Genomic DNA, 230,686 nt, shown 5'->3' with positions numbered 1-230,686 from the left:
CTGCTCGAGTTGCCCACCGACCGCCCGCGTCCGGCCGTGGCGTCGCAGCGCGGCGCCCGGTTCGACTTCGACATCCCGGCCGAGATCGGGACCGCGATCGAACGCGTGGCCGCCGAGCGGGGCGTCACCCCGTTCATGGTCGTCCACGCAGCACTCGCCGTGCTGCTGGCGCGGCTCTCGGCCGGTGATGACATCGTGGTCGGTACCCCGATCGCCGGCCGTGGGCGGGCCGCTCTCGACCCGCTCGTCGGCATGTTCGTCAACACGCTGGTGCTCCGGGTCCCGGTCGACGCGGGCGAGTCCTTCGAGACCCTGCTGGACCGGGTCCGGACCACCGACCTGGATGCCTTCGCGAACGCGGACGTCCCGTTCGAGACGCTGGTGGAGAAACTCAACCCGGTCCGCACGGAGGCGTTCGCCCCGCTCGCCCAGGTGAATCTCACGTTCGACCAGTCGGCCTCCGCCGACTTCGCGATCGACGCCGAACAGAGTGGTTCCATCGGCGATCTGGGTTTCGAGCCCCTTCCGCCGGCCGCGCCGGGTGCGAAGGTCGACCTGAACTTCGCGATCGACCGGGGAGACGACGGGCGCCGGTGGTCCGGATCGGTCATCTACGCCACCGACCTGTTCGACGAGTCCTCGATCGACACCCTGACCCGTCGACTCGTCGCCGTGCTGACCGGAGTCCTGAGCGCGCCGTCGCGTCCTGTCGGTGACGCCGGGCTCGTGCTGCCGGACGAGTCATCGCGTCTCGACGACTTCGCGACCGGCGCCCGGGTCGCGGTGGGATCACCGCACATCGTGGCCGACCTCGTGGCGTCGAACGCCGCCTCGGCTCCCGATGCGCCTGCGGTCATCTTCGACGACCGCGTGGTCGATCAGGCCGAGTTCGCCGCCCGCGTGTCACTCCTGGCGCGCGAACTCATCGACGCGGGTGTGGGTCCGGATGTCGCGGTCGGCGTCTGTCTCGACCGGTCGGTCGAGATCATGGTCGCGGTACACGGAATCGTCGCCGCCGGTGGGCATTACGTTCCCGTCGACCCGGAGAGCCCGGCCGAACGCGGGCAGTACATCCTCGACACCGCGCAGGTGGCGACCGTCGTCGTCGGTCCCGGAGCGATCCCGTCCGTCCTCGACGAGTTCGGTGGCCGGATCGTGCGTGTCGACGCCTCGACTCCGCTCCCGGACGCGCACGTACCTCCGGTGACCGAGGCCGACCGTCTCGGGGTCGTCCATCCGGACAACGCCGTCTACACGATCTTCACCTCCGGATCGACGGGACGCCCGAAGGGTGTCACCGTCACCCACGGTGCGCTGCGCAACACCCTAGCGTGGTTCAGCGAATCGAACGGCGAAGGGCCGCATTGCTTCCTGCTGAAGACGCCGTACACCTTCGACGCCTCGGTCTGGGAGTTCTTCGGGCCGGTGTTCAATGCCTCGCCGGTCGTCGTCGCCGAACCGGGCGGCCACCGCGATCCGCGTCATCTCGCCGGGCTCATCGAGCGCCACGGCGTGACCACGGTGAAGTTCGTCCCCTCGATGCTCGCCGCCTTCCTCGACGGGGCCACCGGTGTCGGCATCGAGCGGCTCGCCAGCCTGCGCCGGATCTTCTCCGGCGGCGAGGCGCTGCTGCCCGGCCTCGCGTCGGGACTGGCGGCCGCACTTCCGAATGCGCTGTTGGTCAACCAGTACGGTCCCACCGAGGCCGTCGTCGACATCACCTACGGTGCCGTTACCGGGCCGCCGCCGCAGAATATCCCGATCGGAACCCCGGTCTGGAACTCGTCGGTGCGCGTGCTCGACGCGCGGCTGCGTCCGGTGCCCGTCGGCGTGGCCGGTGAGCTGTACCTCGGCGGAGCCCAGCTGGCACGCGGGTACGCCTCCAGGCCCGGCCTGACCGCCCAGACCTTCGTCGCCGACCCGTTCGGGCCGGCCGGTGCGCGGTTGTACCGCACCGGTGACCGCGGACGCTGGAATGCCGCCGGTGAACTCGAATACCTGGGTCGCAACGACTTCCAGGTGAAGCTGCGCGGCCAGCGCATCGAACTCGGCGAGATCGAGTCGGTGCTCGGATCGGCCCCCGGTGTCGTGCACACCGCCGTGGTGGTCGCCGCCCCCGCCGGGGGAGGCGAGCGGCTGGTGGCCTACCTGGCCGCCGGGCCGGGCGTCGATCTCGACGCCGACACGGTGAAAGACGTTGCGCGGCGCGGGCTCCCGGAGTTCATGGTCCCGACCACGTGGATGGTCCTGGACCAGATGCCGCTGACCACCTCGGGCAAGGTCGATCGTCGCGCGCTCCCCGCGCCGCAGTTCACCGCGGGTGAGTACGTGGCGCCGGCCTACGGCCAGGAGACCGAGGTCGCCGAGATCTTCGCCGGGTTGCTCGACGTCGATCGTGTCGGTGCGACCGACGACTTCTTCGCCATCGGCGGCACGTCGCTGTCGGCGATGCGGTTGGCCTCGCGTGTCTCGGATGCGTTGGGGCGTGATGTCTCGGTGCGCGATGTGTTCGACGCGCCGACGGTGCGGGAACTCGTCGGCCGTGCAGGTGGGCGCGGGCGAGCGTTGCCACCGGTGGCTGCGTACCGTCCACGTCCGGAGAGTCTGCCGCTCACCTTCGCACAACAGCGGATGTGGTTCATCAACCAACTCGACCCCGGACAGGCGACTTACAACATCCCGATCGCTCTGACGCTGCGTGGCGATCTGGACGACGCGGGGCTACGCGACGCACTCGCCGATGTCGTCCGTCGCCACGAAGTTCTCCGTACGACCTTCCCGTCCGCGGACGGGGTGCCACACCAGGTCGTCCACTCCGCCGACGAGGTCGACGGCCGGATCGACTGGGCCGTGGTCGGGACCACTGACGATCTCTACGCCGCGGCGACAACGGGGTTCGACGTCACCATCGACTGGCCCATGCGTGCGCGACTGACGCGGACCGGTGACCACGAACACGTGTTCTTGATCGTCCTGCACCACATCGCGTCGGATGGTGAGTCGCGTCCGGTTCTGGCCCGCGACCTACTGACGGCCTACTCAGCCCGCTGCGTCGGACAAACGCCCGCATTCTCCGCTCTCGACGTGCAGGTCGCTGACGTCGCGCTGTGGCAGCACGAAGTTCTCGGCGACGCCAGTGATCCGACTTCGCCGGTGTCGCAACAACTCCGGTACTGGGAACAGCAGCTCGCTGGCCTTCCGGAGGTCATCGATCTACCCGCCGACCGACCGCGGCCGGCTGTCGCGAGTCAGCACGGTGCGCACCTGCCTGTCGAGGTCCCCGGGGAACTGGGCGACGCGATCAACGGGATGGCCCGCGAGCACGGGGTGACCGCGTTCATGGTGATCCATGCAGCGTTGGCGGTGTTGCTGAGCCGTACGTCGCTGGTCGACGACGTGGCCATCGCGACACCCGTCGCCGGGCGCGGTCAGCCCGAACTCGATCCGCTCATCGGCATGTTCGTCAACACCCTGGTGTTGCGTACCCGTGTCGATCCCGCCGCGACCTTCCTCGACATCCTCGAGCAGACCCGCGACACCGACCTCGATGCCTTCGCCAATGCCGACCTGCCCTTCGAGCGTCTGGTCGACCACCTCAACCCGGTCCGGTCCGAGGCCTTCGCCCCATTGGCTCAAGTCCTGTTCACCCTGAACCAGGCGACGCTGCCGGAACTCGGTGGCGAGTTGGGCGCGGTCGTGGTGGACGGTCTGACCGTCGAAGCCGTGGACAACGAAGTCACCCCGGCGAAGGTGGACCTGACCATCGGGCTCGCGGCCGCTGCCGCCGGCCAGCCGTGGCGCGGTTCCATCGTCTACGCCACGGACTTGTTCGACGAGTCGACTGTCGTCCTGTTGAGGGAACGGTTCCTGCGTCTCCTCTCGGACCTCATCGCGAACCCGGCGATCGGAGTCCTCGACGTCGGACTCATGTCGCCCGACGAGGTCGCCGCGGTCCGCGGGTTCGAGCAGGGCCCGGATGTGACGCTGCCGGATGTCGTTTCTGTCGATGCCGCGGTGATGCGGACGGTCATCCGGGACAGCGGTCGCACCGCGCTCATCGCCGGCGAGCGCGAGGTGTCCTACGGCGAGTTCGGCGCGCGGGTCAACACGCTCGCCCGGACGCTGCGAGACCTGGGCGTCGGACCCGATACCGCAGTGGGCCTGTGTATTCCGCGCTCGGTGGAGATGGTCGTCGCGATTCACGCGGTGGTCGCCGCGGGCGGACAGTACGTTCCGATCGACACGTCGGCGCCCGCTGAACGCGTGCGGTACATGGTCGAGACAGCAGGTCTCTCAGTGGTGCTCGTCAGCGGGGACCGGACCCCGCCCGCCGTCGCCGAACTCGGCGACCTCGTGACGATGCACGCGATCAGTGCCGACGCGGCGGTCGACCTGTCCACGCCGCCGCTGACCGATGCCGAACGCGTCCGTCCCATCCGCGGCGACGACGCCATCTACACCCTCTTCACCTCAGGGTCCACCGGACGTCCGAAGGGTGTCACGCTCTCCCATTCCGCGGTGCTGAACCGCCTCTGGTGGGGCCTGGACGAACTGCCCATCGGCACCGTCGACCGCGTGGTGCTGAAGACCCCGTACACCTTCGATGTGTCGGTGCCCGAGTTGTTCGCGCCCCTCATGGTCGGCGCGTCGATGGTCATCCTCCAAGCCGACGGTCACCTGGACCCGGTCTATGTCGCCGACGAGGTCAGTCGGACCAGGGCGACGATGGTCCACTTCGTGCCGTCGATGCTGTCGGTCTTCCTCGAGGTCGCCGGTGAGGAGCGGGTACGGGCCTGGAAATCGGTGCGCATCATCTCCACCACCGGCGAGGCTCTACCACCGGCGTCGGCCGGCCGGGTGCGCGACTGGTTGCCGCAGGTGTTGTTCTACAACCTCTACGGCCCGACCGAAGCTGCGGTCGAGATCACCTATGAGCGGATCGAGGCGGTCCATTCCGAGGATCCGTCGGTGCCGATCGGCATACCGATGTGGAACTCGTCGTCCGTGGTGCTCGATTCCCGACTGCGGCGAGTGCCGCCCGGTGTCCCGGGTGAGCTCTACCTCGGGGGCGTTCAGTTGGCACGCGGGTACGCCGCCCGACCGGACCTGACCTCGGAGCGTTTCGTCGCCAGTCCCTTCGGTCGTGGCGAACGCCTCTACCGCACCGGCGATCTCGTCCGTCGACGCCGCGACGGGGTCCTGGAATACCTGGGCCGCACTGACTTCCAGGTGAAGTTGCGTGGCCAGCGCATCGAGCTCGGTGAGATCGAAGCGGTGATCGCCACTGCGCCCGGGGTGGTGCACACCGCCGCCACGGTCATCGACGCACCCACCGGGGACCAGCATCTGGTTGCCTACATCGCCGGGCCCGCCGGGGTCTCGGGTATCGATCTCGACGCCGTCAAGGGTGTCGTGGCCGACGCGTTGCCGGAGTACATGCGCCCGACCGTCTGGGTTGTCCTCGACGACATCGCACTCAACAGCGCGGGCAAGATCGACCGAAAGGCGTTGCCGGAACCAGAGTTCGCGGCCGCCGAGTACGTGGCGCCGGAGACCGAGGACGAGACCGGGGTCGCCGAGACCTTCGCCGAGGTCCTCGGCGTGGACCGGGTGTCGGTCGTCGAACCGTTCTTCGACCTCGGTGGCAACTCACTCTCCGCCATGCGCGTCGTGGCGCGACTGTCCGACGCCTTCGGCGTCGCCGTGACCGTGCGCGACCTGTTCGACGCGCCGACCGCGCGCGGCCTCGCCGAGGTTCTGGGCGTGCGCGCCGGGCACGCGGCGACCACAGTGGACAGCCCGGTACGGACGGCGCACTTCGACCGCATCCCGTTGTCCTTCGACCAGATCCGGATGTGGTTCATCAACCGGCTCGAACCCGACGCGCCCACGTACAACATCCCGGTGGTCATGCGGCTCACCGGGGCGCTCGACGTCGCAGCACTGCATGCCGCAGTCATGGATGTGGTGGCCCGGCATGACATCCTGCGGACCGCGTTCCCGGAACGCGATGGGGAGCCCTATCAGGACATCGCGCCGGTCGAGGAGATCGGATCACGCCTCGACTGGGCAGTCGTCCATTCCGAAGAGGCCATGTGGACGGCGGCACTCGGCGGCTTCGACGTCACGTCGCACTGGCCGATCCGGGTCCGGTTGTACCCGGTCGCGGACGACGAGCACATGCTCGCGGTCGTCCTGCACCACATCGGTGCCGATGGCGAGTCGATGGGTCCGCTGGTCGCCGATCTCGTGACCGCTTATTCGGCTCGTGTCCGCGGCCGTGAGCCGCAGTTCACCCCCCTGGCAATGCAGTTCGCAGACTTCGCGATCTGGCAGCACGCCACGCTCGGGTCACCCACCGACCCGCACTCGGTGGCCGGGACGCAATTGGCTTACTGGGCGGAACAACTCGCAGGACTACCGGACGTGCTGGAACTACCGGCGGACCGCGCGCGGCCGAAGGTGGCATCGGGGCGCGGCGGACGTGTCGCCTTCGAGATCCCGGCGTCCGTCGCGAACCGGATCGGCGAATTGGCGCGTGACGCGGGAGTCACCCCCTTCATGGTGGTCCATGCGGCGCTGGCGGTCCTGCTGTCCCGCATGGCGGCCACGGATGACGTCGCAGTCGGCACCCCTGTCGCCGGTCGCGGGCGGGCCGAGCTGGACCCGATGATCGGTATGTTCGTGAACACCCTGGTGTTGCGGACCGCCGTCGGCTCCGGCGACTCGTTCGAGGCGCTTCTCGAGCGCGTCCGTGACGTGGATCTTGACGCGTTCGCGCACTCGGATGTGCCGTTCGAAACCGTGGTGGAACGGATGAATCCCGTTCGGTCCGAATCGTTCGCGCCTCTTGCCCAGGTCTGGTTGACCTTGGACCAGTCGGTGGTCCCCGAGTTGGCGGGGTCGGGTCTGGCCGGTGGCGAGGTCGCGGACGTGCGGGTCACGCCCGTCGAGGTGCCGCAGCTGACCGCGAAGGTCGATGCGTTGTTCGGGATCGGGACCGCCGGACCCGGACAGCCCTGGCCCGCGGTGATCCAGTACGCCACCGATCTGTTCGACGAGCGGAGCGTCGCCCGTCTGGCCGATCGGTTCGTCGCGGTTCTGACCGCCTGCGTCCACGACCCGGCGATCGCGACCGGTGACGTCCCGGTGCTGTTCGACTCGGAGATCGCCGAACTCGCCGCCCTGCCGCTCCCGGCCACCGACACGGTCAACGCGGGTGCGTCCCTCGTCGACCTCTTCGGCCGGACGGTGTCGGCACATCCGCATCGTCGTGCGGTGACCGCGGGTGAGACAACGCTCAGCTACGCCGAGTTGGATGCGCGGTCGTCCGCGATCGCTGCGGCGCTGCAGGCGCGCGGTGTACGCGCGGGTGATCTGGTGGCGGTGGCACCGTCTCGTTCGGTGGACCTGGTGAGTTCGATTGTCGGTGTCTTGCGTTGCGGTGCAGGCTATCTCCCGCTGGACACGACGAACCCGGTGGATCGGTTGCGATTCATCGTCGCCGATGCAGCGCCGTCTGTGGTCGTGACCGATCAGACCACTGCCGAAGCCGAACTCTGGACCCAACTGGACTCCACCCCGGTGGTGACGGTCGAGGACCTCGTCCGAGAGGGCCACCAGACGTCGCCGGGCCAGGTGGCGATCCATCCGGAGTCGCGCGCGTACGTGATCTACACGTCGGGGTCGACTGGTCGTCCGAAGGGCGTCGAAGTCACCCACCGCGATGTGGTGACCCTGATGGACACCGCTGCAGGCGATTTCGACTTCTCCGAGGCGGATGTCTGGACGTTGTTCCACAGCTATGCCTTCGACTTCTCGGTGTGGGAGTTGTGGGGTCCGCTGCTGAGCGGAGCCAGGCTCATCGTCGTCGACCGGTACCTCGCGCGGTCACCGGACGAGTTCCTGGAACTCCTGGCCCGCGAACGGGTCACGGTGTTGAGTCAGACACCGTCGGCGTTCTATCAGCTGGCGGAGGCGCGCCGGCGGAATCGCACGGCGCTCGGGCTGCGATACATCGTGTTCGGTGGTGAGGCACTGAGTTTCGAGCAGGTGCGTCGCTGGTTCGACGATCATCCGGCGGAGACCACGCAGCTGGTGAACATGTACGGCATCACCGAGACCACCGTGCACGTCAGCTTCCGGCCGCTGGAACCGGAGACAGTGACTGCTGACGACGCGAGTTTCATCGGTCGTCCGTTGTCGTCGCTGAGCATCCACGTGCTGGATGATCGTCTGCGGCCGGTGCCCGAGGGCGTGGTCGGCGAAATGTACGTGACCGGCGGCCAGTTGGCGCAAGGCTATCTGAACCGGGCCGGCCTTTCCGCGGCCCGCTTCGTGGCGGCTCCACACGGTGAGCCCGGGACCCGGATGTATCGCACCGGGGACCTGGCGCGTCGAGTCGGCGGTGACATCGAGTACCTCGGGCGCGGCGATGCGCAGGTGCAGCTCCGCGGTTACCGGATCGAACTCGCGGAGATCGAGGCGGCATTGTTGTCGGTGCCGGGTGTGAGTGCGGCAGCCGCCAGAGTCGTCGAGATCCCGAGGCGCGGCGAGCAACTCATCGGATACGTGATCTCCGACGGTTCCCACGACATGGATCTCCACGAGGCACGTCGCACAGTGGGTCGGCGCCTCCCGGAGTACATGATCCCGGACATGGTCGTCGAGGAGCTGTCGTTCCCGCTCACCGCCAACGGCAAACTCGATCGCGACGCGCTACCCATCCCGGAGATCAACGTCGACTCGGACGACTTCGTCGCACCGGCCACCAAGACCGAGGCGAGCCTGGCACGGGTGTTCGCCGACGTGCTCGGGGTGGACCGGGTGTCGGTCGACACGTCCTTCTTCGATCTCGGCGGCAACTCGTTGTCTGCCATGCGGGCGGTGGCACGCGCCTCGGATCATCTCGGTGTAGAGGTCTCGGTTCGCGACATCTTCGACTTGTCGACCGTCCGTGAACTGGCCGCCGCGCTGGCGCGCCGTGGTGCCGGATTGACGCCGGTGACCGCGCATGTCGTGCGGCCCGAGCGGGTCCCGGTGGCTTTCGCTCAGCAGCGGATGTGGTTCCTCAACCGCCTCGCTCCGGACTCCGTCACCTACAACATCCCCGTGGTCGTCCGCCTGACGGGCGACCTCGATGTGACCGCGTTGCGTACCGCGGTCGTCGACGTCGTGATCCGCCACGAGGTCTTGCGGACGACGTTCCCGGAGTACGACGGCCTGCCGTATCAGCGGGTCTCGCCCGTGGAGCGCGTCAACGCCGAACTCGATTGGGCCGTCGTCGATTCCGAGGAAGAGTTGATCCGGGTGATGTCCGGGTTCGATGTCACCGTCGACTGGCCGATTCGCGTCCGCCTGTGGAAGTCGGGCGACGGCCAGCACGTCCTGGCCGTCGTGCTGCACCATATCGGCGCCGACGGCGAGTCGATGCGGCCTCTGCTGACCGATGTGCTGACGGCCTACGAGGCCCGGGCAAACGGCGTGGAGCCCGCGTTCGCGCCGCTCGAGGTGCAGTTCGCCGACTTCGCCCTGTGGCAGCACGAGGTTCTCGGCGACGGGTCCGATCCCACCTCGGTGACGGGCCGGCAGTTGGCCTACTGGACGGGCAAACTCGCAGGCCTTCCCGAGGCCCTGGAACTGCCCTTCGACCGTCCCCGCCCGCTGGTCGCCTCGCAGCACGGCGGACGCGTGCGAGAGACGATCCCCGCAGTCGTCGGCGAACGAATTCGCGCTCTCGCTCACGACGCGGGCGTCACCCCGTTCATGGTCGTGCATGCCGCGCTCGCGGTCCTCCTGGCGCGCCTGTCGGCGACCGAGGACATCGCGATCGCGACGCCGATCGCCGGACGCGGCCAGCGCGCGCTCGACCCGCTCGTGGGCATGTTTGTCAACACCCTGGTGTTGCGTACCGAGGTCCGACCGAACATGAGCTTCGCCGAACTGATCGAGCAGGTCCGCGAGACCGATCTCGAAGCCTTCGCCAACTCCGACGTCACCTTCGAGACCTTGGTCGAACGACTCGACCCGGTGCGCTCCGAGGCCTTCGCCCCGCTTGCACAAGTCATGTTGACCTTCGGACAGACCGCCATTCCGGAACTGGCCACCGACACCACCTCCGCTTCCGTTGCCGGTCTGCTCATCGAACCGGTCACCGACCCCGACCCAGCTGCCAAGGTCGACCTGACCGTCGGCGTCACGGCTCCGGAAGGTGCGGGCGACTGGCCGCTCGAGATCGTCTATGCCCGTGATCTGTTCGGCGAGGAGTCGGCGACCAGGCTCGTCCGACGGTTCGTCGGCCTTCTGGGACAGCTCGTGACCGACATCTCGGCATCTGTGGCTACGGCCACGTTGCTCGAACCGGCGGAAGTCACCGAGATACTCGCGCGCTCGCGCGGTATCGACTTGGCGATGCCGGTCACATCCTTGACCGAAGCCCTGGGCCGACACGGACGGGCCGCCCGCGAGGGCATCGCGGTGGTTCATGGCGGCCGACGGGTTACCTATCGCGAATTCGACTCTCACGTAGCAGGTCTCGCGCGTGAACTACTAGGCCTCGGTGTCGGACCCGAGGTGCCGGTGGCAGTATGCATCGACCGCGGAATCGACATGCTGGTGGCTATTCACGCCGTTGTTGCGGCCGGCGGGCACTACGTGCCGGTGGACACCGCCGCGCCGCGTGATCGCGCCGTCTACATGCTCGAGACCGCAGGCGTCGGGATCGTCCTCATCGGACCGCGCCCGGTGGACACCGATCTGTCCGGCCTCGACGACGTCCGTTTTGTCACCGTCGACACCGCTCGCGACCCCGGGTCGGACATCGCGCCGATCACCGACGCCGACCGGGTCCGACCGATCCGCGGTGACGACCCGGCTTACACCCTCTTCACTTCCGGTGCGACCGGTCGGCCGAAGGGCGTGACGGTCTCGCACCGCGCGATCGTGAATCGCCTGGACTGGATGCGCGACTGGTACGCGATCGGACAGGCAGACGTCTTCGTGCAGAAGACGCCGATCACCTTCGACGTCTCGGTGTGGGAACTGTTCCTTCCGTTCGAGGTCGGAGCGACCCTGGTGATTGCTGATGCCGGCCGGCACGGCGACCCGGAGTACCTCGCCGATCTGATCGGAACACAACGGGTCACGATCATTCATTTCGTGCCGTCGATGCTGTCGGTGTTCCTCGACGTTCTCGGGGACAGGACGGGTGACCTCGCGTCGCTGCGACTGACATTCACCTCTGGTGAGGCGCTCACGGTGGCGGCCGCCCGATCGCTGCTCGCCGCGCTACCGGGCAACGAGTTGCACAACCTCTACGGTCCGACGGAGGCTGCGGTCGACGTGACCGCCCACCACGTGCAACCGGGCGAGGATGTCGTGCCCATCGGCGTACCGGTGCCTAACACCGCGACATTCGTTCTCGATGCGCGGCTGCAACGCGTACCGGCGGGCGTGCCGGGCGAGTTGTACCTCGGCGGAGTGCAACTCGCGCGCGGGTACTCCGCACGGCCGGGACTGACCGCCGAGCGTTTTGTCGCCAATCCGTTCAGCGGGACCGGAGAACGTCTCTATCGCACCGGTGACCTGGTGCGTTGGAATACAGAAGGGCAGCTGGAGTATCTGGGTCGTACCGACTTCCAGGTGAAGTTGCGCGGACAGCGCATAGAGTTGGGCGAGATCGAGTCGGTCATCGCGACCGCACCTGGAGTCGTGCACACTGCCGTGACGGTGTACTCGACACCGGACACCGGAGAACACCTCGTCGCCTACGTGGCAGGGGCCTACGGATCACGGGTAGACCTCGATGCGGTGAGGGACGTCGTGGCCCGATCGCTTCCGGCGTACATGCGGCCCACCATCTGGGTTCCCGTCGAGGAGATGGTGCTCAACACCGCAGGCAAGATCGATCGACGCGCACTGCCTGAGCCCGAGCTCGTCGCGGCATCGGCCGCCGAGTTCGTCGCACCGGCGGATGAGTTCGAGGCCGAGGTGGCGGAGGTGTTCGCCGGGGTCCTCGGTCTCGAGGCGATCGGCGTCACGACGAGCTTCTTCGACCTGGGTGGTAACTCGCTGTCCGCGACCCGCCTGGCGTCACGGGTCGCGGCCGCGTTGGGTACCCGAGTGACCGTCCGCGACGTATTCGATGCGCCGTCGGTGCGGGAACTCGTCGCCGCAGTGGCTGATCGCGGCGCAGATCTTCCACCAGTGACGACAGTGTCGCCGCGGCCGGATCGGATCCCGCTGTCCTTTGCGCAGCAACGGCTCTGGTTCATCAACCGGTTCGAACCGGGTGAGGCGATGCACAACATCCCCGCGGTCCTGCGGATGCGCGGTGGCCTCGATGTCGAGGCACTGCGTGCGGCACTGGTGGATGTGGTCTCTCGTCACGAGGTGCTGCGAACCACGTTCCCGGACGAGGCCGGTGTGCCATATCAACTCGTCCATCCCAAGTCCTCGGTCGTCGAGCACCTCGATTGGCTTGTCGTCGACTCCGAGGCCGACCTGGTCGACGGGGCGACCGCCGGCTTCGACGTCACCTCCGAATGGCCGATCCGTGCCCGTCTGTACCCCGTCGCCGACGATGAGCACATCCTCGCCATCGTCCTGCACCACGTCGGCGCGGACGGCGAGTCGCTGTCGCCGCTGGTGTCCGACCTGGTCACCGCCTACACCGCGCGGGCCGCCGGTCAGCAGCCCGAATTCGCCCCGCTCCCTGTACAGTTCGCTGATTACGCGATCTGGCAGCACGAGGTGCTCGGCTCGGTCGACGATCCCGAATCCGTGGTTGCTCGTCAACTCGCCTACTGGACAACTCAGCTCGCAGGCCTGCCCGACGTCCTCGAACTACCCGCTGATCGGCCGAGGCCCGCCGTCGCATCCGGTCGTGGTGCGCGCGTCGGCGTCGACATCCCGGCCGATGTCGCCAGTGCTGTCGCCGATCTCGCCCGTGCGGGTGGAGTGACTCCCTTCATGGTCGTGCATGCTGCCCTCGCAGTTCTGCTCGCACGACTCTCGGCGACGGACGACATCGCGGTGGGCACGCCGATCGCCGGTCGAGGCCAGGAAGTGCTCGATCCGCTGGTCGGCATGTTCGTCAACACGCTCGTCCTGCGGACCGGCGTCGACGGTGGCCGGTCGTTCCAGGAATTCCTCGCGGATGTTCGCGAGACAGACCTGAGCGCCTTCGCTCACGCCGACATCCCGTTCGAGACCCTCGTCGACCGACTCAACCCGGTTCGCTCCGAGGCGTTCGCTCCACTGGCGCAGGTGATCTTCTCCTTCGACCCGGCCGCGTCGGTGACCGAAGCTCTCGGCGAGGCCGGCGGACTGACGGTCACGCCGTACGATGACGTGGCCGCGATGGCGCAGACCGACCTGTGGATCACGGTGTCGTCTCGCCCGGTCGGCCAGGTATGGCCGATGTCGATCACCTATGCCACCGACCTCTTCGAGGAAGCGACCGTCCTTGAGTTCGCCAACCGCTTCACCCGCCTGCTCGGTGCGTTGACCGCGGCGCCGGGAACCGCAGTGGGCGACGCGCCCTTCGTCGCGCCGGCGACGGTGGCCGAGATCGAGACCGCTGAATGGGGCGATCCCGTGGAGTTGCCGGCCGTGCAGACGGTCAGTGACGCCGTGGCCGCGCAGGCCCGACGCACTCCTGACGCGACCGCGCTCGTCTTCGGTGAGCGTGAGGTGTCCTACGCGGAGTTCTCGGCCCGGGTCAACACGCTCGCCCGTGCCCTGATAGCCGCCGGGGTCGGTCCCGATGTCGCTGTGGCGCTGTGTGTTCCGCGATCGGTCGAGATGATGGTGGCCATCCATGCCGTCGTCGCCGCCGGTGGTCAGTACGTACCCGTCGACGTGGCCGCACCCGCGGACCGCGTTCGCTACATGTACGAGACCGCCGGTGCGCGAGTGCTGCTGGTCGCCGACGCGGACGGGGTACCCGGCGCGGTGAACGCCGCGGACGAGGCCGGGGTCCGTGTCATGACCGTCGACGCCTCGGCGCTGCTGGACGTCGACGCGGCGTCCGCCGCCCCGGTGTCCGACGACGAGCGACTCGCGCCGCTGCGCCCGGACGATGCGGCATACACCCTCTTCACCTCCGGGTCGACCGGACGTCCGAAGGGTGTGACCCTCTCACACGCGGCCGTGCTCAACCGCCTGTGGTGGGGCCTGGACGCGCTGCCGATCGGCCCCGACGACGTCGTGATGCAGAAGACGCCGTACACCTTCGACTGCTCGGTGCCGGAACTGTTCGCGCCGTTGGCGATCGGCGCGCGCGTGGTCGTCCTCGCCGACGGTGGTCACCTCAATCCGCGGCAGGTGGCCGACGAGATCGCCCGCACCGGCACGACGATGGTGCACTTCGTGCCGTCCATGCTCTCGGTGTTCCTCGAGGTCGTCGACCGCGAACAGCTCGCCGCGCTCGACACCCTCCGGATCGTCTCGACCACGGGTGAGGCGTTGCCGCCGGCGGTCGCGGCACCGGCGCGCGAACTGTGGCCGGATGCCTGGTTCTTCAACCTGTACGGCCCGACCGAGGCCGCGGTGGAGATCACGTTCGAGCGGATTCACTCCGTCGCCGCGGATGATCCGACGGTGCCCATCGGCGTTCCGGTCTGGAATTCGTCTGCAGTGGTGTTGGATTCGCGGTTGCGCCGGGTCCCTCCCGGCGTGCCCGGCGAGCTCTACCTCGGCGGGGTCCAACTCGCCCGCGGTTACGCCGCCCGCCCGGACCTCACTGCCGAGAGATTCGTCGCCGACCCGTACGGCGAGCCGGGCTCGCGTCTGTACCGCACCGGCGACCTGGTGCGCCGCCGTCCCGATGGCGTGCTGGAGTATCTCGGCCGCACCGACTTCCAGGTCAAGCTGCGCGGACAGCGCATCGAACTCGGTGAGATCGAGGCGGTCATCGCGTCGGCGCCCGGCGTCGTGCACGCTGCGGCGACGGTGGCCACCGCACCCGGTGGCGGCGAACACCTCGTCGGTTACGTGGCGGGGGCCCCGGGCGAGCGTCTCGACATCGACGCGGTGAAGTCCGTTGTCGCGGCGTCGCTCCCGGAGTACATGCGGCCGAGCGTGTGGATGCCCGTCGAGGACATCGCGCTGAACACCGCAGGCAAGATCGACCGTCGTGCACTGCCTGAGCCGGTGTTCTCCGCCGGTGAGTACGTCGAGCCCGCCGATGAGTCGGAGGCCGCGGTGGCGGCCGTGTTCGCCGACGTCCTCGGCCTCGGCCGCGTGAGCGTCACCGACTCCTTCTTCGACCTCGGTGGCAACTCGCTGTCGGCGATGCGGTTGGCCGCGCGCGTCGGTGAGGTCACCGGCAGCGAGATCTCGGTCCGCGATCTGTTCGACGCGCCGAGCGTGCGAGAACTGGCCCGTGCCAGCGCCGATCTCGACGCAGCCCGGGCGCCCATCGTCGCGGTCAGTCCGCGTCCGGAACGCATCCCGCTGGCCTTTGCGCAGCAACGGATGTGGTTCGTCAACCAAGCCGATACCACCTCGTCGGCCTACAACATCCCGGTGGTGTTGCGGCTGTCCGGTTCCCTCGACGAAGACGCTCTGCACGCCGCCCTGATCGACGTGGTGTCGCGCCACGAGTCGCTGCGGACCACGTTCCCGTCCGCCGACGGCACGCCGTATCAGAAGATCAACCGCGCGACCTCGGTCGCCGCGCGTCTGGACTGGGATGTGGTCTCCTCGCAAGAGGAGATCGAGGCCGCGGTGTCGGCCGGCTTCGACGTCTCGCGCGACTGGCCGATCCGCGCCCGGATCTGGGAGGTGGCGCCGGATGAGCACGTGTTCGCGGTCGTCACCCACCACATCGCCTCCGACGGTGAGTCGATGATGCCCCTGGTGAGCGATGTCGTCACCGCTTATCTGGCCGAAACCGCGGATGCCGACCCGGATTTCGCAGATCTCGAGGTCCAGTTCGCCGACTTCGCGATCTGGCAGCACGACGTGCTCGGCTCGCCCGACGATCCGGAATCCGTTGTCGGTCGCCAGCTCGCCTACTGGGTCGAGCGGTTGGCCGGTCTGCCGGACGTGATCGACGTGCCCACCGACCGCCCCCGCCCGGCCCGTGCCAGCCAGCGCGGCGGACGCGTCTCCTTCACGGTGCCGGCCGAGGTCGGTGACCGGATCGCGCGCGTCGCCCAGGACACCGGCGCCACGCCCTTCATGGTTGTGCACGCGGCGTTGGCCGCGCTGCTCTCGCGACTGTCGGCGACCGATGACATCGCGATCGGCACCCCGGTCGCGGGTCGAGGTCAGCGCGTGCTCGATCCGCTGGTCGGCATGTTCGTCAACACGCTCGTGCTTCGCACCAGCGTGGACCTCGACCGCGGCTTCGACGATCTGCTCGAGGCCACCAGAGAGGCCGATCTCGGCGCGTTCGCGAATGCCGATGTGCCCTTCGAGATCGTCGTCGATGCTGCCGGTGCCCAACGGTCGGCGGCCTTCGCTCCGTTCACCCAGGTCTGGCTCACCTTCGACCAGTCCACCCTGCCGGAGCTCGCCGGCGCCGACCTGTCGGTGGGGGAGGTCGCCGGCCTCCGGGTGAGTCCGGTGGACACCGGTCAGACCCCGGCGCGCGTCGACCTGCTCATCGGGATGACCCAGCCCGGCCGCGGCGAGGAGTGGGCAGGCACCATCACCTACGCCACGGACCTGTTCGACGAGTCGACCGCGGTCCGCCTGGGCGAGCAGCTCGTCGGACTGCTGACCGAGGCCGTCGACGATCCCCGGACCCCGCTGCGGCAGATCACGCTCGGCGACACGATGTCGGTTGCCGAGCTCGCCCGCGCCGCAGCGCAACCCGAGCCCCAGCGCCAGACGGTGTCGATCGCCGACTCCGACGCGGTCGTGACCGGGGGGGCGGGAACCGAGCCGGTCGTCCTGGGCGACCTGTTCGCACAGTCCGCCGCGAAGTGGGGACCGCGCCAGGCCGTCGTCGACGCCGACAACGTCTGGCTGTCCTACGCGGACCTCGACGCGCGGTCGAACCGCCTGGCGCGCTGGCTGATCGGTCAGGGCATCGGCCCGGAGAAGCTGGTCGCGCTGGCGATCGGCCGCTCCGCGCAGCTGCTCACCGCTATCTGGGCGGTGGCCAAGACCGGTGGTGGGTATGTGCCGATCGACCCGGACTATCCCGCCGAGCGGGTGGCGAACATGGTCGAGGATTCGGGCGCGGTCCTGGGCCTGGCCGTCGAGGCGTCGGGAACCCTGCCCGGGGATCGCTTCTCGTGGCTCCGTCTCGACGACGCCACGCTGTCCGCCGAGATCGAGAGATTGTCCGACGCGCCGATCACCGCATCGGATCGTCGTGCGCCGGTGCGGGTCGACAACGTCGCCTACGTGATCTACACGTCTGGCTCGACCGGACGCCCGAAGGGTGTCGCCGTGACACATTCGGGTCTGGCGAACTTCGCCGCCGAGGAGATCCGCCGGTCGGGTGCCGACGAGTACTCGCGGGTGCTGGGCTTTGCCTCGCCCAGCTTCGACGCGTCGGTGCTCGAGTATCTGCTTGCGACCGTGTCCGGCGGCGTGTTGATCTATCGTCCCGCTGACGCCGTCGGCGGTCCGCCGCTGCAGGACTTCATGATGCGGCAGGCGATCACCCACACGTTCCTGACGCCGACCGTGCTCGCGACCATCGAACCGCAGGCGGTTCCCGCACTCCGGGTCGTGTATGCCGGCGGCGAGGCCGTGCCGCAGGCGCTCAAGGACAGCTGGGCTCCGTTCCGGCGGATCCAGAACCTGTACGGCCCCACCGAAACCACGATCGGCGTCACCATCAGTGCGCCGATGGCGGTGGGCGAGCCGGTCTCGCTCGGCGGCCCGCTCGCCGGCGTGGGCCTGATGGTGCTCGACGCGCAATTGCGTCCGGTCCCCATCGGGGTCGCGGGTGAGCTGTATGTCAACGGCGGCGCGCTGTCGCGCGGATACCTCGACCGCCCTGGCCTGACCGCCGAGAAGTTCGTGGCCAACCCGCACGGGCACCCGGGTGACCGGATGTATCGCACCGGTGACATCGTGCGGTGGAAACAGGATTTTACCGGCGCCCCGGTCATCGAGTACTCCGGACGCAGCGACGACCAGGTGAAGCTGCGCGGGCTGCGCATCGAACTGGGTGAGATCGAGGCGGTTCTCGCCGAGCACCCGGCGGTCCGCTCGGCCGTGGTCGTCGGTGTCGGCGGTTCGGTCGCCACCGCGCTGGCCGCCTATGTGGTCGCCACGGGCGCCGACGTCGATCCGGCAGAGCTGAGAGCATTTGTCGGCGAACGACTTCCGGCGCACATGGTGCCGGCATCGGTGGCTGTGCTCGACGAGCTCCCGCTGACCCCGGTCGGCAAGCTCGACAAGGCGGCGCTCCCCGCACCGGTGATCGAGGTCGGCGAGATCGTGGCCCCGGAGACCGAGCAGGAGGCTGCGGTCGCCGCGGTGTTCGCCGAGGTCCTGGGCATCGACCAGGTCAGCGTGACCGAGTCCTTCTTCGACCTCGGTGGCAACTCGCTGTCGGCGACGCGCGTCGCCGCCCGGGTGGGCGAGGTACTCGGTGTCGAGACCTCGGTGCGTGACCTGTTCGAGGCGCCGACAGTACGTGCGCTGGTGGGCGAGGTGTCCGGACACGCCGCGGCGCTGCCCCCGATCGTCGCGAATGCCGAACGGCCGGAACTCGTTCCGCTGTCGTTCGCACAGCAACGGATGTGGTTCATCAACCAGTTCGATCCGTCGCTTCCGACCTACAACATCCCGGTGGTGTTGCAGGTGACCGGACCTCTGGACACCGACGCACTGCGCCAGGCGATGGCCGACGTGGTGGGCCGCCACGAGGTCTTGCGCACCACCTTCCCCTCCGTCGAGGGGGCGGCATATCAGCTCATCCATCCGCGCGAGCAGATCGCCGAACGCCTCGACTGGGGGATCGTGGCGGATCAGCGCGAGCTGGAGAGCGCGATCGTCGCGGGCTTCGACGTGAGCGCCGACTGGCCGGTCCGTGCGCGGGTCTGGCCGGTCGAGCCGGGCCGATCCGTGGTCGCAGTGGTCGTCCATCACATCGCTGCCGACGGCGAATCGATGAATCCGCTCCTGGCCGACGTGATGAACGCCTACGACGCGCGGGTCGCCGGGCGGGCACCCGACTTCGAACCGCTCGAGGTCCAGTTCGCCGACTTCGCGCTCTGGCAGCACGATGTCCTCGGCGACGGGTCCGACCCGGACTCGGTGATCGGCGCCCAGTTGTCCTACTGGGCAGACAAACTCGCCGATCTGCCCGAGGTGCTCACGCTGCCGTTCGATCGGCCGAGGCCGCTCGTCGCCTCGCAGCGGGGCGGCCGGGTCGGTGCCGCGATACCGGCCGAGATCGGCGACCGCGTGCGCGACCTCGCTCGCGAGGCCGACGCGACGCCGTTCATCGTGGTACATGCGGCGCTCGCGGTTCTGCTGGCGCGTCTGTCGGCGGGGGAGGACGTGGCGATTGCGACGCCGGTGGCGGGCCGCGGCCAGCGTGTCCTCGACCCGCTGGTCGGTATGTTCGTCAACACCCTCGTCCTCCGCACGCAGATCGCTCCGTCGATGACGTTCGCCGAACTCCTCGAGCAGGCGCGCGAGACCGATCTCGAGGCGTTCGCCAACGCCGACGTCGCGTTCGAGACGCTCGTCGAGCGACTCAACCCCGTACGGTCGGAGGCGTTCGCACCACTGGCGCAGGTCATGCTGACCTTCGGTCAGACGGCTCTCCCCGAGATGGGAGCCGACACGGCCCCGGCCTCCGTTGCCGGTCTCGACATCGAACCGATGTCGCCCGCAGACCCGCCGGCGAAGCTCGACCTCACCGTCGGTGTCACCGTCCCCGAGCGCGACGGCGACTGGCCGCTCGAGTTCGTGTTTGCACGGGACCTCTTTGATGAGGACACCGTGGCTCAGCTGGCCCGCAGGTTCGTCGCGATCCTCGATCAGCTGACGGCGCGGACCGAGGCGCCGGTGGCTGAGGCGGCGCTCCTCGAACCCGCCGAGGTTGCGGACATACTGCGTCGGTCCCGTGGCACCGAGATCGTCATCGCAGCGGAATCCGTTGTCGCCGGGGTAGAGGCCGGCACTACCCGGCATCCCGACACGATCGCGCTGACCTTCGCTGACCGTGAGCTGTCTTATCGCGAATTCGGAGCCCGGGTCGCAGATGTGGCGCGCGAGCTGCTGGCGCTGGGCGTCGGTCCCGACGTCGCGGTGGCGGTGTGCATCGATCGCGGCGTGGAGATGGTCGTGGCGGTCCACGCGGTGACCGCGGCGGGTGGGCAGTACGTGCCCATCGACACCGCGGCCCCGGGCGACCGCGTGCGCTACATGGTCGAGACCGCGGCCGCGCGGGTCCTCCTCGTCGGACCGCGGCCCGTGGCGGCCGACCTGTCCGGTCTCGACGACGGGATCCAGCGTGTCGTCGTCGATTCGACCCGCGACATCGATCCGTCGACTCCGCCGGTCACCGACGCCGAGCGCGTGCGGCCGATCCGCGGTGACGACGCGCTGTACACCCTGTTCACCTCGGGTTCGACGGGACGGCCGAAGGGCGTCACCGTCTCGCACGCGTCCGTGGCCAACCGGTTGTGGTGGGGACTCGACGAGTACCCCTGGACCGTGGGTGACCGGATCATCCAGAAGACGCCGTACACCTTCGACGTCTCGGTGCCGGAGCTGTTCGCGCCGTTGCTGACCGGTGCGACGATGGTGATCGCGGAACCGGGCGGTCACGCCGATCCGCTCTACATCGCCGACCTGATCGCGTCGAGCGGCGCCACCTCGGTGCACTTCGTCCCGTCGATGCTGTCGGTGTTCCTCGATGTCGTACCGGCCGAGACGATCTCGCGCCTGGGTACGCTCCGCTGGCTGTTCGCCTCCGGTGAGGCGCTACCGCCCGCGGTGGTGGCCCGTGCCCACGAGCTGCTGCCACACGTGCGGATCGTGAACCTGTTCGGTCCCACCGAGGCGGCGGTCGAGGTGGCCTACGCCGACGTGACCCGGGCACCGTCGGTCGTGCCGATCGGCGTGCCGGTCTGGAACACGACCACCCATGTGCTCGACGCGCGACTGAATCCTGTCCCGACGGGAGTCCCGGGTGAGCTCTATCTCGGTGGCGATCAGGTGGCACGCGGGTATGCCGCGCAACCGGGATTGTCCGCCGAGCGCTTCGTGGCCGACCCGTTCGGCCGGCCCGGCTCGCGGCTCTACCGAACCGGTGATCTCGTGCGGTGGAACACCGACGGGGAGATCGAGTACCTCGGCCGCACCGACTTCCAGGTGAAGCTGCGCGGCCAGCGCATCGAACTGGGCGAGATCGAGTCCGTCGTCGCGGCCGCGCCCGGCGTCGTGCACGCCGCGGTGACGGTGGTCGACGCGCCGGGGGGCGGACAGCATCTGGTCGCCTATGTCGCGCCGTCGACCGTGGACCTCGAGGTCCTGCGCGACGCGGTGACACAGGCACTCCCGGAGTACATGCGTCCGACACTGTGGATGCCGATCGACGACGTCGTGCTGAACAGCGCGGGCAAGCTCGACCGCCGCGCCCTGCCCGCCCCCGACTTCGCGGGGCTCGACGCCGATCACGTCGCGCCCGCCAACGCGACGGAGGAGACCCTGGCGAGCATCGTGGCGGGTCTGCTCGGACTGGAGCGGGTCTCGGTCACCCAGTCGTTCTTCGCGCTCGGCGGCGACTCGATCATGTCGATCCAGCTCGCCTCGGCGGTTCGCGCGGCCGGGTTCACGCTGACACCGCGAGACATTTTCGAGCAACGGACCATCCGGGCGATGGCCCGCGTGGTCGCCGGCGAGGCCCACCGCCTGCCGGCGCTCGACGAACCCGCGGGCGGCGCGCACGGCGACCTGCCGCTGCTGCCGGTGATGTCGTGGATGATCGAACACTCTTCGGAGCCGGGCGATCTCGCGGACTTCTCGCAGTACCGGGTGCTTCATGCACCGTCGGGGCTCACCGTGGACGCGTTGTCGGAGTTGCTGTCCGAGCTCATCGCGGTGCACCCGATGCTGTCCGCGCGTCTCACCCGCAACGGTGACCGCTGGCGACTCGTCGCCGGTTCCGGCGTGAGCCCAGATGGTTCGGGAACCGATGGCCCGAGCGCAGCGCCGTACGTGTTCGCGCGGTCCTCGGCCTCGTCGGTGGGTACCCCCGGCCACGACGAGGATGTGCGCGCCGCGCATGGCGAGGCGCTGGCACACCTCGATCCGTCGACCGGTGTACTCGTCGCGGCGGGCATCGTCACCGACGTCGACGGCGTCGGCCGGGTCGTCCTGGCGATCCACCATCTCGGTGTCGACGCGGTGTCCTGGCCGATCATCGTCGAGGACCTGGTGACCGGATGGGCGCAGCGGGCAGCGGGTCAGCCGATCGCCCTGCGTGCCGAGGCGACGTCCGAGCGGGCGTGGGCCCACGCGGTCGGCGCACAGGCCGACCGGCGCGCCACCGAGCTGCCGTACTGGCTCGAGCGGCTCCCGGCCCGGCCCACTGATCTCGGGATCGACTTCGACGCGTCGCGGGACCGGTTCGCCACCGAGGTGTCGGTGGTCCACTCGTTCGACGCGCAGGTGACCGAGGCCGCGCTGACCTCGGTGCCGGAAGCGTTCCGCGGCAACGCCAACGACGTCCTGTTGGGAACGTTCGCACGGGCGGTCCGGTCGTGGCAGGCCGCGCGCGGCATCGCCGACGTCGCACCCGTGACGGTCCTGGTCGAGGGCCACGGTCGCAAGGACGAGATCGTCACCGCCGACGGCGAACGCGCCGTCGACCTGTCCCGCACGGTCGGCTGGTTCACCACGATCGCCCCGGTGGCCGTCGATCCGTCCGCCGACGTCACCCATGCGGTGAAGTCGGCCAAGGAAGAACGCCTCGGGCAACCCGACGGCGGGCTCGGATTCGGTGTGCTGCGCTACGGCGCCGACACCGAGCTGGCCCAGCGTCCGCTGCCGAGCATCGGGTTCAACTTCTTCGGCGCCGGCCGAGCCGGACGTCCCGCGGCCGAACCCGCGCACGACGTCATCCCATTCACCGGCGCGCCGAGCGCACCGGGGATGCCGCCGTCGGTGTCGGGCGCGATGGTCGCGCTGAACCCGTTGAGCGTCAACGTCGGAACGCGGAGCGACGGCGAAGCCCGTCGTCTCACTGCCAACTTCACGTTCCCGTCGGCTCTGTTCGGCACCGACGACATCACCGCACTCGCCGAACTGTGGGCGGCCGAACTCGCCGCTGTCGCAGAGCACGTCGCGACGGTCGGCGACCCGGGCCGGTCGCCGGCGGACGTGCCGGGCACGCCGGTCACGCAGGATGAACTCGACGCCCTCGCGGTGCGTTTCCCGGGTGCGGACGTCTGGCCGCTCACGCCGCTGCAGGCGGGTCTGTACTTCCAGTCGCAGATGGCGGCGCGCGACCCGTCGGGCGCCGACGATGTGCCCGCGGCGGGAGCCGGCAGCGTGGACGTGTACGTCACCCAGGCCGTCCTGCATCTCGGGGGCGACGTCGACCGATCGCGATTGCGGTCGGCCGCAGCGGAACTGGTGGCGCATCATCGCGTGCTGCGCAGCGGATATGTGCGTACCCCCGGTGGTGCGCTGGTGGCGGTCGTGCCCCCGCGCGCCGACCTGCCGTGGTCCGAGGTGTCCCTGGACCCGGGTCTCGACGACGTCGACGTCGCACGACGGGTGCGTGAGATCGCCGACGCCGAACGGATCACGCCGTTCGACCTCGAGGCACCGCCGCTCATGCGGTTCGTCGGTGTCGAGCACGCCGCCGGTTCCGAGACGACACTGAGCCTGATCGTGACCAACCACCACATTCTGCTCGACGGCTGGTCCGGGCCGCTGGTCCTCGCGGACCTGCTCGCGCTGTACGCCGGGGTCGGCCCGTACACGGCCACCATCGCCGCGGAGACCGACTTCGGTGATCACGTCCGGCGTCTCGCCGCCACCGACCGGGCCGCGGGTCTCGCCGCGTGGCGGGAGGTGCTGTCGCCGCTCGAGGAACCGACGCTGGTGTCCGGCGTCGAGGAGGCCACGACCACCTCGTTGCCGCGCAACCACGAGGAGTGGATCGACGCCGGGACGACGGCCGCGATCAACCGGGTCGCCCGCGAGCGCGGCGTCACGGTCAGCACGATCCTGCAGTTCGCGTGGGCGGTACTGCTGTCGCGTATGACCGGTAACCGGGTCGTCGCCTTCGGTGAGACCGTGTCGGGCCGCCCGTCCGACCTCGACGGTGTCGAGGGCATGGTCGGCCTGTTCATCAACACGGTCCCGAGCGTCGTCGACGTCGACCCGAACGCCGCCATCGGTGACGTGCTCGCCGCGATGCAGGCCGACAAGGTCGCAGTCCTCGACCATCAGCACGTCGGCCTCGCCGACCTCACCGCGCTGGCTGGGATGGGTGCCCTCTTCGACACCCTCACCGTGTTCGAGTCGTTCCCCGTGGACTCCGACTCGCTGTCGACCGCGGACACGTCGCTGGCCGGCGGTCTGCAGATCGTCGGCGTGGATGCCGACGACTCGACGCACTATCCGCTCAACCTCGCGTCGTCACCGTCGGGAGACCGCCTGCTGCTGAAGCTCAAGTACCTGCCGTCGGCCTTCGCCGACGACCAGGTGCGCGTGTTCGGTGCGGCGCTGCGCGAGATCCTGCGGACGACCGTCGACGATGCGGATCGGCCGACCTCGACGATCGCCCTCCTCGACGCGGCGGCAGCCGCCGAGCTCGCCCCGGTGAACGGTCCGGCGGCGCCGGAGCCGCGACTGCTGGGCGAGGTCTTCGCCGACGTCGCGGCCACGCATGCCGAGATCGTCGCGGTCACCGACGGCACCGGCGCATCGCTCACCTACGCCGAGCTCGACGAGCGGTCGAATCGTCTCGCGCGGTGGATGACCGGTCGGGGCATCGGCGTCGATCACGTGGTGGGGCTCGCGGTGGGACGCACCGTCGACCGTCTGGTCGGGCAGTGGGCCCTGGCGAAGCTGGGTGCGGCGTACCTGTCCGTCGACCCGACGCTGCCCGCCGACCGCATCGCGCACATGATCACCGATTCCGGTGTGCGACTGGTCATCACGTCCGATCGACGAGGCCCGGACTCGGGCGTCGACGTCCCGGGCGACGTCGAGTCGATCGATGTGCACACCCTCTCCGAGGCGGTGCGCGAGGTCGACGGCAGTCCGCTCACCCCGGGCGACATGGCTGGTGACCCGCGTCTCGACGCGCTCGCCTACGTCATCTACACCTCCGGCTCGACCGGTGTGCCCAAGGGTGTCGCGGTCACCCATCGTGGTGCACACGCCTTTGCGGTCGCCGAGGCGCAGCGGTTCGGTATCCGTCCGGGTTCACGTGTACTCGGTTACGCCTCACCGAGTTTCGACGCCTCGGTGCTCGAGTGGCTGCTCGCCTCGACCTCGGGTTCGACGCTGGTCTACCGGCCGGACGAGGCCGTCGGCGGCGAGGTGCTCACCGGATTCCTCCGCGAGCACGCGCTGACGCACGTGTTCCTGACACCGAGTGTGCTGGCGACGGTCGAACCCGACGAGCTGCCCGCACTGCGGATGCTCGCCTCGGGTGGCGAGGCGGTCTCCACCGCCCTCGTCCGCGCGTGGTCGCACCGGGTCGCGTTCCACAACGCCTACGGTCCGACGGAGACGTCGGTGGCGGTCACCATCAGCGGTCCGCTCGATCCGGACGGACCGGTGACCATCGGCGCGCCCGTGCCGGGTACCGGTCTGCTGGTCCTCGACCAGCGCCTGGCGCCGGTGCCCGTCGGGATGGCCGGCGAGCTGTACGCCACCGGCGTCTCGCTGGCACGCGGTTACCTCGGGCGCCCGCAACTGACCGCCGAACGGTTCGTGGCGTCCCCGTTCGGGGTGCCCGGCGATCGCATGTACCGCACGGGCGACCGTGTCCGGTGGGTGCGCTCGGCGTCAGGTGAGCTGGTGCTCGAGTACCTGGGACGTTCGGACGACCAGGTGAAGCTGCGCGGGCTGCGCATCGAACTCGGCGAGATCGAGAACGCGCTGTCCTCGTATCCCGGTGTCCAGACGGCCGTGGTGCTCGGGGTGGGCGGGTCGGTCGCGACCGCCCTGGCCGCCTACGTCGTGCCGACATCGGACGCGCAAGCGGGCGGGGCCGCGGCCGTCGACGTCGGCGAGCTGCGCGACCATCTCGCGGATCGGTTGCCGTCGTACATGATCCCGGCGACGATCACGGTCCTCGACGCCCTGCCGCTCACCCCGACGGGCAAGCTGGACAAGCGGGCCCTGCCCGCCCCGGAGATCGCGGCGGACGACCTCGTGGCCCCGGAGACGGCGGCCGAGGCGCGCGTCGTGGCCGTCTTCGCCGACCTGCTGGGCGTCGACGCGGTGTCGGTGACGGGTGACTTCTTCGCCCTCGGCGGCAACTCGCTGTCGGCGACCCGCTTGGCCGCGCGCGTCGGCGACGCGTTGAACGCCGACATCGGCGTCCGGGACGTATTCGAGTCGCCCACCCCGCGGGCCCTGGCCGCTCTCGGAGAACACCGCGGCGGGTTGCGCGCTCCGGTGATCCGGGTCGAGCCCAGACCGGCGGAGATCCCGCTGTCGTTCGCGCAGCAGCGGATCTGGTTCATCAACCGCCTCGATCCGGCGTCGGCGGCGTACAACCTGCCGATCGGTGTCGAACTCGGCGGCGAGCTCGACGTCGAGGCCCTGAGCGCGGCGATCGGCGACGTCGTCGCCCGGCACGAGATCCTGCGGACCACGTTCCCCGCCGTCGACGGCCGGCCGACGCAGGTCGTCCACGACGCCGACGGTCCGGCCGCGCTGCCCCGGCTCGTCGAATGTGCCTCGGAGGCCGAGCTTCTCGACGCGCTGTCGGCCGGGTTCGACGTCACCACCGAGGTGCCCGTCCGGATCCGGTTGTGGCAGCGCGGCGAGGGTTCGTGGGTCCTGCTCGCGGTGCTGCATCACATCGTGGGTGACGGTGAGTCCATGCGGCCGCTGTTGGCCGATGTCGTGACCGCCTACCGCGACCGTGCGGCCGGCCGCACGCCGGAGTTGCCGCCGCTGCCGGTCCAGTTCGCCGACTACGCACTGTGGCAGCAACGCGAGCTCGGGGCGGTCGACGACCCGACGTCGGTGGTCGGCCGGCAACTGTCGTACTGGCTGCGTCAGCTCGCCGGGGTTCCCGATGTGCTGGAACTGCCCGCCGACCGCCCGCGCCCGACCGTGGCGTCGATGCGGGGTGCGCGGGTGGACTTCGAGATCCCGCACGACGTCGCGACGCGGATCTCGGCGCTGGCGCGCGACCGCGGGATGACGCCGTTCATGGTGGTGCACGCGGGCCTGTCGGTGCTGCTCGCCCGGGTCACCGCGACCGACGACATCGCGGTGGCCACGCCCATCGCGGGTCGCGGACGCGCCGAGATCGATCAGCTGATCGGTATGTTCGTCAACACCCTGGTCCTGCGGGCCGAGGTCGACCCGTCGATGAGCTTCGCCGAACTGCTCGAGGACACCCGGGTCGTCGACCTCGACGCCTTCACCAACGCCGACGTGCCGTTCGAGACACTGGTCGAACGTCTGAACCCGACCCGGTCGAGGGCGTTCTCGCCGCTGGCACAGGTCATGCTCACGCTGACCAACGCGGGCAGCGGTTCACCGGTGCTCGAGGCGGAGGGGCTGCGGGTCGCGCCACTCGAGTCGCCGGTCACGTCCGCCCAGCTCGACCTGACGGTCGCGGTGGTCGCCCGTCCGGACCGGTCCTGGTCGGCGTCGATGGTGTACGCCACGGACCTGTTCGACGAGGGGACCGTCGAACTGCTCGCGCAGCGCCTGGTTACGCTCCTCGACGGGCTCACCGCCCGACCGGATGCCGCGGTCGGGGAGTGTCCGCTCGTGACGCCCGCGGAACGTGATCGCGTGCTGGCGTGGTCGGCGGGTGCCGCGACGCGGCCGACCGGTGCGACCCTGCCGGGCATCATCGGATCCCGGCAGCCCGGCGCGGGGGAGCCGGGAGTCGGCGAGAACGGTGTGACCGGCCGCGAGGTCGGGTACAACGGTTGCGGCGGGTACAACGGCCTGAACGGGGACGCGGGTCGCTACGGTGACGATGGTTCCGACGGCAGTGGTCCCGGTGGGGATGACTGAGCGGAGAGAACACCCGGGGCGCAGCGAACACACGGGGGGAATGGGGAACGCAGGACGAGACGGCAGGCGACGAGGCGAGATGGAGGCCCAACGGTGACCGATGTGGTGTATGTGGCGACGAGGTCCGACGTACCGGCCATCGTGTTCGGTTCGCGTCGCGTCAGCTACGCCGAGTTCGGTGCACGGGTCGACTCACTGGCTCGTCATCTGATCTCCATCGGTGTCGGACCCGACGTCGCCGTCGCGGTCGCCATCCCGCGGTCGGTCGAGCTTCTCGTCGCCATCCACGGCGTCGTCGCGGCGGGCGGTCACTACGTTCCGCTCGACATCGACGCGCCGTCTGACCGCACCCGGTACATGCTCGACACCGCGGACGCCCGGCTGGTCCTCGTCGCCGCCGATTCCGCCGTCGAGCTGCCGGCGGACGTCACCGCGGTCGTGGTCGACACGACCGCCGAGGTCGATCTCGCCACAGCACCGGTCACCGACGACGAACGGCTCGCGCCCCTGCAGCCCGCCGATGCGGCGTACACGTTGTTCACGTCGGGGTCGACGGGTCGGCCGAAGGGTGTGACGGTGTCGCATGCGGCGATCGTGAACCGTCTGGAGTGGATGCGGGACTGGTATTCGATCAAGGACTCGGATGTCTTCGTGCAGAAGACCCCGGTGACGTTTGATGTGTCGGTGTGGGAGTTGTTCCTGCCGTTCGCGGTGGGGGCGACGCTGGTGGTGGCTGAGCCGGAGCGGCATGGTGATCCGCGGTATCTGGCGGAGTTGATCACGGCTGAGCGGGTGTCGGTCATCCATTTCGTGCCGTCGATGTTGTCGGTGTTCCTCGATGTCCTGGGCGATCGGGTGGGTGAGCTGTCGTCGTTGCGGTTGACGTTCACCTCGGGTGAGGCGTTGACCGCGCCGGTGGCGCAAGCGTTGGTGGCGGCGTTGCCGGGCAACGAGGTCCACAATCTGTACGGTCCGACCGAGGCGGCGGTGGATGTGACCGCTCATCAGGTGCGGGCGGGGGAGACGTCGGTGCCGATCGGCGTCCCGGTGCCGAGCACCACCACCTTCGTCCTCGACTCGCGACTGCAGCTCGTGCCCTCGGGCGTGCCCGGGGAGCTGTATCTGGGGGGCGTGCAACTCGCCCGCGGTTACGCCTCGCAGCCCGGCCTGACCGCCGAACGCTTCGTCGCCAGTCCCTTCGCGGCTCCCGCACGCGGCGAGGCGGCCGGCAACACCGAGGGTTTCGGTGAACCCGGCGAACGTCTGTACCGCACCGGCGATCTCGTCCGCTGGAATGCGCGTGGCCAGCTGGAATACTTGGGCCGCACGGACTTCCAGGTGAAGCTTCGCGGACAGCGACTCGAGCTGGGGGAGGTCGAGTCCGTCCTCATGTCGGCGCCGGGCGTCCTCCACGCGGCGGCCACCGTGGCGAAGGTGTCCGGGCAATCGCACCTCGTCGCCTATGTCTCGCCCGCGTCGGTCGACATCGACGCGGTGAAATCGGTTGTCGCGCTGACACTGCCGGCCTACATGCGGCCCACGGTGTGGATGACACTCGAGCAACTGCCGCTGAACAGTGCGGGCAAGGTCGCCCGGCGTAAGCTGCCGGTCCCCGAACTCACCGTCGAGGAATTCGCCGCACCCCAGTCCGACGCCGAGACCTCGATCGCGACCATCGTCGCCGATGTGCTGGGCGCCGACCGGGTCAGCGTGACGCAGTCGTTCTTCGACCTCGGCGGCAACTCGCTGTCCGCGGCGCGTGTGGCGGCGCGCGTGGCCGACCTGCTCGACGTCGACGTGTCGGTGGGCGACCTGTTCGACGCGCCGTCGGTGCGGGATCTGGCCGCCCTGGTGTCCGGACGCGGCCGGAGCGTCCCGCGCGTCACCGCGATGCCGCGGCCCGCGCGGTTGCCGTTGTCGACGGCGCAGAGCCGCATGTGGTTCATCAACCAGTTCGACACCGCCTCGGCGGCCTACAACATCCCGATGGCCCTGCGGCTGACCGGAGCCCTCGACCTCGACGCGCTCGCGGCCGCGGTCGGCGACGTGGTCGCCAACCACGAGATCCTGCGCACCACCTACCCCAGCGACGAGCAGGGGCCGTTCCAGCTCGTCACCGATGCCGACACGGCCCGCGCCCGCCTCGACTGGCAGGCGGTGGAGACCGAGGAGGATCTGTTCGTCTCGGCGACCACCGGTTTCGACGTCGCCGCCGAGTTCCCCCTCCGGGTCCGGGTGCTGCGCCGCGATGCCGAGGTGGTGGACGTCGTCGTCACCGTGCACCACATCGCCTTCGACGGTGAGTCGACCCCGGTCTTCGTGCGCGACCTGCTCGGTTCGTACCTGGCCCGGACGAACGCCGCACCACCGGTCGCCGCGCCCGCGGTCCAGTACGCGGACTTCGCGCTGTGGCAGCGCGAATACCTGGGCGCCGCAGATGATCCCGGCGCACCGATGGGTCGTCAACTCGCGCACTGGCGCGAGGTCCTCGCGGATCTGCCCGCGGTGACCGATCTGCCGATGGATCGCCCGCGGCCGGCCGTGCTCGACACCGCGGCCGCCGTCGAGTCCGTGACCGTCGACGACGCGCTCGCCGCCGCCCTGGAAGACCTGGCGCGCAACCGCGACGTCACGGTGTTCATGGTGCTGCACGCGGCACTCGCCGTCACCGTCGCGCGGCTCGCCTCGACCCGGGACGTCGTCATCGGCACACCCATCGCCGGCCGCCCCGACGCCGCGCTCCACGACCTCGTCGGCATGTTCGTCAACACGCTCGTGCTGCGCACCGACGTCGACCCGGCATCGACCGTCGACGACCTCATCGCCACGATCCGCGCCACCGACCTCGATGCCTTCGCACACGCCGACGTGCAATTCGATGATCTGATCGAGGAACTCGCGCCCGAGCGGTCCACGGCCTATCCGCCGCTGGTCCAGATCGCCTACACCCTCGTCGCCGCCGGGGGACAGCCGGAGGAGATCGACCGGGTCGAGCTCTCGGGTCTGAGTGCCGAACCGCTCGGGGCCGCCGCCCCGATCGCCAAGTTCGACCTCACCGTCTCGGTGTCCGAGCGGACCGGGTCGTCGCCGATGCGGGCCGACTTCCTGTACGCCACCTCGTTGTTCGATGCCGCGACCATCCGCCGCTTCGCCGAGGTCTGGCTGCAGGTGATCGCCGCGATGGCCACCGACCCGTCGCTGCCCGTCGGAGACGTCGACATCGTCGGCATCGACGCGGCCACCCTCAGCGCGCCGAGCCGCAACTCCATCGGCGAGACGGCGCCGGCCGCCGACGACGGGGTCACCGAGCCGGTGACCCTCACCGAACTCCTCGCGCGGCGCGCCCTCGACCCGCATCGTCCGGCACTGGTCCACGACGGCAACGAGATCTCGTACACGGAGTTCGAGGAACGAACCAATCGTCTCGCACGCCAGCTGATCTCCCGTGGGGTCGGGCCCGGCGACGTGGTCGCCGTCGGCCTCGAGCGGTCGATCGGGTCGGTGGTCGCCGTGTTCGGTGTCATCAAGGCGGGTGCCGCCTACGTGCCGATCGACCCCGCCTACCCGAGTGACCGCATTGCGTTCATGGTGGCCGATTCCGGTGTGCGCCTCGGCATCACCGATGCGCCGACGCGGGACCGGTTGGGAGAATCATCCTGCGAATGGCTCGAACTCGCCTCGCTCGACGATCCGGCCGTCGCCGGTGGACCCGTCACCGACGTCGAGCGTCATCGGCCGGTCCTTCTCGACGACCTGGCCTACCTCGTCTACACCTCCGGTTCCACCGGACGGCCGAAGGCGGTCGGGGTTCCGCATCGCGGCATCGCGAACTTCGTCGCCGCGCTGACCGAGGTCACCGGAACGCCGGCGCAGGCCCCCGACACCCGTGTCCTGCACGTCGCCTCCCCGAGCTTCGACGCCTCGGTGCTGGAGATGATGTGGTCGATCGCGGTCGGACACACCCTCGTCGTGGCGCCCGCGTCGGAGTACGCCGGCGATGCACTGGGCCGCATCCTCGAGCGCGATCGGGTCACCGACACCCTCATCACCCCCACGGTGCTTGCGACCGTCGACCCCCGCCGGGGCCGCACCGTCCGCAACCTCGTCACCGGTGGCGAGGCCTGCCCGCCCGAGCTGATCGCGCGGTGGGCCACACCGGAATCCGGCCGCCGGATGTTCAATTTCTACGGCCCGTCGGAGGCCACCGTCTGGGCGACCACCGGACGATCCGAGCCCGGCGCGCCCGTGACCATCGGACGACCGGTCCGCGGCTTCGCCGCCTACGTGCTCGACGGCCGTCTGCACCCGGTACCCCAGGGTGTGGTGGGTGAGCTCTACCTGTCGAGCGGCGACTCGTTGGCGCGCGGATACCTCGGCCGCCCCGGCCTCACCGCGTCGTCCTTCGTGGCCGACCCGTTCGCCCGCGAGGCGGGCCACCGCATGTATGCCACCGGCGACCTGGTGCGGATCACCGCGACCGGCGCGATCGAGTTCGCCGGGCGCGCCGACCACCAGGTCAAGATCAACGGCCAGCGAGTCGAACTCGGCGAGATCGAATCCGTTCTCGGTGACCAGCCGGGCGTCGGCTCGGTCGTCGTGACCGGTGTCGACGACGACCACGGTCGCACCCGGCTCGTCGCCTACCTCGTGGGCGACGACACCGCCGGCGACCGCCTCGACGCCGACGCCGTCCTGGCCGGGGCGGCGGATCGGCTTGCCCGACACATGATCCCGCACTCGGCGATGGTGCTCGACGAGCTGCCCGTGACCCCGGGCGGCAAGCTCGACCGGCGCGCACTGCCGGTGCCCGAGTTCACCACGCCCGCCGACGGATACGTCGCACCGGCGACGACCGCCGAAGAGACCCTCGCGGCGATCGTCGCGGGGCTGCTGGGTCTCGACACCGTCTCGGTCACCGAGTCCTTCTTCGCGCTCGGCGGCGACTCGATCATGTCCATCCAGCTCGCGTCCGCCGCGAAGGCCGCCGGGTTGTCGCTGTCGCCGCGAGAGATCTTCGAGCAGAAGACCATTCGCGCGATGGCGCGGGTGGCGTCGGCAGGTGGGGACCGGTCCCCGATGCTCGCGGAGCCCACCGACGATCCGGCCGGACGGGTCGATCTCCCGCCGATCGTGTCCTGGCTCGTCGACGCCGCTCGGACGCCGGCCGACCTCGCCGACTTCAACCAGTCGATGGTGCTCACGGCGCCGGCCGGACTCACCGTCGCCCACCTCGGCGCGGTGCTCGGCGCGGTCGTCGACGCGCATCCGATGCTGGGTGCGCGCCTGGAGTCCGTCGGGGACACCCAGACCCGTGACACTTGGACCCTCACCACCGGAACACCTTTCGATCCCGGCGCCTCGATCGTCTCGGTGGCGACGGATACCCTGCCCGGCGAGGCCGGGTTCGCCGATGCGCTGGTCGACGCGCATGCGCAGGCGGCGCGCCGCCTCGACCCGGCCGCCGGGCGGCTGGTCGCCGCGACGGTGGTCAGCGGCGCCGCCCCGCAGGGTTCTCCCGACGAGGCGGATCGGTCCGTACGAATAGTGCTGGTACTGCACCACCTCGCCGTCGACGCGGTGTCCTGGCCGATCCTGATCGAGGATCTGCTCACCGTCCACGCCCAGCTGACCGCGGGGCAACCGGCGGCGGTCCGCGCCGAGGAGACCTCGCAACGTGCGTGGCAGCGGGCACTCACCGCGCAGCTCGACGCCCGTCGTGGCGAAGCCGGGTACTGGCTCGAGCGCTCCCCGGCCGTCCCGACCGACTTCGGTGCGCCGCTCGACCCCGACCGCGACCGATACGGCACCCTGACCTCGATCGTCCACCGCGTCGACCCGGCCATCGTCGACCCGTTGACGACGACTGTGCCCGAGGCGTTCTCGGCGTCCGTCGTCGACGTCCTGCTCGGCACCCTCGCGCGCGCGGTCCGCTCCTGGCAACATGATCGCGGCATCGCCGACGCCGCTCCCGTCACCGTGCTCACCGAGGGGCACGGCCGATACGAGGACGTCCTGCTCACCGGCCCGGACCCGCGTCGCGCCGACCTGTCGCGCACGGTCGGCTGGTTCACCTCGATCGCCCCGCTCGCCCTCGATCCGGCCGACGACGTCGTCCACGCGGTCAAGGCGGCCAAGGAAGAACGCCTCGGCATGCCCGACTCCGGGATCGGGTTCGGCCTGCTGCGTTACGCCGCCGACGGCCGCGGCCCCGGCGACCCGGCCGCGCAACTGCATTCGCGTCCGCTGCCGACGATCGCGTTCAACTATCTCGGGACCCGCGGTACGACCGGTCAGAGCGAGGACCCGACGACCCCGGACGGGGCCGACCCCCTGTCGTCGGTCGCCCCGTCGTCCGACACCGCAGCACCGGCCGGTGCGGGCTTCCTGCCCGCACCCGACGCGCCGTTCCTGCCGGCCACGGTGTCCGACGGGGTGGCGGCCATGAGCGTGCTGACGGTCAACGCGAGCACCGGTGCGTCCTCGAAGGGGCGTGTGCTCTCGGCCGATCTGCAGTTCCCGGCGGCGATCCTGTCGCCGGAGGATGTCCGCGACATCGCACGACGGTGGACCGCGGAACTCGCCGACGTCGTCCGCCTCGTCACCGACGGCGTCGACGTCGGCCGCTCGCCGTCGGATGTCCCGGGTGCCGAGGTGACCCAGCATGACTTGGACATCGTGGCGCAGCGGTTCCCCGGTGCGCATGTCTGGGCCCTGTCGCCGCTGCAACGCGGGCTGTACTTCCAGTCCCAACTCGCGGGCGCCGATGAACTCGATGTGTATGTGACGCAAGCGGTTCTGCACCTCGAGGGTGAGGTCGACCTCGAGCGGCTGCGCACCGCGGTGGTCGCACTGCTCGATCACCACCGCACCCTCAAGTCCGGGTTCGTCCGGGTGCCCAGCGGGCACGTGGTCACCGTCGTGCCCGAGACGGTGCCGCTGCGCTGGCGCGTGCTCGACGTGCCGACCACCGCCGAGGTGGATGTCCGGGCTGCCGTCGACGAGGTGTCGGCGGCCGAGCGCACCGAACCGTTCGACCTCGCCGACCCGCCGCTGCTGCGAGCGGTGGTCGTGCGCCACGCACAGGGCACGAGCGTGGTCATCACCAACCATCACATCCTGTTCGACGGCTGGTCCGGGCCGCTGGTGTTGGCCGACCTGCTGGCGCTCTACGCGACGGGGACCCCGTTCACCGGTCAGGGAACGACCGAACGCACCGACTTCGCCGACTACCTGGCCCGCATCGCCGACACCGACCTCGACGCCGGTCTCGCGGCGTGGCGGCGGGTCCTCGAACCGGTCGAGGAGCCGACCCTGGTCGCCCCCGGACTCACCGGCCACGCCGTCGAGGATGCCGAGAACGACTCCGCGGCAGACCATCTGCCGCGCGAGCATCGCTGGGTCCTCGAACCCGACCTGGTCTCGGGGCTCGAGCGGACGGCGCGGCAATCCGGTTCGACGACGGCCACGGTGTTGCAGCTCGCCTGGGCGGTGCTGCTGTCCCGGCTGACCGACAACCGGGTGGTCACCTTCGGTGAGACCGTGTCCGGACGTCCCGCCGGACTCGACGGCGTCGAGTCGATGGTCGGCCTGTTCATCAACACGCTGCCCGCCGTCGTCGACGTCGACCCGGAGGCGACGATCGCCGAGGTCCTCGGCCGGTTGCAGTCGGACAAGACCGCCGTGCTCGATCACCAGCACATCGGCTTGCCCGAGATCCTCACCGCCGTCGGACGGCCGCAGTTGTTCGACACCCTGACCGTGCACGAGTCCTATCCCGTCGACAACGACTCACTGGCCGGCGGTGCCGCCAGTGCGGCAGTGGGACTGGCGATCCGGGACGTCGAGGTCTCCGACGCCACGCACTACCCGCTCAACCTCGCGACCTCGCCGACCGCGTCGGGCATCGCGGTCCGCTTGACCTACCTTCCCGACGCCTTCGCCACCGACGAGATCGCCGTCTTCGCGCGGTCCCTCGAGCGCATCCTGCAGGCCATCGCGGGCGACGCACAGACCCGGATCGCCGACATCCCACCGATGTCGAAGGACGACGAGGCCCGCCTCGACACATGGTCGACCGGCCCGGAGCTGATCCCGTCCGGCACCCATGTCGCCGATCTCCTGCTCGAGCGCGTCGCCGCGTCGCCCGGCGCGATCGCGGTGGAGAGTCCGGCCGGGGCCTCGACCCGCGCGCAATCGACCTATGCCGAATTGGGAAGCAGGGTGAGCGTTCTCGCCCGACGGCTCGTGGGTCTGGGGGTCGGACCTGAGGTCGCGGTCGGCGTGTGCATCCCGCGGTCGACGGAGATGATCGTCGCCGTCCACGCGATTCTCGCCGCCGGTGGGCAATTCGTGCCGATGGACCCGGCCGCGCCGGCCGATCGCATCGACTATCTGGCGCGCACCGCCGATGTCGCGGCGGTGCTGATCGGCCCGGGACTGGTCCCGGCGGGCATCGAGGCCCTCGACCCCGGTGTGACCGTCGTGGCCGTCGACGACGACTCGGACGCTGGTGAGCCGGCGTCGCTCTTCGCGCCGGCGGAGCGTTCGTCGGCAGTCGTCGGCGCGAATCCGGCCTACACCATCTTCACGTCGGGTTCGACCGGTCGTCCCAAGGGCGTCACGGTGAGTCACGAAACCCTGCGCGCCCATCTCGACTACGACCGCGGCGCCTACGATTTCGGCCCCGGCGACGTCTTCCTGCAGGTGCTCGAGCTGACCTTCGATCCGTCGGTGGGCGAGATCCTCCGCCCGCCGCTGTCGGGTGGCCGCCTGGTGGTCATGGAGCCGGGTGCGCATCGTGACCCGGTCGCCGTCCTGCGCTACCTCGCGGACTTCGGTGTGACGTCGGCGACGCTGGTGCCCTCGATGCTCGCCGTGCTCACCGAGGTCGCCGATCCCGAACAGCTGCGCGGTCTCTCACGACTGCGCTACCTGCACACCGGCGGAGAGGCGCTCCCGCAGAGCGTCGCCGAGACGGTACGGGAGCTGATCCCGCACGCGCCGATCCACAACCAGTACGGACCGACCGAGGCGACGATCTACGCGACCGTCGCGCGGGTCGCGGGCGACTCGGTCTCCATCGGACGGCCCGTCGCGAACACGACCGCGCTGGTGCTCGACCATCGGTTGCGCCCGGTGGCACCGGGATTCACCGGCGAGCTGTACCTCGGCGGTGTCCAGCTGGCCCGTGGATACACCTCGCGACCCGCGCTGACGGCCGAACGCTTCGTGCCGAACCCGTACGGCGTTCCGGGGTCTCGCCTGTACCGGACCGGTGACCTGGTCCGCTGGCGAGCCGACGGTGAGCTGGAATACCAGGGCCGCACGGACTTCCAGGTGAAGCTGCGTGGCCAGCGGATCGAGCTCGGCGAGATCGAGTCGGCCCTCACGTCGGCGCCGGGCGTCGTGTACGCGGCGGCGGCCGTCGTCGAGACCCCAGCCGAGCAGCAACTCGTGGCCTACCTGACGCCGGCCTCGGTGGACCTGGATGCGGTCAAACACTCGGTGGCGCAAGCGCTCCCGGAGTTCATGCGTCCCGGGATGTGGATGCTGATCGACGAGATGCCGCTGAGCAGCGCGGGCAAGATCGTGCGACAGCAGTTGCCCGCGCCGACCGTCGACACCGCCGCGATCGTGCCGGTCGCCGGCCCGCGGGAAGCGGCGGCGGCGTCAGTCTTCGCCGAGCTGCTGTCGATGTCGCCGGAGAACGTCGGCGCCACCACGAACTTCTTCGACATCGGTGGCAATTCGCTGTCGGCGATGCGGGCGGCGGCCCGGCTCGGAGACGCTCTCGGTGTCGACGTGACGGTGCGTGACGTCTTCGAGGCGCCGACTCCGCGCCTGCTGGCCGAACGCCTCGGCGACCGTACTGGCGGACTCCCGCCCATCGTCGCGGTGTCGCCGCGGCCGGAGCGGATTCCGTTGTCTTTCGCTCAACAGCGGATGTGGTTCATCAACCGCTTCGATCCGACGCGGGCGGCCTACAACATCCCGGCGGTGATGCGCCTGACCGGTGATCTCGATCCGGCCGCGCTCGGCGCCGCGATCGCCGACGTCGTCGCGCGCCATGACATCCTCCGCACCACCTATCCCGAGACCGGCGGTCAGCCGGTACAGCTGATCGCCCCGGTGGCCGACATCGCGACCCGGCTCGACCACGAGTTCGTGCCGACCGCAGCCGGGCGCGACGGGGCAGCGGTCGTACTGGCCGCCGTCACAAACGGATTCGACCTCGCCGTCGAGTGGCCGGTGCGGACCAGGCTGATCGAGATCGACACCGGTTCCGGGGCAGCCGAGTACATTCTCGCGGTGGTCCTGCACCACGTGGCGTCCGATGGCGAATCCCTCGGGCCGCTGGTCACCGATCTCACCGCCGCCTACCTGGCACGGGCCGCCGGTACACAGCCGTCGTTCGAGCCGCTGCCCGTCCAGTACGCCGACTACGCCATCTGGCAGAGCCGCGCCCTCGGCGACGTCGACGACGCGGCGTCGGTGATGGGTGCGCAACTGGAGTACTGGAGCGCGCACCTGGCCGGCATGCCGGATCTGCTCGAGTTGCCGACCGACCGACCACGCCCGGCAGTCGCGTCGCAGCGTGGCGCCCGCGTGCCGTTCACGATCCCGGCCGACGTCACCACCCGGATCGATACCGTCGCCGACGAGTTCGGGGTCACCCCGTTCATGGTGCTGCACGCGGCGCTGGCGGTCCTGCTCGCCGACCTGTCGGGAACCGACGACGTGGCGATCGGCACGCCGATCGCCGGACGTGGTGCCGCGGTACTCGATCCGCTGGTCGGCATGTTCGTGAACACGCTCGTGCTGCGTACCGCCCACGCGGCCGGTGACACGTTCGTCGACGTCCTCGGTCGCGTCCGACGCACCGACCTCGATGCCTTCGCCCATGCCGATCTGCCGTTCGAGACCCTCGTCGACCGGCTCAACCCGGTTCGTTCCGAGGCGTTCGCCCCGCTCACCCAGGTGTGGCTGACCCTGGACCAGGCGGTGGTCCCCGAGCTCGCCGGACAGTCGCTGTCGGCCGATCTCGGCGACATCTCGGTCAGCCCGCTCGACGCGGGCGAGGTGCCGGCGAAGGTCGATCTGCTGTTCTCGATCGCGAAGGCGGAGGCGGGCGAGACCTGGTCGGCGGCACTGCAATACGCCACCGATCTGTTCGCGGAATCCACCGCCACCGGCTTCACGGCCCGATTCGTCAACCTGCTCGGCGCGCTCACCGCGACCCCGAGCGCCCCGGTCGCCGCGGCGCCCATCCTGCTGGCCGGTGAGGCCGAGTCGCTGGTGCCGGTACACGGCGGCCAGGCCGCCGAGGCCGTGTTGCTGGGCGAGCTCTTCACCGAGGCCGGCACGCGGTACCGGCGTCGTACCGCGGTGGTCGACGCCTCGGGCGCCACCCTGTCGTACTTGGCGCTGCACGCCCGGTCCAACCGCCTGGCGCGCTGGCTGATCGGTCGCGGCGTCGGTGCGGAAACACTGGTGGCGCTTGCGATTCCCCGGTCCGTCGACCTGTTGGTCGCGATCTGGGCGGTCGCGAAGACCGGCGGCGGTTACGTTCCCATCGATCCGGATTACCCTGCCGAACGGGTCGCGACGATGGTGGAGGACTCCGGCGCCCGGATGGGTCTGTCGGTTCACGCCGTCGGCGCGTTGCCGGACGAGGGCTTCGAGTGGCTCCGCCTCGACGACGCCGCGGTCGCCGCCGAACTCAACGCCACGTCGGATGCCCCGGTGGACCCGGCCGAGCAGACCGGTCCGGTCAGAACCGACAACGTCGCCTACGTCATCTACACCTCGGGGTCGACGGGACGCCCCAAGGGTGTCGCGGTGTCACATTCGGGACTGCGCAACTTCGCCGTGGCGAAGTCGACGGCGCTGGGAACCGAGGACGGGGCGGTGGTCCTGGGATTCGCGTCCCCGAGCTTCGACGCCTCGGTGCTCGAGTACCTCCTCGCGACGGTCAACGGGGGCACGCTCGTCTACCGGCCGTCGACCGCGGTCGGCGGTGCGGAGCTGCAGGAGTTCATGCAGCGACACGAAGTCGCCACGACCTTCCTCACGCCGTCGGTGCTGTCGACGCTCGACCCGGCCGCGCTGCCCAGCCTGCAGGCGGTCTCCGTCGGCGGCGAGGCCGTGCCGCAGTCGGTGATGGACGCCTGGGCGCCGCACACGCGCATCCACAACGGATACGGCCCGACGGAGACGACGATCATGGTCGCGGTCTCCGACGCGGCGACGCCCGGCGACCCGGTCCGCCTCGGTGGTCCGCTGCCCGGCCTCGAGTTCCTCGTGCTCGACGCCCACCTGCGGCCGGTGCCGGTCGGTGTGGCGGGGGAGCTCTACGTCCTCGGCCCCGCACTCTCGCGCGGCTATCTCGACCAGCCCGGCCTGACCGCCGCGCGGTTCGTCGCCAGTCCCCTCGCCGGGTCCGGACGCCGCATGTACCGGACCGGCGACGTCGTGCGCTGGCGCGAGTCACCGTCGGGCGACCTCACGCTCGAGTACTCCGGTCGTAGCGACGATCAGGTGAAGCTCCGCGGCCTGCGTATCGAACTCGGCGAGATCGAGGCGGTGCTGCGCTCGGCGCCCGAGGTGCGTTCGGCGGTCGTCGTCGGCATCGGCTCGTCGGGCACCCCGAGTTCGGTGGCGTCGAGCCTCGCCGCGTATGTCGTCGGTGACGGTGTAGAGGTGGACGCTCTGCGTGGTCTGCTGGCCGCGCAGCTGCCCGGACACATGGTGCCTGCCTCGATCACGGTGCTCGACGAGTTCCCGCTGACCCCGGTCGGCAAGCTGGACCGAGCGGCGCTGCCGGCTCCCGAGGTGGCTTCCGTCGAATTCGTCACCCCGGCCACCCCGGTCGAGCAGGCGATCGCCGATGCCTACGCCGAGGTCCTCGGCGTCGAACAGATCGGTGCCACCGACAGCTTCTTCGACCTCGGCGGCAACTCCCTCTCGGCCACCCGGGTCGCGGCGGCGCTGCGCGACCGCAACGGCTTCGACATCGAACTCGCGTGGTTGTTCAGCGATCCGACCGTGCGTGGTCTGGCCCGCCGACTGGCCGAGGACAACGCGGTGAGCAACGACGTGGTGATCAGCCTTCGCGGCGAGGGTTCGCGGCCGCCGCTGTTCTGCGTGCACCCGGCCGGCGGCCTGGCGTGGTTCTACGGCGGGCTGGCACCGCACCTGCGGGATCGGCCCATCTACGGACTCCAGGACCCGCATGTGGTGACCGGAGAGCCGAGCGTGACCGACGCGCGGGTGCTGGCCCGGCGCTATGTCGAGGAGATCCGGCGGGTCCAGCCGCATGGCCCCTACCATCTGCTCGGCTGGTCGGTCGGCGGCGTGATCGCCCACGCGATGGCCGTCCACCTCGTGGAACTCGGGCAGCAGGTCGCCTACCTGGGGATCATGGACTCCCGCCCGGAGGACGAACCGGTGATCGTCCACGACGTCCCCCAGCACGGGGAGCCGGTCGAGGCGGCCGCGGCGGAGCCGGGGCCGGTGATCGAGCCGGACGCCTCCACCGTGGTCGACGTCCTGGGTGGCTGGCGGGATCTCTTCGATCTCGGCGACGACGTGCAGGCGTCCAGCCCCGAGGAGGTCACCGCGATCATCCGGCAGCAGATCTCCGGCATGGGCCTGCTGGCGGAGGACCAGGTGGAGCGCATCATGGACAGCTTCGAGTCCTCGACCCAGGTGGTCCTCGACTACCGTCCGGACGTCTTCACCGGCGACATGCACGTGTTCACCGCGACCGCGGACAAGGACGACCCGTCCCTGTTGGCGGGCGCCTGGCGTCCGTTCGTCACCGGCGCCGTCGACAACGTCGATGTGGCCACCCACCACCTCGGGATGGCGAACGCCGACGCGCTCGCGGTCGTCGGCCCCGCGCTCGATGCCCAGCTGTCGCAGGTCGACGGCCTCGGCGAGCGGACACCGGAATGAGGGGGTTTGCGTGACATCATCGACCTGACCTCGCGTGAATCCGGGCGGCGAGCCACTACGTTCGACAACAACAAAGCAGGCGGGTGACGACAGTCGCCGTGCCGATGGAGAAAGGACACCCATGACGAACCCATTCGACGACGAGGACGGCCGCTTCTACGTGCTCGTGAACGACGAGAACCAGCACTCGCTGTGGCCGACGTTCGCCGACATCCCCGCCGGGTGGACCAAGGTCTTCGGCGAGGACAGCCGCGCCGCGTGCCTGGAGTACGTGGAGCAGAACTGGACCGACCTCCGGCCCAAGAGCCTCATCGAGGCGATGGAGGCGGACAAGAGCGGCGACGCCTGAGTCGGTGACGGGCCCCGACACTCGCGATTGCGAAAGTCGGTCGTGCTCGAATATCGGGACAGTTGCACGTGGATAACAGGTAAAGAATCAACCCAGTGGTGACCTGTCGCAACTGCAGTCACAGCCGTAACATCGGATTGCAGCACAGTTACCGAAATTGTTGTGGAATATCCCACACATGTTGAGTCAGTGTTCTACTAGTTGAATGAGGTAGGGCACACTTGGTTGAAGGATCGCATGAGTACCAACGTCAGGGGAGGCGGGGACACAGCGATCGACGCTCCACGGGCGGGAAGGCAGTAATCATGGACCAGCTACTACTGGATGACATCCAGACACGAGGGGCGATCACGCCCCACCTGACCGCTGTTCGGCTGGGCGATGACGCTCTCACCTACGGTGAACTCGCCGATCGCGTCGAGGACTACGGCAGCGTGCTGGCCGAGTACGGGATGTCGCCGACCTCGGCGTTCTACGCCGCACTGATGCACTGCATGCCGTCTCTCGTGGACATCGACCCGGTTGATTCCCGGTTGCAGGTCATCGGCGAGATCCAGGCCTGGCTCGGCCGCGAGCGCGGCGAGGTCGCCTCGGTCCGGCCCCGACTCCGCGCGGTCAGCTAGAGTCCCGCACCGACATACCGGACGAGACCCGCCGACAGGCGGGTCTCGTTGTTTCTGCGGTCGTGCGACTGTGGCGGCGACAAGCGTGGCGGCGACAGGCCTCGAACAGTGCGCCTGCGGCTACAGTCCGGCGAGGAGCAGAACGAGGAAGAGGATCGGGCCGCCCACGATCACGCTGCCGGCGCCGGTCACGATGCCCGTGATCGCGCGACCGGTGCCCTTGCGCTCCGCGGGGGCGCGTCGAACCTGCCTGACTCCGACCGCGCCGGCGACGACGGCGATCAGTCCGAGGATCGCGCCCAGTCCCAGCAGGAGGGTCAGGGGTATGGAGATCAGCCCGGAGGTCAGAGCCAGCGAGGCAGCCGGTGCGACGGAACGGCCGCCGACGGGCCGGGTCAGGTACGGCGCCGAGCGCGCCGGAAAGGTCCGCGCGGGCAGCGGCATCGCGGCAAGGGGTGCTCGGCGGGCGTTCTCCAGGTCCCAGAAGTCGCCCACCGGCGGCAATGCGGCATGTTCCCGTGCCGGCAGCCGGCCGGCGTTGCGCGTCACCATCCACGGTGACGATTCCGCCGCGGGCTCGACCCTGGTCGGCAGCTTCGGCGACGCGGGTACCGCAACATGCACGTCGACCCGCGTGCCGGTCGGTTCGGCCGCAGCCGGCAACTCGGTGTCGTCGAGATCATTGACCAGCGGCCACCGCGCGTGCCGCTGGGTCACCGGTGGAGCGAACGGTTGGGTGGGTTGATCGGTACGCACGTACACCTCCTCGCCGCCCGGCTCCGGGTCGGAACCACACCCGTCCGAGTGTAGGCGAGGAGGCGACGTGCGCCGTGGGTCTAGTTGCCCTCTTGCTGGCCGCTGCCCATGCTGATCAGCTGCTGAATGGCGTCACCACTGAGCTTCCAGTCGCCGTCGACCTTGACGAAGCCGAGCTGGATGTCGACCGGTGTCGAGGAATGCGGACTCTTCACGGCGACGGTTGCGGTGGCCTTGTCGCCGTCCTCGGTGACCTCTTTCACCGAGAACGCGTCCGGGGTGTATCCCGCGGCGGACGCGCCCTTGGCGAAAGCCATCGCGGCCGGTTTGGTGGCGGGATTGGTGACGTCGATGACCTGGTCGAGCTCCTCGGAGGAGGTGTTCGGGTCGATGGCCTGGCGCAGGGTTTCCTGTGCGTCGTCATTGCTGAGCCCGGTGACCTCGTCGACCGCGTCGCTGGCGGCGGTCTCGACCTGGCTCGCCGCGGACTCGACGGCGGTGGACACCGCGCTCGTCGCCTCGTCGACGGTGTCGGTGGACTCCGAACAACCGGTGGCGACGAACAAAGCGGCCCCGGCGAGGGTGACGGCAGCGACGGACTTCCGGATCTTCATGCGACTCTCCTCGATGCAGTTGTCTATCCGCGGCGCTTCTCCGCAGTGAGCCAACACTAACTCACCGGCCACCGGAATTAATCGGACCGCGGTCCGGTTATGCTCGGTGTAACCATCACAAGGAGGCGCGACATGCAGTTCGGACTCTTCAGCGTCAGTGACATCACCACCGACCCGACCACGGGCACGACGCCCACAGAACACGAGCGGATCAAGGCGATCGTGCAGATCGCCAAGAAGGCCGAGGACATCGGGCTCGACGTGTTCGCGCTCGGTGAGCACCACAACGAGCCCTTCTTCTCGTCGTCGCCCACCACGACCCTGGCCTACATCGCGGCGCAGACCGAGCGTCTGCAACTGAGTACCGCGACCACGCTGATCACGACCAACGACCCGGTCAAGATCGCCGAGGACTTCGCGATGCTGCAGCATCTGGCCGACGGGCGCGTCGACCTGATGCTCGGGCGCGGCAACACCGGTCCGGTCTATCCGTGGTTCGGCCAGGACATCCGCCAGGGGATCCCGCTGGCGATCGAGAACTACCACCTCCTGCATCGGTTGTGGACCGAGCACGTGGTGGATTGGGAAGGACAGTTCCGGACCCCGCTGACGTCCTTCACCTCGACGCCCCGCCCGCTCGACGACGTGGCACCGTTCGTCTGGCACGGGTCGATCCGTAGCCCGGAGATCGCTGAGCAGGCGGCGTACTACGGCGACGGCTTCTTCGCCAACAACATCTTCTGGCCCAACGAGCACTTCCAGCGGCTGATCAACTTCTACCGCGAACGGTACGAGCACTACGGCCACGGCAAGGCCCACCAGGCCATCGTCGGGCTCGGCGGACAGTTCTTCATCCGACCGAAGTCGCAGGACGCGGTGCGCGAGTTCCGCCCGTACTTCGACAACGCGCCGGTGTACGGACACGGTCCGTCGCTCGAGGACTTCACCTCGCAGACGCCGCTGACCGTCGGCAGCCCGGCCGAGTTCGTCGACAAGACGCTGACCTTCCGGGAGACCTTCGGCGACTACCAGCGTCAGCTGTTCCTCGTCGATCATGCGGGACTGCCGCTCAAGACCGTGCTGGAGCAGCTCGACCTGCTGGGCGAGGTGCTACCGGACCTGCGCGCCGGGTTTGCGGAGGGACGTCCCGACGACGTTCCCGACGCGCCGACGCACGCCTCGCTCGTCGCCGCCCGCCAGGAAGCCGATCAGGATGTGGAGGTGTCCTCGTGACCGCCCTGCGGATCGTCGCGGTGAACGCCGGTCTCTCCGAACCGTCGTCGACGCGGATGTTGATCGACCGGCTGACGGTGGCGGTGACCGACGCACTCGGCGAGGGCGAGCGCGTGGTCGACGTTCAGGTGATCGATCTGCGGGATCTGGCCGTCGATCTCGGCCGTGCGATGACCGGCGGGTTCGCCCCCGGGCAGGCCCGCGCCGCTCTCGACGCCGTGGAATCTGCTGACGCGTTGATCGTGGCGTCCCCGGTCTTCAACGCCTCCTACAGCGGACTGTTCAAGATGTTCTTCGACCTGGTCGACGTGGACGCGATGTCCGGCAAGCCCGTGCTCATCGCCGCCACCGGCGGCAGCCCGCGGCACTCCATGGTGCTCGATCACGCGCTGCGCCCGCTGTTCTCCTACCTGCGAACCGTGATCGTGCCGACCGGGGTGTACGCGGCGTCAGAGGACTGGGCGGGCGCCGAGTCGGCTGGTGATGGCGGTCTGAGTGGTCGAATCGACCGTGCGGCAAACGAACTCGCGGGACTCATCGAGCCGCGGGCCGCGGGTGGTGCCGCGTCAGACACCCGGAGCCGCGTCGGCGACACACAGCACGACGCGCGTGGTACGGGACCCGACGTGCGCCAACAGACGATCGAGGCGGCGGGCATCGCCAACTTCGCCCGGTTGCTCGGCCCTTCGTGATGGCCCTCCCCAGGGAGCGGGGCTCGGCGTCAGGCGCGGCCCGGAGTGTTCTTCCGGGGACGTAGCCGAGAGTGCGGCAAAGCGGGTGCGGGCAGGTGCTGGATGTCGCCGTCGTATCCCTGTACCTGTCCAAACCGTTCGCTGTGGGCCATCCACTCGTCGCGGAACCCGACGATCTCCTCGTGCGTGCGGCCGATGAAGTTCCACCACATCACGATGTCCTCGCCGAACGGGGTGCCGCCGAGCAGGATCACGCGGGCGGCGTCGTCGGCGACGTTGGTCAGCGTCAGTCGCGACGCACCCACTCCGACGTAACCGAGCTCGGTGCGCTGGAGAGGTGCGGCACCGGTGTCGGCGACCTCGATGGTTCCCGCGTCGACGAGGATGCCGTGCTCGAAGGCGGGATCGACGTCGAGGTCGACGGTGGCGCCGGGCGCGAAGTCGAGCTGGGCGCCCAGCAGTGGCGTGAACGTGTGTACCGGCGAGCGGGTGCCGAGAAGCTCGCCGAGGAACACCTTGGCCGTGACCCCGTCGAGCTCGATGTCCTCGGGGCGGTGATGGGCGAAATCCCTTGCTGTGTCGACGGCATCGGCGGGCAGCGCGGTCCACAGCTGTACGCCGTGCAGGATCGTGGTCTCCGGGGTCGACACCTCGGTGTGCGCGATGCCGTGTCCCGCGGTCATCAGGTTGATCTCGCCGGGGCGGACCCTCGCGTGGTTGCCCATCGTGTCGCGATGCTCGACTTCGCCGGTGAACAACCAGCTGACCGTCTGCAGGCCGGTATGCGGATGCGGCGGCACATCCATCCCGCCGGTACTCGCCACGTCGTCGGGCCCGTAGTGGTCCACGAAGCACCACGCGCCGATGAGCGACCGCGAGCGTTGGGGGAGGGTCCGGTGGACGGTCATCGCGCGCGGACCGCCGAGGGGTACGTCACGTGCGGTGAGGACCTCCAGACGAAGGTGTCCCGACCCGGTCGCGTTCTCGGCGTCGGTGTGGCATTCGACCTCGGCCGGCTGGATCTCCAGATTGCTCATGGCGACCATTCTCCCCGGCGTCGGGACCCCGGTGTCCGCAACCGGGACTCAGACGACGGTCGGGTTCTCGAATCGCATGGTGATCTTCTCCACCGAGCTGGTCATCAGCGCATGCCGGCCGAGCCGCAGCGAGCGGAGTTCGGCGGCGATCGGGTGGTCGCCGAGCGTGAGGCTCGCCCCGCCGAGGCGGGTGCGGGTCCCGCTCACCGATGTGAGGCGCCACGGGGTGAGCCGGGTGACGCCGTCGAGCTGGGAGTAGGCGTGCAGGACGGTGTCGGCGGTCGTGTCCGGGACCTTGACGCCGGGTTTGATCCGCAGGTCGGCGATCAGCGAACCATCGGCCTCGAGCCGGCCGCGCCGGGTCGACGAGGTGTGGTCGACGTCGAACTCGGCCAGGGTTTTGGGGAAGCCCCAGATCCCGCGCCCGGCCGCGAGAGTGAAGTCGCCGTCCACCGGGAGGCGGTGCACGAGCGCACGCGCGTCGCCCTTGGCGAGCGAGCGGAGCGCCCCAAGAGGCGAGGTAGGGGGTTGTGACGGGTCGTCGACGAGGAAGCAGACACCGAACTCGTTATATGGCCCGAGGTCGCCGTCGACGTAGTCGACGAAAACCAGCATGCACATCGCGCGTCCCGGTCGGACGCGCAGTGGACGCAGGGTGCCGGGGCGTGCGGACTCGCTGTCGATCGCACGCTGGACCGCGGCCGCGTCTGCGGTGAAACCCGCGACGAAACACTGCGCATGCCGGATCTCGACGGGCATGGTCACCGTGGTGCCGAGGATATCGTGGGACGAGGGTGCGGTCACCGGTACTCCTTCTACTGCTCTGACGTGGGGGCTGCTGGAACGGATCGATGCAAGACTAGAACCTGTTCTAGTCTTGCACGGCCAGGGCGCGGGGGCGTCGGAGAAGGCGGATGTCCCCCATCCTGTGGACACGGGAGGCGACGAAACCAGACGGATCGTCGCAGGTCCGGGCCGGAAAGCGGCCGGTGTCCGACTTGTCGTATACGGTTCGCCTCGTGTGCGGACGCGCCACACTGTGTAATTGCTGAGAGACGCGTGACCGCCGCACGGTGATCCGACGAAAGGGGGCGTCGTCGATGCCCGAGGGTAACGTCGCATCGCCGCACCGAAGGGGTGCCGTACCGAGCCGGATGTCGACGGCGAGGTGCGCACGGTGACGGCGAACGATGTGGTGGCGGAGGATCGTGTCATTCGCGTGGGGATGGTCGACGATCACCGCTCGCCGATCTGGGGGATCGAGCGGGTGCTCGACCCGGTCGACGACATCTCGCTGGCATGCTCGGCGTCCACGGTCGCGGGCGTGCTCGCGGGGATGCCGCTCGACGTCGTGTTGCTCGATCTGCGCCTCGACGACGGCACCACGCCCAGGGAGAACGTCAACACGCTGTCCGCGGCCGGTGTCGCCACGGTCGTCTACACCTCCGGTGAGCATCCGGCTCTCCTGCGGTCGGCGGCTCGAGCGGGAGCGCTCGGAGTGGTGCTGAAATCGGCGGAGGAGTCCGTCATCATCGAGGCCATCCGGGCGGCCGCCGAGGGGCGGGCGGTCCTCACCACCGAGTGGGCGGCCGCCATCGACGGTGACCCCGAACTGGCCGCGGTCGATCTCTCGCCCCAGTTGCAGAAGGTGCTGGCCCTCTACGCGTCGGGGGAGACCTCGGCGCGCGTGGGAGCGGCCCTCGGTGTGTCCGCCGAGACGGTGAACGAGTACCTCAAACGCATTCGCCAGAAGTATGCAGACGCCGGCAGGCCGACCCGGACCAAGGTCGATTTGTTCAAGCGTGCGGTGGAGGACGGCTGGCTTCCGGTGCCCCAACGGCACCGGAGCCGAGGTCCGTCGGAACGTCGACAATAGGTCGATCCGGATCGGGTCCAGGGACTACCCGGTTCGGAATCAGTAGGCAAAAAGGGGAACGGTGGGGATTCAGTGGTCGATCGGCGCCGGAACAGTAGAAGTCCCCATTTCTGGGTCTACCGGGCGACCGACAGCAGCACTACTTTCAGATCATTGGGAATACGCGTGGAGCGTGCGGCGTCGGGGGACGTGGGCGATGCGCCAGAAAATAGGGGATGGACCAGTGACGGCCACTTCAGAGTTCTACCGAACCGCACAGTCCCGGGGGCCCGTGGACCAGCGTCGTGTCGGCTCGCCGGAAACGATGCTCCACAACGGCATCACCCGGCTTGCCGACTATCGCCCGGCTGTCGACCGTGCACCGGCGGCGCTGCCGCGGCCGAGCCTGTCCGACCGTGAGGTCGAGGTTCTGCTCGCATGGCTCGCTGCCGAGTCGAAGGAGGAGGCGGCAGCCCGACTCTTCATCTCGGCGTCGACCGTGAGCACCCACCTCGCACGCATCCGTGCCAAGTACACCGCGGTGGGCCGTCCGGCGCCGACGAAGACCCATCTCTTCGCGCGCGCACTCCAGGACGGGTACACCAGCCTCGATCGCTGGTGAACCTCTGACGCTCGACCTGCGGTGGTCCCCGAGACGGGGTTCAGCGCAGGTCGCGCGCCAGTTTGGGCCAGGTCGTGTACAGGTCGTCCTGCCAGTAGCCCCACGAATGGGTGCCGGTCGGCCGGAGATTCACCTGCACGGGGAGCCCGAGGGAGCGCATCCGCTGCACCATCTGACGGGTGCAGATGTCGATCGCGACCTCGATGCCGCCACCCACGACAGCCTGGTTGACCAGGTCGAAGGCGCTGCCGTCGATGCTCGGGTCGCCCAGCTGCTCGTGTGAGCCCGGTAGTCCGGTACCGCTGGTCATGTACACGTTGGTTCCGCGCAGCTTCTCGGCGTTGAGATACGGGTCGTTCGCGCGCCACCCGGGTCCGTCCAGCGGGCCCCACATGTTGACCATGTTCGCCCCGCCACGATCCTCGACGACCATCCGGATGTACTGCTGTCCGACCGGATCACTCGTCCTCGCGCATCCGCTGAACGCGGCCACGGATCGGTACAGGCCCGGCGCGGCGATGGCCAGGTTGAGCACCGAGGTCCCCGCCATGGAGATGCCCGCCAGGGCGTTCGCGCCGGTGGTCGGGAACTCCTCGTCGATGATCGGCGGGAGCTCCTCGGTCAGGAACGTCTGCCACTTGTTGCGGCCGAGTACCGGGTCGTCACGCTGCCAGTCCGTGTAGTACGAGAAGGCGCCACCGATCGGCGTCACGACGTAGGCGTTCTTGTCGGCGAAGTACCTCTTGTACGTGGTCCGCGCATCCCAGGTCGCCGAGTCCTCGCCGCCGCCGGCGCCGTTGAGCAGGTACAGAACCGGGGCGGGTCGAGACCGGTCGCGTGGGGTCAGGACGGTCACCGCGACCGACCGGTCCATCGCCGCTGAGTGCACCAGTAGCGTCGTCTGCTGGGGGTCGTCGGCGTAGCGATCGATGACCTTTGATCCGGGTGCCGCACCGGCGGGTGGCGAGGCCACGAAACCGAGTGCGGCGAGTAGCGCCGACACCGTCATCAGGACCGTCCAGAACTGTCTGCCGTTCACGTCCACCGCGCCCCACCTGTCTTCTCTGTTTTCCACCTCTGCCGACGCAGGTCACGCCGGGCGGCGAAGTGGCCCCGTCGTCAGTGTAGGCATCGGATACAGGCGGACCGGGCGGTACCGCTTGGGCTCAGAGCGGGACCTGAGCCAGGATCGGCGTGGTCGGCTGCGGGGAACCACCCGCGGGCTCGATGGTCACCGCCAGAACCTGCGAGTCTCCGAGATCGTCGACGACGACGGGTTCGGTGTCGCCGCCGGGGATCAGACCGGCCGGGATCGGATTCTCCGATCCGCCCACCAGCCAGAGCTGGAAGGTGCTGTCCGGTGAGAGTGGACTGCCCACGTCCCGGATCAAGGTCACCGCGTGTCCGGCGGTCGCGGAGGTGATGACGGTGATCGTGCCGTGGTCGTCCGCGAGGGGTTCGGCCGTGACGGTCGCATCACCGGCGGCGAGGACCGTGAGGACCTCCTGTTGCGTCTCGCCGACCGCGATCGCCGCGGGTGAGGGCTCCGGTGCCGTGGTGCGGCCGATGAGCACGCCGGCGCCGAGGGCGACGGCGACGGTCGCCGCGGCGGCGGCGAGCACGGCTGCCTTCCGCCGCGGACTCTGTCGGCGTCCGCCGATGGGGACGGGCTGGGGTGTCGTCGACGGTTCCGGGCCGTTGGTCTCGTCGGCCCCGTCGAAGACATGGGTCAGCACCCGGCGCCGAAGATCGGAGGGCGCCTCCAGTGCGTATGTACTCGCCAGTCCGGCCATGGTGGTGAGGATCTCGACGATCCGGGCCTCGTAGGCCGATCGCACATCCGGCGACAGTGCGGCGAGTTCCCGTTCCGCCCGGAGGGTCTCCTCCGGGGTCAGGGCGGAAACGGCATACAGCTCGATGTGGTCGTCGAGCCAGGCGGACATTCGGTCGTCGGGCTCCGCGTCGGTGGTTGTCATGGTCAGGTCAGGCATCCTCCCGCGTCCTCAAGCACTGTTTCAGGCGGCGAAGGCCGTCCCTGATGCGGGACTTGACGGTGGGCAAGGGGGTCTCGGTCTGCTGCGCCACCTCCGGGTAGGTCAGACCGCCGAAGTAGGACATCTCGATGGAGCTCCGTTGCAGATCGGTGAGCTCGCCGAGGCATGTGCGTAGCGTACGCGCCTCGTCGGCGTGGACAACGACCTCGAGCGGAATGTTGCGGGGGGTCTCCACCGAGGCGGCACCGTAGTCGGACATCCGGTCCTGCTGGAGCTGTTCGCTGCGTACGCGATCGACGGCGCGGCGATGGGCGATGGTCATCATCCAGGTGAGGACTGACCCCCGGGCGGCGTGGTACTGGTCCGCCTTCTGCCAGTACTGCAGGTAGGCCTCCTGCACGATCTCCTCCGCGTATTCGCGGTCGCGGACCACGCGGAACGCGAGTCCGTAGATGCGCGAACTCGTCAGGTCGTACAGACGCGTGAACGCGGCACGGTCCCCGGTGGAAGCCGATTCGAGAAGATCGCGCAACAAACGAGATTCGTGTCCACGTCCGTGGTCCGCGTCGGGGGTTGCGCCGCCGTCGTCCGATGTCACCTCATCACGGTAACCGGAATGGTCGGATCTTCTCCGGCGATCTGCGATCACCGGTTCGCTGAACGTCGGTAAAGGACAAGGGACACAGGGACGCACACGGCCAGGATGACCAACGACGAGCCCACCGCATACCCCACGGCATGGTCGGCGACCCACCCGGTCGCGGTCGGGAACATCGGTGGTGCCTCGTTCCCGAACAGCTGCCGGCAGGCGGTCGCGACGGCGGTCACCGGGTTCCATTCCGCGATGGTGCGAAGGGGTCCGGGGAGGCTCTGCGCGGAGATGAACGCGCTCGACAGGAAGGTCACCGGGAACATCCAGAGAAACCCGATGCTCTGCGCCGCTTCGACATTCGGCGCCGCCAGGCCGCTCACGGCACCGACCCAAGCCATCGCGACGGCGAAGAGCCCGATGATGCCGAAGGCGATCGCGGCGTCGGCGGCGCTGCCGTAGATCCGCCAACCGATGGCCAGGCCGCAGGCGACCATCACCGCCAGTCCGACGGCGCCCAGGAGCATGTCCGAGGTGACCCGGCCGCTGATGACCCCCAGACGGGACATCGGCAGTGAGCGGAGGCGGTCGATGATCCCGTCCGAGGTGTCGTTCGCCAGACCGACAGTGGTGAAGGCGGCGTTGAACACGACGGTCTGCGTGAAGATGCCCGCCATCAGGAACTCGCGGTAGGAACTACCGCCGAAGGTCGCGCCGAAGACATAGGCGAAGAGGAAGACGAACATCAGCGGCTGGATCGTCGCGCTGATGAGGAGCGTCGGTATGCGCTTGACGGTCAGTAGATTTCGTTCGACCAGTACTGCGGTGTCAGTGAACACGGGCTCGCTCCGATCGGCTGGGCGGAATGTCGGTTACGTCCGCGAAGGTGTCGTCTGTTCCGACGACAACCTCGGAAAAACGGTCGACTGCCTTGCCATTGAGGTCCGATTCGGTGGCCGTGATGTCCGATTCGGTTGGCGTGTCGGCGATCTCGTCGACCGGAGGGGTCTTGTCACCGGAACGCTCGGTGAGTGTCAGGAAGACGTCGTCGAGGGTGGGTGTCGACACGGATGCGTCGACGACGTCGATGCCGGCCGTCGACAGCGCCCGGACCGCCGCGACCGCACTTCGGGTGCCCGCGTCGACGGGAACCGACCAGCGCGCCGAATCGGTGTCGGTGTCACCGCTGGGTCCGAGGCGTTCCGCCGGTCCGACCCCGATGTCGGTGAGGGATGCCGAAACCTGCGCGTCGGCGTCGTCCGTATGGGGGACAACGACTTCGACGGTGAGTATCGATCCACCGGTGGCGGACTTCAGCTCTGCCGCGCTTCCCTGGGCCCGGATCGTGCCGTGGTCGATGACGGTGATCTCGTCGGCGAGGGCGTCGGCCTCCTCGAGGTATTGCGTCGTCAGCAGGACCGTCGCGCCGGAGCTGACCTGCTCGGCGATGACCTCCCACATCTGGCGCCGTCCGCGCGGGTCGAGTCCGGTCGTCGGTTCGTCGAGGATGACCAGTGAGGGGCGGTTGATGAGGGCGCCGGCGAGATCGAGGCGACGCCGCATGCCGCCCGAGTAGGTCCGCATCGGCCGGTCGGCGGCATCCTCGAGGTTCAGCTCCGCGATCAGTTCGCGGGCACGTTCCGATGCCAGCGCACGCGGTTGCCCGTACAACTGACCGACCATGCGCAGATTCTCGAAACCGGTCAGGTTCCCGTCCACGGCGGCGTACTGGCCGGACACCCCGACGATCTTCCGGACCGCGCCGGGATCGGCGATGGCATCGATGCCGTCGACGATGACCGAGCCCTCGTCGGGGGTCATCAGCGTCGCCACCGCGCGGACCGTGGTCGTCTTGCCCGCGCCGTTGGGGCCGAGGAGGGCGTGCACCGTTCCGGTGGGGACCGAGAGATCCAGGCCGTTCAGGGCATGGACACGCGGACCGCGGCCGAACAATCCGGTGCGGAAGGTCTTCTGCAGCCCGCGGAGCTCCAATGCGTACGGTGACGCCCCACGGTCCGGTGCGTCGTCAGCGATACTGTGTCGCCCCACGGGTGACCTCGCTTCCCTCGTCCTGTGCGCTCTCCATCGTCCGGATCAGGCTGGCGGGCCGCATGTCTCGCCAGTTCTGTTCGACGTACTCGAGGCATTCGTCGTGGCCGGACGGTCCGAAGACGGTCCGCCAGCCGTCGGGGACGGGGGCGAACTCCGGCCACAGCGAGTGTTGGTTCTCGTGGTTGACGAGCACCCGGAAGACTCCGTCGGTGTCATCGAAGGGATTGGTCATCACTTCTCCTGTCGTGTGGCGGCCGCCGGAGCTCCCGGCGATACACCGATGGCATGTACCCAGTCGGACACGTGCTCGGGCAACATCATTCGTGCGTGGGTGCTGTGCGCCTCGATCTCGACGACCCGTCCGGTCACCTTCGAGTGCCAGGCATCGACGGCGGGCGCGCCGGGCTGGGGGTCGACGGTTGCGGTGACGAAGGTCAGGTCGCCGTCGTAGAGACGCGGCCGCCACCTCTCGGCCAACGGGGAGGCGTGGCGGAACACCTCGTGGACCGTGCCCAGGGCCTCCCGGGTGAGCCCACCGAGCGCCCCGCCCACCGTGGAGATGAGGCGGTGGGCATCGGCGACGGTGAGTTCGTCTGTTCCGGAGAGGTCTTCGCTGTCGAGTTCCAGGCCGAACTCGCGCATCAGGTCGGTGATCGACGCCTCGGCGTCGAGGTCGGGTCGCTCGGAGATGACGTAGCTGTCGAGCACGACGAGCCGGGCGACCTCGTCGCCGGCCTCGCGCAGCTGCACCGCCATCTCGTGCGCGATCAGTCCGCCGAGGGACCACCCGACGAGGTGATACGGACCTTCCGGCGCAACGGTCCGGATCTGCGCCACGTACTCGGCGGCGAGGTCGCCGATCGAGCGTGGGCAGGGCTTCCCGGACAACGCCGGATGTTGCAGCCCGTACAGGGGGCGGCCGGCGGGAAGGTGGGGCAGGAGCGAGGTGAAGCTCCACGACAGCCCGATCGCCGGATGGACGACGAACAGAGGTGGCTCGCCGCCGCTTTCGGCGATGTCACCGCGTTGCCGACGCAGCGGCAGGAGCATGTCCAGCCCTGCCGTGCCGGACTGTTCCGACGGGTCGCTCGGAGCCGCCCCGTCGATGCCCAGTGCCGCAGCGAGTTCCGCCGGGCTCGGCGCGCCGAAGAGCGACTGCGCGGACACCTGGCGGCCGGTCCGTTCGGTCAGGCGGGAGGTGACGGCGGTGGCCAGCAGGGAATTGCCCCCGAGGTCGAAGAAGCCGTCGTCGGCTCCGATGGTGTCCGGGGCGACCTCCAGGACCTCGGCGAAGATCTGCGCGATCGTCGTCTCGCCGCCCGGGGCCGGTGCGCGACGCGCGGCGTCGTCGGTGGGCGCGGGCAGCGCCTTGCGGTCGAGCTTGCCGGTGGGGGTCAGCGGGATGGAGTCGAGCAGGGTCACCGAGGTCGGCACCATGTGCCGGGGGAGCCGGCGACTCACGCGGCGTCGTAGATCGGCGGGGTCCGGTGCGGTTGCGTCGGCCGCGGTGACGTAGCTGCGGAGCTTCGCCGCCGCGCCGGTCCCTTCGACGAGGGTCACCGCGAAGTCGACATCCGGCTCGGTCGTCAGGGCGTCGTCGATCTCGCCGAGCTCGACCCGGAAGCCGCGGACCTGCACCTGGGTGTCGCTGCGGCCCACGTAGACCAGTCGCCCGTCCTCGGTCCAGCGGACCAGGTCGCCGGTGCGATACATCCGACGACCGGCGAAACGCGGTCCGGTGACCATCGGCGCCGGCACGAAGCGGGTCGAGGTGAGGCCCGGCCGGTGATGGTAACCCCGGGTGACCTGCGGTCCCATGAGATAGAGCTCGCCCACCACCCCGGCCGGGACGGGATGCAGACGCTTGTCGAGGACGAGCGCTCCCACCCCGTTGTTCGGCGTGCCGATCGTCAATTGCCGGTCGGGGGCGAGGGATTCGCTGCCGGTGATGATGATCGTGGTCTCGGTCGGACCGTACACGTTGATCAGGGTGCGTCCGGGAGCCCAGCGCCGGACCAGGTCGGCGCCGTAGTCCTCACCCCCGACGGCGAGCGCCCGCAGCGAGGGCACCGCGGCCGGTGACATGCTCGCGACGGCCGCCGGCGTGATGAACGCATGGGTGACCTGCGCGGAGTCGATGACATCGCTGAGGGCCTCACCGCCGTAGACCTGCGGTCCGACGATGACCAGCGGCGCCGAACCGGCAAGCGCGAGCAGCATTTCCAGGACCGACGCGTCGAAGCTGGGCGACGCGAAGTGCAGCACCCGCGACATCGGGCCGGGGGCCAACCGGTGGGCGAGTTCGTCGTGCACCGGACGCAACCCGGAATGCGGCACGAGTACGCCTTTCGGACGGCCGGTCGAACCGGACGTGTAGATGATGTACGCGAGCTGATCGGGCCGGATCGTCGAACCGCGTTCGGCATCGGTGATCGGCGACGGCGACGAGTGCTGCAATCGGGTCATCGTCGTCACGTCGTCGAGGACGAGCAGCGGTGTCGGTTCCCCGGCCATCCCCGCGGCGATGGATTCGGTTGCGGCCGAGGTCGTCACGACGAGCCGTGCACCGCTGTCGCCGAGCATGTGGGCGATCCGGTCGGCAGGATAAGTGGGGTCGATCGGCACATAGGCAGCACCGGTCTTCACGATGGCCCAGATCGCCACGAGAGACTCGATGGACCGCTGCACGGCCATTGCGACTACGTGTTCGGCGTCCGCGGCGCCGACGCCGCGACCCAGCAGGACGCGGGCCAACCGGTTCGAACGGGCGTCGAGCTCTGCGTAGGTGATGGTTTCGGGTGACTCCGGCGAGCCCGCCATCGCCGCCACACCATCGGGGTTGCGTTGCACGGCCTGCGCGAACAACCGGTCGAGCGTCGTCGGCATCTGCGCCGGACGTCCGAGTGATGGTGTGCGCTCGGCGATCTCGAGCGGGTCGGTGATCCGGATGTCACCGATCGGGCGGCCCGGGTCACCCAGCATGCCGCGTACGACCCGCATCAGGCGCGTGGCCAGGAGTTCGGCATCCTGTCGGCGATATCGAGCGGTGTCGTAGGTGACCTGGAGGGCGGCGTCGCCGTCGCGTATGCCGGTGATCGTGAACTGAAGGTCGAATTTCGCTTCCGGGGAATCGAATTCGGCGATCGATGCGCGGAGTCCGGCATCCATCTCGATGGTCGCCGCCGGCAGGCCGTCGGCCGGAACCCCGGTGTTCCCGGCCGTGTAGTCGTGGACCGACAGCGCGACCTGGAACAGCGGATGCCGTCCGGGGGTGCGCGGCGGGTTCAGCGACGCGACGATGTCGTCGAACGGCAGGCCGCGGTGGTCGAGTGCGTCGACGTCGGCGTCGCGAATCCGGCGGACGAGTCCGGCGACCGTGTCGGCCGCCGCCAGACGCGTCCGCAGCGGCACGACGTTGACGAACATGCCCACCACACCGCTGTAGTCGTGGTCGGCGTCGTGCCCAATGCGATTCGCGACCGGGCTGCCGACGACCAGATCGGTGCCGAGGCCGAGCCGGTGCAGCAGGATCGCCAGCGCCGTGTGCAGCACCGAGAACGGCGTGGTCGACTGCTCACGGGCGAAGGCGACCAGGCCCGCTCGCGTGTGTGCCGGAAGCCCGAGACTCACCGAGCCCGCTCCGGACTCGGATGGCTGTGCGTCATCCGTCAGCGGCGCGACGGTGGTCTCCGCCGGGGCATCGGCGAGGGTCTCCTCCCAGAAGCGGAGGTCGTGGGCGAGGCTCTCGGCGTCGGCACTCTCGACCGCGTGGTCGCGGTAGTCGACGTCGGCCGGGGGCCAGTTCTCGGTACGGCCGCGTCGACGTTCGCCGTAGGCACGGGTGAGGTCGGCCACGAGGATCGGCAACGACGCACCGTCGGCGGCGATGTGATGCACGACGAGCACGAGTACGTGCTCGGTCTCCGAGCCGGTGGTCGAGCTGTCCGCGACGAGTGTTGCGGTGATCGGCGCATGTCGGGCGAGATCCATCGGCCGGGTTGCGTGCCGGGCGATCTCGGCGGCGACGTCGGTCGTCCACTGCACGGCGAGGTCCCCGATCACCGCCTCCGGGTCGTCGAGCACGCGACCCATGGGGCCGTGCTCGCCGGGTTCGAAGACGGTACGCAGGCTGGTGTGCCGGGCCACGATGTCGACGAGTGCGCCGCGCAGGGCCGGCACGTCGAGTTCTCCGCGAAGACGCAGCACGAAGGGCATCAGGTACTCCGTGGATTCCGGGTTCGCGGTGGCCATCGAGTGGAGTCGACGTTGGGCGGGCGCCAGCGGGAACCGCTCGGGTCGGACCGGAATGCGTTCGGATGCGTCGTCTTCGGATGAACCGGCGTCGGCCGCGGCCGGTGCACTCACGTTCCAACCCTCCGGGAGCGTGAGCAGCGGCGCCAGCGATTCGGGTGTCGGATGGTCGAAGACGTCGCGGACCCGGAGCCGTTCGCCGACGTGGACCCGGTTGATCCGGCTGACAAGGGTGGTCGCCTGCAGCGACGTGCCACCGAGGAGGAAGAAGTCGTCAGTGGCGCCGACCTCGTCGGGACGGAGATCGAGAACGTCGGCGAGGATGTGCGTCAGCGTGGTCTCGGCGAGAGAACGCGGAGCCCGTCCCGTCGACGACAGTGCTGTCGTGGCGGGATCGGGGAGAGCGCGATGATCGAGTTTTCCGTTGCGGGTCAACGGGATCGAGTCGAGCACGACGATCGCGGACGGGACCATGTGACGCGGGAGTCGCTGCCGGACGGTGTCGAGTATGGCTGCGATGTCCGGCGCGTCGGCCGGGTCGGTGAGGGTGACGTACCCGACGAGCACGGAGTCGGCCCCCTGCCCGCGGACGATCGTCGTCGCGAAGTCGACACCCTCGGCTGCTCCGAGCGCGGCGGTGACCTCGTCGAGTTCGATACGGAAACCGCGCACCTTGACCTGGTTGTCGCTGCGGCCGTGGTAGATCAGCGATCCGTCGGCGTCGCGCCGGACGATGTCACCGGTGCGGTACATGAGGTCGCCGGAACCGTCGGGTCGGGCGACGAAACGGGCGGCGGTCGGGCCGCGCCGGTCGAGATAGCCACGGGCGACCCCGGGGCCGCTGATGTACAGCTCACCGGGGACGTGATCGGGCACCGGGCGCAGGCGATGGTCGAGGACCAGTGCGGTGCAGTCGACGACCGGGGTGCCGATGGTGATCGGCGTTCCCGGACGGAGCGGCTCCGACATGACGGCGACGATCGTGGTCTCGGTCGGGCCGTAGGAGTTGATGTAGCTGCGGTCGGCTCCCCAGCGCGCCACCAGCTCCGGCGTGGAGGCCTCGCCTCCGACACCGAGTGTGCGCAGCGCAGGGAGTGGATGCGGCGCGGCGGTGGCCAGCGCAGCCGGGGTGATGAACGCGTGGGTGACCGCGTGGTCGTCGAGGAAGTCGACGAGTTCGTCGCCGCCGTAGATCGTCGACGGGACGATCACCATCGTCGCGCCGACCTCGAACGCCAGGAGGAACTCGAGCATCGCGGCGTCGAAGGCGGGGGAGGCGAAGTGCAGCGTGCGGTCTCCGGGCGCCACCCGGTAGCGATCGCGTTGCGCTGCAGCGAATGCGGCCAGGCCACGGTGGGTCACGCTGACGCCCTTGGGTTTTCCGGTCGATCCGGAGGTGTAGACCACATAGGCGAGCGAGTCGACGTGGCGCGGACCCGTGAGCGAGTCGGCATCCGGGGTCGGGTTCTCCCACGGGACACCCAACATGCCGGGGGAGGCCCACCAGATCTCCTGCGGCACATCCGCGAACCGGTCCGCGGTCGTGATGCCCAGCCTCGCCCCGGAGTCGGCGATCATGTGGGCGATCCGGTCGGCGGGGTATCGGGTGTCGACCGGGAGGATCGCGGCCCCGCTCTTGGCGATCGCCCAGGTCGCGATCACCGACTCGATGCTGCGATCGAGTGCGACGGCGACGACGTCGTCGGTGCCCACCGCGAAGGCCTGCAGGTTGTGCGCCCAGATCGTCGAGAATTCGTCGATCTCGGAGTAGGTCAGACTGCGATCGGAGTCCTCCACGGCCACCCGGTCGGGAAACCGGCGTGCGGTTGCCGTGATGATGTCGGCGAGGTGACGCGGCGTGATCGTGGGCTCGGTGTTCGGTTGCCGGGCGGCGATCGCCGTCGTCGTCAAGGGGAGATCGTCGATGGGCACGTCGGGATGTGCCGTCGCGGCGTCGGCGAGTTCGGCGAACATCCGGGCCAGGGCCTCGACGCGAGGGCGGGTGTGGACGTCGGTCGCATAGGTGAACCGCGCACGCCCGTCCCGGATGCGGAGCTCGAGATCGAAACGGGCCACACCGGTGTCGATCTCGTCGGCGTCGATGCGGAGGTCGGAGATCCCGGAGTCGCCGTCGAGCGGACCGGATGTCCCGATGCCGGTGGAGGCGTCGCTCGTCTGGGCGTCGAAGGCGAGCGCGATCTGGAAGATCGGATGCCGGCCGGTACGAGGCGGATTGACCATCGAGACAATCCGCTCGAACGGCATGTCGGACTGCGACAGCGCCTCGAGGTCACGGTGGCGAACGGAGTCGAGCAGCGCCGTGAAGCTCTCGCGACCGTCCACCGGTGTCCTCAGGACCACCGAGTTCACGAACATCCCGACGACGTCGGCGAGACGGGGGTCGTTGCGCCCGGCGACTGGAGTGCCGATGACGATGTCGGAGGCCGCGCCGCCGACATGGGTGGCCGGATCGGCGTGCAGACGGTGGAGCAGCGCCGCGAACAGCGCGTGCACACTCATGAATTCGGTTGCGCGACCCGGGGACACGGCCATCAGCCGGCCACGGATCTCGGCGCCGAACTCGACCTCGACGACCTCGGCACGTCGCGTCTGTCCGGCCGGGGCGTCGGGGATCAGGATGGGACCGGCGTCGATCCCGTCGAGCTCGCGCCGCCACCATTCCGTGAGCTCGCCGTGGTCGGCGAGGTTCTCGGCCTGCCACCGCAGGTAGTCGAGGTAGTCGATCGCGGCGTCGGTCACGGGCTTCGCGCCCGCTGCGGCATCCTCACGGAGTTCGGCGTAGGTGCGGGTGATGTCCCGATGGAGCGGGATCATCGACCACCCGTCGGCGGCGATGTGGTGGATGACGATCGACAGCCGGTGGTGCATGGCGTCGCCATCGATCCGATGCAATGCGGTCCGCAGCGGGAGGTCGGTGGTCAGGTCGAACGGGCAAGCGGCGAGAGCACGGGCCAGGTCCGGCCACTGCGCTTCCGTGGTGTCGGTGACCGCGAGATCGAGAGTCACGGCGTCGGCGGGGCGCACATCGAGGACAGGCCTGCCGTCGAGGTCCGGATACACGGTTCGCAGCATCACGTGACGGTCGACGGTGTGCCGGATCGCGGCGGCGAGTGCGTCCACGTCAAGCAGGCCACGGAGATCGAGTGCGAACGCGATCGCGTAACCGGCTGTCGCGGAGCCGTCGCCATCGGCGGCCTCGCCGACGGCGAGCTGATTGAGGAACCACAGCTGTTGCTGGGCGGGGCCGGGCTCGACGGGTGCGTCGGGGTCGTGCACGAGACGGGGGATACGCGTCTCGTCGGTGTCCGCTCGCTCGGTGTCCCGTCCGGGCACGAGGCGAGCGATGGCGGCGACGGTCGAATGGTCGAAGACCTCACGCACCGGTATCCGGTGACCGGTCAGGTGCTCGAGCGCACCGACGATCTGGGTCGCCAGCAGCGAGTTCCCGCCGAGGTCGAAGAAGTCGTGATGACGGCCGACGGTACCGGGTTCGAGGTCCAGACGTTCGGCGATGAGGTCGGCCACCGCCTGCTCGGTGGGTGTGAGCGGCGCGACATACACGACGCCGGTCTCGGCCGGCAGGGCCTCCGGCGCGGGCAGCGCGCGCAGGTCGACCTTGCCGATCGGTGTCGTCGGGATCTCGTCGAGTTCGACGATCGTCGACGGGATCATGTGTCGCGGAAGACGATCCGACAGACGGTCACGCACGTCGGACGCTGTGTCGAAGGTGCCGTCAGTCATCGTCACGTACGAGACGAGATGAGCGCGGTCGCCCTCGCCGTGGGTGGTCGTGACCGCCGCACGCACCGCGGCGTCGGCGACGAGCACGGCGTCGATCTCGCCGAGTTCGATACGGTGACCGCGGACCTTGGTCTGATGGTCGGCGCGCCCTCGGAACTCGAGCTCGTGGTCGGTCGTCCAACGCACCAGGTCGCCGGTGCGGTACATCCGCTCGCCCGGATCACCGAACGGGTTGGCGATGAACCTCTTCGAGGTCAGTGGGCGCACCCCGTGGTACCCGCGGGCGAGATGCTCACCGGCGATGTACAACTCGCCGACCGCGCCGGGGGCGACCGGTTGCAGACGCTCGTCGAGCACGAGTGCGGAGACGCCACGAATGGGCCGTCCGATGGTCAGTGTCCGGTAGTCGGGTTCGATCGGCGACGACACGGCCGCGACGACCGTGGTCTCCGTCGGGCCGTAGGCGTTGAACAGCCGCGGCCCGCTCGACCACGTACGCACCACCTCCGGGTTCGGGTGCTCGCCGCCGATGACGAGGGCCTCGAGTTCGGGGACGTCGTCGGGCGACATGGTGGTGAGCACGGACGGGGTGAGGAAGGCATGGGTGACATGGCCTTCCCGCATCAGCTCGGCGAGTTCGGCGCCGCCGACGATGCCCGGCGGGATGATGTGCATCGTCGAACCGGCCGCGATCGCCATCAGGATCTCGAGTACCGACGCGTCGAAACTGGGCGAGGCCATGTGCATGGTCTGGCTGTCGGGGGTGATCCCGTACTGCGTGACCTGCTGCGCTGCGAAGTCCGCGAGACCGCGATGACTGACCACCACGCCCTTGGGGGTGCCGGTGGTGCCGGAGGTGTAGATCAGGTAGGCGGGCTGGTCCACATCGAGCGGGGCCGGGCGTTCGGCGGACGACACCGGGGCGGCGGACATCCGGCGCACCGATTCGATGACCTCGTCGTCGTCGAGAACGAGAGTCTGCGGAAGGTGCCCGGGGCTGCTTGCGGTTTCGTCGGCCAATGCGGTCCGCGGGTCGGCGGAGCGGTCGGTCAGGAGCAGGCAGGCACCGGAGTCGTCGAGCATGTGCGCGATACGCGCCGCCGGGTAGGCCGGGTCGACGGGCACCCACGCGGCCCCGGACCGGGCGACGGCCCACATGGCGATCATCCAGTCCACGCCACGGGGAAGCGCCACCGCGACGTGGCGTTCGGGTCCGGCGCCCCGTTCGATCAGCACCCGCGCGAGCCGGTTCGACGCGGCGTCGAGGTCACGATATGTCAGCGACCGCGTGCCATCGGTGATGGCGATCCGATACGGGGACGACGCGGCGGCCGTGGACAGCAGCGTCGTCAGATGCTCGACGGGTCGGCGTCCCTCGCCGACCGCTGGAACGAGGTCGAGTCGTTCGTGGAGGTCGAGGACCGGCAGGTCGCCGACCGCGGAACTCGGCTGCGCGGTGGCCGCCTGGAGCAGGCGGTCGAGGCGGGAGGAGAGCGCGGTCACCGTGGACCGGTCGAACAGTGCGGTGGCATAACCGATCTCGAGTGAGAGTCCGGCGGGCTCGCCGTCGGTGTCCTGCACCTCGGTGAAAGTGAGCTGGAGGTCGAAGGTGGTGTATCCGGTGTCGACGCGTGACGCGGTCGCCGAGAGGCCGGCGAAGTCGAGGCGGATGGCCGAACGGTCCTCGAGCGCGAGGGACACCTGGAAGAACGGATGGACGTGCGATGACCGGTCTGGGTTGAGTTCGGTGACGAGACGGTCGAAGGGCAGGTCGGCGTTGTCGAAGGCGTTGAGGTCGACGTCGCGTACGTGCGCCAGCAGGTCGACGAACGCGGCGTCCTTGTCGACCGCCGTGCGCAGTGCCAGTGTGTTGACGAACATGCCGACGAGACCGTCGAGGTCGGCGTCCCCGCGCCCGGCGACAGGTGTTCCGACGATGACGTCCGACGATCGGGACAGCGACCGCAGCAGGGCGGCCACGGCGGCGTGCAACACCATGAACACGGTGGAACCGGTGGCGGCGGCCAGTTCTCGGATGGCGCGGTGTGTGTCGGTCGAGACCGTGTGGGTCACCGACGCGCCCGATGCGTCACCACGGCCGGTGCGCGGGCGGTCGAGCGGCAGATCGGTCTCGCCGGGGGCGTCCGCGAGTGTGGCGCGCCAGAAGTCGAGTTCGGCGGTGGCGTCGGCAGACTCGGACAGCCAGGCATGGCGATCGGCACTGACCTGCGAGTAGGTGACGGGCAGTGCCGCCCAGTCGGGTTCGTTTCCTTCCCGCCGGGCGCGATAGGCCGTCGCCAGGTCGCCGGCGAGGGGTGCCAGTGACCATCCGTCCGCGGCGATGTGGTGGACCACCACGGTGAGACGGTGGTCGTCGTCGGAGGTACGGACGAGTCGCGCACGGATCGGCAGGTCGGCGCCCAGATCGAAGGTCTGCGAAGCGAACTCGCGGTCGGGGAGATCGCGCACATCCTCCGTCCGCAAGACCGGCAGGTCGACGGTCACCGTGTCCGGCGATCGCGGCGACATGAAGGCTATGCCGTCTTGTTCGACGACGATGCTCCGCAACGGCTCGTGCCGGACGATGACGTCGGTGAGGGCCTCCCGCAGGGCATCGGTGTCGAGCGTGCCGACGAGTCTGACGGTGAAGGGCATGTTGTAGGTCGCCGCGCCGGCCGGGTCGAGCCGGGTGGCCAGCCACAACCGATGCTGTGCCGGTGACAGTGGCACCGGTGAGTCGGCGAGGAGGGCCGAAGCGGCGCGGGCCGAGGTGGTCCCCGGGGAATCGTCGACTCCGACACCCAGTTCGGTGAGCGCGTCGACGATCCCGCCGACATCCTCGGCGTCGAAGATCGTGCGGATACCGATCCGCCGTCCCGTCGCCTTCGACAGACGGGACGCCACCCGGGTCGCGGACAGCGAGGAGCCGCCGATCGCGAAGAAGTCGTCGCGCAACGAGATCGGTGAGCTCCCCGTCGGATCGGGGTCCAGTCCCAGGACATCGGCGACGGTGCGCACGACGAACCGGTCGAGCGCGGTTTCCGGCGCGACGAACTCGCGGTCGGTGCGGAGCTCTGGGCGGGGGAGCGCACGGCGGTCGAGCTTGCCGTTCGCGGTGGTCGGGAGCTCGTCGAGCACCATGACCACCGTCGGGATCATGTGCCCGGGCAGGGCTGATGCCAGTTCGGTCCGGAGCTCGCGGTTGTGCAGGTCGGCCGTGCCGCTGACGTAGCCGACGAGGACGGGTCCGTCGGCCACGAGATCGTCGCGCACGAGGACACCCGCGGCAGCGACTCCGTGCAGGGAGCCCAGCGCCGACTCGACCTCGCCGAGTTCCACCCGCTGGCCGCGGATCTTCACCTGGGAGTCGGTGCGTCCCAGGTACTCCAGTTCACCGTCGTCGTTCATCCGGACCAGATCGCCGGTGCGGTAGAGACGTTCGCCGGTTCCGTCGGGGGAGGCGATGAATCGCGCCGCGGTCAGATCGGGCCGTGACCGGTAGCCGCGGGCGAGCTGGACGCCGCCGAGATACAGCTCGCCGACCGCTCGGGGCGGCTGCGGGCGCAACCGGTGGTCGAGGACGTGGACGCTGGTGTTCCACACCGGTCGGCCGATGGGCACGACCGGCACGTCGGCGCGGCAGGCGTCGTGGTGGGTCACGTCGATGGCCGCCTCGGTGGGGCCGTAGAGATTGTGGATCGGGGCGGAGGTGAGTGCCGCCGTCGCACCGACCGTGCCCGGTGTCAGGGCCTCGCCGCTGGTGAAGATCTGGCGCAACGACCCCAGGGTCGTCGAGGCGCGACGGTGTGCACCGCCCGGGGTGTCGGAGTCGGCGGAGAGGGCTGCGGAGAACGCGGTGAGCATCGACGGGACGAAATGCACCGTGGTGATGCGGTGTTCGTCGATCACGTCGCGCAGGTACCAGGGGTCGCGGTGTCCGTCGGGCGAGGGGACCACGAGCGCGGCACCGGTGACGAACGGCCAGAAGAACTCCCAGACCGACACGTCGAAGGTGGCCGGGGTCTTCTGCAGGACGCGATCGGACTCGGTGAGGGAATACCATTCCTGCATCCATCCGAGCCGGTTGACGATCGCACGGTGGGTGATCGCCACGCCCTTGGGCTTGCCGGTCGAGCCGGAGGTGAACAGCAGGTACGCGGTGTTGTCGGGGCCGGCGACCCGAGCGGGTTCCCGTAGGTCGGGGTTCGCGCGCAGTTCGCCCAGGTTCTCCTCGGTGAGGACGAGATCCGGGGCGGCCACCGCCAGGATGTGCTCGAGACGATCGGCCGGCTCGTCCGGGTCGACCGGGACGAAGGCCGCGCCCGCCCGGAGGACGGCGTGCAGCGCCAGTACCTGGTCGACGCTGCGTCGGAGTCGGACGGCGACGATGCTTTCCGCTCCGATGCCGCGATCCTGCAGCGCGGTTGCCAGGGACCGTGTCTGCCGGGCGAACTCGGCATGGGAGAGTGGCTCGGTTTCGACCGAATCCCGCGGGTGCGCTGCGATGAGGGCGGGCGCTTCGGGATGGGCTGCGGCAGCCTCGTCCAACAGGTGGACCAGGGTGCGGTCGCCGAGTTCGACGTGGGCGCCGGTGGAGTGTTGCGACAACTCCGCGTACTCACACTCACGCAGCACGCTGACATGGGACACCGGGGCGTCGGGAGCGGCGGTGACGAGAGCTTCGAGGAACTCGACGAGGCGCCGGTGATGGGTGGCGATCTCGTCGTCGGAGTAGATGTTCGGATTCGCCTCCAGATCGACGCTCATACCGCCGTCGAGGCTGTCGTAGACGTTGACCGAGACGTCCTCGATCGGCCCGGTGGACAGCACGTTGAGCTCACCGTGCACAGGCCCGAAGTCGATGTGCTGGAAGAACAGCATCACGTTGACCAGCGGTCCGAAGAACCCGCGACGCGCCCCGGCGGCTCCCAGGATGTCGGCGACGATGTCCTCGTGGCGGTACTTCTGGTGGCGCACGGCGCTCTTGATCTCCGCGTTGACCGCCGCGAGCAGATCGGCCACGGTGGCGACGTCGTCGAGTGCGACGCGCAGCGGGACGACGTTGGAGATGAGGCCCGCGGAGGTACGCAGGATGTCGCGGTCGCGTGCCGCGACCGGAAGGCTGAGGACCGCCTCGTCACGGTCGGTGAACCGGGCGACGTACGCGGCGACGGCGGCGGTGATGACCGACGCCGGCCGAACCCGGTGAGCCCGTGCCAGTGAGCGGATGCGAGTGACAAGTCCATCGTCAAGGGACGCCGAATTGACCTTCGACAGCGGCGCTGCCGGACCGGAACGCCTGGTCAGAGTGGCCGACTCGGGCAGATCGGCCAGATGCTGCGACCAGTACTCCCGATCGGCGGTGAACTTCTCCGAGGTTCGGTACTCGACGTCCATCGCGGCGATCTCGGCCATCGTCGCGGTGTCCGCCAGGGGAGGCGGGGCATCGTTGACGATCGCCGTGTAGTGCGACGAGACGCGGAGCATCAGATACATGGCGGCATAGCCGTCGTACCCGATGTGATGCCCGCGGCAGTACCAGATCGAATGTCCCGGACCGATTCTGAGCAGGTGTGTATCGAGAAGGGGATCGGAGAACATGTCCGGACTCTTCGACCGGTGGTCGTCGATCCAGGCCAGCGCGGCTGCACGCGGGTCCGCGGCGTCGCTGAAATCCTGTGTGCCGACGAACAATCTGCGCGAGCGGTCGATGGTCAGGGTCGGTTCGGCGTCGTCCGTCGGGGTCAGCCGCAGCATGGAAGCTTCGGTTTCCAACTCGGTCAGAGTCGTCGCGCGCTGCAGGATCTCGGGATCGATGTCGACCGGAGCACCGTCGGAACCCGATGTGTCGCCGCGGAACTCGATGTACGCGTCGATGGTGAGCGGCACATCGGGTTCGAGCTGCTGGGCGTAGAAGATGCCGCGCTGGGCGGCCGTCATTGGGATCGTGGGGTCGGGGTCGGACGTGCCCTCGATATGGCTGGTGTGCCGGATCGTGTCTTCAGTGGTCACGCATACCTCCCCTGTGGACGGGCGCCTGGCAGCCGGGAACCGAAGTCGTGAGAAGGCCAGGTCGCGCGTGTCGTGCTGGACGTCGGACCCCGATGGCGTGAAAATGTGGTCACGCTCGGGTCGAAGCAGATCCCCCCGGACTCGTCAGACTTGTCGGGTGCCCCGCCGGCCGCAGATCTGCTTGCTGCGCTCCGGACGGAGAAGGCCGTACTGATCGCTCACGGTTTGAATCGCTCAGTGCGGGCCGGTCTCGTCCCACGAGTGCTTCGTGCGGGGCACTGGGCCAGATGGGTCCGATGCGAAGAAAGTTTTCCCGGTCCGAGCGATTGCTAAACGCCCGAGGGTGCCCGCAGGACGGATTTGGCTCCCACCTGCACGTTCCCCTACACTTGTGGGGTTGCCTGCGGCACTGCTGTGTCGCGAATCGGCTCACGAACCCACTGGGCGAAGTGTCCAGGTGTCACAGCCTGGTGCAAAACCCCAGGCAGGCGTGTGCTCGGTGGCAACGGACCGTGTGCGTCGGGTCGGAAATCCGGCGTACATAAGAAGCCAGGTCAAGGAGACTAACGAGTGATTCAGCAGGAATCTCGCCTGCGGGTCGCCGACAACACCGGTGCCAAGGAAATCTTGTGCATCCGCGTGCTCGGCGGTTCCTCGCGGCGCTACGCCGGCATTGGTGACGTGATCGTCGCCACTGTCAAGGACGCCATCCCCGGCGGCAACGTCAAGAAGGGTGAGGTCGTCAAGGCCGTCATCGTGCGCACCACCAAGGAGCGCCGTCGTCCGGATGGCAGCTACATCCGCTTCGACGAGAACGCCGCCGTCATCCTCAAGGGTGAGAGCGACCCCCGCGGTACCCGCATCTTCGGCCCGGTCGGCCGCGAGCTGCGTGAGAAGAAGTTCATGAAGATCGTGTCGCTGGCACCGGAGGTGATCTGAGCATGAAGGTTCACAAGGGTGACACCGTGATCGTCATCTCGGGCAAGGACAAGGGCGCGAAGGGCAAGGTCATCCAGGCCTTCCCGAAGACCCAGCGTGTCCTCGTCGAGGGCGTCAACCGAATCAAGAAGCACACCGCCGCGTCGGCCAACGAGCGCGGTGCCTCCTCCGGCGGCATCGTGACCCAGGAAGCCTCGATCCACGTCTCGAACGTGATGGTCGTCGATTCCGACGGCAACCCGACTCGCGTCGGCTACCGCGTCGACGAAGAGACCGGCAAGAAGGTCCGGATCTCGCGCAAGAGCGGGAAGGACATCTGAGATGACCACCACTGAGAAGATCCAGCCGCGCCTGAAGACTCGCTACCGCGAGGAGATCAAGAGCCAGCTGAACGAGCAGTTCGAGTACTCCAACGTGATGCTGATCCCCGGCGTCGTGAAGGTCGTCGTGAACATGGGCGTCGGCGACGCCGCCCGTGACGCGAAGCTGATCAACGGCGCTGTCGAGGATCTGGCCAAGATCACCGGTCAGCGTCCGGAGATCCGTCGCGCCCGCAAGTCCATCGCGCAGTTCAAGCTGCGTGAGGGCATGCCGATCGGCGCCCGCGCGACCCTGCGCGGCGACCGCATGTGGGAGTTCCTGGACCGCCTCGTGTCCATCGCCCTCCCGCGTATCCGCGACTTCCGCGGTCTGTCGGACCAGCAGTTCGACGGTAACGGCAACTACACGTTCGGTCTGAACGAGCAGTCGATGTTCCACGAGATCAACATCGACAACATCGACCGCCCGCGGGGTATGGACATCACGGTCGTGACGTCTGCCCGCACGGACGAGGAAGGCCGCGCGCTGCTGCGTGCCCTGGGCTTCCCGTTCAAGGACAACAACGTTAAGGACAACTGACATGGCAAAGAAGGCTCTGGTCAACAAGGCCAACAAGAAGCCCAAGTTCGCCGTGCGGGCCTACACCCGGTGCAACAAGTGCGGTCGCCCGCACTCGGTGTTCCGCAAGTTCGGTCTGTGCCGAATCTGCCTGCGCGACATGGCGCACGCGGGCGAGCTCCCGGGCGTCCAGAAGTCCAGCTGGTGACCTTCACCCAAGGCTGACGCTTTGACGAGCGGCCCCACCTCCTTCGCGGGGGTGGGGCCGTTTTGCGTCGCTGTCACTTCTGGGCGAGCCATTCCTCCATGAGGTCGGGGATGCTCTCGATCGACGCTTTGAGCGAGCGCTGGTAGATGCGCATGACGATCGGGTCGGCCATCTTGCCGAACAGGCCTCCGAAACCGCTGGGGGATTCGACGTGGTAACTCATCCGGACACCGTCGGAGGTCTCCTCCAAGGATGAGTGGGTCGTGAACGGGAACGCTGCTTCGATCGTCTGGAATTCGGTGTCCTTGTAGGTGTCGACGCGGGTGAATTCGCCCCGCCATTCGAAGTTTCGACCGAGGATGTCGTTCTTGCCTTTCCACTGAGCACCGACGGACACCGGGTTGTCGGAGAGCGGGGTCATCTCCACAACCCCGGGGAGATAGGCGGCAATGTTCTCGGGGGTGGTGGTGTACTCCCACACCGTTTCGAGAGGGTGCTTGATGAGGACGGATGCGCTGGCTTCGAGCATGATTGATCCTGAATGGATTCGAGAATGAGCTGATGGCCTACGCCGCGACGCGGGCGGGCGGGTGGCGGGTGGCTGGACCGATTTCCGTGCATCGATGAGAATACGCCGGTGGTTGTTTCATCGCCACCGGATAGAACGGTCAATTGTTTTGTCTAACAAAGGCGCTCGCCGGGATCAGTGCCGTTGGACAGGCTGCTGGAGCATCGGGTAGAGGTCGGCGAAGCTGTTGCAGCGCAGCTTATTCGAGTGTCTCGAGGATGTTCGCTGGGACGATCGGGACGCTGGCCGAGATCACCGTGGACGAACCCGATGCGTCGGACACCAAGACGGTGAAGTCGTGGGCGGTGGGCCCCGGGCGCGCCTGTCGTTGAGCCATCGTCGGCGTGAATATGAATGCGCCGCTTGCTGAATCGAGTGCCACCTGGGGGTCTGTGGTCAGATAACTCAGGGTGGAGGCGGTGTCATCCAGGTCGGTCACCGATCCCGAGATGACGCCGGTTTCCGGATTGATGTCCGAAATGGTCGGAGTGACATCGAAAACCATGGCGGGGGTGGAATTCCGGGCGTGCCGTCCGCCCGACGCAGTCATCGTGAGCGGGCGGATGGTGGTGGTACCGGCGACGTGGGTGAGGAGGACGACGTCGCCGTCGAGCGTGATGGCGGGGCCGTGCGTCGAATGGCCGTGGAACTCGCCGGCTTCCACCGCAGTACCGTCGGCGTGGAAGACAGTCAGAATTGTTTTGGGCCAACGTGTTTCGGGACAGAATCGGGTCAATGGCAGGTAGGTCCGGCCGTCGTCCGTGATTGCCGGGGGACCGGCCGGTTCTCCGGCGACGGTCGCGGACACCACAGGCGCGGAGTCGGGCCGCACGACGGCGAGGGAGACGACTGGGTCCCCACTCGCCGGGTCGGTGGTGAGCATCGGGAGATGGGCGGCGCCGTGCCGGTCGATGTGAACCGAGATGGGGGTTCCGTCGACGCGTGTGTCGCTTGTCGAGCCGTCACCGCAGATGACGGTCACGGTGGTGGCGTCCTCGCCGTCCGGCGTGAGGGTCGTCGTCGTGAGGAAGACGGTGCCGCTCTCGTCGGCCCGGACTCCGGCCGACCCGATGCCCGCGGCCATGACCCGTGACACGGCGTCCGGCGAGATCCCGACGACGGTGTTCTCCCCGGTGAGAGGGTTCGCCAGCGGGAGGTAAAGGTGGTCGTGGGGACCGGCGACGGCGGTGCAGTCGCTGACGCCGGACAGAGTTACCGACGATCTGCGCCCATCGGGGCGCACCACGGTGACGACGACCGAACCAGGTGACCGTGAGACCAGGTAGACGGCGGTCTCGGTGGGCACCACAGAGGCCAACCGGCCGGGTATCCCGTCGACGGTGTCCAGCGAACCGTCGGGGTGACGGATCGCGAGCGTGGCGACCGGTGTGCCGGTGGGATCGCCGTGGTGCCGGGCGAAGTACAGCGAATCCTCGCGCCGTGCCCAGAGGTCGCCGTCCTCGCCGTCGAACACCTGCCCGGCGGGTGCGAGTCCACCGGGCCCGGCCTCGAGAAGACGGGTTCCCTCGGCATCCGACGTCGCGACCAAAACCTTTCCCGTCGAGGTCAGGATGAGGCGACTGTGCGCGCCGGGGACACGAGGGAACGTCGAGGCGGCGCCGTCGTGGTCCAGGACGGTCAGGTACGTGTATGTCCGGCCGTCGTCGTCCGGCCAGGTGGTCAGCAGGTGGCCGATGCCCGCATCGTCGAATCGAAGGTGATCCGCGGGTAGTCCGAGGATCGGTCCCGTGGTCGACGCGGCGCCGGTCGGATCGATCCGGGTGATCCGTACCGATGTCCGGATGGTGTCGCCGGCGATCTCGGTGAGCTCGGTGAGCTGGTGGGCCCGTCCGTCGGGGCCGAGGACGACGCCGCGGTCGGGCTCGGTGGGAGAACCGGCGATGGGTACCGATGCCACCGTCATGGTCTTCGGGCGGACCACGGAGACCTGGGTGCACCCGTCGTCGCGTTGGGTGGTCACGAAGACCACGTCCTCGTGACCGACGACGACCTCGTCGATCTGGCAGCCCGGCACGGTCACCTGCCCGAGCGAGTACGGGCTCGTGATGGGCAGCGCAACCGTGATCGGCGTCGTACCGCCGCGACCGTCGTCGGCGGTGACCGTCACCGAGTCGAACCGTGCCGACTCCGGTGCGCGCGGTGCGGTCGCGGCGATGCGCGCCTGCAGGGCGGGCCGGTAGGTGTAGGTGCCCGCGGGTGCGTCATAGGTGAGCACGCTGCCGCTCGCGGTGCGGAAGGTCTGGTCACCGGTGGGAGTGACGCCGTGGAGCGTCGTCGGGATGGGGGTCCCGTCCGCATCGGTGAATCTCAGCGAACCGTGCAGGACCCCGGCCGGGGCCGGGCCGGATGCGGGAGCCGGCTCGGTGAGTCCCCTGTCCGGTACCGGGATCGACGGTGCCGGGCTGCTCGCAATGACTGTCACCGCCGCCGACATGCGCTTGCGGCTGAGGAGCGCGGATCCGAAGACGAGACCGCCGACGAGAGCGAATTGTGGGACGGCACCCGGGATATCCGGACCGTCGGCTGCGATGAGGAACTGGTCCGGGTCGGCCGCCAGGCCGAATGTGTAAGGGGTGGCGGGGGTTTCGGCGGAGGCGACCGGGCCCTGGGTGCCGAAACGCCGAATCCACCACAGGAGCGTCCACGGTGCCGGGCTGGCCGCGCCGGTGCTTCCCCCGCCGAGGATGTTGATCCCCAGGAATGTGAGGATCCCGATGGCGCCGGTCTTGGCCGGCTGCGGGGCCACGGCGACCGGCGGGGTGGAGGTCTTGAGGAGGGGCGCCCAGGGCGGCGGACCGCCGGACGGCGACACGTCACGGTCGAACTGGGATCGGGTGACGTCGGCGGCTCGAGCGGCGAGGGCGGTGTCCCCGGGCCGTCGGCCGTCGGCGGCGGGCGGTGGCGTGGTGTCGGCACCGGTGCGGTCGGGCCCGTCGGGCTGGACCGGAACCGGTTTCCTGGAGATGTCGACCTCGAGGGAGGCGCGGTTTGGGGTGGAGTCGGAGGAGGATTCCGGGTCGGGCTCGGTCTCCTCGGCGGGCGGCGGCACGGCCGGCTCGCCGGCGGACGATCCCTCGCTCTGGGCAGGCGGATCGGTGAACTGCGGGAGGGTGTCGTTCTCTGCGACGGGACCCGAGGGTTCGCTCGTGGAGTCTCCGGGGTCGGAATCCGGTGTCGTCCCGGTATCGGTTCCGGATGCGGGCCCACTCTCGGCGGAGTCGCCATCGCCTGACCTGGTGCTGCCCGACCCCGAATCGCCGCCCCCGGAGCCGCTGCCGCTGGAATCGCTGCCGCCGGAGTTGCCACTGTCGCTCCCGCCGGAGCCACTGCCGCCGGAGTCGCCCCCACTGGAGTCGCCCCCACTGGAGTCACCACCGCCCGAGTCGTCGCCGGAACTCGGGGCGTCGACGCTGTGCGACGCACCACCGAACGGGCTCGGTTCAGCTGTCGCGGGGGCTTGGCCTCCCGAGTAGAGGGCCAGTCCCACGGCAGCTGCAACCGCGAACGCCCGGACTAGGCGGGGTCGCGCAGTGGTAATGGTCATCTTCGGAAGACCTTCGATACGAAGCAGCACGTTCGCCGTGAACGACGACGGGTGAGAACCTCACCACCGCGGACACAGTCGATGCCTCTGACGGTAGCCGCTGGTGGTCGCGATCACTAACACTTCGTCGAAGGGTTCATCCGGCCGGATTCCAGCGGGTGATCGACGGTCGCACGGACCCTCGAGGGCCCCAGAACGGGTGACATCCGGGTTGTGCTGTTGTGCAGCACTTTCGAAGCGGATCCGGACCCCGGTTCGGATCGGCGGCGGCCCGATTATCCGTCGCCCGGTTTGACCTCGCTCACCCCTGCGAGGTGAAAACCGTCCGACCGGACGACAGTCGTTTCGTGCCCTCGTGGCGGGGGCAACGCGTTCAGCGTCGCGCCGCCCATTCGTCGACGAGACGCGGCAGCTTTCGGGCACTGGCTGTGAGCGACCGCTGGAAGGCGCGGATGGCCAAGGCGTCGGCGACCTTGCCGATCGCCCCGCCCCCGACGCCGTCGTTGTGGACGCGGTAGGTGAGGCGTACCCCGTCGCGGGCGTCGTCGAAGGTGGCGGAGATGGTGAACCCGAACGGGGACTCGGTGGAAGTGAACTCGGTCCCCTCCACGGGGTCGACGCGGGTGAATTCGCCGACCCAGTCGACCGTGCGTCCCAGAGCCTTCATCTGACCCTTCCACGTGGTGCCGACGCGAGTGGGGCCCTCCGACACCGGCGCGATGCCGACGACACCCGGCGTGAGCGCCGCGACGTGCTCCGGGACCAGGCAGTACTCCCAGACCGTGTCGGGCGGCTGCTTGATCACGACGGAGGTGGAGGCTTCGGGCATCGTCGAACTCCTGCGGTGGTGGCGGCGTGTGGCATCGACGTTACCGACGCCTCGCGGTCCGCCGGCGAAAGTGCCGATATGGTGCGCATTCCGCCACAGGGCGTGGTGTTAAGCTCTCACGCCGGGGCGGCTGATCAGTGCGATGGGACGACCCGTTTCCCTGCCTACTGCCGACGCATGACCGCAGGGAAGGCGGAGATTCTTCGATGGCCAAAGTGATCGCGACGATCAGCTTGAAGGGCGGGGTCGGCAAGACCACGGTGACCGCGGGGCTGGCCGAATACATGTCGGCGGAGTTCGGTCAGCGGGTGCTGCTCATCGACCTCGACTCACAGATCAATCTGACCACCATGATGATCAGCGGGGAGCGCTGGCTCGAGCTGGACACCAACGGTCGGACGCTCGCCACACTGTTCTCCGATGCGGTCCAGGGCACCGGTACTTCCGGCTCGACGAGGCCGTCGAGCGGGGTGTCTCACCGGTGAAGAAGGTGAACTCCGTGGACCTCCTCGCGTCGTCGCTGGACCTCATCGAGGTCCAGGAGGACCTGAGCGCGCTGCGCGTCGAGGGGCGGGTGCCCAACGGGGGCACCGGCTTCCTCCGCGAGGCGATCGAACCGGTCCTCGACTTCTACGACTATGTGCTGATCGACTGCCCGCCCAACATCGGGCCCATCACCCTGAACGGCCTGGCCGCCGCGGACGCCCTACATCATTCCCAACATCCCGGATGTGTTGTCCACGTACGGAATCCCACAAATCCAGACCCGGGTGCGAAAGATCGGCCACGAGATCGGCCGGACCATCGTCGAGCTCGGTGTGGTGATCACGAAGTACAAGGCGAACTCGGCCGTGCACCGGTCGACAGCGATGCGCCTGCGCCGTGACCCCACCATTCAACATGTGCTGCCCAGTTACATCAACGAGGCGAATTCCGTTGCCGCAGCTGCGGAGTTCACGTCGTACGGGACGCTTCGGGTCAAATACGGCAATCAAGGACAGTTCGACCAGTTCCGTGGCCTGACCATGGACGTGATGACCGAGGCGCAGGAGAAGATCCGATGAGTTCCGACGACACCCGCCGGCGCATGGAGTACCAGGCCGTCGGCGGTGCGCTCGCGCAATTGGACGCGAAGAATCCACAGGCCGCACAGCTGATCGCGGGGCTGGTCACCGTGATCATCGCCGAGGCCGAGCGGTCCTCGCGTTTCGCTTCCGCGCTCACCGGAGTGGTCGACGCGCTTCGTCCGGTCGACATCGCGCTCGACGGCGCTCCCGTGGCGGCGCCGCGGAAGCGGGCGGCGGCGCCGAAGAAGCGGGTGACACGTCAACCGGGCGCGTTCGATCCGTTCGTCGTCTACCGCGAGGGCGGTGGCCAGGAACTGTCGGCGCGACTCGGCGAGCTGACCCTCGACCAGCTCCGGGACATCATCGCCGAGCAGGAGCTCGACACCCGCAAAGAGACGAGCCGTAAGCGCAAGCCCGAGGTGCTCGTCTCGTGGATCGTCGAGCGCGTCGAAGCGTCCGAGAACAAGGGGAGCGTCTTCCGGTAGTCGGCGTACGCCGGTAGGCGATCGCCGGGCTCAGCGGCCCAGGATGCCGCCCAGTACCCCGCCGGCGCCCGAGCCCGCGGCCCCACCACCGCCGGTGCCGCCGATGAACCCGCCCGGCGGCAACTCCGACGGCTGCACGACGACGAAGCCCTGGCCGGAGAACGCGAGGGTGAAGCGTTCGCCGGTGCTGCGTCCCATCAGGGTGCCGAGGTTGAACGAATCGTTGGACTTCACCGAGGTGCGCAGGCTCGACGACCAGGCGACCGCGGCCTGCGGGTCGGCGTAGGTCGCGGCGTCGACGTTGAGGACCACCGGTGTGCCGTCGGTGGTGATGGCGATACGTCCGCGGCCGGTGAACACGCAGTTGTACAGGCCCGCGTTGCTCATCGCGCCCGCGCCCTGGACGCGCTGGATGTCGTAGCGAAGGGTCGAGTCGAAGGCGAGGACATTGGCGCCGTTGATGGTGAGGCCGTCGGTGCCGTCGAGGTCGATCAGATGGACGTCGGACGCGGCGTTGGCGAGGAACAGGTCGCCGCGACCGGTGACCTTCATCAGGGGGACGCCCTCGCCGGTCATCGCCTGACGCATCATCCGGCCCAGACCGCCGGACCCGAGTGCTTCGAAGTGGAGATCACCCTGGTAGGCGACCATCGAACCGGTGCGGGCCATGACCTCACCCGAGAGGCCGACGCGGCACATCTTGCTGCCCTGCTTCTGGATTCCCTGGCCGCTGACCTCGGCGTGGGACGGGGCGAACAGATCGCTGTGCATGGGGACTCCCGAGGGTTGGGTCGTGACCGGAGGGTGGGGCGGGGTGGCCGGCGGCGGTGCGGCCGGAGGCGGTGATTGTGGTTGTGGGACCGGCTGATTCGTCGGCGGCCACGGCTGCGGATCGGTTACCCGCGGTGGCTGACCGGGAGGCGGCGGCGGTGCCGGATCGTCCTCGACGTCGATGCCGAACGCGGACACCAGACCGGCGAGCCCTGCGTCGTAACCCTGGCCGACGGCACGAACTTTCCAGGTATCGTTGCGGCGGTAGATCTCGAGGCAGACCACGGCGGCCTCGCTGGTGAGACCCGTCGGCGTGAAGCCGAGTTCCTCGCCGCCGCCGCTCAGGGTCGCGGTCAGTGCGCCGGCGGTCGCGAAGGTGGACGGGCCGGTGCCGTCCAGGCTCGCGGCGACGACGACCGTCGTGATGTCGCGGGGTAGGGCTGCGGTGTCGACGGTGACGATGTCGACCGCACCCGACGAGCGATAGCCGACACCCGGGCCGGTGGGCTGGTTGTAGAAGATCAGATCGGCGTCGGACCGGACGCGACCGGCATCGGTGAGCAGGATCGCCGAGGTGTTGACCGGCGATGCCGAACGCACCGACACCGTCACGGCCGACGACGGCAACGGACGGTTCTCTCCGGCGGACAGCGTGAGCACGTTGTCCATTGTGCCAAGTGCGGGCGCACGAGGAGATCGCTCTGTCGACCGACCGGCGCGTCACCGGCTGAGAACCGCCTCTCCGACGGCCATATGCACGGTGCTTCGCGGAGGCGTTTCTCAGCGCGTGAGCACTCTCCGGCCACAAAAAACAGTGGCGCCCAACGGCGGTTCCGCGCAACCATGTTCGGCAACAGTTCGTCACGGGAAGCCCGGGGCGATCCCAACGGTCCCGCAACGTGGTTCGCGGTGCGGAGCGAGGTGAAGGGGGTCGTCATGGCCGCAGTACCACTGGCAATCGTGTGCGGTCTCGTCCTGCTCGCGAGCATCGTCCGCACAGTTCTGGCCGTCGCCGGTGACGGCCGCCGGCGGGTGAGGTACCGGGAGGCGTACGACACCCGACGGCCGACCCTCTGACCTCAGCCGACTACCCCATTCGTCAAGGCGGGCAACGGATATCCGGCACGCCTCAGTGCCCCGAGATCCGGCGGCCCCGGCGGGGGCGGGTTCGGTCGGGTCCCGACTCGGTGGTGATCACGTGGGCGGCCCGTCGCGCGTGCGCCGAGAGATCCGGAATCCCCTTCACCGGCTGGTGCATCGGCAGCAGGATGTAGCCCTCCTCCCAGGGGAACCGGCCGTACTCGTCGGGCCAGACCACCTGCAGCGTCGGGTAATCGGGGAACAGCAGGTTGGCGAGGATGAGTTCGTCCTTGTCGACCTGCTCGATGAGTCGCACCGACACCGCGACCGTCTGCAGCCGGATGTCGGACTGGTCCGCGACGAGATCGCGCCAGTCCTCGCGGTGGAGGAGATCGCCGAGCTCGTTCAGGATGTGATGCGCGGTGAGCGGGTCGACGCCGTAGATGGCCAGTTCGGGGATCGAGTGCAACGAGAGCCCGGCGGTGTAGGAGAAGCCGCAGTCGGTTTCGCGACTGTTCGCCTCGGGAGATCCTTCGCCGACGGAGGTCACCTGCCATCCACACCGGCGGATGGTGTCGATGGTCGAGCGGATGACGGGATTGGGATGCCACCGGGGCAGACCTCGGATTGCGGCAGCGTGGTCTGACATGGATCGCTCCTTTGTTCGAAGGGTGCGACCATGACACCACGGGGGTCCGACAACTCTGATCGTCGAAGCCCGAGTGCCGGTCGGGCGCGGGCTCAGTCGGCCGGCCTTCCGCGGATGCCGAAGATCGTGAACACCATCGCACCTGCGGCGAACACCGCGAGCAGGACGAGGCCGGTGGTGTAACTATGGGTGGCGGCGTCGTAGGTGGCCCCCATGACCAGTGGCGGGAAGAAGCCGCCGACCCCGCCCGCGGCTCCGACGATCCCGGTCACCGAGCCCACGCGTTCGGCCGGCGCGGCCTGTGCGACCCAGCTGAAAACGGACCCCGATCCGAGGCCCATGCAGATCGCCATCAGCACGAAATCGATGCCTGCCGGGATCTCCACCGGGGGTGTGGTGATCATCCAGGCGGCGAGGACCACCGCGCCGCCGCACGAGATCACCGTGATGATCCGCGGTCCGAACCGGTCGGACAGGATGCCGCCGAGCGGTCGGGCGAGCACCGCCGCGATCGCGAAACCCGCGGTTCGGGTGCCGGCCGCCTGCAGGTCGAAGTCGTAGACGTCCTTGAGGTAGGTCGGCAGATAGGTGCTGAACGCGACGAAACCGCCGAACGTCGCGGCATAGAGGAAACCGAGTTGCCAGGTGATGGGCAACTTGGCGGCGGCGGCGAGCTTCGGCACCACGGAGTCGTGGGACGGAACCCAGCGCGGTGAGTCGCGCATGAACATCCAGCAGACCGCCGCGGTCGCCGCCAGCGCCACCGCGATGACGACGTGGGTGGCGACGTATCCGAACCACGACACGAATCGCGGGGTGAAGAACGCCGACAGCGCGGTGCCGCCCATTCCCGCGCCGAACACCCCGGTCGCGAAGCCACGACGTGACTTGTCGTACCAGGCGTTCACGAAGGGAATGCCCACCGCGAACGTCGTACCGGCGACGCCGAGGAGGAACCCGGCGACGAGCAGCAGCGGGTAACTCGCGAGGCGACCGGCCGCCGCCACCAGCAACACGAACGGGATCGTGACGACCAGAAGCACCGTGAACATGAGACGACCACCGAACCGGTCGGTCAGGGCTCCGGTCAGGATCCGGCCCAGCGACCCCACGAGAACGGGGATCGCGACGAGGATCGACTTCTGGCTTGCCGACAGGTCCAGCTGATCGGTGTACACCACTCCGAGGGGGCCGATGAGATTCCATGCCCAGAAGCTGATCGTGAAGGCCAGCGTCGCGAGCGTGAGGTTGATCGACTGCGACCCGGTGGCTGCCCGGGTGGCTGCGGTGTCGGTGGTCATCGATCACGGTCCTTCACTCCGACCGGGGCCCAGCCCGGCCGAGACGGCCGGCTACCCGGTGCCGGTCGACGGTCGCGGCTCCGGTAGACGATGTACGGCCGGAACAGATAGTGCACGGGTGCGGTGAAGATGTGTACCAACCGGGTGAATGGCACCATCGCGAACAGGAGCATCCCGATCAGAATGTGCACGTGAAAGCGCAACGGGGCCTGCACCATCGCCGAGACGTCCGGTTGGAGGACGAAGATCGATCGGAACCACGGGGACACGGTCTCCCGGTAGTTCACGCCGTGCGCGTGCGGGTCCGCCGCGCCGATGATCGTGATGTAGGTGCCCGCGATCAACGCCGTGGTGAGCACGAGATACATCGCCTTGTCGTTGCGGGTGGTGGCCATGAACACCGGGCCGACGGTGCGGCGGCGGTAGACGAGCATGCCCACTCCGACGAGCGTCGCGACCGCGGCCAGCAGCCCGAAGATCGCCGCGCCCCAGTGGTAGGTCGTCTCGCTGACACCGACAGCGTCGGTCCACGACTCCGGGATCAGCAGACCCATCGCATGTCCGATGATGACCACGAGTATCCCGTAGTGGAACAGCGGCGAGGCCACTCGTAACAGGCGGGATTCGTAGAGTTCCGAGGATCTCGTGGTCCAGCCGAATTTGTCATAGCGATATCGCCAGATCGTGCCGCCGATCAGCAGTCCGAGCGTCACGTACGGCAGTACGCCCCAGAGGAAGATGTCCACGCGTCACCTCACGGTCGGGTTCGGGATCGGGGGTCGTGATGACGTCGGATCGATGGGGAGAAGCCGGGGATCGTAGGGTTCCAGTCCCACGGTCTCGGTGGGGACCGGCCGGCATCGTGCCATCGCCGTCTCGCGGTCGGGCGGGGACGGACTGGGCAGGGTAGCACACACCGCGGCCACCGCGCCGGCGTACGGTGAGTCCGCCTCCAGCAACGAGAACTTGATGAGTTCGAGTGCCGCGCGGTGTTTTTCGAGGAGTTCGACGCCCCGTCCGGGATCGGCGCGCGCACTGAACTCGAGGACGATCGGCAGATGGTCGGGTAGCTCGCCGTGGAGGTCGACGAGGAATCCGCTGTCCCGGTAGACCTGTTTGAACTCGCCGAGCGAGGATCCGCGCCGGCGGGTGTCGCCGTCCGACCAATAGGACAGGTACAGGGTGGATCGCTTCGACAGGTCGAACAGATCGATGTAGTTGCGACGCAGGGTCATCGCGTCCTCGCCGGCGAGGTGGTCGACGGTGCGTCCGAGCAACTGCACCGCGGCGTCCCGGCGCTGTTCGTCGAGAGCGGCGCGCATGAGGTCGATGCGCGAGAGCACGTCGTCGTCGGGATAGCTGAGGCACCAGGAGCTGATCTGGTGGATCACCCGGACTCCGGTCGACGTTCTCGCGGCGCGGTCGAACCGGGGGAAGGCCCTCATCCGCGACCGCCCCGTTCATTCTCTCGCCCGTGCTCCGCGCGGTCGGGGAACATCCCCGCGGGAACACCGTTCCCGTCCCAGTTCAGCAGGTTGGTGCGTCCGGCCAGCGTGTGCGAGCCGGCCGCGGTGTCGGTGGTCTGTCGCTGCCGCAGCGCGTGGAAGGTCTCCACCGAGACCGGTGCCGGACGGCCACTCGCCTCACCGAACGCGGACGAGTCGAACATGCCCGGACCCTCGTCGTAGTCGAGCGCACAGGCCATTTCGTCGAGTTTCTCGGCCTGTTCGAGATGTGCGGTCGGGATCACGTACCGCTCATCGTATTTCGCGATGGCCATCAGCCGGTACATCTCGTAGATCTGTTCCTCGGTCATCCCCACCGCCGCGGGGATGGCACCGTCGGGTTCCCGGCCGAGCGTGACATCACGCATGTAGGCACGCATCGCCGCCAGGCGGCGCAACACCGCGTCGACCACCGTGGTGTCACCGGCGGTGAACAGTTCGGCGAGGTACTCGACCGGGATACGCAGCGCCTCGATGGCGCCGAAGAGGGTTCCCGGGCTCTCCGCGTCGTGTCCTTGCTCGGCCAGCAGGTCGACGATCGGGGACAGCGGCGGGACGTACCAGACCATCGGCATGGTGCGGTATTCCGGATGCAGCGGAAGTGCGACCCGATACTTCTTGGCCAGCGCGTACACCGGTGAGCGGCGCGCCGCCGCCAGCCAGTCGTCGGGGATCCCGTCGGCCCGAGCCGCCGCGAGGACCTCGGGGTCGTCGGGGTCCAGCATCAGATCGAGTTGGGCCCCGTAAAGATCCTGCTCATCCGGGGTGGACGCGGCCGCGGTGACGGCGTCGGCGTCGTACAGGAAGATCCCGAGGTAGCGCAGGCGTCCGACGCAGGTCTCCGAACACACGGTGGGTTGACCCACCTCGATGCGCGGATAGCACAGGGTGCACTTCTCGGCCTTACCGGACTTGTGGTTGAAATAGATCTTCTTGTACGGACATCCGGTGATGCACTGACGCCAGCCGCGGCACCGGTCCTGGTCCACGAGCACGATCCCGTCCTCGCTGCGCTTGTAGATCGCCCCGGACGGGCACGACGCCATGCACGAAGGATTGAGGCAGTGCTCGCAGATCCGCGGCAGATAGAACATGAAGGTCTGCTCGAACCCGAGTTTGACCGCGTCCTCGCTGTCGCGCCGGAGCTTCTCGACGATGGGGTCGTGCGGCACGTGTTCTGTTGCGCCACCGAGGTTGTCGTCCCAGTTCGCCGACCAGGTCACCTTGGTGTCCTCGCCGGTGAGCAGGGATTTGGGACGCGCGACGGGGAAGTCGTCACCGAGCGGGGCATCGATCAGCGTCTGGTAGTCGTAGGTCCACGGCTCGTAGTAGTCGTTGATCGTGGGCTGCACGGGACTGGCGAACAGGGTCAACAGCTTCTGGAGCCGTCCCCCGGTGCGCAACCGCAACTTCCCGTTGCGGTTGAGTCGCCATCCACCGCGCCAGGTGTCCTGATCCTCATAACGCCGTGGATAACCCTGCCCGGGACGGGTTTCGACGTTGTTGAACCACACGTACTCGGTGCCCGACCGGTTGGTCCAGGCCTGCTTGCAGGTCACCGAGCAGGTGTGGCATCCGATGCACTTGTCGAGATTCATCACCATCCCGACCTGGGCCATGACTCGCATCAGTACGTCACCTCCTGGCTGCGCTTGCGGATCGTCGACACCATGTCGCGTTGATTGCCGGTGGGGCCGAGATAGTTGAAGGCGTAGGACAACTGGGCGTATCCACCGATGAGGTGAGTGGGTTTGACGAGAAGTCGGGTGGGGGAGTTGTGGATTCCGCCGCGGCGCCCGGTCGCCTCCGACTTGGGTACGTCGATGGTGCGCTCCTGCGCGTGATGTACGTAGCAGACGCCCTCGGGCATCCGGTGACTCACGATCGCGCGGCAGACGAACACCCCGTTGGCGTTGACGCATTCGATCCAGTCGTTGTCGGACACCTCGATCGACGCGGCGTCCTGCGGACTCAGCCAGGCGACCGGACCACCACGCGACAGCGACAGCATGAACAGGTTGTCCTGGTACTCGGAGTGGATCGACCACTTGCTGTGCGGCGTCAGGTAACGCACCGTGATCTCGCGCGCGCCGTCGGGACCGAGTCGCGGTTCGCCGAACAGTCGGTGCATGTCCAGTGGGGGTCGGTAGATCGGCAGCGACTCGCCCATGTCGATCATCCAGTCGTGATCGAGGTAGAAGTGCATGCGTCCGGTGAGTGTGTGAAAAGGCTTGAGCCGCTCGATGTTCACGGTGAACGGGGCGTACCGCCGACCGCCGGTCTCGGAGCCGGACCATTCCGGCGAGGTGATCACCGGAACGGGTGCCTTCTGGGTGTCGGCGAACCTGATCCGCTTCTCCTCCGAACCTCGTGCGAGGTCGTCGAGTTGCACACCCACGCGGGTCTGGAGCTGTTCGAAACCGGCCACCGCGAGTGCGCCGTTGGTGGTGCCGGACAGCGTGAGGATCGCCTCGGCGAGCTTCTCGTCGGTGTCGATCGCCGGGCGGCCTTCGCCGGCACCGCTCGGCATGACGCCGTTGGCCTCGGCGAGCGTCCGCGTGTGTTCCTCGAGAGGGTAGGTCACGCTCTTGACGGTGAAGCCCAGAGTGTCGGCCAGCGGTCCGATCGTCGCGAGCTTGTCGGCGATCGCCGTGTAATCACGTTCGACGACACTGAAGTTCGGCATGTTCCGACCAGGTGTGCCACGCACGCCGGTGTCGCGCCAGTCGACGACCCGCCCGTGCGGTTGGGCGGTTTCCCCGGGGGTGTCGTGCTGCATCGGCGCACTCACGAGGTCGTGACGTGTCCCGAGGTGCGTCCGCGCGAGCTCCGACAACTTGCGGGCGAGCCGGTGGAACAGCTCGAAGTCCGACTTCGCCTCCCAGGGGGGAGCGATGGCCGGGGTGAACGCATGGACGAAGGGGTGCATGTCGGTGGACGAGAGATCGTACTTCTCGTACCAGGTCGCCGCAGGCAGCACGATGTCGGACAACAGCGTCGTGGAGGTCATGCGGAAGTCGGCGGACAGCAGCAGGTCGAGTTTCCCCTCGGGAGGCCGGTCATGCCACCGGATCTCGCTCGGACGCGGTGCCTCGGGATCTTCGGTCCCCAGCACGTTGTGATGTGTGCCGAGCAGAGTCCGCAGGAAGTACTCGTTGCCCTTGGCCGACGAACCGAGCAGGTTCGACCGCCACAGGACGAGAGTTCGCGGCCAGTTCTCCGGCGCGTCGACATCGGAGATGGCGGGTGTCAGGTCGCCGGTGTGCAGACGGTCGGCGACGTAACCGGCCACGTCGTCGGCGTCTCCACGGTCGACCGCTGCGGTGGCCTCGTCGGCGACGTCGAGGGGATTCGCCGAGAACTGCGGGTAGAAGGGCATCCACCCGAGCCGCGCGGACTGTGCGATCGCGTCGGCGGTGTGCTCGTGGTCCATCGAGCCGCGCGCCAGCGGGGAGGCGAGTGACGCGGTGGAATATCCGTCGTTGCGCCACTGCCCGGTGTGCATGTACCAGTACGACGTCCCGGTCATCGTCCGAGGCGGACGCGACCAGTCGAGCGCGTTCGCCAGCGACACCCAACCGGTGATCGGACGACACTTCTCCTGCCCGACGTAGTGTGCCCAGCCGCCCCCGTTCCGGCCCATACAGCCGGTGAGGATGAGCAGCGAGAGGATCGCGCGGTAGGTCGCGTCGCCGTGGAACCATTGGCAGATTCCGGCGCCCATGATGATCATCGAGCGGCCCTGCGACTCTTCGGCATTGGCAGCGAATTCGCGGGCGACGCGGATCGCGGCCTCGGCCGGGACGCCGGTGATCTCGGCCTGCCACGCCGGGGTGTAGGGCGTGGTCGCGTCGTCGTAGCCGGTGGGCCACTCGCCGGGAAGCCCGTCCCGGGCGACGCCGTACTGCGCGAGCATCAGGTCGAAGACGGTCGTGACGAGGCGGCCGTTGATCCGCCGGGCCGGGACACCGCGGCGGACCACCGAGCCGCTGCGGTCCGGTGCGTCGAAGACCGGGAAGGACACCGAGACGAGCTCCGCGTCGGGACCCAGGAGAGTCAGGGCGGGCCGCACGCCCTCGAGGTCGAGATTCCACCGTCCCACGCCGGACTCGGCGTACCGGAACCCCACCGAACCGTTCGGCACCGCGGGACCGTCGCGGTCCTCGTCCCAGAACACGGTCTTCCAGACGTCCTCGGCGGTGTAACCGGAGCCGACTTCGTCGGCGGTGGGGCTGGAGCCGACTTCGTCGGCGGTGACGAACTTGCCCGCCACCAGCGTGTCCTGGTCGTCGTGCTCGTCGAGGCGGATGAGGAACGGGAGGTCGGTGTAGGTGCGGACGTAGGAGTCGAAGAAGTCGGTCGTGCGGTCGCGGAAGAACTCGGTCAGGATGACGTGGCCCATGGCCATCGCGAGAGCGGCGTCGGTGCCGGCCTGCGCTGGTAGCCACTCGTCGGCGAACTTGGTGTTGTCGGCGTAATCGGGACTGACGGCGACCACCTTGGTGCCGCGATAGCGAACCTCGGCCATCCAGTGTGCGTCCGGGGTACGGGTGACGGGCACGTTCGATCCCCACATCATCAGGTAGGTCGCGTCCCACCAGTCCCCGGATTCCGGGACGTCGGTCTGGTCGCCGAACACCTGCGGACTCGCCACGGGCAGGTCGGCGTACCAGTCGTAGAACGACGTCATGACGCCGCCGATGAGCTGGATGAAGCGCGTGCCGACGCAGTGGCTCACGATCGACATCGCGGGGATCGGCGAGAATCCCGCACACCGGTCGGGCCCGTAGGTCTTGATGGTGTGGACATGTGCCGCGGCCGCCATCTCGGTGGCTTCGTCCCAGCTCACCCGCACCAGGCCGCCTTTGCCCCGGGCCTGCTGGTAGGAGCGGCGCCGGAGCGGATCGGACACAACATCGGCCCAGGCGAGGACGGGGTCACCGAGCCGGGCTCTCGCCTCGCGGTACATCTCGACGAGAACACCTCGCGCGTACGGGTGCCGAACACGCGTGGGGGAGTAGGTATACCAGGAGAATGCGGCGCCGCGCGGACATCCGCGTGGCTCGTACTCGGGTCGGTCGGGTCCCACCGACGGGTAGTCGGTTTCCTGGGTCTCCCAGGTGATGATCCCGTCCTTGACGTAGACCTTCCACGAGCACGAACCGGTGCAGTTCACCCCGTGCGTGGAACGGACGATCTTGTCGTGGCTCCACCGGTCTCGATAGAAGACGTCGCCGGCGCGCCCACCGTCACGGAATACTGCGCGACGGTCGTCGGTCTCGTCCCAACGGGTGAAGAACTTGCCGATGTTCAGAAGGGCAGTGGCTGCAGTGCCCTGAGTGTCGCCGGACCGGGCCATGCGCGCCACGATACACATCTGTGTCAGGCGATATCTGCTATTTCCTCGATTCGACGCGAATGCGACAAACAATCTCAAGAATGGTGTGTCGGGAAATCAAATCCGCACTCGAACAATTGCGGACCCCAGGGCAGGTTGCGCTCATCGATTGCGTAGGTCCGACGTGCTTCGGCGTCGTGGGTCAGTGCGTGGCGACTGTCAGCAGCACCGCGGAATCCTCGCGGGCGGTGAGTCCGTGACGCTCGGGAGGGATCGTGACGAGGTCGCCCTGCCGGCCATCCCAGTTGTGCTCGCCCGTCTTGAGGGAGACGTGGCCCCGGAGGACGTGAAGGGTTGCCTCGGTGGGGCTTTCGTGATCGGACAACGTGGCTCCGGCGACCAGCGCGATAACCGTCTGTCGCAGGTGCCGTGAGGAGTCGCCGTACAGCGTGTGCGCAGCGCGACGGCTCCTGGCCCCATGTGCGGTGGTCAGGAGCTCGTCGACGAGTTCGGGCAGCCGGGTCGAGTGCATGGCTCGACGATGGCATACGGCGCGCACGATGGTTGTGGTTCTGCCGATCGACGCCGATTTGTTGCCGACCGGAACACTGCCGGAGCTTTCGCCGGCATACACATGTGCGGCCTGGTGAATAGTGCGCTGCCCTGGGCGGAACTCGCGCTGAATACGCGATGTCGTCATGGTGCCTGCGGAAACCGGTGACCGCCGGGGATGCCCGCGCCGGCCACGGAGTGGTCGGACGACGATCGTGGGCCGCGTCGGCGTGGCGGGTCAGAAACGCAGAGAGCCCCAGTCGAGAGAGCCGGATCCCGACTGGCAGCCGGTGACAACCAGTTCCTGCGGGGTCGGCCGCCGGTCAGCGGTCTGGGGGCCCGACTTGATGCGGTAGTAGATGGTTTGGGTGCCCTCCGGCGAGGGTGCCGGTGGCGCGGGATTGGTGACGGTCTTGAGATTGACCGTCGCCGTGCTGACGAAACCGTCCGGTTGGGCACTGCTGTTGTACGGCACACCGCCACCAGCCGGGGGCACGCCGGGCGCGAGTTGGGAAAACAGTTTGGTGCCGTCTTCTCGTTGGACCCAGCGGGCCATGGGCCACGGGATCCCGTTGACGTACCGCCACGGAGCCGTCAGGTCTCCGACGTTCCCGGTGGCATTGATCCAGTCCTGGTTCGCTTCCTGCTTGAACCACCAATCTGGTTGGTAGAAAGTTGAATTCGTGTAGTTGGTGAGTGTGAAGGTGGCGGTGCAGTTCTTGTTGTCGACGGCGGTGATCTCGACTCCCTTGCCTTGTGCGGCGGCGTTGCCCGCGCCGGCGAGTGTTGATACGGCGACTGTCAGGCTTGCTGCACCGGCTATGAGAGTGGTGGTGATCCTTCGGTTCATCGCGACCTCTCTGGGTCCGACGTCCCGCGCGGTTGGCGAGATCCCGTCCGACGGACCCTCATCCGAGACCCACCGTAAACACATCGCACCAACGCGCGGTGGGCGAATGGACATTTCGGCGAGACTGCTGTCGACGGCGTCGTGTCAGCCGGCAATCACGCGCAGTATGCGATCGTCGTCATCGGTGGGCTGTCCGCGGCCGTCGGTGTTGCTCGTGCTCACCCAGAGCGAACCGTCGGGTGCCGCGGCCACCGCGCGGATCCGTCCGTAGTCGTCGGTGAGGTGACTCGCCGGTTGACCGGCCGACTCCCCGTCGAGGGGCACCTCCCACAGCCTCCGGCCGCGCAACGCGGCGACGTACGCGCGATCACCGACGATCGTGAGGCCGGCCGGCGAGGCCTCCTGCGGGGTCCAGGTGACCTTCGGGGCGATGAACCGAGGATCGTCGGATTCGCCTTCGAACTCGGGCCAGCCATAGTTGCCGCCGCGCCGGATGAGGTTGAGTTCGTCGCGCCGGTTCTGGCCGAACTCGGTTGCCCACAGGCGGCCCGCGCCGTCGAATGCCAACCCTTCCACGTTGCGATGGCCGTAGGAGTAGACCTCGTTGCCGAACGGGTTGCCGGGCCATGGGCGACCCTCGGTGTCCACACGTAGGATCTTGCCGTTGAGGGACCGTATGTCTTGTGCGACAGCGGGTTCGGCTGCATCGCCGACCGCGACGAAGAGGCTGCCGTCGGCATCGAAGACGAGCGCACCGCCGTGGTGGTTGTAGGCGGCGTCGAGGCCGCGCAGGAGCGTGCGCGGACCGGTGAGTCGCCGGCCGTCGAAGTCCAGCCGGACGAGCCGGTTGTCGGAGTCGGTGGTGTAGTAGACGAACACCGCGTCCTCGGCGCCCGGGGCGATCGCGATGCCCTGCAGCCCACCCTCGCCGCGAGGCGCGGCGTCGCCGATCTCGCCGACGGTCCGGACCTCGCCCGACCCGGACACCCGCACGATCGTGGCGTCGTCGCGTTGGGTGACCAACGCATCGCCGCCGCGGAGGAATCCCATTGCCCACGGCACGTTCAGTCCCGAGGCGATCACCTCGACGGCTGTCCTCCCCGTGTCCTCGGTGTCTCTCTGCCCGTCGCGCGACGGTGAGGGGCGGACGACGTCGGCGCCCGAGCAGCCGGAGGTGAGTACGGCGCCGGTGAACCCGAGCAGCCCGGCGGTGAGAAGCTGGCGGCGATCCATACCCTCGATGGTGCCCGATCTCGGTGGCGCTCCCGGGCCCGATTTGGGTCTGGCCAGCAGATTCCCTACACTAGACCGGTTGCCTGTGCACCTCAGGTGCCCGGGACACAACTGAATAGTCTCCGGTGCCGGCGAAAAGCCAAGGGCACCGGCGGCGAGAACCTTCAGAAACTATCCACTTCGTGGAAGGCCCACCGCAGGTCAGAGGGATTTCCCTCTCATCGGCGCTGTATGGGAACCGCCACGAGAAAGGTTGACGGTCACCCATGACCATGACTGACCCGATCGCAGACTTCTTGACACGTCTGCGCAACGCCAACTCGGCGTACCACGACGAGGTGAAACTCCCGTCGTCGAAGATCAAGGTGAACATCGCCGAGATCCTCAAGCGTGAGGGCTACATCACCGACTACCGCATCGAGGATGCGGAGGTCGGCAAGAGCCTCATCGTCTCCCTGAAGTACGGCCCGAGCCGTGAGCGCTCCATCGCTGGACTGCGCCGCGTGTCGAAGCCGGGCCTCCGGATCTATGCAAAGTCCACCAACCTGCCCAAGGTGCTGGGCGGCCTCGGCGTGGCCATCATCTCCACGTCGTCGGGTCTGCTCACCGATCGCCAGGCAGCCAACCAGGGCGTGGGCGGCGAAGTCCTCGCCTACGTCTGGTAGGGGAGGGAACGACATGTCGCGTATCGGAAAGAACCCCATCGAGATCCCCGCGGGCGTCGACGTCACCGTCGACGGACAGCGCGTGGCCGTGAAGGGCCCCAAGGGCGAGCTCTCGCTCACCGTCTCGGAGCCCATCGAGGTCGCCAAGGAAGACAACACCATCGTTGTCACCCGCCCCAACGACGAGCGTCGCAGCCGCGCGCTGCACGGCCTGAGCCGTTCGCTGATCAACAACCTGGTCATCGGCGTCACGCAGGGCTACACCACGAAGATGGAGATCTTCGGTGTCGGCTACCGCGTCCAGGCGAAGGGCAAGGACCTCGAGTTCGCCCTCGGTTACAGCCATCCCGTGCCGATCGAGGCCCCCGAAGGCATCACCTTCGCAGTGGAGTCCCCGACCAAGTTCTCGGTCACGGGTATCGACAAGCAGCAAGTCGGCCAGATCTCGGCGAACATCCGCCGCCTGCGTCGTCCGGACCCCTACAAGGGCAAGGGCATTCGCTACGAGGGTGAGCAGATCCGTCGCAAGGTCGGAAAGACGGGTAAGTAAGCCATGAGTGACACAGCTACCAAGACCAGCCGTAAGCCCCTCGGCAAGGACGTGTCGACGCGTCGTCGCAAGGCGACCGTCAACCGGCACTTCCGTCTCCGCAAGAAGGTCAGCGGAACCCCGGCTCGCCCGCGTCTCGCGGTCAAGCGCAGCTCGCGCCACATCCACGTGCAGCTCATCGACGACCTGGCCGGCAAGACGCTGGCCGCCGCGTCGTCGATCGAGGCCGACGTGCGCGCGGCAGGCGGCGACAAGTCGGCCCAGGCCCGCAAGGTCGGCGAGCTCATCGCCGCCCGTGCCAAGGCTGCCGGCGTCGAGGCCGTCGTGTTCGACCGCGGTGGCAAGGACTACCACGGCCGTATCGCCGCGCTCGCGGATGCCGCCCGTGAGGGAGGCCTGAGCTTCTGATGACCATCTTCACCAGCTACACCCACAACACCGGAGGGAACCTCTGATGCCCGGACGTCAGCGTGACGGCGGAAACGGACCCGCCGGTAACGACAACAACCAGAACAACGCAGGTGGCGGCAACGACCGTCGCGGCGGTGGCCGCGGAGACCGTCGCGATCGCGGCGGCCGCGACCAGGACCGCAACCAGCTCGAGCGCGTGGTGACCATCAACCGCGTCTCGAAGGTGGTCAAGGGTGGACGTCGTTTCTCGTTCACCGCTCTCGTGGTCGTCGGCGACGGCCAGGGCATGGTCGGCGTCGGCTACGGCAAGGCCAAGGAAGTTCCGGCTGCGATCCAGAAGGGCGTCGAAGAGGCTCGCAAGAACTTCTTCCGCGTGCCGCTGATCGGTGGCACCGTGACCCACCCGGTTCAGGGTGAGGCTGCTGCCGGCGTCGTCATGCTGCGCCCGGCCAGCCCCGGTACCGGTGTGATCGCCGGTGGCGCGGTGCGTGCCGTGCTCGAGTGCGCGGGCGTCCACGACGTTCTCGCCAAGAGCCTCGGCTCCGACAACGCCATCAACGTCGTCCACGCCACCGTGGCGGCACTGAAGATGCTGCAGCGTCCCGAAGAGGTCGCGGCCCGTCGTGGCCTGCCGATCGAGGACGTCGCCCCGGCGGGTATGCTGCGCGCTCGAGCGGGACAGGGAGTCTGATCATGGCCGAGCTGAAGATCACCCAGGTCAAGGGCACCATCGGTACCAAGAAGAACCAGCGTGACAGCCTGCGGACCCTCGGACTGAAGGGCATCCGCCAGACCGTCACCCGCGAGGACACGCCGATCAACCGCGGCCTCATCAACGCGGTTCGTCACCTCGTGACAGTCGAAGAGGTTTAAGCAATGACCATCAAACTCCATCACCTTCGCCCCGCACCGGGGTCGAAGACCGACAAGACCCGCGTGGGTCGCGGTGAGGGGTCCAAGGGTAAGACCGCGGGCCGCGGCACCAAGGGCACCAAGGCACGTAAGAACGTGCCCGCCGGCTTCGAGGGTGGCCAGATGCCGATCCACATGCGGCTGCCGAAGCTCAAGGGCTTCACCAACCGCAACCGGGTCGAGTACCAGGTCGTCAACGTCGGCGACATCGCGCGTCTCTTCCCGCAGGGCGGCACCATCGGCGTCGACGAGCTCGTCGCCGCGGGCGCTGTGCGCAAGAACCAGTTGGTGAAGGTGCTCGGCGACGGAGAGCTCTCCGTCAAGGTCGACATCACCGCCGACAAGTTCACCGCCTCCGCCAAGGAGAAGATCGCCGCTGCCGGAGGCAGCGTCACCGAACTCTGACGGAACAAACCCGCGGTCGGGCGGCAGCTACGCTGCCGCCCGACCGGGGCGTTTCGGCGTCACTGTTAGAGTTTCAGACGTTGTCTGCCGCATCCGCAAGATCGCCGCATCCCGAACATTGTCGATTGCCGAGCACACGGGGATCGGGTCGTGACCGACCCGGAAGATTGCCCTCGCGTGGTCGTTCCTAGGAGGAGTTAGTGCTTTCCCCCCTCTTCGCGGCCATACGGACGCCGGACCTGAGGAAGAAGATCCTCTTCGTTCTCGGCATCATCATCCTGTATCGCCTCGGCGCGACCGTGCCGTCGCCCGGCGTGGACTACCAGGCCGTCCGGGCCTGTCTGGACGAGGTCTCGGCCGGTGAGTCGAGCTCGGTCTACTCCCTGATCAACCTGTTCTCCGGCGGCGCGCTGCTGCAGCTGTCGGTGTTCGCGATCGGCATCATGCCGTACATCACGGCGTCGATCATCGTCCAGCTGCTCACGGTGGTCATCCCGCGGTTCGAGCAGCTGCGCAAGGAAGGTCAGGCCGGCCAGGCCAAGATGACGCAGTACACGCGTTATCTCGCCGTGGCCCTGGCGCTCCTCCAGTCCACCGGCATCGTCGCCCTCGCCGATCGCGGTCAGCTCCTCCCGCAGTCCTGTGCGACCAGCGGTGAGGTCCTCAACGACTCCAGCATCTTCGGTCTGATGATCATCGTGCTCGTCATGACCGCCGGTGCCTGTGTGGTCATGTGGTTCGGCGAGCTCATCACCGAGCGCGGTATCGGCAACGGCATGTCGCTGCTGATCTTCGCCGGTATCGCCGCCCGTATCCCGGCCGAGGGTCGCACCATCCTCAACACCCGCGGCGGTCTCGTCTTCGCCCTCGTGTGTGTCGCCGCGCTGATCATCGTCGCGGGCGTCGTCTTCATCGAGCAGGGCCAGCGCCGCATTCCGGTGCAGTACGCCAAGCGCATGGTCGGCCGCAAGATGTACGGCGGCTCGTCGACCTACCTGCCGCTGAAGGTCAACCAGGCCGGCGTCATCCCGGTCATCTTCGCCTCGTCGCTGCTCTACCTGCCGCAGCTGATCGTCGAACTGACGCGCAGCACCGACGGCACCCAGTCGACCTGGCAGGAATACGTCACCAAGTACCTGACCGATCCCAGCAACGGGGTCTACATCGCGGTCTACTTCCTGATGATCATCTTCTTCACGTACTTCTACGTGGCGGTCACGTTCAATCCCGAGGAACGTGCCGACGAGATGAAGAAGTACGGTGGCTTCATCCCGGGCATCCGGCCGGGCGCCCCGACCGCGGAGTACCTGGGCTACGTCCTCAGCCGCATCACTCTGCCGGGTTCGATCTACCTCGGTATCATCGCGGTCCTGCCGAACCTGTTCCTCGAGATCGGTAACAGCGGCAACGTCCAGAACCTGCCGTTCGGCGGTACGGCCGTACTGATCATGGTCGGTGTGGGCCTGGACACGATGAAACAGATCAACAGTCAGTTGATGCAACGCAAGTACGAAGGATTCCTCAAGTGAGACTCGTTATTCTCGGCCCGCCCGGAGCAGGCAAAGGCACCCAGGCGGAACTGCTGAGCGAAGCCCTCGGCATCCCGCACATCTCGACCGGTGACCTGTTCCGCGCCAACATCTCCCAGGGCACCCCGGTTGGTATCGAGGCCAAGAAGTACCTCGACGCCGGCAACCTGGTCCCGTCCGAGATCACCGTCGACATGGTTCGTGCCCGGGTGGGCGAGCCGGATGCGGCCAAGGGCTTCATCCTCGACGGCTTCCCGCGTTCGACCGAGCAGGCCGATGCCCTCAAGGACATCCTGGCCAATCTCGACGCCTCGCTCGACGCCGTGCTGTCCTTCGTCGTCGACACCGACGTCGTCGTGGAGCGCATGATGGCCCGTGGTCGTGCCGACGACACCGAAGAGGTCATCCGCAACCGGATGGACGTCTACACGAAAGAGACCTCGCCGCTGCTCGAGTACTACGGCGACGAGGTGAAGACCATCGACGCGGTGGGCGACATCCAGGATGTCCACCAGCGTGTGCTGAGCGCCCTCGGCGCCGGCGTCTCCTGACCTCGGTGACGACTGCGTCCGCTCATGGGCTTTCGTAAGCGCAAACGCGTCCCGTTCCGCTCCGCCGGCGAGCTGGATGCGATGGCGGCGGCGGGCGCGGTCGTCGGTGCGGCGCTGGTGGCCGTCCGCGCCGTGTCGAAGCCAGGGGTCACCACCCTCGACCTCGACGAGGTCGCCGAGTCCGTCATCCGCGAGGCCGGCGCCGTTCCGTCCTTCAAGGGCTACCACGGCTTCCCGGGATCGATCTGCAGTTCGGTGAACGAGGTCGTGGTCCACGGAATCCCGTCGGCCGATGTCGTTCTCGCCGAAGGCGATCTGGTGTCCATCGACTGTGGTGCGGTCCTCGACGGCTGGCACGGCGACTCGGCCTGGACCTTCGGTGTCGGAGAGCTGTCGCAGGCCGATGCGGAGCTGTCCGAGGCCACCCGGCTCTCGATGGAGGCCGGTATCGCCGCCATGGTCGACGGCGCCCGCCTGACCGACATCTCCCATGCGATCGAACTCGGTACCCGCGCCGCCGAGGAGAAGTTCAGCCGTCCCTTCGGCATCGTCGACGGGTACGGCGGTCACGGCATCGGCCGGGAGATGCACATGGACCCGTTCCTCGCGAACGAGGGCGCGCCGGGCAAGGGCCCGCTGCTGGTGATCGGGTCGACGCTCGCGATCGAGCCGATGCTGACTCTCGGCACCGTGGACACCACTGTCCTCTCCGACGACTGGACGGTCGTCACCGACGACGGATCTCGCGCCGCCCACTGGGAACACACGGTCGCGGTCACCGCAGACGGTCCGCGGATTCTGACTCCCCGCTCGGAATGAGGTTCTCGCCCTCTGGGTGTTGAACGCCGCCATCGGCCCCCCGCTGTCGGCGTCCCGCAGTGCTAACCTGGCCGGGTCATCTGCTCGGGAGGTCCATGGCGATGGGTGATGCCGTAGGTCTGTCGATCATCGGCGGCTGGATTCCGCTGACGGTGACGGTCCTCGGTGTGGTCGCGGTCCTCTGGCTGATTCTCTCGCCCCGGAAGCGCCATCTGTTCGTGGTGGTTCCGGTGACAATTGCCGTGACAGTCGTGCTGGCCCTGCTGGTGCGTCGTTTCATCGAACATTCCTGGGGCGAATCGGTTCCCGTGGCGGTGTGCGCATGGGGTGCGGCCGGCGTTCTCGGCCTGCTGCTGTCGGTGCCCCGTCTCGTCGCCGGACGCGGCGTCGTCCAGAGATCTGTGACCGTACTGGCCGCAGTGCTGGCTGTCGTGCTCGGGCTCTCGCACGTCAACACGTTCTATGCCTGGTACCCGACCGTCGGTGCGCTCATCCACGACGAGGGTGCCCCGACCGTCTCGGTGGCGCAGGTCGCTCACCATCAGCGAGTCGTCGATCTGCCGGAGTGGCGCCCGTCCCGCGACATCGGACGTCACGGGAGGATTCTGACGGCCGGGATTCCCGGTAGCGTTTCGGGTTTCCGAGCCAGACCGGCCAAGGTCTACCTGCCGCCGGCCGTCTTCGATCCGGTCTCACCTCGGCTTCCGGTCCTGGTCTTGCTGGCCGGTCAGCCCGGTTCGCCGGAGGATTGGCTGTTCGGGGGCCGGCTGGCGGCGACCATGGATTCCTATGCGAGCGCTCACGACGGCCTGGCACCGATCGTGATCCTGGCCGACGGCACCGGCAGCATCTTCGGCAACCCGCTCTGCTTGGATTCCCGGCTGGGGAGGGTCGCGACATATCTGACCGACGATGTCGCGAGCTGGGCGCGCAGGACACTTCCCGTCGCCGAGACGGACCGGCGGGCGTGGGCCATCGGCGGGCTTTCGTACGGCGGCACGTGCGCACTTCAGCTGGCCACGACCCGTCCGGGGATGTACCCGACGTTCCTGGACCTCTCCGGCGAAGCCGAACCGTCTCTCGGTTCCACGAAGACCACGGTCGACGCCGCGTTCGGGGGCGACGCGGCGGCCTTCCGGGCGGTGACACCTCTCCATCTGTTGGCGAGCCGGCGCTACCCCGACTCGGCGGGGGCGTTCGTCGTCGGACGCGGTGACCGTTCCACCCGGCCGGCGGTGGTGACGTCGTACCGGGCGGCGCGGGCGGCCGGCATGGACGTCCACTACTCCGAGGTTCCCGGTGGGCATACTTTCACGGCGTGGGCGGTTGCTCTCCGGCAACAGACGCCATGGCTCGCCCAACGTCTCGGGCTCGGGCCACCCGGACAGCCGACGCATGGTCCACTTGTGCGCCGAAATCGCCCGGGGCGCATCGAATACGGGACATTGCCGAACAAGGAGGCACTGCGGGGCAGCGCGCCGTCGTACGGTTGACCATGCACTTCGACGTGTCGTGGTCCTCTGCTGTCCGCCGGTTGCCGTTCACCGCCGCGCTCGCCATCGCGCTTGCGGTCGTCGGGGTGGCGACCGGGTCGCTCTGGAGCCGGGCGAACGACAAGGCCTGGTATCACGAGGTGGCCTTCGGTCTGCCCGCTCTGCGTGAGGGCAAGTGGTGGACGCCGATCAGCTCCGCCTTCGTCGAACCCGGCCCGTGGCTGTACGTCATCGCGTTCGTGGTCGTGATCGTCGGAATGGGTTGGGCCGAGTGGCAACTGGGCACCGTGAAGGCGATCCTGGTCGGCGTCGGCGGCCACCTCGTCGCCGGCTTCCTGACCGTCGGTCTGCTGTGGCTGTTGTCGACCGAGGTCACCTCCTGGCGGTGGGCCGAGGAGCTGGCCGATTCGCGGGGGACCGGTGTCGGCGCCCTGGTCGTGTCCGCGGTCGCGGTGGCCTCGGCGACCGTCCGGTCACCGTGGCGCCTGCGCGTGCGTGTGCTGATGGGTGCGGTTGTCGCCATCGCCTTCCTGTTCCAGGGGACGCTCGCCTCCGTCGAATACGTTCTCGCAGCGGTCATCATGCTGGTGATCGGGGAGAAGTTCTTCGCCACCAAGGAACGTGGCTACATGCCGCGCACTCGGCGTGAGGTCCGGATGCTGGGCTGTGCCGCGCTGCTGGTGATCGCGGCGGCGAACCTGATGGTCTTCCTGTTCCCCGGGGACGGCCCGCTGGGCCCGACCGACGCGGGCGACGCCTCCGTGTTCACCATGCTGATCGGTCTGGTGATCAACGTGCTGATCGCCGACCAGCTGCGGCGGGGAAAGCGCTGGGCCTGGTGGGTCGCGGTCGTGATCGGCGCAGTGAACGTCGTCGCGACGGTGTTGACGGTCGTCCTCGTCATCTTCACCGACGTCTCCACCGAGGGGGCGGTGACACTGGGAACCACATTGCTGTGGGCGTTGTTGCTCGCCATCCTGATCCCCGGCCGGTTCGCGTTCGCCGTCCCGTGGCGGGTGCGGCATGTGGGCGCGGGAGATGACGCCGACGCCGACCCGGTCGACCGGGTCAGGGCGCTCCTGCGTGAACACGGCGGCGGCACGATGTCGTGGATGACGACCTGGCCCGGGAACTCCTATCAGTTCACCGGCAGTGCGGATGATTCCGCGGGGCAGTCGGTGGTCACCTACCAGAACCACGTCGGGACCCTTCTGGCACTGGCAGATCCGGTGTGCGCACCGGAGCGGGGCAAGGCGGCGGTCGACGCCTTCATCGAGCTCGCGGAGCGATCCGGTGCGACGCCGTGCTGGTTCTCCATCGGGTCGTCGACATCGGAGATCGTCACCGAACGCGGCTGGCTCAGCGTGCAGATCGCGGAGGACACGATCGTCGACCTGCCCGGCCTCGAGTTCAAGGGCAAGCCGTGGCAACACGTGCGGTCGGCGATGAACAAGGCCGGCAAGCAGGACATCTCGATGAAGATGGTGACGCTCGCCGACGAGTCCTTCGCCGTGCGTACCCAGGTCCGCGCCATCTCCGAGGAATGGGTGGGGGACAAGGGCTTACCGGAGATGGGTTTCACGCTCGGCAGTGTGGAGGAGGCGATGGACCTCGCGGTGCGGGTCGCCCTCGCCGTCGATCCGGACGGCAACGTCCACGGTGTGCTGTCGTGGCTCCCCGTGTACGGGCCCGGCGGCGGGGTTGCGGGTTGGACCCTCGACATCATGCGGCGCCGGACCGACGGTTTCGGTCCCGTCGTCGAGTACCTCATCGCCTCCTCGGCTGTCGCGTTCAAAGACGAGGGCGCACAGTTCATCTCGCTGTCGGGTGCGCCGCTGGCCCGCACCGGGGATTTCGATCCCGAGCCGCTCGACAAACTGCTCGACGCGCTCGGCGCAGCGCTCGAACCTTACTACGGCTTCCGGTCGTTGCACACGTTCAAGAAGAAGTTCAATCCGCGCTACGAGCCCGTGTACCTGGCTGTTCGCGACGAAGGTGATCTTCCCCGCATCGGTTTGGCCGTATCGCGCGCCTATCTGCCCGACGCCACCGCCGGGCAGTTGCTCAAGCTCGCGGCGGCCGGCAAGGAGGCGTAGGCCGCCCGGCAACCGGTACGCTCGACCTGGACGACCGTACCGGTTGTGACACCCACCGGACACCCAGTTGTCACCGGATCACCCCCGACTCGTTCGCGGGATGTCCGAATCGATCTGAATACTCCCCCGGGTGCCCGCGGTCACCGAACGAGTCCTTCCCCAAGTGGGGCGCCGACGTCCGTGGCGCACCTATGCGCTCTTTCTGGCGATCGTGGGCCCCAATCTCGTGCTCTTGGGGGTGTTCACCTACCGTCCCTTGATCGAGAACATCCGAATGTCGTTCTACGACTGGAACATCTCGTCGCCGGGGGCAACCTTCATCGGGTGGTCGAACTACCGGGAGTGGGCGACGCGCTCCGATACCTGGACGATCGTCTCGAACACCGTCGTCTTCACCGTCGTCGCGGTGGCGGGGAGCATGCTGATCGGACTGGTGCTCGCCATGCTGCTCGATCGGGCGCTCCGAGGTCGAAACCTGGTGCGTTCGGTGGTTTTCGCGCCGTTCGTGATCTCCGGTGCGGCGATCGGCATCGCGTTCCAGTTCGTCTTCGATCCGCATTTCGGTCTCATCAACGACCTGATGACCCGATTCGGCCTCGGCTCGGCACCGGACTTCTACCAGCAGCCCGGCTGGGCGCTGTTCATGGTGACGGTCACCTATCTCTGGAAGAACATCGGCTACACGTTCGTCATCTACCTGGCCGCGTTGCAGGCGCGACGGGTCGACCTCGACGAAGCCGCCCAGATCGACGGTGCCAGTGCGGCAACCCATTTCCGCCGGGTGCTCTTGCCGCAGCTTCGTCCGACGACGTACTTCCTGTCGATCACCGTGATGCTCAACTCGTTACAGGTCTTCGACATCATCAACGTGATGACGCGGGGAGGGCCTCTCGGTAACGGCACCACCACGATGGTCTACCAGGTCTACGAGGAGTCGTTCCGCAACTTTCGAGCCGGCTACGGTGCCACGGTCGCGACCATCATGTTCGTCGTCCTGCTGGTGATCACCGTTGCGCAGGTGCGTGTCATGGATCGGGAGAGTCGATGAACGACGTGAGCAGGCATCGTCTGGTGACCGCCTGCGGCTACGCGGCCATGGCGCTGGTGGTGGTCGTGGTGGCGCTGCCCTTGGTGTGGATCGTCCTGGCGTCGTTCAAGGACCGCTCCGAGATCTACGTCCAGCCGGCGGTCTGGTGGCCGTCCAGCTGGCACCCCGAGAACTACACGGAGGCAACGACATCCGTGCCGTTCGGGCAGTTCCTGCGGAACTCCGTCATCGTCACGTGTGTCCTGACCGTGGCGAAGTTCGTCCTGGGCGTGCTCAGCGCCTACGGGCTGGTGTTCTTGCGGTTTCCCTTCAAGAACGTCGTGTTCATCCTCATCATCGCAGCGCTGATGGTGCCCAATCAGATCACCGTCATCACCAACTATTCCCTGGTCGCGCAACTCGGCTTCCGGAACACCTTCATCGGCATCATCCTCCCGCTCGCCGGTGTCGCCTTCGGCACCTTCCTGATGCGCAACCACTTTCTGTCCATCCCCGCCGAGATCATCGAGGCCGCTCGGATGGACGGCGCGGGTCATGTCCGGCTGTTGCTGCGGGTCGTACTGCCGATCTCGATCCCGACCATGGTCGCATTCGCGCTCATCACCCTGGTCAACGAATGGAATGAGTACCTGTGGCCGTTCCTGATGGCCGACGACTACTCGGTGGCAACGCTGCCAGTAGGTCTCACGCAGCTGCAGAACAACGACGGCGTCACCAACTGGGGACCGGTGATGGCCGCGACCGTCCTGGCGATGCTCCCGATCCTGATCGTGTTCCTGGTACTGCAACGCCAGATGATCAAGGGCCTGACCTCCGGTGCGGTCAAAGGATGACCAGCACGGGCTCCACGTATCCGACGAACAACGAACAAAGGGGTATGACACCATGACCGATCTCTCGCGCCGGGGCTTTCTCGCCGCGGCAGCCGCCGCAGCCGCCGGTCTCACTCTGGCCGCCTGTGCCGGTTCCGGAGACAGCGGGGGCGATTCCGCCGGCGGAGACGCCAACACCCTCACCTTCTGGTCGAATCACCCCGGCAAATCGGCCGATGTGGAGAAGGAACTGATCAGCCGGTTCGAGGCCGCCAACCCCGACATCAAGGTGAAGCTCGTGGACGGCGGCAAGAACTACGAAGAGGTCGCCCAGAAGTTCAATGCGGCGCTCTCCGGCGGATCGGTGCCCGACATCGTCGTCCTGTCGGATGTGTGGTGGTTCAACTTCGCTCTGCAGGGCGCGATCACGCCGCTCGACGACCTGTTCGGCAAGGCCGGGGTCAACACCTCGGAATATGTTGCCTCGCTGGTCGAGGACTACAACTGGAATGATCAGCACTGGGCGTTGCCGTACGCCCGGTCGACGCCGCTGTTCTACTACAACAAGGACGTGTGGGCGAAGGCCGGACTGCCCGATCGCGGTCCGGCCAGCTGGCAGGAGTTCGGTGAGTGGGGTCCGCGGATCCAGCAGGTCGTCGGCTCGGGCAAGAAGGCCCACGGCTGGGGTAACGCCACCGACTACCTGGGCTGGACCTTCGAGGGTCCCACCTGGACCTTCGGTGGTGCCTACTCCGACCGGTGGGACCTGAAGTTCACCGATCCCAAGACGATAGAGGCCGCGCAGTATCTGTCCGACTCGATCAACAAGGACAAGTACGCCGCGATCTCCAACGACATCGCCGCCGACTTCAGTGCCGGGATCATCGCGTCCACCATCGCGTCGACCGGTGACCTCTCCGGTGTCACCAAGGATGCCAAGTTCAGCTTCGGCACGGCCTTCCTGCCTGCGCCGGACGGAACAAAGGGCTGCCCGACCGGCGGCGCCGGCCTCGCCATCCCGGCGAAGATCTCCGATGAGCGGAAGGTGAACGCGCTCAGGTTCATCGACTTCTTCACCAACACCGCCAACACCGCGTACTTCTCGCAGAACGTCGGTTACATGCCGGTGCGGACCGGGGCGGCCGACGACCCGTCGATGAAGAAGTTCCTGGCCGAGAACCCGAACTTCAAGACCGCCATCGAGCAGCTGCCGAACACCAAATCGCAGGATTACGCCCGGGTGTTCCTGCCCGGCGCCGACAAGGTGATCGGCACCGGCTACGAGCAGATCGGTCTGCGCAACGCCGATGTCACCAAGACCCTCGGCGATGTGCAGCAGCAGCTGCAGCGGATCTACGACGGACAGATCAAGTCCAAGCTGCCGAACTGATCACGCACCCCGTAACCATCTCGGACAGCAAGACACAGGGCAGGATTCGATAATTTCATGGCTTCAGTGACCTTCGACGCGGCGACCCGGCGGTTCGCCGACGACCTACCACCCGCGGTGGATTCGCTCGATCTCGACGTCGCCGACGGCGAGTTCATGGTGCTCGTCGGCCCGTCGGGTTGCGGTAAGTCGACCAGCCTCCGGATGGTCGCGGGCCTGGAGTCGGTCGAATCGGGGGCCATCCTGATCGACGGCGTCGACGTCGTCGGGATGGCCCCCAAGGCGCGCGACGTCGCAATGGTGTTCCAGAACTATGCGCTGTACCCGAACATGACGGTCGCCGACAACATGGGCTTTGCCCTCCGCAATGCCGGTATGAGCAAGCCCGACACCGGCAAGCGTGTGGCCGAAGTCGCCGAAATGCTCGACATCGCACATCTTCTCGACCGGAAGCCCGCCAAACTGTCGGGGGGACAACGGCAGCGGGTGGCGATGGGACGTGCGATCGTCCGGCGTCCCAAGGTCTTCTGCATGGACGAGCCGTTGTCCAACCTCGACGCGAAGCTGCGGGTCAGCACCCGCGCGCAGATCGCCGCGATGCAGCGGGAACTGGGTGTCACGACGCTGTACGTGACACACGACCAGATCGAGGCGATGACCATGGGACACCGGGTGGCCGTCCTCGACCATGGTGTGTTGCAGCAGGTGGGCACTCCGCGGGAGATCTACTCCAGGCCGTCGAATCTGTTCGTCGCATCGTTCATGGGGTCGCCGCAGATGTGTCTGATCAACGGCCGCATCGACGACGGTGTCGTGCGTCTGGGCGCGGCACACCTACCGGTGCCCGACTCCGTCCTCGCCGCTGCGAACTCCGCGGAGGTGGTCGTCGGACTCCGCGCCGAATCGTGGACGGTCTCGACGGTCTCGCACGACGGGGCGCTGCGCGGGACGGTTGATCTGGTCGAGGAACTCGGCGCCGAACAGTTCGTCTACTGCAGTGCCGATGTCCCGCTGCGGAACAGCCGTATCGTCGTTCGCGTCGACCATCGACGCACGATCGATGTCGGTGACGTGGTCGGTCTGGTGCCGGAGCCCTCCGAGACCTACTGGTTCGACCCGGTCACCGGTGCCGCACTCGACGATCCGCTGCGCCACGACCTCAACTCGTGACGATCCCGGCGTGTTCGTCGACGGCGACGACCCGATCCGGCCGCGTATAGACCACCATCGACTCGCCGCGGGAGAACCCGATCAGGGTGATGCCGAGCTCGTCGGCGAGATCGGCGGCGAGCGAGGACGGCGCCGACACCGCGCTCAGCATCGGGATGCCCGCCATCGCGGCCTTCTGCACCAGTTCGAAGCTCGCCCGGCCGGAAACCTGGAGGACGGTGCCGGTCAATGGGAGTCGGTCGGCGAGGACCGCCCAGCCGACGACCTTGTCGACGGCGTTGTGCCGGCCCACGTCCTCACGGACGACGAGCAGTTCGCCGTCGGCGTCGAAGAGCGCCGCCGCGTGGAGCCCGCCGGTCTTGTCGAAGACGTCCTGCTCGACGCGTAGACGGTCGGGGAGACCCAGCAGCGTGTCGACGTCGACGGTCAAGGTGTCAGCCGCCGGGTCGTGGGCCGACGCGGTGTGGACGGACTCGATGCTGTCCTTCCCGCAGACACCACAGGCACTGGTCATGGTGTTGTGGCGGACGACGCCGGATGCGGGCGGCCGAACGTGGGCGGCCAGCGAGACGTCGACGACGTTGTAGGTGTTCGCGCCGGTGGAGTCGGTACCCGCGCAGTACCGCGCGGTGGAGTAGTCGCTGCCGGCGATGATGAGACCCTCGGAGACGAGGTATCCGGCCACGAGTTCGAAATCGTGGCCGGGGGTACGCATGGTGACGCTCAGCTGCCGACCGCCCACGCGGATCTCCAACGGTTCCTCGACGGCGAGGGTGTCGGCACGCTGCGTCGGGGCCGCATCGCGTCGGATGCGGGTGACGCGGCGTCGTGCGGTTATTCGTCCCACGGTTCGACCCTAGTCGTCAGACGTCGAGGATCAGGGTGACCGGCCCGTCGTTGACCAGGCTCACCTGCATGTTCGCCCCGAACCGTCCGGTGGCGACGGTGGCCCCGGCGTCGCGCAGGGCAGCGGCGACCGCGTCGACGAGCGGCTCGGCCACCGGGCCCGGGGCGGCGGCGTTCCACGACGGCCGGCGTCCCTTGGCGGTGTTGGCGTACAGGGTGAACTGGCTGATGACCAGGATCGGTGCGTCGATGTCGGCGGCCGCCTTCTCGGGTCCGTCGTCGCCGTTGAAGATCCGCAGGCGCCAGATCTTGTCGGCGAGTTTCGCGGCGTGGTCGGGGGTGTCGTCGTGGGTGGCGCCGACGAGGGCGACGATGCCGGACCCGCCGGCCGGGATGTCGAGTTCGCCGACGATCTCACCGTCGACGGTCACGCGGGCTTCGCTTACTCGCTGGATGACGGCTCGCACCGACCCAGGATGCCAGGCTGAATGGTCCCTTACCGGAGCAGGTGGGCGACGCGGCTACTTGATCTCGATGTCGCCGTCGAACTCGTAAGGAGTCGCCGCGGGCTCACATCCGCTGAACGAACCGGTTGGTGCAGGACCGTTCACCCCGACCTTGCTCGGATCGCCCTTTCGCACCGTGATCTGCACGGCGAGCGCGTCCTGCAACGGGGCGGGGATCAGATTCGGGTCGGTCGCGCTGATGGGATAGACCAGGGACGCGGTGTCGCCGTCGGTGTGGATGCAGGTGATCGGTCCCTTGACCTTGAACGGCAGGGGATTGTCGTCGTCGCCGGCCAGCAGCGTGGCTTCGTAGGTGCCGGTGGTCTTACCCTCCGCGTTCGTGGCGCCCACGGCCTTGATCGCGAGGAGGTCGAGGTCTGCGATCTCGAGTTCGCCCTCGATCATCAGCGACTTGGTCTGAGCGGCATCGGCCGGTGCCGAGACCGCCAGTGTTGCGAACACTGCGGCGGCCGCCAGGGCGGTGGTGCTGAGAGCGCGTGCTCGGAAACCCGTCATGACTATCTCCTTCGGTCGACCGTGGTCGGGTACCCAGGGGCGGACCCTGAAAACCATCCCCGAAGTACGCCCTCCACAGACCGTCCGACGACACTGTGCCGCCGGCGGCGCTGCCGAGGGTGCCTCTGAGGGGCGCTTCTCAGCGCTCAGTTGAGCCCGAAGGTCACCGTGACCGTGAAGGTCAGCTCCTGCTCGCCGGGCTCGATGGGCACGGGCGACGCGGCGACGTCGCGCTCGAAGGTGCCGGGAGAGGCGGGCTGTTCCTGACCGCTGGTCGTCTCCTTGATGGTCAGCACCTTGCCGAGTGAGTCGTCGGCAAGCGAGGCGTACTGCTCGGCGCGGCCGCGGGCGTCGTCGAACGCCGCTTCCCGGGCCTCCTTGAGGAGCTGCGAGTCGTCGTCGATGGTGAAGGAGACGTTGCTGATCCGGGTGTTGTCGCCGCCCGCGGTGGCGGCTGCGCTCAGGACCGTGGAGGCTTTGGAGATGTCGCGGATCGTGACGCGGATGGAGTTGGTCGCCATGTAGCCGCTGATCTGACTGCTGCCACCGGGGGCGGGACTGGAGTACTGCGGGGTCACCGACACCTGCTGGGTGGCGACGTCCTTGCGTTCCACGCCTGCGTCGACGACGGAATCGGTCACCGCGCGCACCTTCTCGCTCGTCTCGTTCAGTGCGGTCGTCACGTCGCCCGCGGTCGCCTCGACGCCGATGTCGGCGCGAAGGGTGTCCGGCGCGCCGCTGACCTGTCCGGTGCCGACGACGGTGACCGACCGCTGTTGGTCGACGGCGCCGGCGCTGCCGCACGCCGCGAGCGTGAGGGCCAGCGCCGGGACGACGGCCACGACCCCGATGCGCCGGAGGCCCTTCAGGGTCCTCGTCACCGTGCTCATCGGTCCACCGGGTCCCGCATCAGCAGCCCGAGCAGCCAGCCGACGACCGACACGACGATCGCGCCGAAGATCGCCGACCAGAAGAAGTCGTCGACCTCGAGACCCCAGTGCGTGGTGTTCCGGGTGATCCAGGCGGTGATCTCGAGCATCAGCGCATTGATCACGATGTGGATGAGCCCCAGCGTCAAGATGTAGAAGGGGATCGAGATGATCTGCACGATCGGCTTCACCAACGCATTGAGGACGCCGAAGATGACCGCCACGACCAGCGCGATCCCGACCTTCTCTGCAGTCGTCGACCCGCCTACGAACTCGATTCCCGGGACGATCAGAGTCGCCACCCACAACGCCACCGCGGTGCACACGGTGCGGACCAGAAATGCCAGCATGCGCAACAGTCTGCCAGTACGACCGTGCCGGAAACGTCCGTCTGATGTGCGAGTCGGGCGGAATGCGGTGGCCGACCGGCACGCATTTGGACTGTTCCCGCAGTTCGCGTAACATAGATCGTCGGTGCGTCTCGCGTGCCCGCATCCGCGTGTCCCCACGCGGATCGGAGCGCTCGCACCGGGTGTTGGTCCTCGCCGAGCGGTGACCACACCTTAACGGACAAACACTGATTCAACCGGGCCAACGACGCAGCACCACCCGGGTGTCGCGGAAACGGCCAGGATCGCGGAGGAAATGGCGAAGAAAGACGGGGCCATCGAGGTCGAGGGTCGAGTGATCGAACCCCTGCCCAATGCGATGTTTCGCATTGAGCTGGAGAACGGTCATAAGGTTCTCGCCCACATCAGCGGCAAGATGCGGCAGCACTATATCCGCATCCTGCCCGAGGACCGGGTCGTCGTGGAACTCTCGCCCTACGACCTTGCTCGTGGGCGAATCGTGTACCGCTACAAATAAGACTTTCCCGGCCTCGCCGGGAGAAGACTTCCCGGACATCCGTCTGGGAGGAGACCGACACCCACGTGTACGGCCGTGTTCAGGCGTGCGCGCGGGCGAGCCGAGCAGGAGAGATTGACGTGAAGGTTCAGCCGAGCGTCAAGCCGATCTGCGAGAAGTGCAAGGTGATCCGCCGCAACGGTCGGGTCATGGTGATCTGCGAGAACCTGCGTCACAAGCAGCGTCAGGGCTGATCACGCGCACCCTCCGGGTCGCTTGAGTCAGAACAACTGAATACAGACAACTGAAGATCAGAAGACCTCTCAGCACCAGCGGCGACAGACGCGTCACCGCCTACCTCCGGATCAGAGGCCGGAGCCCACGAGGCCGGACACACGGTTCGGCACCAGCTCGCGGGACGGACTGGGAGAAGACCTCTGGAAATCGAAAAGGAAATCCGCCACATGGCACGTGTTGCTGGTGTGGATCTCCCCCGCGAAAAGCGGCTGGAGATTGCACTGACCTACATCTACGGAGTTGGACGCACCACCTCCAAGGAGATCCTCGCGGGAACGGGCCTCAGCCCCGACCTCCGGGCGAAGGATCTCACCGACGCAGACGTCTCGAAGCTGCGTGAGTACATCGAAGCCTCGGTGAAGGTCGAGGGTGACCTGCGTCGCGAGGTGCAGGCCGATATCCGACGCAAGATCGAGATCGGCTGCTACCAGGGTCTGCGCCACCGTCGTGGCCTGCCCGTCCGCGGACAGCGCACCAAGACCAATGCCCGCACTCGTAAGGGCCCGAAGAAGACCATCGCCGGGAAGAAGAAGTAATGCCTCCGAAGTCACGTAGCGCAGGCCCCAAGAAGGGCACCCGCCGTCGCGATAAGAAGAACGTCCCGCACGGCCACGCGCACATCAAGTCGACGTTCAACAACACCATCGTGTCGATCAGCGATCCCAGCGGAAACATCATCAGCTGGGCGTCGTCGGGCCACGTCGGTTTCAAGGGCTCGCGCAAGAGCACCCCGTTCGCGGCTCAGCTCGCGGCCGAGAACGCTGCGCGCAAGGCCCAGGAGCACGGCGTCAAGAAGGTCGACGTTTTCGTCAAGGGACCGGGTTCGGGTCGCGAGACCGCGATCCGCTCCCTGCAGGCAGCCGGCCTCGAGGTCGGCACCATTTCCGATGTCACCCCGCAGCCGCACAACGGTTGCCGTCCGCCCAAGCGGCGTCGGGTCTAGTCGGGAAAGGGAGGAACAGAGAAAATGGCTCGTTATACCGGCCCCGCAACAAAGAAGTCTCGTCGCCTTCGCGTCGACCTGATCGGTGGTGACGCCGCATTCGAGCGTCGCCCCTACCCGCCCGGCCAGCACGGCCGCTCGCGGATCAAGGAGAGCGAGTACCTGCTCCAGCTGCAGGAGAAGCAGAAGGCGCGCTTCACCTACGGAGTGATGGAGAAGCAGTTCCGTCGCTACTTCGAGGAAGCCAATCGTCGCAGCGGCAAGACCGGTGACGAACTGCTGAAGCTCCTCGAGACCCGTCTCGACAACGTCGTGTACCGCTCGGGCATCGCACGGACCCGTCGTCAGGCCCGCCAGCTGGTCAGCCACGGCCACTTCACCGTCAACGGTGTGAAGGTCGACGTCCCCAGCTACCGCGTCAGCCAGTACGACATCATCGACGTCCGTCCGAAGTCGCTGCAGACCGTCCCGTTCCAGATCGCCAAGGAGCTCGTCGGCGATCGTCCGGTCCCGGGCTGGCTCCAGGTCGTGCCCTCGACCCTGCGTATCCTCGTGCACTCCGTGCCCGAGCGCGCTCAGATCGAGGTCCCGCTGACCGAACAGCTCATCGTCGAGTTCTACTCCAAGTAGACGCTCGAGCAAGACCAGCCCGACAGCTACCTGCTGTTCGGTTCACTTTCGAGGTCGTCATATAGCGGGCGGCCAAAGGAGAAAACGAAATGCTCATCTCACAGCGACCCACCCTCACCGAGGAAGTCATCGCCGAGAACCGGTCGAAGTTCGTCATCGAACCGCTCGAGCCGGGCTTCGGTTACACCCTCGGTAACTCGCTGCGTCGTACCCTGCTCAGTTCGATCCCGGGTGCTGCCATCACCAGCATCCGCATCGACGGAGTGCTCCACGAGTTCACCACCGTCCCCGGGGTCAAGGAAGACGTCACCGACATCATCCTGAACCTCAAGGGCCTCGTGGTCTCCTCGGACGAGGACGAGCCGGTCACCATGTACGTGCGCAAGCAGGGTCCGGGCACCGTCACCGGCGCCGACATCGTGCCCCCGGCCGGTGTCACCGTGCACAACCCCGATCTGCACATCGCCACCCTGAACGACAAGGGCAAGCTCGAGATCGAGCTCGTCGTCGAGCGGGGCCGCGGCTATGTGCCGGCCGTGCAGAACAAGGCGTCGGGTGCCGAGATCGGCCGTATCCCGGTCGACTCGATCTACTCGCCGGTGCTCAAGGTGACCTACAAGGTCGAGGCCACCCGTGTCGAGCAGCGCACCGACTTCGATCGGCTCGTGCTCGACGTGGAGACCAAGAACTCGATCAGCGCGCGTGACGCGCTGGCGTCGGCGGGCAAGACCCTGGTGGAGCTCTTCGGGCTCGCCCGGGAGCTCAACGTCGAGGCCGAGGGCATCGAGATCGGACCGTCTCCGGCGGAGGCCGACCACATCGCGTCGTTCAGCCTGCCGATCGAGGATCTCGAGCTGACCGTCCGTTCGTACAACTGCCTCAAGCGCGAGGGTGTTCACACCGTCGGCGAGCTGGTTGCCCGGACCGAGTCGGATCTGCTCGACATCCGCAACTTCGGCCAGAAGTCGATCGACGAGGTCAAGGTCAAGCTGCACGCACTCGGCCTGTCCCTCAAGGACAGCCCGGCCAGCTTCGATCCGTCGCAGGTCGCCGGATACGACCCCGCCACCGGTACGTGGTCGGAAGACGCGTCGTTCGACGCCGATTCCGGTGAGGATTTCGCCGAAACCGAACAGCTCTAGTCGCCTCCGGCGGCGGCTGTCACGCTCGCCCAAACCCTGACTTCCCGCTCGAGTGATCGGGAGTCCTCCTAGGAGAAGACAATGCCCAAGCCCACCAAGGGACGCCGCCTCGGCGGGTCGGCCAGCCACCAGAAAGCGATGCTGGCGAACCTCGCCACCTCGCTCTTCGAGCACGGCCGCATCACCACCACCGAGGCCAAGGCCAAGCGCCTGCGCCCGTACGCGGAGAAGATCATCACCCACGCCAAGGCCGGCAAGCTGGCCAACCGCCGTGAGGTGCTGAAGGACATCCGCAACAAGGACGTCGTGCACACGCTGTTCGACGAGATCGGCCCGTTCTTCGCCGATCGCAACGGTGGATACACCCGCATCATCAAGACGCTGCCGCGCAAGGGTGACAACGCCCCCATGGCCGTGATCGAGCTGGTTCGCGAGACCACCGCGTCGAGCGAGGCGTCGCGCGCGACCCGTGTCGCCGCGTCCAAGAAGGCCGAGGAGAACGTGGTGGAGGCCGTCGAGGCCGACGCCACCGACGCCGAGGTCGCCAACGCCGACGCTGTCGCCGAGGCCGTCGACGACGAGTCGACCGCTGCCACCGCCGTCGAGGCGGAAGAGGCGACCACCGACGCAGACGACGACAAGAAGTAGTCGACTGAGTCGAGAACTGCTGACCGAACCCGTCGGCCCGGATTCCGGTGCCGGCGGGTTCTGTCGTCTGCGCTTCGACCTCGGCTACGACGGCACCGATTTCGCCGGGTGGGCACGGCAGATCGGGCAGCGCAGTGTATGCGAGGAACTCGAGACCAGGTTGTCGACGATCCTGCGGGTCCCGGTCCGGCTGACGGTGGCCGGGCGGACCGACGCCGGTGTGCACGCCACGGGGCAGGTCGCACACGCCGTCGTCCCGCGGTCGGCGTTGGAGACGCGGTCGATCGCCGGGGACCCGTCGACGCTGGTCGGTCGGCTGGCGAAGATGTGCCCGGACGACGTCCGGGTGAAAGAGGTCCGGGTGGTCCCGGACGCATTCGATGCGCGTTTTTCCGCGTTACGACGCCACTACCGCTATCGGCTCGACGACTCGCGATGGGGACCGGAACCCGTGGTGGCCCGCACGACCGCGACCTGGCGTCGCCCGCTCGACGTCGACGCGATGAACGCCGCGTCGACGGAACTCTTGGGGCTGAACGACTTCGCCGCCTTCTGTCGGCGGCGGGAGGGTGCGACGACGATCCGGGACCTGCAGCGCTTCTCGTGGACGCGTGACGCGGACGGCGTGCTCGTCGGTGAGGTCAGCGCGGATGCGTTCTGCTGGTCTATGGTGCGGTCGCTGGTGGGTGCCGTCGCCAGCGTCGGCGACGGCCGGCGGAGCGTCGACTGGTGCAGTGCGTTGCTCGCGGAGAAGGCGCGCAGTTCGCAGGTGCCGGTGGCCGAGGCCAGGGGACTGTGCCTGGTCGGCGTGGACTATCCCGCCGACGACGAACTCGCCGCCCGCAACACGGTGACCCGCGACGTGCGCGGAGCCACCGGTTGCTGCGGAGGCTAGTTACCGAGCTTGAGGCCGTTCTTGTCCCGGACACTTCCGGTCAGCATCATGATGCCGTCGACGAGGGCCCAGATCGCCACACCGAAGATCAGCACGAATCCGATCAGGAAGATCGCGGTGATGTAGCCGATGATCGTCAGGCCGAGCTGGATGCCGCCGATGGTGTTGTCGCCGATGTAGAAACGGCCGACACCGAGCGTGCCCAGGAAGATCTGAAGCAGACCCGCCACGAGCTTCGACTTGTCCGACAACGGTTCGCCGGTCGCGGGGTCGCGGCCGTACGGCGCGCTCGGATCCGGTGCTCCGGGATAGCCGTAGCCGGCCGGTGCACCGTACGGGGGTGCACCGTACTGCGGGGCGTCGTACTGGGGTGCGCCGTACTGCTGCCCGCCCCCGTACTGCGGCGGGGTGCCGTACTGCTGCTGGGCCTCGTATCCCTGCGGTGTCCCGTATCCCTGTGAGGCATTGTCGGGTGTCCCGGAGGGCGGCGGCGCGTATCCCGCGTTCGGGTCGGTGCCGTAGGTGGGGGTGCCCGGCTGGGAGGTGTCCGCGGGCGGGGGTTGTTTCACGAACGGGTCGTACGGCTTGTCGCCGGGGTTCTCCGGGCTGGTCATCGGTCGGTCCTCCTCGGTGGGTCCTGCGTGGTGTCGTCGGGTCGGTGTGGTCGTGTCGGGTCGTGCGGTCAGGCCATCGCGGCAAGGGTGCGGGCGTAGTTGACGCGACCCGAGACGTCACCCATGGTGACCGGCGAATACGCCGGGATGTTGGTGACGTGCAGGAAGCCGCCCGCGCCGCGCACGGTCACCTGGATGTATCCGGTGGTACTGCGTTCCTTCATCAGCAGGAACAGCAGGCTGAGAAAGCACACCATGAAGAAGCCCACGATGGCCAGTACCAGCCCCGTCTGTGACATCCGTTCGGTCGACACGGACATGTCGGTGACGATCCACTGCGTACCGGCGATGGGGCAGGTACCCGACGGCGTGATGACGAAGTTCTGGGTGCACGTGATGTCGCCGATGACGACGAGCGGCTGCTCGGGGACCGGTGCGCCGCCGTACTGATACGGTGCCGGATTCGCTTGTGGCGCACCGTACCCGGGCACGGCGAAACCGGGGCTCGAGTCGTACTCGGAAGGTTGGTGGCCGAACGGCGTCGTACCGTCCGGCCCGTCGCCCGGGTGGGTCATGGACTCATGGTTGCACAGACCTGTGACGGAGGACGGCGGTGCGCCGACTCAGGTCGCGTTGCGCTCGTCCTCGAAGGCCTCCATGACGATCTCGAGTGTGTCCTCGTCGTCGATGAAGTCCTGCGGATGCGCGCCCTCGGACAGCAGATGCCGCCAGTTCAGCGGATCGAACACGATGGGGTCGTGCCGCGACAGGAAGTCGATGACCACCCGGCAGAACCGTTCCGGGTCGTCGCGGAACGGGAAATGTCCTGCGCCTTCGAATGTTTCGAGTTCCGAGTGGGGGATCGCGGAGTGGGCGAGTTCGGCGTGGTGATAGGGGATGACGATGTCCTCGTCGCCCCAGATCAGCAGGACCGGGAGTCGTTCGGTGAGGTAACAGCGGTCGAGCATGGTGACCGACTGTCCGCGCCAGTCGACGACGGCCCGCAGGGTTCGCAGGAACGCCGCGTAGGCGGTTGGGTCGGCGAGATCGCCGAGGACGCGCATGAGGTCCTCATGGTCGGCGAGAAGGCGTTTGGGTGTGGCGGTCACCGGTGCGAACGGGAGCACCGGGGCGGCCGCGACGGCCTTGGCCGCGACTCGCAGTCCCGGCACGACGCCCGGAATCCGCAGCGCGGACAGGGCCTGGTGCACGACGGGCAGCGAGATGAGGCGCAGGGCAGGATTGACCTCCCGCGTCACCCCGCCGGCCGCGACGAGGACGAGACGCTCGACGAATCGCGGGAACTGGTAGCAGAACTGCATGGCCACGCCGCCGCCGAGGGAGTGACCGACGACGGTGACCTTGGTGTGGCCCAGGACGACCAGCAGATCGCGCATCCCGTTGGCGAACGCGGGGACGGAGTAGTCGGCGCGCGGCTTGTCGGAGCGGCCGTGGCCGAGGAGGTCCGGCGCGATGACCGTGTAGCGCTGCGCCAGGATCGGGATGACCTCGTCCCACGTCGACGAATTGTCGCCGATCCCGTGGATGAGCAGGAGCGCCGGACCGCTGCCGGCGATCCGGTAGGCGCGGCGGTAACCGTGGATCGTGTGATATTCGATGCGAACGTCGGTGTCCGAAACAGGACGCAGGGCCGGAGCCGGTGGCTTCGACGGACCGGGGGTCCTCGACGGCATTGTGGTTCCCCCTTCTTGCTCGAGGTGCGCTGCTTACGGTCGAGTAAACCCCACCTGCGTGGAGTTCGCGCGTCGGCGGTCGGGTGGGACGGATGACCCGACCGGCCGTCCCCGGCGACGCCACCGCGGCCCGCGGGGTCGTTCGGTCGGATCACCGCTCTCACCTGCGCGAACCGTTTACTGTGGGCCCTGATGAATCCGTTCGACGTCGAGTCCTTCGTGGCCACCGGTGGCCTGATCGGTTTGTGCGTCCTCGTCTTCGTCGAGACCGGGTTGCTGATCGGCGTGATCTTCCCCGGGGACTCGCTCCTGTTCACCGCGGGTGTGTTCGCCGCGCAGCCGGACCCGTTCGCGCCGGTCTGGCTGGTGGTCCCCTTGGTGGCGCTCGCGGCGATCGCCGGGGACCAGTGCGGCTACTTCATCGGTCGCCGCCTGGGACGCAGCGTCGTCGAGGGTCGGATGATGCAGCGCATCGGGCCGCAGTACGTGACGCGGACCAACGCCTTCTTCGACCGATTCGGGCCGTTGACGGTGTTCTTCGGCCGGTTCATCGGCATCGTCCGCACGCTGGTGCCCCTCACCGCGGGCTTCAGCGGGATGCCCTACCGCGCGTTCACGTTCTTCAGCGTCCTGGGCAGCTTCGCGTGGGCGGGCGGGATCATCGTGGCCGGGTACCTGCTCGGCAACGTGCCGATCATCCGCGACAACATCGAGATCCTGATCATCGCGTCGGTACTCACGGTGGTGGTGCCGATGTCCGTCCACGCCGCGCGACGCTGGCGGGCGACGAGACGCCGGCAGGGCGTCGTCGCCGCAATGGACGTGACACCGCCCGAGGATGAGGCGCCGCCGGAGGAGCGCTGATCCGGCGGTCTACCCGAGGTACGGCTCTTCCCGCGGCAGCGTGGTGCCCGAGAAGTCGTCGGCGATGGTGGCCGCGAGTTCGACGAACGACCGCTTGGCGGCCTTCGACATCAGTTCGAGGTCGACGTCGGCGCCCTCGGCGAGATGGTCGTCGAACGGGATCTTGTGGACCGCACGGCACCTGGTGAGGAAGTGCTGACCGAGTTGGTCGGTGTCGATGGTCGACGACCCCGGACGCGACGAACTCAGCACGACGACGGCCCGCGACACGAGGTGACCGAAGCCGTGGGCCTCGAGCCAGTCCAGGGTGGCGCCGGCACTGCGTGCGCCGTCGAGCGCCGGTGAGCTGACGAGGATGATCGTGTTCGCGAGGTCGAGGACACCGTTCATCGCCGAGTGGCTCAGACCGGTGCCGCAGTCGGTGATGATGATGTTGTAGAACCGCTGCAGGATGGTGACGACCCCGCGGTACTCGTCCTCGTTGAACGCCTCGGCCATCGCCGGATCGCGTTCGGAGGCAAGTACTTCCAGTCGGCTAGGGGCCTGCGACGTGTGGGCCCGGACATCGGAGTAGCGGTACACGTTCTGGTCGGCGAGCAGGTCGCGGACCGTCGAACGCGTCTGCTGCGGGATACGTTGCGCGAGCGTGCCGAGGTCGGGGTTGGCGTCGACGGCGATCACCCGGTCCCCGCGCAGGGAGGCGAAGGTCGAGCCGAGACCGACGGTGGTCGTGGTCTTTCCGACGCCGCCCTTCAGCGACAGCACCGCGATGCGGTAGTCGCCGCGCACGGGTCGGTTCACCCGTTCGAGCAGCTGCTGGTAGGCGATGTCGCCCTGCGACTCACCGGGATTGATGGCACCGGCCGACATGGTGTGGACGGCGCGCCGCCAGCCGCGACTCGGTGCGCGTCGGGCCTTGCGGATCAGTGCGACCTCGTCCAGCGACGGACCACCCAGTGGCGGACCGTAACCCGCGGGCGCCTGCTGGGCCGCATACGCGGGTGCGGGTCCGGGGCCCGGACCGAACTGTCCCGGCGGCATCTGGCCGTTCCCGACCGGCGGACCGGCGGGATGTGCGGGGCCGGGAGCCCCGGTCTGCGGGAACGGTGGCGGCTGGTGGGTCGCCGGCGGGGGTGTGTGGTCGAACGTGGGCATGGGTCCCGGCCCGAACGGCGGGCCGGCGGGCGGCGTGTGGAAGTCCCGTCCTCGAGGCGTGTCGGGGAAACGGGCGGGTTCCGGGGCCGGCGGCGTGTGGGCGCCGGCGGTTGCTTCCTCCGGTGGGCGCGGTGCATCGGGGCGCGGCGCCGGAACGGGATTCGGCGGCGCGATGCCGGGGGCCGGCGGGAAATCCGTCTCCCGGCCGTCGTTCGCGGGAGTCCGAGGCGCCGACGGTGGCTGCGGCCCCGGTGTCGGCTCCTGCGGAGGCGGCGCGAACTGCAGCCACGGGGGCGGTGCCGGTGCATCGGCGCCGTCGGGCGTCGTCGAGTTCTCGTACGTCATCGGGGAATCCTCTGGTCTTGCGGCCGGGCCGACCTGGCGAGCCGTGATCTGTGCGCGAGCATGATCACCGGCAGCATGCGAGGATCGATGAGGCATCGATCCTCGGTGCGATCTGCTTGCACTCTGACCGACTCCGGCAGCGTCGCCGAGAGTCTACCCAAGGGTATGAGAGGATTTCGGACGAGATCCACAGTTCATCTCACACTCTCGCTTCTACATACCGAATTCGGCGTGTGGTGGCGTTGATCGAGTTGTGGCAGGATCAGGCACTTGAACCCCAGGTGCGAGGCGGGGCGGCGCCGTGGTCGTGGCTGGTCGACGACCCGGTGAACCGGTATCTGGGGGAGGCGGTTTCATCGAACGGGAATTCGATGGAACCGGGAGGAACCCCGTCTGCGTCTAAATCGGCGTGAAGGGGGGTTCGGCTTCTATGAGCTACACCGAAGGGGCGGCAGCGCATTCCGAGGATGCGCGCGCCGGCGACGATCCGTGGGCCGTCGTCCACCAGTTCTCGCAAGCGCGTTCGCGTTCGGGCGGTATCGCCGTCCGGACGACGGCCCAAGGCCTGCCGGTGGCCGTGCGCATCGCCTCCACCGAACTCGACAAGCATCCGGAACTGTTGGCCGCCGACATCCTGCGCCTCTGCAAGCAGTCCGCGATGTCGGCCGGAATCCGGTTGCGCGAGAACCTGCTCGCGGCCGGGGTGGATCGCGATCTCGTCAACGAGATGAAGCTGCCGCAGCCCGAGGACCTGGCCGCGGCAGAAGAACGTGACGACGAGGAAGCCGACGCCATGACGTCGTGGTTGCGCCGATGAGTTGGGCGATGGACGAACTCGAGGCACGTGCCGCCCGTCAGCTGGACGGCCTGCGGTCCTTCCAGGAGAACCTCGAGGCGATCGCGGTGACGGTGACCTCGGCCGACGGCCTGGTGACGGTCGAGGTGGACGCCAAGGGTGCCCTGGTCGACCTCCGACTCGCACACGGCGCGAACGAACTGGGCGCCACCCGGCTCGGTGAGCAGATCGTGGCGACGTCGGCTCTTGCCGCACAACGGGTCTACGCGCGGGTGGCATCGGTGACCGAGGATTTCAACGAATCATTCGGCGACATGCTGGGCGCCCGTCCGGCGGGTGAATGACGTGAACCGGCCGACAGACGGTCGATCGACAGGACTTGCACTCACAAGGGGGTTGCGATGACGAACGTGAAAGTGACATCCGAGGCGCTCGAAGGCTTCGCGGCGACGAATGCGGCGATGGCTTCCGCAATCGGGACGGCCGGGTCGATCGACGCCGCCGCCAACACGGCCGCAATGGTCCCGGTCTTCGGCCTCATCGGGCAGGAGTTCCTCGCGTCGTTCATCTTCGCGCAGGCCAACCATCTGATGTCGGTCGGGCAGCTCGCCGCGGTACACGCCGCGACCGCCGCCTCCACCGTCGCGGGTCTCGCCGAGTACGAAGGCACCGATGCCGCGACCGCTGCGGCGATCCGTTCGGTGCTGTGACCCCGTTCCCTCCGTTGCCGGGCCCGTTGCCCGGCGTCCCGGATGTACCTGCGCTCAGTCACATGACCGTGCAGGAGATGATCGATGCCAGTCCGCTGGGACCGATTCTCGATCGCACGGTCGCGGATGTGCTCGGGGGCCTTGGGCTTCCCCCGCTGCCGGTACTGCCGCCGTTGCCGCCGATGCCCGGGCTGCCGCCGATGCAGCCGCCCGATCTCGACATGTTCATCAAGCCGATCACCGATCTGCTCGGTGGTTTCGGCAGTGGTGACCTGAGCGGCGCCGGCTTCGACCCGACGATCATCTTCGACAGCCTCACCAAGGTGCTCGAGACGTCGATGACGATGGGGCAGAGCGCACTCAAGCTCGCCGATCAGCTGTGGGCGGGTCAGGGTGCGGTCGGTGCGGCCACCAAGACCGCCGAGGCCGGAACCAACAGCACTGCCCTGGCCGCGCAGGGGTCCGGGATCTCGGTCGACACCAAGATGGCTGCCGCCATCGTCGCCAAGGGGCTGGCCGTGGTGCAGGGCATCGTCGCGGCGACGGTCGCCAAGATCTCGGCTCTGGTGCCGGTCATCATGAGCCCGGCGATCGCGGTCGGACTCAGCACCGCCGCCGTCGTCGCCGGGGCCGGGCTCGAGCTGGCCACCGCGGCGGTCGCCGTGACCCGGGCCGAACTGCTCGCCCCCACGACGGCCATGACCGCCAACGGTGCGCCGGTCGCGATCACCGGCGCACCGACCGCGGGTGCAGGGCAATCACCCTTCGCCCTGGCCGGCTCGGTCCTCGACGTGGTCTCCCCGGCGGTGTCGACGGCCACCGAACTGCCGTCCACGCTCATGCAGCCGATCAGCAAGATGCTCAGCGTCAATCCGGATTCGGCGATCGTCGCGCCCGCCGGGAGCCCGCTCACCAAGGCCAAGGGTGCCGGAGGCGGCGGCGGAGGTGGAGGCGGCGGTGGCGGCGGCGGAATCGCCGGCGTGATGACGCCGCTGAGCGCCTCCCGGCCGACGGTGCCGACCGGCTTCGGCGGCGGCGAACCCGCCCTGGGATCGTCGGCGGCCCCGCGTGTCTCGACCACGCCCGCGGCGATGCCGATGGGCGGCGCCCCGATGGGTGCGGCCGGCGCCGGTGCACGCGGGGCGGGCGCCTCCGAAGGCCAGCACAGCGTGCCGGACTACCTCGTGACCGAGGACAACGGGCGTGCGGTGGTCGGTGACGACCCCGAGGTCGCACCGGCGGTCATCGGCCACGAAGAGGCGGCCGAGGCCGATTCGGGTCCCGACATCGAACTACGGCTGGGCGTTCCCGGTCTGACACGAAACGAGGAAGCATGAGCAACGCACAACTTCGCGTCGAACCGGCCGAGTTGATCTCGGCTGCAGTCGATCTCGACAAGATCGCGGATCGGCTCGAGCTGGCGCTGAACGGTGCGGGGCCGAAGCTCACCGTCGACGCCCAGGGGCGCGACGAGGTGTCGACCGCAACCGCGGCCAGCTTTACGACGGTCGCCCGGGAGTTCGAAAAAGACACCGCCGGCGGCGTTCTCGAGCTCCGCAAGATCGCCGCGCTGCTACGGGCGCAGGCCTCCGGCTTCCTCGAAGGCGAGGCCGAGGCGGCCGCCGCCTTCAAGCTCCAGGTGTGATCCGACACAACTGACCGCTGCCGCCGCTGCGGCAGCCCGACTCGGACATCGCATCAGACGCGTCGCCCAGCAGAGGGGAGGGATCATGACCAGCACGACCAGAGCCGGCTTCACCGGCGTCAACTGGGACTCACGTACCAGTGAACAACTGGCCGCCGACCTCGGCGCCGGGCCGGGGCCCGCGCCCCTGGTGGAGGCGGGGGCCGCGTGGGCGTCACTCGCGACCGAGATCGGCGAAGCCGGGATCGAATACGCGGCGGTACTCGGACGGCTGGGCGTGCACTGGCAATCCGCGCACACCAGTGCAGCGTTCGAGAAACTGACGAAGCTCGCGCCGTGGTTCGCCGAGACCGCCACCGAGGCCGCCGAGAACGCCGTCCGTGCGGAGGCGCAGGCCGCGGCCACCACTGTCGCGCGCCTGAACATGCCCAACCTCGCCGAGGTCGAGATGGTGGAGAAGTTCCACGAGATCGCCACCACCGCAACGGCAGTCGCCCCCATCATCGCCGGGGCCGCGGCCGAGGCCGAACGCGTGATGACTCAACAACGAATGCGCGCCGCTCGCGTCATGCAGACGTACGAGAATGCGACGGAGCCCGTGGGCAAGCCGTGGCCGTCCTCCCGTCGGGCGCCCGACCTGGTGTCCGGAGAAGCCCTCGCATCGGAGGAGGCCGCCGCGGTCCGTGCCGCCGCCCCGCCCACGGTCACACCTCCGGTTACACCGGCCATGCCGCCGATGTTGGGTGCGATGCCCGGGGTGTATCCGCCGCCCGCCGAAAAGCTCCGGTATGCGCCGACTGTGGTGGCGAGTGCGGGATCCCCGTCCGCCACCCCTGTTTCGGCACCCACGAGTTCGACCACCACGCCGGGGCCCGGCGTGCCGCCACCGATGGCACCCGGGATGGCGGCGACCGGTGATCGCGGTGCCACGATCCGGAGTGTCGCCGTCGAATCCGAGGCGGCACCCACCGACGAAAGCCTGGCCCGCGCGTCGGACAGCCTCGACGCGCCGCTGACGTGGGCGGACATCGAGACCTCCGATCGTCCTGCGGCCTACTATGTCTCGGCGTCGGACGCCGAGTCTCCGAAGGTCGATCCGCGGTACCTCTCGGAGAAGCTGCTGCTCGGGAACCCGGGGGACCGCGCATGATGATGACGACCCACGACGCCCCCGTTGCGCTCGACGCGGCCGTGCTGCGCCGACTCGGCGATCGTTTCGGCGTGCAGACCTGGCCGGTCGTCCTCGACATGCCCGTCGGCGCCGCGGACGAGACCGCACAGCGTCTGGCCGACCGCGAGAGCGATGCCGCCATCGCCGCCCTCGACCTGGTGGACCACGACGAACCCGTGCCGTGGCTGGCCACCGTTCTCCGCGTTCTGTCGCGGCCCGAACGCGAGATCGAGATGCGCGGCTTCACCGAGACCGGCGTGCGACGGATTTGCCTGGCTCGCAGGGGTTATGAGCACGTTCTGGCCGAACGTGCGGGCGACCGGCTCGACCTGTCCGTCGTCGAGGTCGCCGACCTCGATGCCGTGGCCGACCTCCTGCGTTCCCGGTTCGACGACGCCGCCGCGTGCGAGTTCACGTCGTTCTCGGTTCCCACCGACGACCTGGTCGACGGTCTCGGACGCAGCGGATCGGCCACCGAGATCACCGACGCGTTGTACACGCTCGGCGCGCCGCTGTCCGATGCCGTCGTCATCTCCTCGGCATTCGCGTCCTGCCGGGTGCGCACCGAGATCGTCGCCTCTGCGAACGAGGACGGACGATTCTCCCAATCTTCTGGGGCCCTGGCCGTTTTCGACACCGCCCGGGGGCGGATCGTGTCGAGTCCCAGCAAGTCTCCGGACGGTCGGGTGTGGACCACCCTCTCGCCGGGTTCGGGTCATCGGATCGCGCAGGCCGTGCGCCTGCTGATCGAGACCCTCCCGGACGGGACGTGGTCGACGTGATCGGGGTCGGGGGATCTCGCGGTCCATACCTCCGCGGGAGACAACTGTCAGCGGTATCTGTGTCACGGATACCAACGGGGGCATCGCCAAACGGTGCCGTTACACAGGAGGAGAACTCATGCTGAATCTGCCGGGAGCAGGCGGCGCCGGAGTGAAGGTCGATGTCGCGGAGGGTCAGGCCACCGCAGCGGCGGTCGGCGGGATCGTCGCGGACATGAAGGAGACGATCGGGGTGATCCAGAAGCACGCTGCGAACACCACCCCGACGTGGCAGGGCAAGGCGGGTGCGGCTTTCGACGGCACGCACACCGACTGGAACAAGGAAGCCAACACGCTCAACCAGCTTCTCGATCAGATCAAGGCGCAGATGACCAACGGCTTCGCCGGTTACGAAGACCAGGACTCGGCTGCCGCCGGGCACTTCGGCGTCTGACCTTCCCACCCTCTCTTCGAAAGGCACTCTCATGACCATCAATTACGACTTCGCGGCCCTGGGCGACCTGAGCAGTGGGCTCGGCCGCGCCTTCCAGCAGCTCGACGACCAGAACACGCAGCTGAAGAACCAGGTCGCCGCGCTCGACGGCAACTGGAACTCGGCGCAGGCGAAGGCCGCCTACATCGAGGCCCAGGCGAACTTCGACCGTGCCTTCGCACAGTCGCGCGAGCGTCTCATGGCGCTGCAGAACGGCGTCACCAACGCCAGCCGCACCATGTCCGACACCGACTCCTCCATCGCGAGCGGCTTCCGATCGCTCGCCTGAGTGAGCTGAATCGACGGGGACTCCGCGGTCACACGCGGGGTCCCTGTCGTCGTCTGTCCGAATGACGCGGTGTCCGCCCGTGGGCGTTTCGACAGGCCGACCACAACCTCCGCGGGCGAGGGGATGAGTGCGATAGCGTCAGCACCTGACAGTCCCCGGGGCACCCGTGTCCCGCGGACTCAGCGTTCGATGAGGAGGTAGCAGTGACGTCTGCGAAAGCCGCTGGAGGAAACCGGGAGACCTTCACTCGGAACTCCGGATTCATCTTCGCCGCGATCGGTTCCGCGGTGGGGCTCGGCAACATCTGGCGCTTCCCGGGCGTCGCCTACGAGAGCGGCGGAGGGGCCTTTCTGATCCCGTACCTCGTCGCGCTGCTGACCGCGGGAATCCCGGTGCTGTTCCTCGACTATGCGGTCGGCCATCGCTTCCGCGGGACGGCGCCGCTGTCGTTCCGGCGGATCAAGAAACCGGTCGAGGCGCTCGGTTGGTTCCAGACCGGCCTGCTGTTCGTCATCAGCGTCTACTACGCGGCGGTCATCGCCTGGGCGCTCAGCTACTTCTTCTTCTCGTTCAACCAGAGCTGGGGCGATGATCCGGCCGCCTTCTTCACCGGCGAGTACCTGAAGGTCGGTGATCCGGGGGTCTCCACGACGATCGTCGGCGGAGTCGCGCTCCCGCTGATCGTGGTGTGGCTCGCGGTTCTCGCAGTGCTGCTGCTCGGTGTCGCGAACGGCATCGAGAAGGTCAACATCGTCTTCATCCCGCTGTTGTTCGTCGGGTTCGCCGGACTGGTGATCCGCGCGGTCACGCTGCCCGGTGCCGTCGACGGCCTCAACGCACTGTTCACCCCGCACTGGGAGGCGCTGAAAGACCTCGACGTGTGGATCGCGGCGTACAGCCAGATCTTCTTCTCGTTGTCGATCGCATTCGGCATCATGATCGCCTACGCGTCGTTCCAGCGGCGGAAGGCGAACATGACGAGCTCCGGGCTCGTCGTCGCGTTCGCCAACTCCTCCTTCGAGATCCTGGCCGGCATCGGAGTGTTCTCTGCGCTCGGATTCCTCGCCTACCAGCAGCAGGTCGCGGTGTCCGATCTGGAAGGGCTCACCGGTCCGATCCTGTCGTTCGTGACGTTCCCGGCCGTCATCTCCGAGATGCCCGGCGCGGCGTTCTTCGGCGCGCTGTTCTTCGGCTCGCTGGTGATCGCCGGCTTCACGTCGCTGATCTCGCTGATGATCGGTGTCTCCGCGGGCATCCAGGAGAAGTGGGGTCTCTCGCGCACCAAGGCCGCGGTCGGTGTGTCGGTGGTGTGCGGGCTCATCTCGATCGGGCTGTTCTCCACCACCTCGGGTCTCATCGCCCTCGACACCGTCGACATGTTCGCCAACAACGTCGGCGTGGTCTCCTCGGCCATCCTGATGACGATCATCCTGATCTGGGTGCTGCGGCGCGGCGACATGTTGCGCAACCACCTGAACGCGGTGTCGACGTTCAAGGTCGGCAGGATCTGGCTGGGACTCGTCGGCGTCGTCGCACCGATCTTCCTGACGATCATGCTCGTCCAGAAGGTGTGGTCGGTGATCGACGAGGGATATGAGGGATACCCGACCTGGTACATCAGCGTCTTCGGGTGGGGCACAATCGCTCTGGTGATCGTCGCGGCGGTCGGTCTGTCCCTGCCGTCGTGGAAGGGGCGCGACGATCCCGACTTCCTGCCGTGGCCGCCACTACCCGAAGGCGTTCGCGGAACCGACCACAAGGCCAGTAAGGAGACAGTCTGATGAGTGGGATCGCCATCGTCATGCTCCTCATCTCCATCGGAATCGTGTGGGGAGGGCTGGTCGCGAGCGTCATCTTCCTGAACCGTCACCCCGAGGTCGACGGTCTGCTCGAGGACCCCGATCTCGTCCGGGACGACGAGGAGCGCGCGGCGCAACCGCATCCGTTCCGCGACACCTGATCCGCAACCGCTCCACCTCTCGGCGCACGTCGCCCGCGATGCGAGCGCGACGTCCGACGAACCGTCTGTCCGAGATAGCCTGGAAAGATCGCGGGGCGCGCGACCCTCGGCCCGAGGAGGCACGATGAGTAACCCGTTCAAGCGCGTCAAGTCGGTCGAGCAGTCGATCAGCGACACGGACGAACCGGACACCAAACTCCGCAGAGACCTCACCGCGTGGGATCTCACCGTCTTCGGTGTGGCGGTTGTCGTCGGCGCCGGTATCTTCACGCTCACCGCACGCACGGCGGGCAATCTGGCCGGCCCGTCGGTGTCGGTGGCGTTCGTGCTGGCCGCGATCGCGTGCGCACTCGCGGCGCTCTGTTACGCCGAGTTCGCCTCGACCGTGCCTGTCGCCGGTAGTGCCTACACCTTCTCGTTCGCCACCTTCGGTGAGTTCGTCGCATGGGTGATCGGGTGGGATCTGATCCTCGAGTTCGCTCTCGCTGCGTCCGTGGTCGCGAAGGGCTGGTCGCTCTACCTGGGCAACATCCTCGGATCGGCGGCATCGGTCGAGCTCACCGACTCGATCAGCTTCGACTGGGGCGCGGTGCTGCTGATCGCGGTGCTGACCGTCCTGCTCGCGCTCGGCACCAAGCTGTCGTCGCGGGTGTCGCTGGTCGTCACCACCATCAAGGTCTTCGTCGTCTTGCTGGTCATCGTGGTCGGTGCGTTTTACATCAAGATGGAGAACTACGACCCGTACGTGCCGCCCGCCGCTCCGCCGGCCGAGGGCGACACCGGCCTCCACCAGACACTGTTCTCGGCGATCACCGGCGCAGAGGGCAGCACCTTCGGCTGGTACGGCCTCCTGGCGGCGGCCTCGCTGGTGTTCTTCGCCTTCATCGGTTTCGACGTCGTGGCCACGACCGCGGAGGAGACGAAGAACCCGCAGAAGGCGATGCCGCGCGGCATCCTCGGATCTCTGGCCATCGTGACGGTCCTCTACGTCGCGGTCAGTCTTGTCGTGTCCGGGATGGTCCCCTACCCGGAACTGGCCGACAAGACAGATCCGGTGACCGGCGAGGTCACCGGGTCCACCCTCACCACGGCATTCGAGGCGAACGGTGTCACGTGGGCGGGCTGGGTGATCGATCTCGGTGCGCTCGCCGGCCTGACCACGGTCGTGATGGTGCTGCTGCTCGGCCAAACCCGCGTCGGGTTCGCGATGGCGCGCGACGGACTGCTGCCCAGATCGCTGGCACACACCGGCAAGCGCGGTACTCCGGTGCGCTTCACGGTCGTCGTAGGCGTCGTCTCGGGTGTGCTCGCGGCGTTCTTCCCGATGGGCACCCTCGAGGAGATGGTCAACATCGGAACCCTGTTCGCGTTCGTCCTGGTGAGTGTCGGGGTCATCGTCCTCCGCCGAACCCGGCCCGATCTCGAACGTGGGTTCCGGGTGCCCCTCGTGCCGTTCATCCCGATCCTGTCGATCCTGGCCTGCCTGTGGCTGATGCTGAACCTGTCCGTGGAAACCTGGATCCGGTTCGTGATCTGGATGGTGCTGGGTGTGGTCGTGTACTTCGCCTACGGCTACCGCAACTCGGTCTTCGCCCGGCGGGAGCGCGGTGAGGAGGTCGGAACGGCGGAAGTCGCGGCCGGGGAAACCGGGCCCGACACCTGACCATGGGCTCGGCGGGCATGGTCCGATAGCCTGGATCGAACGCACAGATCGCTGCACACGCGGCGCACGAAGCGAACGACAAGGGGATCAGATGACGACTGCTCAGGACGAGCTGAAGGCCGACAGCCGCAACGGGATCGACTACAAGGTGGCCGACTTGTCCCTGGCGGACTTCGGCCGCAAGGAGATCGAGCTCGCCGAGCACGAGATGCCCGGACTCATGGAACTGCGTCGTGAGAACGCAGATGTCTTGCCGCTCAAGGGTGCTCGAATCTCCGGATCGTTGCACATGACCGTGCAGACCGCCGTGCTGATCGAGACACTCGTCGCGCTCGGCGCCGAGGTCCGCTGGGCGTCGTGCAACATCTTCTCGACCCAGGATCACGCGGCTGCGGCCGTCGTCGTGGGTCCGCACGGCACCCCGGACGAGCCCAAGGGCGTCCCGGTCTTCGCCTGGAAGGGCGAGACCCTCGAGGAATACTGGTGGGCGGCCGAGCAGATGCTGACCTGGCCCGAGGCGGACAAGCCGGCCAACATGATCCTCGACGACGGCGGCGACGCCACCATGCTGGTGCTGCGCGGTGCCGAGTTCGAGAAGGCCGGCGTGGTGCCGCCGACCGAGGACGATCACCCGGCCGAGTACAAGGTCTTCCTCGAGCTGCTCCGCGAGCGTTTCGAGACCGACAAGAACAAATGGACCACCATCGCCGAGTCGGTTCAGGGCGTGACCGAGGAGACCACCACCGGCGTGCTGCGGCTCTACCAGTTCGCCGCTGCCGGTGAGCTGACGTTCCCCGCGATCAACGTCAACGACTCGGTCACCAAGTCGAAGTTCGACAACAAGTACGGCACCCGCCACTCGCTGATCGACGGGATCAACCGCGGCACCGACGTTCTCATCGGTGGCAAGAAGGTCCTTATCTGCGGTTACGGCGACGTCGGCAAGGGCTGCGCGGAGTCGCTGGCCGGCCAGGGCGCCCGCGTCCAGGTCACCGAGATCGACCCGATCAACGCGCTGCAGGCCCTCATGGACGGCTACGACGTGGTCACCGTCGAGGACGCGATCGGCAACGCCGACATCGTGATCACCTCCACGGGCAACCTGGGCATCATCACCCTCGACCACATGCGTCAGATGAAGCACCAGGCGATCCTGGGCAACATCGGCCACTTCGACAACGAGATCGACATGGCCGGCCTCGAGCGTTCGGGCGCCAAGCGCATCACCGTCAAGCCGCAGGTCGACCAGTGGATTTTCGAGAGCGGCAAGTCGATCATCGTCCTGAGCGAGGGTCGTCTGCTCAACCTCGGCAACGCGACCGGCCACCCGTCGTTCGTGATGAGCAACAGCTTCTCGAACCAGGTGATCGCGCAGATCGAGCTGTGGACCAAGAACGACGAGTACGACAACGAGGTCTACCGCCTGCCCAAGCATCTCGACGAGAAGGTCGCGCGCATCCATGTCGAGGCACTCGGCGGCAAGCTGACCAAGCTCACCAAGGAGCAGGCCGAGTACATCGGCGTCGACGTCGAGGGCCCGTACAAGCCGGAGCACTACCGCTACTGAGGTAACCCGCTCACGCAAACCCACCCTTTTTCGGCAGATCCACCACCCTCGCTGGGGGTGGAAATGCCGAAAAAGGGTGGGTTTGCGGCGTTTTGGGGTCAGGCCCCGATGTCGGGTTCGGCGTCAGGGCAATAGATCCACGAGCCGCGTTCCTTCAGGAACCGTTCCTTGGATTTCTCGGATTCGGTTCGGCGGCTGCCCTTTTCGAGATGGGACACGACCTCGGATTGGGCGACGTTGCCGTCGAAGACCGTCTCGAGGAAACCGTCGAGCACGATCATGCCGTCCTCGGCGGGCGGCGGGCCGGTGATGCGCTCCCGCGACTGCGTGCAGACCGCGGCCTTCATGCGTACGACGTCGCGTGCGTTTCGAGCTGACACGTAGTTCTGCAGGGCAGCGCGGATCTGGGAAAGCGCTGCGTAGTCGGCGGATTCGGGGTCGGAGTCGGTGCTCGTCGAACCACCCGGAGAGGTGCTCGACGAGGTGCTCGAACCTGTCGCGACAGAGGAATCCTCCGGTCCGGACGACGTCACGACCAGGGTGACGACGAGGGCGACCAGGGCGATGACGGCGACGCCGCCGGTGATCCAGGCGACGATCGCGCCGGTGTTGCGCTCGGGCGGCGGGGGACCGCCGGGAGGGCCTCCGTAGCCGCCGCCCGGGGCATAGGGCCCGGGTCTCTGGACGCCGTAGGGCGGCGGGGCTCCGTACGGGCCGTAGGGAGGTCGCGGCTGCGACGCGGGCGGGAACTGCCCGGAATACGGCCGCTGTCCACCGGGGCCGGGCCCCTGGGGGTACCCGGGCCGACCGGGCCCGAACGGTGGCGGTGGGCCACCGGGTGGTGGCGGCTGATAGGTCATTCGACCCCCTCCCCAGTCATTGATCCAGGCTAGCGAAGAGCCTTGTCGACGGCAGAGCCCGGTCGGCGGGGTGGCGTACGTCCGAATGACGCCCGTCGGGGTGACTTGCGGTCGACGGATCGGTCGGAGGTCAGCGGGTCAGGAGGCCGGCCAGCGCGGCGATGTCCTCGCCGTCGTACCGGTGCCACGGGGACGTCCAGTCGGCCTCGGCGAGTTGGCGATACACCGCGTCGACGCGGCGCTGCAGGTCGCTGTCGCGTTCGTAGGCATCGCGTGCCCGGCTCGCGTCGACGGCGGCCCGGCTCTCGGCACGCTGCATGGCCACCTCGGCGGGCACCCCCAGCAAGACGTGGCGGTCGGGGACCGGCATGCCGAACCGTCCGTACTCGAGGTCGGCGACCCACCGCACGACCTCGCCGTCGGCGTCCTGTTCCAGGCGACCGGCGTTGTAGGCCGCGTTCGACGCGACGTAGCGGTCGAGGATGACGATGTCGTTCGATCCGGTCGCCGCGGTGATGTCCGCGGCGGCGTCGGCCCGGTCGAGGGCGAAGAGCAGCGCCATGGCATACACGCTGTCCCGGAGATCGCCGTGCGAGCCGTGAAGTGCCTCCGAGGCGATGTCGGCGGTCGCCGACTGCCCGTAGCGGGGGAAGGTGAACGTCGCGACCCGCAGGCCCGACGCCGTCCAGCGCTCGACCAGACCGGCCACCAAGGTGTTCTTACCGGCGCCGTCGAGCCCCTCCACCGCTATCAACTGACCCACGCGGAGGAGTCTATGGGGTGGGACGAATCGGGCGAGAACGTACGCCTCCGGCGCGTCATTCACCACGCTTTCATCACGATGGTGTCACCATTGGACACATGAAGCCTCGCATCCTCGTCGTCGACGACGACGCCGCTCTCGCCGAGATGCTGACGATCGTGTTGCGCGGCGAGGGTTTCGAACCCTTCGTGGTCGGTGACGGTACCCAGGCACTCACCGCGGTGCGGGAGATCCGCCCCGACCTGGTGCTGCTCGACCTCATGCTCCCGGGCATGAACGGCATCGACGTGTGCCGTGTGCTGCGTGCCGACTCCGGCGTCCCGATCGTCATGCTGACCGCGAAGTCAGACACCGTCGACGTCGTGCTGGGTCTCGAATCCGGCGCCGACGACTACATGGTCAAGCCGTTCAAGCCGAAGGAGCTCGTCGCCCGTGTGCGCGCCCGCCTGCGCCGCACCGACGAGGAACCGGCCGAGCTGCTGTCGATCGGCCCGGTGGAGATCGACGTGCCCGCGCACAAGGTCACCCGCGACGGTGTGCCGATCTCGCTGACCCCGCTCGAGTTCGACCTGCTGGTCGCGCTCGCTCGCAAGCCGCGGCAGGTCTTCACCCGCGACGTGCTCCTCGAGCAGGTGTGGGGCTACCGTCATCCGGCGGACACTAGACTCGTGAACGTGCATGTCCAGCGTCTGCGCGCGAAGGTCGAAACCGACCCGGAGAACCCTGAGGTCGTCCTGACTGTGAGGGGGGTCGGCTACAAGGCCGGCCCGCCGTGATCGGTCGATCTCGACGACGGGTCAACAGCACTTTCGGGCGTTTCACCCGCGCTGCCGGCGCTGTCGGACGTGCCTTCGGGCACATCTGGCGGCGCTCGTTGCAGCTACGGGTCGTGGCGTCGACGTTGTTGCTGTCGGTCGTTGTGCTGCTCATTCTCGGTTTCGTGCTGGTTTCCCAGATCACCGACCGCCTTCTCGACGTGAAGCTGGCCGCGGCCACCGAGGAGATCGACCGTGCCCGTATCTCGGTGGAACGCGACCTGTCCAGCGGCGCCGGCAACATGTCGGTGCAGAACCGGCTGCGTCAGACGCGATCGCTGCTCACCGACCGTGATGCCGACACCGGGCAGGCGTCCGGCACGGTCGGCGCCTTCGACACCGTGCTGCTCGTCCCCGGCGCGTCCGAGAGCAGTGCTGCCAGCGGTGTCGGCCCGACCGCCGAGGTGCCGTCGAACCTGCGGGACATGGTCCGCGGCGGCCAGGTGGCCTACCAGTACACCCAGGTGCCCGACGGTTCCGGCGGACAGGCGCCGGCCCTGATCGTGGGTACCCCCACCAACGCCTCGGTGCCTGGGCTCGAGCTGTATCTGGTGTTCCCGCTGACCGCGGAACAGAACACCGTCGACCTCGTCCGCGGCACCCTGCTGACCGGCAGCATCGTCCTGCTGGGTCTGCTCGCGGCCATCGCCTGGCTGGTCTCCCGGCAGGTCGTCATCCCGGTGCGGTCCGCCTCCCGGATCGCCGTCCGGTTCGCCGACGGCCGTCTCAAGGAGCGCATGCCCGTTCGCGGCGAGGACGACATGGCCCGTCTTGCGATGTCGTTCAACGACATGGCCGAGAGCCTGTCGAAGCAGATCACCCACCTCGAGGAGTTCGGAGGCCTGCAGCGCCAGTTCACCTCCGACGTCAGCCACGAGCTGCGGACACCACTGACCACCGTGCGGATGGCGTCCGACGTGCTCTACGAGGGCCGCGACGAACTCGACCCGGTACGGAAGCGTTCGGTCGAGCTGCTGGACAAGGAACTTGACCGGTTCGAAACGCTGCTCAACGAGCTGCTGGAGATCTCCCGCCACGACGCCGGGATGGCCGAGCTGGCGGCGGAACGGATGGACATGGCCATCCCGATCGACGGCGCGCTGGCCACCGTCCGGCACCTGGCAGAGGAGACCGGGACCGAGCTCGTCCTCGACCTGCCCGCCGAACCGGTGCTCGCCGAGATCGATCCGCGCCGCGTCGAGCGAATCCTGCGGAACCTGCTCGCCAACGCGATCGACCACGGCGAGCGGAAACCGGTGACACTCACGATGCGGTCCGACGGCGACGCCGTCGCCATCACGGTCCGCGACCAGGGCATCGGGCTGCGGCCGGGTGAGGAGAAGCTGGTGTTCAACCGGTTCTGGCGTTCGGATCCGTCGCGGTTCCGACGCTCTGGCGGCACGGGTCTCGGCCTGGCCATCAGCATCGAGGACGCCCGCCTGCATCAGGGCCGACTCGAGGCGTGGGGTGAACCCGGCAAGGGTGCCTGCTTCCGGCTGACGTTGCCGCTCGTCCGTGGCCACAAGGTGCTCGGTTCGCCCCTGCCGCTGAAGTCCGTCGGCTCGGCACCCCGGGCCGCCGCCAAGACGGGTGGCCGCACACCAGGTGTGGAGGCTGGTGCCGAATGAGCGTCGAACGTCATCCGGAACACCCCCGGCGGAGTGTTCTGGGGCTCCTGATCGCCGTCGCGACGGCGACCGTGGCGATGGTCGTGGTGTCGGCGTGCGGGTCGATCCCCAATGACTCCTCACCGCAGCCCATCAAGTCCTTCCAGCGCGAGGGTGCCACCAACGCGGCCCCGGTGCCGCAGGCCGACATGGACCCCGAGGCCCTCGTCCGCGCGTTCTTGAAGTCCACGGTCGATCCCGAGTCCGGCCACGATGCCGCGCGCGCTTTCTTGACCCCGGTGGCCTCGCAACAGTGGGACGACCGCGGTGACGCCCTGATCCTCGACGAGATCAGCATCTTCGTCGACCAGCGCAACGAGGACTCCGTACGCATGCGGCTGACCGGCGACAACGTCGGGACGCTCAAATCCGACGGGCAGTTGCTGCCGGCGTCGGGACGGGTCGAGACCAGCATCAGCCTGACCCGCCAGGGAGACCAGTGGCGCATCGACGGGCCGCTGCCCAACGGGGCGATGATCGACCGCGACCAGTTCGACAACACCTACCGTCCGGTCTCGCTCTACTTCTCCGACCGCACCGGCCGGCGACTCGTCCCGGACCCGCGCTGGTTCTACGCAGGACAGGCGACCGATCCGACGGTGCTGGTCAACCGGCTCATCGCCGGACCCGCCGCCGACCTGTCCGCGGCCGTGGACAGCGGCTTCCCGAGCGGTTCGACACTGCGCGGGCCGGTTGTCGGCCTCGCCGGCGGCGGGGTACGTGTCGACCTCTACGGCATCGGCAACGCGTCGAGCCGGGATCGGACGGTGCTGGCCGCGCAGATCGTCTGGACCCTCGACGACGCCGACATCTCCGGGCCGTACGTGATCGACGCCGACGGTGCGCCCCTCGCCGCCGAACGCGCCTCGGGATGGCAACCCGCCGACCTCCGCTCCTTCGATCCGAACGCGGTGCCGTCCACCGACGTCGGCCTGAACGTCGTCACCGGCGGCGCATTGCGCGCGGTGACCGACACCGCGACCGTGCCGGTGCGCGGACCTCTCGGTTCGTCTCGCGACGTGCGGGCGGCGACGATCTCCGACAACGGCGCGCGGGTCGCCGCGGTGCGGACGGCTGGAGACCGCCGGCTCGAGTGCGTGATCGGCGACTACGGCGGCGACGTCGGGCCGATCGTCAGCGGGGTGTCCATCACCCGTCCCTCCTTCGGCGCCGACGAGAACGCTGTGTGGGTGGCCGTCGACGGGAAGCCGGTGCAGTGGCAGCGCGACGACGACGGCACCCAGACCGTCCCGGTCGAGGCATCCTCGATCCCGAGGGTGGCGCGCGGCGCGATCACCGAGATGCAGGTGGCTCCGGACGGTGTCCGGGTTGCCCTCGTCGTAGGCGGGCAGATCGTGTTCGCCGTGCTGTCGACGAACGCCGAGGGGCAGGTGTCGTTGACCAGCCCGCGGATCGCGGCCTACAACATCGGCAACCGTGCGGTGTCCTTGGACTGGGCGTCACCGACGACTCTGGTCGTCGCCCGGGAGGCGCCGGAGTCCCCGGTGGTGCAGCTGTCGATCAACGGCACCCCGGCGGTCGGCCTGCTCAGCGGGAACGTGTCCCCACCGGTGCGGGCCGTGGTGGCGAATGCCTCGACCATCTACGTCGGGGATCAGCGCGGCGTGCTGCGCCTCGGCAGCAACAACGGGCAGCCCGACCAGTACTGGACCGAGGTCGAACCCGCCATGATCGCCGGGGCGATCCCGGTTCTGCCCTGATCGCCGGGGCGGGATCTTCCTAGGCGGCGGCCAGGACGACGACCGCCGCGACCCCGATCCCGGCGGCGTGCAGAACGCGGACCGACTCGGCTGCAGTGGCCCCGGTGGTCAGCACGTCGTCGACCAGGAGCGCCGCGGCACCGTGCGGTGGACGCGCACCGCCGCGGAGACGGACCGCCCCCGCGAGGTTGCGAGCACGTGCCCGGGCGTCGAGTCCGGCGGAGTCGCGGGCGGTCGCCGCGGTCATCAGCAGCGGTGCGACGGTCACACGGGAACCCAGGAGTGGTGCGGCGTGTTCGGCGATCGCGGCGACCCGATCGCCGCCGCGGCGTCGTGCGCTCAGCCGGCGGGTGGGCGCGGGGATCAACGCCAGTCGGTCGGCGTCGGGTAGCTCGCCCCACCCGGCCAGCACCCGCACGGCGTGGGCGAGTGCGGCGCCCAGCGGCGGGATCAGATCACGGCGGTCGTGTTCCTTGACGGCGATGATCCCGTTCCGGTGGGGACCCCGGTAACGACCGAGGGCCCACACCGGCACACCCGGTGAGATGCGCGGGCGGGCGGCGACCGGAGCGTCGTGCCAGGCGGTCTCGCAGCGGGCACACCACGGAGTCCCGGGCCGTGCGCACCCGCCGCAGACCACCGGGAAGACCAGATCCGCCGCCGCGGCCGGCACCTGACCCCAGACCATGTCCCGACCGTAGACCCGGGCGCCGCACGCCAGGTGTGGCCGGCGGAGCCTGTGGAGGGATCCGCCCTGTTCGGTGAGTTGTCCGAGTCCTTGGGATCACCGCGCGCGGGCCCTCGGTCCCGACTTGTCCCGGGATACCCGACGCGGCGGGGCAAAACGTGGCCGATACCCGAACTTGCGACTACGGTCTTGGGTACATCGGGTTGCCGGGAGGACAGTTGAGTCCCCGCGCCGGACACGACCGATTTTCGGGAGGTGATGCCCCTGTCGATGAGTGTCAGCTGTCAGCTGGCATGGACAAATCCTCGGCGTCGGCCAAATTATCAGTGCGACAACAGATCACGATGACCCCACCGCCGCCGGGAACAATTCAGGAGGTAGTTGAATGTCCACAGTCATCCATCGCAAAGGCCAGCGCGAACCGAAAATCGCAGACCCCAGGCCGACCGTGGAGGAGGGCCTCGAGCCCGACCACCAACCCGCCCAGAACGACTCCGACGACCAGGAGTTCGCGTTCGTCCGCCCACCCGGAACGGTGGACGCCGACGAACCCGCCGAGCCCATCGCCAAGGTCGTGTTCAGCGGCCGGAACGTCGAGATACCCGACCATTACCGCATCTACGTCGGCGACAAGCTCGCCCGCCTCGAGCGTTTCGATCCGACGATCTACCGATTCGACGTCGAGCTGAACCACGAACGCAACCGGAGACAGTCCAAGGTCTGTCAGCAGGTGGAGATCACCGCGACGGGTAAGGGGCCGATCGTCCGTGCGCAGGCCTGCGGTGAGAACTTCTACGCCGCCCTGGAGCATGCACTCGACAAGGTCGAGTCGCGGCTGCGGCGAGTGAAGGACCGTCGGCGCGTGCACTACGGCAACCGGCGCCCACAGTCGGTGGCCGAGGCCACCGAGGTCGGAGCGCCGCTGCTGCGCGACAACCAGTTGACCGTGGAGGGGCATGTCGGCGACCCCGGCATGCTCGAGGCCACCGAACGCGGGGAGTGGGACGACGGTGTCGACGAGTACATCCCAGGTCAGATCGTCCGCGTCAAGGAGCACACCGCGGTACCGATGACCGTCGACGACGCGCTCTACGAGATGGAACTCGTCGGGCACGACTTCTTCCTGTTCCACGACAAGGAGAGCGACAAGCCGTCGGTGGTCTACCGCAGGCATGCCTTCGACTACGGCCTCATCCGCCTGACATGAACACGGGCTGAGCGGTTCCGGACGGCCGCGGACGAATCCGAACGATGAAGTCGTCTCGGTTACGTGCCGGTCGATCAGGGTCTGCTCAGCTCACCTCGCTACCATGGGATCCGGTCTGTGCGTTCGCACGGGCCGGATTCCGTGTGTTTTCTACAGGTGAGGGACTCGATCCACGGTGCTGAACAAGCTGTTGCGTGTCGGCGAAGGCCGCATGGTCAAGCGACTCGACGCTATCGCGTCGCACGTCGAGGCGCTGTCCGACGAGTTCGAGGCGCTCTCCGACGCCGAACTGCGAGCCAAGACAGACGAGTTCAAGAAACGTATCGCCGATGGTGCGACGCTCGACGAACTGCTGCCCGAGGCCTTCGCGACGGCCCGCGAGGCGGCCTGGCGCGTGCTCGACCAGAAGCACTTCCACGTCCAGATCATGGGTGGCGCGGCGCTGCACTACGGCAACATCGCCGAGATGAAGACCGGTGAGGGCAAGACCCTCACCTGTGTGCTCCCGGCGTACCTCAACGCGCTGTCCGACGAGGGCGTCCACGTCGTCACCGTCAACGACTACCTCGCCAAGCGTGACTCGGAGTGGATGGGACGCGTCCACCGCTTCCTCGGCCTCGAGACCGCAGTGATCCTCACCGGGATGTCCTCGGCCGCGCGCCGCGAGGCCTACGCCGCCGACATCACCTACGGCACCAACAACGAGTTCGGCTTCGACTACCTGCGCGACAACATGGCGCACTCGCTCGCCGACCTCGTCCAGCGCGGCCACGCCTACGCGATCGTCGACGAGGTCGACTCGATCCTCATCGACGAGGCCCGCACCCCGCTGATCATCTCCGGCCCCGCCGAGGGGTCGAGCAAGTGGTACACCGAGTTCGCGCGTATCGCGCCGCTGCTCGAGAAGGATGTCCACTACGAGGTCGACATCAAGAAGAAGACGATCGGCGTGCACGAGGCCGGCGTCGAGTTCGTCGAGGACCGTCTCGGCATCGACAACCTGTACGAGGCGGCCAACTCGCCCCTGGTCAGTTACCTGAACAACGCGATCAAGGTCAAGGAGCTCTTCCAGCGCGACAAGGACTACATCGTCCGCAACGGAGATGTCCTGATCGTCGACGAGTTCACCGGTCGTGTGCTCGACGGCCGACGCTTCAACGAGGGCCTGCATCAGGCGATCGAGGCCAAGGAAGGCGTGGAGATCAAGGCCGAGAACCAGACCCTCGCCACGATCACCCTGCAGAACTACTTCCGCCTGTACGACAAGTTGTCGGGCATGACCGGTACCGCCGAGACCGAGGCCGCCGAGTTCGACCAGATCTACAAGCTCGGTGTGCTGCCGATCCCGACCAACCGGCCGATGGTCCGCAAGGACCAGGGCGACCTGATCTACAAGACGGAAGAGGCGAAGTTCGCCGCGGTCGTCGACGACATCGTCGAGCGTCACGAGATCGGCCAGCCGGTGCTGATCGGTACCACCAGCGTCGAGCGTTCGGAGTACCTGTCTCGTCAGCTGAAGAAGCGCGAGATCCCGCACAGCGTCCTGAACGCCAAGTTCCACGAGCAGGAAGCCCAGATCATCGCCGAGGCGGGCCGCCTCGGGGCGGTCACGGTGGCCACCAACATGGCCGGCCGAGGTACCGACGTGGTGCTCGGCGGCAACCCGGACATCATTGCCGACACCCGCCTGCGCAAGGCCGGACTCGACCCGGTGAACACCCCGGACGAGTACGAGGCCGCGTGGGACGAGGCCATCGAGGTCGCGCGCACCGAGGCCGCCGAGGAGGCCGAGGCCGTGCGCAAGGCCGGTGGCCTGTACGTGCTCGGCACCGAGCGCCACGAGTCCCGCCGTATCGACAACCAGCTGCGCGGCCGTTCGGGTCGTCAGGGCGATCCGGGTGAGTCGCGGTTCTACCTGTCCGTCGCCGACGAACTGATGCGCCGCTTCAACGGCGGTGCGCTCGAGGCGATCATGAGTCGCCTGCCCGACGACGTGCCGATCGAGGCCAAGATGGTCACCAAGGCCATCCGTAGCGCTCAGACCCAGGTCGAGCAGCAGAACTTCGAGATGCGCAAGAACGTCCTCAAGTACGACGAGGTCATGAACGAGCAGCGCAAGATCATCTACGCCGAGCGCCGCCAGATCCTCGAGGGCGAGGATCACCACGAGCAGGTCAAGCAGATGATCGACGACGTGGTCAGCGCCTACGTCGAGGGCGCGACCGCAGAGGGCTACGCCGAGGACTGGGATCTCGACGAGCTGTGGACCGCGCTGCGCACCCTGTACCCGATCGAACTCGACCCCAAAGAGGTCGTCAACGAGACGGAATACGGTGAGCGCGAAGACATCTCAGCCGAAGAGCTGCGCGAGACCCTCGTCAACGATGCGAAGGCCGCCTACGACAAGCGCGAGAAGGCCATCGACGAGATCGCCGGCGAGGGCGCGATGCGCCAGCTCGAGCGCAGCGTCCTGCTGAGCGTCCTCGACCGCAAGTGGCGCGACCACCTGTACGAGATGGACTACCTGCGCGAGGGCATCCACCTGCGGTCGATGGCGCAGCGCGACCCGGTGGTCGAGTACCAGCGCGAGGGCTTCGACATGTTCACCGGCATGCTCGAGGGTCTCAAAGAGGAAGCACTCGGCATCCTCTTCAACGCCCAGGTGCAGACCGGGCAGCCGGCACCGCAGGCGCCGCTGCCCACCGCCGCCGACCTGCGTGCCGCGGTCGGTGCAGGTGCGCCCGCGCCGGCGGCCGACTCCGGTTCGCAGGTGCCCGCAGCGCTGCGTGGTTCCCGGGCCTCCGGCGGCGATGTGCCGATGACGTTCTCCGGACCCGACGAGGGTGGTGGCACGGTCGTCCACTCCGAGGAGGAGGAACTGGCCGGTGCCGCCGACTCGGCCAGTCGGCGCGAGCGCCGCGCGGCCGCGCGGGCGAACACCAAGGGCAGCCGTCCGAAGCCGCCGAAGGCCAAGAAACAGCGCCGCTGAAAAAATCCGGGAGAAAGCGGAACCCGACGGGGAGTGGCTGCGTCCAATCTCCATGCAAACACTCACCTCCCCTCCTCCCGTCTCCACACGGACGACGCGGGTTCGGGTACTGCCCGCCCCGACGTATGAGCCGGCCGGCCCCGGTGCGATGGGTGCCGGGGCGGTCGGTTCCGGGTCGGTACGCGCCGTGTTCCCGGGGCCGCGTCCCGATGCGGGACCGTCACGCAAGACCCTGACCGCCGCGGTGGAGGCCCGGCGGTTCACCGTCGCCACGTCGCGACTGCTGTTCGAGGTCATCGACCGTCGACGAGGGATCGCGCACCTCGGTGACTCCGTGTCGCCGTCGATCGTCGATCAGGTGGCGGCGCTGGTTCGTCACGACGCCTTCCGTGTGGCCGAAACCGCCGGTGCCCCTGGAGGTCCACCCGCTCGCGGTACGGTCCTCCAGCGCGTGCACGTCCAGTTGTGCGACACCAGTGCTGCCGAGGTGTTCGGCTCCTACCTCAGCGGTGGGCGCGTCCGCGCCTTCGCCGGGCGCGTGGAGCGCAAGCCGCGCCGTGTGCGCGGGAACGATCCGCGGCCCGGCGGCGCCGGCCCGCGAACCGGTCTCGGCCAGGTCGAATACCGCTGGCAGCTCGTGGCGCTCGAGTTCTGCTGAGCCCGTCGAGTCCGGCCCCGACGCAGCCGAACGGCTAGGATCGGCGGCGTGGTGAACCGTTTGTCGCCGCGCGACGCGATGTACTACTTCCTCGACGATTCCCGGTCGACGACGCATCTCGGGGCGTTGCTGGTCGTGGACCCCTGTGTCGGCGAGGGGAAGAAGTCCGGCGACCCGACGCCCGGGGAGAACGGCACGGCTTCGGCGACCCGTCGACCCGCGCTCGACTACCAGTCGCTGGTGTCGTTGGTCGAGAACCGGCTCCAGCTGGCGCCCCGGTACCGGCAGGTGGTCCGTGAGGTCACGCTCGGACTGGCCCGCCCGGTGTGGGTCGACGACCGGGATTTCGACATCAACTTCCATATCCGGCGCTCGGGGTTGCCGCGGCCGGGTGGTCCCGCGGACCTCGCCGAGCTCATCTCCCGGGTGATGTCCAGGCCGTTGGATCGCACCCGGCCGCTGTGGGAGATGTACCTGATCGAGGGCCTGGCCGACGGCAGGCTCGCGATCCTGACCAAGTCGCACCGGTGCCTGATCGACTCTTCGGGCGATCCGGAGATCAGCGAGGTCATCTGCGACCTCACCGACGAGCCGGAGCAGCTGCCCGAGGAACTGTGGATGCCCGGGTCGCCGCCGGGATCGGCGAACCTGGTCGTGGGTGCACTCGCCGAGGCGATGGCCCGTCCGGGCGATCTCGTCGAGACCATGGTGCATGGCAACGGTCTGGTCTCCGAGGTGCGCTCGGTGGTCGGCAGAACCGTCCGTCGGGCCGGTGACGTCGTCGGCCAGCTCACCGACTCCGCTCCTCGCAGCCCACTCAACAACACGGGCACGACCACCCGCACCTTCACCACGGCGTCGGTGCCGCGGCGCGACTGCGCCAAGATCGCCGAACACCACAACTGCACCGTCAACGACGTGGAACTCGCCATCATCTCGGGGGTGGTGCGGCGATGGATGCTGTCCGTCGACCCGGCGGCGGTGCCTGCCGACACCGTCCGCGTGGTGATCCCGCTGTCGCCGCGGGACCCCGGGGTGGAGGTCGAGGCGGGGGCCGAACCGGGCTGGATCAACCTCGGCAAACCGAGCTTCGTGACGGACCTGCCTGTCGGGGAGTCGAATCCGACGGTGCGTCTCGCCCAGGTGGCGGGCCTCGCCGAGCGTTATGCGCAGTCGTCGCGGCGGATGAGCACGGGCCCGAGCCCGCTGTTCCCGGAGCTGGGTATGGTGCCCTTCGCCGACTTCAGCTCCCGCGCGTTCCGGTCGCTCGACAGTCGCGCGTACAACGTCCCGGTGGCGATGAGCACTTCCCCGGTCGCCGACCGGTTCGTGCTCGGCGTGCCGGTCCGCGAGATCTTCTACATCCCGGTTCTCGTCTCGCAGCGGGCGCTTGCGGTCAGCGTCGTCGAATACGGTGACCGGCTGCAGTTCTCGTTCATGGCCGACCGCGGGGTCATTTCCGACCTGCCCGTGCTGGCGGACTACGTCACCGAGTCCTTCGAGGAGTTGCTGATCACCGACTGAGTCGGGGGCGCGGCTAAGGTGAGCGGGTACCGCAATCGGACCGCCAGGAGCGGGGGTCGTTATGAGAGCGATGGTCGAATGAGGGTCTACCTGCCGGCGACGTTGGCAATGCTGATGGAGCTCAACTCCGATGGCGAGTTCCGTCCGATCGGCGGAACCGGGTTCGCGTTGACCCCGGCTCTGCGCGAGGCGTTCGTCGCGGGCGACGACGAGGAGCTCTCGGAGGTCGCGATGCGCGAGGCCGCGCGGGCGTCGCTGCGTCTCCTGGCCGGGGAGGCGCCGGAATCCGGCGACGCCGAGGCCGAGCGCGATCTCGCCGCCGACGAGGCGCTGACGAAGCCGGGCGTGACCCCTTCGCTGCCGCCGCGCCGCGTGGTCGTCGCCGCCGACGTCGAGGACGTCAAACTCCGTCCCGATCTCGACGATGCCGTGGTCAAGGTCGGCGGGACGATCCCGCTCTCGGCGGTCGCCTCGGTCCACGTCGACGTGAAGGAGGCGGAGGACAAGGTTCGCGCCGCTGTCGTCGTCATCGATGCCGCCGACATGGGTGACCTGGACGCCGAACTGGCCGTCGGCGACATCGAGGACTTCGACCTCGCCTGGTACGCCACCCAGGAGCTGCCGTTTCTCCTCGAACTGCTCTGATACTCGTGTGAGATCCTGGATGGCGCTAACCTACGGTTGCGTAGGTTAGAGTGTTCGGAGACGTTGAAGGCGGTGTGTGAGTTGGGTCTGCTCGAGCGATTCGAAGAACCGGTGGCCGGGGTCGCGGCGCGTAGCCGCGGTGCGCAGTGGGTTCGTGCGGCGGTCACCCGCATCACGACGCCGTTGCTCCCCGACGACTACCTGCATCTCGCCAACCCGCTGTGGTCGGCCCGTGAGCTGCGGGGCAAGGTCATCTCGGTGAGGGGGGAGACCGAGGACACCGCAACGATCCGGATCCGTCCGGGCTGGGGGTTCTCGTTCGACTACGCGCCCGGCCAGTACGTCGGTATCGGCGTGCTGATCGACGGTCGATGGACGTGGCGTTCGTACTCGCTCACCTCGACCCCCGACGCGTCGGCGAACGACAAGACCATCGCGATCACCGTCAAGGCGATGCCGGAGGGTTTCCTGTCGACCCACCTCGTGAACGGCCTGACGCCGGGCACCGTGGTCCGTCTCGCCGCGCCCCGCGGCGAGTTCGTCCTGCCCGACCCGCTGCCGGAGAAGATCCTGTTCGCGACCGCCGGCAGTGGCCTCACCCCGATCATCTCGATGCTGCGCACGGTCAGACAGCGGAAGCAGAACACCGATATCCGGCTGATCCATTCGACGCCCTCCGAGACCGACCTGCTGTTCGCCGACGAACTCGAGGCGATGGCGTCGTCGGGTCTCGTCGACCTGCACGTGCAGTACACCCGCACGGACGGACAGGTCACCCCGGAGTCGCTGCCGAGCCTGTGTCCCGACTGGCGCGAGCGTCAGACCTGGGCATGTGGACCGGCGGGGTTCCTCGACGGCCTGCATCGTCTCTACTCCGACGCCGACCTGGGCGAGCGGCTGCACATCGAGCGGTTCGCCCTCGAACGCGGTGTGGTGGGTGCCCAGGGCGGCACGGTGACGTTCAAGCGCTCGGGCAAGACCGCCGAGGTCGACGGCGCGACCACCCTTCTGGAGGCCGGGGAGGCCGCGGGCACGATCATGCCGTTCGGCTGCCGGATGGGCATCTGCCAGAGCTGCGTGGTGATGCTCGACAAGGGCTGCGTGCGAGATCTGCGGTCCGGCGTCGAACACGTCGAGGGTGAGCGTATCCAGACGTGCGTCAGTGCGGCCGCCGGGGATTGCACGCTGGACGTCTGACCTGGCTGTTCGTCTATGACCCGGCGATGCCCCGGGAATTGCCGGTACGCTCGAAAACGTGCTTGGTCACAGTGCTGGGACCCGTCCCGTTCGGCCCGAGGGCTGACCGGTGAAAGCCGCGGTCCGGATTCCCGAAAACGTCCCCGTTCTCACCGACGGCGGGGTGACACTGCGGCCTCATGAGCCCCGAGATCTCGATCGCATGGTCGAGCTCGCGGCCGATCCGGCCATGATGCGGTGGACACCCGTCCCGGCGCCCTACAGTCGCGCCGCCGCCGAGAGATTCGCCCTCGACTATGCACCCAGGTCCTGGGCGGACGGCTCCCGCATGTTGTGGGCCGTCGAGTTCGACGGCAGGTTCGTCGGCACCGTCGACCTCGCCGGGGAGGGCCCGCTCAGCAGGCTCAGTTACGACCTCCATCCCGACGCCCGCGGCTGGGGCGTGATGAAACGCGCCGTCCTGCTCGCGGTCGACTATGCCTTCACCGAGGCCGGCAAGGAGGTCGTCCGCTGGACGACGGTCGCCGGCAACATCGACGCGTTGCGCGTCGCGCACTCCTGCGGATTCCGGCTCGACGCCGCGGTCCCGGACGGGGTCGAGGTCCGCGGCCACATCCGTGACGCGTGGGTCGGCTCGCTGCGAGCAGACGACGCACGGGAGCCGCAGACCGAGTGGCGCACCGACGTCTTCGAGACCGAGCGGTTCCGCCTCCGGCCCCTCGCGGAGCACGACGACCCACGCATCCGCGAGACCCTCGACGACCCGACCTCCCGCAAGTACCTCTTCGCGCGGCCCGACCCGCTGGAGCTCGAACACGCGGCGGCCGAACGTCTGCGCAAGTGGTGGACCGCTGCGCAGGGCGTCACCTGCACATGGGCCGTCGCCGACCTCGAGACCGACGACTACCTGGGCGACATCACCCTCCTGCACATCGACGAGGTCACCGGCGCCGAGGCCGGCTTCTACACCCATCCCGAAGCGCGCGGGAAAGGCGTGCTGGCAGAAGCGTTTCCGGCGTCCGTGCGATATGCGTTCGAGAAGTTCGGTTTCCGGCGGCTGACGCTGTTCGCCGCCGACAGCAACGAGGGCAGCAAGAAGCTCGCCCGCGCAGCCGGTTTCCGCGAGGTCAGCAGGCAGAAGCTCGCCGCCCGCTCCGACGGTGTCTTCGAGGATCTCATCGGCTTCGAGCTGTTCATCGACGACTACCGTGAGGCCGCGGACAGCTGATCCCGCCGGTTTCCGCCGGTCGAGCCCACCCTGCCGGTTGAGCCTGTCGACCCCCCGCGCAAAAAACCGTGCCGTCAGGGCGGCTCACCGCTGGACACACCCGCGCCCCGTAACCTACGCTTGCGTAAGTTACGGAAACGTAAGGGTCGGAAGATCCGGCGTGAGCCGGTCGGTGTAGAGGTCGTCGTCGACCCCCACCGAGACCCATCCCACCTGCGAAGGGACCACACGTATGGCGATCACGGACATCCCCGAATACGCACACCTGTCCGAGGCGGACGTCGAGGCACTCGGCGCCGAGCTCGATGCGATCCGCGCGGAGGTCGAGGCCAGCCGGGGTGAACGTGACGCCCGCTATCTCCGCAACACCATTCGCTTCCAGCGTGGCCTCGAGCTCGCCGGACGCGCACTGCTCTTCGGCTCCACCAAGAAGTCGCTCTGGTGGGCCGGCGCTGGTGCGCTCGGCGTGGCGAAGATCGTCGAGAACATGGAGCTCGGGCACAACGTGATGCACGGGCAGTGGGACTGGATGAACGATCCCGAGGTGCACAGCTCGACGTGGGAGTGGGACAACACCGACCCGTCGGCGCACTGGAAGCACACCCACAACTACATCCATCACAAGTACACGAACGTGCTGGGCATGGATGACGACGTGGGCTACGGCCTGCTGCGCGTCACCCGCGACCAGCGCTGGCGTCCGTTCAACTACGGCAACCTCGTCTACAACACGATCCTCGCGCTGGCGTTCCAGTACGGCGTCGCCGTGCAGCACCTCGAGCTGGGCAAGAAGCGACGGACGCCGGAGGAACGGGAACAGTACAAGCGCGACGTCGCCGACGTGCTGTCGAAGATCGGCAAGCAGGTCGCCAAGGACTACCTCGCCTACCCGGCGCTGGTCAGTGCGACCACCGGGCACAAGGTCGGCTACGTCAACGCCTACCGCAAGGCGGCCACCGCGACCGCGCTCGGCAACGTCATCCGCAACGTGTGGAGCAACGCCGTCATCTTCTGCGGGCACTTCCCCGACGGTGCGGAGAAGTTCACCAAGCAGGACATCGACAGCGAGTCCCAGGCCGAGTGGTACCTGCGCCAGATGCTGGGCAGCGCCAACTTCGACTCCGGTTTCGTTCTCGCGTTCATGAGCGGCAACCTGTCGTACCAGATCGAGCATCACATCTTCCCGGACCTGCCGAGCAACCGGTACGCCGAGATCGCGGTGAAGGTGCGCGCGCTGTGCGACAAGTACGACCTGCCCTACACCTCGGGTCCGTTCCCGGTGCAGTACGCCAAGACGTGGCGGACCATCGCCAAGCTGTCGCTGCCGGACAAGTACCTCAAGGCGACCGCCGACGACGCGCCGGAGACCGCGTCGGAGCGCCGCTTCAAGCAGGGGCTGCCCGAGGGTGCCCGGCTGCGGGCCACCATCGACGAGCAGACCGGTACCCGTCGCGGACTGCGCTCGGCCATCGCCGGGCTGCGTGAGCGTCGTCGCGCCGGTCGCGGACGTGCCGTGGTGACGCCGCTGCGTGCGACGCGTGACGACGAGGCCGCCGCCTGATCGGCGATGGCGGGTGGTCGGACCCCGCGCCGGGGCAGGGAATCGAAAAGGTCGGCATAATGGGGCTCAATGGCCATCACTGACATCAATGAGTACGCGCATCTGACCGACGCCGACGTGGAGGCGCTGGGTGCCGAACTCGACACCCTTCGCCGCGAGATCGAGGCGGATCGGGGGATGCGTGACGTCAAGTACCTGCGACGCACGATCCTGGCGCACCGCGCGCTCGAGGTGACCGGACGCGTCGCGCTGCTCGGCAGCCGCTCGCGGCCGCTCTGGCTGCTCGGTACCGGCGCGCTCGCTCTCTCGAAGATCATCGAGAACATGGAGCTCGGGCACAACGTGATGCACGGGCAGTGGGACTGGATGAACGACCCGGAGGTCCACTCGACCACCTGGGAATGGGACATGGTGTGCGCCTCGCCGCACTGGAAGCATTCCCACAACTACATCCATCACAAGTACACCAACGTTCTCGACATGGATCACGACGTCGGTTACAAGACGTTGCGCGTCACCCGGGACGATCCGTGGCAGCCCAAGCTGCTTCTGCAGCCGCTGACCAACGTCGTGCTCGCGGCGCTGTTCGAGTGGGGGATCGGTCTGCACGACCTGGATCTGAAGGACGTCATCTCGGGTGCCAAGCCCAAGGAGATCGCGAGACCGCAGCTCAAGTTGTTCGCCCGTAAGGTCGGCAAGCAGATCGTGAAGGATTACGTGTTGTTCCCGGCGTTGTCCGGTCCGAACTTCACACACACGCTGACGGCGAACCTCACCGCGAACCTGATCCGCAACCTGTGGGCCTATGTGGTGATCTTCTGTGGCCACTTCCCGGACGGGGCAGAGAAGTTCACTGCGGACATCCTCGAGAACGAGACACAGGGGCAGTGGTATCTGCGGCAGATGCTCGGGACGGCGAATTTCGACGCCGGGCCGGCGATGGCCTTCCTCAGCGGTAACCTCTGCTACCAGATCGAGCATCATCTCTATCCGGATCTGCCGAGCAACCGCTACGCCGAGATCGCCGTTCGGGTCCGAGCGCTGTGCGACAAGTACGACCTGCCCTACACCACGGGTCCGCTTGCGGTGCAGTACTTCCAGACGCTGCGCACGATCAACAAGCTGTCGCTGCCCGATCGGTTCCTCCGTGCGACCTCCGACGATGCGCCGGAGACGGCGTCGGAGAAGCGCTTTGCCGGGATGCCGCAGGCAACCGGCCTCAAGGCCGCGATTCGGGAGCTTCGGGCGCGGCGTCGTCGGCGCTGAGTCCGCCGCCGACCGCGACGAGTAGGTGTCGCACGGCCATCGCGCGACGATAGGAGTGTCCCCCGAGTCCGTCGAGTTTGCACTCCGGATCTGCCGGCGGGCCGAGATGTGTACAGCCCCTGGGGCATTCGGCGATGGCATCCTGGAGATCGTCGAAGGCGGCAACGATGTCGTCGGCTCCGACGTGGGCGAGTCCGAACGACCGGATTCCGGGGGTGTCGACGACCCAACCGCGCGGGACACTGTCGCCGGGTAGCGGCAAGGCGACCGACTGGGTCGAGGTGTGCCGCCCCTTACCCACCCCGGACACCACGCCGGTTGCTCGATAGGCATCGGGCACAAGACGATTGACGAGCGTCGACTTGCCGACACCGGAGTGTCCGATGAAAGCGGTGATACGGCCCCGGAGCGTCGCGAGGATCTCGTCGAGCGGATCGTCGCGCCCGGCCCGGATGACGGGAAGCTCGAGGTCGGCGAAGGCGGCGGTGAACTCGGTCGGGTCGGCGAGGTCGGATTTCGTCAGGCACAGGATGGGGGACAGGCCGCCGACGTAGGCCGCCGCCAGCGCGCGTTCGACGAATCCGGTACGGGGTGGCGGGTCGGCCATCGCGGTGACGATCAGCAACTGGTCGGCGTTGGCGACCACGATCCGTTCGTACGGATCCGAGTCATCGGCGGTGCGGCGCAACACACTTCGACGCTCGGCGACACGCACGATCCGCGCCAGGGTGTCGGGTTTTCCGGAGAGATCACCGACCACCGACACGTCGTCACCGACGACGATGGGGGTCCGGCCCAGCTCTCGCGCGCGCATCGTCACGACGCGACGGTCAGGATCGCCGCCGAGGACGACACCCCAGCGGCCGCGATCGACCGACACGACCATGCCCTGCTCGGCGTCGTCGTGGGACGGGCGGGTCTTGGTGCGAGGACGGGTGCCCTTGCCGGGACGAACCCTCACATCGGATTCGTCGTAACTCGCCGCCCGGCGGCTCAATGGTGCCCGATCATCTGCTGCCACATACCGGGGAAGTCGGGCAGCGTCTTGCTCGTCGTCTCGATGTCGTCGACCACGACGCCGGGGGTCACGAGTCCGATGATGGCGCCGGCAGTGGCCATGCGGTGATCGGCGTAGGACTCCCAGGTCCCGCCGTGCAGGCTCGTCCCGGTGATCCGGAGACCGTCCTCGGTCTGGGCGCAGGTCCCTCCGAGCCGGGTGATCTCGGCGGTGAGGGCCGCCAGCCGGTCGGTCTCGTGACCGCGCAGGTGGGCGATGCCGCTCAGCTCGGATTCGCCGTCGGCAAGAGCGCACAGGGCGGCGATGGTCGGCGTCAGCTCACCGATGTCGCGCAGGTCGAGGTTCACACCCTTCAGCACGGCGGGGCCGCGGACGGTCAGCGTGCCGTCGAGGTGCTCGACGGTGCATCCCATCGCGGCCAGGACGTCGGCGATGCGGGCGCCGGGCTGCGTGGTGACCGCCGGCCAGTACGGCACGCGGACCTCTCCGCCGGTCACCGCGGCGGCGGCCAGGAACGCGGCCGCATTCGACAGGTCGGGTTCGACGGTCCAGTCGACGGCCCGGATCGGACCGGGCGACACGCGCCAGACATCGGGTTCGGAGGTGTCGACCTCGACGCCGGCGGTCGCCAGCATCTCGACGGTCATGTCGATGTGCGGCGTCGACGGGACGGGCGGTCCGACGTGGCGGATGACCAGCCCTTCGTCGAACCGGGCCGCCGACAACAGCAGACCCGAGACGAACTGCGAAGACCCCGACGCGTCGATGGTGACCTCGCCACCGCGCACCCGCCCGGTGCCGTCGATGGTGAAGGGCAGGCGATCTCCCTCGATCGCCACCCCGAGCCCGCGTAGGGCGTCGAGGATCGTGGTCTGCGGCCGCACGCGGGCCTGCGGGTCGCCGTCGAAGCGCACCGGGCCGGCGGCCAGCGCGCCGAGCGGCGGCAGGAACCGCATCACCGTTCCGGCGAGACCGCAGTCGATGTCGGCGCCATGAAGCGGCCCGGGGGTCAGGGAGACGGTGGTCTCCGCAGCGGGGTCGATGCGCACCTGCACACCGAGTGCCTCCAGAGCGCCCAGCATGAGGTTGGTGTCGCGGCTGCGGAGGGTTCCGCGGACGGTCGACGGGCCGTCGGCGAGCGCGGCGAGGACCAGCGCGCGGTTGGTGATGGACTTGGAACCGGGCAGCTCGACGGTTGCGTTCAGGCCGCTCGCGCAGGTGGGCGCGTTCCAGGAACTCATGCGATCCAGTTTGTCATGCCCGGTCCTGCCGGTTTCATCACCGCCGACGCCCTCCGGCTAGCGGGTGTCCTTGCGCAGCGGGTGATCGTCGGGGATCTCCACGACGATGATCCGGCGTCCGTCGGGGTCGTCGGCATGCATCTCGATCAAGCCCCACGGTTCGGTGCGCGGCCCGCGTGTGACGCTCACCCCACGGTCGCGGAACTGCTTCTCGGTGGCCTCGGCGTCGCGCACCTGCAGCCAGAGCGCCGCGTTGCTCGACGGGTCCGGCGCGTCGGTCTTCATGTGCGAGGAGATCTCGATGAGCCCGTTACCGGCGAAGAACACGATGCCGCCGGGGTACTCGCGGTGAACCGGTAGGCCCAGCTGCTCACGGTAGAAGGCCTGCAGGCGTTCGGGGTCGGGCGAGAGCAGCAGCACTCGGCTGGACAAGACCTCCATCTATTGCCCCTCGGTGCTTCCGTCGGAGCCGCCCACCGCGTGGCCGCGGTTGTGGTCGGCGTGGCCGGCGGCCTCGTATGCCGCACGTTCACGGACCAGCCGGTCGGTCTCGCCGATCGGGGTCGAATCGCCGAAGGCGAAGGCCGACGCGTGCGGCCATTCGTGCGGCACGTCGGGGTCGACGATGCGGTCGTCGGGAGCCGATTCCTCGGGGTCGAGTCTGGAGGCCATGCGTACAACGATATGCCGATTCCGGCGAGGTCGGGGCGGTGTCCGGTCTCCGTCGCCGGCGTGTCTCGGACGCGGCGCCCCGCATGCCCTCACCAGCGCCGGATCGTGCGCCGACCGCGACCGAACCGCAAGCTCGGGTTCGTACCGTCAGAGGTGCCCGTCGATGTCGACCCGTAGGAGGAATCATGACCGGCACCGAACATCGCACCGAACACCGCGACTTCGCCGAACCCGACGAGGTCCGCACCTTCGGCCACGGCCGGATGAGCGTGCTCAACGTCGGGGATTCCGAGATCGGTCGACTGGAGTTGCAGCCCGGCTGGCGATGGTCGGTCGACGTCAAACCGGTCGCCGGTACCGAACTCTGCGAGGCCCCGCATTTCCAGTACCACGTGGCCGGAACGCTGCACATCGTGATGGCCGACGGCACCGAGTTCGATGCCGGGCCCGGACAGATCACGTCACTGCCGTCCGGCCACGACGCGTGGGTGGTCGGCGACGAGCCGGTGGTCACCGTCGACTTCTACGGGGCGAGCAACTACGCCAAGCCTCATTGACGGTCATGCCTGACGAGGTGTTCCACACTGCTGGTCTCCACGGAGCCTCGACGCGGTCTTCTATGTCCTGGCGGGTCTGGCCCTGGTGGGCGCGGCTCTGACGCTTCTGGTTCCCGACATCCGGGAACGTCGGCTCGCCGGGTCACGAACCGCGGCGTGACAACCCGCCGTCGGCGTTTGGCGCGAAGATGTATCGGTGACCGTTTCCAAGACTCGACGCAGCGCGGGGGTCCTGCTGTTCCGGCGCGCTGATTCGGGCGGCGTTGAACTCCTCCTCGCTCATCCCGGCGGCCCGATCTGGGCCCGCAAGCCCGACGAGGGGTCATGGTCGATTCCGAAGGGTCTGCTCGATGCCGACGAGTCGGAGTGGGATGCGGCGCGACGCGAGTACCTCGAGGAGATCGGCAGCCCGGTGCCCGACGGCCCGCACATCGACCTCGGCGAGGTGAAACTCAAGAGCGGGAAGGTCGTGATCGGGTTCGCGGTCGAAGGCGATCTCGACGTGACGACCGTCGTCAGCAACGCCTTCGAGATGGCGTGGCCGCCGCAGTCGGGCCGCATGCAGTCGTTCCCGGAGATCGACCGCGCCGAGTGGTTCGACCCCGAGACCGCGAAGAGGAAGCTCAACCCCGCGCAGGCGGTGTTCGTCGACAGGTTGCTCGACGCCCTCCCGACCGGCGGCTGAGTAGCCGAGGAGCTTGCGAGTCGACATTCCCGCGTGACTGATTCCTTCCCGCTCGGAGGCTGGCGCCCGCGGGAAGGAGACGATGCCGCGGGACGGAAACGATTGAGCGGGAACAGGTAGGCGGGGGCGGCCCCGGCATCAGCCCTCCATCAGGTAGATCCGCGTCAGGTCCTTCCACAGCGGCAGGTGCGGATCGGTGGCGGGGTCGCGGCGATCGATCAGGTAGGTCGTCGCTGCACCGCGCATGCTCGTGAACAGGATCGGGTAGAGGTCGGCATACCGCGGCGACGACGTCAGGTCCGGTCCGAGGAAGCCGGCGACCGCCTCGCGTACGGTCTTGCCGATCTCGCGTTCGGTCGGCAGCAGCGCGGTGCGCAGGTTCTCGTTGGTGCGGGCGGCGACCCACAGTTCCATCGATGCCACGAAGTACGGCTGATGGAACGTCGACCATCCGACGTCGGTGGCCAGCGAGATGCGGGCGATCGGGTCGTCGGGCCAATCCACGCGGCTGGGCAGCTCTTCGATTCGTGTCTTGGCCAGATGCCCGACCGCCGCCATCAGCAACGCATCACGCGACGGATAGTGGTGCAGCAGCCGCCCGCGGCTCACCCCGGCCTCATTCTGGATGGCGACGGTGCTGGCACCGGAGTAGCCGCGATCGACGAGCACGCGGATCGCCGCGTCGAGGATGCGGGTGCGTGTCACGCCGGATCGTTGCTGGACGGCGGGACGCGCGGCACCGGGGGAGGTGGTCACCTCCGGATCCTAGATCGACTGCTCACACGTCGAGGATGTGTGGGAGACCGGCTCGATAACGGTCACGGTCGATCTGCTTGAGAGGATCGAGCATCGGCAGCTCCCACAGCGGGAACAGCGTCGCGTCCTGCGCGGGACTGTCGGCCGCGGCGATGATCGCGTTGGTCACCCGCCGGCCGGATTCGTTGGCGCCCTCCATCGTGGCGAGGTCGATGTTGCTGCGGACGTGGTCGCCGCCGATGAACAGGTTCGGGATCTTCGTGTGGGCGTTCGGACGGTGCGCGTACGACCCGGCGGTGTTGACCATCAGTGGAGTCGCGTTGGCGATGGTCGGCGACCACGTGATCCCCGGATCCAGCGACCACGTCACGATGTCCGCGGAGCGCAGGATCTTCCGTCCGCCGGCGTTCATGGCCCGGCTCATCTGCGCCCACACCTCTCGGGCGATCTCCTGTTCGGTGCACTGCTTGGCAGGCTTGCCGTACAGGATCCCGGGCTTCTCCCACTCCGAGATGTCAATGGACAAGCAATCTTTCACACGACCGTCGCCGTACTTGCGGGAGAAGTCGACCTTCCACGGTGGTGCCTGGTACAGGCCGGTCAGCGCCCACGGGGTTCCAAGCGCCGCGATGTGGCCGGGCGGCAACTCCGACCGCCGGGACAGGAAGTATTGGATACCCACCATCCAGTCGTCCTGGAGTCGATGGATACCAGCGAGTGTCGGGTCGGCGGAGACCAACTGCGGTGACAGCAGCGGCTTGAGCCGGTCGATCGGCATGGCCGCTACGTACCAGTCGGATTCGACGGTCGTGCCGGTGGTCAATCGGGCGCCGGTGATGCGGCCGCGGGCGACGTCCAGCTGCGCCAGGCCCGCCCCCATCACGAAGCGGACGCCTCGACTCCGCAGATGGGCGACCCACGGGTCGATCCACGCATGGTTGGTGGGCCGGTTGAGGATTCGGTCGACGTCGCCGATCACCAGACCGGACTGGTACTGGGGTATCAGGCCGCTGGCGGCGGTGGTCAGTGCCAGGCCGATCTGCCCGATGGTGCGCGCCGACGCAGAGTCGGGTTTCGCGGCCACCAGGGCACGGGTCAGGGCGCCCACGAGGTACCGCTGATAGGCTCGCGACTTGCCCTTCGCCTTCACGAACTGCATCCAGGACTGGTTCTCCCACTGTCCGATCCGACGCTCGGTGCAGCTCGTCGCGATCACCAGTTCACGTGAGACGAAGTAGGCGAGTTCGGTCAGCGGGACGTCGACGACGAACTTCAGCCCGGTCATCATCGCGTTGCGCAGGTTCTCCAGGGTGACGATCTCCGGCGCGTGGTCGACGAGACCCAGCAGCGATGCCGGTGCCGTCGTCGGGGCGTAACCGGATTCGTCGAAAGCGATGGTCGCCGATTCGACGCTGATCAGGTGTTGGTCGCGGACGTTGCTGCGGCCCAACGGGATTCGTTCCATCATCTCCGGCACGTGCTGATAGCAGCTGGGGAAGAAGCGGAAACCGTGCTCGCCGGGCAGGGCCAGACGACCTCCGCTCGCGGTGCCGGGTACATCGTGGCTGCGGGCCTTGCCGCCGAGGTATGCGGGTTCGTAGACGGTCACCGCGAAGCCGCGCTCGACGAGCTCGTGCGCCGCGGCGAGTCCGGACATCCCGCCGCCGAAGACGGCGACGTCGCGACCACGACCACGCCCGCTGCGCGGTACCGCTCCTGCCGACGGTACGTGGGCGTGGGGGAGTGCTGTTGCGGTACCGGCGAGGACGGCCGCGGCCGCCGATCCCCGCAGAACCGTGCGGCGGGAGAAGCCCTCTCGGGCTGCCCCGCCACCGGAAGTGCTCGCCGGGAATTGCTGGTCATCCGACATTGTCCGACCCTCCATCGACCCCAGAACAGTCAGTGCTGACTCATCTGGTTGTGATGTCTACCACAGGCCGCAACGGCGTCGGACGGATTTGGGAAAACGTCTCAGTCGATCGTCCCGGTTGCCTCCGCGGGCGCCGGATCAGGATCGGAGGAACGGCGCCACCCAGTCGGGTGTCACGTCGGCGGTGATCGCCGCGGCGGTCGCCTCGTCGACGTCGACGAGCGAATAGTGCTCGGAACCGGCGGCGGTCGCGAGGATCAGCGTGCAGACCCCGGTCCGGCGCTGGAAGACCGACGACCTGCTCGCCCAGCCGATGACCCCATCGCGGTCGACGACGATCCGCTGCCGGGCGACCGTCGGGGGTGCGATGACGACCGAACGGGTGGTGAGGCGGTGGCCGAGGTGTCGGGCCCGGACGACGGCGAGGCCGATCGAACCCGCGAGCGCAAGCACCCCCACCGCGATCCAGGGGACGGGGATCGCACCGGCGGCGACCGCGATCGAGATCCCGGCGAGGATCACCAGACCCGCGAGGAAGCCCCGGTTGAGGCGTCGGATGAAGGCGACGCGGCCGTGTCCGGTCAGCCCGGCGGTGAGTTCGGAGCGTTCGTGGGTGACCAGGTCGGCCACCCGCATCGCCTCGGAGATCGGTGCCGGCGGCAGCAGCAGCGGATGCTTGGTCGCCCCGGTCGCGATCGCCTGCAGACGAGCGCCCTTCAGTGGGCGCATCAGGATCGGCTCGGTCAGATGGCTACCCCGGATGCGCTTCTCGTCGAAGCTGATTGCGTTGGTGGTCAGCAGTCCGCGTTCGGTGCGCAGCGTGCCGTCGGGATGCCGGGTGAGCCGGAAGTCCCAGTAGCTCAGGACGTATCCGACCACCGACAGGACGGAGCCGACGAGGATCACCGCCACCACGGCCACGGCGATGACGAGTGCGAGCGGGATCGACCGCACGGTGTCCAAGGCGTCGCGCGCGAGTCCGACCCCCTCGTCGAACATGCCTGCGTCGTTGGCGATCTGGACGCCGATGCCGACGACCGCCGCGGCGATCGCGAGACCGCCCATCGAGAACGGGGAGTACCGCAGCCAGGCGTTCTGGAAGCTGGTCAGCACCTCGGGTGCCGCCGACGGTGTTTCCGGAGCGAGATGCTCATCCGATGCTGCTGCGGCAGAACGGGTACCCGCCGTCGGCATCAGGTCGTCGTGCAGGGCCCGTGCTTCGGGGAGGGTGACGGCGCGGAGTTTGACCTGCGACGCCTGTTCGTCGCCGCCGGTGCCGATGGTGACCTTCTGCAGGTTCAGCACGCGGTGGACGAGGGACGCGGTGAGGTCGACGCTGCGGATGCGGTCACGCCGGGCGGTGGCGACCTTCTTGGTGATCAGCCCGCTCCGGACCCGGACGTGTTCCGCGGTCACCTGATAGAAGGTGGTCAACCACGGCACCACCGTCACCAGCGGCACGAGCACGACGGTGGCGATCAGGGTCAACAGGGGCGCGCTTCGGCCGGCGAAGACAAGTGCGATGAGGACGGGGATCAGCGAGGGGAGTGATTCGACGACGGTCACCGCCATCATCCACGGAGACTGTCGATGCCACTCGTCCGGCGCATCGATGTGCAGACCCGACGCAGGGGTGGGCGGCGGCACGACGCCGGGCTGCGGCTCAGGTTGCGTCATCGGTGAACGCCTGGGTGCGAATGGTCAGGTCGGACGCGGTTGCGCGCGCCAGTTCGGCGTCGAGGCCCTCGATGTGGATCGTGCCCGCCGACGACGCCGTGGTCACCGTGAGCTTGCCCAGCTTCAGCAGCTGCTCGAGAGGTCCGGCCTCGGTGTCGACGACCTGGATGCGCGCGATCGGGATGATCACCCGGTGCCGAACGAACCAGCCCGACTGGGCGTACACCGCATCCTCGCTGACCTCCCAGCGGTGAAAACGGTACCGCCACAACGGGACCACGGTCGTGTAGAACACGGTCAGCAGGGCCAGGGCGATCGCGGCGAGCGTTGCACCCCACCGTGCGTCGGGGACGACGACCGCGACCACGATGGCCGCGATGGTGGCCGGCACACCCAGGATCAGCGGACCGACGCGCCACAGGGTCTTGGCACGCGGATCGACCTGGTTGACCGGCTCACGCAGGGTGGGATGCAGCGGATTGTCGGGAGCGGGTGCGGATTCCATTGCGACCAGTCTAGGGCCGCCCCGCCGCCGACCGCGGCAATCGCGTGCCGCTTCTAGGTGATCGTGACGCCACCGTCGACCGCGAGGGTCTGGCCGGTGACGTAGCCGGCGGCCGCCGACGACAGCCAGATCGCGGTGGCGGCGAGCTCTTCGCCGTGGCCGGTGCGGCCCAGGACGACCCGCGGCATCTGCGAGTCGAGGTAGCCGGGCTGGTAGGTGTCGGTCATCTCGCTCTCGAAGAAGCCGGGCGCGATGGCGTTGACCCGGATGCCCTTGCGGGCGCCCCACTGCTGGGCGAGGTCCCGGGTGAGGCCGATGACGCCGGCCTTGCTCGCGGCGTAGGCCGCCTGCGGCAACCCGGCGGTGGTGATGCCGAGGATCGACGAGATGTTGACGATCGCACTTCCCGGCTGCATCACCCGGCCGCACGACTGCGCCATCCAGTAGGAACCGTTGAGGTTGACGTCGATGACGTCCCGGAACTGCTCGGGGGTCTCACGGGTGGCGGGGTAGGCGGTGCCGATCCCGGCGTTGTTGATGAGGACGTCGACCTTGCCGAAGGTCTCCATCGCCGCATCGACGACGCGCTGGCACTGTTCGGGGTCGGAGACGTCGGCGGGGACGACGAGCGCCTTGCGGCCCAGCGCTTCCACGGCGGCGGCGGTGTCGGCGAGCTTCTCCGCCCGACGCGCGGCGAGCACGACGTCGGCGCCGGCTTCGGCGAAGCCGCGGGCGAAGGAGACACCGAGTCCCGACGAAGCGCCGGTCACGATGACCACCTTGCCGGTGGTGTCGAACAGATCCATCACGGACATCGTTGTCTCCCTTGTATGTTCTTACGTGACACGGCGCATCGGCGTCGCGTCGTGATCGGTGGTGAGGTCAGAACCAGGACGGTTCGACGTCGAGGGTGGTGCGGTCCAGAGCGGTCAGGAGGTCGAGCTGCGGGCCGGTCTTCGGTAGTTCATACCGGAAGAAGTACTGGGCCGCAGCGCGTTTGCCGTCGTAGAAGTCGCCGGACCGGCCGTCCGCAGCGAGGAGTTGTTCGAGCCACATCCAGGCGATGACGATGTGGCCGGTGGCCTCGAGGTAGAGCGTCGCATTGGCGAGCGCGAGCTTCGGATCGCCCGACGACCAGATGTGCGCGGTCACCTTGACGAGTCGGTCGACGATCGACTGCAAAGCATCGGCGTACCCGGCGGCAGCCGGCACCTCGAGCGCACGTCCGACGGTCGCACCGATGGTCTCGGCGAGCAGTGCCAGGCCGGCACCGCCCTGCATGATCACCTTGCGGCCCAGCAGGTCGAGGCCGTGGATGCCGTGTGCCCCTTCGTGGATGGGGTTGAGGCGGTTGTCGCGGTAGTACTGCTCGACGTCGAACTCGCGGGTGTAGCCGTAGCCGCCGAGTACCTGGATCGCCAGGCTGTTGGCCTCCAGGCACCACTGCGACGGCCAGCTCTTGGCGATCGGGGTCAGCACCTCGAGCAGCAGGTCGATGCGGGCGCGCTCCTCGGCGTCGGCGGCCGTCGCGGCCTGATCGACGAGAACGCTGCAGTACAGCTCGAACGCGAGTGCGCCTTCGACGTAGGACTTCTGGGCCAGCAGCATGCGCCGGACGTCGGCGTGTTCGATGATCGGTACCGGCTTGGTCGACGGGTCCTTCTGGTCGACCGGGCGGCCCTGCGTGCGCACCTTCGCATACTCCAGAGACGCCTGGTATCCGGCGTAACCCAGTGCGGTGGCGAGGAATCCGACTCCGATACGAGCCTCGTTCATCATGTGGAACATGTAGGAGAGGCCGCGGTGCTCCTCGCCGACCAAATATCCGACAGCACCGGGTGCCGAGTCGGGGGAGAAGGTGCCGTCGCCGAAGTTGAGCAGGCAGTTGGTGGTCGCGCGGTTGCCCATCTTGTGGTTGAGGCCGACCAGGGCGATGTCGTTGCGGGTGCCGTCCGGCAGGAACTTCGGGACGATGAACAGCGAGATCCCCTTGACGCCGGGACCGCCTCCGGGGGCCTTCGCGAGTACGAGATGCACGATGTTCTCGGTGAGTTCGTGGTCCCCGGCCGAGATCCACATCTTGGTCCCGGTGATCCGGTACGTGCCGTCGCCGGCCGGTTCGGCCTTGGTGGTGACGTCGGCCAGCGACGACCCGGCCTGCGGTTCGGACAGGCACATCGTCCCGGAGAAGCGGCCCTCGACGAGTGGTCGGACCCAGGTGTCGCGCTGTTCGGGAGTCGCGTACTCGGCCAGCAGGTTGGCGTTGCCGACGGTGAGGAAGTTGTAGGACGACATGGCCGCGTTCGCCGCCTGGAACCACACCGCCGACGCCTGCCGGATGACGGTCGGCAACTGCATGCCGCCGAGTTCCTCGTCGAACGAGGCGGCGATGAGACCGGCCTTGCGGAACTCGGCGAGACCCGACACCACCTCGTCGGGGAGGACGACCTTGCCGTCATCGCCGATGTACGGCTCGTTCGCGTCGCCGATCTTGTTGGCCGGGGCGAAGCACTTCATCGCGAGGTCGGCGCTGAGTTCGAGGACGGCGTCGAAGGTGTCGCGCGAATGTGCCGCGAAGCGGTCCCGTGACGTCAGGGCCTCGACGTCGAGCCATTCGTACAGCAGGAACTCGAGATCCCGCCGGGACATGGGTGTGGCCATCGCACTTCCTCGTGATCGGACCGCCGTTGTGGTGCCCGTCTCACAGGCACCCGTTCATCATGCATCTACCGATCGTCCGCTCGGTAGCCGACCCTCTTTCGAGGGCTCGCGTGTTCGCTCGTCCAGCCGTCGCTGATCGGTTGTTACGAGTATCATACCTTGTCACGTTTGCTTGTAAGGGTGCGCGGTCCCGTGATGGACTACGGGCGATTCACGATCGCGAATAACTTCGGTTATGGCGTGAATGCGCAGATCACGGGGACGGTGCCATTCGGCGGGGGTGGCATCGTTCCGATCTGCCGCCGCCGATCCGCCCTTCGGGCAGTCATCACATGTCGATGCCGAATTCCTTGATCTTGCGATAGATCGTCGCGCGGGAGATGCCGAGTGCGTTGGCGGCCGCGACCTTGTTCTGGCCGTTCTCCTCCAGGCTCCGCACGATCGCGTCCCGTTCGAGTGCCTCGATCCGCGTGAGGGTGTGCCGGCTCTGGGCGCGATACATCGGCGGAAGATGCTGCGCGGTGATCGTCCCCGACCGATGGTGGGTCACCACATCCCGAAGCGCCTGGCGTAGCTCCGCGACGTTCCCCGGCCACGTGTACTTGCTCAACTGCCGCATGGCGTCCGGCGCGACGTCGAGTTCCCGTCCACGGGTCAGCTGCCGCAGGATCGTCGGCACCAGCACCTGAAGATCCTCGATGCGGTGGCGCAACGGCGGTACCTCGATCGTGTGCGAGAAAAACGGCAGGAGGGTTGCACCAAGGGTGGGTGTCGCGTCGCCGGCGCTGAGGGTCATCCCGAGCCAGCCCGCATGCTCTCGTCCCTGCACCACCTCGGCGACGTCGAACAGCATGTCGTCGTCGAACTCGTCGACATCGCGCAGGATGACCGCGAATCCCTCCGTGTCGATCTCGGCGGCGAAGCTGTCGAGCGTGTCGGTGTCCTGGAAGTCCCCGGCGGCGTACACGCGGATGGTGCCCCGCCGATACTGTCCCGCTGCTGCGCGGAGCACCGCCGACCGTCCCGAACCCCGTTCGCCCGAGACCACGATCCAGTGGCCGGCTCCGACATGCTGGGCGATGCGGTCGGATGCCTGCCGCCATGATGAACTGCGTCCGACGATCCCGGGCAACACCGAGGCCTTCGATGGACGTCTCTGGAGTGGGGTGGTGGCCGAATCCATCAGGTGCACATGGAAAACCGCGATGCCCCCAGTTGCGTCGGAGAACTCGGGGACCATAGCCAGTCGTAGCGAACGGCCGCTGGGCAGCGTGTTCACTCGTCGCCCCGCGGCGATGTCGACCGTTTGGTCGACTGCGAGCTCGAGCATCGACACCTGATCCTGCGGGTCGATGCTCTGGCGGAGGCGTCGGTTCATCAGCACGACGTCGGCGGCGATGGCGAGGACCATCATCTGAGGCGCGCGTCGGCAGGTTGCGAGATAGGCGGAGAGGAGCCGGGATTCGCGTTCGCTGGCGTTGGCGAGCATCTGCTGTTCGATCTGGACGGTCGCCGACTTGGCCAGGGACAATAGCAGGGAGCCGCCCTCTTCGACCCACCCGGTGAGGTCGAGTGCGCCGACGATGCCGCCGGAGAAGGGATTTCGGATCGGCACGCCGGCACAACTGAGCTGAGTGAGGCACCCGGCATAGTGTTCGGCGCCCGAGACGAGGGTGGCCTGCCGGGTCTCGAGGGCGGTGCCGATGCCATTGGTACCGGCGTGCTCCTCGCTGTAGCTGTAGCCGGGGGCGAGCGACACTGCGTCGAGTTGGCCGAGGAGTTCGTCGCTGCCGGCGGCGCGGGACAAGATCACACCGTCCGGCGAGGTGAGGATGATGCTCACGGGTTCGGACGACAGGTCGGTGGCGAGTTGGTGCAGCACCGGTCGGGCCGCGGTCATGAGCGGACTGTCGGTGTTGGGCTCTCGCACGAACGGTAGTTCCAAGCGGTCCGTCTGGACCTTGAACGAGCGCGAGCGGCGCCACGAGGTCGAGATCGCGTCTCGGACCGCGCCGGTCAGGCGGTCGTCGACGGCACCGTCGTCGTTGAGGAATCGCTCACGCGCGTGGGCGACGGGCACACGAGACTGGTCTGTGGGCTTGGGCTTCACCGGGACCGTAACTCCCTACTGTGATGTAGGTCTCATACCAGGGGCAGTCTATCGGACAAGGAATGTTCACGGGCGTGAACGGACAGGTGTGTTCTGTCGAGTCCGCGCTGGTCAGCGGCGCATACGGGCATGCGGAAGTGGGCCGGTCGCGATCCACGCCGAGAACAATCTGCGATCGCGACCGGCCCCCGTCGCCGCTGCAGCGACGACGTCCCCGCCGGGGTTCTTGAGGGGGCGGACTAGTAGATGTTGGAGGGCCGCACCATCCCTTCGGCGAGATCACCGAATCCGGGGGCCTCGATCGCTCCCGGGTGCGTCAGGACCTCCTCGACGACCGCGGTCTCGGTGGTGATCAGCAGGGCGGCGATCGACGCGGCACTCTCCAGTGCCGCCTTGGTGACCTTCGCCGGATCGATGACGCCCTCGTCGAACATGTCGCCGTAATCGCCTGTCATGGCGTTGAATCCGTGGCCGAGGGGCAGGCCGCTGACGACCTTGACCACTTCCTCGCCGTCGAAGCCGGCGTTGGTGGCGATCCAGAACAGCGGTTCGGCCATCGACCTGCGGACGACGCCGATGCCCGCCCCTTCGTCACCGCCCACGTCGCCGAGCGCGTCGAGCGCCCGATGTGCCTGTGCCAGCGCGGTTCCGCCGCCGGAGACGATGCCGTCCTCGACCGCCGCCCGCGTCGCGGCCAGGGCGTCCTCGACGCGTAGCATGCGCTCCTTGAGTTCGACGCTGGTCACGCCGCCCACCCGGATGACCGCCACCCGGCCGGTGAGTCGCGCGATCCGTAGCTCCAGGCTGTCCCGGTCGGCGTCGATCCGTGCACGTGCGTGCTGCGCCTCGAGTTGCGCGACGCGAGCGTCGACGAGGGTCTGGTCGCCCCGCGCACCGACGATCGTGGTGGAGTCCTCGGTGACGGTGACCCGGTCGCAGTGGCCGAGATGGTCGAGGGAGACCTCGTGCAGCTCGAGGCCGGTGTCCTTGGCGATGACGTGACCGCCGAGTGCGACGGCGAGATCCTCGAGTTCGGCGACACGGCGGTGACCGAAGCCGGGTGCGCGGACCACCACCGACTGCATCGTCTTGTGCATGTTGCCGCCGACGAGCAGCTGCAGTGCGGGACCGTCCACGTCCTCGGCGAGCACGACCAGCGGACGATCGGCGCGTTTGGCCGCCTCGATGCTCGGCATGATCTCCTGCACCGAGGTGATCTTCTTGTTGGTCAGCAACACCACCGGGTTGTCCAGAACCGCCTCCATCCGTTCGGGATTGGTGACCATGTACCCCGAGATGTAGCCGTGGTCGAACTCGATGCCGTCGACGACATCCACCGACAGGCCCAGGGTGTCGCTCTCCTCGGTGGTGATCACACCGTTGCGGCCGACGTACTCGACCGCGGCGGCGATGGCCGAACCGATGACCTCGTCGTCACTCGCGGCCAGGGTCGCGATGCGTTCGAGATCGCTGCGGCCACCGAGGGCGACGGACTGTTCGGACAGGGCATCGATCACCGTGGTGATCGCCCGCTCGATACCTCGGCGCACCCGCATGGGATTGGCGCCCTGCTCGACGGCGCGTAGACCTTCGCGAACCATGGCCTGCGCCAACACGGTTGCGGTGGTGGTGCCGTCACCGACAACCCCGTTGGTCTTCATCGCCACTTCCTTGACCAGCTGTGCGCCCATGTTGGCGAACGGATCACGCAGCTGGATCTCGCGGGCGATGGTCACCCCGTCGTTGGTGATGGTCGGTGGGCCGGTGAGCTTCTCGAGGACCGCGTTGCGGCCCTTCGGTCCCAATGTCACCTTGACCGCGTCGGCGAGTGCGTTCACTCCTCGCTCGAGCCGCAGTCGCGCTTCGGCGTTGTAGCGCAACTCCTTGGCCATGGTCGTCCTGCCTTTCTGTGGTGTTCTCGGCTGAGTAATCGAAGGGTCAGGGCACGAGGATCGCGCGACCGCGCACGCGGCCGGCGTCGAGATCGTCCAGTGCCTGCTGGAAATCGGCGAGGGCGTAGGTGCTGGTGTGCAGCTTCACCTTTCCCCGGGCGGCGAGGTCCATCAGCTCACCGAGGTCGTTGTAGGAACCGACCAGGTTGCCGATGAAGTTGATCTCGGTGGAGATCACGTCGATGGTGGGGACGTCGATGTTCTCGCCGTAGCCGACCACGAAGAAGCTGCCGGCGCGGCGCAGCATCGCGGTTCCCTCGGCGGTCGCCCCGCCCTCGCCGACGAAGTCGAGCACGGCCTCGGCACCGTGTCCGTCCGTCAGGTCGAGGACCTGTTGCACATGTGTTCCGTCGGCGACGATGCCGATCTCGGCACCCACCTCCGTGGCGAGTTCCACCGCATCCGGGTTCCGGTCGACGACGACGATCCGCAGGGCGGAGATCGCGGCCAACACCTGGATTCCGATGTGTCCCAGACCTCCTGCGCCGATGACCACGCAGGTGTCGCCGGGCCGCGTCATCCGCGCGACCTTGGCGGCCGCGTGGTAGGCGGTGAGGCCGGCGTCGGCCAACGCCGCCACGTCGGCGGGTTCGAGGGAGTCGTCGATCTTCACGACGCTGCGTGCGGTCGTCTTGAGGAACTCCGCGTAACCGCCGTCGGTGTCGATGCCGGGGAACCGGCTGTTCTCGCAGTGGACGTCGTCGCCGAACCGGCAGGCCCGGCAGAGTCCACAGGTGATCAGCGGATGCAGGATCACCTTGTCCCCGACGGCGACGTTGGTGACCGCGTCACCGATGGCCTCGACCCAGCCGGCGTTCTCGTGGCCGATCGTGTAGGGAAGGTCGACACCGCTCTTCGCCTCCCACTGGCCCTCGAGGATGTGCAGGTCGGTGCGGCAGACACCGGCACCACCGATCCGGACGATGACGTCGTGCGGCCCGGTGATCTCAGGGGCCGGGACCTCGTTGAGTTGCAGTTTGTCGTGGTAGCCGACGACCTGGACTGCGCGCATGGCTTACTCCTGTTCGCTTCGGTGGTGTGCGCGAGGGGTTTCGCGGAGGTTGGTGATGACCGGGCCGCTGGCCCCGTCGCATTCGTCGTCGTCGGCATAGCGGGTGGCGAGCAGACCACGACAGAAATGGCTGTTGCCCTCCATCGAGATGCGCACGGACCGTGCGAATCTCAACCGCATCGGGATCTGGTCGGCCGGCAGCGTGTGCCCCTCCTCGTCGACGACGACGAGGCTGTTGGGGCATATGCTGAGGCCCAGCTCCAACCGGCGTCGGAGGAGCGCCGCCTTGTGGCGACCGCGTGGTACATCCCGCAGCGCCAGCCGATCCACGTCGGCCACGGTGACCCGACCGGCAGCGATCTCGGCGGCCACACATCGTTCCATCGCGGCGGTGTGGGCCTTGCGCTGGAAGGTCAGGCGCAGCTCGTCGAGGCTGTCGAGGGCCTCGACGCCGAAGGTGCCCTTGTATCCGGCACGGGCGTCGAGTCCGGCGTTGATCTTGTCGCTGTCGTGATGATCGTCGAGCAGCACCCGGACCTGCCCGACGCCGTTGACGTCCTCGAGCGCGTCGAGTGCATCCGACCCCATCAGGTAGGCGAAGTTGGGCGAGCAGAACGACGTCGGGAGTCGTAGGTGCACGGTCACACCCGCCTCGTCGATCAGGATCGACCGCACGAATCTCAGTTCGGTGATCGGTTGGTCGAGTTCGGGATCGAGGACGGTGTCGAGCGCGGCGAGGACGTCGCGCTCGAGGTCCGTCGCGGCATCGGCGACATAACCGGGGGGAGGTGCGATCGCGGTCATGCCGTCACCGCATCCTTCGCGCCGGCGGCCACCTCGACTTCCGGATCGGCGGCGCTGGTCGGGAGCTTGAGTTCCTCCGGCACCTCGATGTGCGGGTAGAGCGCTGCCGCGTTGAGGCCGAGGATCTTCTTCTTCTGTTCGACGGTGATCGGGGCGTATTCGGTCATGTCCTCCGGGATCTGGAAGTCGACGAACCGCTCCACGAGCCACTGCGGCGTCCACAGCGCGTAGTCGCTGGCGAACAGGATCTTGTCCTCACCGATCCAGTAGAGGAGTTCGCCGATGATCTGCGCGAAGTACCGGGGCCGGGTGTGGATGAACGGGATCGCCACGGCGAGACCGCCGAACACGTTGGACTCCTGGGTGGCGATCCAGCAGAAGTCCTCGAGCCGCGGCAGGCCGACGTGCTCGATGATGAAGTTCAGATCCGTGTAGTCGGTGGCCACCTTGTCGACGTCGGCCACGTCGAAGGCATCCCGGTCGAGGGGCCGGATGGTGGGTCCCTTGTGGACGTGGATGTTCTTGATGCCGAGTTTGATGCACTCCTCGAGGTAGCGGCGTGACCAGGCGTCGTCGAGCTTGTAACCCCGTGAGTCGCCGATCCATTCGGCGGTGTACAGCTTCACGCCCTTGAGGTTCATGTTGTCGGCGTCCTTGCGGAGCTGCTCGAGGCCGGCCTCGCCGTGGCGGGGATCGTAGGCGTGGTTGTAGGTGAGCAGCTTCGGGTTGTCCTCGCACAGCTTCAGCGAGTCGTCGACCTGGGCGAAACCGTTGACGTAGAAGTCCTTCAGGATCGTCGCCTGGAAGATGGCGTGATCGGCCGGGCCCTCCTCGAACAGGTCGCGCATCAGCCGGTCGGGACCGTAGTAGGTGTAGGTGTCGTAGTCCCAGACCTCTTCCTCGGGGCTGAGATTGCGGTGGTAATCGTAGAAGCAATCGATGAACTGCTTGCCGTGGATGTTGCGCTGATTGGATTCACGGGCGTCCCAGAGGTGGACGTGTGCGTCGACGATGAAGTACTTGTCGCCATTCTTCTCGTACATCGATGACTCCTTGATCGTTCTCGGTGGAAGCGGGCTGCATCCGATGGGGTTGGCGGGGATCGAGAGTTGTTGCCGGCGGGGACTTCTGGGGTGCGTCGTGGCCGCCGGGGGTCCTCGCCGGCGGCCACGACGCAGATCGGGGGTGGGGCCTGCGCTCAGCTGGACGCGGTGAGATCGAACCCGATGAACTCGGCGGCGTCCTCGGGGCTCGCGAACAGGAAGGTCCGGTCGTCGAGGTGCACCATTCGCCCGTAGTGGGTGGAGCTGATCTCCTCGAAGATCGATCCGTCGAACTCCTGACCCAGGGCGTCGGTGAGCTCGTCGTAGTCGAACTCGAGCCGGTTGACGCCGTCGACGCGGATCATCGACGGGTACTCGGTGAGTTCGACACCCTCCTTGGCGCCCATGACGTCGGCGACGACGCGGCCGATGGGCGTGTTCATCAGGGTGACGCCGCACATGTTGGAGAACTCGGTCTGTGCGCCGAATTGCATGCTGCTCATTGGTTCAGCTCCTCGGGGATGTCGACTTCGATGGCTTTGAGGACGTCACGGAACTTCTCGGTCGCGGCCTCGAGGCTCGTGGCGAAGGTGACCGACTTGTCCGCCGGCTGCGACCAGATCGGTTGCAGCCCACGCGCAGCGTCGAGGCAGCGCGGCACCCATTCCGACAGCCACTCGCCGAACAGTGCCCGGTTCTGCGCGCCGTACTCTTCGTCGCGGGAGAGCATCAGGAACAGGGCCCGGGTGTAGTTCAGGTCGCGGTCGTAGTCGTACTCACCGGTGCCGACGATGGTCGGGGTGATGTAGTCGCCGTTGCGCGCCGCGACCTGCATGATCAGCTCGGTCCGGAACAGCGACCCGACGAGCTGCTCGAAGACGATGTTGGTGCAGAACAACAGCTTCGCCCAGTCGCCGATCGCGGTCAGCCGCTCGACGGCTTCGCGGGTCGGTTGCCATTCCGGCGCCGACTGCCAGACCTCCTTGTGTGCCGACCCGTCGAAGGCCTCTTCGGCCTCGGCGAGATCGAGGTTGAACAGCGCGAGGTCCTGGGCGAAACGCAGCTTGTGCGCCGCACTGACCGCGACGGCGTTGTTGATCATGTTGGTCGGCGCCGACCGCTGGATCGAGGTGAACACGTGCAGGCCCATGCCGCTCTCGGCGTGCATCCAGGCACCGAGGTTGCGCTCGATGAACTTGAGCCACGAAGGATTCCAGCCGTCGTACACGCGGGCCCGCTTGGCATTCTGCAGACACAGATCGACCTGGTGGACCACCGCCGAGTTGTTGCGGAAGATGGTCTGTTCCCACTCCTCGTTGGGATCGAGGAAGGCGTGCCAGTTGCTCGACTTCGCGGCCGTCCACTCCTGCGGATAACCGCCTGGACCGTTGCCGAAGCCGTAGATCCAGCCCTGGGTCAGGTGACGTTCCGGGTCGGGCTGTACGTCGACGGTGACATCCTCATAGACCGTTGCCCGCTTCTTGGCCGGCTGATAGTAGCTGTACCTGCGGCTCTTGCTGCTCGGGAATTCCTTGGCGCCGGCTTCGGCGTCGGTGAATTCGATGGTCGGGAAACTACGTTCGCGCTGCGGAGATCCAGGTGAGGATTTCGGTGCGGTGGGTGCGGACATACCTTTCGTTCCTGTCGTTAAGCGACTTCTAGTCGAAAGCCGGGCTGGTGAACTTGTCGTAGAAGGTCTGGTCCCGGGGGACCGAATGCTGGTCGGCGAGAGCGAGAGCCGCATCGACCATGGGTGGGGGGCCGCAGAAATACACCTCCGTTCGGGCGAGATCGGATTCGCGAGATTCGACGATGTCGGTGACATTGCCCTGCGCGACCTCGACCCCGTCGGGTGCGCCGTCGGCGGACTCCGACAGGCAGGCGAGGAACCGGAAGTCGGCGATCTTCTCGCCGAGCGCGGCGATCTCGTCGAGATAGAACAGATCCGCCGGGGTCCGGGCACCGTAGTAGAAACGCACCGGCCGGTTCAGGCCGGTCTCGCTGATGTGACGCAGCAGTGAGAGCAACGGAGCCATGCCGGCTCCGCCACCGATACAGATGATCGGCAGCACATGGCCGTTGCGCAGCGTGCACGACCCGTACGGACCGTTGATCATGATCTCGTCGCCGGGAGCCAGTCCCTTCTCGAGGAGGCCGGCGAAGAGACCGCCCGGATACTTCTTGATCAGGAACTCCAGCTTGTCCGGGGTGGCCTGGGTGGTTGCGATCGAGAAGGAGCGCTTCTCGTCGGTGCCTGGGACCGAGAGGTCCACGTACTGACCGGGTTTGAACTCGAAGGTCTCGGGTTCGACCACGTCGAGGCGCAGCGACACGATGTCCTTGGTCACCGGTTCGATGGCGGCGACCCGGGTGCGGACGTCCTGGATCGGTGCGCCCCCGAGCAACTCGTCCTCGTCGAAGTTGAGCAGTTCGATTTCGCAGTCGCTGTAGGCGTAGGACCGGCAGAGCAGCACATAACCCTCCGCCTCCTCCGCCTCGTTGCAGGCGAAGGTGGAGTAGTCGTCCATCTGGACGTCGCCGTCGAGCATGTACGACTTACACGCCGAGCACCGGCCTTCGCGGCACCCGTGCATCAGGTGGATACCCTGCCGGAACGCGGCGTCGAGGATGGACTCGTCCTCGGTGACCTCCATCTCGATGTCGACGGGGGCGAAGTTGATGCGATGTGTGTCGGCCACTGGAACTCCTGTCTGAAAGGGGGAGATGCTGCGCTCCTCAGGGAGCTGGGGGAGGCGACGGCTTGCGGTCGTCACCGCTCCCTGAGGAGCGAGCGTGCGAGCGACCCTGCGGAGGGGACGCTCACCTGCGTGCCGTCAGGCCGGCACGGCCCCATTGGGATTCGCGCGATACGCCGCGATGTGCGCATCCCGCTCCGCGTCGGACATCTCGTTCAGCAACACGTTGGGACTGTTGAAGACGTTGCCGCGGACGTCGTCGAGCGTCCACATCTTCTTGGGGTCCAGGTCGAGGTGAGGCTGCGGGATGAGGGTCTTGCCGTCGTCGCGGACGTAGCCCAGGTTCTCGATGATGTCGGCGAGATCCTTGCCGTGATGCAGGGTTTCCCATTCGCGGAACCCGGTGAGCCGTCCCATGTTCGGGGTGTCCCGGCCGTCGTAGTGATCGCGGAAGGCGACCGCGTCGGTCCAGTGGCAGGTCTCCGAGCAGTAGGTGCGCCACTGGTCGTCGACCTTGTCGACCACCATGTCCTCACGGATCAGGCACGGCACCATGCAGGTCCAGCAGCGGTGCGGGTACTCGTAGCCGACGTCCTCGAAGGCGATCGGCTTGTTGCGGCCCGGGTAGGCGAGGCGGTTGTAGTTCTCCCACCACTTGCCGAACTTGTTGTACCAGCCGGGGTACTTCTCCTCGAACCATTCGAAGTCCTTGTCGGTCATGGCGTCGATGCGCCAGTAGTTGACCGGCCAGCCGGTGGCGAAGAAGCGTGCCACCTCGTGGACATAGTGCTTGTTGGTGATCCGGTTCCAGGCCTCCTCGACCAGATCGTGTGGGATGGTGAGCCCGTACTTCTCCAGCGGCAGAAGGTAACTGCGGTAGTAGTCGTCGTAGATCCACCGACGCCACATCTCCGCGTAGCTCTCCCGGTCCTTGCGGCGGTCCTTGGTGCCGTACTCGATGAAGGTGCCGATCGCCGCGTCGACGACGCAGTGGTTGTTCCACCAGGCGTACCGCAGATCACGTTCCAGCAGAGGACGATTGCGTTCGTCGGCAAGGGCCATCAGCAGGATGGAGTAGCCGTTGGAGATGTGCCGCGACTCGTCGGACTGCACCGAGTGGAAGACGGTGGGGAGCAGGTAGTCGCCGTTGGCGGCCGCTTCGTCGGGCATTGCGACGAACAGGGTGTTGGTGAAGGCGGTCTCGGCGACGACGGTGAGGTAGATGTTGGCCGCGGTGATGGCGTCACCCGTGATGAAGCCCTCGCCGAACTGGCGGCCGATGGTGCCGGCGTAGTTGTTGGCGAAGGCCTTCTCGGTGATGTCGAAGCCGGCCGGGTCGATGTAGTTGTTCATGTACAGCTTCTTGAGGTTCATCTGGATCGTCGAATGACGGACCTCGTCGATCATCTGCACAGCCAGCCCGTTGTGGATCTCGGGGTTGGGTACCGCGTCGATGGCCATCGGCATCGCGCGGGCCGCCGAGATCTCGGGGAAGGGGATGATCGACAGGAACAGCTTCTGCCATTCCAGCCACCGTTCCTGGACCTGGCGGAACATGTTGCCGCGGATGGCGCCGTCCATGGCGCCGTACACACGGTTGTCCTTCTCCTCCTCCATCGGGAAGTACGACCGCATGATCTGCTTCAGCGGGTCTTTCTTGGGGGCCTTCTCGAAGGTGTAGTCGGTTCCGAATCGAGTGGCCGGGGTTGCGAAGGTCGGCTCCCAGGACAACTCGGTGATCTTCGCATGTGCTTTGGTCAAGCTCTGCCTGCTCAAAGTGCGCCTCCTCTTAGAGGGAGCCGACGGGTGTGCCGGCCCGTATGGACTGGAGCGACTTCGATACAACCGTGTGATGCAGGTAACAAACGTCTCACTGTGAGACGACCGACCGAGTCGGGTGGTCTGCGGACGGAAAAGGGAGGGTCCGCGATGCGGACCCTCCGGGAATGTGCAGGTAAGTTGTGGTTACTCGGCCGCCGTGTACGAGCCGGACGGCGTCAGCGGATCGTTGAGACGCTGGGCGTACTGGTCGAAGTAGACGCGGGCGATCAATTCGCGACGGCTCCGGACCCCGGCCTTGTCGAAGATCGACTTCAGGTGATCCTGCACCGTGTACGCCGACACGTGCAGGGTGGCGGCGATGTCCTTGGTGGCGACGTTCTGCAACACCATCTGGGTCACGTCACGCTCACGCGCGGTGAGCCCAAAGGCTTCGACGACCAGGGGGATGATCTCCGGCGGGCGCGCCTCCTCGATCGTGACGACGACCTCGCCCGGACGGCCGTCGGCCGAGGACAGCGGGGATGCGTTGATGACGAGCCACATTCCCGACCGGCCGCGGACCCGCAGGCGCGGCGGTACCTGCGTCTCGCCTGCGCCGTAGCGTCGTGCAGCACCGATCAGGCCGTAGATGGGGTTGGCCGCCGCTGCACTGTTCGGTCCGGCTGCGAGGTCGTCGATGCGCTCCTGGCTGCCGGCGCTCATCTGCACGATCTCGTTGTTGCGATCGATGATCAGCACGGCGGGTCCGCTGGTGATCGAGGGGCGCTGTTCGGCGACGACCGTGCTGAGCAATCCGATCCGAACCCCGTGGGCGAGCGTCTGCGACAGCGAACCGAGAAAGCCGATCTCGTCCTCGGTGAACGGGCGGCAGCCCGCTCCGCTGCGGAACATCGCGATCCCGGCCCACACCCGGTCCCCGTCGCGGAGCACGACGCGCGCCTCGTCGTGGAAGCAGTACTCCGGGATCATGAGTTGCGTCATGCGTTCGGACTGCTGGGTCCGGCCCCGGGTCAGGAGGTTGAGGCCGACGGCATCGCGCTTCTGCGCCACCAGTTCTCGGTAACTGGAGGGCTCGACCTGTCCGTACTCGAGGAGACCCCATTCCGGGTCCTTGTGGTCCTGACCGAGCAGGTCCCCGTACTTGCGGGCGGAGGTCAGCATCACGGTGTTGGGGTCGAAGGTGCCGATGCAGGCGGCATCGATCGGGACCGCACGGCGCAACGAATCCACGGTTTCCGCGAAGAAGTCGTCGAGGCCGAGGCCGGCGTGCGCCACGACTTCGATGTCGCGACGCACGCGCTCGGCGGTCAGACTCGATGTCATTCCGCAATCATGTTCCTGAGCTGCACCGATGTCTATCCCACAAAGTTGGGATCATCCACCCGGAGGACCCCGATCGGATCATGACGGCGGCGGATCGTCTCCAGGCGTACCCGCTGCTCGGGTGTCCAGAGCTGCTCGCGTTCGGCGGCACCGAGTCCGCAGAAGTTCAGCAGCGCACCCGCCGACCACGGTGAGACGGCCCGGGTGACCGCGGTCAGATGCGATCCGACCTGGTCGCCGAGGGGGCCGGCGGGCACACCGATCGCGATGACGTTGAAGGCGCCGTGGCGTCCGGCGACCGCGTTGGGAACACGCTGCGGCCGCGTCAGTGCGCCGCCCATCAGACGGACCTCGACGATGGCCAGAGGGCTCGCGACGTGCGGTCCGGCGACCTCGAGGAGGGCGTCGACGGCCGCCGCGGGGAACTCGCGCACGATGCTGCCGCGCTCGGCGGACGGCATCGGGCCGGGCGGGTCCATGTGAACGGCGTCGAGAGCGGCGGTCGGCAGCACGTCGATGTTCTCGAGAAGAATGGGGCCCGCCGAGCGCATCGGGGCGAGAAGCGCTGCCGCGGCGGCCGGGTCGCCGGTGTGGGTGTAGCGGACGTGCACCGCGAGCTGGCCCTGCAGCGGGGCAGGCAGGCCGGGATCCGGCGGGAGGCGCAGGATCGCGACCGAGGTCCCGGCCTCCTCCGGGAGGGTCGGCGCCCACTCACGCCAGGCGTGGAGCACATCGGCCGCCGCCGAACCGGCGAAGAAGATGCCGCCGCCGTAGACGGTGGGGAGTTCGAAGAGATCGAACTCGATGGCGGTGACGATGCCGAAACCGTCGCGTCCACCGAGGATCGCCCAGTACAGGTCCGAACCGGCCGAGGGGTCGACCGTTCGGATGATCCCGTCCGCGGTCACCAGTTCGATCGATCGGACATGGTCTGCAGCCCAACCGAATCGGCGTCCGAGCGGGCTGAGGCCGCCGCCGAGGTGGTAGCCGACCACGCCGACCGACGACGACGAACCGACGAGGCCGGTCAGTCCGTGGGGCGCGGTCGCCGCGGCGAGGTCACGCCAGCGGACGCCGGCACCGACGCGGGCGGTCCTGGCAACCGGGTCGACGACGATGTCGGTCATCCGCGAGGTGGTGATGACAACGGTGCCACGCCCCTCGATCGGGGCCCCGTGTCCGGTGGCCCGGGCGCCGACCCGAAGTCCGTTGGCCCGCGCGTATCGCACTGCGGCGGCGACGTCTTCGGCGCCGGTCGCGCCGACGACGACCTGGGCGGCAGGGATGGTCACCAGGTTGAAGCCGGTCAGCTCGGCGGTGTAACCGTCGTCGGTCGGCGTCAGGACGGGGCCCGCGACGGTGGTGACGAGCGCGTCGAGGTCGGTGAAATCGATCGGTTCGGAGGTGATGGACACAGTGTTGTTCCTTCGCGGGTCGGTGATCGGAGCGGATGGTGGCGCAGGGTCGGGTGCGGTGATCCGTACCGCGGGTCCCGATGTGTTCATGACACTCAGAGTCGCTGAGCACCTTTTGTTCCCGCCATCCCTCGAACACCGGAGATGTTGCGGCGGAACCTCTGGAACCGGTGCGCCCCCAGGTTTCTGGGAGTCCGGTCGTCAGGTTCAGCCGGCCGGCCCGGCGTGATCCCGGAACTGACCGACGACGCCGAATTCACCCAATGTTCGCGGCCGTCCGCTCGCAACGGACAGTGCCCGAAGAGCGTTGCAGACCAAGCGCTTTCCGTGGGGTCGACGTCAGTCGCGGATCATGCGGGGTTTCCGGCCCGCACGAAGGCCCCGAGCCGATCGATCGCGAGAGCGAGATCCTCGGTCGACGCCGCATAGGACAGCCGGACGAAGCGATCGGCCCCGGCGAATCCGAAATCCTTTCCCGGCGTGAGGGCGACGTGCGCGTCGCGTAGGGCACGGTCGCAGAACTCCGCCGAACTCAGCCCGGTCGAACTCACGTCGAGGTAGACGTAGAACGCCCCGTCGGGGACGACCGGTACGTCGAGCCCGATCCGCGCGAGTCCGTCGATGACGAGATCCCGGCGGCGTGCGAACTCGCGACGGTTGTCCTCGGCGACGGCCAGGGACTCCGGGGTGAAGCAGGCCAGCGCGGCGTACTGGGAGGGGGTGGGCGGGCAGACGTAGAAGTTCTGCGCGAGCCGTTCGATGACCCCGACCAGCTCGTCGGGCACGATGCACCAGCCCAGTCGCCAGCCGGTCATGCCGAAGTACTTGGAGAAGCTGTTGATCACGACCGTCTCGGCCGTCCCCGGGGTGTCGGTCGCCAGGATGCTGTGGGGCGCACGTCCGTCCGGCCCGGGGTCGGAGAGCCCGAGGTAGATCTCGTCGACGATGGACCAGCCGCCGCGGGCGGCGACGAGATCGGTCATGGCGACCAGCTCGTCGTAGGGCATCGAGGTGCCGGTGGGATTCGAGGGGGTGGCGACGATGACACCGCGGGTGGTGTCGGTCCAGGCCCGTTCGACGTCATCGGTGGTCAACTGGAACCGCGCCTGCGCGGTGGTCTCGATCAGGTCGACCCGCGCACCGAAGGCGTGGGCGAACTGGCGGTTGCACGGGTAGGAGGGATCCCCGATGATCACCCCGTCGCCGGGATCGATGAGCGCGGCGCACGACATGAGCAGAGCGGCCGAGGCACCGGATGTGACGGCGACCCGTCGAGGGTCGACATCCGCACCGAAGTGGTGCCCGTAGAAGCCCGCGATCGCGGCCCGCAGCTCCGGGAGTCCGAGTGCACCGGTGTACGCCAGCGGCCGGCCGTCGCTGACCTCCCGGGCCGCCGTGAGAACCGCGGGCGGCGGTCCGAAATCGGGTTCGCCGATGTTGAGCTTGACCACGTGGTGGCCCTGCGCTTCCAACTCGGCCGCATTCCGCGCGAACTCCATCGCATAGAACGGGGCGATCCCTTCGGCCCGTCGGGAGATCTTCATGAGTCACATTGTGCGCGCCGCCGCGACGCGCCCCGATGCATGGGCGTGCAGGATGTGAGGATGCCCATCCCTGACTTCATCCGCGACCTGCGTGCCCATGTCGGTCACCGCGAACTCTGGCTGTCAGGTGTCAGCGTGGTCGTCCGTGACGCCGACGGCCGCCTGCTGCTCACCCGGCGCGTCGACAACGGACAGTGGGCGGTCGTGTCCGGGGTGCTCGAACCCGGGGAGGAGCCCGCCCGCGCGGCGCTGCGCGAGGTCGCCGAGGAGACCGCCGTGACCGCTGAGATCATCCGTCTGACCAGTATCGACGTCACTCCGCTGATCACCTACCCCAACGGCGACCAGACGCGCTACCTCGACGTCTGTTTCCTCGCGAGGTACGTCGACGGCGAACCGCATGCGGCCGACGACGAGAACTCCGACGTCGCCTGGTTCGCGCCCGACGAACTGCCCGACAACCTGACCGACACCTCGCGACTGCGGATCTCCAAGGCCCTGAACGGCAATCCCGAGGCCTGGTTCCAGCGCTAGGGACGGACCTCAGGGATGTCCCTGAACTTCGCCCCATATACCGTCTGACCTGTGGCTTTTCGCGTGTTACGGGCGGAGACTCGGGGCATGAGCACATCAACGAATTCAGGAACCACGTTCTGGAAGGTCCTCGGGATCATCGCGGTCGTCCTCATCGCGCTGGCGGTGATCGGACCGCTCCTCGAGGGTCTCTTCTGGATCGCACTCATCGGGCTGGCCCTCTACGGCGGGTACATGCTGTTCCGCTCGAAGACCAAGGACGATCACCCGACTCCGCTGTGACGCAGCGTCGGTGAGCGATCAGAACCTCGGCAGCGGGTAGCAGGCCCACGGGGCGCAGATCTGCTCGGGGATCTCGATGTTCGGGAAACCCGGGACGGTCGGCCTGGCAGGTGCCTCCGACTCGGGTGCCGGCGCCGTCGGCCCGGCACCCGGAACGCTGACGCGGATCGGCGCCGCCGCCGTCGGGGTCATGTTGGTCAGCGGCGGGTTGGTTCCCCAGAACTGTTCCCGGGCGGAGCCCGGCGGCAGGGTGATGGTGGCGCAACCCCAGTAGATGTCGTAGGTCCCGTCGGGGATCGTCGTGGACCCCGTGAGCGTCGGCGGGGTGCCCGCAGTGACCCTCATCGGCACGTTCTTCGACGCACCTGGCGAGATCAGGGCGCCGAGTTCTTCCGGGGTCTGGTAACCGAAAACCACGCCCGACGCGGCGGGGGAGGTATTGGCCTTGACGCCGAAGATCTCGCAGCCGATCCGCTTGTTCGCATTGTTGGAGACCTTGAGGGTGATCGTGTTGCCGGCCAACGACGGCGAGACGGTGACATCGGCCGGGGCTGCCGACGCGGACGGTGCCAGTGCGGTGGCGAGCGCCACGGCGGCGGCGAATCCCATTCCAGCGGACAGCTTTCGGAGACGAGTGGTCCGGGGGCGAGTGGTCATGACGGTCCTTCCCTCGCGGAAGTCGTGCGGCCGCGGCCGGTGATCTGCGGGTACTTCCTGAAACGAAGGGAATGCGGATCGGTGCGTGTTTCCGGATTCCATGAAATGTGCCGATGGTGTCCGCACGGTCTCGGCGAGAATGTTCGGCGACGTCATTCTTACAGATATCGACAGTGTCGGCAGAACGGGGTCGATGCGAATCCGCGATTCTGCGCGCGTGTCGACGCGGGTCCCGAGGAGTCGGGCGGCCGGCTCGAGTTGACGATTCGCCCTGTGAAGTCCGCCGCCCACGAGGTAAGTTGGCTAACCAAGATAACTAAGTTGACTGACCTCGGACCGTACGGAGCGCCACCTTGACCGTCCTCGATGATCACCTCGATGCCCTCGCCCCGCCCCCTGCGCCGGACGCCCCGGTGGATCCTGTGCTGGGACGCCCGCTCCGGCCGGCCCCGGCGCTGCGGCCGAAGTTCAATCCGGACTGGACGCCGGCTCGTCATCGACTCCTCGACGGCTGGGTCGACGTACAGGACCGACTACCCGAGACCGAGGGCATCGTCGCCCGCGCGAAGGACCACCTCTGGGTCGGCGACCCGGAGATGGATGCGGTGGTTCAGATGTTCCGCAGGCTGCCCCCGCGAACCGGCCGGCAGATGTTCGAAGACGCCCTCGACAACGGTCTGGACACCATCGACAGTCCACCTGAGGAGCTCGTCGCGCTCTTCGATCACATCGACAATCCGCCGGCCTGGATCACCAAGGATCGTGTCGATCGTGGCGCGATCGTCGCGAACGGGGTGAGCCCGGCAGGCAAGGCGTCGCTGATCTTCCTCAACACCCTGGCCACCGTGCAGGGCGGTTCGGTGGGTGATGCGGTCGGAACCATGGGGCGCATGCAGCGCAACATGATCAACCGGTCGCTGGAGTCCGCCGAATTCTGGTTGCACCTGCCGGCTCCCGGCGCGCTGGATCGCTTCGGCACGGCGTTCAAAGAACGCCGTCCGGGTGCGGCTGATGCACGCACAGGCTCGTGTCATGCTGCGCAAGAAGTGGGGCGAGGAGTGGGTCGCCCAGCATGGCGTGCCGATCTCCAACGCCGAGATGTCCGGTGGGATACAGTCGTTCGGTGTCGCCAACCTCATGTACGACATCAACTACGGTCGCCACTACGACTACCGAGACCTCGAGGATCTCAACATCTTCTGGTCGTACATCGGACACATCATGGGCATCCGTGAGGCGATGATCCCACGCACGTTCGGCGAAGCGGTTGAACTGCTGGACTACGGCTATGCGGTGATGGAGCCGCCGTCGGAGTTCTCCGAGGCGCTCAACGACGTCTCCGAGATGATGCTGAACACTCTCATGAACAAGGTGCAGATTCCGCTGATCGACCCACAGGTGAAGTCGGCGATCCATCAGACGCTGCACGGCCTGTACTTCTTCATCGGCGGGACGTTCCTCGGGCGCCGCATCACGGGTACCCCCGAGCCGACCCGGATCGGACGGATCGCACCGAAACTCATCACCGCGCAGGCGAAGCTCGCGAATCTGGACCGGCGCATCCCCGGCTACTGGAAGCGGGCCGACAAGCGTCGCGCCAACGGCGACACCTACTGGGCCGTCATGCACGATGCCTTCACCAAGCTGGCCGCCGAGCAGGACGGCGGGCGCGGTCCGACCTTCGCCCACCACGACAAGCCGGTCGAGGCCCTCGGCAAGGCCGGCTGAGAGGATCGTGCAAGACCGGTCGAGAGTCGCTGCGGCGCGAGTGCCACCCGGTTAGTCTGATTCGCGACGCAGGCCCACCGACCAGACCGGGGATCCCATGCCGACGGTGATCGCGACCATCAGTCTCAAGGGCGGGGTCGGGAAGACCACGCTCACGGCCGGCCTCGCCGATTTCCTCGCCGGCGTCTTCGGCAAGAAGGTGCTCCTCGTCGATCTCGACGCCCAGACCAACCTCACGACGATGACGATCGGGGAGGACGGCTGGGAGGCCTGTAATGCCCGCGGGCACACCGTCGCGACCCTGTTCGCCGACGTTCTCGACGGCACCCGGCGGTTCGACCTGGAGAGCACCGTCCAACGGGACGTCTCGTCGATCGATGGGCTCGCGGGGATCGATCTCCTCCCGTCCTCGCTCGATCTGATCGACCTGCAGGAGGAGATGAGCGCGCGCCGAGTCGCCGCCGACGACCATCTCGCTGCCGTCGAGGTGCTGCGAGGCGCGTTGGCCCCGATCATGTCTCGCTACGACTACGTCCTCATCGACTGTCCGCCGAACGTCGGTCCGTTCAGCCTCAACGGATTGTTCATGGCCAGTGGATATCTCATCCCGACAATCCCGGACGTGTTGTCCACGTACGCGATTCCGCACATCCAGCGACAGGTCGCGGACTTCGGTGCCGAGATCGGCCGCACCATCGTCGAACTGGGTGTCGTCATCACCAAGTACCGGGCGTCGTCGTCGCTGCACCGCGACACCGTCCACCGGCTCCGGCGCGATCCGACGATCCAGAACATCCTGCCCGCATATCTCCCCGAGGCCAACGCGATCGGCGCGGCCGCGGACCACACGCGGTGGCCGGGTCTGCACGCGAAATACGGCTATCACGGGCACTACGAACAGTTCCGCGATCTGACGCGTGCGGTGATGATCGAGGCCGACGCGAAACTGCAGTCGATCGCCTGAGACCCCCTGCGGTGCCGAAGGTCCCGAGATTCAGACATTTCTGTGCCAATGCGCAGCTCACGGGCTAGATTCTTCTCAGTCCGCCAGTCGGCGGCGTTCACGACTGCCCAGGAGTTCTCATGATGAACAAGGTGCACATCGCTTCAATCCTCGGCGCGGCGGCACTGGCCGTCGCGGCAACCGCATGCGGCTCGGACGACTCGGGTTCCGGGAGTACCGACGCGGAGGCCAAGGTGACCGTCGACGGCCAGGAGGTGGAACTGGCGGACAAGACCGTCGGCTGCACCGATGCCGCCGGAAAGGTGACGATCGGAATCGGTTCCGGGTCGGGCACCTCGGGCGTCGGCGTCGTGCTGTCGTCGGGGGATTCGCCGGAGGTCGAGTCGGTCGGGCTCGGTTCCGTGGACGGCGTGACGCTCGGTTATCAGAAGGGTGTGGGTGAGGGCAGCGCCGAGGTCGACAAGGACGGCTCCACCTACAAGATCACCGGCGAGGCGTCGGGGGTCGATCTCGCCAACCCGACCGAGAAGGTGACCAAGTCCTACGAGATCGAGGTGACCTGCCCCTGAATCCGACGACGCTGCAGGTCGAACGGCCCTACCGGCGGAGAAGGTCTCGGCATGACCGTCGTACCGGTCTCGATGTGCACACAGATCCACGCGCGCAGGTTTGGTCCTGAGGTTCCTGGGTACTTTGAGTCCTGTAGCAAATCGCACGATCTGGACGATTCGGACGATTTACGCACGCAGGAGCAACAACTACCTAGGAGGCAGACATGCTGGGAATTGGCATCATTGCGTGGATCATCATCGGTGGTCTGGCCGGCTGGATCGCCAGCAAGATCATGAAGACCGATGCGCAGCAGGGGATCATCCTCAACATCATCGTCGGTGTCGTAGGCGGTCTCCTCGGCGGCTTCTTGCTGCAGCTCTTCGGCGTCGACGTCGAGGGCGCCGGATTGATCTTCAGCTTCATCACCTGCTTGATCGGCGCTTGCGTCTTGCTGTTCCTGGTCAAGCTCGTGACCGGGCGCGGCCGGACCCGCGTCTGATCGCAGCACCCACCGCGAACCCCGCCCCGGTTTCCGACGCACCTCGCGTTCGGGCCGGGGCGGTGTCGTTCGTGGATGGGTACGTTGGAGAAGAACGAGTGACGTCGACCGCGAAAGTGAGCAACCAGTGACCCGAGTGGCCATCATCGGCGGACACGGCAAGATCGCGCTGCGCCTGGCGAAGATCCTGACCGACCGAGGCGATCAGGTGACCTCGATCATCCGAAACCCAGAACACGCGCAGGACGTCGCGGAGACCGGCGCGGTACCCGTCGTCGCCGATGTGGAGACCCTCGACACGACCGGGATCGCCACGGCGATCTCCGAACACGACGCCGTGGTCTGGTCGGCGGGCGCAGGCGGGGGTGAGCCGGCACGGACCTACGCCGTCGACCGGGACGCCGCGATCCGCTCGATGGACGCCGCGGCGAAGGTCGGAATCCACCGGTACGTCATGGTCTCCTACTTCGGTGCCGGTCCCGATCACGGCGTGCCCGAGGACAATTCGTTCCACGCGTACGCCGAGGCCAAAGCGGCCGCCGACACCTATCTGAAGTCGGGCGACCTCGACTGGACGATCCTCGGACCGAGCAAACTCACCGACGAGCCGGGGACGGGCAAGATCGCCATCGGCGGCACGCGCGGCGGTGGCGACGAGGTCAGTCGCGACAACGTGGCCGCGGTCGCCGCAGCGGTTCTCGCACGACCCGAGACGGTGCACAAGGTCATCGAGTTCAACGACGGGCCCACGCCGGTCGTCGACGCGGTCGCACAGGTCTGACGCCGTGTCCGCGCATGCGGACGCCCTGCTGACACAGTTGCGCGCGGTGGTCGGCGCGGGCAACGTGCTCACCGATCCCGAGTCCATCGAGGGTTTCCTCGTCGACTGGACCGGCCGGTACCGGGGTGAGGCGGATGCGGTGGTGCGGCCGCGTACCACCGAGGAGGTCTCCCGGGTCGTCGGCGAGTGCGCCTCCATCGGCGCCCGAATCTGCGTGCAGGGCGGGAACACCGGACTCGTGGGTGGCTCGGTGCCGCCACCACGCAACGACACCGGACGGCCGGTGATCGTGTTGTCGACGGCCCGTATGACCGACATCGACGAGGTAGACGCGGTCGGCCGCTGCGTGGGTGCCCAGGCCGGTGCCACCGTCGACGCCATCGACGGCAAGGCCGCCGAGGCCGGCTTGGCCTTCCCCGTCGACCTGGCCTCCCGCGAGTCGGCCACCGCGGGCGGGGTGGTCTCGACTAATGCCGGCGGCATCCGCATGATCCGCCGTGGCAACACCCGTTCCCAGGTCCTCGGGATCGAGGCGGTCCTCGCCGACGGCCGCGTCCTGCGCCGGTGGACCTCGCTGGTGAAAGACAATGTGGGATACGACCTCCCGGCGCTCCTCGCCGGTAGCGAGGGCACCCTTGCGGTCATCACTCGCGTGCTGTTCAAACTCGTCGTGCCGCCGTCGACGGCGACCGTCGCAGTGGCCGCGGTCGAACACGTCGAGGATGCGATCGGACTGATCGCCGCCGCGTCGTCGCGCGGCCTCACCGTCGAGGCCGCCGAACTCATGACCGAGGCCGGCATCGAACTGGTGCACGAACACGGACACCGTCGGCCGACGGCGACACCCGGGCCCTTCTATGTCCTCCTCGAGGTGTCCGGGGTCGGCGACATCGAGACGACGATGGCCGAATTGCTCGGCGACACCGGCGGACTCGTCGACGCCGTCCTCGAACCGGCGCCCGCTCGAGCACTCTGGGGCGCACGCGAGAGCCACACCGAGACGATTGCCCGGTCGAGTACGACGCCGGTCGTCAAACTCGACATCTCCGTACCCATCCGCGCATTGCCGGAGACCTTCGCCGAACTGGCCGAGGTCGGTGCGGCAAGCGACTTCCCCTGTCGCCCGATCCTTTTCGGCCACGTGGGTGACGGAAACATCCACGTGAACCTGCTCGACGTCCCAGAAGAACACGCCGAAACCGTCACCGGCCGGGTCTTCGGAGTAGTCGCGGCCAACGGCGGGTCCATCAGCGCCGAACACGGCATCGGCCGCGCCAAGACTGCCTGGACGCACCTCGGCCGGTCCGACGTCGACCTCGACACCATGCGAGCGGTCAAGGCGGCCTTCGACCCACAGGGGTTGCTGAATCCGGGTGTCATCCTCGGTACCGGCGCACGCAGCGCGGACCCGCCCGAATCCTGAGACGATGGCGAGGTGGCTGACGTGATCCCGGAGAGATTGACCGAACTGGCGCATCGTCACGGTGTGGCCACCAGCTATGTGGGCTGGGACCAAGAGACCCACGAGGTGAGTACGGAGACGCTGGTCGCCGTCCTCACCGCCCTCGACGTCCCTGCGGACTCACCCGAGGCGATCGAGGAGTCGATCCGCGCGGTCGACGAGCGGCCGTGGCGCGAGTTCGTCCCGGCGGTCACGGTGGTCACCGAGGGCGGCGGCGACACGTTCTGGATCCACGTCCCGCACGGAAACCTGGTGAAGGTGTGGATCGCCACCGAGGACGGCCGCGACGTCGCGCCGGAACAACTCGACGTGTGGGTGGACCCGCGCGAGATCGACGGCGCGCTCGTCGGGCGGGCGACCTTCGCGATCCCCGACGACCTCGAACCCGGATACCACCGGATCAAGGCCCTCGACCTCGACGACTCGACGGCGTCGAGTGCACCGCTGATCGTCACCCCGCGCCGGCTGCACACCGCAGACCGGCTGCTCGGGCGGCAGCGGTGGGGCCTGGCCGTACAGCTCTACTCGATCCGTTCGGCGGACTCGTGGGGCGTCGGCGACTTCGCCGATCTGGCGGGCATCTGCGAGGTCGCGGGTAGCGCGTACGGCGCCGATTTCGTGCAGGTCAACCCGTTGCATGCGGCGCAACCGGACCCCCCGGTCGAGGCCTCGCCGTACCTGCCGGTCACACGCCGCTTCCTCAACCCGATCTACATCCGGGTCACCGACATCCCTGAACTCGACGGATTGCCGAAGGCCCAGCGCAAGTGGTTGAACAAGCTCGCCCGCGGGTTCTTGGGCGAGAACACCGCCACCGACAAGATCCGGCGCAACAAGTCCTACCGGGCCAAGCTGGAAGCACTCGAACTGATCTACGACGTGCCGCTGAGCCCCCGGCGCAAAACCGCCCTGCGCGAGTTCCGGCAGCGGGAGGGCAAAGGCCTCAAACGATTCGCCACGTGGTGCGCACTGGCCGAGCGCTACGACGCCGACGATCCCCGCTGGCAGGACAAGTTCCTCGATCCGGCACACCTGAAGAAGAAGCGCCGGAAACTGGCGCGGCGCATCGACTTCCACATCTGGCTGCAGTGGATCTGCGACGAGCAGCTCGCCACCGCGGCACATGCCGCGAAGTCCGCGGGAATGTCCATCGGCGTGATGGCCGACCTCGCGGTGGGGGTCGGCCGGCACAGCGCCGACGCCTGGGCACTCGGCCATGTGCTCGCCTCCGGGGCGACCGTGGGCGCACCGCCGGACGGCTTCAACCAGCAGGGGCAGGGCTGGGATCAGCCGCCCTGGCATCCCCGCCGTCTGGCCGAGGCCGGTTACGAGCCCTACCGCGACATGATCCGCACCGTGCTGCGTCACGCCGGCGGCGTCCGCGTCGACCACATCCTGGGACTGTTCCGGCTGTGGTGGATCCCCGACGGCATGGGACCGGCCGGCGGCACCTACGTGCACTACGACAGCGAGGCACTGATCGGCATCCTGGCCCTCGAGGCCCAGCGCGCCGATGCGGTGGTCGTCGGCGAGGACCTCGGAGTCTTCGAGCCGTCGGTGCAGGACACCTTGCGCGGGCGCGGAATCCTGGGCACGTCGATCCTGTGGTTCGAGCAGGACCGCAAGGCGGCAATCGCGCCGGAACGCTACCGCGAACTGTGCCTGACGTCGGTGACGACCCACGACCTCCCGCCGACGACGGGTTACCTGGCCGGTGACCACATCGCACTGCGGGCACGGCTGGGGCTGCTCGAGACCGGGGAGGAGGCCGAACGGGACCGCAACGAACGCGAACGCGACGCCGTCCTCGAACTCGCCTACGAGCGCGGCCTGCTGTCGCGGGACATCCCGCTGTCGGACCCGAAGGTCGTCGACGCCCTCTACGCCGTCATCGCGCACACACCGTCGGTGCTGCTGAGCGTCGCACTCGTGGACGCGGTGGGGGAGCGGCGGATTCAGAACCAGCCCGGTACGAGTGCGGAGCAGTACCCGAACTGGTGCATCCCGCTCGCCAACGCCGACGGTGAGGTGGTGCTGGTGGAGGACCTCGTCAGCAGCGTGCGCTTCCGTCAGCTGGTGAACACACTCAACGAGTACGGGGTCCCGGGCGCCTGACGGTATATCGATGGTCAGTCGCCGAGGCGCCTGACGGCGATGATGGTCAGTCGCCGAGGCGCCTGACGGCGATGATGGTGAGTATCAACGCCACCAGCGCGAGAACCGCGACGCCGATGTTGAAGGCGATGCCGGCCGGCCTCAGTCCCCACTGCTGTGCGGCCACACCCTGCCCGACGATGGGCAGTGAGATCGCGACGTAGGCGACCACGAAATAGGTTGAGGTGACCTCGGCGCGTCGATCGGCCGGGCTGGCCGCGACCACCGACGCCAGCCCCTTGCTGAACGACATGCCCTGCCCCACACCGCACACCACCGCGCCACCCAGCAGAGCGGCGGTCGACGTGGCGACCAGGCCGACGATCGACAGGCAGGTGCCGCCGATCAGGATCGCGCAACCGGCGATCAGCGCGGACTCGGTGGGCATGCGCCGCACCACGATCTGCGTGACCGCCGAGGAAGCGAACAGCACGAAGACGAGGAAACCGGTGAACGCGCGGTCGTCGATGCCCAGTATCTGAGTGACGAACGAGGGCATGACGCCGGTGAACGTCCCCATGACCGCGAAGCCGGCGAACGCGGCGATCGACGCGCGGACGAACACGCCGCGTACGTCGGCCGGTACGGAGAGCCGCTGAACACCAAGACGGGCACCGGGTTTGACGTCGACCGTCTCCTGCAGTCGCCAGATGCCGGCGAAGGCGAGAGCCAAGAGGGCGAGGTCGAGGAAGAACGGGGTGTGCAGGGGATTGGGCGCATACTCGGCGATCAGGCCGGCGATTAGCGGTCCCATCCCGAGTCCGCCGATGTTGGCCGCGGTCGCGACGGCGGGCCCCCGGCCCCGCCACGACGGCGGTGCCAGTTCGATGACCGCGGTCGTCGCGGCGCCGGCGTAGATCCCCGCCGACAACCCGGACAGCACCCTGCCCACCAGCAGCTGCCAGACCGGTCCGGCGGTGAGGAAGACCACGGCGCTGGCCACTGACAGCAGGGCGCCGGCGATGAGCAGCTTGCGCCGCCCGATCACATCGGACCAGCGGCCGAAACCGATCAATGCGGCGATGACACCGACCGCGTACACCCCGAAGACGACCGTCGTCGTGGCGACACCGAAGCCGAGCTTCTCCCCGTAGAGCGAATAGAGCGGTGTCGGCAGCGTCGTCCCGAGCATGACGACGGCGAAGGCGTAGACCGCCGCCACGAAGGAGGGGGTGGTCGAACGAGGCGCGGCCGATGCCGATGCACCTCGGCCGGAACGGGATGACGGGGTGCCGGATCGATCAGTCATGAGACTGCCAAACTACCGCCGGACCGGATCGGGGCGCTCACCGGTAACAGATCCTCGTCATCTGTCCGTCATCACGGGCCGGGTGCCGTCGCGTCGCCTATCGTCCCTGCCATGCAGGCCTCTGAACCGCACATCCTCGTGACCACATCCCGGATGCCGTTCGCCGTCGACGAGATCCACAAGCTCGGGGAGACCGGGCGGGACGTCACCGCCGCGGACACCTTCCGAGCGGCGCCGGGAAGTCACTCCCGCGGCGCGCGACGCCATCTCGTGTTCCCCGCACCCACCCAGCAGACCACCGCCTTCGTCGACGCGGTGATCGATGCGATCGGCGAGCACGGCATCACCTGGCTGCTCCCGATGTTCGAGGAGGTCTTCTACCTCGCCAGACACCGCGACCGCATCTCCGCCGCACACCCCGACGTCGAGTTGTTCTTCCCCGATTTCGAGACCCTCGCCCGCGTCCACGACAAGGTCGGGTTCACCGCCCTCTGCCGCGAACTCGGACTCCCGGCCGCGGAATCGGTGACCACGACGAGCCGCGACGAGCTGCGCGAGGCCACCGAGAAGTGGCCGCACTGGTTCGCCCGGGCGGCCTTCGGTCGCGGCGGGCTCGACGTCCTCACCAACACCGGGCCGCTGGCGGGGGAATCGTCGATCGACGACGTCAGCCCGACCCCCGCCGATCCCTGGCTCGTCCAGGAGTACCTCACGGGCGCCGACCGGTGCAGCTGGAGTGTCGCCCATCACGGCGAGATCGTGCTGCACTCCTGCTACGAGCACCCCCTCGCGATCGACGACCGCGGCGGCATCGTCTTCCAATCCGTCGACTCGCCGGAATCGCTCGCCGCAGCGCAGACCATTGCGCGAGAACTGAACTGGCACGGGCAGATCAGCTTCGACTACCTCGTCACCGACGACGGCGTCCACCACATGGTCGAGTGCAATCCCCGACCGACAGCGGGGTGCACGGTCGCGAGCGCCGAGGAGTTCGACGCCGCCTTGTTCGATCCGGGTGACCTCGTCGTCGTCCCCGCGGGCCGCAAGAAGATGATCAAGGCCGCGGTACTGCGTGATGCGCTCAAGCACCCTTCTCATCTGCGCCGGAATCTCGCCGTGGCCAAGGGAGCGGGCGGCGTGTACGACCAGCCGGGCGACCACCTGCCGCTGATCTACTCGGCCCTCTCGCTGCAGCACATCCTGGCCTATCGCAAGGAACTCGGACTCGACCGGAACAAGCGCGAGGAACTGATGGCGACACAGTTCTTCGATGTGCTCTGGGACGGCACCACGATCGCCTGACCAGGTCCGATACACACGACGGCGGTGTGTGCTAAGTTACAGTAACTGTCGGTTACAGTTATTGGGGTCTCTCATGCAACCTGCACACGACGCGCCTGCCCACGACGTGCTGATCGTCGGCGCCGGCTTCGGCGGAATGGGTGCCGCGATCGCCTTCAAACGCCTGGGCATCGACGACATCGCGATCCTCGAGCGCGAGGACGACCTCGGCGGGACCTGGCATGTCAATCACTACCCGGGTCTCGCCGTCGACATCGCCTCGGTCACCTACTCGTATTCCTTCGAGCCCAACCCGAACTGGTCGCGTCTGTTCGCGCCCGGTCCCGAGCTCAAGCGCTACGCGCACCATGTCGCGGACAAGTACGACCTCAAACGGCACATGGAGTTCGGGACGACCGTCGACTCCGCCGAGTGGGACGACGACGCGCGGCGGTGGCGGGTGCGGACCGGTGACGGAACGGAGCGCACCGCCCGCTACCTCGTCACCGCGACCGGCTTCCTCTCCCAGCCCCACGTCCCGGACTTCCCGGGGATCAAGAACTTCCAGGGGACGATCCTGCACACCGCGGCGTGGGAGGACGGCTTCGATTTCACCGGCAAGAAGGTCGCGGTCATCGGAACCGGTGCGACGGCAGTCCAGCTGATCCCGGAGGTGGCCGAGCGTGTCGATGCGCTCACCGTCTTCCAGCGGACGCCGATCTGGGTGGTGCCCAAGATCGACTTCGCGATCCCGTCCGCGGTGCAGCAGCTGTTCCGGCGAATCCCGTTGACGCAGAAAGTGGCTCGCCTGGTCAACACCTCACTGCTGGAGCTGCTGATGGTCTCCGGCGTCCTGCATTTCAAGCAGCTCAAGCCCGGCAACAAGTTGGCGGCCCGGCTGGCCAAGGCGCACCTGCGGTCCCAGGTCTCCGACCCGGAATTGCGTCGGAAGCTGACACCCGACTACGACTTCGGCTGCAAGCGGCCGACCTTCTCCAACACGTACTTCGCCAGCTTCACCAAGCCGAACGTGATGCTGCAGACCAGCGGCATCGCCCGCCTCGAGGCCGACGGGATCCTGGCCGGCGACGGCACGAAGACCGAGATCGACACCCTCGTACTGGCAACGGGATTCAACCTGTGGGACGTGAACTTCCCGGCCTTCGACATCGTCGGGCGTGAGGGGCGCAACCTCGGAAAGTTCTGGCGAGAGGGCAGATTCCAGGCCTACGAGGGTGTCACCGTGCCGACGTTCCCCAACTTCATCTCGCTCAACAGTCCGTACTCGTACAGCGGCTTGTCGTACTTCACCACGATCGAGGGGCAGATGAAGCACATCACCCGGCTCTTCGGTGAACTCCGACGCCGCGGGCAGGACACCTTCGAGGTCACCGAGCCCGCCAACGACGCCTTCCTCGACGAGGTGACCGACCGTCTGCAGTCCTCGGTCTTCTACAACGGCAACTGCGTGGGCTCGCGCAGCTACTACTTCAACCAGCACGGCGAGGCGACGCTCCTGCGTCCGGCCTCCACGCTGCGAACCCTGCGGGAGATGGACTCGTTCCCGTTGAGCGACTACGCCTTCCGCTGAGCGGCTCGAGTCAGCGGTCGGTCAGTCCCAGGTAGTCGCCGATCAGCCGGCGGATCATCGCAGTGATCTCCGCGCCTTCGGCTCGTGTGGGATCCTCGGTAGCGGTCGTGGAATGCTCGGCCCCCCACGACCTGCACGCCTGGACGATCATCGAGTCGATCAGCTGCGCGACCTCGAGCGGGCGCGGTTCGCCGTGCGCGATCAGGGCGTCGACGAGCGGTTCCTGCAATTCCCGGTGGAACCGTTGCATCGGCTCCTGCAGGACGCTCGGATCGACGATCCGGACGAGCGCATTCGCCACTGCCTGTTCCGACCCGACGATCAGCTCGACGTTCGCACAGATGTATCCCCAGATCTGCTGTCCCGGTTCGGTCTGGGCACCGACACGATCGCGGACGAACCGATCCCAACTGGGGAGGAGATCGGCCAGGACCGCGGCCACGAGTTGCTCGCTGGACGAGTAGTACTGATACACGCTCGAGCGGGCGAGGCCCACGCGCTTGCCGACCGCGGCAAGGGTCGGTGCCTCACCGGTTTCCGCGAGGATGGCCTTCGCGCCGTCCAGGATCGCCTGCTCCTGCTTACGTCGGTGCTCGGCGACGGTGGGCGCCTCGATGCGTGGCAAACGCCCACCTCCTCAGCTCATGCGGACGCCGCAGACCCTTCGTTCAGATGTCCGTCGACGATCTCGTACACCTTGTCACAGTGTAGGAGAACGTCCTGGTCATGGGTCACCATGACCGTCGCGACGCCGTGTTCGTGGGCCTCGCGAGCGAGCAGTTCGACGATCTCGTGACTGCGCCGCCGGTCGAGGGCCGCGGTGGGCTCGTCGACGAGGAGGACATCCGGCCGGGTCATCAGCGCTCGCGCGATGCCGACGCGCTGCCGCTCACCGCCCGACAACTGATGGGGGCGGCGCTTCGCCTTGTGCGACATACCGACACCGGCGAGCAGTTCGGCCGGTGAGCGGGCCTCGGCGACGCGACCGAACGTGAGTGGCAGACGCAGCTGGTCCTCGACGGTCAGCGCGTCGAGCAGGTTGCCGCTCTGGAACACGAATCCGATGTGTTCGCGACGGATCCGGGTCAGCTCGCGCTTCGGCGCGGTTCCCAGGTCGGCGTCGCCGACGGTGACCGTCCCCGACGTCGGGGTGATGAGACCGCCCGCGACCGCGAGCAGGCTGGACTTGCCGGAACCGGACGGGCCGACGACGGCGACGAACTCGCCTGCGGCGACCTCGAGGGTCACCGCGTCGAGTGCGGTGACCACGTCTTCCCCGTCACCGTGGACGAGACTGACGTCGTTGAGTGCGAGCGCGGTCATCGGTTGCCTCCCAAGGCGGTCAGGGGGTCGACCCGGGTGATGCGGAGCACCGCGACGGCGGCGCCGATCATGCCGAACAGGATCAGCAGCCCGCCGGCCGCGGCGACCGAACCGGTCTCCAGGGCGAAGGGCATCGGGGTGGAACCGATGGCGGCACCGAGGCCGACGCCGATCCCGATGCCGATGCCGGCAGAGACGAGCAGCAGGATGAACGACTGCATCAGCGAGTCGCGCAGAAGGTAACCGGTCGAGGCGCCCATCGCGCGCATCACGGCGATCTCCTGCCTGCGCTGGATCGTCCAGACCGTGAAGAACGCGCCGACGACCAAGGCCGAGATCGCGTAGAGGAAGGCCTGGATCAACGTGAGGGTTGACGTCTCGGCGGTGTAACCCGGTGAGGCGCCGAAGGATTCGTCGAGAGTCAGCGAGGTGGTGTCGGCGGCGGCGTCGCCGGCGGCCAGATCGACCGAGCTGTCGGTCTTCACCGCTACGGCGGTGATGTCGTCGTAGACGCGCGGCGGCACGGGCTCACCGGGACGAGCGCCGGCGCGGATCTCCTGCCACGTCTTCAGCGGCACGAACGCGACGTCTACGTGTCCGAAGGTGCTCTGGCCGTCGAGGATTCCGACGACCCGCAGCTGCGTGCCGAGCGGCTCGACGGTGACCGTGTCACCGATCGACAGTCCGTCCTCGGCAGCGGTCTCGCTGATGACGAGCTCACCGGGGGTGTTCGACAGCGACTTGCCCTCGGAGGCGGTGGGGCTGACGAAGCTGCCCGGTTCCACGCCGAAGAGGGCGAGGTCGATGTCGACGCCGGTGTTGGTGCGTCCGTTGATCAGGGTGTTGCCGAACGGTGCGGCGTCCTCGACGCCCGGCTGCTCGGCCCATGTCCCGACCGCCGACGTCGGCACCAGGGAGCGGGAGAAGGCGGAGTCTGTGGCGATGTCCTTCTGGAAGGCGAAGGAGGTCACCGGCAGTTTCTTCAAACCGGAGACGCCGTCGTTGACCAGGCCCACCGACAGGCCGCTCAGCAGTACCATCAGGATGGCGATCAGCGCGACCACCGACCCCATCAGGGCAAATCGTCCGCGTGCGAATGAGAGTTCTCGAAGGGCAAGGAACACGTCACTGCCCTCGCATGTTTACCGACACCATGTCGGCAACGATACCGACACTGTGTCGGGAAGGTGTACTCCGTTCGGTGTGAGACCGGTCATTCGCAACACCGTGCCGCGCCGTGCGGGCGGGTTTAGCCTGAGGTACATGCGCGCTTGGGCGGTGACCGAGCCGGGGCCGATCGACACCCGACCACTACGGCTCGTCGACAAACCGGAACCGCGGCCCGGGGCCGGCGAACTGCTGGTCCGGGTTCGTGCTTGCGGTGTCTGCCGTACGGACCTCCACGTCGCCGAGGGTGATCTGCCGGTCCGCCGCGCAGAGGTGACGCCCGGACACGAGGTCGTCGGGGAGGTCGTCGAACTCGGTCGCGACACCGCCGGCTTCTCCCTCGGTGACCGCGTCGGCGTCGCCTGGCTGCACCGCACCGACGGGACCTGTGATCGCTGTGTCCGCGGTGCCGAGAACCTCTGTGCGGCATCGGTGTACACCGGATGGGACGTCGACGGCGGGTATGCCGAGCTGGTGACCGTGCCCGCGGGCTTCGCCTATCCGCTGCCGTCCGGCATCGACGACGTCTCGATCGCGCCGCTGTTGTGCGCGGGGATCATCGGCTATCGCGCGCTACGGCGGACCGGCCTGCTCGACGACCTCGGAGCCGGCTCCGATCGTCCGAAGCGGCTGGGGCTCTACGGTTTCGGTGGGAGTGCGCACCTCTGCGCACAACTGGCGATCGCCCTCGGGATCGAGGTGCACGTCCTCACACGTGGCGAGCAGTCCCGACGCCTGGCCGCCGACCTCGGTGCGGCGTCGGTCGGCGATGCCACCGATGCGCCGCCGGTGTCGCTCGACGCCGCGATCACCTTCGCCCCGGTCGGCGAGCTGGTGCCGGTGGCGATGCGCGCGCTCGATCGCGGCGGCGTCCTGTCGATCGCCGGCATCCACCTCACCGACGTTCCGCCGCTCAACTACGAGCGGGAACTGTTCTACGAGAAGGAGATCCGCTCGGTCACCGCCAACACCCGCGCCGACGGCGCCGAGTTCCTGACGCTGGCCGCCCGGCACGGCGTCCGGGCGACGACGCACGAGTACCCGATGTCACAGGCCGACCGCGCGCTCGCCGACCTGGCCGCCGGACGGTTCGACGGGGCAGCGGTTCTCGTCGCCGACCTCTGAGTCAGAGCGGGTTGAGCAGCTCCGGCCCGTTGTTGGCGACGCGGTTGACCAGCGGCGCGACCCCGCGGATGTCGATCGCCTCGGCGAGCGATTCGGCCGGCGGCGCGAACAGGTCGTCCGGTGCCCGGTGATCCGGATCGAGCCAGGCATCCCAGTTGTCGTACGGCATGATCAGCGGCATCCGGTCGTGGACGTCGCGCAGTTTGCCGACCGCATCGGTGGTCAGGATCGAGCAGCTCAGCAGCGGCGGGGCGTGATCGGAGTGCTTGTCATGCCACACCGACCACAACCCGGCCATGAACAACCGGGTGCCGTCCCGCGGGGACATGTAAAACGGGATCTTGGTGGGCTTGCCCCTGCTGTCGAGCGGGCCTTTCTTCCACTCGTACCAGCCGTCCATCGGCACCAGGCACCGCTTGGACTTCACCGACGCGCGGAACGAACTCTTCTCCGCGGCGGTCTCGGCACGGGCGTTGAACAACAGTGGCCCCTTGCCGACCTCTTTGCTCCACGGCGGCACGAGCCCCCAGCGCATGGCGCGGATGCGCAGCAGCGGATCGTCGTCGGGATCCTCCGGCGAATGCCGTTTGACCACGGTCATCACCGTGGTCGTGGGCGCGACGTTGTAGTTGGGGCCCAGTGCGCGAGGTGCGGGGGTGTCGAGGTCGAGGGCATCGGGATCGGCCGGTTCCTTCGCCGGCTCGGGTACCTCGTTGACCGCGTCGATCTCCGCCGCGAGCTTCGCCGGATCGGTGGTCACCGCATAGCGTCCGCACATGGCCACCATGCTGCCCTACGCCTGACCTCCTGTAGTAGATGTTTTCGCGGGAAGAAGAACCCTCACACCGCGATGTCGGCGACCACTGCTTTCGTCACCGCGACGAGGTCTGCGGGTGCCAGTGCGATCTCCAGTCCACGCCTGCCCGCGCTGCAGAGAATCCGGTCGAACTCGAGCGCCGAGGAATCGACGACCGTCGGCAGAGCGGTGCGCTGGCCGACGGGGGAGACGCCGCCGAGGACGTAGCCGGTGCTGCGGGTGACGGCCTTGGCCTCGGCCATCTGGGCCTTCGACGCCCCGAGCGCGGCGGCGGCCGCCTTCACCGACAGCTTGCGGGGAACCGGGACCACGGCGACGGCGAGACCGGGGCGGCTACCACCGGACAGTTCGACGACGAGCGTCTTGAAGACCTGTTCACCGACGATGCCGAGGGTGTCGGCGAGCTCGTCCACTGCTTCGGTGCCGAAGGACTCCGACCGCGGGTCGTGGTCATAGCGGTGGACGGTGTGCGCGATCTTCGCGCGTTCGAGGGCCGCGATCGCGGGTGTTGCCGCCATGGTCGGGGTGCCTCCTGGTGGGACGTGTCGGTGTCTGACCTGGAGAGCGTATTCGACCAGCGCTCTGTTCACCGTGACGAAAAGGGGTGCCGGTCACGTCGGGAACAAACCGCCCGGCCCGACCTGTTGTGACTGGTTGCGACACGAAGATCGGGAGCGCATGCGAGGAGGTAGAACCGAGATGAGCACAACGGCGGTACTCGAGCCACCGGTACTCGTGGAGGCGACGCACCTCCTGGCCGGGCCGGGGTCGGTAAGCTTGACCGGCAACGTCCCAGTGACGCCTCTCATCGAAGGGATCGTAGTGGCCGAAGCCGAATCAGCCGACACCGAAGCAGCCGTTACGGAGTCCACCGCGACCGGAACCGCTGCGCACGTGTCCGCCGAGAAGGGTGCGCCCCGACGCGCCGACCCGAGCGAGTCCCCCGAGGAGCTCACCGAACGGTTCGAGCGCGACGCATTGCCGTTGCTCGACCAGATGTACGGTGCCGCCCTGCGGATGACCCGCAATCCCGCCGATGCCGAGGACCTGGTCCAGGAGACCTACATCAAGGCGTTCACCGCTTTCGCGTCGTTCCGGGAGGGCACCAACCTCAAGGCGTGGCTCTACCGGATCCTGACCAACACCTACATCAACGGCTACCGCAAGAAACAGCGCCAACCCGCGCAGTACCCGACCGACGAGATCACCGACTGGCAGCTCGCGGCGACCGCAGAACACACCTCCCAGGGGCTGCGCTCGGCGGAGATCGAGGCCCTCGACGCCCTTCCGGACGACGAGATCAAGGCCGCGCTGCAGGAGCTTCCGGAGGATTTCCGGATGGCCGTGTACTACGCCGACGTGGAAGGCCTGCCGTACAAGGAGATCGCCGAGATCATGGACACCCCCATCGGCACCGTCATGTCCCGACTTCACCGAGGACGTCGTCAGCTGCGTGAGCTGCTGGCCGACGTCGCCCGGGAGCGTGGTTTCCACAGATCTGCCACGGCCAAGGGTGCGGAGGTGGCGCGATGAGCGACATCGATCCGGAAGTCACCCAGCTCGACTGCTCGGCCGTCATCGCCGACGTCTGGTTGCTGCTGGACAACGAATGCGACGAGAACGCCCGCATGCGGCTCCAGGGGCACCTCGACACCTGCCCGTCGTGCCTTGCCCACTACGGCATCGAGCGGCAGCTGAAGGCGCTGGTCAACCGCAAGTGCGGCGGCGACCAGGCACCGCAGGGCCTGCGTGATCGTCTGCGGGTGGAGATCCGCAAGACGGTCATCGTCCAAGAGGTCGCCGAGACCGACCGCTGAAGCCCCCGTCACCCCCGGCTGATCCGGGGGTGACGACATGAAAAAGCCCGGGTGGCCATGATGGCCGTACCCGGGCGTTTTTCTTGGTGCTCGTTCGCCGAACCCCGCCGTGAGGCGAAGATCAGGCGTTCGGACGCTTGCCGTGGTTGGCAGCGTTCTTCTTACGAGCGCGCTTCTTGCGTCCGCGCTTTCCCATGACGCATCTCCTTTTGCCGGCGGATGGGGACATCACAGTGTCTCAGGCATTCTCCCACGTGCCAAAACCCGGCCGGCCACCGACCGGTCGCGATCGGTCCCGACCCGGCCCCGACCCGTCGTCGCCGGTCACCTCGTGGGCTAACTTATGTGCATGGCTGAAGACGTGGTGGCAGAGATCGTCGCGAGTGTCCTCGAGGTCCTGGTCGCCCCCGGACAGCAGATCGAGGTCGGCGACACCCTCGTGCTGCTGGAGTCGATGAAGATGGAGATTCCCGTTCTCGCCGAGGAACCGGGCACCATCGCCGACCTGAAGGTGAAGGTGGGCGACGTCATCCAGGCCGGCGACGTCATCGCCACCTTCGAATAACCCGCGCCGCACCCCATGTCGACACTTGCCGACCTGCTCGCCGAGCACACCACCCTCTCCGACGCCGCTGCGGCGCACCTGCAGCGACTCGTCGCCGAGTGGCAGTTGCTCGCCGACCTCTCCTTCGCAGATTTCCTCCTGTCGGTGCGCACCGACGAGGGGGCCGTGGTCACCGTCGCGCAGTGCCGGCCCAACACCGCGTCGACCGTCTTTCCCACGGACGAGGTGGGCCGGGTCATCGACACCGCGGTGCACCCGCAGGTGCTCCGCGCCTTCGATTCCGACAAGGTCCTCCGCGACGAGGACCCGACGTGGTTCGGGGCCACCGCGATGCGGCAGGAGGCGGTCCCGGTCGGCTTCGACGGTGCGGTGATCGGTGTGCTGACCCGCGCCGTCGACCTCACCCATCCGCGGCTGCCGTCGCCCCTGGAGCTCGCCTACCAGGACTCGGCGGACGATCTGTGCCAGATGGTCGCCGACGGCACGTTCCCGCACGAGGAGGGCAATCCGCGGGGATTGTCGACGCCTCGCGCGGGTGACGGTTTCATCCGGCTCGACCGGACCGGGACGGTCACCTACACGAGCCCCAACGCGCTCTCGGCGTTCCACCGCATGGGCTGGACGGCCGAGCTCAACCACACGCGGCTCTCCGACGTGGTGAAGCAACTCGTCACCGAGCCGTTCGAGGCCGACGATGTCGCGATGATGCTCGACATCGCGGCCGGGGTGGCCGAGGTGCCGACCGGCCCGTACCGCGACATCGGCATGCGGGTGGAGGCCGACGCCCGACGCGCGACGGTCCTCATCCGGGCGGTGCCGCTCCGCCCGAAGGGTGAGGAGTCGGGGAGCGTGGTGCTCATCCGCGACGTCACCGAGGTCAAGCGGCGCGACCGCGCGTTGATCAGCAAGGACGCGACCATCCGGGAGATCCACCACCGGGTGAAGAACAATCTGCAGTCGGTGTCGGCGCTGCTGCGCCTGCAAGCCCGGCGAACCTCCAACACCGATGCCCGGGAGGCGCTGAACGAGGCCGTGCGCCGCGTCGCGTCGATCGCTCTGGTTCACGAACTGCTGTCGGGCAGCGTCGACGAGGAAGTCGATCTCGACGAGGTCGTCGACCGTCTCGTCCCGATCCTGGTCGACGTGGCGTCCAACGAGTCACGGGTGACGGTGCGTCACCGCGACCGGCTAGGGGTTCTCCCCGCCGAGCTGGCGATGCCGTTGGTGATGGTGCTCACCGAACTGATCCAGAATGCGATCGAGCACGGTTTCGACGGTTCGCCCCGATCCGACGCAGAGATCGCGGTCATCGCCGAACGCGACGTGCGCAACCTCCGTATCGCGGTGCGCGACAACGGCTCCGGACTGCCCGAGAACTTCGACCTGGCCACCTCGGATCACCTCGGACTCCAGATCGTGAAGACGCTCGTGTCGATCGAACTCGGTGGCGAGCTCGACGTCCGGCCCAACCCGGAAGGGTTGGGAACCGAAGTCGGAGTGCATATTCCGCTGCGTTCCTGCGAACGCAGTTCTTCCGTGGGGTGAGAACCGTTGCCGGACACGAAAAAACCCGGCCGTGGCCGGGTTTCTTCGAATCCGGGCGAACGCCGGCTCGGATGAGCCTAGACGCTGCTACGGGTGCGGGTACGCGCGGTACGCCGCTTCAGCGCGCGACGCTCGTCCTCGCTCATGCCGCCCCAGACGCCTGCATCCTGGCCCGACTCGAGGGCCCACGAGAGGCAGTCAGCGGTGACAGGGCACCGTGCACAGACGAGCTTCGCGTCGGCGACCTGTGCGATGGCCGGACCGCTGGTTCCCACGGGGAAGAACAGCTCCGGATCCTCGTCGCGACAGATGGCCTTGTGACGCCAGTCCATTCCACTACTCCTTCAGGCGCGTTTCCGCGCACCACTCGATTAGTTGATTGCTTGCTGATTGTTTGGCTGGTAACTCTCAGTTCACGCGGCCGCACCAAATGTTTCCGCGTTGTTGCTTGTGAATACTTTCACGAATCCGGCCGAAGTCAATGGTTCTCGGTTAACACGTGGGCAACATCACGTCCCGCGCCTACCACTTCGGCCGAAGGCGCCCCCACGGGGGGTACGGACAGCGGGTTCGCCGTCCGTGTAGTAGCCTACGCGCACTCGCCGACGACTGTCGATGAGTTTCCGCAGTTCGCGCCCCTCCCAAGGCCCGAAATAGTCCGTGACGTGGAGTGACGTGTCGCGTATTCTTGCTCACATGCGTCGACGATGTTGATCCACACCACGCCGATCCGGCCATGACGGGCCGGGTCCACAACGGCGATTAACGGCCGCGGCTGTGAGCGCCGCCCTCTTCGAGGACCTGATACCGCTCTACCCGGTCTACGTGATTCTGTTCGCCGATGCCACCGTTCCCGGGGCCGGGTTGACGGCCGCCGAGATCAGCGCACTGTTCGCGATCTGGTCGCTGTCGACGGTGATCGTCGAAGTGCCGACCGGGATCCTGGCCGACCGATTCTCGCGACGCCGCCTACTGGTCGCGGGACCTCTGGTCACCGGCGCCGGCTTCGCGCTCTGGACCTACGCGCCCTCCTTCCTCTCCTTCGCCGCCGGCTTTGTGCTGTGGGCGATCGGCGGATCGCTGCGATCCGGCACGAACCAGGCGCTCGTCTACGACGAGCTCGCGCATCTCGGCAGGTCGCAGGACTACGCACGGCTCTCGGGCGCGATGCGGGCGGCGGCCGCGGTCGGGGTCATCGGCGGCACGGCCCTGGCGGTGCCACTCCTCGCGTGGGGCGGATACGCCGCCGTCGGTACCGCAAGTGTCGCGGCCTGCGTGCTCTGCGCGTTGATCTCCGCAGGACTACCGGAGACGGGCCGGATCGGAGTGGGGCGCTCCGGACCGGACGTGACGCCGGATGCCGGCACCGCCGACCTCGACGAACCGCCGGTCGGGTGGTTCGCGATCCTTCGCGGCGGGCTGCACCACCTGCGCAACCAGCCGACCGCACGCCGGCTGCTGATCCTGGTCGTCGTCCTGACCTGGGTCGCGGCGCTCGACGAGTACCTGCCGTTGCTGGTCGAGTCCTTCCTGAGCGGCACGGTGTCGGGCGTCGCGACGCCGGAGTCTGTCGCACTGCTCATGATCGTGGTCGCAGCCGGGGACATCTGCGGTTCCCTCGCGGCCCGGCGCGTCCGGGATCCCGCTGCGATCGGCCCCGCGGTGGGACTCGGCGCATCGGTGCTGATCGTGGCCGCGCTGTGGGGTCACCCGGCCGGTGTCGTCGGCGTGGCCGTCGCGTTCGGGATCTTCGGGTGGGCGCTGGTCGTCGCCGACGCCGCTCTGCAGGACCGACTGGACTCCGCGTCGCGGGCGACGGTCACGTCGATCGCGGGCGTGGGGGAGGAGGTGGTCGCGATCCTCGCCTTCGCCGGATGGGCTGCGGGATCGGTACATCTGGGGCCGGCGGCGTTGTTCGCGATCGCCGCGTCGCCCTATGCGGTGGCGGCGGGTGCGATGACGGTCAGGGCGTCGCGCCGATGGCGAAAACGTATGTCGCGGAACGCACCGATGTAGTCGCCGTCCATCTGCACGTCGATCGGGGCCTCCGCGATGAACCGGACCTCGTCGACGTCGTCGTCGCGAAAGAGGTGTGTGCCTTGGGATCTGCCTGGGTCAGCAGCCGCGTGGCGAGCGGGAGGTTGCGCAGGACCCCGGTCGACGTCGCCACGAACACGCCGAGTCCGGTGTCGAAACCGGTGGTCGGATTGGTGCGGATCTCGCGCGGCCCGAGATAGGTCCACGGACTGGTGTTGGAGACGAAACCGAAACGGGCGCCGACGATCCGGTCGCGGCCGGGGATCTCGACGTCGAACGTCGCCGAGCTGCCGGCCTGCTTGAGGAAGCTGCTGACGGTGGTCCACAGATACCGGGCGGGCGTGGCGGCCTTGCCCGCATGCCGCTTGTCCTCCATCGCGTGCACCACGACGGCGTCCATGCCCATGCCGGTGTTGAACAGGAACCAGCGGTCGTCGGTGTGACCGAGGCCGATTCGACGGCTCTCCCCGACGTCGAGGAGCGAGATGATCTGCTGGGTCGCGAGCAGCGGGTCGGGGTCGATGCCGAGGGTGCGCGCGAAGACGTTCGCGCTGCCGCCCGGGATGACGGCCAGACTCGGCCGGCGCCTCGCGGGATCGCTCGTCCCCGGGGGATCGAGGAGGCCGTTGGTGGCCTCGTTCACCGAGCCGTCGCCGCCGTGGACGATGACCGTGTCGAATTCCTCGGCGGCCGCACGGGCGGCGAGGTCGAAGGCATGCCCACGGTGGGTGGTCAGCTCGACGTCGAGGTCGAAGTGAGCGCTCAGTGTGTGCACGAGAGCATCGCGCCCGGCCGGACTGGTCGCGGTGGCGAAGGGGTTGACGATGAGCATGACGCGCACGACACCCGAGGATATGGGGTAGGTGGCCCAAGCGCGCAATCCGCCCTGCGTCCCGGTGCCGGGAGGGGGCCCGTGGGGTGCGCGGCCACCGCCCGACCGGCGCCGAATACCCTGGACGCGTGAGCACGGAGAAGGACCGCCCGGAGCAGGACCGGCTTGAGATCGACGTCGATCCGTCGGTGACGCCCACCCAGATCAAGGTGGCCGGCGCGGTGACCACCGTGGAAGGCCTGGTCGGCGTCGCGGTGGCGGTGATCCTGGTGATCCGCGGACTCGCCGGACACGAGGAGACGGCCATCAGCGGCTACGGCACCGCCATCTGGTTCGGGATCATCGGTGGCGGCGTCCTCGTCGGCGGCGTGGCCCTGTTGGCGGGTCGGCGCTGGGGTCGATCGATCGCGATGGTCGCCCAGATCCTGCTGCTTCCGGTCGCGTACTACCTGTACACCAGCGGCTGGCCGGTGTTCAGCGTGCCGTTGGCACTCGCGGCGATCGCGGGGCTGGTGATGCTGTTCAGCCCGGCCGCCGTGCGGTGGCTCGCCGGGGATCTCGAGCCCGACCACTGAGCCCTTCACTGGTCGCGGGATCGGGCATCCCGATCAGTTGACCCAGTTGTTACCGCAACCCTGACTCTTATATGTCGACGCCCGGGCGGGCGCCCGTACAGTAGGGCACATGACGCGCATCCTTGCGATTGCCAATCAGAAGGGTGGGGTCGCCAAGACCACCACGGTCGAGTCCCTCGGAGCCGCACTTGCCGACCTCGACGTGTCGGTCCTCGTCGTCGACCTCGACCCGCAGGGCTGTCTCACCTTCTCCCTCGGCCATGATCCCGATCAACTGGAGTCCTCGGTGCACGATGTGCTGCTGGGCGACGAGGAGATCGCCGACGTACTCCTCGACACCGAGGACAAGGTGACGCTGCTGCCCGCCACCATCGACCTGGCCGGTGCCGAGGCGCTGCTGCTGATGCGGCCGGGACGTGAGTACGCACTCAAGCGGGCACTCGCCGAGGTCGGGCAGGACTTCGACGTCATCATCGTCGACTGCCCGCCGTCGCTGGGCGTGCTCACGCTCAACGGTCTGACCGCGGCCGACGAGGTGATCGTCCCGCTGCAGTGCGAGACGCTCGCCCACCGTGGTGTCGGGCAGTTGCTGCGCACCGTCCGCGAGGTCCAGCAGATCACCAACCCCGACCTCACGATGCTGGGTGCGGTGGCGACGCTGTTCGACGCGCGGACCACGCACAGCCGCGACGTCCTCGCCGACGTCGCCGATCGCTACGACCTTCCGGTGCTGAACCCGCCGATCCCGCGCACGGTCCGTTTCGCCGAGGCGTCGGCTTCCGGTGCCTCGGTCATGCGGGGACGAAAGAACAAGGGCGCCACCGCATATCGCGAACTCGCGGAGAACCTGTGGAAGCACTGGGACGCGGGGGAGGACGTGCGGACCCTCGACTTCTGAGGGGACGACGTCAGGCCGGTCCGAAGGCCTCGACCGTCGTGCCGCGCTGTTCGACGACCATCTCGCCGATGACCCGCAGGCTCACCACCCCGTCCGGTGCGGTGCTGCGGGTGAGTGGGATCGACCGGATCTCACGTCCACCGGCCACGTCGCGCACGCTGATCCCGGACGCACTCGGCAGCAGGAGTTGCCCCGCCATCACCTCACCGGGGCCGAGTGTCGCCGGTACCTGGTAGATCGGTTTGAGGCTCTGCGCATCCAGCACCACGGTGGCCTTGCCGGTCCAGTAGGTGACGACGCCGTCGCCCCCGAGCGGGACGCTGTCCTTCGGAGGAATGGCGTCCCCGGCGACGGTGTTCGAGCCGGTGGCCACGCCCTCGGAGTCGAAGCGGCGGATCGACGGTCCGCTGTCACCGCCGAGCGCCGGTGGTTCGGCCGGACTCGCACCGCCGTCGTAGACGGCGATACCCGTCGACGACATCGCGATCACCACCGGCGGAGGTCCGCTGACGTCGCCGGTGATCAGCGTCGAACCGTACTGCTCGACGCGTTCGTCGTCGTCGAGGAGGGCGCCCAGCACGGTCAGCCGGTAGCCCGGGTCGTCGGCACAGCGTTCGACGACGGACAGGCGGTCGCCGGTGATGGCCGAGGAGTAGATGACGCAGTCCTTGCGCTTGGCCTCGTCCTCGGGGCGCACGGGTGCCTCCACGCGGCCGTACTCGATGCCGCGGACCAGGTTCGAACCCCACGTCTCCAGTCGCCCGGAGCCCTGGGCGACCACGTATCCGTAGTCGCTGACCAGCCGGAGCTCGTCGTCGGCGTCACTGGTCCGGGAGCCCTTGCGGGCACCGGTCTTCGCGTCGAGAGCGGTGACCTCCGAGCAGCCCCGCGAGTTGCGGTAGACCGCGAGCGCGAGGTCGGTGCTGGCGGTCCAGGCGGTGTCGACGACGCAGAGGTCGAGGTCCCGGCGATAGGACCACAGTTCGTCCCCCGAAGCGGGGTCGCGTCCGACGACGGTGCCGCCGTCGCCGGTCACCACCACCGAATCGGCGATCGCCGGGACGACGGTGGCGTCGGAGGCGGCCTGCCAGCGCGGCGCGAACGCGTCCGGAACCGCCGCGGGCTGTTCGACCTCGGGTGGGGTGGACTGCGCCTGAACGCTGGTCGTCCCGCGGACGGGGCTCACCAGCCAGGCGATCAGCCCGGCAACGGCGACGAGCACGATGATGGTCGCGGTGATCGCGAGATCGATCGGCCGGCGCCGCTCCGGTTTGACGCGTGCCACGCGTGGACTCGTGGTGGGTTACTCGGCTGCGGCCGGTGCGGACTGTGCGGCGACCGGGGTCGCGTCGGAGCCTGCACCCGAACCCTCGCCCGCCGTCGCGCGGTTGGCGCCGCCCCGACGGCGACGGCGACGACGCGGCTTCGAGGTTCCCTCGGCGGTGTCGTCCCCGGAGGTCTTCGCCTCGGCGTCGTCGGTGGTGCTCTTGGTGGTCTCGCTCTTGGTCGTCTCGGCGCTTGCGGCATCGTCGCCCTGGCCGCCGCGGGTACGACGACGGGTGCGGGTGGAACGCTTACGCGGCTCCCGATCCTCGCGCGTCTCGCGGGTCTCGTTCGGGTCGCGCGCCGGCTTGGCGGCCACGATCCGGCCGGTGACCGAGTCCGGGATGGACATCTCCTCGTGCAGGTGCTCGGAGGTGGAATAGGTCTCCGCGGGCTCGGGGATGCCGAGTCCGAGGGCCTTGTCGATGAGCTCCCAGCGGTGCAGCTCGTCCCAGTCCACGAGGGTCACCGCGATCCCGGTGCGGCCCGCGCGGCCGGTACGGCCGATCCGGTGGACGTATGTCTTGTCGTCCTCGGGGCACTGGTAGTTGATCACATGGGTCACGTCGTCGATGTCGATGCCGCGGGCGGCGACGTCGGTGGCGACGAGGACGTCGATGGTGCCGTTCCGGAACCGGCCGAGGGCCTTCTCACGGGCGATCTGACCGAGGTCGCCGTGCACGGCGCCCACCTTGAATCCGCGCTCGGCGAGATCGTCGGCGACCTTCTGGGCGGTGCGCTTGGTACGCGTGAAGATCATCGTCGCGCCGCGACCGTCGGCCTGCAGGATGCGGGCCACGAGTTCGGCCTTGTCCAGCGCGTGAGCACGGTAGGCGTACTGCTTCGTGCGGTCGTGCACGGCGGAGTCGTTGGCGTTCTCGGCCCGGATGTGCGTCGGCCGATGCAGGAAGGTGCGGGCCAGGGTGACGATCGGGCCGGGCATGGTCGCCGAGAAGAGCATCGTCTGACGCGGCGTCGGCAGCGCGGACATGATCCGCTCGATGTCCGGCAGGAAGCCGAGGTCGAGCATCTCGTCGGCCTCGTCGAGGACGAGGATCGAGACCTTGCCGAGCACGAGGTGTCCCTGCTGGGCGAGGTCGAGGAGGCGGCCCGGGGTGCCCACAACGACGTCGACGCCGGACTGCAGTTCGGCGATCTGCGCCTCGTAGGGGCGGCCGCCGTAGATCGAGGTGATCTTCAGCATGCGGTTGGTGACAGTGTCCTTCGGCCCGCTCGCTCCGCTCCCGGCGCCGGGGGCAAGGGTGACGTCGGTCTTGCGGGCGGCGATCTCGAGGTCGCTGGTGACCTGCACGCAGAGTTCGCGGGTGGGCACGATGATCAGCGCGCGAGGGGTGTTATCGAGGGGGCGGACACCCGTTGCCTCGGCGTTGGCGAGGCGATGGAGCAGCGGGATGCCGAAGCCGTAGGTCTTGCCCATGCCGGTACGGGCCTGACCGATGAGGTCGTCCCCGCCCATGGCGAGGGGGAGGGTCAGTTCCTGGATGGCGAACGTCTGGGTCTTGCCGTCGTCGGCGAGTGCCGAGACGATGCGCTCGTCCACGCCGAGTTCGGCGAAGGTGGGGGCGGTGTGGGTTTCGTCGACGATGGTCGTCTGCACGGCCGAATCGCTCATATGCGTGTGTTGCCTTTCTGGCCAGTCTCTTGCGCGCGTGTGATTCCTGCGCGCACGAGGAAAAGCTCGAAAGTGCGCGCGCAAATGTCGTGGTGGCACCGGGGATTCGACCGAGGTGTCGTGAGACGGACTCTTCGATCCGGCGAGGAACTCGCTGTCTCGATCCCGCGAGGAGATCGCGAGGGGGCGTCGTCACATCCAATCGGCCGCATCCACACGCTCGCGCCGGCGAGCACGCGATGATCACGCAGCTCAGCGGGCAGGCGCCGGGGGGTCCCGTCGGAGTGCACCGAAGTCGAGTGTACTTGGTGCTTCCGGAGAGGCCGCTACCATCACCTCATGGCGCCTGTACCCGACCCCTCCGACATCACCCCGGTAGCTGCGATCGAGACCCAGGACCGCGTGGTCGGGAAGCTGTTCGCGGTGCTGCTGGCCGGCGAGTTCGCCGCCTTCCATCGGCTCATCGAGGAGTCGGCGATGGCTCCCGACGTGCCCAGCAAGATCGCGATCGCGCGGATGGCCGCCTCCGAGGTCGGCCACTTCGACCGCCTCGCCGAGCGGGTCGAGACGATGACGGGCCTCACCGCCGCCGAGGCGGTGGAACGGTACCGGTCGGTCTTCGACCAGTACCACCGGGCCACCACCCCGAAGACCTGGTACGAGGCGCTGGTCAAGGCCTACGTCGGTGACGGTCTGGCCTCCGATTTCTACGTCGAGCTGTCCGACATGCTCCCGCCCGACTCGCGCACCGTGATGGCCGAGGTGATGGCGGAGACCGCCAACTCGGCGTTCGCCCGCGAGCAGGTCCGGGCGGCCGTCGAGGCCGATCCGTCGATCAAGTCCGCGCTGGTCCTGTGGGGGCGCCGTCTGCTGGGCGAGGCCATCACCCATGCGCAGTGGGTGCTCGCGGCCGAGGAGGAGGTCACCGATCTGCTGTTCTCCGGGGGCTCCTCGCTGTCGGGGGTCGCCCACTTCTTCGACGCGGTCGCGGCCAAACACGGCGAGCGCATGGCCGATCTCGGTCTCGGCTGACCAATCCGCTCGTTCCCTTGCTTTTTCGCTGTCAGCGGAGCGGCTGTCCGGTCCCGTGACCGCTGGACTAGCCTTGTGCGGCAAGCGTTGTTGACACCGGAGGAGGGCGGCACATGGCCGTGGAAGTGAAGATCGGCATCACCGACAGCCCGCGTGAGCTGACCGTCGCGACGTCGCTGACCAGCGACAAGGCCTATGCCGAGGTCGAGGCGGCACTCGGCGGCAAGCAGCAGTTGCTGGCCCTGGTGGACGAGAAGGGCGCCCGTTACCTGATCCCGGTCACCAAGATCGCCTACGTCGAGGTCGGGGCGTCGGAGAACCGTCGCGTCGGGTTCGGTTCCTGAGGCGGGACACAGACCAACGAACAAGGGTCCGGTGCGCACCTCGCGATCACTCGCGAAGGTCGCACCGGACCCTTGTCGTAGGTCTGGGTCTGTCGTCTGAGTTCAGGACTGACCGGAGTCGGTGTCCTCCGCCGGGGTCTCCGCGTCGGTCTGCGGTGCGGCCTGGCGCGGGAAGTGGGACAGACCGCCCCAGAGCAACGCGACGGTGGTGTCGACGGCCGTCTGCTTGTCCACGGGACGCTTGGCCTCGAGCCAGTAGCGCGCGTTGACCTGGCTGGCCCCGACGAGCCCGGAGGCGAGCATGCGGGAGCGGTACGGATCGAGACCGGAATCGTGCATGACCAGGCCGTACACTGCGTCCACGCAGGCCTCGGTGGCACCTTCGACGCGGCGGATGACCGCGGGGTCGGAGGCATCGGAGGAGAAGATCAGCCGGTAGCCGGAGTTGTCCTGGTCGATGAAGTCGAAGAAGGCCTCGACGGCGGCACGGACGCGCTTCCGGTTGTCGGTGGTGGTGCGCAGGGCGGTGTTCACGTCGCTGACCAGCTTCTCGGCATGCGAGTCGACGACCGCGATGTAGAGGTCCAGCTTCGACGGGAAATGCTGATACAGGACGGGTTTGCTCACTCCCGCGTGCACGGCGATCTCGTCCATCCCCGCGGCGTGGTAGCCGCGTTCGACGAAGATCTCACTGGCCGCATCGAGCAACTGCATGCGCCGTGCGCTGCGAGGCAGGCGCGTACTGCGTCCGGGAACCGAGGACGCGTTGGTTGCGGTCGACATGGCGAAGATCGTACTCGGGAGACCTTCCTGCGCAGTATCTGCGGTCCGCTGTGAGAAAGTTGTCCCGTGAGCCGCGCAGAGGATGGTGGCACCGGCCTTGATCAGGGACCGGTGCGCACCAAGGATGTCGGCCCGAGATCGTCGGGACGCCCCAAGCCGGACCAGCCGCTTCGGGCGCGCTGGGACCCGACCGATGACAGCGGCCGTCCCCGCGTCGACCGCGAGGCACAGCCCGAGTACAAGAAGCAGTCGTCGCTCGGCCGCTTCGTCTCGACGTACGGCTGGCGCGCCTACGCCATCCCGGTCCTCACGGTTCTCACGATCGCGCTGATCGTGGTGACCATCCAGGACGGGCGCGGTTCCGATCTGGCCCCGACCGCCGCGGTCAACCCGGACTCGGCTGCCCGCAACACCGACATCAACACCGAGACCCGCCCGATCGGTGCGCCGACCGGCGACATCCAGGCCGCCGCGCTGCCGGCCGGCACCCTTCCGCAGGGCGGACCGTTCACCACGCAGGGCCGCCAGACCTTCCGGGTGCTGCGCGGCGCGGGACCGAAGGTCGGCACCGGAGGCCAGGAGTACACCTACACCGTCGAGGTGGAGAACGGCCTGAACCCGCAGGACTACGGCGGCGACCCGACCTTCGCGAAGATGGTCGACATGACGCTGGCCAATCCGCGCAGCTGGATCGGCGACGGGCGCGTGAGCTTCCGGCGCATCGACCGCGGGGAACCGGACCTGCGCATCACCCTGGTCTCCACCGGCACGACCCGCGAACTGTGCGGGTACCAGATCAGGCTGGAGACCTCGTGCTACTACCCGCCGCAGGAGCGCGTGACCCTCAACGAGGCCCGCTGGGTCCGCGGGGCGCTGTCCTATCAGGGTGACGACATCGCCTACCGGCAGTACCTCGTCAACCACGAGGTCGGCCACGGACTCGGCTACGCATCGCATGAGCCGTGCCGCGAGGACGGGGCGCTCGCGCCGGTGATGATGCAGCAGTCCTTCGGCACCGACAACTCCGAGATCGTGGCTCTCGACCCGGACATGAAGGCCAACCGCTCGCTCGTCTGCCGCCCGAATCCCTGGCCGTTCCCCAAGCGCTGACCCCGGGAATGAGCGGACCCTTCCGGTGGTTGTGCCAAGAGTCCGTGTACTCGCCGAATACTGGAGGCGTTCGTGTCGTCGCAAGGGTCGCTCACCGGGTCGCTGCCACCGCTCGTGGAGCCGGCAGCCGAACTGAGCAACGAAGAGGTGGCCCGCTACAGCCGCCACCTGATCATCCCGGATGTCGGGATGGACGGGCAGAAGCGCCTGAAGAACGCGAAGGTGCTCGTGATCGGCGCGGGCGGACTCGGTTCGCCGACGCTGCTGTACCTCGCCGCGGCGGGTATCGGCACCATCGGCATCGTGGAATTCGACATCGTCGACGAGTCCAACCTGCAGCGCCAGGTCATCCACGGACAGTCCGACATCGGGCGCCCGAAGGCCGAGAGCGCGCGGGACTCGATCCTCGAGATCAATCCCTACGTCACCGTGAACATCCACGATCAGCGACTCGAACCCGAGGGCGCGATCGAGCTGTTCTCGCAGTACGACCTCATCCTCGACGGCACCGACAACTTCGCGACCCGCTACCTGGTCAACGACGCCGCGGTGCTCGCGCACAAGCCCTACGTCTGGGGATCGATCTACCGTTTCGAGGGTCAGGCGTCGGTGTTCTGGGAAGACGCCCCCGGCGGTCGCGGCATCAACTACCGCGACCTCTACCCGCAGGCCCCGCCGCCCGGGATGGTGCCGTCGTGCGCCGAGGGCGGTGTCCTCGGCATCCTGTGCGCCTCGATCGGATCGATCATGGGTACCGAGGCCATCAAGCTCATCTGCGGCATCGGCGAGCCGCTGCTCGGCCGCCTCATGGTCTACGACGCCCTCGACATGACCTACCGGACCATCAAGATCCGCAAGGACCCGGAAGGCGAGCGCATCGCCGGCCTCATCGACTATGACGACTTCTGCGGTGTGGTCTCCAGCGAGGCCTCCGACGCCGCGGCCGGGTCGACGCTCACCGCCGCCGAACTCAAGCAGAGGATCGACGCGGGGGAAAAGCTCGCGATCATCGACGTACGTGAACCGGTCGAGTGGGACATCGTCCGGATCGAGGGCGCGACCCTGATCCCGAAGGGCGAGATCCTCTCCGGCGAGGGCCTGGCGAAGGTTCCGCAGGATCGCCCTACGGTCCTCTACTGCAAGACCGGCATCCGGTCGGCCGAGGCACTCGCCGCACTCAAGCGGGCCGGTTTCGCCGACGCCACGCACCTGCAGGGCGGGGTGACCGCCTGGGCCAACCAGGTCGACAAGACGTTGCCGGTCTACTGACCGCCGTTCCCACCGCGTGCCTTCTCGAATCGGTCACCTGCGCTCGGTAATCTGGCCTGGTGAATACCGTCGAGCCGCCCGAACACGTGTTGAACACGTTCGGGCTCACCTCCCATCCGCCCGTCGCCATGGGCGAATCATGGATCGGTGGCTGGCGCGTCGGTGAGGTCGTGCTGTCGCTCGTGCCCGACCACGCGCGCGCCGCCTGGTCGGCCGCCGTCCGCGAGACGCTCTACGTCGAGGGCATGCGGATCGCACGCCCGTTCCGCGCCACAGACGGCCGCTACGTCGTCTCGGGTTGGCGTGCCGACACCTACATCGCCGGAACACCCGAGCCGCGCCACGACGAAGTGGTCCTCGTCGCCGACCGCCTGCACGAGGCGACCGCAACCCTCGAACGTCCGCGCTTCCTGCTGCAGCCGCCCGCGCCGCCGCACACCGACGTCGACGTCTTCACCGCCGCCGACCGCGCCGCGTGGGAGGAGGTCCCGTTGCGCTCGGCCCGTGCCGCGGGCATGGCCGAGCCGACCGCACCCGACGGGGTGCAGAGCGTCGAGATGCTGAGGACCCTTGCGAAGCTTCGCAAGCCGGTCGACCTGCCGTCCCAGGTCGTGCACGGCGACCTGTTCGGCACCGTGCTCTTCGCCGGTGCCGCGGCGCCCGGCATCACCGACATCGTCCCGTACTGGCGACCTGCTCCGTGGGCGGCCGCTGTCGCGGTGGTCGACGCCCTCGCCTGGGGCGGCGCCGACACCGAACTCATCCAGCGGTGGTCCGATCAGCCGGAGTGGCCGCAGATGATGCTGCGGGCGACGATGTTCCGTCTGGCCGTCCACGCGCTGCACCCGCGCTCGACCGCCGGCGCACTGCCCGGGTTGCAGCGGGTCGTCGAGCTGGTACGTTTGCTCGTATAACCGCAGCTCACAGCCCCGATCTGAGTTTGTCGGAGTTCTCACAGGGTCCTTGGGGTGAAGTGAGAACAACGTGACGGTCCGGTCACCTCGCGGAAAATCCGCGCAACACGCCCCCGGGATGCTTGGTCTCAGTCGCACGACACAGGTGTCGGCGTCCGATATGACAGTTCGCTGTCGTGTCGAGAAGACAGCCCGCACTGCTCGTGCAGTGACCACCAAGCATCGGAAGACGGGGACGAATGGCCTTCGCAGACCTCAGAACACAGCTCAAGCGTGACCACACGATCACCGACTGGGACCCGGAGGATCGCGTCGCCTGGGAGAACGGCAACGCCGCGATCGCCAAGCGCAACCTCGTCTGGTCGGTGATCTGCGAACACGTCGGCTTCTCCATCTGGTCGCTGTTCTCGGTGATGGCCCTGTTCATGGGTCCCGAGTACGGCATCAGCATGGATCAGAAGTTCGTCATCGCCGCGACCGCGACCCTCGTCGGCTCGTGCCTGCGCATTCCCTACACCCAGGCCACCGCGAAGTTCGGTGGACGCAACTGGGCCATCTTCTCCGCCATCGTGCTCCTCATCCCGACGGGCCTGACGATGATGCTGATGATGAACCCGGGCGAGTTCGGGTTCGGCTGGTTCCTCGCGGTCGCGGCCATCACCGGCTTCGGCGGCGGCAACTTCGCCTCCTCGATGACCAACATCAACGCCTTCTACCCGCAGCGACTCAAGGGCTGGGCGCTGGGCCTCAACGCCGGCGGCGGCAACATCGGCGTCCCGGTCGTCCAGGTCATCGGACTGCTGGTCATCTGGCTCTTCGCCGACCAGCCCGAGATCGTCTGCGCGATCTACCTGGTGGCACTTGCGGTCGCGGGCATCGGCGCGGCGATCTACATGGACAACCTCGACCATCAGACCGCCAGCGGCAAGGCGATGATCGACTGCCTCCGCTACCGCGACACCTGGCTCATCTGCCTGCTCTACATCGGCACCTTCGGCTCGTTCATCGGTTTCGGTTTCGCGTTCAGCCAGGTCCTCAACATCAGCTTCACCTCTGCCGGCGCCTCCAAGCCCGCCCTCGCGGCGGCGCAGATCGCCTGGATCGGACCGCTTCTCGGCTCGCTGGCCCGTCCCTACGGCGGCAAGCTCGCCGACCGTATCGGCGGCGGCAAGGTGACGCTGTACTGCTTCATCGCGATGGCCGCGTCGGCGTCGATCCTCGTGATCGCCGGTATGTCGGCCGACGCCAACGGGAAGGTGATCAGCGGCGGTGTCCTCGCGGCCTTCATCACCGGCTTCATCCTGCTGTTCCTGATCTCCGGGATCGCCAACGGTTCGGTCTACAAGATCATCCCGACGATCTGGGAGCACAAGGCGCAGACGCTGTCGGGTCTGAACGCCTTCGGCAAGTCCACCTGGTCGCGCAGCATGTCCGGCGCGCTCATCGGCATCGCCGGTGCGGCCGGCGGCCTCGGCGGTGTCGGCATCAACCTGGTGCTGCGGTCCAGCTACAAGTCCAATCAGTCGGCGACGCAGGCATTCTGGGTGTTCCTCACCTTCTATGTGGTGGCCGCGGTGGTCACCTGGTGGTTTTACGCACGACGCCCGATCGTCGTCGGCGAGACCACCGACCTGCCGGTCGCGGAGACCGCAGGCACCACCGCCGGCACCGGCGAGCCGGTCACCAAGGAAGCGCTGGCCTGAGTTCACCCGCGGCGCAACCCGACCAACAGGCAAGGCACAGGGAGTAGACAATGAGCAGCGAGACCAGCACCGGCCGCAACACCGTCGTCGTGGTGGGTCACGGCATGGTCGGCCACCGCTTCGTGCAGGAGATGCGCAAGCGTGACACCGACAACCGGTGGCGCGTCGAGATCGTCAGCGAGGAAGCCGATCCGGCCTACGACCGCGTGGGTCTGTCCTCCTACGTCGGTGCGTGGCAGCGCGATTCGCTCGCGCTGGACGGCAATACCTACGACGGTGACGATCTCGTCGTCACGCATCTGGGGGAGACCGTCACCGGCATCGATCGGGCGCAGCGTCGGGTGGTGACCTCCGCGGGCCGCGAGATCGACTACGACGCACTCGTTCTCGCGACGGGTTCCTACGCCTTTGTGCCGCCGGTGCCGGGGCACGACAACTCCAAGTGTTTCGTCTACCGCACGCTCGACGACCTCGACGACATCCGGGCGGCCGCCGACACGGCCGGCCCGGGTGCGACGGGCGTCGTGGTCGGCGGTGGCCTGCTCGGGCTCGAGGCGGCCAACGCCCTGAAACTGATGGGCCTCAAGCCGCATGTGGTCGAGTTCGCACCGCGGCTCATGCCGATGCAGGTCGACGCCGGCGGCGGGGCGATCCTGAAGAACCTCGTCACCGACCTCGGCCTCGAGGTCCATACCGGCGTCGGCACCTCGGAGATCGCCGACGGCGAGAACGGTGGCCTGCGTGTCACGCTCTCGGACGAATCGCTGATCGACGCCTCGCTGGTCGTCTTCTCGGCCGGTGTCCGACCCCGCGATCAGCTCGCCCGCGACGCGGGCCTGGCGGTAGCGGAGCGCGGCGGTGTCCTCGTCGACACGAACTGCGTCACCGACGACGAGCACATCTTCGCCATCGGTGAGGTCGCCGCGGTCGAGGGTCGCTGCTACGGACTCGTCGCGCCCGGCTATTCGACGGCCGAGGTCGTCGCCGACCGCCTGCTCGGCGGATCGTCGACCTTCCCCGGCGCCGACCTGTCGACCAAGCTGAAGCTGCTAGGTGTCGACGTCGCCAGCTTCGGAGACGCGTTCGCGACCACGGAGAACGCGCTCGAGATCACGTACCACGACGCGGTCGCGGGCCGCTACGCCAAGATCGTCGTCAGCGACGACGCGAAGACCCTGCTCGGCGGCATCCTCGTCGGGGATGCCTCGGCCTACGCGCTGCTCAAGCCGATGGTCGGTCGCGAGATCCCCGGCGACCCCGCTGCCCTGATCGCTCCCGAGGGCGGCACCGGCGTCGGCATGGACGCGCTGCCCGACGATGCCGAGATCTGCTCCTGCAACGGGGTGTCGAAGGGCTCGATCTGCTCGGCCATCGCCGACGGCGCCTGCGACATCGCCGCGATCAAGGGCTGCACCTCGGCGGGCACCACCTGTGGCGGCTGCCTGCCGAGCATCAAGCAGCTCCTCTCCGCGTCGGGCGTCGAGCTCAGCACGTCGCTGTGCGATCACTTCGCCCAGTCGCGCGCCGAACTGTTCGAGATCGTCGCCGTCACCGGCATCCGGACCTTCTCCGAACTCATCGACCGCTTCGGCACCGGCCTGGGTTGCGAGATCTGTAAGCCGACCGTCGCCTCGATCCTCGCCTCCACGTCGAGCGATCACATTCTCGACGGCGAGCAGGCCGCCCTGCAGGACACCAACGATCACTTCCTCGCGAACATGCAGAAGAACGGCTCGTACTCGGTGGTGCCGCGCATGCCGGGCGGCGAGGTCACGCCCGAGCAGCTCATCGTCATCGGCGAGATCGCCCGCGACTACGGGCTGTACACCAAGATCACCGGCGGCCAGCGCATCGACCTGTTCGGCGCCCGCGTCGACCAGCTGCCCGAGATCTGGCGGCGCCTCGTCGACGCCGGGATGGAGTCCGGTCACGCCTACGGCAAGAGCCTTCGCACGGTGAAGAGCTGCGTCGGCTCCACCTGGTGCCGCTACGGCGTCCAGGATTCGGTCGGCATGGCGGTCTTCCTCGAGAAGCGATACCGGGGTCTGCGGTCGCCGCACAAGATCAAGTTCGGCGTCTCGGGATGCGCCCGCGAATGCGCGGAGGCCCGCGGCAAGGACGTCGGCGTCATCGCCACCGAGAACGGCTGGAACCTCTACGTCGGCGGCAACGGCGGTCAGAGTCCCAAGCACGCGCAGCTGCTGGCCAGCGGAGTGGATGACGACACGCTGGTCGCCTACATTGATCGGTACCTCATGTTCTACATCCGGACTGCCGACCGACTGCAGCGCACAGCCCCGTGGCTGGAGTCGCTCGACGGCGGTCTGGACCATCTCAAGGCCGTCGTCTGCGACGACAGCCTGGGGCTCGCCGCCGAACTCGAGGACGCGATGGCCCGGCACGTGGCCGGGTACACCGACGAATGGGCGGCGGTGCTCGACGACGAGGACAAGTTGAAGAGATTCGTGTCGTTCGTGAACGCACCCGACGTGGTCGACCCGACCATCCGGTTCGCCGAATACGAACGTAAGGTGCCGGTGCTGCTCGACATGCCGCAGGTGCGTCCGGGAGCGGACGCGGACACCGGGCCGGTTGTGGACGCGGCGCCGGTGAAGGAAGGAGTGCCGACATGACCATCGCACCAGACGAGACCGGGCAGATGCCCGGGACGGTCGAGGGGAGTTGGATGCGGGCCTGCCCGATCGACGACCTGATCGTCGGCCGCGGCGTCGCGGTGCTCGGTCCGCGCGGTGAGCAGGCGGCGCTGTTCCGCCTGCCGGCCGCCGAGACCGACCGCGAGGCCGCACCCGGCCGTTCCCGCCTGTACGCCATCGGCAACATCGACCCGTTCGGCCGCGCCGCGGTCCTCTCGCGCGGACTCACCGGGGACCGCGCCGGCGAGCCGACGGTCGCCTCGCCGCTGGGCAAGCAGGTGTTCGCACTGCGGACCGGCGTCTGCCTGGACGACGAATCGGTCTCCGTGCCGAGCTACGGCGTGCGCGTCGTCGAGCGGATCGTCGAGGTGTTCTTTCCCGCGTGAACGCCATCAATCTTCCCGGTGACCCGACCGACCCGGACCCGTTGCCCGCCGACCCGCTACCACTGACCGGATTCACCATCGGCATCACCGCGGCGCGTCGTGCCGAGGAGTTCGCCGCACTGCTCGAACGACGCGGTGCCCGGGTGGTCCAGGCTCCGACGATTCGCATCCTGCCGCTCGTCGACGACACCGAACTCGAGCGGGTGACCGAGGAGATCATCGCCTCGCCGCCGCAGATCATGGTGGCGACCACCGGCATCGGTTTCCGCGGTTGGATCGAGGCGGCCGACGGCTGGGGCAACGCCGAGGACGTGCTGCGTTCGCTGTCGCAGAGCAGGCTGATCGCGCGCGGTCCCAAGGCGAAGGGCGCCATCCGCGCCGCGGGACTGCGCGAGGAGTGGTCGCCGGAGAGCGAGTCCTCCTCGGAGGTGCTCGACCACCTGCTCGCCGAGGGCGTCGAGGGTGTGCGGATCGCCGTCCAGCTGCACGGCGCGACGAGCGAATGGGAACCGCTGCCGGACTTCTGCACCGTCCTGCGGGCCGCGGGCGCCGTGGTCGTGCCGATCCCGGTCTACCGCTGGAACATGCATCCCGACGTGGCGCGCATCGACAAGATGATCGCGCAGGTGCTGCGCGGTGACCTCGACGCGATCACCTTCACCAGTGCGCCGGCGGCGGCGTCGATCCTCACCCGCGCCAAGGAACTCGGCAAGCTGCAGCAGTTCGTGCACGCACTGCGCACCGCGGTCCCGGTGATGTGTGTGGGATCGGTGACCGCGAGTCCGCTGGAGGCGCTGCAGATCCCGACGACGTATCCGCGCCGGTTCCGGCTCGGCGCGCTCGCGCGCCTGATCACCGACGAACTCCCGCGCCGCGCCCACGTGCTGCGAGTCGCCGGACACGACACCGCGATCCGCGGGCAGGCCGTCGTCGTCGACGGCGAGCTGAAGGACCTGTCGGCGACGGGCCTGCTGCTGTTGAAACTGCTCGCCCGCAATCCCGGTCGGGTGGTGTCGCGGCAGGAGATGCTCGCGGTCCTGCCCGGCGACAGTTCCGACACCCACGCCGTCGAGGTTGCGGTCGCGCGACTCCGTGCGGCGCTGGGGGATTCGAAGATGGTCCAGACCGTCGTCAAACGCGGTTACCGCCTGGCCGTCGACCTCGAGTACGACGCCGAAGACGAATGACTGCCGAAGACGATGACCAGGTCCAGGGGAGGACACATGCGAGACAACCACGTCCGGCTCCCGCACGGCGACCGCCTGCGCGACGTCAGTCCGGTGCTGGTCGCCCACGGCACCCGTAACCCGCACGGGGTCAACGTGATCGCCGAGATCGCCGAGGCTGTTGGCGCGCGGATCGGGCTCACCCGTACCGCCTTCGTCGACGTGCTCGGACCGACGCCCAGTGAGGTGATCGCCGATCTCGACAAGCCCGCGGTCCTGGTGCCGGCCTTCCTCGCATCGGGGTACCACGTTCGCAAGGACATCCCCGAACACGTCGCTCTGGGGGGTCGAACCGACACCGTCGTGACCCGTGCGCTAGGCCCCGACCCGTCGATCGCCGCGGTGGCGCGGCTCCGACTCGCCGAGGCCGGCTGGGAACCGGGCGACGCGGTGGTCCTGGCCGCCGCCGGATCGTCGGATCAGAGTGCTTGCGGCCAGGTGCATCTGGCTGCACGGCAACTCGAGTCGCTGATCGGCGGCCGCGTGGAGGTCGGGTTCATCACGACCGCGCAACCGTCGGTGCCCGAGGCGATCGAGAGGGCGCGCCGCACCGGACGCCGCGTCGTGGTCGCCAGTTACCTGCTCGCGCCGGGACTGTTCCACCAGCGGCTCGAGACCTACGGCGCCGACGCGGTGGCCGCGCCCCTCGGACCCGACCCGCGCATCGTCGACCTCATCGTCACGCGCATGCGTGCCGCGATCAGCCCGTACCGACGAACCCCGGTGCCGCGCCTCGTCTGACCCGTCGGCGCTAGGGGATGGCCCACCGGCACTCACGCAACCGGATTCGTCCGCCGACGATCGGAACGCCCTCCGCGGCAAGCCGTTCGAGCTGACGGTTCGCGAGATGAGGTGCGGGACGGCCGCTCGCGGGGACGACCCGATGCCACGGGAGGTCGGCGGTGTCGGTGCGCATGATCCAGCCGACGATACGGGGGCTGGACAACCCGGCCGCGCCGGCCAGGTCGCCGTAGGTGCTGACCTGACCGACCGGGATCTCCGCGACCAGGGCGCGGACGGCTTCCACCTGCTCCTCGGTGATCGCAGCCATCGGGGCCCTAGAGCAGGGAGCGGATCAGCGACGCGGACAATTCCGGTTCCAGGAACGGCACCATGTGCGCGCAGTCGACGTGGTGCACGGTCACGTTGTCACCGCGTTCGCTCGCGCAGGCCTCCAGGAACGCCGGCCGCACGAACGGCGGCTGCACCTGACCGGCGACGACGATGTGCGTCGGCACGCCCGGCGGCGGAAGGACTGCGGGCCTGGCCATCTCGCTCCACGACGCGGCGGCCGCGGGTGCGCTGACCCGCCAGCCCACCCGGCCGTGCGGGCGGGGGATGAGGTGCTCGGTGAGCTCGGCCTCGAGGATGTCGTCGGGCACGTCCGCCCAGCCTTCGGCGCGTTTGGCCGAGCGTGCGGCGTCGGCGCTCGCGTAGTCCCAGTTGTCGAGACTGTCGGTGGCGACCTGGAGCGCGAACTCGGGGTCGAGGCCCTGGGCGGGGTCGAGGAGGACGAGTCCCTTGACGGCGTCCGGCCGGCGATTGGCCAGGTGTAGCGCCAGTGCACCGCCGAACGAGTGGCCCACGATGACGATCGGCCGCCCGGCCGGGACGTGATCGTCGAGCACGGCGGACAGTGCACGAACATGATGCTCGATGCTCCACGGCGGACGCCACGGCGAACGACCGTGGCCGATGAGATCGGGAGCGACGATGCGGACACCGCTCAGGTTCTGCGCCAGCGGCTCCCAGCGACGACCGTGGCCGGTGAGACCGTGGATCGCGAGGACCGTGTCGCCCTCCGCCGAGCCGCCGCCGAAGACATACGTGTTGAGAGCTGTCACCCGTCCATCCTGCCGTATGCGCGGGTCGCGAGCCCGACCCACCCGCACCGACACCTCGGGCCGCCGGAGTCGTCGGTGCCGCATGATTCGATGGAGCCCATGAGTCGGAAACCGGGCACCCAGGCGTCGCGCAGCGCCCTGCGCGCACGGCTCGTCGCGGCGCCCGAGGCCGCGGACCGTCCCCGTGAGTGGCCGCCGGCGATCGCGCAGGTCATCGACCCTGCAGCCAGCATCCCGGCCGGCGAGGAGGAGCAGGCGTGGCGTCCGGTCCGGGTCCACGGCGGACCGGGCAGCGGCAAGACCGCCCTGATCGTCGACGCGGCCGTCGCGCGTCTGCTCGATCCCGCGACCGATCCCGAATCGGTCCTGGTTCTGGCCTCGAGCCGCCGCGCGGCGGTCGCGTTGCGCGAGGAGATCACCCGGCGCGTGCTCTCGGCCAACGCGACCGGGCGGCGCGTGCTGGGCGGAGCGCTCCGCGAACCCCTCGTGCGCACCGTGCACTCCTACGCCTTCGCGATCCTGCGCCTCCAGGCGAGTGCGCACGGCAACCCGCCCCCGCGGCTCATCACCGGCTCCGAACAGGACGTCGTGCTGCGCGAGCTGCTGGCCGGCGACATCGAGGACGGTGCGGAGTACTGGCCCGCACATCTACGGCCGGCACTCGGCACCGACGGCTTCGCGCAGGCCCTGCGCGACCTGATGATGCGGGCCGCCGAACGCGGCGTCGGCCCGGAAGAACTCGCGGCGCTGGGTCGCGAACACAAACGCCCCGAGTGGACCGCCGCGGCCCGTGCCTACGCCCAGTACGAGCAGAACATGCTGCTGCGCGGCGCAGTCGGACTCGAGACGCCCGGTGCATCGGCACCGGCGGTCGACGCCGCCGAACTGATCGGTTCGGCGCTGTCGGCCTTCGCGACCGACCCCGAACTGCTCAGCGGCGAACGCCGCCGCATCCGCCACCTGCTCGTCGACGACGCGCAGCATCTGGATCCGCAGGCGGCACAGCTGATCCGGCTGGTCGGCACCGGCACCACCTCGACGATCATCGCGGCCGACACCGATCAGTCGGTCTTCGGATTCCGCGGGGCCAGCCCACGTTTCGCCGACGGGCTCGCCGAGGCGGGATCCGAGCGCGACATCGTGCTCGAACACGACTTCCGCTCCCACCCCGATCTCGCGCGCCTGGGACGTGCGATCGCCGCACGGCTCCCCGGGGCGCGCCCGCACGCGTATCCGCAACCGGTGCAGACCGAATCCGCCGCCGGCGTGCCACGCGACGTCGCGGCGGTGCGCGTGTACGGCTCGGCGGCCAAGGAGGCCACCGCGATCGCCGATCTGCTGCGCCGCGCGCACCTGTTCGACGGCGTGCCGTGGTCGCAGATGGCCGTGATCGTCCGGTCGGTGTCCCTCGCCCTGCCTCCGCTGCGGCGCGCGTTCCGGTCGGCGGGTGTCCCGGTGACCACCCCGGCCAGCGACCTGCCGCTGCACCGCCAGCGTGCGGTGATCGCGCTGATGCTGGTGCTGCGCGTGGTCGCCGCCCGCCGCGAGGACCCGTCGACGCGGAGCGAGGCGACCCCGCAGCGCGAGCTGTTCACCACCGAGGACACGCTCACGTTGCTGTCCGGCCCGGTGGGAGCGGCCGATCCCGGCGCGATGCGGCGCCTGCGGCGTGGCATCCGACGCCTCGACGAGAAGAACGACCCGACGGCTCAACCGGATTCGCTGACCTCGCTCACCCGCGCACTCCTCGACCCCGAGCTCGGTGCGCGGTACCGCCGTGCCCTGACCGTGACCGAGGCGGCGCCGCTGGCCCGCGTACTCGACGTCGTGGCCGCCGGGCAGCGGGCACATGATGCCGGCCGCGGCGTCGAGGAGACGCTGTGGGCGGCCTGGCAGGCCACCGGTCTGGAACGACGCTGGGCGGCGTCGGCGGTCCGGGGCGGCCCGGCCGGGGAGCAGGCCGACCGCGACCTCGATGCCGTGATGGCGATGTTCGAGGCGGCGGCCAACTTCGCCGACACCCTGCCCGCCGCCGGTCCGGCCGGATTCGTCCACTACCTCTCCCAGCTGCAGATTCCGCGTGACAGCCGAACCGCCACGGCGGCAAGCGAATCGGTGACCGTTCTGTCGGCGCACGCCGCGGTGGGCCGGGAGTGGGAGGTCGTCGCGGTCGCCGGGGTCCAGGACGGGCTGTGGCCGTCGCTACGCAGCCGGGGTGGCGTGCTCTCCACCGGCGCGCTGGTCGACATCCTCGACGGCATGGACGCCGGCGCGGTCGACACCGTCGCGCGCGGCGCCACCGCACTGGCCGACGAGCGGCGGCTGTTCCTGGTCGCCTGCACGCGTGCACGCAGCAGGCTCCTCGTCACGGCGGTGGAGGACGGCAGCGGCGACGCCTCGCCGTCCCGCTTCCTCACCGAACTGGCCGATCTCGTCGACGATCCCGACGACGAAGCGCCCCAGGCCGAGCTCCGGCTCGACCCCGGCGTGGACCGCGTGCTGTCGCTCCCGTCACTGGTCGCGACCCTGCGTTCGGTGGTCATGGGCGGTGCCCACGAGCCCGATGACCGGACCCGGGCCGCCGCCCGCCTGCTCGCCGAACTCGCCGACTCCGACATCCCCGGCGCCCACCCGCGCGACTGGTTCGGGCTCGCCGAACCCAGCACCGACGCGCCGCTGTGGACGCCGGACACCGGACCCGTCGTGCTGTCGCCGTCGAATGTCGAGGCGTTGAACCGGTGTTCGCTGCGTTGGGTGCTGGAACGGAACGGCGGCCGAGACGGTGACGGTACGCCCGCGCTCACCGGAAGCCTGGTCCACACGCTCGTGCAGGCCGTTGCGGGACAGCTGGATCCGGCCGAGGTGACCGCGGCGCTGCGCGGGATCTGGGACCGGGTCGACACCGGTGCGGGCTGGTACTCGGCCCGGGAACTCGAACGCGCCGAGAGCATGCTCGGCCACTTCCGCGACTGGCTGCGGATCTCTCGTGCCGACCTCGAGGAGGTGGGTGTCGAATTGCCGGTCGACGCAACCGTTCCCGGCGGTCCCACCGGTGATCCCGACTCCGCGGATGCACCCGACGTGCGTCTGCGCGGCCGTGTCGACCGCCTCGAGACCGACTCGGCCGGACGCCCGGTGGTGGTCGACGTCAAGACGTCGAAGAACGCGATCACCAAGGCCGAGGCCGACGAGCACGCCCAGATGGCGGCCTATCAGGTCGCGCTGGCCCACGGGGGAGTGCCGCAGTTCGGAGATGTCCCGCCGGGTGGCGCACGTCTGGTCTACGTGTCCACCGCGAACCGCAATTCCGGAGCGGCCGAACGTGTCCAGTCGCCGCTGACACCGGAGATGCTCGACGAGTGGATCGGCGTCGTGCGCCGGGCCGCGCGGGCGAGCATCGGCCCGACCTTCCACGCGACACCCAACCCGGGCTGCGTGCACTGCAACCTCACCACCAGCTGCCCCGCGAAGATCCCCGGAAAGGCGGTGACCGATGACTAGCGCACCGACGACCGGCCGGACGCTGATCGGCGCGAAATCGCTGGCCGCGGCGCTCGGCCTTCCCGACCCGACCCCGGAACAGGTCGCGGTCATCGAGGCGCCGGTCGAACCGATGCTCGTCGTCGCCGGTGCCGGTGCGGGCAAGACCGAGACGATGGCCTCGCGGGTGGTGTGGCTCGTCGCCAACCAGGTCGTGGCCCCCGACGAGATCCTCGGACTCACTTTCACGCGCAAGGCCGCCAGCGAGCTCGGCGCACGCATCCGGCGTCGCCTGTCCATGTTGTCGGGCGCGCCCGCACTGCGGACCTGGGACCCGGACGGGACGCTGGCCGCGCGCTTGCGCGGCGCGGACCCCGAGGTCAGCACCTATCACGCCTACGCCGGCCGGCTGATCGCCGACTACGGTCTGCTGCTGCCCGTCGAACCGTCGTCGACGCTGCTCACCGAGACCGAACTGTGGCAGCTCGCCTTCTCGCTCGTCTCGTCGTGGCCGGGGGAGCTGAACACCAAGAAGGTTCCCGCCGGCGTCACCGAGTCGGTCCTCAAGCTGTACGGCGAGATGTCCGAACATCTCGTCGACATCGACGATCTCACCGAGGCGGGGTCGCGACTGTACGAGCTCATCGACACCCTGCCGAAAGGACCCAAGCAGCGCGACAAGCCGACGCAGGCGCTGCTGAAGGTCAAGGAGGTCATCGACGAACGGCGCGAACTGATCCCGATGGTCATCGCCCTCGGCGAGACGATGCGGGCGCAGTCCTCACTCGACTTCGGCAGCCAGATGTCACTCGCCGCAAAGCTCGTCGTGTCCAACCCGGAGGTCGTGTCCGCCGAGCGCACGGCGTTCCGCGCGGTCCTCCTCGACGAGTACCAGGACACCGGACACTCGCAGCGCGTCTTGCTGTCGACCCTGTTCGGCGGCCACGACCCGTCGCGTGAGTCGGTCGCCGTCACCGCGGTCGGTGACCCGATCCAGTCGATCTACGGCTGGCGCGGCGCGTCGGCGGCGAATCTGCCGCGATTCGCCCGGGACTTCCCCCGCCCCGACGGCACGCCCGCCGAACGTCGCGAGCTCCTCACGAGCTGGCGCAACGCGGCGCAGGGCCTCCGCCTGGCCAACCAGATCTCGGAGGAACTGCGGCGCCGCGGCATCCCGGTCTCCATCCTTCGACCCCGCCCCGACGCTCCTCACGGCACCGCGACCATCGCCCTCACCGAGACCGTTCTCGACGAACGGAACTGGATCGCCGACGCGGTCGAGCGGCGCTATCGTGCGGCCGAGACCGCCGGTGAGGCACCGCCGACCACGGCGATCCTGGTGCGGCGCAACGAGGATTCGGCTCCGCTGGCCGCGGAGCTGGAGAGCCGCGGCATCCCCACCGAGGTCGTCGGTATCGGCGGGTTGCTGCACGTCCCGGAGATCGAGGACATCGTCGCGACCCTGCGCGTGATGGCCGACCCGATGGCCGGCACCGCGGTCATGCGGCTCCTCACCGGCGCCCGCTGGCGCCTGGGGGCCAAAGACCTTGCCGCCCTGTGGCGCCGGGCCACCACGCTCGCCGCCGAGAGTTACGCGGAGGCGGGTGGCGTCGTCACCAGCCGCGAGCAACTCGACGCCGCGCTCGACGCGGTGCTGCCCACCGAGATCGTCGATCGCGCCGGAATCGCCGACGCCGTCGTCGATCCGGGTGATCCGACCGACTACAGCCCGGAGGGATACGCCCGCATCCGGGCGTTCGGCGCGCAGCTCGAATCCCTTCACCGCCGCATCGGACAACCACTGCCCGAACTCGTCGCCGATGTGGAGAACACCATCGGCGTGGGGGTCGAGGCGCAGATCCGGGCCCGGCGCATGCGCGGTGCGATCACCGGTCGTGAACACCTCGACGCCTTCGCCGACTACGTCAGCCACTACGCCGATCGTCCCGGCGCGAATCTGCCTGGGCTGCTGGCGTTCCTCGACGCCGCCGAGTCCATCGAGAAAGGTCTCGAACCCGGCAAGATCGAGGTCGCCGAACAGCGCGTGCAGATCCTCACCGTGCACGCGGCCAAGGGGCTGGAATGGGACGTCGTGGCGATCCCGCACCTGGCCAAGGGCATCTTCCCGAGCGCCAAGGCCGACACCACGTGGCTGGGCAGCGCGCGCGAGCTGCCCGCCGACCTGCGCGGCGACCTCGCGATCCCGGCCGAGTCGGCCGACGGCACGCCCGAGGGCTTCCCGCTGCTGAAGATCGACACCGTCGGCGACCGCAAGCAACTCGAGGACGCCCTGTCCGACCACAAGGCGGCGATCGGCGAACGACGCCTCGAGGAGGATCGGCGCCTGCTCTACGTCGCCCTCACCCGCGCACGGCACGACCTGATGATCTCCGCCCACCACTGGTCGGAAACCGGCGACAAGCCGCGCGGCGGCTCGGATTTCTTCGACGAGCTGATGGTCGCCATCGACGAGGCGATCACCGATCCGGCCGTCGACTCGACCGGCCTGTCGATCGCGGTGCGCACCCCGCCGCCCGCCGAGGATGCGACCAATCCGCTTGCCGAACGCGTTGTGGCGCAGCCATGGCCGCGTGATCCGCTCGCCGGCCGGCGCGACGCGGTGCAGGCGGCCGCAGACCTCGTCCTCGACGCCATCACCGCCCGCGAGGCGCCCGCGCTGTTCGAGGCGCCGGACGCCTCGGACGGTCCGGAGATGCTGCCGATGCCGCCGGACCCGGAGGACGAGGTGGCGGCGTGGGAGGCGGAGGTGTCGGCCCTGCTGGCCGAACACCATCAGGCCAACCAGGCACTCGTCGAGGTGACGCTGCCGACGCACCTCTCGGTCAGCCAGCTCGTCGAACTCGACGCCGACGAGGCCGAGTTCGCGCGCCGGCTCCGCCGACCCACACCTTTCCGGCCCAACCCGATGGCGCGGCGCGGCACCGCATTCCACGCCTGGGTGGAACGCTGGTTCGGCGCGACCCGGCTGCTCGACATCGACGAACTGCCGGGCGCCGCCGACGCCACGGCCAGCCCCGACGCCGATCTCGACGCGCTCCGCGACGCTTTCCTCGCCTCGCGCTGGGCCAACCGCAGCCCCACGGAGGTGGAGGTGCCGTTCGAGACCGTGATCGGCGGCATCGTCGTGCGCGGCCGCATCGACGCGGTCTTCGCCGAGAAGGACGGGTCGTGGACGGTCGTCGACTGGAAGACCGGCGTCGTACCAGAACCGGCGAAACGGGAATCGCTGTTCATCCAGCTGGCCGCCTACCGGATCGCCTGGGCGCAGCTGGCCGGTGTGCCGGTGGAGAAGGTGCACGCAGCCTTCCACTACGTGCGTGACGGACACACCCTGGAGGCCGACGACCTGCCCGACGAGGCCACGCTCGCCGCCAAGCTCGCCAAATGAGCCCTCGCGCCGCCGGGTGGGTTACATTTCAGCGTGTGAGCGAACTCCAGGAGCGCAAGCGTGGCAGTGCGTAACCGCTTCCGCGGCCGCTTCGGATCAGACGCCGAACTGGCCAACCGGCCCGACCATGCACTGGTCGGCGTCGTCCGTATCCCCGAGCTGCAGCAGAGCCCCGCCCGCGCGATCGGACGCCGCGTGCTCTGGGCATGTCTCGCGCTGTTCTTCACCTCGGTGGTCGTCTGGCTCGATCGTGAGGGATATCGGGACGCGCAGAACAGCGAGCTGTCCTATCTGGACGCGCTGTACTACTCGGCGGTCACCCTGTCGACGACCGGCTACGGCGACATCACGCCGATCAGTCCCTTCGCCCGCTTCATCAACATCATCATCATCACGCCGCTGCGTGTGCTGTTCCTGATCGTGCTGATCGGCACCACCCTCGAGGTGCTCACCGAACGGTCCCGGCAGGCGCTCAAGATCCAGCGTTGGAGGAATTCCGTGCGCAATCACACCGTCGTCATCGGCTACGGCACCAAGGGCCGCACCGCGGTCGACGCCATGCGCGGCGACGGCATCAAGCCATCCGAGATCGTGGTCGTCGACTCCGATCCGACCGTGCTGGAGTCGGCCGCCTCCAACGGGCTGGTCACGGTCCGGGGCGACGCCACCAAGTCCGACGTGCTGCGCCTCGCCGGTGTCGCCCACGCCGCGAGCATCGTGGTCGCCACCAGTCGCGACGACACCGCCGTCCTGGCGACTCTCACCGCACGCGAGATCAACCCGCGGGCCAAGATCGTGGCGTCGATCCGGGAGTCGGAGAACACCCACCTCATGCGGCAGTCGGGCGCGAACTCGGTGGTGGTGTCCTCGGAGACGGCCGGGCGTCTGCTCGGCATCGCGACGATGACCCCGTCGGTGGTCGAGGTGATCGAGGATCTCCTCACTCCCGATGCGGGTTACGCCATCGCCGAACGCGAGGTCGACCCGACGGAGACCGGCGGCTCGCCCGCCCACACCCGCGACATCGTGCTCGGCGTCGTCCGCAACGGGGTGCTGCACCGCGTCGACGACAGCGAGGTCGAACAGATCGAGGTCGGCGATCGGCTGCTGTACGTCCGCAAGAGTCCCGGCGACGACTGAGCCCCGGAAACGACCGGCCGCGTCGCACCGAGTACCCCGCACCGACCACCGAAAAGGGACACACCGACGTGCACTTCGAACTGGTCCAACAGCCGCTGCTGTCGCGCGCGAGCTTCCACCGCGCCGACGAGATCCGCGACGACGCCGAGCGGATGCTGGCGGGATGGCCACAGGCGAAGGTACTGCTCATCGACTCCAACGGTCGGTACCCGGTCGGGGAGTCCGGTGTGCTGCACTGGGTTCCGGCGACCACCGTCGCCGATGCGCCGCCTGCCGACGCGGTGATCCTCGGCATCGTGGACGGCGTCGACCGGTGGGCGCGCCGCGTCGACCACATCGACGGACCCACCGACGACGCGCGTCGTGGCGCGGTATATCTGACGCCGGACGAGGCGGGCCTGCTCGTCACTGCGCTGGGAATCCTGAATTGGCATGAGACGGCAAGTCATTCGCCGGTCGACGGGTCGGCGACCCAGCCGGCGCGTGGCGGTTGGGTGCGTCGGAGCGTCCAGTCCGGCCGGGACGAGTTCCCGCGCACCGATCCTGCCATCATCACCGTGGTCCACGACGGCGCCGACCGGATCCTGTTGGGACGCCAGGCCGTCTGGCCCGATGGCTGGTATTCGACGCTCGCCGGGTTCGTCGAACCGGGGGAGTCGCTCGAACAATGTGTACTGCGCGAGGTACACGAAGAGGTCGGCATCGTGGTTCGCGAACCGCGCTACCTGGGCAGTCAGCCGTGGCCGTTCCCTCGCTCGCTGATGCTCGGCTTCGCCGCGATCGGCGATCCCGCCGACGAACTCGCCTTTCTCGACGGTGAGATCGGCGATGCGCAGTGGTTCCATCGCGACGAGGTGCGCGAGGCGTTGTCGCGGGACGGGTGGACGCGTGCCGACCCCGGGCCCGACGGCGAGGCGCCCCGGTTGCAGCTGCCCGGATCGATCTCCATCGCACGCACGCTGATCGAGTCCTGGGCCGCGGCCCGGTAACCACGCCGCGCACCCGGGAGACGAGAAACCCGGGTCCGGCGAGGGCCGGCCCGGGTTTCAGGTCACGAGATCAGACGCCGAGCTTCTTCTTGACCTCGGCGATCGAGGGATTGGTCGCGGTCGTGCCGTCGGCGTAGAGCACGGTCGGGACGACGTGGTTGCCGCCGTTGACGCTGCCCACGAAATCGGCGGCATCCGGGTTCAGCTCGATGTCGATCTCCTGCCAGGGGATACCACTCGCCTTCAGTCCGGTCTTCAGGCGGGCGCAGTAACCACACCACGAGGTGGTGTACATGGTCAGTTCGCCGGTGTCGGAGTTACGGGCGCCGGCCTCGTCGTCGATCACGTTGCTCATGACTGCCATAACACCACGCATGCGCGGGCTGTTCCCGCCGGCGCATGCGATCGACGACGTGGGACGCGTCACCCACAAGCCCGATCGCCGGTCCGAAAGAGCGTCGGTGGGTGGTGACATAGTGGAGTCCGTGCGCCACCCGACCTTCCCCGCGAACCCCGATGCCCGCTCCCGCGATGCCGGCGCGGTCGAGGGACTCGACCCGGAGCAGTCCGCGGCCGTCCTCGCACCGCGCGGCCCGGTATGTGTGCTGGCCGGCGCGGGTACGGGCAAGACGCGCACCATCACGCGCCGCATTGCCCACCTCGTCGACACCGGGCAGGTGAATCCCGGCCAGGTCCTCGCGGTCACGTTCACCGCCCGCGCGGCGGGTGAGATGCGGACCCGGTTGCGGAGCCTCGGCGTCGGCGGCGCCACCGGCAACGTCGCCGCCCAGACCTTCCATGCCGCGGCGATGCGGCAGCTGCGCTACTTCTGGCCGCGCGCCTTCGGTGATGCCCGGTGGGAGCTGCTCGACAACAAGTTCCCGCTCATCTCGCGCGCCGCGCGCCGCGCCGGACTCGACACCGCGACCGACACCCTGCGCGACCTGTCGTCGGAGATCGAATGGGCCAAGGCCACGCTGATCTCGCCGGAGAACTACGTCGAGGCGGTCGGGCGCCTCGGACGCGAGTCACCCGCGCCCCCGCAGAAGGTCGCCGCGGTGTACGGCCATTACGAGGACTCCAAGGTCTCGCCGGACGGCGATCGCCTTCTCGACTTCGACGACATGCTCATCTACATGACGCAGATCCTGACCATCGAACCCGGCGCGGCCGACGAGTTCCGCTCGCGTTACCGGTGTTTCGTCGTTGACGAGTACCAGGACGTGACGCCCGTCCAGCAGGGTCTTCTGGACGCCTGGCTCGGCGAGCGCGACGACCTGACGGTCGTCGGCGACGCCAATCAGACGATCTACACGTTCACCGGCGCGTCCCCGAACTACCTGCTCGACTTCAGCCGCCGCTTCCCGGAGGCGACGGTCGTCCGGCTGGAACGCGACTACCGGTCCACGCCCGAAGTCGTCGACCTCGCCAATCGCGTGATCGGCGCCGCGCGCGGGCGCATCGCCGGCACCCGGCTCCGTCTCATCGGCCAGCGCCCGTCCGGTCCGCAGCCGCAGTTCGCCGAGTACGACGACGAGCCGGCCGCCGCCACGTCGATCGCGATCGAGATCAAGCACCTCATCAAGGCGGGTGTCGCGCCGTCGGAGATCGCGATCCTCTACCGCGTCAACGCCCAGTCGGAGAACTACGAGCAGGCGCTGACCGAGGCCGGCATCCCGTACCAGGTGCGCGGTGGCGAGGCGTTCTTCGCGCGGACCGAGGTGCGTCAGGCGATGCGGCAGATCGCGACGGTGGCCAACCGCGAGGTGAAGCCCGGTGTGACGACGATCGACGTCGTGCGCGCGGTCCTCGGCGAACTCGGGCTCACCGAGGAGGAACCGTCGGGTGCGCAGGCGCGCGCCCGGTGGGAGTCGCTGAAGGCGCTGGTGCAGCTCACCGAGGAGATGGTCGCCGAGAACCCCGATCTCACGTTGCCGCAGCTGTCCGCAGAACTCACGACCCGGTCCGAGGCTCGCCACCCGCCGACGGTCCAGGGCGTCACCCTGTCGTCGCTGCACGCGGCCAAGGGACTCGAATGGGATGCGGTCTTCCTGGTGGGGCTGACCGACGGATCGTTGCCGATCAGTCAGGCCATCAAGGGTTCGTGGGAGGACGTCGAGGAGGAGCGCCGACTGTTCTACGTGGGCGTGACGCGTGCCCGCGAGCACCTACATCTGTCGTGGGCCCTCGCCCGCAACGAGGGTGGCCGCGCCCGTCGTCGGTCCCGATTCCTGACCGATCTCATCCCCGACGATTCGCCGGCCTCGAAGATCGCGAAAGAACGTACGCCCCGCAAGGGACCCACATGCCGCGTCTGCGGCTCGCGGTTGATGGATTCGACGGCGACGCTGCTCGGTCGGTGCGCGGGGTGTCCGTCGGACCTGGACGAGAACCTCCTGGTCGCACTCAAGGAGTGGCGCCGGGCCCGCGCCCAGGCGAAAAAGGTCCCGCCCTTCGTGGTCTTCTCCGACAAGACGCTCACCGCGATCGCCGAACAACGGCCCACGGACACCGCTGCGCTGGTGTCGATCTCGGGGATCGGGGCGCAGAAACTCGACGAGTACGGCGAGGATCTCCTCGATCTCGTCAAAACCGCAGGTCAAAAATAGGTTGTGCGCTTTCTGGCGTACCGTTTAGGCTGATCTCCGTCAGCACACGGGTGGGAAACACTCTTGTGCCCACCAGGAGCCCATCGCTCATGTGGGAGCCATCGAGAAGAGAGAGGAGCGGATCAGTGAACGGAAGCACCGTGAACCAGGCCGGCATCGCCGTGCCTGCGGCCAAGCCGAATCAGGCACACGCCGTCGTTCTGCGCGCCCGTCGCAACCGCTCCTGGCTGCCTGCAGTCTGCGCACGTCCGGTCGCCACTCGCGCGACCATTCCGGCACCGCCGGCCGACGCAGCGGCCCTCCCGGCGATCGCACAGCCCGCAGCGGCAGTGCATCCGGCAGCAGTCGCCGCGGCGGCAGCAGCGCACGTAGCGCCGCCGGCAACAGCTGCAGCAGCCCCCGCGCCGCATGGGTTCCCCGTACCGACACCGATTCTCCGGAGTTAGACCTCCGAGAACTTCGGGCCACGGGCGAATCGCAGAGGCGAAACCCGTGGCCCTCTTTTTTGTCACCGAGCATCATCCCGGCAGGGATTCTCGGACCGGCAGCCACATCGAGGACATGGGTCACCAATCCCAAACGAGCAGATGTGGAGAAACCAATGACTGTCGATTGCGTACTCGAGTCCTGTCTCTCGGCGGACCGCGCAGCGACCGCCCAGCTCGACCTTCCCTGCCAGGTGGCCGACGCCGACCTGTGGTTCGCCGACAATCCCCGCGACCTCGAGCGTGCCAAGGCAATGTGTGCCGACTGCCCGCTGAAGACCCAGTGCTTGCAGGCGGCCCTGGATCGCGCCGAGCCCTGGGGCGTGTGGGGCGGCGAGATCTTCGAACGCGGCGCGGTGATCGCACGCAAGCGGCCTCGCGGCCGGCCGCGGAAGAACGCAGCCTGAGACAGAGAACAGCGACGCCGCGAGCAGTTGCTCGCGGCGTCGCTGTTCTGGTCGGGGGGATCAGTCGCCCAGACCGGGCACCCATTCCTCCATGATGGCGCGGTACGGTGCGTGCGCCTCGAGCTGCGAGGCGATCCCGACACAGCCGCCGAGCACACGGAACACCATCACGAACCGCTTGGGCACGTTGAGGTTCCGCGAAGTCTTGTAGACCTCGCCGCGCACGTCGGTCGCCTTGCCCGCGGCACGCTGCATCCACTTGCGTGTGAAGTGGAACGACTCGGAGTACAGCGGGTCGACGTACGGCCGCAGGTACGCCTCGAGGTCGGCGCTGGTGACCTTCGACGCATGCGACGGGCGGATGAACTCCGCCTCGACCATCAGTTCCTTGAGTTCGTCGTACTTCTTGTCGCGGGCGAGTCGCAGGATCGGCCCGGTCTCCGGAGGCAGTCCGCCGGGGTAATGGCCGACCGCACCGAAGTCGAGGACGCCGAACCGGCCGTCATCGGCGATGAAGAAGTTGCCCGGATGCGGATCGCCGTGGAGCAAGCCGACCCGGTAGGGCGAGCTGACCTCGAACTCGGCCATCTTCGCGGCCGCGTTGTCGCGGGTCTTCTGGTCGCCGGTCGTGATGACCTTCGACAGCGCGATCCCGTCGACCCACTCCGAGACCACGACCTTGGGTGCGCTCGCGATCACCTTGGGGATCAGGAAGTCCGGATGCCCGTCGTACACCTTGGCGAAGGCCCGCTGGTTCTCGGCTTCGCCGAGGTAGTCGAGTTCGGCCTCGGTGCGGTCGATGAGTTCGTCCATCATCGCCTTGACGTCGGTGCCCGGCGACAGCCGCTGCAGCAGTCCCGACATGCGCGACAACGTCTTCAGGTCCGCCTTGAGCGCGTGGTCGGCGCCCGGGTACTGGACCTTGACTGCGACCTCGCGCCCGTCGGACCACACACCCTTGTGCACCTGGCCGATTGACGCCGACGCCGCCGGCTCGTCGGAGAACTCCTTGAAGCGCTCACGCCAGCGGGTACCGAGCTGCTGGTCGAGCACCTTGTGGACCTTGTCGGCCGACATCGGCGGTGCTTCCGCCTGGAGCTTGGTGAGTGCCTCCCGGAACGGTTCACCGAATTCGTCGGGGATCGCGGCTTCCATGATCGACAGCGCCTGGCCCACCTTCATGGCGCCGCCCTTGAGCTCACCGAGGACCGCGAACAGCTGTTCCGCGGACTTCTCGAGGAGTTCC

At 68.2% G+C, this 230,686-nt stretch carries 176 protein-coding genes and 2 pseudogenes (1 of these 178 cut by a window edge); 102 read left to right on the top strand and 76 right to left on the bottom strand.

Going from position 1 to position 230,686, the window contains the following annotated elements:
* The 4 genes from GOALK_RS23160 to GOALK_RS17820 all read left to right on the top strand — a co-directional run.
* On the top strand, positions 1-28,161 hold the 3' portion of the coding sequence (locus tag GOALK_RS23160; RefSeq protein WP_157139169.1) for a non-ribosomal peptide synthase/polyketide synthase. It extends 13,902 nt beyond the left edge of the window; the window shows 28,161 of its 42,063 coding nt (coding positions 13,903-42,063); its start codon lies off the left edge, out of view; it ends in the stop codon at positions 28,159-28,161.
* A 93-nt stretch (positions 28,162-28,254) separates the two neighbouring features.
* Positions 28,255-42,117 (top strand): non-ribosomal peptide synthetase, encoded by a 13,863-nt coding sequence (locus tag GOALK_RS17830; protein ID WP_006360235.1) that lies wholly within the window; start codon positions 28,255-28,257, stop codon positions 42,115-42,117.
* A 121-nt stretch (positions 42,118-42,238) separates the two neighbouring features.
* Positions 42,239-42,466, top strand: a complete 228-nt coding sequence (locus GOALK_RS17825) for an MbtH family protein (RefSeq protein ID WP_006360234.1) — start codon at positions 42,239-42,241, stop codon at positions 42,464-42,466.
* Positions 42,467-42,771: 305 nt separating this feature from the next.
* Positions 42,772-43,089, top strand: a complete 318-nt coding sequence (locus GOALK_RS17820) for a hypothetical protein (RefSeq protein WP_006360233.1) — start codon at positions 42,772-42,774, stop codon at positions 43,087-43,089.
* A 120-nt stretch (positions 43,090-43,209) separates the two neighbouring features.
* On the opposite strand, the gene GOALK_RS17815 is transcribed toward GOALK_RS17820, so the two are convergent.
* Both GOALK_RS17815 and GOALK_RS17810 read right to left on the bottom strand, forming a co-directional pair.
* Positions 43,210-43,845, bottom strand: coding sequence for a hypothetical protein (locus GOALK_RS17815; RefSeq protein WP_006360232.1), 636 nt, complete (start codon positions 43,843-43,845; stop codon positions 43,210-43,212).
* Positions 43,846-43,925: 80 nt separating this feature from the next.
* On the bottom strand, positions 43,926-44,459 hold the full coding sequence (locus GOALK_RS17810) for an MTB12 C-terminal domain-containing protein (protein WP_006360231.1): 534 nt from the start codon (positions 44,457-44,459) through the stop codon (positions 43,926-43,928).
* A 132-nt stretch (positions 44,460-44,591) separates the two neighbouring features.
* Here GOALK_RS17810 and GOALK_RS17805 point away from each other — a divergent pair, with 132 nt between their 5' ends.
* Together GOALK_RS17805 and GOALK_RS17800 are read left to right on the top strand one after the other, a co-directional pair.
* On the top strand, positions 44,592-45,692 hold the full coding sequence (locus GOALK_RS17805) for an LLM class flavin-dependent oxidoreductase (RefSeq protein ID WP_006360230.1): 1,101 nt from the start codon (positions 44,592-44,594) through the stop codon (positions 45,690-45,692).
* On the top strand, positions 45,689-46,384 hold the full coding sequence (locus GOALK_RS17800; protein ID WP_006360229.1) for an FMN reductase: 696 nt from the start codon (positions 45,689-45,691) through the stop codon (positions 46,382-46,384). The genes GOALK_RS17805 and GOALK_RS17800 overlap by 4 nt, the downstream gene beginning before the upstream one ends.
* A 29-nt stretch (positions 46,385-46,413) precedes the next feature.
* Here GOALK_RS17800 and GOALK_RS17795 read toward each other — a convergent pair whose 3' ends face one another.
* Together GOALK_RS17795 and GOALK_RS17790 are read right to left on the bottom strand one after the other, a co-directional pair.
* Positions 46,414-47,421, bottom strand: coding sequence for a pirin family protein (locus GOALK_RS17795; protein WP_006360228.1), 1,008 nt, complete (start codon positions 47,419-47,421; stop codon positions 46,414-46,416).
* Between the two features lie 48 nt (positions 47,422-47,469).
* A complete protein-coding gene (locus GOALK_RS17790; protein ID WP_006360227.1) occupies positions 47,470-48,225 on the bottom strand; it encodes an acetoacetate decarboxylase family protein in 756 nt (251 codons plus the stop codon).
* Between the two features lie 421 nt (positions 48,226-48,646).
* On the opposite strand from GOALK_RS17790, the gene GOALK_RS17785 reads away from it, so the two are divergent.
* Entirely contained in the window at positions 48,647-49,297 is a 651-nt protein-coding gene (locus GOALK_RS17785; RefSeq protein WP_040004333.1) for a helix-turn-helix transcriptional regulator, read from the top strand.
* A gap of 223 nt (positions 49,298-49,520) precedes the next feature.
* On the top strand, positions 49,521-49,898 hold the full coding sequence (locus tag GOALK_RS17780) for a LuxR C-terminal-related transcriptional regulator (RefSeq protein ID WP_006360225.1): 378 nt from the start codon (positions 49,521-49,523) through the stop codon (positions 49,896-49,898).
* Positions 49,899-49,938: 40 nt separating this feature from the next.
* Here GOALK_RS17780 and GOALK_RS17775 read toward each other — a convergent pair whose 3' ends face one another.
* The 7 genes from GOALK_RS17775 to GOALK_RS17745 form a co-directional block, all read right to left on the bottom strand.
* On the bottom strand, positions 49,939-50,943 hold the full coding sequence (locus GOALK_RS17775; RefSeq protein WP_006360224.1) for an alpha/beta hydrolase: 1,005 nt from the start codon (positions 50,941-50,943) through the stop codon (positions 49,939-49,941).
* A 121-nt stretch (positions 50,944-51,064) separates the two neighbouring features.
* A complete protein-coding gene (locus tag GOALK_RS17770; RefSeq protein ID WP_006360223.1) occupies positions 51,065-51,889 on the bottom strand; it encodes an anti-sigma factor in 825 nt (274 codons plus the stop codon).
* A complete protein-coding gene (sigK, locus tag GOALK_RS17765) occupies positions 51,882-52,490 on the bottom strand; it encodes an ECF RNA polymerase sigma factor SigK (protein ID WP_040004322.1) in 609 nt (202 codons plus the stop codon). Before sigK ends, GOALK_RS17770 begins: the two co-directional genes overlap by 8 nt.
* Before the next feature lie 47 nt (positions 52,491-52,537).
* Positions 52,538-53,320, bottom strand: coding sequence for an ABC transporter permease (locus tag GOALK_RS17760; RefSeq protein WP_006360221.1), 783 nt, complete (start codon positions 53,318-53,320; stop codon positions 52,538-52,540).
* Positions 53,310-54,530 carry an ABC transporter ATP-binding protein gene (locus GOALK_RS17755; protein ID WP_006360220.1) on the bottom strand — a complete coding sequence of 407 codons (1,221 nt, stop codon included), beginning with the start codon at positions 54,528-54,530 and terminating at the stop codon, positions 53,310-53,312. The genes GOALK_RS17760 and GOALK_RS17755 overlap by 11 nt, the downstream gene beginning before the upstream one ends.
* Positions 54,508-54,765, bottom strand: coding sequence for an MbtH family protein (locus GOALK_RS17750; protein ID WP_005197647.1), 258 nt, complete (start codon positions 54,763-54,765; stop codon positions 54,508-54,510). The genes GOALK_RS17755 and GOALK_RS17750 overlap by 23 nt, the downstream gene beginning before the upstream one ends.
* Positions 54,765-68,558 carry a non-ribosomal peptide synthetase gene (locus GOALK_RS17745; RefSeq protein WP_006360219.1) on the bottom strand — a complete coding sequence of 4,598 codons (13,794 nt, stop codon included), beginning with the start codon at positions 68,556-68,558 and terminating at the stop codon, positions 54,765-54,767. The genes GOALK_RS17750 and GOALK_RS17745 overlap by 1 nt, the downstream gene beginning before the upstream one ends.
* A gap of 570 nt (positions 68,559-69,128) precedes the next feature.
* Between GOALK_RS17745 and rplN the strand changes: the two genes are divergently transcribed.
* The 4 genes from rplN to GOALK_RS17725 are packed head-to-tail and all read left to right on the top strand — an operon-like array spanning position 69,129 to position 70,584.
* The gene (gene rplN / locus GOALK_RS17740) at positions 69,129-69,497 is read left to right on the top strand and encodes a 50S ribosomal protein L14 (protein WP_005197644.1); all 369 of its coding nucleotides are present in this window, start codon (positions 69,129-69,131) and stop codon (positions 69,495-69,497) included.
* A gap of 2 nt (positions 69,498-69,499) precedes the next feature.
* Positions 69,500-69,817: a 50S ribosomal protein L24 gene (rplX, locus tag GOALK_RS17735; protein WP_005197643.1), complete on the top strand. Its 318-nt coding sequence runs from the start codon at positions 69,500-69,502 to the stop codon at positions 69,815-69,817.
* Position 69,818: 1 nt separating this feature from the next.
* A complete protein-coding gene (rplE, locus tag GOALK_RS17730) occupies positions 69,819-70,397 on the top strand; it encodes a 50S ribosomal protein L5 (protein ID WP_005197642.1) in 579 nt (192 codons plus the stop codon).
* 1 nt (position 70,398) lies between these two features.
* Positions 70,399-70,584 (top strand): type Z 30S ribosomal protein S14, encoded by a 186-nt coding sequence (locus GOALK_RS17725; RefSeq protein WP_004019490.1) that lies wholly within the window; start codon positions 70,399-70,401, stop codon positions 70,582-70,584.
* A gap of 73 nt (positions 70,585-70,657) precedes the next feature.
* Here GOALK_RS17725 and GOALK_RS17720 read toward each other — a convergent pair whose 3' ends face one another.
* The 3 genes from GOALK_RS17720 to GOALK_RS17710 form a co-directional block, all read right to left on the bottom strand.
* The gene (locus tag GOALK_RS17720; protein WP_006360218.1) at positions 70,658-71,113 is read right to left on the bottom strand and encodes an SRPBCC family protein; all 456 of its coding nucleotides are present in this window, start codon (positions 71,111-71,113) and stop codon (positions 70,658-70,660) included.
* Positions 71,114-71,351: 238 nt separating this feature from the next.
* Positions 71,352-74,717 carry a hypothetical protein gene (locus GOALK_RS17715; protein ID WP_040004332.1) on the bottom strand — a complete coding sequence of 1,122 codons (3,366 nt, stop codon included), beginning with the start codon at positions 74,715-74,717 and terminating at the stop codon, positions 71,352-71,354.
* Positions 74,718-75,090: 373 nt separating this feature from the next.
* Positions 75,091-75,546 (bottom strand): SRPBCC family protein, encoded by a 456-nt coding sequence (locus tag GOALK_RS17710; RefSeq protein ID WP_006360215.1) that lies wholly within the window; start codon positions 75,544-75,546, stop codon positions 75,091-75,093.
* A gap of 206 nt (positions 75,547-75,752) precedes the next feature.
* On the opposite strand from GOALK_RS17710, the pseudogene GOALK_RS17705 reads away from it, so the two are divergent.
* Positions 75,753-76,610 (top strand): annotated as a pseudogene (locus GOALK_RS17705) (ParA family protein).
* On the top strand, positions 76,607-77,098 hold the full coding sequence (locus GOALK_RS17700) for a hypothetical protein (RefSeq protein ID WP_006360211.1): 492 nt from the start codon (positions 76,607-76,609) through the stop codon (positions 77,096-77,098). Before GOALK_RS17705 ends, GOALK_RS17700 begins: the two are co-directional and overlap by 4 nt.
* 30 nt (positions 77,099-77,128) lie before the next feature.
* On the opposite strand, the gene GOALK_RS17695 is transcribed toward GOALK_RS17700, so the two are convergent.
* Positions 77,129-78,538 carry an AIM24 family protein gene (locus tag GOALK_RS17695; RefSeq protein ID WP_006360210.1) on the bottom strand — a complete coding sequence of 470 codons (1,410 nt, stop codon included), beginning with the start codon at positions 78,536-78,538 and terminating at the stop codon, positions 77,129-77,131.
* 267 nt (positions 78,539-78,805) lie between these two features.
* Between GOALK_RS17695 and GOALK_RS24070 the strand changes: the two genes are divergently transcribed.
* Entirely contained in the window at positions 78,806-78,946 is a 141-nt protein-coding gene (locus GOALK_RS24070) for a hypothetical protein (protein ID WP_164905311.1), read from the top strand.
* Between the two features lie 52 nt (positions 78,947-78,998).
* On the opposite strand, the gene GOALK_RS17685 is transcribed toward GOALK_RS24070, so the two are convergent.
* From GOALK_RS17685 to GOALK_RS17645, 9 genes are all read right to left on the bottom strand, one after another.
* Positions 78,999-79,598 (bottom strand): DUF4262 domain-containing protein, encoded by a 600-nt coding sequence (locus tag GOALK_RS17685; RefSeq protein WP_006360208.1) that lies wholly within the window; start codon positions 79,596-79,598, stop codon positions 78,999-79,001.
* 92 nt (positions 79,599-79,690) lie between these two features.
* Positions 79,691-80,899: a nitrate/nitrite transporter gene (locus GOALK_RS17680; RefSeq protein ID WP_006360207.1), complete on the bottom strand. Its 1,209-nt coding sequence runs from the start codon at positions 80,897-80,899 to the stop codon at positions 79,691-79,693.
* The gene (gene narI / locus GOALK_RS17675) at positions 80,896-81,645 is read right to left on the bottom strand and encodes a respiratory nitrate reductase subunit gamma (protein ID WP_006360206.1); all 750 of its coding nucleotides are present in this window, start codon (positions 81,643-81,645) and stop codon (positions 80,896-80,898) included. Before narI ends, GOALK_RS17680 begins: the two co-directional genes overlap by 4 nt.
* A 3-nt stretch (positions 81,646-81,648) precedes the next feature.
* A complete protein-coding gene (narJ, locus tag GOALK_RS17670; RefSeq protein WP_040004321.1) occupies positions 81,649-82,344 on the bottom strand; it encodes a nitrate reductase molybdenum cofactor assembly chaperone in 696 nt (231 codons plus the stop codon).
* The gene (gene narH / locus GOALK_RS17665) at positions 82,341-84,032 is read right to left on the bottom strand and encodes a nitrate reductase subunit beta (protein ID WP_006360204.1); all 1,692 of its coding nucleotides are present in this window, start codon (positions 84,030-84,032) and stop codon (positions 82,341-82,343) included. The genes narJ and narH overlap by 4 nt, the downstream gene beginning before the upstream one ends.
* Positions 84,032-87,763 carry a nitrate reductase subunit alpha gene (locus GOALK_RS17660; RefSeq protein WP_040004320.1) on the bottom strand — a complete coding sequence of 1,244 codons (3,732 nt, stop codon included), beginning with the start codon at positions 87,761-87,763 and terminating at the stop codon, positions 84,032-84,034. The genes narH and GOALK_RS17660 overlap by 1 nt, the downstream gene beginning before the upstream one ends.
* A gap of 181 nt (positions 87,764-87,944) precedes the next feature.
* The gene (locus tag GOALK_RS17655; RefSeq protein WP_006360202.1) at positions 87,945-88,274 is read right to left on the bottom strand and encodes a cupin domain-containing protein; all 330 of its coding nucleotides are present in this window, start codon (positions 88,272-88,274) and stop codon (positions 87,945-87,947) included.
* Positions 88,275-88,532: 258 nt separating this feature from the next.
* Positions 88,533-89,144 (bottom strand): hypothetical protein, encoded by a 612-nt coding sequence (locus GOALK_RS17650; protein WP_006360201.1) that lies wholly within the window; start codon positions 89,142-89,144, stop codon positions 88,533-88,535.
* Between the two features lie 144 nt (positions 89,145-89,288).
* Entirely contained in the window at positions 89,289-90,377 is a 1,089-nt protein-coding gene (locus GOALK_RS17645; RefSeq protein WP_006360200.1) for a PQQ-dependent sugar dehydrogenase, read from the bottom strand.
* A gap of 266 nt (positions 90,378-90,643) precedes the next feature.
* Between GOALK_RS17645 and rpsH the strand changes: the two genes are divergently transcribed.
* The 15 genes from rpsH to GOALK_RS17570 all read left to right on the top strand — a co-directional run bounded on the left by rpsH (position 90,644) and on the right by GOALK_RS17570 (position 104,228).
* Positions 90,644-91,042, top strand: a complete 399-nt coding sequence (gene rpsH, locus GOALK_RS17640; protein WP_006360199.1) for a 30S ribosomal protein S8 — start codon at positions 90,644-90,646, stop codon at positions 91,040-91,042.
* 13 nt (positions 91,043-91,055) lie between these two features.
* Entirely contained in the window at positions 91,056-91,592 is a 537-nt protein-coding gene (gene rplF / locus GOALK_RS17635; RefSeq protein WP_006360198.1) for a 50S ribosomal protein L6, read from the top strand.
* A gap of 3 nt (positions 91,593-91,595) precedes the next feature.
* On the top strand, positions 91,596-92,000 hold the full coding sequence (gene rplR, locus GOALK_RS17630) for a 50S ribosomal protein L18 (RefSeq protein WP_006360197.1): 405 nt from the start codon (positions 91,596-91,598) through the stop codon (positions 91,998-92,000).
* Between the two features lie 46 nt (positions 92,001-92,046).
* On the top strand, positions 92,047-92,694 hold the full coding sequence (rpsE, locus tag GOALK_RS17625; RefSeq protein ID WP_005197623.1) for a 30S ribosomal protein S5: 648 nt from the start codon (positions 92,047-92,049) through the stop codon (positions 92,692-92,694).
* Between the two features lie 2 nt (positions 92,695-92,696).
* A complete protein-coding gene (gene rpmD, locus GOALK_RS17620; RefSeq protein WP_005197622.1) occupies positions 92,697-92,876 on the top strand; it encodes a 50S ribosomal protein L30 in 180 nt (59 codons plus the stop codon).
* A 3-nt stretch (positions 92,877-92,879) separates the two neighbouring features.
* Positions 92,880-93,320 carry a 50S ribosomal protein L15 gene (gene rplO, locus GOALK_RS17615; protein WP_006360196.1) on the top strand — a complete coding sequence of 147 codons (441 nt, stop codon included), beginning with the start codon at positions 92,880-92,882 and terminating at the stop codon, positions 93,318-93,320.
* Positions 93,321-93,520: 200 nt separating this feature from the next.
* Positions 93,521-94,849, top strand: a complete 1,329-nt coding sequence (gene secY / locus GOALK_RS17610; protein WP_006360195.1) for a preprotein translocase subunit SecY — start codon at positions 93,521-93,523, stop codon at positions 94,847-94,849.
* Complete coding sequence (locus tag GOALK_RS17605) at positions 94,846-95,400, top strand: adenylate kinase (protein ID WP_006360194.1); 555 nt, start codon at positions 94,846-94,848, stop codon at positions 95,398-95,400. Before secY ends, GOALK_RS17605 begins: the two co-directional genes overlap by 4 nt.
* A gap of 24 nt (positions 95,401-95,424) precedes the next feature.
* Entirely contained in the window at positions 95,425-96,219 is a 795-nt protein-coding gene (map, locus tag GOALK_RS17600; RefSeq protein ID WP_006360193.1) for a type I methionyl aminopeptidase, read from the top strand.
* Positions 96,220-96,320: 101 nt separating this feature from the next.
* Positions 96,321-97,712: an alpha/beta hydrolase gene (locus GOALK_RS17595; protein ID WP_157139168.1), complete on the top strand. Its 1,392-nt coding sequence runs from the start codon at positions 96,321-96,323 to the stop codon at positions 97,710-97,712.
* Positions 97,713-97,714: 2 nt separating this feature from the next.
* On the top strand, positions 97,715-99,808 hold the full coding sequence (locus GOALK_RS17590; RefSeq protein WP_006360191.1) for a bifunctional lysylphosphatidylglycerol flippase/synthetase MprF: 2,094 nt from the start codon (positions 97,715-97,717) through the stop codon (positions 99,806-99,808).
* A 130-nt stretch (positions 99,809-99,938) separates the two neighbouring features.
* Positions 99,939-100,856 carry a carbohydrate ABC transporter permease gene (locus GOALK_RS17585; protein WP_006360190.1) on the top strand — a complete coding sequence of 306 codons (918 nt, stop codon included), beginning with the start codon at positions 99,939-99,941 and terminating at the stop codon, positions 100,854-100,856.
* Entirely contained in the window at positions 100,853-101,689 is an 837-nt protein-coding gene (locus GOALK_RS17580; RefSeq protein ID WP_006360189.1) for a carbohydrate ABC transporter permease, read from the top strand. Before GOALK_RS17585 ends, GOALK_RS17580 begins: the two co-directional genes overlap by 4 nt.
* A 52-nt stretch (positions 101,690-101,741) precedes the next feature.
* Complete coding sequence (locus GOALK_RS17575; RefSeq protein ID WP_006360188.1) at positions 101,742-103,058, top strand: ABC transporter substrate-binding protein; 1,317 nt, start codon at positions 101,742-101,744, stop codon at positions 103,056-103,058.
* Positions 103,059-103,115: 57 nt separating this feature from the next.
* A complete protein-coding gene (locus GOALK_RS17570) occupies positions 103,116-104,228 on the top strand; it encodes an ABC transporter ATP-binding protein (protein ID WP_006360187.1) in 1,113 nt (370 codons plus the stop codon).
* On the opposite strand, the gene fdhD is transcribed toward GOALK_RS17570, so the two are convergent.
* The 5 genes from fdhD to GOALK_RS17545 form a co-directional block, all read right to left on the bottom strand.
* Entirely contained in the window at positions 104,218-105,075 is an 858-nt protein-coding gene (gene fdhD, locus GOALK_RS17565) for a formate dehydrogenase accessory sulfurtransferase FdhD (protein ID WP_006360186.1), read from the bottom strand. The genes GOALK_RS17570 and fdhD overlap by 11 nt on opposite strands.
* Positions 105,076-105,091: 16 nt before the next feature.
* Positions 105,092-105,541, bottom strand: a complete 450-nt coding sequence (gene dtd, locus GOALK_RS17560) for a D-aminoacyl-tRNA deacylase (protein WP_035755010.1) — start codon at positions 105,539-105,541, stop codon at positions 105,092-105,094.
* Positions 105,542-105,595: 54 nt separating this feature from the next.
* Positions 105,596-106,096, bottom strand: a complete 501-nt coding sequence (locus GOALK_RS17555) for a hypothetical protein (protein WP_006360184.1) — start codon at positions 106,094-106,096, stop codon at positions 105,596-105,598.
* A 146-nt stretch (positions 106,097-106,242) separates the two neighbouring features.
* Positions 106,243-106,986, bottom strand: coding sequence for an SIMPL domain-containing protein (locus tag GOALK_RS17550; protein ID WP_006360183.1), 744 nt, complete (start codon positions 106,984-106,986; stop codon positions 106,243-106,245).
* Complete coding sequence (locus tag GOALK_RS17545) at positions 106,983-107,375, bottom strand: phage holin family protein (RefSeq protein ID WP_006360182.1); 393 nt, start codon at positions 107,373-107,375, stop codon at positions 106,983-106,985. Before GOALK_RS17545 ends, GOALK_RS17550 begins: the two co-directional genes overlap by 4 nt.
* 295 nt (positions 107,376-107,670) lie before the next feature.
* On the opposite strand from GOALK_RS17545, the gene infA reads away from it, so the two are divergent.
* The 8 genes from infA to truA all read left to right on the top strand — a co-directional run bounded on the left by infA (position 107,671) and on the right by truA (position 112,426).
* Entirely contained in the window at positions 107,671-107,892 is a 222-nt protein-coding gene (gene infA / locus GOALK_RS17540) for a translation initiation factor IF-1 (RefSeq protein WP_004023539.1), read from the top strand.
* A 119-nt stretch (positions 107,893-108,011) separates the two neighbouring features.
* Entirely contained in the window at positions 108,012-108,125 is a 114-nt protein-coding gene (rpmJ, locus tag GOALK_RS17535) for a 50S ribosomal protein L36 (protein ID WP_005207978.1), read from the top strand.
* 210 nt (positions 108,126-108,335) lie between these two features.
* Positions 108,336-108,704, top strand: coding sequence for a 30S ribosomal protein S13 (gene rpsM / locus GOALK_RS17530; protein ID WP_006360180.1), 369 nt, complete (start codon positions 108,336-108,338; stop codon positions 108,702-108,704).
* The gene (gene rpsK / locus GOALK_RS17525) at positions 108,704-109,111 is read left to right on the top strand and encodes a 30S ribosomal protein S11 (RefSeq protein ID WP_004023536.1); all 408 of its coding nucleotides are present in this window, start codon (positions 108,704-108,706) and stop codon (positions 109,109-109,111) included. The genes rpsM and rpsK overlap by 1 nt, the downstream gene beginning before the upstream one ends.
* Positions 109,112-109,135: 24 nt before the next feature.
* Positions 109,136-109,741: a 30S ribosomal protein S4 gene (rpsD, locus tag GOALK_RS17520; RefSeq protein WP_006360179.1), complete on the top strand. Its 606-nt coding sequence runs from the start codon at positions 109,136-109,138 to the stop codon at positions 109,739-109,741.
* An 89-nt stretch (positions 109,742-109,830) separates the two neighbouring features.
* Positions 109,831-110,883, top strand: a complete 1,053-nt coding sequence (locus GOALK_RS17515) for a DNA-directed RNA polymerase subunit alpha (protein WP_005197582.1) — start codon at positions 109,831-109,833, stop codon at positions 110,881-110,883.
* Positions 110,884-110,964: 81 nt separating this feature from the next.
* Complete coding sequence (gene rplQ, locus GOALK_RS17510; protein WP_006360178.1) at positions 110,965-111,531, top strand: 50S ribosomal protein L17; 567 nt, start codon at positions 110,965-110,967, stop codon at positions 111,529-111,531.
* A 19-nt stretch (positions 111,532-111,550) separates the two neighbouring features.
* Positions 111,551-112,426 carry a tRNA pseudouridine(38-40) synthase TruA gene (gene truA, locus GOALK_RS17505; RefSeq protein ID WP_050918753.1) on the top strand — a complete coding sequence of 292 codons (876 nt, stop codon included), beginning with the start codon at positions 111,551-111,553 and terminating at the stop codon, positions 112,424-112,426.
* Here the strand turns inward: truA and GOALK_RS17500 are convergent.
* The 3 genes from GOALK_RS17500 to GOALK_RS17490 form a co-directional block, all read right to left on the bottom strand.
* The gene (locus GOALK_RS17500; protein ID WP_006360176.1) at positions 112,423-113,040 is read right to left on the bottom strand and encodes a TM2 domain-containing protein; all 618 of its coding nucleotides are present in this window, start codon (positions 113,038-113,040) and stop codon (positions 112,423-112,425) included. The two genes, truA and GOALK_RS17500, sit on opposite strands and share 4 nt — an antisense overlap.
* 68 nt (positions 113,041-113,108) lie before the next feature.
* Positions 113,109-113,615 (bottom strand): hypothetical protein, encoded by a 507-nt coding sequence (locus GOALK_RS17495; RefSeq protein WP_006360175.1) that lies wholly within the window; start codon positions 113,613-113,615, stop codon positions 113,109-113,111.
* A gap of 48 nt (positions 113,616-113,663) precedes the next feature.
* Entirely contained in the window at positions 113,664-114,734 is a 1,071-nt protein-coding gene (locus tag GOALK_RS17490) for an alpha/beta fold hydrolase (protein ID WP_006360174.1), read from the bottom strand.
* A gap of 192 nt (positions 114,735-114,926) precedes the next feature.
* On the opposite strand from GOALK_RS17490, the gene GOALK_RS17485 reads away from it, so the two are divergent.
* On the top strand, positions 114,927-115,598 hold the full coding sequence (locus GOALK_RS17485) for a DedA family protein (RefSeq protein WP_006360173.1): 672 nt from the start codon (positions 114,927-114,929) through the stop codon (positions 115,596-115,598).
* 9 nt (positions 115,599-115,607) lie between these two features.
* Here the strand turns inward: GOALK_RS17485 and GOALK_RS17480 are convergent, their stop codons facing one another.
* Entirely contained in the window at positions 115,608-117,098 is a 1,491-nt protein-coding gene (locus tag GOALK_RS17480; RefSeq protein ID WP_006360172.1) for a MinD/ParA family ATP-binding protein, read from the bottom strand.
* Positions 117,099-117,528: 430 nt separating this feature from the next.
* Between GOALK_RS17480 and GOALK_RS17475 the strand changes: the two genes are divergently transcribed.
* The 13 genes from GOALK_RS17475 to ahcY all read left to right on the top strand — a co-directional run bounded on the left by GOALK_RS17475 (position 117,529) and on the right by ahcY (position 128,153).
* Positions 117,529-117,915 carry a hypothetical protein gene (locus tag GOALK_RS17475; RefSeq protein ID WP_006360171.1) on the top strand — a complete coding sequence of 129 codons (387 nt, stop codon included), beginning with the start codon at positions 117,529-117,531 and terminating at the stop codon, positions 117,913-117,915.
* A gap of 8 nt (positions 117,916-117,923) precedes the next feature.
* Positions 117,924-118,238, top strand: a complete 315-nt coding sequence (locus GOALK_RS17470; protein WP_006360170.1) for a YbaB/EbfC family nucleoid-associated protein — start codon at positions 117,924-117,926, stop codon at positions 118,236-118,238.
* 57 nt (positions 118,239-118,295) lie between these two features.
* A complete protein-coding gene (locus GOALK_RS17465) occupies positions 118,296-118,604 on the top strand; it encodes a type VII secretion target (protein WP_006360169.1) in 309 nt (102 codons plus the stop codon).
* A complete protein-coding gene (locus tag GOALK_RS17460) occupies positions 118,601-119,941 on the top strand; it encodes a hypothetical protein (protein WP_006360168.1) in 1,341 nt (446 codons plus the stop codon). The genes GOALK_RS17465 and GOALK_RS17460 overlap by 4 nt, the downstream gene beginning before the upstream one ends.
* Complete coding sequence (locus tag GOALK_RS17455; RefSeq protein ID WP_006360167.1) at positions 119,938-120,249, top strand: PE family protein; 312 nt, start codon at positions 119,938-119,940, stop codon at positions 120,247-120,249. The genes GOALK_RS17460 and GOALK_RS17455 overlap by 4 nt, the downstream gene beginning before the upstream one ends.
* A gap of 85 nt (positions 120,250-120,334) precedes the next feature.
* On the top strand, positions 120,335-121,399 hold the full coding sequence (locus GOALK_RS17450; protein WP_006360166.1) for a PPE domain-containing protein: 1,065 nt from the start codon (positions 120,335-120,337) through the stop codon (positions 121,397-121,399).
* On the top strand, positions 121,396-122,202 hold the full coding sequence (locus GOALK_RS17445; protein ID WP_006360165.1) for an ESX secretion-associated protein EspG: 807 nt from the start codon (positions 121,396-121,398) through the stop codon (positions 122,200-122,202). The genes GOALK_RS17450 and GOALK_RS17445 overlap by 4 nt, the downstream gene beginning before the upstream one ends.
* A gap of 118 nt (positions 122,203-122,320) precedes the next feature.
* A complete protein-coding gene (locus GOALK_RS17440; protein WP_006360164.1) occupies positions 122,321-122,635 on the top strand; it encodes a WXG100 family type VII secretion target in 315 nt (104 codons plus the stop codon).
* Between the two features lie 31 nt (positions 122,636-122,666).
* Positions 122,667-122,963: a WXG100 family type VII secretion target gene (locus GOALK_RS17435; protein ID WP_006360163.1), complete on the top strand. Its 297-nt coding sequence runs from the start codon at positions 122,667-122,669 to the stop codon at positions 122,961-122,963.
* A 203-nt stretch (positions 122,964-123,166) separates the two neighbouring features.
* The gene (locus tag GOALK_RS17430) at positions 123,167-124,744 is read left to right on the top strand and encodes a sodium-dependent transporter (RefSeq protein ID WP_006360162.1); all 1,578 of its coding nucleotides are present in this window, start codon (positions 123,167-123,169) and stop codon (positions 124,742-124,744) included.
* The gene (locus GOALK_RS17425) at positions 124,744-124,923 is read left to right on the top strand and encodes a methionine/alanine import family NSS transporter small subunit (protein ID WP_006360161.1); all 180 of its coding nucleotides are present in this window, start codon (positions 124,744-124,746) and stop codon (positions 124,921-124,923) included. Before GOALK_RS17430 ends, GOALK_RS17425 begins: the two co-directional genes overlap by 1 nt.
* Before the next feature lie 124 nt (positions 124,924-125,047).
* Positions 125,048-126,586, top strand: a complete 1,539-nt coding sequence (locus GOALK_RS17420) for an amino acid permease (protein ID WP_006360160.1) — start codon at positions 125,048-125,050, stop codon at positions 126,584-126,586.
* Between the two features lie 91 nt (positions 126,587-126,677).
* Positions 126,678-128,153: an adenosylhomocysteinase gene (gene ahcY, locus GOALK_RS17415; RefSeq protein ID WP_006360159.1), complete on the top strand. Its 1,476-nt coding sequence runs from the start codon at positions 126,678-126,680 to the stop codon at positions 128,151-128,153.
* 98 nt (positions 128,154-128,251) lie between these two features.
* Here ahcY and GOALK_RS17410 read toward each other — a convergent pair whose 3' ends face one another.
* A complete protein-coding gene (locus GOALK_RS17410) occupies positions 128,252-129,013 on the bottom strand; it encodes a hypothetical protein (protein WP_006360158.1) in 762 nt (253 codons plus the stop codon).
* Positions 129,014-129,143: 130 nt separating this feature from the next.
* On the bottom strand, positions 129,144-129,776 hold the full coding sequence (locus GOALK_RS17405) for a dTMP kinase (RefSeq protein ID WP_040004319.1): 633 nt from the start codon (positions 129,774-129,776) through the stop codon (positions 129,144-129,146).
* A gap of 98 nt (positions 129,777-129,874) precedes the next feature.
* Between GOALK_RS17405 and mtrA the strand changes: the two genes are divergently transcribed.
* From mtrA to lpqB, 3 genes are read left to right on the top strand one after another with little or no spacing between them, the layout of a single operon-like run.
* Positions 129,875-130,552, top strand: a complete 678-nt coding sequence (gene mtrA / locus GOALK_RS17400) for an MtrAB system response regulator MtrA (protein ID WP_004023513.1) — start codon at positions 129,875-129,877, stop codon at positions 130,550-130,552.
* Entirely contained in the window at positions 130,549-132,219 is a 1,671-nt protein-coding gene (gene mtrB, locus GOALK_RS17395) for an MtrAB system histidine kinase MtrB (RefSeq protein WP_040004318.1), read from the top strand. The genes mtrA and mtrB overlap by 4 nt, the downstream gene beginning before the upstream one ends.
* Positions 132,216-133,979 carry an MtrAB system accessory lipoprotein LpqB gene (lpqB, locus tag GOALK_RS17390; protein ID WP_006360155.1) on the top strand — a complete coding sequence of 588 codons (1,764 nt, stop codon included), beginning with the start codon at positions 132,216-132,218 and terminating at the stop codon, positions 133,977-133,979. Before mtrB ends, lpqB begins: the two co-directional genes overlap by 4 nt.
* Positions 133,980-133,998: 19 nt before the next feature.
* Here lpqB and GOALK_RS17385 read toward each other — a convergent pair whose 3' ends face one another.
* Entirely contained in the window at positions 133,999-134,667 is a 669-nt protein-coding gene (locus tag GOALK_RS17385; protein ID WP_006360154.1) for a ComF family protein, read from the bottom strand.
* Between the two features lie 385 nt (positions 134,668-135,052).
* Between GOALK_RS17385 and hpf the strand changes: the two genes are divergently transcribed.
* The 9 genes from hpf (at position 135,053) to GOALK_RS17340 (ending at position 146,942) form a co-directional block, all read left to right on the top strand.
* A complete protein-coding gene (gene hpf, locus GOALK_RS17380; protein WP_006360153.1) occupies positions 135,053-135,874 on the top strand; it encodes a ribosome hibernation-promoting factor, HPF/YfiA family in 822 nt (273 codons plus the stop codon).
* A gap of 175 nt (positions 135,875-136,049) precedes the next feature.
* The gene (gene secA, locus GOALK_RS17375) at positions 136,050-138,863 is read left to right on the top strand and encodes a preprotein translocase subunit SecA (protein WP_006360152.1); all 2,814 of its coding nucleotides are present in this window, start codon (positions 136,050-136,052) and stop codon (positions 138,861-138,863) included.
* A 52-nt stretch (positions 138,864-138,915) separates the two neighbouring features.
* The gene (locus GOALK_RS17370) at positions 138,916-139,521 is read left to right on the top strand and encodes an Rv3235 family protein (RefSeq protein ID WP_006360151.1); all 606 of its coding nucleotides are present in this window, start codon (positions 138,916-138,918) and stop codon (positions 139,519-139,521) included.
* A 48-nt stretch (positions 139,522-139,569) separates the two neighbouring features.
* Positions 139,570-141,045, top strand: coding sequence for a wax ester/triacylglycerol synthase domain-containing protein (locus tag GOALK_RS17365; protein WP_006360150.1), 1,476 nt, complete (start codon positions 139,570-139,572; stop codon positions 141,043-141,045).
* A gap of 78 nt (positions 141,046-141,123) precedes the next feature.
* A complete protein-coding gene (locus GOALK_RS17360; RefSeq protein ID WP_006360149.1) occupies positions 141,124-141,690 on the top strand; it encodes a DUF6912 family protein in 567 nt (188 codons plus the stop codon).
* Between the two features lie 81 nt (positions 141,691-141,771).
* Positions 141,772-142,887: a ferredoxin reductase gene (locus tag GOALK_RS17355; protein ID WP_040004317.1), complete on the top strand. Its 1,116-nt coding sequence runs from the start codon at positions 141,772-141,774 to the stop codon at positions 142,885-142,887.
* 109 nt (positions 142,888-142,996) lie between these two features.
* Positions 142,997-144,115, top strand: coding sequence for a GNAT family N-acetyltransferase (locus GOALK_RS17350; RefSeq protein ID WP_006360147.1), 1,119 nt, complete (start codon positions 142,997-142,999; stop codon positions 144,113-144,115).
* A gap of 232 nt (positions 144,116-144,347) precedes the next feature.
* On the top strand, positions 144,348-145,676 hold the full coding sequence (locus GOALK_RS17345) for a fatty acid desaturase family protein (RefSeq protein ID WP_006360146.1): 1,329 nt from the start codon (positions 144,348-144,350) through the stop codon (positions 145,674-145,676).
* 69 nt (positions 145,677-145,745) lie between these two features.
* A complete protein-coding gene (locus tag GOALK_RS17340; protein ID WP_006360145.1) occupies positions 145,746-146,942 on the top strand; it encodes a fatty acid desaturase family protein in 1,197 nt (398 codons plus the stop codon).
* On the opposite strand, the gene rsgA is transcribed toward GOALK_RS17340, so the two are convergent.
* The 4 genes from rsgA to GOALK_RS17320 are packed head-to-tail and all read right to left on the bottom strand — an operon-like array spanning position 146,896 to position 149,873.
* Entirely contained in the window at positions 146,896-147,939 is a 1,044-nt protein-coding gene (gene rsgA, locus GOALK_RS17335; RefSeq protein ID WP_006360144.1) for a ribosome small subunit-dependent GTPase A, read from the bottom strand. The two genes, GOALK_RS17340 and rsgA, sit on opposite strands and share 47 nt — an antisense overlap.
* Complete coding sequence (aroA, locus tag GOALK_RS17330) at positions 147,936-149,201, bottom strand: 3-phosphoshikimate 1-carboxyvinyltransferase (RefSeq protein ID WP_006360143.1); 1,266 nt, start codon at positions 149,199-149,201, stop codon at positions 147,936-147,938. The genes rsgA and aroA overlap by 4 nt, the downstream gene beginning before the upstream one ends.
* A gap of 57 nt (positions 149,202-149,258) precedes the next feature.
* Positions 149,259-149,642, bottom strand: coding sequence for a VOC family protein (locus GOALK_RS17325; RefSeq protein WP_006360142.1), 384 nt, complete (start codon positions 149,640-149,642; stop codon positions 149,259-149,261).
* Positions 149,643-149,873, bottom strand: coding sequence for a hypothetical protein (locus GOALK_RS17320; protein WP_006360141.1), 231 nt, complete (start codon positions 149,871-149,873; stop codon positions 149,643-149,645).
* Positions 149,874-150,058: 185 nt separating this feature from the next.
* On the opposite strand from GOALK_RS17320, the gene GOALK_RS17315 reads away from it, so the two are divergent.
* Together GOALK_RS17315 and GOALK_RS17310 are read left to right on the top strand one after the other, a co-directional pair.
* Entirely contained in the window at positions 150,059-150,430 is a 372-nt protein-coding gene (locus tag GOALK_RS17315) for a cupin domain-containing protein (protein ID WP_035755066.1), read from the top strand.
* A gap of 196 nt (positions 150,431-150,626) precedes the next feature.
* Complete coding sequence (locus GOALK_RS17310; RefSeq protein ID WP_006360139.1) at positions 150,627-151,115, top strand: NUDIX hydrolase; 489 nt, start codon at positions 150,627-150,629, stop codon at positions 151,113-151,115.
* A 138-nt stretch (positions 151,116-151,253) separates the two neighbouring features.
* Here GOALK_RS17310 and GOALK_RS17305 read toward each other — a convergent pair whose 3' ends face one another.
* The 18 genes from GOALK_RS17305 to GOALK_RS17220 form a co-directional block, all read right to left on the bottom strand.
* A complete protein-coding gene (locus tag GOALK_RS17305; protein ID WP_006360138.1) occupies positions 151,254-151,871 on the bottom strand; it encodes a TetR/AcrR family transcriptional regulator in 618 nt (205 codons plus the stop codon).
* 22 nt (positions 151,872-151,893) lie between these two features.
* Positions 151,894-153,741, bottom strand: coding sequence for a hydroxysqualene dehydroxylase (locus GOALK_RS17300; RefSeq protein WP_006360137.1), 1,848 nt, complete (start codon positions 153,739-153,741; stop codon positions 151,894-151,896).
* A gap of 138 nt (positions 153,742-153,879) precedes the next feature.
* Positions 153,880-155,418, bottom strand: coding sequence for a PH domain-containing protein (locus GOALK_RS17295; protein WP_006360136.1), 1,539 nt, complete (start codon positions 155,416-155,418; stop codon positions 153,880-153,882).
* Positions 155,405-155,923, bottom strand: coding sequence for a PH domain-containing protein (locus GOALK_RS17290; protein WP_006360135.1), 519 nt, complete (start codon positions 155,921-155,923; stop codon positions 155,405-155,407). The genes GOALK_RS17295 and GOALK_RS17290 overlap by 14 nt, the downstream gene beginning before the upstream one ends.
* 53 nt (positions 155,924-155,976) lie before the next feature.
* The gene (locus GOALK_RS17285) at positions 155,977-156,738 is read right to left on the bottom strand and encodes an SDR family NAD(P)-dependent oxidoreductase (protein ID WP_006360134.1); all 762 of its coding nucleotides are present in this window, start codon (positions 156,736-156,738) and stop codon (positions 155,977-155,979) included.
* A gap of 67 nt (positions 156,739-156,805) precedes the next feature.
* On the bottom strand, positions 156,806-158,584 hold the full coding sequence (locus tag GOALK_RS17280; protein ID WP_006360133.1) for an acyl-CoA dehydrogenase: 1,779 nt from the start codon (positions 158,582-158,584) through the stop codon (positions 156,806-156,808).
* Positions 158,585-158,912: 328 nt separating this feature from the next.
* Positions 158,913-160,694: a sigma-54-dependent Fis family transcriptional regulator gene (locus GOALK_RS17275; protein ID WP_006360132.1), complete on the bottom strand. Its 1,782-nt coding sequence runs from the start codon at positions 160,692-160,694 to the stop codon at positions 158,913-158,915.
* 239 nt (positions 160,695-160,933) lie between these two features.
* Positions 160,934-162,586: a chaperonin GroEL gene (gene groL, locus GOALK_RS17270; protein ID WP_006360131.1), complete on the bottom strand. Its 1,653-nt coding sequence runs from the start codon at positions 162,584-162,586 to the stop codon at positions 160,934-160,936.
* A gap of 46 nt (positions 162,587-162,632) precedes the next feature.
* A complete protein-coding gene (locus GOALK_RS17265) occupies positions 162,633-163,658 on the bottom strand; it encodes an NAD(P)-dependent alcohol dehydrogenase (protein WP_006360130.1) in 1,026 nt (341 codons plus the stop codon).
* Positions 163,659-163,661: 3 nt separating this feature from the next.
* A complete protein-coding gene (locus tag GOALK_RS17260; protein WP_006360129.1) occupies positions 163,662-164,462 on the bottom strand; it encodes an iron-sulfur cluster assembly protein in 801 nt (266 codons plus the stop codon).
* The gene (locus GOALK_RS17255) at positions 164,459-165,505 is read right to left on the bottom strand and encodes an amidohydrolase family protein (RefSeq protein ID WP_006360128.1); all 1,047 of its coding nucleotides are present in this window, start codon (positions 165,503-165,505) and stop codon (positions 164,459-164,461) included. Before GOALK_RS17255 ends, GOALK_RS17260 begins: the two co-directional genes overlap by 4 nt.
* A gap of 155 nt (positions 165,506-165,660) precedes the next feature.
* Entirely contained in the window at positions 165,661-166,008 is a 348-nt protein-coding gene (gene mimD / locus GOALK_RS17250) for a propane 2-monooxygenase effector subunit MimD (protein WP_006360127.1), read from the bottom strand.
* On the bottom strand, positions 166,005-167,135 hold the full coding sequence (locus tag GOALK_RS17245) for an aromatic/alkene monooxygenase hydroxylase subunit beta (RefSeq protein ID WP_006360126.1): 1,131 nt from the start codon (positions 167,133-167,135) through the stop codon (positions 166,005-166,007). Before GOALK_RS17245 ends, mimD begins: the two co-directional genes overlap by 4 nt.
* Before the next feature lie 28 nt (positions 167,136-167,163).
* A complete protein-coding gene (locus GOALK_RS17240) occupies positions 167,164-168,204 on the bottom strand; it encodes a 2Fe-2S iron-sulfur cluster-binding protein (RefSeq protein WP_006360125.1) in 1,041 nt (346 codons plus the stop codon).
* Positions 168,205-168,339: 135 nt separating this feature from the next.
* Positions 168,340-169,977, bottom strand: a complete 1,638-nt coding sequence (locus GOALK_RS17235; protein ID WP_006360124.1) for an aromatic/alkene/methane monooxygenase hydroxylase/oxygenase subunit alpha — start codon at positions 169,975-169,977, stop codon at positions 168,340-168,342.
* Positions 169,978-170,166: 189 nt separating this feature from the next.
* On the bottom strand, positions 170,167-171,306 hold the full coding sequence (locus GOALK_RS17230; RefSeq protein ID WP_006360123.1) for a helix-turn-helix transcriptional regulator: 1,140 nt from the start codon (positions 171,304-171,306) through the stop codon (positions 170,167-170,169).
* 32 nt (positions 171,307-171,338) lie between these two features.
* On the bottom strand, positions 171,339-172,721 hold the full coding sequence (locus GOALK_RS17225; RefSeq protein WP_006360122.1) for an FAD-binding oxidoreductase: 1,383 nt from the start codon (positions 172,719-172,721) through the stop codon (positions 171,339-171,341).
* A gap of 350 nt (positions 172,722-173,071) precedes the next feature.
* Positions 173,072-174,265, bottom strand: a complete 1,194-nt coding sequence (locus GOALK_RS17220; RefSeq protein WP_006360121.1) for an aminotransferase class I/II-fold pyridoxal phosphate-dependent enzyme — start codon at positions 174,263-174,265, stop codon at positions 173,072-173,074.
* Between the two features lie 60 nt (positions 174,266-174,325).
* On the opposite strand from GOALK_RS17220, the gene GOALK_RS17215 reads away from it, so the two are divergent.
* Both GOALK_RS17215 and GOALK_RS17210 read left to right on the top strand, forming a co-directional pair.
* The gene (locus tag GOALK_RS17215; RefSeq protein WP_006360120.1) at positions 174,326-174,799 is read left to right on the top strand and encodes an NUDIX hydrolase; all 474 of its coding nucleotides are present in this window, start codon (positions 174,326-174,328) and stop codon (positions 174,797-174,799) included.
* A gap of 87 nt (positions 174,800-174,886) precedes the next feature.
* Positions 174,887-175,081, top strand: coding sequence for a hypothetical protein (locus tag GOALK_RS17210; protein WP_006360119.1), 195 nt, complete (start codon positions 174,887-174,889; stop codon positions 175,079-175,081).
* An 18-nt stretch (positions 175,082-175,099) separates the two neighbouring features.
* On the opposite strand, the gene GOALK_RS17205 is transcribed toward GOALK_RS17210, so the two are convergent.
* Entirely contained in the window at positions 175,100-175,738 is a 639-nt protein-coding gene (locus GOALK_RS17205) for a hypothetical protein (protein ID WP_006360118.1), read from the bottom strand.
* 533 nt (positions 175,739-176,271) lie between these two features.
* Positions 176,272-176,781 (bottom strand): hypothetical protein, encoded by a 510-nt coding sequence (locus GOALK_RS24360; RefSeq protein WP_232283186.1) that lies wholly within the window; start codon positions 176,779-176,781, stop codon positions 176,272-176,274.
* Here GOALK_RS24360 and GOALK_RS24355 point away from each other — a divergent pair.
* From GOALK_RS24355 to malQ, 7 genes are all read left to right on the top strand, one after another.
* Positions 176,771-177,466, top strand: a complete 696-nt coding sequence (locus GOALK_RS24355) for a hypothetical protein (RefSeq protein ID WP_232283185.1) — start codon at positions 176,771-176,773, stop codon at positions 177,464-177,466. The genes GOALK_RS24360 and GOALK_RS24355 overlap by 11 nt on opposite strands.
* 97 nt (positions 177,467-177,563) lie before the next feature.
* Positions 177,564-178,430 (top strand): ParA family protein, encoded by an 867-nt coding sequence (locus GOALK_RS17195; protein ID WP_006360116.1) that lies wholly within the window; start codon positions 177,564-177,566, stop codon positions 178,428-178,430.
* 119 nt (positions 178,431-178,549) lie between these two features.
* The gene (locus GOALK_RS17190) at positions 178,550-178,999 is read left to right on the top strand and encodes a lipoprotein LpqH (protein WP_006360115.1); all 450 of its coding nucleotides are present in this window, start codon (positions 178,550-178,552) and stop codon (positions 178,997-178,999) included.
* A 206-nt stretch (positions 179,000-179,205) separates the two neighbouring features.
* Complete coding sequence (locus GOALK_RS17185) at positions 179,206-179,481, top strand: GlsB/YeaQ/YmgE family stress response membrane protein (protein WP_006360114.1); 276 nt, start codon at positions 179,206-179,208, stop codon at positions 179,479-179,481.
* A 127-nt stretch (positions 179,482-179,608) separates the two neighbouring features.
* Positions 179,609-180,262, top strand: a complete 654-nt coding sequence (locus tag GOALK_RS17180) for an NAD(P)H-binding protein (RefSeq protein ID WP_006360113.1) — start codon at positions 179,609-179,611, stop codon at positions 180,260-180,262.
* A gap of 4 nt (positions 180,263-180,266) precedes the next feature.
* Positions 180,267-181,685: an FAD-binding oxidoreductase gene (locus GOALK_RS17175; RefSeq protein ID WP_006360112.1), complete on the top strand. Its 1,419-nt coding sequence runs from the start codon at positions 180,267-180,269 to the stop codon at positions 181,683-181,685.
* Between the two features lie 12 nt (positions 181,686-181,697).
* The gene (gene malQ, locus GOALK_RS17170) at positions 181,698-183,839 is read left to right on the top strand and encodes a 4-alpha-glucanotransferase (RefSeq protein ID WP_081474366.1); all 2,142 of its coding nucleotides are present in this window, start codon (positions 181,698-181,700) and stop codon (positions 183,837-183,839) included.
* A gap of 46 nt (positions 183,840-183,885) precedes the next feature.
* Here malQ and GOALK_RS17165 read toward each other — a convergent pair whose 3' ends face one another.
* Positions 183,886-185,127: an MFS transporter gene (locus tag GOALK_RS17165; RefSeq protein ID WP_035755101.1), complete on the bottom strand. Its 1,242-nt coding sequence runs from the start codon at positions 185,125-185,127 to the stop codon at positions 183,886-183,888.
* A 111-nt stretch (positions 185,128-185,238) separates the two neighbouring features.
* On the opposite strand from GOALK_RS17165, the gene GOALK_RS17160 reads away from it, so the two are divergent.
* Complete coding sequence (locus tag GOALK_RS17160; RefSeq protein ID WP_006360109.1) at positions 185,239-186,429, top strand: ATP-grasp domain-containing protein; 1,191 nt, start codon at positions 185,239-185,241, stop codon at positions 186,427-186,429.
* Between the two features lie 73 nt (positions 186,430-186,502).
* A complete protein-coding gene (locus GOALK_RS17155) occupies positions 186,503-187,999 on the top strand; it encodes a flavin-containing monooxygenase (protein ID WP_006360108.1) in 1,497 nt (498 codons plus the stop codon).
* Positions 188,000-188,009: 10 nt separating this feature from the next.
* On the opposite strand, the gene GOALK_RS17150 is transcribed toward GOALK_RS17155, so the two are convergent.
* Genes GOALK_RS17150 through GOALK_RS17140 form a run of 3 tightly spaced genes read right to left on the bottom strand, consistent with a single transcriptional unit; the run spans position 188,010 to position 190,446 of the window.
* A complete protein-coding gene (locus tag GOALK_RS17150; protein WP_006360107.1) occupies positions 188,010-188,624 on the bottom strand; it encodes a TetR family transcriptional regulator in 615 nt (204 codons plus the stop codon).
* Between the two features lie 17 nt (positions 188,625-188,641).
* The gene (locus tag GOALK_RS17145; RefSeq protein ID WP_006360106.1) at positions 188,642-189,322 is read right to left on the bottom strand and encodes an ABC transporter ATP-binding protein; all 681 of its coding nucleotides are present in this window, start codon (positions 189,320-189,322) and stop codon (positions 188,642-188,644) included.
* On the bottom strand, positions 189,319-190,446 hold the full coding sequence (locus GOALK_RS17140; RefSeq protein ID WP_040004316.1) for an ABC transporter permease: 1,128 nt from the start codon (positions 190,444-190,446) through the stop codon (positions 189,319-189,321). The genes GOALK_RS17145 and GOALK_RS17140 overlap by 4 nt, the downstream gene beginning before the upstream one ends.
* Positions 190,447-190,585: 139 nt before the next feature.
* Between GOALK_RS17140 and GOALK_RS17135 the strand changes: the two genes are divergently transcribed.
* Positions 190,586-191,614 carry a zinc-binding alcohol dehydrogenase family protein gene (locus tag GOALK_RS17135; protein ID WP_040004315.1) on the top strand — a complete coding sequence of 343 codons (1,029 nt, stop codon included), beginning with the start codon at positions 190,586-190,588 and terminating at the stop codon, positions 191,612-191,614.
* Between the two features lies 1 nt (position 191,615).
* Here the strand turns inward: GOALK_RS17135 and GOALK_RS17130 are convergent, their stop codons facing one another.
* Both GOALK_RS17130 and ybaK read right to left on the bottom strand, forming a co-directional pair.
* The gene (locus tag GOALK_RS17130) at positions 191,616-192,392 is read right to left on the bottom strand and encodes an SOS response-associated peptidase (protein ID WP_035755199.1); all 777 of its coding nucleotides are present in this window, start codon (positions 192,390-192,392) and stop codon (positions 191,616-191,618) included.
* A gap of 62 nt (positions 192,393-192,454) precedes the next feature.
* Positions 192,455-192,949 (bottom strand): Cys-tRNA(Pro) deacylase, encoded by a 495-nt coding sequence (ybaK, locus tag GOALK_RS17125; protein ID WP_006360101.1) that lies wholly within the window; start codon positions 192,947-192,949, stop codon positions 192,455-192,457.
* A 181-nt stretch (positions 192,950-193,130) separates the two neighbouring features.
* Here ybaK and GOALK_RS17120 point away from each other — a divergent pair, with 181 nt between their 5' ends.
* Positions 193,131-193,964 (top strand): sigma-70 family RNA polymerase sigma factor, encoded by an 834-nt coding sequence (locus GOALK_RS17120; RefSeq protein ID WP_006360100.1) that lies wholly within the window; start codon positions 193,131-193,133, stop codon positions 193,962-193,964.
* Positions 193,961-194,248 carry a mycothiol system anti-sigma-R factor gene (gene rsrA / locus GOALK_RS17115; RefSeq protein WP_006360099.1) on the top strand — a complete coding sequence of 96 codons (288 nt, stop codon included), beginning with the start codon at positions 193,961-193,963 and terminating at the stop codon, positions 194,246-194,248. The genes GOALK_RS17120 and rsrA overlap by 4 nt, the downstream gene beginning before the upstream one ends.
* 121 nt (positions 194,249-194,369) lie before the next feature.
* Here the strand turns inward: rsrA and GOALK_RS24675 are convergent, their stop codons facing one another.
* Positions 194,370-194,444, bottom strand: coding sequence for a 50S ribosomal protein bL37 (locus tag GOALK_RS24675; protein WP_369758845.1), 75 nt, complete (start codon positions 194,442-194,444; stop codon positions 194,370-194,372).
* Between the two features lie 153 nt (positions 194,445-194,597).
* Between GOALK_RS24675 and GOALK_RS17110 the strand changes: the two genes are divergently transcribed.
* A complete protein-coding gene (locus GOALK_RS17110) occupies positions 194,598-194,813 on the top strand; it encodes a biotin/lipoyl-binding carrier protein (RefSeq protein ID WP_005195222.1) in 216 nt (71 codons plus the stop codon).
* Positions 194,814-194,828: 15 nt separating this feature from the next.
* Positions 194,829-196,358: a sensor histidine kinase gene (locus GOALK_RS17105; RefSeq protein WP_006360097.1), complete on the top strand. Its 1,530-nt coding sequence runs from the start codon at positions 194,829-194,831 to the stop codon at positions 196,356-196,358.
* A gap of 77 nt (positions 196,359-196,435) precedes the next feature.
* Here GOALK_RS17105 and GOALK_RS17100 read toward each other — a convergent pair whose 3' ends face one another.
* Positions 196,436-196,690, bottom strand: coding sequence for a WhiB family transcriptional regulator (locus tag GOALK_RS17100; RefSeq protein WP_004023450.1), 255 nt, complete (start codon positions 196,688-196,690; stop codon positions 196,436-196,438).
* Between the two features lie 445 nt (positions 196,691-197,135).
* Between GOALK_RS17100 and GOALK_RS17095 the strand changes: the two genes are divergently transcribed.
* Positions 197,136-198,374, top strand: a complete 1,239-nt coding sequence (locus GOALK_RS17095) for an MFS transporter (protein WP_006360096.1) — start codon at positions 197,136-197,138, stop codon at positions 198,372-198,374.
* Here GOALK_RS17095 and GOALK_RS17090 read toward each other — a convergent pair.
* Positions 198,293-199,227: pseudogene (locus tag GOALK_RS17090) on the bottom strand (diacylglycerol/lipid kinase family protein). The gene GOALK_RS17095 and the pseudogene GOALK_RS17090 overlap by 82 nt on opposite strands.
* Before the next feature lie 128 nt (positions 199,228-199,355).
* Here GOALK_RS17090 and GOALK_RS17085 point away from each other — a divergent pair.
* Together GOALK_RS17085 and GOALK_RS17080 are read left to right on the top strand one after the other, a co-directional pair.
* Positions 199,356-199,802: a hypothetical protein gene (locus tag GOALK_RS17085; RefSeq protein WP_035755124.1), complete on the top strand. Its 447-nt coding sequence runs from the start codon at positions 199,356-199,358 to the stop codon at positions 199,800-199,802.
* Between the two features lie 109 nt (positions 199,803-199,911).
* A complete protein-coding gene (locus GOALK_RS17080; RefSeq protein ID WP_006360093.1) occupies positions 199,912-200,700 on the top strand; it encodes a ParA family protein in 789 nt (262 codons plus the stop codon).
* A gap of 10 nt (positions 200,701-200,710) precedes the next feature.
* Here GOALK_RS17080 and GOALK_RS17075 read toward each other — a convergent pair whose 3' ends face one another.
* Positions 200,711-201,985, bottom strand: a complete 1,275-nt coding sequence (locus GOALK_RS17075; protein WP_006360092.1) for an Rv3212 family protein — start codon at positions 201,983-201,985, stop codon at positions 200,711-200,713.
* 18 nt (positions 201,986-202,003) lie between these two features.
* Positions 202,004-203,656 carry a DEAD/DEAH box helicase gene (locus GOALK_RS17070; RefSeq protein WP_006360091.1) on the bottom strand — a complete coding sequence of 551 codons (1,653 nt, stop codon included), beginning with the start codon at positions 203,654-203,656 and terminating at the stop codon, positions 202,004-202,006.
* 339 nt (positions 203,657-203,995) lie between these two features.
* Between GOALK_RS17070 and GOALK_RS17065 the strand changes: the two genes are divergently transcribed.
* Both GOALK_RS17065 and GOALK_RS17060 read left to right on the top strand, forming a co-directional pair.
* Positions 203,996-204,688: a ferritin-like fold-containing protein gene (locus GOALK_RS17065; protein WP_006360090.1), complete on the top strand. Its 693-nt coding sequence runs from the start codon at positions 203,996-203,998 to the stop codon at positions 204,686-204,688.
* Between the two features lie 113 nt (positions 204,689-204,801).
* Positions 204,802-205,032 carry a DUF3107 domain-containing protein gene (locus GOALK_RS17060; RefSeq protein ID WP_006360089.1) on the top strand — a complete coding sequence of 77 codons (231 nt, stop codon included), beginning with the start codon at positions 204,802-204,804 and terminating at the stop codon, positions 205,030-205,032.
* Between the two features lie 102 nt (positions 205,033-205,134).
* On the opposite strand, the gene fasR is transcribed toward GOALK_RS17060, so the two are convergent.
* Positions 205,135-205,815 (bottom strand): HTH-type transcriptional activator FasR, encoded by a 681-nt coding sequence (gene fasR / locus GOALK_RS17055; protein ID WP_040004314.1) that lies wholly within the window; start codon positions 205,813-205,815, stop codon positions 205,135-205,137.
* Positions 205,816-205,881: 66 nt separating this feature from the next.
* Between fasR and GOALK_RS17050 the strand changes: the two genes are divergently transcribed.
* From GOALK_RS17050 to GOALK_RS17015, 8 genes are all read left to right on the top strand, one after another.
* Positions 205,882-206,925 (top strand): DUF3152 domain-containing protein, encoded by a 1,044-nt coding sequence (locus tag GOALK_RS17050; protein WP_006360087.1) that lies wholly within the window; start codon positions 205,882-205,884, stop codon positions 206,923-206,925.
* Between the two features lie 72 nt (positions 206,926-206,997).
* Positions 206,998-208,194, top strand: a complete 1,197-nt coding sequence (moeZ, locus tag GOALK_RS17045) for an adenylyltransferase/sulfurtransferase MoeZ (RefSeq protein ID WP_006360086.1) — start codon at positions 206,998-207,000, stop codon at positions 208,192-208,194.
* Between the two features lie 59 nt (positions 208,195-208,253).
* On the top strand, positions 208,254-209,108 hold the full coding sequence (locus GOALK_RS17040) for a TIGR02569 family protein (RefSeq protein ID WP_006360085.1): 855 nt from the start codon (positions 208,254-208,256) through the stop codon (positions 209,106-209,108).
* 239 nt (positions 209,109-209,347) lie between these two features.
* Positions 209,348-210,811, top strand: a complete 1,464-nt coding sequence (locus tag GOALK_RS17035) for a nitrate/nitrite transporter (protein ID WP_006360084.1) — start codon at positions 209,348-209,350, stop codon at positions 210,809-210,811.
* A gap of 50 nt (positions 210,812-210,861) precedes the next feature.
* Entirely contained in the window at positions 210,862-213,444 is a 2,583-nt protein-coding gene (gene nirB / locus GOALK_RS17030; RefSeq protein ID WP_006360083.1) for a nitrite reductase large subunit NirB, read from the top strand.
* Complete coding sequence (locus tag GOALK_RS17025) at positions 213,441-213,851, top strand: nitrite reductase (NAD(P)H) small subunit (RefSeq protein WP_006360082.1); 411 nt, start codon at positions 213,441-213,443, stop codon at positions 213,849-213,851. The genes nirB and GOALK_RS17025 overlap by 4 nt, the downstream gene beginning before the upstream one ends.
* The gene (locus tag GOALK_RS17020; RefSeq protein ID WP_006360081.1) at positions 213,848-215,038 is read left to right on the top strand and encodes a uroporphyrinogen-III synthase; all 1,191 of its coding nucleotides are present in this window, start codon (positions 213,848-213,850) and stop codon (positions 215,036-215,038) included. The genes GOALK_RS17025 and GOALK_RS17020 overlap by 4 nt, the downstream gene beginning before the upstream one ends.
* Before the next feature lie 36 nt (positions 215,039-215,074).
* Positions 215,075-215,818 (top strand): sirohydrochlorin chelatase, encoded by a 744-nt coding sequence (locus tag GOALK_RS17015; RefSeq protein ID WP_006360080.1) that lies wholly within the window; start codon positions 215,075-215,077, stop codon positions 215,816-215,818.
* Positions 215,819-215,828: 10 nt separating this feature from the next.
* Here the strand turns inward: GOALK_RS17015 and GOALK_RS17010 are convergent, their stop codons facing one another.
* Both GOALK_RS17010 and GOALK_RS17005 read right to left on the bottom strand, forming a co-directional pair.
* The gene (locus tag GOALK_RS17010) at positions 215,829-216,128 is read right to left on the bottom strand and encodes an MGMT family protein (protein ID WP_006360079.1); all 300 of its coding nucleotides are present in this window, start codon (positions 216,126-216,128) and stop codon (positions 215,829-215,831) included.
* A gap of 7 nt (positions 216,129-216,135) precedes the next feature.
* Positions 216,136-216,921 (bottom strand): alpha/beta fold hydrolase, encoded by a 786-nt coding sequence (locus tag GOALK_RS17005; protein ID WP_006360078.1) that lies wholly within the window; start codon positions 216,919-216,921, stop codon positions 216,136-216,138.
* Positions 216,922-217,020: 99 nt separating this feature from the next.
* Between GOALK_RS17005 and GOALK_RS17000 the strand changes: the two genes are divergently transcribed.
* From GOALK_RS17000 to nudC, 4 genes are all read left to right on the top strand, one after another.
* Positions 217,021-220,422, top strand: coding sequence for an ATP-dependent helicase (locus GOALK_RS17000; protein ID WP_006360077.1), 3,402 nt, complete (start codon positions 217,021-217,023; stop codon positions 220,420-220,422).
* Positions 220,415-223,810, top strand: coding sequence for an ATP-dependent helicase (locus GOALK_RS16995; RefSeq protein WP_006360076.1), 3,396 nt, complete (start codon positions 220,415-220,417; stop codon positions 223,808-223,810). The genes GOALK_RS17000 and GOALK_RS16995 overlap by 8 nt, the downstream gene beginning before the upstream one ends.
* 60 nt (positions 223,811-223,870) lie before the next feature.
* Positions 223,871-224,950, top strand: coding sequence for a potassium channel family protein (locus GOALK_RS16990; protein WP_006360075.1), 1,080 nt, complete (start codon positions 223,871-223,873; stop codon positions 224,948-224,950).
* A gap of 68 nt (positions 224,951-225,018) precedes the next feature.
* The gene (gene nudC, locus GOALK_RS16985; RefSeq protein WP_006360074.1) at positions 225,019-225,939 is read left to right on the top strand and encodes an NAD(+) diphosphatase; all 921 of its coding nucleotides are present in this window, start codon (positions 225,019-225,021) and stop codon (positions 225,937-225,939) included.
* A gap of 70 nt (positions 225,940-226,009) precedes the next feature.
* On the opposite strand, the gene GOALK_RS16980 is transcribed toward nudC, so the two are convergent.
* Positions 226,010-226,294 (bottom strand): mycoredoxin, encoded by a 285-nt coding sequence (locus GOALK_RS16980; RefSeq protein WP_006360073.1) that lies wholly within the window; start codon positions 226,292-226,294, stop codon positions 226,010-226,012.
* 121 nt (positions 226,295-226,415) lie between these two features.
* Between GOALK_RS16980 and GOALK_RS16975 the strand changes: the two genes are divergently transcribed.
* The 3 genes from GOALK_RS16975 (at position 226,416) to GOALK_RS16965 (ending at position 229,440) form a co-directional block, all read left to right on the top strand.
* Positions 226,416-228,548, top strand: coding sequence for an ATP-dependent DNA helicase UvrD2 (locus GOALK_RS16975; protein ID WP_040004328.1), 2,133 nt, complete (start codon positions 226,416-226,418; stop codon positions 228,546-228,548).
* A 125-nt stretch (positions 228,549-228,673) separates the two neighbouring features.
* On the top strand, positions 228,674-228,994 hold the full coding sequence (locus GOALK_RS23620) for a hypothetical protein (RefSeq protein WP_006360071.1): 321 nt from the start codon (positions 228,674-228,676) through the stop codon (positions 228,992-228,994).
* 155 nt (positions 228,995-229,149) lie between these two features.
* Complete coding sequence (locus GOALK_RS16965) at positions 229,150-229,440, top strand: WhiB family transcriptional regulator (RefSeq protein WP_006360070.1); 291 nt, start codon at positions 229,150-229,152, stop codon at positions 229,438-229,440.
* A 60-nt stretch (positions 229,441-229,500) separates the two neighbouring features.
* On the opposite strand, the gene GOALK_RS16960 is transcribed toward GOALK_RS16965, so the two are convergent.
* A partial coding sequence (locus GOALK_RS16960; RefSeq protein WP_006360069.1) for an ABC1 kinase family protein occupies positions 229,501-230,686 on the bottom strand: 1,186 nt, incomplete at its 5' end.

Source organism: Gordonia alkanivorans NBRC 16433, from assembly GCF_000225505.1.
GTDB classification, from domain to species: Bacteria; Actinomycetota; Actinomycetes; order Mycobacteriales; family Mycobacteriaceae; genus Gordonia; species Gordonia alkanivorans.
Note: the sequence above shows the minus strand (reverse complement) of the source record. Positions and strands in the feature narration are given on the sequence as shown.

Excerpts from the sequence above, each read along its gene's own strand:
- GOALK_RS17825 (WP_006360234.1), top strand. The coding sequence starts at position 42,239 with ATGACGAACCCATTCGACGACGAGGACGGCCGCTTCTACGTGCTCGTG.
- GOALK_RS17500 (WP_006360176.1), bottom strand. The coding sequence starts at position 113,040 with ATGACCAGCCCGGAGAACCCCGGCGACAAGCCGTACGACCCGTTCGTG.
- GOALK_RS17440 (WP_006360164.1), top strand. The coding sequence starts at position 122,321 with ATGCTGAATCTGCCGGGAGCAGGCGGCGCCGGAGTGAAGGTCGATGTC.
- GOALK_RS17695 (WP_006360210.1), bottom strand. The coding sequence starts at position 78,538 with ATGGACAACGTGCTCACGCTGTCCGCCGGAGAGAACCGTCCGTTGCCG.
- GOALK_RS17465 (WP_006360169.1), top strand. The coding sequence starts at position 118,296 with ATGACGAACGTGAAAGTGACATCCGAGGCGCTCGAAGGCTTCGCGGCG.
- GOALK_RS17110 (WP_005195222.1), top strand. The coding sequence starts at position 194,598 with ATGGCTGAAGACGTGGTGGCAGAGATCGTCGCGAGTGTCCTCGAGGTC.
- GOALK_RS17370 (WP_006360151.1), top strand. The coding sequence starts at position 138,916 with ATGCAAACACTCACCTCCCCTCCTCCCGTCTCCACACGGACGACGCGG.
- GOALK_RS17325 (WP_006360142.1), bottom strand. The coding sequence starts at position 149,642 with ATGGAGGTCTTGTCCAGCCGAGTGCTGCTGCTCTCGCCCGACCCCGAA.
- nirB (WP_006360083.1), top strand. The coding sequence starts at position 210,862 with ATGAGCAGCGAGACCAGCACCGGCCGCAACACCGTCGTCGTGGTGGGT.
- rsrA (WP_006360099.1), top strand. The coding sequence starts at position 193,961 with ATGAGCGACATCGATCCGGAAGTCACCCAGCTCGACTGCTCGGCCGTC.
- GOALK_RS17320 (WP_006360141.1), bottom strand. The coding sequence starts at position 149,873 with ATGGCCTCCAGACTCGACCCCGAGGAATCGGCTCCCGACGACCGCATC.
- groL (WP_006360131.1), bottom strand. The coding sequence starts at position 162,586 with ATGGCCAAGGAGTTGCGCTACAACGCCGAAGCGCGACTGCGGCTCGAG.
- GOALK_RS17160 (WP_006360109.1), top strand. The coding sequence starts at position 185,239 with ATGCAGGCCTCTGAACCGCACATCCTCGTGACCACATCCCGGATGCCG.
- GOALK_RS17340 (WP_006360145.1), top strand. The coding sequence starts at position 145,746 with ATGGCCATCACTGACATCAATGAGTACGCGCATCTGACCGACGCCGAC.
- rplF (WP_006360198.1), top strand. The coding sequence starts at position 91,056 with ATGTCGCGTATCGGAAAGAACCCCATCGAGATCCCCGCGGGCGTCGAC.
- GOALK_RS17750 (WP_005197647.1), bottom strand. The coding sequence starts at position 54,765 with ATGACCAATCCCTTCGATGACACCGACGGAGTCTTCCGGGTGCTCGTC.
- GOALK_RS17145 (WP_006360106.1), bottom strand. The coding sequence starts at position 189,322 with ATGACCGCGCTCGCACTCAACGACGTCAGTCTCGTCCACGGTGACGGG.
- GOALK_RS17555 (WP_006360184.1), bottom strand. The coding sequence starts at position 106,096 with ATGACGGGTTTCCGAGCACGCGCTCTCAGCACCACCGCCCTGGCGGCC.
- GOALK_RS17035 (WP_006360084.1), top strand. The coding sequence starts at position 209,348 with ATGGCCTTCGCAGACCTCAGAACACAGCTCAAGCGTGACCACACGATC.
- hpf (WP_006360153.1), top strand. The coding sequence starts at position 135,053 with ATGTCCACAGTCATCCATCGCAAAGGCCAGCGCGAACCGAAAATCGCA.
- GOALK_RS17550 (WP_006360183.1), bottom strand. The coding sequence starts at position 106,986 with ATGAGCACGGTGACGAGGACCCTGAAGGGCCTCCGGCGCATCGGGGTC.
- GOALK_RS17470 (WP_006360170.1), top strand. The coding sequence starts at position 117,924 with ATGGACGAACTCGAGGCACGTGCCGCCCGTCAGCTGGACGGCCTGCGG.
- GOALK_RS16995 (WP_006360076.1), top strand. The coding sequence starts at position 220,415 with ATGACTAGCGCACCGACGACCGGCCGGACGCTGATCGGCGCGAAATCG.
- GOALK_RS17255 (WP_006360128.1), bottom strand. The coding sequence starts at position 165,505 with ATGTACGAGAAGAATGGCGACAAGTACTTCATCGTCGACGCACACGTC.
- GOALK_RS17700 (WP_006360211.1), top strand. The coding sequence starts at position 76,607 with ATGAGTTCCGACGACACCCGCCGGCGCATGGAGTACCAGGCCGTCGGC.
- GOALK_RS17100 (WP_004023450.1), bottom strand. The coding sequence starts at position 196,690 with ATGGACTGGCGTCACAAGGCCATCTGTCGCGACGAGGATCCGGAGCTG.
- GOALK_RS17195 (WP_006360116.1), top strand. The coding sequence starts at position 177,564 with ATGCCGACGGTGATCGCGACCATCAGTCTCAAGGGCGGGGTCGGGAAG.
- GOALK_RS17450 (WP_006360166.1), top strand. The coding sequence starts at position 120,335 with ATGACCAGCACGACCAGAGCCGGCTTCACCGGCGTCAACTGGGACTCA.
- mtrA (WP_004023513.1), top strand. The coding sequence starts at position 129,875 with ATGAAGCCTCGCATCCTCGTCGTCGACGACGACGCCGCTCTCGCCGAG.
- GOALK_RS17315 (WP_035755066.1), top strand. The coding sequence starts at position 150,059 with ATGACCGGCACCGAACATCGCACCGAACACCGCGACTTCGCCGAACCC.
- GOALK_RS17715 (WP_040004332.1), bottom strand. The coding sequence starts at position 74,717 with ATGACCATTACCACTGCGCGACCCCGCCTAGTCCGGGCGTTCGCGGTT.
- ybaK (WP_006360101.1), bottom strand. The coding sequence starts at position 192,949 with ATGGCGGCAACACCCGCGATCGCGGCCCTCGAACGCGCGAAGATCGCG.
- GOALK_RS17660 (WP_040004320.1), bottom strand. The coding sequence starts at position 87,763 with ATGGCCCGGTCCGGCGACACTCAGGGCACTGCAGCCACTGCCCTTCTG.
- rplO (WP_006360196.1), top strand. The coding sequence starts at position 92,880 with ATGACCATCAAACTCCATCACCTTCGCCCCGCACCGGGGTCGAAGACC.
- GOALK_RS17545 (WP_006360182.1), bottom strand. The coding sequence starts at position 107,375 with ATGCTGGCATTTCTGGTCCGCACCGTGTGCACCGCGGTGGCGTTGTGG.
- narH (WP_006360204.1), bottom strand. The coding sequence starts at position 84,032 with ATGCGAGTCATGGCCCAGGTCGGGATGGTGATGAATCTCGACAAGTGC.
- GOALK_RS17720 (WP_006360218.1), bottom strand. The coding sequence starts at position 71,113 with ATGCTCGAAGCCAGCGCATCCGTCCTCATCAAGCACCCTCTCGAAACG.
- rplR (WP_006360197.1), top strand. The coding sequence starts at position 91,596 with ATGAGTGACACAGCTACCAAGACCAGCCGTAAGCCCCTCGGCAAGGAC.
- GOALK_RS24070 (WP_164905311.1), top strand. The coding sequence starts at position 78,806 with ATGGCCGCAGTACCACTGGCAATCGTGTGCGGTCTCGTCCTGCTCGCG.
- GOALK_RS16965 (WP_006360070.1), top strand. The coding sequence starts at position 229,150 with ATGACTGTCGATTGCGTACTCGAGTCCTGTCTCTCGGCGGACCGCGCA.
- GOALK_RS17205 (WP_006360118.1), bottom strand. The coding sequence starts at position 175,738 with ATGACCACTCGCCCCCGGACCACTCGTCTCCGAAAGCTGTCCGCTGGA.
- GOALK_RS17265 (WP_006360130.1), bottom strand. The coding sequence starts at position 163,658 with ATGCGCGCAGTCCAGGTCGTCGGCTACCACGACAAACTGCAACTCAAC.
- GOALK_RS17515 (WP_005197582.1), top strand. The coding sequence starts at position 109,831 with ATGCTCATCTCACAGCGACCCACCCTCACCGAGGAAGTCATCGCCGAG.
- GOALK_RS17770 (WP_006360223.1), bottom strand. The coding sequence starts at position 51,889 with ATGCCTGACCTGACCATGACAACCACCGACGCGGAGCCCGACGACCGA.
- rpsH (WP_006360199.1), top strand. The coding sequence starts at position 90,644 with ATGACCATGACTGACCCGATCGCAGACTTCTTGACACGTCTGCGCAAC.
- GOALK_RS17345 (WP_006360146.1), top strand. The coding sequence starts at position 144,348 with ATGGCGATCACGGACATCCCCGAATACGCACACCTGTCCGAGGCGGAC.
- GOALK_RS17795 (WP_006360228.1), bottom strand. The coding sequence starts at position 47,421 with ATGAGCAATCTGGAGATCCAGCCGGCCGAGGTCGAATGCCACACCGAC.
- GOALK_RS17570 (WP_006360187.1), top strand. The coding sequence starts at position 103,116 with ATGGCTTCAGTGACCTTCGACGCGGCGACCCGGCGGTTCGCCGACGAC.
- GOALK_RS17580 (WP_006360189.1), top strand. The coding sequence starts at position 100,853 with ATGAACGACGTGAGCAGGCATCGTCTGGTGACCGCCTGCGGCTACGCG.
- aroA (WP_006360143.1), bottom strand. The coding sequence starts at position 149,201 with ATGAGTTCCTGGAACGCGCCCACCTGCGCGAGCGGCCTGAACGCAACC.
- GOALK_RS17805 (WP_006360230.1), top strand. The coding sequence starts at position 44,592 with ATGCAGTTCGGACTCTTCAGCGTCAGTGACATCACCACCGACCCGACC.
- GOALK_RS17135 (WP_040004315.1), top strand. The coding sequence starts at position 190,586 with ATGCGCGCTTGGGCGGTGACCGAGCCGGGGCCGATCGACACCCGACCA.
- GOALK_RS24355 (WP_232283185.1), top strand. The coding sequence starts at position 176,771 with ATGCTGCGCAAGAAGTGGGGCGAGGAGTGGGTCGCCCAGCATGGCGTG.
- GOALK_RS17080 (WP_006360093.1), top strand. The coding sequence starts at position 199,912 with ATGACGCGCATCCTTGCGATTGCCAATCAGAAGGGTGGGGTCGCCAAG.
- GOALK_RS17475 (WP_006360171.1), top strand. The coding sequence starts at position 117,529 with ATGAGCTACACCGAAGGGGCGGCAGCGCATTCCGAGGATGCGCGCGCC.
- GOALK_RS17480 (WP_006360172.1), bottom strand. The coding sequence starts at position 117,098 with ATGACGTACGAGAACTCGACGACGCCCGACGGCGCCGATGCACCGGCA.
- GOALK_RS17105 (WP_006360097.1), top strand. The coding sequence starts at position 194,829 with ATGTCGACACTTGCCGACCTGCTCGCCGAGCACACCACCCTCTCCGAC.
- GOALK_RS17680 (WP_006360207.1), bottom strand. The coding sequence starts at position 80,899 with ATGACCACCGACACCGCAGCCACCCGGGCAGCCACCGGGTCGCAGTCG.
- GOALK_RS17015 (WP_006360080.1), top strand. The coding sequence starts at position 215,075 with ATGCGAGACAACCACGTCCGGCTCCCGCACGGCGACCGCCTGCGCGAC.
- GOALK_RS17360 (WP_006360149.1), top strand. The coding sequence starts at position 141,124 with ATGAGGGTCTACCTGCCGGCGACGTTGGCAATGCTGATGGAGCTCAAC.
- rplE (WP_005197642.1), top strand. The coding sequence starts at position 69,819 with ATGACCACCACTGAGAAGATCCAGCCGCGCCTGAAGACTCGCTACCGC.
- GOALK_RS17410 (WP_006360158.1), bottom strand. The coding sequence starts at position 129,013 with ATGACCTATCAGCCGCCACCACCCGGTGGCCCACCGCCACCGTTCGGG.
- GOALK_RS17590 (WP_006360191.1), top strand. The coding sequence starts at position 97,715 with ATGCACTTCGACGTGTCGTGGTCCTCTGCTGTCCGCCGGTTGCCGTTC.
- GOALK_RS17120 (WP_006360100.1), top strand. The coding sequence starts at position 193,131 with ATGAGCACAACGGCGGTACTCGAGCCACCGGTACTCGTGGAGGCGACG.
- GOALK_RS17420 (WP_006360160.1), top strand. The coding sequence starts at position 125,048 with ATGAGTAACCCGTTCAAGCGCGTCAAGTCGGTCGAGCAGTCGATCAGC.
- GOALK_RS17725 (WP_004019490.1), top strand. The coding sequence starts at position 70,399 with ATGGCAAAGAAGGCTCTGGTCAACAAGGCCAACAAGAAGCCCAAGTTC.
- GOALK_RS17445 (WP_006360165.1), top strand. The coding sequence starts at position 121,396 with ATGATGATGACGACCCACGACGCCCCCGTTGCGCTCGACGCGGCCGTG.
- GOALK_RS17285 (WP_006360134.1), bottom strand. The coding sequence starts at position 156,738 with ATGTCCGTGATGGATCTGTTCGACACCACCGGCAAGGTGGTCATCGTG.
- GOALK_RS17820 (WP_006360233.1), top strand. The coding sequence starts at position 42,772 with ATGGACCAGCTACTACTGGATGACATCCAGACACGAGGGGCGATCACG.
- GOALK_RS17000 (WP_006360077.1), top strand. The coding sequence starts at position 217,021 with ATGAGTCGGAAACCGGGCACCCAGGCGTCGCGCAGCGCCCTGCGCGCA.
- narJ (WP_040004321.1), bottom strand. The coding sequence starts at position 82,344 with ATGAGGGCCTTCCCCCGGTTCGACCGCGCCGCGAGAACGTCGACCGGA.
- GOALK_RS17185 (WP_006360114.1), top strand. The coding sequence starts at position 179,206 with ATGCTGGGAATTGGCATCATTGCGTGGATCATCATCGGTGGTCTGGCC.
- infA (WP_004023539.1), top strand. The coding sequence starts at position 107,671 with ATGGCGAAGAAAGACGGGGCCATCGAGGTCGAGGGTCGAGTGATCGAA.
- rpsE (WP_005197623.1), top strand. The coding sequence starts at position 92,047 with ATGCCCGGACGTCAGCGTGACGGCGGAAACGGACCCGCCGGTAACGAC.
- GOALK_RS17155 (WP_006360108.1), top strand. The coding sequence starts at position 186,503 with ATGCAACCTGCACACGACGCGCCTGCCCACGACGTGCTGATCGTCGGC.
- GOALK_RS17595 (WP_157139168.1), top strand. The coding sequence starts at position 96,321 with ATGGGTGATGCCGTAGGTCTGTCGATCATCGGCGGCTGGATTCCGCTG.
- GOALK_RS17280 (WP_006360133.1), bottom strand. The coding sequence starts at position 158,584 with ATGGCCACACCCATGTCCCGGCGGGATCTCGAGTTCCTGCTGTACGAA.
- GOALK_RS17650 (WP_006360201.1), bottom strand. The coding sequence starts at position 89,144 with ATGAACCGAAGGATCACCACCACTCTCATAGCCGGTGCAGCAAGCCTG.
- GOALK_RS17210 (WP_006360119.1), top strand. The coding sequence starts at position 174,887 with ATGAGCACATCAACGAATTCAGGAACCACGTTCTGGAAGGTCCTCGGG.
- rplQ (WP_006360178.1), top strand. The coding sequence starts at position 110,965 with ATGCCCAAGCCCACCAAGGGACGCCGCCTCGGCGGGTCGGCCAGCCAC.
- GOALK_RS17490 (WP_006360174.1), bottom strand. The coding sequence starts at position 114,734 with ATGCCGTCGAGGACCCCCGGTCCGTCGAAGCCACCGGCTCCGGCCCTG.
- rpsM (WP_006360180.1), top strand. The coding sequence starts at position 108,336 with ATGGCACGTGTTGCTGGTGTGGATCTCCCCCGCGAAAAGCGGCTGGAG.
- fasR (WP_040004314.1), bottom strand. The coding sequence starts at position 205,815 with ATGTCGACCGCAACCAACGCGTCCTCGGTTCCCGGACGCAGTACGCGC.
- GOALK_RS17425 (WP_006360161.1), top strand. The coding sequence starts at position 124,744 with ATGAGTGGGATCGCCATCGTCATGCTCCTCATCTCCATCGGAATCGTG.
- GOALK_RS17300 (WP_006360137.1), bottom strand. The coding sequence starts at position 153,741 with ATGTCGGATGACCAGCAATTCCCGGCGAGCACTTCCGGTGGCGGGGCA.
- GOALK_RS17245 (WP_006360126.1), bottom strand. The coding sequence starts at position 167,135 with ATGTCCGCACCCACCGCACCGAAATCCTCACCTGGATCTCCGCAGCGC.
- GOALK_RS17435 (WP_006360163.1), top strand. The coding sequence starts at position 122,667 with ATGACCATCAATTACGACTTCGCGGCCCTGGGCGACCTGAGCAGTGGG.
- GOALK_RS17810 (WP_006360231.1), bottom strand. The coding sequence starts at position 44,459 with ATGAAGATCCGGAAGTCCGTCGCTGCCGTCACCCTCGCCGGGGCCGCT.
- rpsK (WP_004023536.1), top strand. The coding sequence starts at position 108,704 with ATGCCTCCGAAGTCACGTAGCGCAGGCCCCAAGAAGGGCACCCGCCGT.
- ahcY (WP_006360159.1), top strand. The coding sequence starts at position 126,678 with ATGACGACTGCTCAGGACGAGCTGAAGGCCGACAGCCGCAACGGGATC.
- GOALK_RS17010 (WP_006360079.1), bottom strand. The coding sequence starts at position 216,128 with ATGGCTGCGATCACCGAGGAGCAGGTGGAAGCCGTCCGCGCCCTGGTC.
- GOALK_RS17215 (WP_006360120.1), top strand. The coding sequence starts at position 174,326 with ATGCCCATCCCTGACTTCATCCGCGACCTGCGTGCCCATGTCGGTCAC.
- GOALK_RS17710 (WP_006360215.1), bottom strand. The coding sequence starts at position 75,546 with ATGCCCGAAGCCTCCACCTCCGTCGTGATCAAGCAGCCGCCCGACACG.
- GOALK_RS17065 (WP_006360090.1), top strand. The coding sequence starts at position 203,996 with ATGGCGCCTGTACCCGACCCCTCCGACATCACCCCGGTAGCTGCGATC.
- GOALK_RS17165 (WP_035755101.1), bottom strand. The coding sequence starts at position 185,127 with ATGACTGATCGATCCGGCACCCCGTCATCCCGTTCCGGCCGAGGTGCA.
- GOALK_RS17485 (WP_006360173.1), top strand. The coding sequence starts at position 114,927 with ATGAATCCGTTCGACGTCGAGTCCTTCGTGGCCACCGGTGGCCTGATC.
- GOALK_RS17230 (WP_006360123.1), bottom strand. The coding sequence starts at position 171,306 with ATGACATCGAGTCTGACCGCCGAGCGCGTGCGTCGCGACATCGAAGTC.
- lpqB (WP_006360155.1), top strand. The coding sequence starts at position 132,216 with ATGAGCGTCGAACGTCATCCGGAACACCCCCGGCGGAGTGTTCTGGGG.
- map (WP_006360193.1), top strand. The coding sequence starts at position 95,425 with ATGGGCTTTCGTAAGCGCAAACGCGTCCCGTTCCGCTCCGCCGGCGAG.
- GOALK_RS17295 (WP_006360136.1), bottom strand. The coding sequence starts at position 155,418 with ATGACGCAACCTGAGCCGCAGCCCGGCGTCGTGCCGCCGCCCACCCCT.
- GOALK_RS17655 (WP_006360202.1), bottom strand. The coding sequence starts at position 88,274 with ATGCACTCGACCCGGCTGCCCGAACTCGTCGACGAGCTCCTGACCACC.
- GOALK_RS17685 (WP_006360208.1), bottom strand. The coding sequence starts at position 79,598 with ATGTCAGACCACGCTGCCGCAATCCGAGGTCTGCCCCGGTGGCATCCC.
- GOALK_RS17385 (WP_006360154.1), bottom strand. The coding sequence starts at position 134,667 with ATGGTCTGGGGTCAGGTGCCGGCCGCGGCGGCGGATCTGGTCTTCCCG.
- GOALK_RS17260 (WP_006360129.1), bottom strand. The coding sequence starts at position 164,462 with ATGACCGCGATCGCACCTCCCCCCGGTTATGTCGCCGATGCCGCGACG.
- rpsD (WP_006360179.1), top strand. The coding sequence starts at position 109,136 with ATGGCTCGTTATACCGGCCCCGCAACAAAGAAGTCTCGTCGCCTTCGC.
- GOALK_RS17190 (WP_006360115.1), top strand. The coding sequence starts at position 178,550 with ATGATGAACAAGGTGCACATCGCTTCAATCCTCGGCGCGGCGGCACTG.
- GOALK_RS17070 (WP_006360091.1), bottom strand. The coding sequence starts at position 203,656 with ATGAGCGATTCGGCCGTGCAGACGACCATCGTCGACGAAACCCACACC.
- rpmD (WP_005197622.1), top strand. The coding sequence starts at position 92,697 with ATGGCCGAGCTGAAGATCACCCAGGTCAAGGGCACCATCGGTACCAAG.
- GOALK_RS17290 (WP_006360135.1), bottom strand. The coding sequence starts at position 155,923 with ATGGAATCCGCACCCGCTCCCGACAATCCGCTGCATCCCACCCTGCGT.
- GOALK_RS17495 (WP_006360175.1), bottom strand. The coding sequence starts at position 113,615 with ATGACCCACCCGGGCGACGGGCCGGACGGTACGACGCCGTTCGGCCAC.
- mimD (WP_006360127.1), bottom strand. The coding sequence starts at position 166,008 with ATGAGCAGCATGCAATTCGGCGCACAGACCGAGTTCTCCAACATGTGC.
- rplX (WP_005197643.1), top strand. The coding sequence starts at position 69,500 with ATGAAGGTTCACAAGGGTGACACCGTGATCGTCATCTCGGGCAAGGAC.
- GOALK_RS17645 (WP_006360200.1), bottom strand. The coding sequence starts at position 90,377 with ATGGATCGCCGCCAGCTTCTCACCGCCGGGCTGCTCGGGTTCACCGGC.
- GOALK_RS17455 (WP_006360167.1), top strand. The coding sequence starts at position 119,938 with ATGAGCAACGCACAACTTCGCGTCGAACCGGCCGAGTTGATCTCGGCT.
- GOALK_RS17575 (WP_006360188.1), top strand. The coding sequence starts at position 101,742 with ATGACCGATCTCTCGCGCCGGGGCTTTCTCGCCGCGGCAGCCGCCGCA.
- GOALK_RS17025 (WP_006360082.1), top strand. The coding sequence starts at position 213,441 with ATGACCATCGCACCAGACGAGACCGGGCAGATGCCCGGGACGGTCGAG.
- GOALK_RS17060 (WP_006360089.1), top strand. The coding sequence starts at position 204,802 with ATGGCCGTGGAAGTGAAGATCGGCATCACCGACAGCCCGCGTGAGCTG.
- GOALK_RS16980 (WP_006360073.1), bottom strand. The coding sequence starts at position 226,294 with ATGAGCAACGTGATCGACGACGAGGCCGGCGCCCGTAACTCCGACACC.
- GOALK_RS17130 (WP_035755199.1), bottom strand. The coding sequence starts at position 192,392 with ATGTGCGGACGCTATGCGGTGACCACCGATCCGGCGAAGCTCGCGGCG.
- GOALK_RS17785 (WP_040004333.1), top strand. The coding sequence starts at position 48,647 with ATGGTCGACGATCACCGCTCGCCGATCTGGGGGATCGAGCGGGTGCTC.
- GOALK_RS17220 (WP_006360121.1), bottom strand. The coding sequence starts at position 174,265 with ATGAAGATCTCCCGACGGGCCGAAGGGATCGCCCCGTTCTATGCGATG.